Origin of the sequence: Streptomyces sp. Inha503 (genome assembly GCF_047215865.1) — a bacterium.
Lineage (GTDB): Bacteria > Actinomycetota > Actinomycetes > Streptomycetales > Streptomycetaceae > Streptomyces > Streptomyces lycopersici.
The window spans coordinates 286,700-517,385 of sequence record NZ_CP178360.1; the positions used below are offsets into that span (position 1 = coordinate 286,700).

The window sequence follows — 230,686 nt, forward strand, 5'->3', positions numbered from 1 at the left end:
CCACGAAGGCATCTACACCCCCGATTCCAAGGGCAATCCCAAACTGGTGGGCAGCAGCAAGGACGACTTCATGGGCTTCACGGTGGCCCAGGGCAAGACCTTTTACGCCAGCGGCCACCCCGCCTCCGGAACGGACGGCCCCGGCGACAAGGGACTGATCAAGAGCACCGACGCGGGCAGGACCTGGAAGTCGCTCTCCCTCTCGGGGAAGTCCGACTTCCACGCGCTGGACTACGCACACGGCACTGTCTACGGCTACGACTCCACAGGCGGCCTGCTCCGCACCAGCAAGAACGGCACCACCTGGAAGGACCGAGCGACCCTCCAAGCGCTCGACATCGCGGTCGACCCGGACAACGCCGACCTTGTCCTCGCCACCACCGCGGAAGGCGTCGCCCGCAGTACCGACGGCGGCACGACCTTCGACAAGGGCAAGCAGCCGGTGATGGCCTTCCTCTCCTGGAAGGCCAAGAACGCCCTCTACGGCATCGACACCTCCGGTGGACTGAGCCGGAGCACCGACGGCGGCGCCACATGGAAGAAGCTCGCCACCGTCCCCGGCGGACAGCCCCAGGCCCTCACCGCCGTCGACACCGGGCACATCCTGGCCGCGACGCAGAACGGCGTGTACGAGTCAAAGGACGGCGGCAAGACCTTCACCAGGCGCCTCGCCGTCGAGTCGAGCGGCGGCCACTGACCCCAACCCAACGTCATGTCGGCTGGCCGACAATGCTGCCGTGGCCGCAGGCGCAGCCTCGATATCGACGGGCGCCGGCCATTTCCCACGGATTCCTAAGCGCATCACGAGATCGTCCCCAAGGGAAGTCGTCCATGAGTGCACGAGCGCCGCCGCTTCGACCGACGCGAGATACGTCGGCTCGCGGCGCTGTACGGCGTGGTGGCGGCACTCCACATCGTGGGGCTCGGACTGTTCGCGTACTACAACGCGCGCTACCACGGCCTCACCGACAGCCAGGGGCGGTTGCTGTACGCGGGGGCCGCGGGGTTGGCCTACACGCTCGGCATGCGCCACGCCTTCGGCTTCGCGGAGATCGGCGGCGTCATCGGGACTCTGGTCTCCGGTGTCTCCCTCTACGCGATCGCCGCACTGAACCTGGCAGTGCTGCGCGGCATCCTCCGCACCTGGCGCGAGGCGAAAGCAGGCCGCCACGAACCGGAGGAACTGGAGCAACTGCTCGCCAACCGCGGGCTGATGAACCGGGTCTTCAAGGGCCGCTATAACCGGTTCATCGAGCACAGCTGGCAGCTCGACTTCGTGGGCCTGCTCTTCGGCCTCGGATTCGACACCGCCACCCAGCTCGGAGCGCTGGGCCTGGCGGCGGGTTCGGCCGCGGACGGCACATTGCCGCCACTCGCCATCATCGCCCTACCACTGATCTTCGCCGCCGGCATGAGCTTGATGGACACCACCGACGGTGTGTTCATGGCGAAAGCGTACGAGTGGTCGTTCTCCAACCCGGTCCGCAAGATCTACTACAACCTCACCATGACCGGCCTTTCGATCTTCGTCGCATTCATCGTCGGCACCGTGGAACTGGTCTCACTACTCGCGGAGCAGCTGGGCACGGCCGACCAACGGCCCTGGTCGTGGCTCACCGACATCGACCTCAACACGATCGGCATCGTCATCGTGGTGACATTCCTGGTGACATGGATCGGCGCCGTGACGCTCTGGAAGGCGCGACGCTTCGACGAGCGATATCCGCCACATTGCACCCCCGCCGACACGAGGCCCGATACACGCCCTGACCGGTAGAGGGCCGACGTCTCGCCGACCGGGCCAGGAATCGCGGCCAGGCGAGGCAAGATCGGTGCGGGTCGTCCCCGCCCAACCACCCCCGCTCTCAATCATCCCCTATATTGTTAAGTAGATTAGCCGTGCGGCGGGTCTGCGGCCTCGCTCTGAGACGCTCCCACCCACCTCAGGCGCCTGCTCACGAGGGGATGGCTGCGCTGGAGTACTGAGACCCGTTGACGATGACCGATGCCGGGTACCGCTCGAACACCGTCGCGGCCGGTGCTCCTACTGCCAGGACAGAAGAGAAGCCAGTGGTTAACGAGCGACAGTCGTCGGGGGATTGGGCCCCGGCCGAGACCGGTCACGCCCCCGACACCGCGTATGGGATCTACGATGCCTACCACGGTGGTGCCCAGCACGGCGGTGTGACATCTAGCGGTTACGACGACGAGGACCCGCTGTTCGGCGCGATGCCCAGCATGTATGACACCACGGCCGCCCTTTACGACGAGTCCGCCCATCAGCTGTCGTACAACACCCACGGCTACGGCCCCACCACGATGTGGGACGCCCCCGGCCATGAGGGGATGAACTCACCCGCGGTCGACCTCGGCCCGGCAGACCCGTGCGGGCACATAGCCCAGTGGGAGGACTCCACCGGCCAATGGCGCGATGGGGTCTCCTCCACAGCATGCCTCGATGAGTACGAGAGGCAGACGCAGACGTGGAGCACGGGCGCCTCTGCGGATTGGGATGCTTCCCGCGGCTCTCCCGCGTCACCGAACTTCCTTTCCTCTCAGGCCGACGAGTCGCCCTGCCAGGCAGGGCATGTCCAGGACGCCACCGAGGATGCGGGGGCTACCTCTCCCGGACCGCGCCGAGCGGACATCCGTAATCGCCGCGCGTCCGCCCGGCGATCCGCGCTCCTGACCGTCGCCGTTCCGTCCGCTGTCGTTATGGCCATCACAGGGGCGGCGGCCGTCTCCGTCAGCGTCGATGACCAGGATGAGAAGGCCACACAAGCCGCCCCGGACACGGCACCGGCCATCGAGCCATCGGCAGCCAACGGCAAGCTCGACGCGCAGCTCGCCGGTGTGACACGTGGCGCAGATGACTTCGCCGATCGCGCCAGCCGTACGCAGCAACGTATCGATCTCAAGCAACGTCAACTACAGGAGCAGAGACGCAAGGCGGCCGAAGCCGCACACAGAAAGGCGGAAGCGGCACGCAAGGAGGCGCTCCGCCCGAAGTTCGCTCTTCCCGTCGCACAGCGAGGAGTCGGCGAACTGTTCGGAGCGGCCGGCTCCATGTGGTCGAGCCGGCATACCGGACTCGACTTCCCCGTGCCCATGAACACCCCGGTGATGGCCGTCACCGACGGCACGGTCGAAGCCAAATGGAATCCATTCTACGGAAACATGGTCATCGTCAGCGCTCCCGATGGCACCGAGACCTGGTACTGCCACCTTGCCAGTGCCAAAATCCGGGCCGGCCAGGTCAAGGCAGGAGAGGTCATCGCCTACGCCGGAAGCTCGGGTAATTCGTCGGGACCACACCTGCATCTTGAAGTGCATCCCGGCGGCGGCGATGCGATAGATCCATTGACCTGGCTTCGCAGCCACGGCGTCGACCCCACATAACAGCGATGGGCGCGGCTCTGGCGAACCGCACCCGTCGCAGCCGATACCGCAACTCCCGGCCGAACGGCCTTGAGTTGGGGCATCGTTCGCCCCCGGGCCTGTGGCCTGGTGGATCAGACGGTCGTGGGCTGCGGCTCGGGGGTATGGGTCGCCAGTCGGCCGGTGCGATGGAGGCCGTACAGGGCGGTCGCGCAGGCGAGGCCGAGCCAAGTCGCGTGAGTTGACCCGCTACGGCCGCCGTCGACAGCAGCGCGAGCCGGGCCGGGCACCGACGTGGCGGGCCGCCGAAGGTTGTCGGCGGACTTCGAAAAGCTGGTTCTGGATCACTTTTGGTGCTCTGTCGCTGATTTGGGGGTGGCTGCCGTCTTTCGGCGGATGGGAATCACCTCGGTGTGGACGAAGCGGTGCGTGTGGCTGACCTCCTCTTCCCGGGTGTGGATGTGGAGGTCGAGCGGCTGCTACTCACGGATGTCGAGGTCTGTGTCGCCATACGGCCACGGGCCGCATCGGCGGCCTGTCCCGAGTGCGGGCAGAGATCACCACAGGCGCACTGCTACTACGAGCGGTGCCTGGCCGACCATCCCGTCGCCGGCCGGCGCGTGCGGATCGAGCTGCGGGCACGGCGCCTGGTCTGCGAGAACGCCTTCTGTACCCATCGGACGTTCGCCGAGCAGATACCGGGCCTGACTCGCCGCCACGCCCGCCGGACGAAATCCCTCACCGCTCTGCTCACCGACGTGGCACTGTTCCTGGGCGGCCATCCGGGAACCCGCCTGTTCAAGCGAATGTCCCACGACCTGCAAGGACACTCTGCTCCGGCTGATCCGCGCACTACCCGACCCGGAGCCAGGCCCCGTCCCGGTCCTCAGTATCGACGAGTTCACCCTGCGCCCCGCCGCAGGACCTACGCGTCGATCCTGATCAACATGACCACCCATCGCCCTGTTGAGCTCGGCGGCTCTCCGGGCGGTGCGTGGTGTGGCCGCGTACCGCCCGGCAACAACCCTGTCGCTGAGATATGACACGGACGTGCGGGACGGCAGCCTCCGGGCCTCCGGCGTCGGGCGGATCGGCCCGACGCCGGGGTGGTTGCCTAGAACTGAGTGAAGAACTTCCAGACCTCTCCGGGAACCCAGGTCTTGGAACCGCTGTCACCTCCGGCCCCGTCCTGGGGAGCGGCGATGTGGCCTTCGTCGAACGCGGCCCACGCGACCGGATGCCCGGCCGGACACCCCGCGTAGGTGGTGACTGAGTGCCTTCGGCTGCCCTGCGCCGGCTCGGGCGGGTTCTATCCGGCGCAGCCGTTGTTCCTGACGAACTTGTCCCGCATGGTCCGTCCGCCGGAGATGCCGAGCACTCCGTCCCTGATGCCGTGCACCCCTAGGTAGGCGATGGGCTGGGTGCCACCGCCGCATCCGCTGAGCTGTCCACCGGATTGGACCGCGACCGCGCGGAAGACCGTCGGCCGGGCACATGCCAGCGCGTAGGTCATGGCGCCGCCGTAGCTGCGGTTCTGGTCGTAGTTGTCCGGAACCTTCAGGATGTAGCTGCGGCTCTTTCCGCTGCTCTGAATCGTATGCGTACCGCTGGTCAGCGCGGGCGTCTTACCGCATCCGGTCATATGTGCGGGTCGCAGGTGTCCGTTTCCGTGCCGAGCCCGGGTCCGTCCGAGCCGATGGCTTCGACGATCAGCTGGAGCTTCATCGGAAACTGGACGGCAGCGAGGCGGCCGGAGAGGTCGTACTCCTGGCGGCCGGTGTGCCGCCGAGGGCGGTCAGGGTGGCGTTGTACGCGGCCTTCTTGTTGCCGCTGCCGTCGAAGAGCAGCGGCTTGTCCCCAGCGCGCCAGGAGTCGGTGTCGCGGATGCCCCATACGGTGATGCCGGTGCAGCGCGGGACGTTCATGCAGGCCTTGACCGTGTTGGCGTACGCGTTGGTGGGCGCCTGGGCGATGTCGAGCTCGGTGATCTGCACGTCCACGCCGAGTGCGGCGAAGCTCGACAGGGTGGTCTGGAACGAGGCCGGCGGGCCGCCGGTGCCGAAGTGGGCCTGGAAACCAACGCAGTCGATGGGGACACCCCGTGACTTGAAGTCACGGACCATGCGGTAGACGCCCTGGGTCTTGGCGTCGGTCCAGTTCTCGATGTTGTAGTCGTTGTAGCAGAGCTTGGCCGCGGGGTCGGCCGAGCGTGCGGTGCGGAAGGCCTGCTCGATGAAGCCGTCGCCCAGCAGGTTCTGGAAGACCGAGGGGCGGTGCTGGCCGCTGCCGCCGTCGGCGAACGCCTCGTTGACCACATCCCAGGCGTAGACCTTGCCCTTGTAGTGGGCCATCTGGGTGGTGATGTGGTTGTTCATCACGCTGCGCAGGGTGTTCGCGTCGCCGATGGAGCTGACCCAGCCGGGCAGCTGGGAGTGCCAGACGAGGGTGTGGCCCCGTACGCGCTGCCCGCGCGAGAGGGCACGGTTGGCGATCTGGTCGCCGGGGCCGAAGTTGAACGATCCGCGGGACCGCTCGGTGGTGTCCCACTTCATCTCGTTCTCGGGTGTGACCATGTTGAACTCGCGGTCCAGGATGGTCGAGTACGTCGAGTCGCCGAGCCTGCCCCCGGCCACGGCGGTCCCGAAGTACCGCCCGGACTGGGCCGCCTGTGCGCCCAGGGTGGAAGCCTGGGCGGATGCGGACGCGGATGCGGCGGTGGGTGCTGCGGTGGCGGTCCCGGCCACCGCCATGACGCCTGCGGCTATGAGGCCTAACGCCGAAGCGCGGCGCCGGCCGCGCCGGTCGTGTCGGTCGTGTCGGTCGTGTCGGTCGCGATCGTTCATCTCTCTCCTCAAATGGGTGGGGGCACCGTGGGAGCGCTCCCAGAATCGGTCGTACGAGTACGTTCGCGTCCGTGTGCGGACAGTGGCCGGAGCGGACCGGTCAGGGCGTGGTGAGTTCGAAGCGGGTGACGTTGACCGAGCCTCCGAGTGCCTGGGTGGCGTGGTTGAAGATGGCGTACCGGTAGCCCATGAAGAACCGCCAGTCGTTGCCCATGGTGAACGAGGGCCCCAGGCGGATGAAGTTGGTGCCGTCGGTGCTGTAGGAGAAGGTGCCCGGCCGCCCCGCGCCGGGGCGGATGTCGGCGGTGACGCGCAGCCATATGCGGCCGCCCTGGACAGCGGCGCTCGCGAGCTCCGTTCCGGTGCCGGTGGTGTTCCAGTTGCCGTCCATGGTCAGCCCGCTCACCATCGCCACCCGGGTCGCACCGCCGTCCCGTTTCACACCGATCCACGCGGACGAGTCGCGCAACAGCGCCAGTCCGGCCCGGTCGCCGTCCCGCATCGCGGAGTGGTCGAGCTGGATGGTGGCGGTGGAGGTGGGCCCCTGGATCCGGTGGGTGAGGGTGTTGCGGGCCCAGTACAGGTCGTTCGTTACCGTGGCGGTTCGCAAGGTCAGGCCGTTGTTCACCGACCACTTGGTGTTGTCCGGGTTGTGGTTCCACTCCCACGTCGGCTTCAGGAACGTACCGTCGAAGGTGTCGACGCCGGTCAGCGGGGCGGCCTGGTGGGGCGGGGCCCCGACGGCGGCCGGACTGGGATACGAGGCACCCCAGGCACCGTTGACCAGCTGCACCACGGGCCAGCCGTCGGAGGTCCAGGTGACCGGGGCCAGTACGGGGATCCGGCCGCCTGGGTAGGCGTCCACGAAGGCCATGTAGTACCAGGCGCCGTTCTGGGTCTGTACGAGCCCGCCCTGGTGTGGCACCCCGCCGCCGGAGACCGGCCCGCCCAGGTTGAGCAGGACCTGCCGCATGGTGTACGGACCGAAGGGGCCGCTGGTGGACTTCAGGATGTACTGGCCGTTGGCGGGGCGGGTGAGGAAGATGTAGTAGTTGCCGTTGATCTTGTAGAAACGGGATCCCTCCAGGGTCCCCACGCTCGACGGCGTGGTGAACACCTGTTGTGCACGGACCTGGGTACGGCCGTCGGCGGAGAGCTGGGCCACGCTGATGGTGGTGTTCCCGTACGACACGTACATGGTGTCATCGCTGTCGATGAGCAAACCCGCGTCGTAATAAGCATTGTTGATCGTGGTGAGCCTGGTCCAGGGCCCTTCGACGGATGGGGCGGTGTAGATGTACGAACGGGAGAACTCGATGCAGCCGAGCCAGTAGAATGTCCGGTTGCTCGGGCGGTAGGCCAGCGACGACGCCCAGACGCCTTTGACGTAGGCGCGGGAGCCGCTCAGGTCGTACTTGGAGCCGAAGTCCAGCACCGGTACCGAGTGGCCGGCGAACTCCCAGTTCACCAGGTCGTACGAACGGAGGATGGGCGCCCCCGGCGAGTAGTGCATCGTGGAGGCCGAGTAGTAGTAGGCGTTACCGACGCGGATGATGTCGATGTCCGCGAAATCCTGCCAGATCACCGGATTCGTGAACTGGGCGGCAGCGGCCGTGGGCGTGACCGCGGCGGAGTCGCGCGGCAAGGCGGTGGCGCGGGCCGCAGCGGAGACGGGCAGGGCTCCTGCCGCCAGCCCCGTGGCCGTTGCCAGTGCCTTGCGGCGACTGTACTCGTGGTGGAGCCAGGACATGGAAGGTCGCTCTCTCTCGTTGTGGTCGGGGCGGCGGGCCGCACATGGGCGCGGGCAGCCCTTCGGCGAGAAACAGAACACCTGGGGAGCGGTGGCCCACCGGATGCGGATGCATGAGGAAACTCCCTGGGTCGGCTGGGGCACAGCTACCGCGACGCCACCGGTGTCCCTTGGTCCGCGGCACGATGACGCATGAACACATCGCCGGGTACGGCTTTCAGCGGTGGTCTGTGGGGCCGACACAAACCTGCCCGTCCGACGGATATTCGATATATCGAACGGTAATCGGATTCTCGGACAAGCATGGATGATAGACGGGCGACGAGAGGCGTCAACACCTCCGGCGCCAACGAGCCCCACGAATACCGGCCAAGGCCGTACGAGGACGGGGAAGTCGGAGCGGCACGGGGCTCCCGGCGTGTGGACGGCGGCCGGTTCTCCGCCTGTCGTTCAGCCGCTGGTGCCGCGGTGTGGGCCGGTGCTTTCGCGGACGATGAGAATGGGCTCGTCGCAAGGGTCGGGAGCGGGTGCCGCGAGATCGAGCAACCGGTGCAACAGCCCGAAGCAGATGCGGCCGAGTCCCGCGAAGCCGGACGGCGCATTCCCGGCGACCTGAGCCCCGGCGTGGCGGTCCAGCACGCTCACGGCGACGGTGAAGGAGGCGGTTCGAGCGGCTTCTTCCATGCCGCGCAGTGTCGGGGCTGCCCCGTACAGGCTGGTGTCGCTGGTGAGGATGGTCAGCGAACGGGCGGCCTTGCCCGCGAGTCCGCGGGCCGCGCGGTTGGGCCGGAAGCCGAGCGAGCCGGTGGCGTCCTCGACCCGGTGACGGGTGGTATCGCCGACCCCGCGGAGCGCATGAGACCGGTCACTCACCTGTTCCTGGAAGCATGGCGGTGATCACCCCGCGTGAGCGCCGGGCCTCCGACCGGGCACAACCGGCCCGGAGATATCGGCGCTGTGATGGCTCTTGACACTTCGGATTCCGTCGCCACAATCATGCGGTGGTGTGACCGTTCGCACAAGGGTCAGGCGGCGCAGGACACGAAGTCCTGAGGCGCCTGGGGTCGCCGCACCCCGACGCCCGCTGTTGGACGGTTCCACGGTCGCCAGGGCCAGCGCCGTGAACGCCATCGTGATCAGCGGGTTCCGGGGCAGCGGCTGCTCAGCCCCGGAGCCGAGTGCCAGACCGCGTCGGAACGCACTGCCCTCCGGCGTCCTTGCGCCACGTCCGACTGACAGACGCGTGTTCTTCCTGGAGCAGGAGACTCCATGCCCACCACGCCTGCCACCGTGGGCTCGCGAACTCCCGTGTGGCTCGCGGTCGCTGTCGTAGCCTCTCCCGCCGCGGCGACCGGTCCGGCGGCGACGCCGGCTTCGGCCGCCACGAGCGGCGGCACTCTCGCCCGGACCCGAGCACCGCCCGAACGGCTCACCCGTCCCGGTTGGCGACGCGCTGATCGTCGCGCCCACGGTGATGGCCGCCGGATCGAAGATGACCATCGACTTGGCGGACATCTACGACGGCTTCCCCTACCAGCTGGGGAGGCTGGGCGGACTGGCTCTCGCGAGTGGACAAGGTGATCGCCGCGGTCAAGGCGCGGCCGGACGTCACCAACGTCAACGCCTGGGAACCCTGGAGTGGGTCCACCGCACCGGTATCAACGTCCTGGACCGCGGCAACGGCAACCTCCACCACGCCGCGGTGCGCAGCGGCTTCGTCAAGCCCGGCGCATGATCATCGTCGGCTCCGACAGCCACGCCCGTGCACGGCGCGCTCGGCGCCCTCGCCGTGGCGCTCGGCAACGACTCGCACGCCGGCACGGTGCTCCCGTACGGCAAGGCGTGGTTCCGGGTGCCCGAGACCGTGCGGATCGAGCTGACCGGAGTGCCTCGGCCCAACACGACACCCGGGACGTCGCGCCCTGGCTGACCGCGAAGGGCATCGCCTGTGTGGTCGCCGAGTCCTTCGCCCGCACCTTCTACCGCAACTGCTTCGAGGTGGGACTGCCCGCCATCGAGGTGCCCGGCATCAAGGACCTGGTGAACCGGGGCGACGTGCTCCCCGTCGACCTCACGGCCGGCGAGTCGGTCACCACCACGACGGGCGCGCGGGCCACCGGCTCGCCCGCGGACCCGTTCCCGACATGCTGGAGACCGACGGCCTGATCGCGCTCGCGGCGAAGCGCCCGGAGCTGTTCGGCACCGGGTGAGGACGCCGTCGGCCCGCCGTCGACCCGGCACCGCGACGGCGGACCGAAGGCCGGCGGCCGCCGGGACGGCCCCGGCCGGCCGGACGGCCCGGAAAGGAGGATGGAAAGAGCCCGCGTGCCTGCGGCAGAATCCCGAGCCCATGAGCCCACGGCAGTCCCGCCCCACGCACCTCGCGAACCTCGACCTCAACCTTCTGGTGACGCTCCGAGCGCTGCTGCGCGAGCGGAACGTCACCCGGGCCGCCCGGAACCTCGGCGTCACCCAGCCCGCCGTCAGCGCAGCGCTGTCCCGGCTGCGCCGGCACTTCGGGGACGAGCTGCTCGCCCGGGCACACGGCGCCTACGTCCTGACGCCGCTCGCCGCGCAGTTGGCCGGGCAGGTCGAGACGGTGTGCGCGGCCACCGAAAGGCTCTTCGCGACCGGCAGGGCGTTCGACCCCGCGACCACCGAGCGGGAGTTCACCCTGCTGATGGCCGACTACCCGGCGACGGTCCTGGGCCCCCCGCTGTCCCGGCTGTTCGACCACGAGGCGCCCCATGCGGCGCTCCACCTCCAGCTCATCAGGGAGACCCTGGGCAGTGGCGCGGGCGACGCGATCCGGCTCGTCGACGCCATGGTCTCCCCGCCGCTCGGCCACTTCCGCACCCCCGGGGTCGAGTCGGCTCCGCTCTTCCACGACCGGTGGGTCTGCGTCGCGTCCGCCGACAATCCGCTGTGCGAGGCCGAGTCGTTCGGCATCGCGGACCTGGCACGGCTGCCGTGGGTGGTGCCCTACCACCGGGACGAGGGCTACCCGTCGGCCGCTCCGGCGACCCGGCAGCTGACCGCCCTGGGCATCCGGCCACGCATCGCCGTACGTGTGGAGAGCTACCGGGCCGTACCCGACTTCATCACCGGAACGCGGCGGGTGGCGCTCGTTCCGGAGCGGCTCGCCGCACCCATCACGTCCGCGCACGGGCTGCGCACGCTCACCTGCCCGGTACCGCTCGATCCGCTGGAAGAGCATCTCTGGTGGGACGCGAGCCATGACGAGGACCTGGCACACAGCTGGCTGCGCGACCTGATGGCACGGGCCGCGGCCTGCCTCGGAGCATAAACGCCGTTGATGCCGCCCAGTCGAACGCTCTATTGACCTGGCCATTCCCTCCGGTGAAGCGGGCTGCCTACGGTGCGGGACACGCGATGAGAGCCGCGTCGCGGCACAGCCCCCTTCCCCAGGAGCCCTCATGCCCCATGCCCTGACAGAGCTGCGGTCGTCGTCACCGGCGTCCCCATCATGGCCGACTTCAACGGCGAGGAGACGGCCATGAGCGCCACCCGACCCGTCGTGGAAGTAGCCCCGATCGTCGAGCGCCAGCGTGCGAGCCGCTACTGGCTGCTGATGTACGCCGTCTGCTGTCTGATCACCTTTCTCGACGGCTTCGACTTCCAGATCCTGTCGTTCGCCGCCACCTACATCCGCAAGGACTTCGGGTTCACCGGGACCCAGCTCGGCACCCTGGCCACGGTCGGTCTCTTCGGCACCATGATCGGCGCGCTGATCATGGGTTATCTGGCGGACCGGATCGGACGCCGTCCCACCATCGTCGCGTCGGTCGCCGGTTTCGGCCTCTTCATGCTCGGTTTCGCCTATGCGGACACCTACGCCCACCTGTTTGCCCTGCGGTTCGTGTCCGGGCTCTTCCTCGGCGGGGTACTCCCACTGACCTGGGCCCTGGCGGCCGAGTACGCGCCGAAGCGGTTCCGGGTGACCGCCGTGTCCATCATCATGGTCGGCTACACGCTCGGCGGCGCCGCCGGTGGTCCCGTCTCCAACTGGCTGATCCCCGAGTACGGCTGGCGATCGGTGTTCGTCGTCGGCGGTGTCTGCTCTCTGCTCACCGTCCTCGCGGTGCTGCCGCTGGTGCCCGAGTCGGTGAAGTTCCTGGTGCTGAAGGCCCGCCCCGGCAGCGATGAGCGCGTTTCCCGCATCCTGCGCCGCCTCCAGCCGGGCCTGTCCATCGAGCCCGGGACCCGCTTCACCACCGAGGCCCAGGAGCAGGCGCACTCGGGGAAGCGGTTCACCCCCACCCAGCTCTTCCGTGGCCACCTCGCCGCCATCACACCCCTGCTGTGGCTGGTCTACCTCCTCTCCTCGGCACTGATCTACTTCCTGGTCTTCTGGACCCCGATGATCAACGAACAGATGGGGTTCAGCGTGAGCGCGGCCGCCACCATCGCCGCCCTGGCGAGCGTCGCGGGCGCCGTGGCGCAGCTGTTCATCAGCCGGTTCGTGGACCGCAAGGGGGCGGGCATCATCCTGTGGATGCCGCTCGCGGCCGTCGTCTGCATGCTGACACTGGGCACGGGAGTTCTCGGCCCGGCCGTCTACGTCGCCTTCGTCATCGGCGCCAAGATGTTCGTCAACGGCGGTCATGGCGGTATCACCAGCATCGCCGGCACCTTCTATCCGACGGGCATCCGCGCCAACGGCGCCGCCTGGGCCTCCTCGGTCGCCAAGGTCGGCGCCATGGTCGGCCCCTGGCTCGGCGGCGTCATCCTCGACGCCGGTCTCGGGGCACATGGCGCGTTCACCGTGTTCGCGGCCTGCCCGGCCGTGATGGTGCTGGTGCTGTTCGTGCTCGGCCGGGTCCAGCGCCGGCTGCCGGCCGACGCGGAGGGAGCGCTGTCCGTGGAGGCCCCCACGACCGGCGTGGCGCCGGTGAAGACGGCGGCCCCGTCCTGACCGACGCCTCCGCCACAGAAGCAACCACGAAGAACGAGGAAGGAGTCAAGGGATGTCCACCGAGCCGCGCAGCAATCATCCGGTCGGGTCGTCTCGCTGGGCGACGACGCGTACACAGTGGAAGGCGCTGGGCTACGACGACGAGGAGATCCGCCGGCCGAAGATCGTCATCGTCAACTCCTCTTCCGGGCTCGCGCCATGCTTCGCCCATCTCGACAAGGTCGCGGAGGCCGTCCGCCGGTCGGTGTACGACGCCGGCGGGCTGGCCTTCGAGATCCGCACCGTCGCGCCGACCGACTTCATCATGGCCGCCGGCCGGGGTGGCGGCTATGTGCTCTCGGGCCGCGACCTGGTGTCCTACGACATCGAGGCGGTTGTCGAGGGCGCGCGGCTCGACGGGATGATCTGCCTCGCGTCGTGCGACAAGACGACGCCCGGCCAGCTGATGGCGGCCGCGCGGACCGACGTCCCCACCGTGGTCGTCGCCTGCGGCTATCAGAGCTGCGGTGTCCTCGACGACGGCCGCCGCGTCGACATCGAGGAGGTCTTCGCCGATGCCGGCAAGCTCGCCGCGGGCGCCATCAGCTTCGACGATCTCTGCCGGATGTCCGACCGCGCCATCACCGGCCCCGGCGTCTGCCAGGGGATGGGCACCGCCAACACCATGCACATCGTCGCCGAGGCGCTCGGCATGGCGCTGCCCGGCTCGGCCCCCACCCAGGCCAACAGCGAGACGATGTGGGCGGCCGCGCGCGCCGCGGGCCCGGTCGTCATGGCGGCCGTCGAGGCAGACCGGCGCCCCAGCACGGTGATGACGCCCGCCGCGTTCCGCAACGCGGTGACGGCGGTCATCGCGGTCAGCGGCTCGATCAACGCGGTCAAGCATCTGGAGGCGATCGCCGCGGAGTCGCCGTACGACATCGACGTCCACCGGCTCTTCGAGGAGATCGGGCGGGAGGTCGGGCCGATAGCCGCGGTCCAGCCCAACGGGCCCACGACCATCGACGAGTTCGACGCCGCGGGCGGGGCCCGGGGCGTGCTCCGGCAACTCGGCGACAGGATCGACGGCTCGGCCATGACGGTCTCGGGCACATCGATGGCCGAGGTCGTCGCCGGCGCCCCCGTCGACGCGGAGGTGATCCGCGCCGAGCCGATGCGCCCCGAGTCCACCATCGCCGTGATGCGCGGCAATCTCTGCCCCGACACCGGAATCGTGAAGCTGTCGGTCACGGAGCACCGGGCCCGCGCCTTCCGCGGTACGGCGCGCGTCTTCGAGTCCGCGCCCAAGGCCACCGAGGCGATCGAGCGCGGCGAGGTGCTGCCGGGCGAGGTCCTTGTGCTGCGGGGTCTTGGCGTCACCGGCACCCCAGGAATGGGCATGGCCTCCGGCGTGGTCTTCGCGCTGGCCGGCGCCGGCCTGAGCGAGCAGGTGGCGATCGTGACCGACGGACAGCTCTCTGGCCTCGTCAACAAGGGCATCGTCGTCGGCGAGATCTCCCCTGAGGGAAGCGTGCCGGGCCCGCTGGGGACCGTCCGCACTGGTGACGAGATCGCGATCGACGTCCCGAACCGGACTGTCGACCTCCTGGTCGACGACGAGGAGATGGACCGCCGGATCGAGGCGTACGCCGAAACACGCGCGCCGCGGACCTGGCCGGCGCGGCCCGGCTCCTGGCTCGGTGTGTACGCCGGGGCCGTGGAGCCGCTCGACCGGGGCGCCACGCTGCGCCGGGCCGCCAACTGACCAACCATCCTCTGGGAGAAGACCACACCATGCCCCACCCCCTGTCCGATCTCGTCGTCCACACGGTCACCAAGCCGGCCGACGCTCCAGCCGAATGGCTCGACGCCGACATCCTCGTCGTCGGCGCCGGCATCGCCGGGCTCTCGGCGGCCATCCAAGCGCGCCGTCTCGGCCGCGATGTCGTCCTCGTCGACGCGCTCCCGGTCCTCGGTGGCCAGTGCGTCAATTCGATGATCGGGCTCTTCTGCGGGATCTACGGCAACGCGCCCGACTACCGCCAGCTCACCTACGGGATCTTCGGCGAACTCTTCGAGGCGCTGGAGAAGACCGACGACCTCCACTACAACCGCACCCACACCCAGACGGTGACCTACGACGAAGTCGCCCTGGGCCGCTGGTTCGAGAACATCGTCGAGGAGCTCGGCATCCGGGTGGTCCTCGGCGCCTCCGTCAGCGGCGTCGGGATCGAGGGCGGCGTCATCGAACGCGTCGACTTCGCCACTCGCTTCGGCCCGGTGAGCGTCACCGCCCGCGGTGTCGTCGACGCGACCGGCGACGCGGCCCTCGCCTGGGAGGCGGGGCTGCCCTGTCGGGTCCCCGACCGTACCGTCTGGGGCTCCCAGCAGATCCGGCTGGAAGGACTCGACGAGTCCGGCAAGCCGGAGCCCGCCGAGCTGGTGGCCCGGGTCGATGAAAGGGCCACCGAGTACGGCCTGGTCCGCCGTGACGGGCTCGCGTTCTTCTTCCCGGGCCGCGACACGGCGGTGATGAACATGACCCACGTCGAGGCTCCCTTGGGCGCAGTTGATGCCGCCGACGCACAGCTACGGGGCCGCGCGCAGGCGGACCGGGTCGTGGAGTTCCTCCGGCGGGAGTTCCCGGCGGCGTTCCGGAACGCCCGGGTCCGGGCCTATGGATTCCCGGGGCGCCGACAGACCCGCTGGCTCGCCGCCGCCCACCAGCTGACCCTCGACGAGGTGCGGCAGGAGACGAAGTTCGAGGACGCCGTCGCCCGGACGGCCTGGCCGGTCGAGCTGCACGATCGGGTCGAGGGCTACGTATGGGAGACCTTCGGCCCCGACCACGTCCACTACGTCCCGCTGCGCAGCATGCTCTCGCCGCGGGCGCGCAACCTCGTGGCCGCGGGCCGCTGTGTCGACGGGGACGCCGCCGCGCTCTCGAGCGTCCGGGTAATGGGCCCCTGCTCGGCGATGGGCCTCGCCGCCACGCACACCCTCGATCTGACCCTGGGCGAAGACGTCCACCAGGTCGATCTGACGGCGCTGCGCGACCGCGTCCGCGAGAACGTCGAGGGCTGAGGAGGAAACGATGGTCGCTCTGACGGACGAAGAGAAGGCCATGCGCGACGGCCGTGACGGCGATGCCGTCGCGGCGGCGATGGACCTGCTCATCAGATACGCCGACGCACTCGGTGCCGAGCACCTGTGCGAGACCCGCAATGTGGCGGGGACCAACACCCAGCCCTCACCCGCCAAGACGAAGCTGTTCGAGGAGGGCGGCTGGTCGAAGGCGTTCGCGGTCATCAGCCTCGACTGCGACGACGACATCGAGGTGCCGCGGATGAAGGTGCCGACCTGCCAGCTCCAGCACGGCTTCGGCGACGACGCGCTGGGGATCATGCCGTACTCCGAGCGCAACATCGAGCTCCAGGCCGACGCCGAGTCGTTCTACAGCTCCAAGGGCGTCAACGTCCTGGCCACATGCACCCCGTACCAGGTGGGCAATCTGCCGACCTACGGCGAGCACATCGCCTGGATGGAGTCCTCGGCGGTGGTCTACGCCAACTCGGTCCTCGGCGCGCGCACCAACTGCGAAGGGGGCGCCTCGACCGGGTCGGCGAGCATCACGGGCCGGATCCCCTGCTGGGGCAACCACCTGGTGGAAAACCGCTACGGAACCCATCTGATCGAGTCCGGGCTGCGGATGACCGGCTTTCAGGACTGGGGCATGTTCGGCTACTTCGTCGGCGACGCGGTTCAGGAAGCGCGCCCGGTCATGGTCGGCGACCTCGGTCAACCCGACCTGGCGGACCTGAAGCACTTCGGGGCGGCCGCCGCCTCCTCGGGCGGCGTCGAGATGTACCACATCCCGGGACGCACCCCCGATGCGCCGACGCTGGAGGCGGCCTTCGGCGGCGCCGCCCCGCCCGGGCCGCTGCACTACGGCGAGGCGGAGCGCCGCGCGATCTACGACTCGCTCAACTCCATCGGGAACAGCGAAGATGTCGACTTCGTGCTGATTGGCTGCCCGCACGCCTCGCTCGAGCAGATCGGCCGGGTCGCGCGGGCGCTCGAAGACCGCACGCTGTCGGCCGGGACCGAACTGTGGGTCATGACGCCGCGCGCGCTGCGTGCCGTCTCGGACCGCAACGGGTGGACGGCCACCATCGAGCGCGCCGGGGGCCGGGTCCTGACCGACTCCTGCCCGGCCATGTCGCGGGCCGCGCCCACGGGCGCCAAGGTGTTCGCCACGGACTCGGCCAAGCAGGCGCACTACCTTCCGGCGATCCTCGGCATCGAAGCCTGGTTCGGCACCACCGAGGAGTGCGTCGATGCCGCCGTGACCGGTCGCTGGCGTGGCTCGCTGGCCCCCGCGGCGGTGGTCCGATGACCAGCGCCGCGGGTGCCCGGCTCGTGCTCCGCGGCCGCGGCATCGTCCCGGGGCGCGTGGCGGGCCGGGCCCTGGTCTCCCACGAGACCATCTCCGGCTGGGGCGGGATCGAGCCGGCCACCGGCACCATCATCGAGCGCAGACACGAGCTCTACGGTGTCTGCTTCACCGGCAAGGTGCTGGTCTTCCCGGGAGCCAAGGGTTCCTCGGGCTGGTCCGGCTTCTTCCAGTCGACCCGCCTGATGGGCACCGCTCCGCTGGCGATGGTCTTCACAAACCTGACCACGAAGGCCGCCCTCGGCGCGATCGTGACCCGCGTCCCCACGGTGACCGAGTTCGAGGACGACCCGGTCGCCAAGATCGCGACCGGCGACCGGGTCGAGGTCGACGCCGACAACGGACTGGTGATCGTGTACGGACCGCGGCCAGGTCATCCGCGATGACGAGCCCGCGCTCCACGGCCGTCATCGAAGCGGCCCGCTCCGGCCGGTACAGCTTCCCGTCGGGCATGAGGAGACAGAAGACCCAGGAGGTGACACCACCGGTATTCCCCCATACTGGCGCCTCACGCAAAATCAGGGCGCTCGTGGTCGGCGGCGACCTGCTGCACCAGGAGCCCCGTCGAGATACGGCAGCCGATCGCCCGCGAGGGCCGCACGGCTCTCGCTCCCGGTCCCCTGGACGTCACCGACGAGGCATCGGTGCGCTCCTGCGCGGCGGAGGCCGTGGACGCCTTCGGCGGCATCGACATCTTCCACGCCAACGCCGGCGCGGTCCGCTTCGGAGGCATCGACGGCCAGCCGAACCAGGACTTAGCCTTCACCCTGCGCGCCGAACTCGACTCGGTGTGGCCGACCGTCCAGGCGGCTGGCCACACCTGATCGCCAGTCGCGGCAGTGTGCTCACCATCAGCTCGACCGCCGGCCTGACCGGTTCGCTGACCAATCGGCGCACCGTGCACTCGGCGGCCAAGGGCGTCGGAGGCCGGGCGGGAGCCCAGCGAGTGGCCTCTACACCGCGGCCCGGCCGTGGGCCTGAAGCGGCCGGCATGGCCCCTTGGCCGGATCCCGGCACCATACGTACTGGTGCTCCGGTTCTACGGTCGTGCCGAAGTCGTACAGGGTCGGCTGCCCTTCGGTCAGCCACCAGTCCCAGGCAGGTTCCAGTCGTCGGCCAGACGCCGTGGCCCGCCCTGACAGGCGACGGTCTCCCCGTCGGGGAGTGTGGCGAGCGTGGCCCAGAAGGCAAGGCCGTCGTGGATCGACACGTTCACGCCGTCGTCGTCCATGCCCGTGCTGATCTGCACGTCGGGGAGATGGACTCGCACGGCGATCAGCAGGTACGCGTCGTCCTTCAGCGGGTGCAGGTCCCGTGGGAAGGGCCGTTCGTCTTTGGCGGGGCCGGTGCCGCGCACGCGCGGCCAGCTGCTCGCGGGCGGTGTGCCGCGGGCGGGCATGAACGTCGCCAGCCGCCGCATCCGCCCCACTGCCGAGCGGTGGTCTTCGGCAACGGTCAGCGCGACCTGCAACCAGCCTCCCCACGGGGTGACGATCCTCCCGCCCAGCCGCGTCTTCTCCACCCACCCCAGGGCACCTGTCCGACGGCGTAGGTGGAGATCACCCGGTCATACGGCGTGCCGGGCGGCCAGCCGCCGAGGCCGTCGGCGGCCAGGACCGCCGCGTCGGCGTCGGCCGCGTCAAGACGTTCCTTGGCCTGCCGGGGCCAGTTCGTCCTCCGCCCAGCCGGAATGGCAACGCAATACGAGCAGGTCGTGCTCCATCTCGGTGCCCGGCAAGTGTGCCGACAGGCGGACCTTCTCCAAATCGAGGTCCCGGTAGGCGTGGGTGAGAGAGGGGACGAGCACGGACAGCGCCCGGACCTGTCCCAGACCGGCTACGGGTCGCTGGTAGCGGCGTGTCGATGTAGGAGGTGTCCAGAACGATGGAGAGTTCGCCCGCGTTCAGGTAGCGCCACGTGCGACGTGCGGGCAGCCGCTTGACCACGGACCAGCGCACCAGGGTGCCGATCCCGGTGAGCACGGCGGCCACCACTGCACTGAGAATCTGCGAGCCCACAGCCCCCGCAATAACATCCATGGCGATCTCCCCTCCGCCCGCCCAGACCTAGCGTTCGCCGGTCGCCTAGGTCGCCCCTATTGGATCATGGGCCGTGCATCGACATGAACTCACCGACCAGGAGTGGGAATTACTCACTCCGCTGATACCCCGGGCTGGAACCGGCCGCCCCCGGGTAGACGACAGGTGAATCCTCAACGGCATGGTGTTCAAAATCCGTACCGGGATCACCTGGCGGGATCTGCCCGAACGCTACGGTCCTTGGAAGACGGTCTACACACGCTTCCGGCGGTACGCCCTACGAGGCGTGTTCACCCGCGTCCTACAGCAGCTCCGGACCCGGGCGGATCCGGTCGGGGAACTTCGACTGGCTGGTACAGATCGACTCCACCATTGTCCGCGGTCACCAGCACGCCGCCGCCACGGGCCGAACAGCCACTCAGCCACAGCACGAAGAACGGGACCATCACGCCCTCGGTCGGTCTCGCGGAGGACTGACCACGAAAATCCATCCAGCCTGCGACGGCCGCGGCCGCCCCCTGGCCGTGCTGCTCAGCCCCGGTCAGCGCAATGACAGCCCCTGCGCTCGCCCTTTGCTGGAACGCATCCGCGTACCGCGAACCGGACACGGCCGCCCACGCCGCCGCCCGGATCACCTGATCGCGGACAGGGCTTACAGCTCCCGCGGCTTCAGGGTCTACCTGCGCCGACGCGGGATCGCCCATACCATCCCCGAACGCTCCGATCAGAAAGGCCATCGTCGGCGCCGTGGCAACGTCGGCGGTCGCCCGCCGGGCTTCGACCAAGAGATCTACCGTCGCCGCAATACCGTCGAGCGGCGCTTCAACCTGCTCAAAGACGGAGGGCTCTTCGCGGGCGTCGCTGGATGCGGTCTTCGAGGGCCATTCGAGGCACTTCTTGCCGGGGAAGACCGGGTCCCGCGTACCGCTGCGGGAATCCGTCATGCTTGTGCCGGCCGCATCCCTGACCATCCCGGTCTTCAGCGAGACTCTGGACACCAGCATCACCGCAGCAGTCCAATGGACCCGCCGGCTGCTCGCACCTGGAAACCCCACCGATGGCGAGAGCTGCGGGTGACGCGGGACTGTCCAGTGAACGGCGTTTCTGGAGATGTCCGGGTTCGAGCAGTGAACGGAGGGACCATGGCCGAGATTCCGGGGCGCTCAGTAACGAGCAAGGTCGTCGCGCTTTTCGACGCCTTCGGCCCCGACTCCCCTGAGCTCACCCTCAACGAGCTCAGCGCCCGCACCGGGCTGCCCTTGTCGACGGCGCACCGGCTGGCCACCGAGCTCGTCGCGTGGGGCGGACTGGAGCGCTGTGACGGTGCCGGCTACCGGGTCGGGCTACGCATGTGGGAGCTCGGATCGCTCGCCCCTCGCGGCGAGTCGCTGCGCGACGTCGCCCTCTCGGTCATGCAGGACCTGTTCGAGGGGACCAAGGAGAACGTTCATCTCGCCGTCTGTCAGGACGGTCAGGCGCTTTACATAGAGAAGATCTCCGGGGCCGGTGCGCTGCTGGTGAAGTCGCGCCGCGGCGGGCGCCTGCCGCTGCACGCCACCGGGGTCGGCAAGGTGCTGCTGGCTCATGCGCCCAAAGAGGTGCAGGCCAAGGTTCTGGCGGCGCCACTGGCGCGCTTCACCCGGCACACCATCGTCGAAGCCGGCCGGCTCGTCCGGGTCCTCGACGACGTACGCGGCACGGGCGTCGCCTTCGCCTACGAGGAGCTCACACTGGGGTCACTGTCGGTCGCCGCGCCCATTCGAGACGCCTCGGGAGCGGTTGTCGCGGCACTGGATGTCGTCCTGCACACCACTGGTGGACGCCCGGAACGGCTGGCGCCCGCCGTACGCACAGCCGCCATCTCCATTTCCCGCGCGCTACGTGACCAGCAGATTCGCTCCCATCCCTGACTTTTCCGCTCTGCACTCCCGTTCAACGGGAACGCAGGCTTTCGCCACACCTGCCGCAGCCACGACTGTGACCTTTGCCACCGGAACGGGAAGGTCACCCATGACTGGCAGTACACGGGACGCCGAGGGCGCGGTCCCCACCACGGAGCAGCAGCACGAGATCGACCACTACCTGCGGACTTACCGCGAGATGGCGGGCTTCGTGCCACCGCGTATCCAGGCCCGTTTCGACAGCCTGGGCCGGACGAACCCCGAGCTGCTGCTCGCGCAGGAGAAGGTCCGCAACCTCGTCACCTACACCGATGTGCTGGATCAGAAGACCGTCCAGCTGATCCTGTTCGCAGTGCTGGCGGTGCAGCTGCGGGACGCGGCGAAGATCCACGGACATGCGGCCCGGCGGGCCGGGGCGAGCTGGGAAGAGCTGCAAGCTGCGATCAACCTCGCCTACCTCTTCGGTGGGGTCTCGATCGCCAATCACGCGCCGTCCATCCTGGAGGGCGTCGCCGAGCTGGAAGCCAAGGCCATCGCTGAGGAAGGCACGGTGCGATGAGCAGCCGCCCGGAGCCGATCTACGACATCGCCCAGCTCGGCCACGCCGAGCTGCTCACGCCCCGGCTCGAGGAGTCCGTCACGTTCTTCACCGAGGTCTACGGGCTGACCCTCGTCGGCGAGGACCCCGGTCGGGCGCACCTGCGTGCCTGGAACGACGACGTCCTGACCTCACTCACTCTGACGGGCGCCCCTGAGGCCGGTCTGGGCCACGTGGCGTGGCGGGCGACCAGCCCGCAGGCCCTCGAGCGACGGGTCGCCGCGCTGGAGAAGCACGGCGTCGAGGGCACCTGGCATGACGGCGACTTCGGCCACGGCAAGGCCTACCGCTACACCGGCGTCGGCGGGCATATCCAGGAGGTGTACTTCGAGACCGAGAAGTACGTGCCGCCGCCCGGCGAGGCGCCGGCCCTTCCGAACCAGCCGCAGCGCTTCGCCCCCATGGGCGCCGCTGCCGCGCGCATCGACCACATCAACCTGCTGGTGCCGGACGTCGCCGAGGCGAGCCGCTTCCAGCAGGAGGTTCTCGGGTTCAAGCTGCGTGAGCGGCTCGTCCCCGCCTGGGGCGACGAGGTCGGCGCTTGGCTGTCGGTCATGACGAAGGCCCACGACCTCGCGTTCACGAAAGAACCCGCCCCCACCACCGGACGGCTGCACCACCTGGCCTACGCCGTGCCCGAGACCTCGGATGTGATCCGCGCCGCCGACGTCTTCCTCGAGAACGACGTGTTCATCGAGTTCGGTCCCGCCAAGCACTCGCGCACTCAAGGTTTCTTCCTCTACGTGTACGAGCCCGGCGGCAACCGCGTCGAGGTGTTCACCGGCGGGATCCACATCTTCGCGCCGGACTTCGAGACCGTCACTTGGGACACCGAGTCGAAAGGCCGCGGCACCGCGTGGGGCCTGGGCGTGCCGGAGTCGTTCCACACCCACGCGACCCCGCCGTTCGGAGGGGCGCCCGCGTGACCGGGCTGACCGCGAGCTACGTGACGCTGCACGGGGCCGGGTTCACCGATCCCGCGCGCACTCCTTTCGCCGCGCGGGCCGCCGCTGCCGCGAGGGCGGGATTCACCGGGATCGGTGTGCAGTTCGCCGACCTCGCGGCGCACGGCGGGGTCGGTGCCGTGCGCACCGTGGCCGCCGATACCGGGCTCGCCGTCACCGAGGCCGAGTTCCTTGGCGGGTGGGCGCTCGCCGAGTCGGTTGCGGCGCCGTCGGATGCCGAGGTCACGCTCGCTGAGGCTGCGCGCGCCTGGGGGCCACTCCGGGTCACCTCCGGCGAGTTCGCCGCCGGACCGGCCGATCCCGGACGCGCGGCCGACCGCCTCGCCGAGCTGGCTGCCCGGTTGGCCCCCCTGGGCGTCACCCTGGCGGTGGAGGCATTCGCCTGGGGCGCCCTGTGCGACTATCCCGCGGCACTCGACGTGGTCCGGCGCAGCGGGGCGCCGAACGCGGGCGTGATGATCGACATCTGGCACTGGTTCGCCACCGGTGCCGACGCCGCCATGCTCCACGACATCGACGCCCGGGAAGTCGTCGGCGTCCAGCTCAACGACGGTCCCCGGGTCCGCCCGGACGACCCGGACATGCTGCACAAGGCACGTTCGACCCGGTTACTGCCGGGCAGTGGTGAGCTCCCCGTCCGCGCGCTGGTCGCGGAGCTCCGCAACCTCGGCTACACCGGCCCCTGGTCAGTCGAGGTCAACGATCCGTGGTTCCGCGCCCTGCCGGTCGACGAGGCCGCCCGGCAGGCCTTCGCTTCGGCCACCGCCGTTCTCAACGGCTGATCCGCGGATCTCCCGGTCGCCCCGGCGTGAATCTGTCACAAAATCCAGCTCGAACCTGACACAAGGAAGTGTCTCGTGTCCCATACGAAGACAACGGGCCAAACGCCCGGGAAGGCCGCGCTCGCGTCTTTCCTGGGCAGCATGGTCGAGTACTACGACTTCTTCATTTACGGATCGGCGTCGGCGCTGGTCTTCAGCCATGTGTTCTTCCCCGACGCCGGCGCGGCCACCGGCACGCTGGCCGCGCTGGCGACCTTCGCGGTCGCCTACATCGCCCGGCCGATCGGCTCGTTCTTCCTCGGCCACTTCGGCGACCGGATCGGCCGCAAGCGGGTCCTGATCTTCACGCTGGCCACCATGGGCGGTTCGACCTTCCTGATCGGCTGTCTTCCCAGCTACTCCGTCATCGGCGTCTGGGCACCGATCCTGCTGGTGCTGTGCCGCGTGGCACAGGGGTTCTCTGCCGCGGGCGAGCAGAGCGGCGCGAGCTCGATGACCCTCGAGCATTCTCCCGAGGGCAGGCGCGGCTACTTCACCAGCTTCACTCTCTCCGGGACCCAGGCCGGGCTGGTCGTGGCGACACTGGCCTTCATCCCGGTCGCGGCCCTGCCGACCGAGGCGCTCTATTCCTGGGGCTGGCGGGTGCCGTTCTGGGCCAGCGCGCTGGTGGTGATCGTCGCGATGACCGTGCGTCGGACGCTGGAGGAGCCGCCCGCCTTCGAGGAGATGAAGGAGGGCCAAGAGGTCGTCAGGTTCCCGCTGATGGTGTTCATTCGCCACTACTGGGGCTCGTTCCTTCGGATCGTCGTCTGCCACCTCTACGCCACGATCTCCACCACCGTGACCGTGTTCGGCCTGGGGTACGCGGTGGAGCAGTGGAACATCTCGCGCTCTTCGATGCTGTGGACGATCGTGATCTCCAACATCGGCCAGGTCGTCACGATCCCGTTGTGGGCCAAGCTGTCGGACAAGGTCGGCCGCCGCCCGGTGTTCGCCGTGGGCGCCCTGGGCTGCGCCGCGTCGGTGTTCGTCTACTTCTGGGCCATCACGACCTCGAACTGGTCACTCGTCGTGCTCGCCTCAGTCCTGCTGGGCTCGGTGTGCTACGCGGCGCCGAACGGCGTCTGGCCGTCGCTGTACGCGGAGATGTTCGATGCCCGGGTCCGTTACACCGGTTTGGCGGTCTCGACCCAGTTCGCAAACGTGCCCCAGGGCTTCCTGCCCACCATCGCCGCGCTCATGATCGGCACAGGGGCGTTCGGCTGGGTTCCGCTCGCGATTCTGCTCGCCGTGCTCTGCGTGCTTGCCGCGGCGGCGGCCTTCGCAGGCCGCGAGACCGCCCACGTGCCGTTGAAACAGCTGGGACGCACCCCGCGGACGACCGCAGCGGCCCCCGCGGCCCGTGTGACCACCACCTTGTGAGGAGCCTCCATGCGGCACGGCCGCCTGCTGATCCTGAACGGCCCGAACCTGAACCTGCTCGGGACCCGTGAGCCCGCCCTCTACGGTTCCGACACCCTCGCCGACGTCGAACGAATCACCGCGCAACGCGCAGCGGCGCTCGGATACAAAGCCGACTTCTTGCAAAGCAATTGGGAGGGCGCGCTCGTCGACCGGCTCCACGAGGCGCGCGGGAGCGCGGACGGCGTCGTGATCAACCCGGGTGCGTTCACCCACACGTCCGTGGCGTTGCGTGACGCGCTGCTCGCCTCCGAACTGCTCATCGCCGAGGTACACATCACCAACGTGCACAAGCGCGAGGAGTTCCGGCACCACTCCTACGTCTCCGACATCGCCGAGGCGATCTTCGTCGGAGCCGGGATCCAGGGCTACGTCTACGGGGTCGAGGCGCTGGACCGTGCCCTCGTACGGAAGGACGCCCCATGAGCGCGCTGCGGACCGGCATCATCGGAACCGGGATCGCCGTCAACCACGCCGCCGCGCTTCAGGCGATCCCCGGTGTCGACCTGATGAGCGTCGACGACATCGAGCCCGTGCTCGCCTCGGCCGACCCCAAGGGGGAATCGTGACGACTCTGCTGACGGGCCTGATCGGAAGCGGGATCGGGTTCTCGCTGTCCCCCGCGATGCACGAGCGGGAGGCTACAGTGCTCGGCCTTGAGCTGCGCTACGACCTGTGGGACCTCCACGCCCTGGGGGCCTCTCCGGGCGATGTCGGCGACCTGCTGCTGCGAGCCAGGGATGCCGGCTACCGGGGTCTCAACATCACCCATCCCTGCAAACAGCTGGTCCTCGCGCACCTGGACACCCTGTCCCCTGATGCGGCAGCGATCGGCGCGGTGAACACCGTGGTCATCGGTGAGGACGGCTTCGCGGGCCACAACACCGACTGGACCGGCTTCCGGCGCGGCCTCGTCGACGGGCTCGCGGGCGCCCCGCTGGACCGGGTCGTCCTCGTCGGCGCGGGCGGGGCGGGCGCCGCGGCAGCCTACGCGCTGCTCGACCTGGGTACTGAGCGACTCGACGTCGTCGACGCCGACCCGGACCGGGCGGCTCGCCTCGCCGCCGACCTCGACCCGTACCGGGTCCGCGGTGGCAGACTCACCGAGCTCCCGGCGCTGCTCGCGAACGCGCACGGGGTCGTGCACGCAACCCCGGTCGGGATGGCTGGTCACCCCGGCCAGGCAGTGCCCGGCAACTGCCTGCGGCCCGACCTCTGGGTCGCCGAGATCGTGTTCCGGCCGCTCCACACCGCTCTGCTCGCGGCCGCCGCCGAGGCGGGCGCGGTCTTCCTCGACGGCGGCCGGATGAACGCCCACCAGGCCGCCGATGCCTTCCGGCTGTTCACCGGCTTGGAGCCGGATCCCTCGCGGATGTACGCCCACCTGCGCGAACTCGTCGCCCCTGAAGTTTCCCGCGCTCCGCTGAGCGGGGCGCTCTCTCCCCACCCGACCGAGAGGATGTGACGGTCCCACCATGGGACAGCAGGAGATCCCGGCGGCCATAGTCGGCCCCGGGAACATAGGCACCGACCTGCTGGCGAAGCTCGCCCACAGCCCGGTGATCGACGTCCGGTATGTCGTGGGCATCGTCGAATCCGACGGCCTGGCCCGCGCCCGCGGCATCGAGGCCAGCGCGGAGGGGGTGGACTGGCTACTCCGACAGAATCCGCTCCCGCAGATCGTGTTCGAGGCAACCTCGGCCAAGGCCCACGCCGCCAGCGCCCCGCGCTACGCGGAAGCGGGCATCCAGGCTGTCGACCTCACCCCGGCGCACCTGGGCCCCATGGTCTCGCCGACCGTCAACGGCGCCGACCACATCGCGTCGCCCAACATCTCGATGATCACCTTCGGCGGCCGGGCCACCATCCCGATCGTGCACGCCGTCTCCCGGATCACACCGGTGCCCTATGCGGAGATCGTCGCATCCATCGCGTCCCGCTCGGCGGGTGCGGGCACCCGTGCGAACATTGACGAGTTCACGCACACCACCGGGCAGGCCGTGGCCGAAGTCGGTGGCGCGACCCGTGGCAAGGCGATCATCAGCCCGGATCGGCGAGCTGATGGCCCGCGCCAAGCTGGAGGTCTCCGCATGACCCGCGCCGTGCTGCGCGACGACGTCCGCATCATCGACACCACCTTGCGCGACGGCAGCCACGCCGTGGCGCACCGCTTCACCGAGACCCAAGTCCGCGACACGGTCCGCGCGTTGGACGCCGCCGGGATGGAGTGGATCGAGGTCAGCCACGGCGACGGCGTCGGCGGTTCCGCATTCAACTACGGTTTCTCCGGCACCGACGAGATGAGCCTGATCAACGCCGCCCACGAGGAGGCCCGCCGGGCGAAGATCGCCGTCCTGCTGGTCCCCGGCGTCGGCACGGTCGATGACCTCGAACGTGCCCACGACGCCGGCGCCGAGATGGTCCACGTGGCCACCCACTGCACCGAGGCCGACGTCTCCCCGCAGCATTTCGCCGTGGCCCGGGAGCTGGGCATGGAGACGTTCCTGATGATGGCTCACATGACCGACCCGGAGAACCTGGCGAAGCAGGCCCGGATCATGATCGACGCCGGCTGCCAGGCACCGTACGTCAGCGACTCCGCCGGCGCTCTGCTCATGGACGACGCGCGCGCTCGCTTCGAGGCCCTGGTCGCCGAGATCGGTGACGAGGCCTGGGTCGGTTACCACGGTCACCAGAACATGGGTTTGGGCGTCGCGAACTCCGTGATCGCGCACCAGGCCGGCGTCCGCTACATCGACGGCTCACTGTGCGCGCTCGGTGCCGGCGCGGGAAACTCCCCCACCGAGGTGCTCGGGGCGGTGTTCGACCGGCTCGACGTCGCGACCGGGCTCGACGTCGCGACCGGGCTCGACGTCGGGCTGTTGCTCGACGCTGCCGAAGAGGTCGTCCGGCCGTACCCGCGCCGGTGGCCGAAGATGGACCGCAACGCGATCGTGCAGGGCTGGGCAGGCGTCTACTCAAGCTTCCTGCTGCACGCCGATCGCGCAGCCGAGCGGTACAAGGTCCCCGCGCACGCCATCTTGCGCCGCTGCGGCGAGCGCGGCTACATCGGCGGCCAGGAGGACATGATCATCGACATCGACATCACGCTGGCCGAGGAGCAGACCACATGACCGATACGACGGCCAAGGCCCACGCTCTCTACGAGGCCCGGCGCACCCGTACCGCGATCCCGCCGTTCACCGACGCCGAACCCGGTCTCGGCATCGACGACGGCTACGCCATCCAGCAGGAGCTTGTGCAACTCCTGCTCGCCGACGGCGATCGGGTCGTGGGGCACAAAGTCGGGCTCACCGCTGCCCCGATGCAGAAGGCGCTCGGCGTCGACACTCCCGATTACGGACCGGTTCTGGCCTCCGCCCTCTACCGCGACGGGGACGCGGTCCCGCTCGACGCGTTCGTGGCACCCAAGGTCGAGGCCGAGATCGTCTTCATTCTGGGCAACCGGCTCGAGGGCCCGGGTGTCACCGTCACCCAGGCCCGGGCCGCCATCGCGGGTGCCGTGGCCGGGATGGAGATCATCGACTCCAGGATCGCGGACTGGCGGATCAAACTCGCCGACACCGTCGCCGACCTGGCGTCAAACGGCGCCATGGCCACCTCGAGCCGCATCGTGCCTCTCGACGACGGTCCGAACAGCTGGGATCCCCGGCTGACCGGGATGGTTCTGACCCGCAACGGCGAATTGGCCGACACGGGCGCCGGCGCCGCCGCGCTGGGAGACCCGGTGGCCGTCGTCGCGTGGCTGGCGAACACCCTGGGCGAGCACGGGGTTGCCCTGGAGCCTGGGCACCTGATTCTGACGGGCGCGCTGCACGCGGCCCTTCCCGTGAACCCGGGCGATGTGTTCCGGGCCGAGTTCGACCGGCTGGGCCCGGTGACGGTGAGGATCGCATGAGCGTGAACGTAAGCGAGTTGGCCGCCCGGCTGAGCAAGGCCGTTGCGGATCGTACCGCCATCACCAAGCTGACCGACGAGTTCCCCGAACTCGACATCCCCACCGGTTATCGAGTGCAGCGCGAGCTACGGTCCGCGACCGGACAGATCGCCGGCTGGAAGCTCGGCGTCACCTCACGTGCCAAGCAAGCCCAGGTCGGAGTGGACAGCCCGATCTACGGCTTCCTGCCGGCCACGGGGGCAGTGGACCTCGGCGAGCCACTGGACACCTCGGCGCTCATCCAGCCTCGCTGCGAGCCGGAGATCGTGTTCACTCTGGGTCGGGACCTCGAAGGCCCGCACATCACCGCGGCCGATGTCGTCGCCGCATCGTCGGGGGTGGCCGTCGGTATCGAGGTCCTCGACTCCCGATTCGTGGACTACGGCTTCACCATGGCCGACGTTGTCGCGGACAACACCTCGGCGAGCCGGTTCGTCGTCGGAGTGCCGGTCACGACGCCTGGGGTCGACCTGCGCCTGGTGGGCGTCCTCTTGGAGAAGAACGGTGAGGTGGTCGCGACCGCCTCCGGAGCGGCGTCGCTGGGCCACCCGGCAGCCGCGGTCGCCTGGCTCGTCCGGCAGCTCGCCGCCGAGGACGAAGGCCTGGCCGCCGGGCAGATCGTGCTCTCCGGCGGACTCACCGCCGCCGTCCCGGTCAGGCCCGGGGATGTCGTCACCGCGACCATCGATCGCCTCGGCTCAGTAGAGCTGGGCTGCCGGTGACCCAACGCCGCAAACAGGGCGAGCACATCGCGGGGGTGATCAGATATGCCCCTTCTCCGAGCTGTTCGTCTGTCCAGCAGGTCAGGTCCAGTAGTAGCCCGTCCAGCGGCCCGGCCAGCGGTTCCCGGTGGACGTGTCCCGGCTGCGGTTCAGGGCCCCCTCACGGTCCGCTCCGTAGACCCGTCGCCGCATCAGCTCGTCCATACGCGGCAGCTTCCAACCGCCGCCGACACCGCTGCCTGGCTCACGACGGCCTGAGCTGCGCGGCAACCTGTGCCCCGACGGCGCCGTGATCAAGCAGTCCGCCACGTCACCGCACCTGCTCACCCACCGCGGCCCCGCGCGCGTCTTCGACTCCCCCGAGGCCTATCAGGAGGTGGCCGATGACCCGGAACTCGACATCGACCAGAACACCGTCATCGTCATCCGCAACGCCGGCCCCAAGGGCTACCCCGGTATGCCCGAGGTCTCCAACGTCCCGCTGCCCGCCAAGCTGCTGAAGGCCGGCGTCAAGGACATGGTGCGCATCTGCGACTGCCGGATGAGCGGCACCGGGTTACGGGACGGTGGTCCTGCACGTAAGCCCCGAGGCCGCCGTCAACGGACCCGGCACCGGGAGGCATGGCGGGCCCCGCCGAGCGGCACACCAGCGGCCACGCCTGGCTCTACACCCAGAACGTGGAACAGGCCGACCAGGGCGCCGACTTCGGTTTCCTGCGCGGAAGCCGTGGACACGAGGTCCCCGCGACTCCCACTGAGTCCGCCCCAGGTGACCGCACCCCTCGAATCCAGGAGAGCATCGCTCGTGGAATCGGCGGCAGCGCGAACGCGACGACGCGGCGGCAGTCGTCCGCGAGGCCGACGGCGGACACGTCTGGCGCCTGGACGAACTGCTGGAGGGACGCAGAGCGCCCTGCTGCTGTCCCAGGCGAAGGGCAACAACGCCTCATGCGCGATCGGCCCGTTCATCCGCCTGCTCGACGACGGCTTCGACCTCGACACCGTACGCGGGCTCGACATCGACCTGCGGGTCGACGGAACGAGCCCGCGGCTCGGCGCTCTGGTCAACACCGTCATTCCCAGCGAGCAGGCCACGCCGTGGACGTTCGGCGTACGAGCGCTGATACGCAACCCCGCCCAGCGCGGCGTGCGGTGAGATGACAAAGGGGCATGCGGCCACCATGTGGTTCGCCGCGAAGAACACCCACCGGTTCTCCACGGCGGGCGGCTTGCCATTGCCGCGACGCGCGCGGCGCGCGCTGCGCACACCCGGCTCATGCCCGAGCAACCGGCTCCTGCCCGAACGTGGCGTGCAAGCGCCGCATGTGATCCACGTGGCGCTCGGCTCCGGTCAACGTGACCCTGGCCGTCAGGCGCGGATCCGCGCTGGAGGCGGCCAACCGCACCTCCAGCTCGCCCGGTTCGACGACGCGCCGACCGTCGCGTCCGGTGAAGGAAGCGAGGTCGGCCGGGACCGTGACACGGACGCGGCGGGCCTCGCCCGTCTTCAGTTCGACGCGGGAGTAGCCGGCGAGGCGCTGCACCGGCTGGACGACGGAGGCGACCGGGTCATGCAGATAGAGCTGGACGACCTCGGTTCCGGACCGTCCGCCCGAGTTTCGGACGGTGAAGGTGAGGGTGAACTCGCCGTCCGTTGGAGCCTCCTGGACGTCCACGGTCAGGTCTGCCCAGTCGAACCGCGTATAGGACAGGCCGTGGCCGAAGGCGAACGCGGGGGTCGGGTCGATGTTGGACACCTCGCTGGCGTGCGCGAGCCGCGCCCCGAGGTACGTGGCCGGCTGGGAGCCCGGACCGCGGGGCACGCTGACCGGGAGACGTCCGGAGGGATTGACGCGGCCGCTGAGCACCCCGGCGATCGCGTGCGTGCCCTCCTCCCCCGGGAAGAAGGACTGCACGATCGCGGCGGACTCCTCCACAGCGCGGCCGAGGGCGTACGGCCGTCCCGCGAGCAGCACGGTGACCACAGGTGTCTCCAGGTCGAGCAGGGTGTCGAGCAGGTGCTGCTGCGCACCGGGCAGCACCAGCGCCTCGGCGTCGCATCCCTCACCGCTGGTGCCCCGCCCGAAGAGCCCGGCGCGGTCGCCGAGCACCACGAGGGCGATGTCGGCCTCGCGTGCCACCTGGGCGGCCTCGCGGATGCCGGAGAGATCTCCGTCGTCGATCCCGGTGCCGCGGGCGACCGTGATCTCGGCGTCGGGGAACTCGGCGGCGAGAGTGTCGCGCAGCGTGGGCAGTTCGATGCCGAGTGGGGTCCCGGGGTGGCGGACGCCGATGTGCTGAGGGAAGGAGTAGCAGCCCAGTACGGCGGTGGGCTCGTCGGCGTTGGGACCGAGCAAGGCGATGCGGCGCGGCCTCGCGAGCGGCAGGGCGCCGTCATTGCTCAGCAGCACGACCGCTTCCTCGGCGACCATGCGGGCCAGCGCGCGGTTCTCCGGACCGTCCAAGTCGATCCGGCCGCGCAAGGCGGCCGGGTCGTGCAGGTCGGCCCCGTCGAGCGCGGCCGGTACGGGGTTCCAGTCCGGGTCGAGCAGGCCGAGCGTCGCCTTCTGCGTGAGTACCCGGCGCAGGGCGCGATCGACCAGCGCCTCCGGTATGCGGCCGTCGGCGACGGCCTCGGCCAGGGGTTCGCCGTACGTCTTGACGTTGGGCAGTTCTACGTCGACGCCCGCGTGCAGTGCCGTGCCGGCGGCGCCGGCCCAGTCGGCTGCGATGCCGTGCAGGGTCTTCAGGAAGGCGATGGCGAAGTAGTCGGCGACGACAGTACCGTCGAAGCCCCACGTGTCGCGCAGTAGCCCGGTGAGCAGATCCTCGTCGGCCGCGGAGGGCATGCCGTCGGTGTCGGTGTAGGCGTTCATCACCGACCGGGCGCCGCTTTCACGGATCGCCATCTCGAAGGGAGGCAGCAGAACATCGGCGCGTTCACGCGGGCCCACGGAGGAGGGGGCGAGGTTACGACCGGCGCGGGAGGCCGAGTAGCCGACGAAGTGCTTGAGGGTGGCGACGATCCCGGCGGACTCAAGGCCCCGCACGTATGCCGTCCCGATGGTGCCGACGAGGTACGGGTCCTCGCCGATGGTCTCCTCGACCCGGCCCCAGCGGGCGTCGCGCACCACATCCAGGACAGGCGCGAGTCCCTGGTGGACGCCGACGGCACGCATGTCGTGGCCGATGGCGGCACCCATGCGCCGCACCGTGTCCGGGTCGAAGGTGGCGCCCCAGGACAGCGGAACGGGGTAGGCCGTCGCCCCCCACGCGGCGAAGCCGGCCAGACACTCGTCATGCGCGAGAGCGGGGATGCCGAACCGGTTCGTGGCGGCGATACGGCTCTGGGTGCGGGCCAGGGAGAGCGCGCCCAGGGCGGGGTCGACGGGGACCGTGCCGAAGGGCCGGGTCAGCTGGCCCAGTCCGGTGGGCAGGAGGGCGTCGAGATCGACGGCCTCCTCCATGTCGTGCTGATGGGGTGCCACTTCACCGCCCTGGTCGGAGGCGCCCACCCACACTCCGTACAGTTGGGCGGTCTTCTCCTGAAGGGTCATCGCGTCGATCAGGGCGTCGACTCTCGCGGTGACGGAAACGGTGGGGTCGTTCCAGAGGGAGATCTCGGGGGTGTTCTCGACGGCCACGTTGGCGTTCACTTTCCTCCCACGCCCATCAGACCTTTGACAAGGGCGCGACGGGCGAACAGGTAGACGAGCAGTACAGCCGGCCACCGGCCACAGCGTCGGCGTCGGCGTCGGCGTCGGCGTCGGCGTCGGCGTCGGCGTCGATCAACGGCTGAATCCGGCGGTCAGACCGCTCAGCAGCTGGCGGCGGCCGAACGCGTACAGGACCAGGACAGGCAGTGTGGTGAGGACGACGGCGGCGAGAACGGCAGGGACATTGACCCCGTACTGGCCCTGGAAGGTCCACAGTGCGAGCGGCAGGGTCCGGCGGTCAGGGCTCTGAGTGAGGACCAGCGGCAGCAGGAATCCGTTCCAGATGGTCAGTGCGTTGAAGATGGTCACGGTGAGGATGGCCGGTCGGGTGAGCGGTGCCGCCAGCCGCCACAGTGTCGTCCATTCGGTGGCGCCGTCGACCCGCATCGAGTCGAACAGTTCTTTGGGCACGTCGCGGATGAAGTTGGCGAGCACCAGCACCGAGAGCGGGATGGCGAAGGCGATCGACGGAAGGATCAGCGCCAGCAGACTGTCGTACAGACGCAGTTTGATGATGATCAGGTACACCGGGATCACCGTCGCCTGCAACGGGATGGCCAGACCCGTGAGGAACAGTCCGTTCATCGCGCGCAGGACCCGCATGCGCCAACCACGTACGATCGCGTAAGCGGCCATGAAGGAGAACACGACCGCCGGCACCACGGCGCCGGCGGTGACCACGACGCTGTTCACGAAGTAGCGAAGGAAGTCGGACTCGATGACCAGCCGGTAGTTGTCCAGTGTGGGGTCGCCCGAAGGCACCAGCGGGTTGCTCGCGTAGTAGCGGCTCTGGGCCTTGAGACTGGTGATGAGGGTCCAGTACAGGGGTACGGCGACGACGACGAGCCAGAGCCACCCGGCCAGGCCGCCGGCCCAGTTGGGTCGGCGGGCCGCCTGACGGGAGTGGCGTTGCCGCTCACGGTGGGTGCCCTTCCGCGGTCGTCGCGGCTCGGTCAGCGTGGTGGACACGTCAGGCCCCCTCGAGTTGGCTCGCACCGGCGTCCCGGCCCCCGAGTCGGCGCAGCAGCAGGGCGAGGGCCAGACCCACCAGGACCAGGATGACCGCGATGGCGCTGGCCGGTCCCATCAAGCTGGCCTGGAATCCCCGCTTGTACATGTCCAGTGCGAGAACCCGGGTGGCGTCTCCGGGGCCGCCCTCGGTCAGGACGAAGATGAGGTCGAAGAAGGTCAGCGACCCGACCACCATCAGCGTGGACGAGGTGATGATGGTGTATTTCAGCTGAGGCAGCGTGATGCTGAAGAACTGCCGGATCCGTCCGGCTCCGTCCAACTGCGCGGCCTCGTAGAGGGACTTCGGAATCTGCTGGACGCCACCCTGGTAGATCAGTGAGTGGAACGGGACGAACTGCCAGGAGACGACGAAGATGACGACCCCGAACGCGAGCCCGGGCCGCCCCAGCCAGTCCTGGCTGAGCACCTGGAGCTTCAGCCCGGCACCGAGCCCGAAGTTGGGGTCCAGCAGGGCCTTGTACGCGATCGCGATCGCCGCGGAGCTGAGCGTCAGCGGGATGAAGTACACCACGCCCAGCACCCCACGGTAGCGCTGGCGGCCGGCCAGGAACGTGCCGAGCAGAATACTCAGTGGCGTCTGAACCGCCCAGGACACGGCCATCACCAGGAACGTCACCCAGAGGGCGTGCGGCAGCCCGGGGTCGGTGAGCACCGCACGCCAGCTGGTCAGCCCCGACGGGTGGATGGCGCCGATCCCGTCCCACGTGGTGAAGCTCAGCGCGAAGACACCAACGAGCGGGATCACGGCGAAGCCGACGAAGACCACCAGCGCCGGCGTCGCCAGCCACGGCAGGATGCTGCGCGGTTCGCGACGCGGCGGATGGCCGGTGAGTGAGCTCATTTGCCGGTGACCTCGTTGAGGTTGCGGGCAAACTGCCGTGGTGAGATGGACAGTTGGAACAACTTGACGATGTTGTCCAGCAGGGTCTCGGCGGCCGTCGGACTGAGCGCTTGGTCCCAGGACTGGCCGAACACCTTGGCCTTGCTGGCGATGTCGTAGGTGAACTTCAGGAAATCGGCGCTTTTGGAGGCGGCCAGCGCCTTCTCCGTCCCCAGCCGGATCGGAACCGACCCGTTGTCGATCCACTTCTTCACCTCGGCGTCCTGGAGGACGCCTGTGGCGAAGAAGTCCTTGGCGATCTTCTTCTGCTCGGCGCCGGCCTTCGCGGAGATGGACAGGTACTGGGCGGGGTTACCGACGGTGTCGCTCGGGTCGCCCTTGCCGCCCTCAACGGGCGGGAAGGTCATGTAGCCCAGCGCGCCGCTGGAGACGAAGTCCCCACCATCGGCCTGTTGGATGCCGTACGACCAGGAGCCGTGCAGCATCATCGCGGCCTTGCCGGTGTACAGCAGCGCCTGGTCGGCGTTGGAGTCCGCGGTGATCGAGGAGAAGCCCTTGATGAACCCGTGGGCTTTGACCAGCTCCTGCACCTTGGTCAGCGCGGTGATGGCGTGCGGGTTGGACCAGGCGTTCTTCTCGCCCTCGATGACGGCCTGGAACACCTCCGGACCGCCGATGCGGTCGAACAGGAATTCCAGCCACATCATGTTCGTCCACCGGGACTGGCCACCGAGGGAGAACGGTGCTATGCCCTTGGCGTTGAACTTGGGCACCAGCGCCATGATGTCATCCCAGGACTTCGGTGGGTTCACGCCGACCTGGTCGAAGACCTTCCTGTTGTAGTAGAGGATGATCGGCTGCACGGTCTCGCACGGCATCGCGTAGATCTTGCCGTCGACGGTTGCCGCGGCGAACGAGGACGGGAACAGCCGCTTCTTGACCTCGGAGTGCTCGTCGAACCACGAGGTGAGGTCCTCGACCTGGCCCGCTTTCACATAGGTGCGCAGCGTCCCGCCTCCCCAACCCCAGATGATGGTGGGCGCCTGCCCGGCACCGATGGCGGTCTTGATCTTCGTCTTGTACGCGTCGTTCTGGAAGGTGGTGTCTTTGACCTGCTGCTTGGGGTGGGCCTTGTTGAACGCGTCCACCGCGCCGGCTCTGACGCCTTCCTGCGGCTGGCCACTCAGGTACCAGTACGTGGCCCCACCACCGTTTTTGCTGGGACCGGACGAGCCGCAGGCCGCCAGCGCAGCGGAGACCGGCACCCCGGCGGCCAGGCCGAGGAGGGTACGTCGAGAGAGGGGGATCGCCATGTCTTCATCTCCGCACTCGAGAGCCACCGGCTTCTCGCCAGCCATAGTGAAAACTTTTCGAAATATCCTTCTTCGAGCTCCGTTCGTGCAAATTAAGTTTCGGACTGACGCCCTGTCAAGGCACATGCAGACACGTTGTCGGGCAGCAGTCAGCTGCGTAGTATCGGGCGAGAACGACCCTCGAGAAACCTTGACAGGGACCGAAAGTGTTTCGAAAGAGGTCGCTTGAGGGCGGAGGGACGATGCGATGGCTGCGGCTGACACACTGTCGGTGCAGGTCATGCCGCGCCGACAGGTCCCGGTGCCGCCTATGCCGGACCGGGCACCTCCCGGACGAGCTCGGTCCCGCGTTGCCGTACAGTTGAGCGGTTCCACCCGCGTTGCCGACCCTACCGGCGGCTCACCACACCGGTGGACGTACAGCTGGGAGGAACCGATGCGACCGAACACCAGGCGCACCACTTTGGCGGACATCGCCCAAGCGGCTGGGGTCTCCGTCGCGACCGTGTCCAAGGTGGTCAACGGTCGCGGTGACGTGGCGCCGCGGACCCGCGCCCGGGTACAGGAACTGCTGCATCAGCACCACTACCTCGCGCCCGTGTTCCGCCACACCGAGGCCGTCGAAAGCCCGACCATCGAGGTGCAGTTCAAGGGCGGCCTCAAGTCGTACGTGGCCGAGACCCTGGAAGGTATCATCGACTCCGCCGCCGAATTGGGGGCCTCGGTGGTGATCAGTAAGGCGTCCCGCGCCCCACACTGGGCCCGGGACCTGGTCTCAGCCGGGCGCCGCGCCGTCATCGCGGTCACCAGCGTGTACACCACAGCGCACCTGAACGAACTGGCCCGGGCCGGGCTGCCGCTGGTCGTGCTGGACCCACTGCACCTGCCGGACAGCCGGGTCAACAGCGTCGGGGCGACCAACTTCGCCGGCGGCCTGGCCGCCACCCAGCACCTGCTCTCCCTGGGCCACCGCCGAGTCGCCTATCTCGGCGGACCGACCATGGCCGTATGCAACCAGGCACGCATGCACGGCTACCGCGCCGCCATGGAGGCGGAAGGAGCGCAGGTGCCCGACGCCTATGTCCGACCCGGAGAATTCACGTACGAAACCGGGTTGCTCGGCGCCACAGCGCTACTGGGCCTGCAAGAGCCACCGACGGCGATCTTCGCAGGCAACGACGAGATCGCCCTCGGTGTCATCGAGACCACCCGCGCCCGAGGCCTGCGCATCCCCGAAGACCTGAGCGTGGTCGGCTTCGATGACACAAGCCTCGCCCAGATGGCCTCACCACCACTGACCACCGTGCGCCAGCCACTACGGGAGATGGGGGGTGCCGCCCTGCGCACCGCCCTCCGACTGGCCAACGGCGAAAAGGTCGAGTCCCACCACATCGAACTCGCCACCGAACTCGTGCTGCGCGCCTCAACAGCGCCACCCCGCGAAGAGACTTCGGCGCGTGGGTAATCGCCGTTCGAGGAGAATCAGGGTTCCGGATATCGGTGTGAGCGGCATCACTTGGTCGTCCACCGACGAGCCGGTGGCGACCGTCGGCGCCTGCACGGCTCCCTCCGTCAACTACTCGGCTGTAAACGACCGAGCTTGTTGACCCGGTTCAAGTGGTCCCGGGTGCGCCGGTTGGCGCGTTCGGTGTGGCCGCAGCGCGGGCAGCGCTGCGAGGTGTAGGCCGGGTCCACCTCGCGGCACAGGCGGCGCCCGGATGATTGTCCCCGTCGGAGGTGGTGGCCAGGTTGTCTGCTTGAGCGCGGCCGGGGAACACGCGAACCGTACGCTCTTGAGACGACCGTCCAAGGTCCAGATGCTCACAGTCTGCGCGTCGCAATTTCCATGACAGACAGCGATCGTCATACGTGTGCGCCGCGTCCGGGCGGAAGACGAGCTCGTCGGCAGCCTCAAGGGCGTCTCCGCCCGCCGCCTGCGTCAGGACTTCCCCACCCACATCAACAAGTACCTATGGGGTGAACACCTCTGGTCCGCGTCCTACTTCGCCAGCTCATGCGGCGGTACACCCCTGACAGTGGTCAAAAACTACATCGAGAACCAGAAGCGCCCAGACTGAGCGCGGCACTGCCGTGGGAGCATTCCGGAGCGATGCGGCGGCGCTCCGCGCCGCCCGGCCCAGGACGCAATTCCTCCCGGGCCGCCGACCTCCACCAGGTCGTCGAGGGCTGGGGCGAGGCGATCTTCCCGATGGTCCCGGGCCACGAGATCGCGGGCGTCGTTTCCGAGGTCGGCTCCGGCGTGACCAGGCACAAGGTCGGCGACCGCGTGGGCGTCGGCTGCATCGTCGACTCGTGCGGCGAGTGCGACAACTGCAAGGCCGGCCAGGAGCAGCACTGCACCAGAGGCATGATCGCCACCTACAACGCCATCGGCAGGGACGGCGAGCCCACCTACGGCGGCTACTCCGAGAAGGTCGTCGTCGACGAGAACTACGTCGTCCGTATCCCCGACGGGCTGTCCCTGGATGCCGCCGCGCCCCTGCTGTGCGCGGGCATCACCACCTACGCGCCGCTCAAGCAGTTGGGGAGCGGGTCCCGGCAAGAAGGTGGCGGTGATCGGCCTGGGCGGTCTCGGCCACGTGGGCGTCAAGATCGCGCACGCACTCGGCGCGGAGGTCACCGTCCTGTCGCAGGCGCTGCGCAAGAAGGACGACGGCCTGAAGCTGGGCGCCGACCACTACTCCCGGAGGAGCCCGTCGCCTTCCACCCGTTCGCCCTCATCGGCGGCAACAAGATCCTCGCCGGATCGATGATCGGCGGCATCCCCGACACCCAGGAGATGCTGGACTTCTGCGCCGAGCACGGCATCGGCGCGGAGGTCGAGCGGATCGCCGCCTCCGAGATCAACGAGGCCTACGAGCGGCTCACCCGCGGCGATGTGCGCTACCGATTCGTGATCGACACCGCTCATGCAGCAGGGCCTGAGCAACAGAGAGGCATGCCGGAGCGCCGGCATCAATGAGAAGACCGGCCGGCGATGGCGTAACGGCCGCAGTGCCGACCGTAGGCAGAAGGCGGCACCACCGATCAACGCGGTGGTGCCGCCTTCTGGTCCGTCCCGGTACCTGCGCGAGGACGAGCGGATCTACATCGCCGACCGGCCGCGGGAGAAGGCCGCGGTCCGGGCGATAGCCACCGAGCTGGGCCGTAGCCCGTCCACCGTCAGCCGGGATTCAAGTCGTCATACGCATAGTGATCAGAACCCGTCAGAGGGAGGGCTGCCCGGGTGCGAGTGGGAGCCGCATGTCACCTCATTCACCGGGAACCGTGCCGCTTGCCCGGTCAGAACCCGTACAGCCTCTTCAGCGGCAATGGCCCGCACCATCCTGACGGCTTCCTCGGAGTAGTAGGCGGCGTGAGGTGTGACGATCACGTTGGGCAGCTTGAGGAGGCGGTTGCTCGGGCGCCATCCGCGCTGTTTCGCGGGTTCCTCCTCGATGTCGTCCAGTGCCGCGCCGGCGATCCATCCTTCGGTGAGCGCCTGGTGGATCGCCGCATCCTCCACGATGGGCCCGCGTGCGGTGTTGACGAGGATGGCGGTCGGCTTCATCCGGCGGAGCGTCGCACGGTCGAAGGTGTGGTGTGTCTGCGGGGTGAGCGGCGTTTGGACCACCACGTAGTCGGCGCCTTCCACCAAGTCGTCGAAGGGCATCGGCCGGACCTGGCATGCCCGGATCTCAGACTGGTCGAGAAACGGGTCATGTGCCCAGACCTCGACGCCGAAGGCTCTCGCGCGTTCGGCGATGAGCCGTGCAATGGAGCCGAAAGACAGCAGGCCCAGCACCTGTCCCCGCAGTCTGTGGATGGGCCGTCCGGTCTTCCAGTGCCATTCGCCCTGTTGGGTCGCCCGGTCGTACTGGCAGATTTTGCGGGCGGCCGCGAGCCAGAGCGCGACGGCATGGTCGGCGACCTCTTCCGCACACCATTCGTTCGGTGCGTTCGTGACCTGGATCCCGCGCCGAGTGGCGGCCTCGACATCGACGATGTCCATGCCAGTGCCGTAGCGGGCAATCACCCGGCAGCGGGTCAACGAGTCGATGGCGCGGGAACCGACCCGCGCGTACTGGGTCAGGACGCCGTCGGCCTCCCGTCCCGCCTCGATCACCTCGTCCTCGCTCTTGCACTGCGCGGCAAGGAGCTGGAGTCCGGCGCCTTCGACGATTGCGCGTTCGATGTCCACATCACCGAAGTCGAAGTCGGCGATCAGAATCGCTTCGCGGGAGTCAGTGCGAGTCACGAGGAATCCCCTTGGTATGAACGAGATCCTGGTACGACACGGCAAGCTCCAGGCAGCCCCCGCTGTCCAGTTGGCCGACGGTGGAACGGTAGATCTCCTGCCACGGTGTCTGGTGCTCCAGTGCCGGGGGTGTGTAGTCGGCCAACCGCGCGGCGATCTCCTCATCCGGCAGGAGGACGTCGACGCGTGCGTTGTCCAGGTCCACACGGATCCGGTCACCGGTGCGCAGGATGGCGAGGTTGCCGCCGACCGCGGCCTCGGGGCTGGCGTTGAGGATGGACGGTGCATCCGACGTGCCGCTTTGTCGGCCGTCACCGAGCGTGGGCAGCGCGGTGATGCCGCGCTGGATCAGCCCCGCGGGAAGCTCCATGTTCACGACCTCGGCCGAGCCTGGATATCCGACGGGCCCGGTGTAGCGGATGACGAGGAGGCAGTCCTGGTCGATGCCCAGCTCCGGGTCTTCGATGCGAGAGTGGTAGTCCTCAGGTCCGTCGAAGACGATGGCGCGAAAGTCGAACACCGACCGATCGTCGGAGCGTGGCAGGCTGCGGGCCCGGAAGTTGTCCGTGATGACCGACGTTTTCATGACCGCGGAGTCGAACAGGTTCCCGGTCATGACGAGCAGTCCGCCTTCCGCGGTGACGGGGTCGTGGAAGGGGCGGATGACCGCCGGGTCGGCGGGCGGGACATCCTCCAGGTTCTCGGCCACCGTACGACCCGAGACGGTGACGGCGTCACCATGCAGGCGCCCCGCTTCCAGCAGCGACCACATGACCGCCGGGACACCGCCGGCGCGGTGGAAGTCCTCGCCGAGGAACTCCCCTGCGGGAGCGAGGTTCACCAGCACTGGAATGTCGCGTCCGACGCGGTGCCAGTCCTGGTTGGACAGGTCCACCCCGACATGACGTGCGATGGCGTTGATATGGATGGGCGCGTTGGTCGAAGCCGCGATGGCCGATGCGACAACGATCGAGTTCTCAAAGGCCTGCCGGGTCATGATCTTGCGGGGGGTCAGGTCCTCTCGCACTATGGTCACCGCCCGGCGGCCTGTGTCGTAGGCCATTTGCGCCCGCTCACGGTAGGGGGCCGGGATCGCCGCGCAGCCGGGCAGGGACATTCCGAGGGCCTCGGCCAGAGTGTTCATCGACAGCGCGGTGCCCATCGTGTTGCAGTGCCCGATACTGGGCGCGGCGGCGGTCACCCGCGACATGTATTCGTCGTAGTCGATCTGCCCGCTGGCGAGTAGCCGCTTCGACTGCCAGATCACCAGCCCCGAGCCCGTCCGCATGCCGTTGTGATAGCCGTTGAGCATAGGCCCCCCGGACAAGACGATCGCCGGGATGTTCACTGTCGCCGCCGCGGTCAGGCAGGCGGGCGTGGTCTTATCGCAGCCTGTCGTCAGAACCACTCCGTCAAGTGGATATCCGTAGAGCACCTCGACCAGCCCGAGATAGGCGAGGTTGCGGTCCAGTGCTGCGGTGGGGCGCTTTCCGGTCTCCTGCAACGGATGGACGGGGAACTCGAACGGAATACCGCCACCGTCGCGGACCCCGGCCTTGATCCGGTCGGCGAGGGCGCGATGGTGCTGATTACAGGGGACCAGATCGTTACCTGTCTGAGCGATTCCGATGATCGGTCGGCCCGACCCAAGTTCTGCCCGTGTGAGGCCGTAGTTCAGGAACCGCTCAAGATACAGAGCCGTCATCTCCGGATTTTCCGCATTGTCCCACCATGCCTGGCTGCGTAGCTCCCCCGAGGTGCGCTTCGGCGGTGACATAATCAGCTCCTCGCCGACCGGTCCGGTGGCGGCTCTCCCACGGTTTCCTCGGCGATTGCGTGAGGTTGCTGTGCGCCCGGGCCTTCACTGCCGCTTCGTCGCTGCTCGACGGTGGCGACCAGCCGAACACGCCGTGGAACTGCGGAAGCGTCCACGCGGTCACCGCCTCCACCGTGCCGCTGGTGAGCTCGGCCTGACGCGCGGACCAGCGCAGGGCTTGCATCGACGAGTCCGACCCGTCCACTCCGACGGCGTTCTGTGTTCTGGTTCCGGTCCTGGTCAGACACAGGTCCTCCTCGGCTCGGCGGCGGGCGACTCACGCGGCCGACGGTCACGGGATACCACCTCCAGCTTCATCAAAATGTGCCGCACGCGCAGCTTGGGAGACGACGGGCCGGCCTGTGGGGCTGCCGAACGGCCACCGTCAGCTCGCCGGCAGCGACCCCGGCGCGGAAGATGGGTTCGCGTGTTCGCGTGAGGAGGAGAGCCTGGAGGCTGAAGTGAGTGATGGAGGAGCACTGGGCAGCCTGGTCGTCGTCGGAGTGGATGGCTCGTCGTCGAGTCATGCCGCGGTGGTACAGGCCGCGCGGGAAGCCCAGCGGCGTCGCGCGAAGCTCCATGTGGTGCACGCCTTCAGCTGGCCGGTCGGGCCCATGTACGCGCCGCTGGACCCGTCGCCGTTCAACCGGATGGCGCACGACGCCGCGCAGCATGCCCGGAGCGTGGCGCCCGATGTGGAGGCCACCGGCACCGTGATGGTGGGCGGTGCGGTGTCGGTGCTGGCGGCCGAGTCACGGGCTGCGGACCTGGTGGTCGTCGGCAGCCGGGGCTTGGGGGGCTTCATCGGGATGCTGCTCGGTTCAACGGCCGTCTCCCTGGCCGCCCATAGCGAGTGTCCGGTGATGGTGGTCCGCGAGGAACCGGATCACACCGGGCCGATCGTGCTGGGCGTCGACGGCTCCCCGCACGGTGAGGAAGCGATCGAATTCGCCTTCGCCGAGGCGGCCCTGCGAAGGACTGAGATCGTCGCCATGCACGCGTGGCTGCCGGACCACGCGCCGGCCGGTACGGGCGTGGAGAGCGCGGAGCGTCTGCTGGCTCTGGCACTCGCCGGTCGCAGGGAGAAGTATCCGGACGTCGTGGTCAGACAAGACGTGGTGAGCGGCGAAACCCGCGAAGTCTTGATCGAGGCGAGCAAGACGGCTCAGCTGATGGTCGTCGGAGCCAGGGGGCGCGGCGGCTTTTCGGGTCTGCTCCTGGGCTCGGTGAGCCAGGCGCTGCTGCACCACGCCCACTGCCCGGTCGCCGTCGTCCGCGGTGAGGCGTGATCGGCGGGCGGAGTACGCCGGGGGGTGGCGCTGCGCCCGGGGCGCGGTCCGGGTCGCGAGCGGGCTCGGACGTTGAGAGACTCGTAGGAGTTGTGCAGCGTGTCGGACGGCACTCTCCGCTGTGCGGAAGCGAGGAGCCATGCTCGATCCCGACCCCCCGTTCCGCCCGGTTCGCAGGCGGGAAGGCTACCTGCCGTTGGAGGACCTCGGTCTCATCGGAGACGGTACGACGTCCGCGCTGGTCGGCCTGGACGGATCGATCCCGTGGATGTGCCTTCCCCGGTTCGACTCCGAACCCTTGTTCTGCGGCTTGCTCGATCATGCACGGGGCGGGCATTTCACTCTCGCGCCGGAGGAGCTGGTGGAGGCCCGGCAGCGCTACGAGCCCGACACCGGCGTACTGACGACCGAGTTGCGCAGCACCACCGGTCTGGTGCGCGTCACCGATGCGCTGACCGTACGGCGCGGCGCCGACCTGACCGACGACCTTCCCGCCGGGCGGTGCGAGCTCGTCCGGTCGGCCGTGGTCCTGGCCGGGCATGTCCGCCTGCGGGTGGCCCTGGAGCCCCGCGGCGGGGGCACGGTGCGGACATTGTTCAGCGGCCTCGAACTGAGGCCCTCGCGACGGCCGGACCTGCGTCTGCATCTGCGTTCCAACCGTCCGCCGGCCGACCTTCGCAGCATCCACGACCTGCGGCAGGGCGACCACCTCGACCTGGTCCTGTCCTGGGGGCGCTTCCATCGCCACCACCGGTTCGCGGCCGACGCGATGCTGGCGGACACCGCCGCCGCATGGCGGCGTTGGATGGAGCACTTCGACTACTCCGGTCCCCAGGAGGCACTGGTCCGGCGTGCCGCCATCACCTTGAAGCTGTGCGACGACTGGGGCAACGGCGCCCTGATCGCGGCACCCACCTCCTCCTTGCCCGCGCCGATCGGTGGAATCCGCAACTGGGACTACCGCTACGCCTGGATCCGGGACGCTGCCTACGCCGTGTTCGCCCTGCGGCGCATCGGCTTCACCGGCGAGGCGGACGCCTTCCTCGGCTGGGTCCTCGACGCCGTCGAGCAGAGCCGGACCCCCCGCATCATGTACACCATCGACGGCGGCCCCGTACCCGACGAGGTCGAGGACTCGGAGTTGGAGGGGTACCGTCGCTCCGACCCGGTGCGATGGGGCAACGGCGCGGCCGACCAGCGCCAGCACGACCTCTACGGCGAGATCCTGGACTGCTCCGACCAGTGGTTGCGCACCGACCAGGGGCTGCGCGCGGGCAGGCAGGTACAGCCCGCGCTATGGGCACGCCTGGCGGGGCTGGCCGACACCGCGGAGCAGGCGTGGCGTCAGCCGGACCAGGGGATCTGGGAGGTGCGCAGCGATGGCCGGGCGTTCACGTACTCGGCCGGAATGTGCCAGGTGGCCCTGGACCGGGCCGCGGCCATCAGTGAGCGGCTCGGCCTGCCCGGGCGCACCACGGCTTGGCGGGCCTCGGCCGACCGGCTGCGCCGGGTCATCCTGGAGGAGTCCTGGGACGAGGACGCGCAGACGTTGAGCGCACACCTGGACGGCGGCGGCGCGCTGGACGCGAGCCTGCTCGCACTCCCGCTGCGCCAGGTGATGCCGGCCGACCACCCGCGGATGGCGGCGACCACCGCGGCCATCGCCAAGCGCCTGTCGGCCGGTGACGGCCTGCTCTACCGCTACCTGCACCGGGAGTCGTCCGACGGCTTGTCCGGCGACGAAGGCGCCTTCATGCTGTGCAGCTTCTGGCTGGCCGACAACCTGACCGCCCAGGGCCGGCTCGATGAGGCCGAGGAGCTGTACGCCTCGCTGTGTGCCCGTACGAGTCCGCTCGGACTGCTGCCGGAACAGATCGATGCCACCTCCGGAGAGTTCATCGGCAACTTCCCCCAGGCGTTCAGCCATATCGGGATCATCGCGAGCAGTGTGAACCTCGCCCGTGCGAAGACAGGCGCCCGGACATGATCGATCGGCTCGCCGTCTTCGGCGCGACGGGAGACCTCACCGCTCGTTACCTCCTGCCGGCCCTGGCCGCCCTGCGGGCCGCGGGGTGCCTCCGCGACGGCTTCCAGCTGACCGGCGCGAGCAGGGAGGACTGGGACAGCGACCAGTACCGCGGGTGGATCGTCGGCCGGCTCGACCGCCACGGCAGCTGCTATCCCGCCGACGCCAGAAGGGCCGTGGCGGCCTCGGCCCACTACCGGCAGGCCGACGTCACCAACCCCGTGGACGTCGCCGCGGTCGTCGCCGGAGACGACCCGATCGCCGCATACCTCGCCCTTCCGCCGGCGCTCTCCCCGCACGCGGTCACCGCCCTGCACAGCGCGGGCCTGCCAACGGGCAGCCGGATCGTGCTGGAGAAGCCGTTCGGCGAAGACCTGGCGAGCGCGCGGGAACTGAACCTGCTGCTCGCCGATCTCGTACCCGAGCAGGCGGTGTTCCGGGTCGACCACTTCCTGGCCATGACGACCGTCCAGAACGTGCTCGGCAGCCGGCTCGCCAACCGGGTGCTGGAGCCCCTCTGGAACAGCACCCACATCGCGGAAGTGGAGATCATCTGGGATGAGACCCTCGCGCTGCAAGGCCGGGCCGGCTACTACGACTCCGTCGGCGCGCTGAAGGACATGGTGCAAAACCACCTATTGCAACTGCTGTGCCTGGTGGCCATGGAACCCCCGATCACCCTTGGCGAGCGGGACCTGCGCGACCGGAAGGTCGACGTGCTGCGGTCCGTGCGGCTCCTCACCGACTACGACGTCGCGCACCGCACCCGCCGCGCACGCTACCTGTCCGGCCACATCGGCGACCACGCCATCCCCGCGTACGCCGACGAGGAGGGCGTGGATCCCCGGCGGCACACGGAGACCTTCGCCGAGGTCGAGTTGGAACTGGACAGCTGGCGCTGGTCCGGGACGACGTTCCGGCTGCGCAGCGGCAAGGCGCTCGGACGGGACCGCAAGGAGGTCATGGTGCGCTTCCGCTCCGTTCCCCACCTGCCCTTCGGTCACGAGGGAGAGGCCCTGCCCAATGTGCTGCGCTTCGGGCTGGAGCCAGAAGGGTTGACCCTCGACATGACGGGCATCGGCTCCCGCGCCCGAGCCCTCACCCCGCTCTCGCTGACCGCGCGGATGGAACCGCCCGACCTGCCCGCCTACGGCCAGCTCCTCCTGGACGTCATGAGGGGGGATCCGGCACTTTCCATCCGTGGTGACGAAGCCGAGCAGGCATGGCGGGTCCTGACACCCGTCCTGAGCGCATGGGAGAGGGACCTCGTCCCGATGCAGGAGTATCCGGCCGGTTCCGACGGCCCGGCTCCCCCGCCGCACGAAGGCGAACAACGGCCGCGTAGCGACCTGCTGCACCCTGAAGCACTACCGGGTGACACACCCTGACAAACCGGCTCGTTCGTCCGGAGGGGCCGAACTCGACGCGACGACGACTCAAAGGAACGTCGTGCCGTCAGAGCTCGACAATGGCACGGCCGAGGATCCGCCCCTCCTCCAGCGCGACGCAAGCCTCCTCGATCTGATCCAGGGAATACCGGTTGGTCACCAGGTTCCCCAGTGGGAACTTGCCTTCGCGAACCCACTCCAAGAAGAGCGGGAAATCGGTATCGGGTGCCGTGGCGCCAAGACTCCCGCAGTAGTGGCGTTGGTACAGAAGAATGGCGTTCAAGTCGACCGAGACATCGGCGACAGGAATCCCCAGAAGCACCGCCATGCCACCTTGGTTGTCCGCTCTTGGCCCTCCCTGCCTGACCGCCTCGAGAATCTGGAGAGCAGTCGCGGGTGCGCCGACCGCGTCCAGGGCATAGTCAACTCCGCCTGGGTTGATCTCCCAAATCGCCCGCACAGGGTCGGTATTCGAGGCATTGACGCCATGGGTGGCACCGAAATCCTCGGCAAAATCCAACTTACGGTCGGCCAAGTCCACCGCGACGATGGGATCAGCGCCGGCAATGGCGGCGGCGGCGATCGCCGACAGACCGACGCCTCCAACACCGAACACAGCCACCGACTGGCCCTGCCCCACCTTCGCCGTATGCAGCACCGCACCGGCGCCTGTCAACACGGCGCAACCAACCAGGCAGGTGATATCCGTAGGATCCGAGGGTGACATGGGGACGACCTTCTCCGCGAACGTCACCATATGCTCGCTCCAGGTATACACATCGCCGTCGGCGATGACGGGCCGGCCGTGAAAGGTAGCGCCCGTGGGCCTCGAGACAGGCAACCCGCTGATGGGAGTCCGGGGAACCCAGGTGGAGATGACGTGATCGCCTTCCTTTACATGGGTGACTTCCTTTCCCACATGGGTGACGATGCCGCTGCCCTCATGGCCGAGGCCCATCGGCCTGGGCAACCCGGGATCGCGCAATTGATGCACCTGGGAATAGCAAACACCACTCGCGGAATTGCGGACCGTGACTTGGTTCGGGCCAGGATCCGGGATGTCGATTTCCTCGATCACCAACGGCCTGCCATGCTCCACCTGTATGGCGGCCTTGCTCTTCATGGCCGTCTCCTTCGATCGATCAAGCCACTCCCATACCACCTGTTGTGAATGTGTGCGTTCACCCTCGGACTGCCCATCCGACACCCGCCGTTTCACCGAAGCGGCAGTTGGCGGCAGGAGTTCATGCCCATCCTCAACGCTACGACCGCATCCCGAGGGCTGCCACCGACCGCCGTGATCGCACCTTGCGCACGCGTCATGGCCAGCCGGATCGGAGGGGCCGCTCTATGTGAAGCTCTATCGGCGGCTTTTGCCCAGCGAGGTCGTGATCACCCCGCACAAGAACATCGACGTCTCGCCAACACCGACCTCGATGTGCACCTGAGAAGGTGCCGTGATGAGCGACTGGGGGTAGCACTGATCGCGGCAGGAGCCGAGCGCTGGACACGATCGAGCGTGTCCTGTTCGCCCTTGCCCGCGCGCAGGGCATCGACCCCGACACCGCTCCCTGACCCAGCCGAACAAGATCGTCACGGTCCTGGACGCCGAGACGGAAGTCGTCAGGCTCGGGCACGGAGAGGGAACACATGGCCGAGGAAGAAAGCCCTCCTCCGCCCGGCCGTACCGAACGGTGCGCCTGACCCCGTGCGCGCGACCGCGCATGGGCGGGGCCGATCGGCTGGGCGCGGCAGCACCGGCCCAGGTTCCTCGTCGGCCCCTCGCCGCGTCGGTACGGCCGGACCACTTCACTCGTGACGTCCAGTGGCGTTGGCGTCGGGGAGCGGGGACCGCGCGCGGCGCGCCGCCCAGAACGCGAGCAGCCCCGCGATGTACATGATCAGGCCGGCCAAGGGGATGCCTGCGGGCCCCGAGCCCTGGAAGCCGCCGACGGTGAGCCGGAAGATGCCGGCGCAGGTCACGGCGGTGCCGACCAGTACCAGGGCGACGGCGAGCCGCGCCCAGCCCACGCCGACGGCGGGACCCGGCCGGAGAACGGAACGGGTGGCCTTCGGCTCCCGGCGACGGGGGCGCTCGAAGGGCGCGAACACCGCCACGAGAACGGCCAGGAACAGGGCGCAGACCGCCCCCCACACCGGCCGCCAGGCGAACCAGTGCCCCGAACCGACCTCCGGCTGCGGCATGACACCGGTCGGATAGAGCGCCGGCGCGGCCACGAGCACGGGGACCATGTGCCACAGGAACAGCGTCATGATCCCTCCGTTGACCGCGATCACGACCATCCAGACCCTTCGGCGGCTCAACCGGGGACGTAGCGGCCCGGCGAGCAGCAGGCCCAGACCGGCCTGGGCCACGGAGAGGGCGAGCAGGGCGACGGTCGGCGGTGAGGTGTTCTGCACCGCGGCCCCGGGGACGCCGACCATGCTGACCGGGTACGGTCCGATCGTCGTGAGCGCGACCAGCGCCGCCGCCCCGCCGAGGAACAGCAGCCAGGGGCGGGCCGGGGTGCGGGTCAGGGTGCCGTCGCGCCACGCGAAGCCGAGTTGGGGAAGGATCAGCCAGACGATCAGGAAGTTCGCGGCCCCCAGGTAACCGACACCCGTGCCCAGCCGCAGGGCATCGAAGCCGGCGGCGACCACGGTGAGGATCGCCGGGACGGACAGGCTCCAACGCCGGTGGGCGGCCAGCATCGCGGGGGTCAGGGCGACGACCGCCAGGTACACGGCGAGGAACCACAGTGAGATGGCCACCAACCAGGCGGCCAGCCGCACCAAGCCCGGATCGGCGCCGGCCAGCCGGGCCACCGCCGCGACCACGACGCCGGTCGCGATGAACAGCGTCGTCGGCCGGAGCAGCCGGTCCGCACGGGACACCAGCCAGTCGGCGTAACCGTCCCCGCGTCTGCGGGCCGAGTCCCAGGACGCGGCGTTGGCGTAGCCGCCGACCAGGAAGAAGATTCCCATCACTTGGAAGATCCAGGTGAGCCAGTGCGTCCAGGGCAACACGGAGAGCAGGTGCTCCCCGCCCAGTCGGCCATCCCGGAAGGTGATCGTCACGGCCAGCCAGTGGCCGATCACCACCATGACGATGGCGGTCGCTCGGAGGAAGTCGACATAGCGGTCCCGGCGTGCGGGGGTGGCATCGGCGAGGTCCCCAATCCGCACCCGGTCCTCCTCCCTCGCTGTGGTACCGGCATCATCCGGCCGTTCGGCTCGGCCTGCATCGTGAACGCGGTCAGGTTTCCGCAGGCAGGCGTACCACCCCCAGGGGCCGAAAGCCTCTCGAGTTCGGCCAGCCCGAATAGCGTCTGAGGTGATATAAGCGGAAACTCCATGTATGCGCGAATACGAGACCCCCTTCGCGATCCGGATCCCGCCAGAGGACCAGCTGGCCACCGCGGTGTTCCGAGGTGACCGTTCCGACCTCGTCCTTTTCGATCGGCCGACGGGAAGCGGCGGCTGGGAGCCCGTAACCGCCACTCTGTTCGCCACCGAGGTGCGGGCCCTGGCCGCGGGCTTCCTCGCCACCGGAATCCAGCCCGGCGAGCGGGTCGCCCTGCTGGCCGCGACCAGCTACGAGTGGACGTTGACGGACTACGCCCTGTGGACGATCGGCGCGGTGCCGGTGCCGGTCTACGACACCTCCTCGCCCGAGCAGATCCACTGGGTGCTCGAGAACTCCGAGGCCGTCGCGACCGTCGTCGGGACCGCGGAGCACCGGCGGCGCCTGGAAGACATCGACGCGGCTCTTCCCGGGCTGGACCGGGTGTGGCAGATCGACGCCGGAGACCTCTCGCGGTTGCGGGAGGAGGGCGCCGGAGTCCCCGATGCCCAAGTGGACCAGCGCCGCGGCGCAGTCCGCGCGGAGGACACCGCGACCATCATCTACACCTCCGGCACCACCGGCCGGCCCAAGGGATGTGTGCTCACCCACGCCAATCTGCTCTACGACGCCCGCGCCGCGATCGTCGCGTTGCGGGAGATCTTCGACGAGGACGCCTCCACGGTGCTGTTCCTGCCGCTGGCGCACGTGTTCGCCCGGATCATCGAGGTGGCCTGTGTCGAACACGGTGTGCGCCTGGCCCACACCGCTGACCTCGACCGACTGCCCGACCATCTCGCAGCCCTGCGGCCGACGTTCATCCTGGCGGTGCCCAGGGTGCTCGAGAAGGTCCACAGCCGTGCCCAGCAGCGTGCCCAGGCCCAGGGCCGTGGCCGCGTCTTCGGGTGGGCCGAAGAGGTCGCCGTCCGCCACAGCCGGGCACTGGAGCGCGGAGGCCGCTCCGGCCGAGGGCTCCGCCTCGCCCATCGCCTCTTCGAAGGGCTCGTCTACCGGCAACTGAGGGCGGCGCTCGGCGGACGCGTCGCCTACGCCATCAGCGGCGGTGCCCCGCTCGGTACCCGGCTGGGCCACTTCTTCCGGGGGATCGGCGTGACGGTGCTCGAGGGCTACGGGCTGACCGAGACCAGCGCCGCCGCCACCGTCAACCAGCCCACCGCGGTCAAGATCGGCACGGTCGGCCGGCCACTGCCCGGTGTCACGGTCCGGATCGCCGAGGACGGTGAGATCCTGCTCCGCGGTCCGGTTGTCTTCCCGGGCTACTGGCGCAACGAAACCGTCACCAAGGAGACGCTGAGCAGCGACGGCTGGCTGCATACCGGAGACGTCGGTGCCCTGGACGACAACGGATTCCTGACCCTCTCGGGCCGCAAGAAGGAGATCATCGTCACCGCCGGCGGCAAGAACGTCCTGCCCACCGAACTGGAGGACCGTCTGCGCGCCGATCCGCTGGTCAGCCAGGCGGTCCCGGTCGGCGACCGGCGCCCGTACATCGCCGGCCTGATCACCCTGGACGAGGAAGAGCTGGAGTCCTGGAAGAAGAGCGCCGACAAACCCGCGGACGCCACTCCCGCCCAGCTCCGCGACGACCCCGACCTCCTCGCCCGGCTCCAGGCCGTGGTGGACGAGGCCAACGCGACGGTCAGCCCGGCCGAGCGGATGCGCAGGTTCAGGGTGCTGCCGAACGACCTCACCGAGGCCGACGGTTATCTCACGCCGACGCTCAAGGTCCGCCGCGCCCGGGTACTCCAGGACTTCGCGACGGAGATCGACGCCCTGTACCGCGCGTGACGCACAGCCCGCGCCGCGGAACCGGCACCCGCGGCGCCTCCGGGGCGCTGGACCGGCTCGTGAGCGCCACCCCGGACAAGCGGGACCGTGTGGTCGACGCCGCCCGGGCACTCAGCATCGTCATCGTCACCCTGTGGCACTGGACGCTGTCGATCACCCATCGCAACGCCGACGGCGACCTCGTCATGCCCAACCCGATCGACGCCGTTCCCGGCGGCTGGCTGGCCACCTGGGTCCTACAGATCATGCCGGTGTTCTTCCTGGTCGGCGGTTACGCGAACCTGGCCGGCTGGGAACGCCACCGGGCGAACGAGGAGTCCGCCGGACGGTTCGTCGCCGACCGGCTCCGCCGACTGTCGGTACCCACCGCCGCATGGGCGGCGATATGGCTGGCCGGGGAGCTGATCACCGCGGCCCTGCCGGGACCTCACCACTGGATGTGGCAATGGTTCCCCGGTTATCTGACGCCCCTGTGGTTCCTCGTCATGTACAGCCTTCTGATCCTCGCCGTGCCGGTCACCGCGACCCTGCACGCCCGCCACGCCGCCGGCGTCCTCGCCACGCTCGCGGGACTGATCGTCCTCGGCAGTGTGCTCGGCCGCGGGGTCGGTCTGACCTGGGCCGAGTGGGTGACCGCCGCGCTGGTGTGGCTCCTCTGCCACCAGCTCGGCTACGCCTGGCGCACCTGGCGGCTCGGCCGCCGACCACTGGGCCCACGGCTGGTGGTCACCGGAACCGGCCTGCTCGCCCTGGCCGTCCTGACCATGTTCGCCCGCTACCCCCACTCGATGGTCGGTACGGTCGGCGACACCGAGTCGAACATCTTCCCCACCAACGCGACCATCGCGGCCCTCGCCGTCTTCCAGCTCGGCCTGCTGGCACTGATCACACCAGCCGCCACCCACCTGCTGCGCCGGCGCGGTGTCTGGAAGCCCGTGGTGGCACTCAACGTGGTGGCGATCACCGTCTTCCTGTGGCACATGACCGCCTACCTCGTCGCATTGTGGGTCTACGAACGCCTCGGCCACACGCTCCCGTCCAAGCCCACCGCCGACTGGTGGGCGCAACGCTGGTACTGGCTGCTGGCTCCCCTGGCCGCCCTCCTCGCGCTGATCGCGGTGTTCGCCCCTGTCGAGATCAGGACACGCGGCTCCTCGCGGAAGCCGAACCCGGGCGGTGAGCGGTGACCGCCATGTGCCGGCGACACGATGCGCCCGAGCCGCCCCCGGACGCCCCTCGTCGGGGCCGTGCCTCCACGGACAGGTGCTCGCTCCCTCCTGGTGGCCGTGGGCCACTGCCTGCGGACCGGTGCGCGCGGGCCCGTGGGGCGGCACCGCACCCCAGGCACACGCCTCTGCCGGGTGACACACGCCGTGCCGCTGAGCGCCGCGGCACCGGTGGTGGCCCCGGCGGACGAGTGACGGGACACCACGGACGGCCGCCGCCCACGAACCGCGTATCCGCTGAACCACGCATCCGTGAGTTGGACCAGCTCGACGTCCCGTGCCCCGGCGCCTTCCCTGGAGCGACCATGACTACGGCAGAGAATCCCGGATCCACCAACGTGCTCCGCGATGACGAACTGCACGCCCTGGACGCCCACTGGCGTGCCGCCAACTACCTGTCCGTAGGTCAGATATCAAGACCCGCGGGGCCGACGTCCTGGCCATCTGGGGGCCAGGACACGGCGGGCCCTCCGTGTTCACGAGGGCGGCGAGCTGGGCTACTGCCTCGCCCACGCCTACGGCGCGGCGTTCGACAACCCCGGCCTGGTGGTCGCATGTGTGATCGGCGACGGCGAGGCGGAGACCGGGCCGCTGGCCGCCTCCTGGCACTCCAACAAGTTCCTCGACCCCGTCCACGACGGCGCCGTGCTGCCGATCCTCCACCTCAACGGCTACAAGATCGCCAATCCCACCGTCCTGGCCCGCCTCCCCTGGCCAGAACTCGACGCGCTGATGCGGGGCAACGGCCACGAGCCGATCCACGTGTCCGGTGACGACCCGGCCGAGGTGCACCGCGCCATGGCCACCGCGTGCGACCTGGCCTTCGACCGGATCGCCCAGTTCCAGCGGGCTGCTCGCGAGGAGGGCTCCCGTGAACGCCCGCTCTGGCCGATGATCGTGCTGCGGACCCCGAAGGGCTGGACCGGTCCCGGCGAGGTCGACGGCGTGCCGGTGGAGGGCACCTGGCGCTCCCACCAGGTCCCGCTCTCCGGAATCCATGACAACCCGGAGCATCTGCGGATGCTGGAGGAGTGGCTGCGTTCGTACCGTCCCGAGGAACTCTTCGGGCCCGACGGACGGCCGCTGCCCCACGTCCTGGCCCGCGTCCCCGAGGGGCGCCGGCGCCTGGGCGCCACCCCGTACGCCAACGGGGGACTGATACTGCGCGAGCTGCCCCTGCCACCGCTGGAGGATTTCGCCGTGCCCGTGGACCGGCCGGGCGCCACCCTCCACGAGCCCCCGCGCGCGCTCGGCGCACTCGTCGAGGAGGTCATGAGGCGGACATCCACCCGCCGCGACTTCCGCCTGGTGGGCCCCGACGAGACCGCCTCCAACCGGCTCGACGCCGTGTACGGCGCCACCGGCAAGGCATGGCAGGCCGAGACGCTCGGCGTGGACGAACACCTCGACCCGCACGGCCGGGTGATGGAGAATCCTCTCCGAACAGCTCTGCCAGGGCTGGCTGGAGGGCTACCTGCTCACCGGACGACACGGGCTGTTCTCCTGCTACGAGGCGTTCGTGCACATCGTCGACTCCATGGTCAACCAGCACATCAAGTGGCTGCGCACCTCCCGCCGACTGTCCTGGCGCGCGCCCGTCGCCTCGCTCAACTATCTGCTCACCTCGCATGTCTGGCGCCAGGAGCACAACGGCTTCTCCCACCAGGACCCCGGCTTCGTCGACCACGTCCTCAACAAGAGTCCCGAGGTGGTGCGTATCTACCTGCCGCCGGACACCAACACCCTGCTGTGCGTCTCGGACCATGTCCTGCGCAGCCGGGACTTCGTCAACGTCGTGGTGGTCGGCAAGCAGCCCTGCTTCGACTGGCTCTCCCTCGACCAGGCCGACGCCCACTGCGCGCGCGGGGCCGGCGTCTGGGACTGGGCGAGCACCGACGACGACGGTGAGCCCGACGTGGTCCTCGCCTGTGCCGGGGACGTGCCCACCCTGGAGGTGCTGGCCGCCGCCAAGCTACTCCGCCGCCACCTGCCCGACCTCAAGGTGCGGGTGGTGAACGTGGTCGACATGACCCGGCTGCTCTCCAGGGAGGACCATCCGAACGGACGGACCGACTCCGAGTACGACGGCCTCTTCCCGCCCGACAAGCCGGTGATCTTCGCCTACCACGGATACCCGTGGCTGATCCACCGGCTCCCCTACCGGCGCGCGGGACACGGAAACCTGCACGTACCAGGGTCCGTCAGACCATGGCCGACGCCCGCACCCGGCACCACTCCCACATCCGGGCCCATGGGGTCGACATGCCGGAGGTGACGGAGTGGGCCTGGGCCGACTGACCCACGGGACCGCTGGGAAACCATGCCTCAAGACCCTTTGGTCCCACTCGAGCCATAACGGTCTTGGGGAGAGCTGGTTCGTGGGCGCTCTCATCCGGGGCACGGCATGAAGGCCTACGCCCAACGTCGAGCGTTGTTTCTGGAAGCACCTGCACCGCGTCGGCGTCCCCTTCGGGGAGCTGGCCTGGGACCGGGCAGTGGAACAAGTCCCAGGCGGCACCGAGGAGGCCCTTGCCGATGCCGCAGCAGCCTTGCTGAAGCGTGTCCACGACGGCCCCGACCAGGAGGCCAGTCCGGCGAAGCGGTCACGACGCAACCGCCGCGTCACCGCCCGCACCCCATGCTGATGCCGAGGATCGCGACCATGGAGCAGACTCTGTTCCAACACGCCTCGCCGCCTGTTCCCGAGCGGCCTTACAGCGGAGTGGACCCGAGCAGGTGAGATCTGGGCGGTGGTGTCGGGGCGCGGCGCGTGGTTCAGGCGATCCAGCCGCCGTCGATGACCAGGGCCGCGCCACTGGTGTAGCTGGACTCCGGTCCGGCGAGGAAGAGCACGGAGTGGGCCACCTCGTCGTACTGGCCTTCGCGTCCCATGGGCACCAGATCTCCGGCCCGCGCGGACCGCTTGACCAGTGCGTCCTCGGTCATCTCCTGGCGGCGGTCGGTCATGACGCATTCCAGGAAGCCGGGGCAGATGCAGTTGGCGCGGATGCCCTGGGAGGTGAAGTCCCGCGCCAGGGAGCGGGTCAGCGCGATCAGGGCGGCCTTGGAGATGCCGTACACGGCCTCCTGAGGCGATGCCTTGATCCCGGCGGAGGACGCCGTGCTGACGATGGAGCCGCCGCCGGTCCGCTGCATCGGGGGGATGGCCGCGCGGGCGAAGAGGAAGGCGGATTTGACGTTGACGCCCATGGTGCGGTCCCACACTTCCTCGGTGGTGTCGACGAGGGAATGCGCGTCCAGTGGATCGATCCCGGCGTTGTTGAAGAGCACATCGACACGTCCGAAGTGCTCTTCGGCGACGCGTACGGCCTCGTCGGCCGTCGCGGCCTGCGAAACGTCGCCGACGACCTGTACGGTCTTGGCGCCCATGGCGTCGAGCTCTCGTGCGGCAGCGTCGAGGCGGTCCCCATCGCGGTCCACCAGGACCAGCGAGGCGCCCTCGGCGGCGAAGAGCTTGACAGTGGCACGGCCCAGGCCCGAAGCCACGCCCGTGGCGATCACGGTCTTGTCCTGGAAACGTCCGGTGGAGGAGGTCATGGTGGTCTCTCTCGGTTGGTGACGGACCCGGTGGCGGGCGGCGACACGGCGCGCCCGCCACCGGAATGCGTGACTCGGCCAGCTAGGCGGGTTGCTGTTCGCGAGCGCTGGAAGCACTGTCGGCTCCGGTGCCGAAGCCACTGTCGGCGTTGGCGGAGAGCGACCGGCGGAAGGTCTCGGGTATCTTGACGAGCGCCACGAAGAACACCGCGGCGATGGCCATGAAGTAGAACCCGGGGGCCAGCTTGGTGCCGGTGGCGGTGATCAGGGCGGCGGCCACAAAAGGCGCGCTGCCGCCGAAGGCGGCGTAGGCGGTGTTGTAGCCGATGGCCGCGCCGGTGTAGCGCACGGAGGTCGGGAACAGTTCGGTCTGCATCACCACGACGGCCACCGAGATGGCCGTACCCGGAATGATCGCCAGCATCTGGCCCGCCACGGCGCCCGCCACGCTGCCGCTGCCGATCATCAGGAAGCTGGGGACGCTGACCGCGAACAGTATGACCGTGCCGCCGATCAACAGCGGTTTGCGGCCCACACGGTCGCTGAGCAGCGCGTAGCAGGGAACCAGAACGGCACTGAGGACCAGCGTCGCGGAGGTGGTGAGCAGTGCGGTGGTCTTGCTGAGGCCGACAGTGGCGATGAGGTAGGTGGGCAGGTAGGTCTTGGCGGTGTAGGAGGCGACCGACTCGACGGTAACGATCGCGAAGAGCAGCAGGATCGGCCGCCAGTGGCGGACCAGGGCCTCCTTGGCGGGGGACGGCTGTTTGACCGGGGCGGCCTCCTGGACCTTCTGGTAGGCGGGGGTCTCGGCGATCTTGAAGCGGAGATAGAGCCCGACGACGGCCAGCGGACCGGCCATCAGGAAGGGGATGCGCCAGCCCCAGCTGTAGAGCTGGTCTTCGGTGAGGACGGCGGTGAGGCCGGCGACGAACAGGGCAGCGACGACGAAGGCGATGACGCCGACCGCCTGGATACTCGTAGCCCACAGGGCTCGGCGGCGCTGGGGTGCGTATTCGGCGAGGAACGTGGCGGCGCCGGAGGTCTCTCCTCCGGCGGAGAGACCCTGAAGCAGTCGGCAGATGACGATCAGGACCGGGGCGAGAACGCCGACCTGGCCGTAGGTCGGAAGCACACCGATCAACACGGTGGAGCCGCCCATGAGCAGGATGGTGCTGGCCAGCACGGTGCGGCGGCCGAACTTGTCACCGAGGTTGCCGAAGAGGACAGCGCCGACGGGTCGGGCGAAGAACGCCACGCCGAAGATGGCCAGGGTGGCGAGCAAGCCGGCGGAGTCGCTGGCAGCGGGGAAGAAGACCTTGGCGATGACTGTGGCGAGATAGCCGTAGACGCCGAATTCGTACCACTCGATCATGTGGCCGAAGCAAGCGGCTCCCACGATCTTTATGGGCCGCGTCGCGGGGGCTTCCCCGTTGCCTTCGGGAACGTCGTGTTGTGCTGCCATGGTGAACCCTTGAGTGTGAGGTGAGCGGACACAGAGGCGCGGGGGGTTTACAGGGACTGATGCTCCGCGGCAGTGCGGGGAGCTGAACGGGGTGGCCTGAGCGGGTCAGGTGCGCGGTGCCGGGAGCTGCCGGGCCGCTTCGCCGCCGACCGTCATGGCCGCTGTCAGGGCAGGGCCGAGGCTGGCGCCTGATCCGGCGTAGCCGGGGCCCATCAGACTCTGCGCGACATTTCCGCAGGCGAGAAGCCCTGGAAGGGGGTTCCCCGGCGATCCGAGGACCCGCCCGAGGTGGTCGGTGACCACGCCTCCCTTGGTTCCGTTGATGCCGAGGGTCACCGGCACCGCGTGGAAGGGAGGGGTTGTGATCGGGCCGAGGCACGGATTGGGCTGGTGGCCACCGTCCCCGTTGTACCGGTCATGTGGGTTGTGCCCGCGTTCGAACTGCGGATCGACGCCATTACGGGCATGGGTGTTGAAGGTGCTCACCGTGGCGGTGAGGTTCAGGGGGTCGATTCCGGCCAGGGCGGCAAGGCCGCCGAGGTCGCTGTGGGTGGGGATCCACGACGGGGTCGGGGTTCCCGGGGCGAGGCCGGCGATCGGGTACTGCTGGCGGAACGCGGAGTCGGTGATCAGCCAGGCCCTCGCGTTGGGGAAAGTGTGGCGTTGCTGGTCGAAGGCGAGGAAGGCCTTGCCGAGGTCGTTGTAGGAGCTGGCCTCGTCGGCGAAGCGGTGGCCCGCCGCGTTGACGAGGATGGAGCCGGGGAAGGCGAGTTCGCGGACGGCGTTGCGGGTCATCGGCCGGTCGTCGTAGCTCTGGCCGGGGACCGCGATCGCGGCCGTCCACCAGGCTTCCGACATCCCCGCGATCCGTGCCCCCGCCCGCATCGCCAGGCGTAGCCCGTCACCTTCGTTGCCGGGCGGTGATACGGGCAGCGCGGGCACCAGGGGGAGGAAGTCGGAGCGCAGCGCAGGGTTCCACTCGAAGCCGCCGGAGGCGAGGACCACCGCACGGCGAGACCGGAGCGCGACCCGCTCCCCTTCTGCGGGGTGGACGACCACACCTCGCACGGCGCCATCCTCTTCGATCAGCTCCCCCACCCGCTGTCCGGTGCACAGGTCCACGCCCCGTCGTGCGGCTGCCAGCACCAGACCGGCCACCAGCGCGGCTCCCTGGGTGAGGATCCCCTTGGACCGGCGCTCCTCGACCAGTCCGGCGGGGACGCCGGTACGGGCCTCGGCGCTGGTGAGCGGGGGGCGGGTGGGCGAGGTGCGGACACCGGGCAGGCCGGAGCCGAGCGCGGAGGCGTCCAGAGGGAGTGGCTCGAGGGTGCGGGCCTCGGCGGCACCGGGGAAGTCCGGGTGATAGTCGGGACGGCGTACCGCGAACAGCGGGATACCCAGGTCGCGCTCCAGGTACGTGACGAGGCGGGGGCCGTTGTCGACGAACGCCTCGATCACCGGGTCGGCGATACTGCCGAGAGTGATGCGGTCGAGGTAGCGCAGGGCGTCCTCGCGGGTGTCCGTCAGGCCCAGCGCGCCCAGGTGTGGGTGGCACGGGATCCACAGGTGCCCGCCCGAGATCGCGGTGGTGCCGCCGATGAGTGGGGTACGTTCCAGCACGGCGACGGATGCGCCCCGGTCGGCGGCTGCGCAGGCGGCGACGAGCCCCGCGCCGCCGGAGCCCACGACGATGACGTCGTAGACGCGTGCGGGCGCGGTCGGCTTCAGCGCAGTGGCCATGGTCTGCTTCTCCTCCGGTGGTCGGGGCCCCTGACGGCGCCTGGACGGGCGGTCCGGGGGGCCGGGTCGGGTCAGCCCGTGGCCGCGGTCAGTTCCTCCACCCGACCGTGCAGCGTGTCGAGCCAGTTCTCGCTTTCCGGCTTCATCAGCACGCTGCGCAAGATCCGCCCGGTGGGCACGTCCGCCTCGATCCGGTGGCCTCGGTCGGCCAGTGCCCGGCCTTCGACGCCATACGTGGCGAGGAAGACAGCCTTGTCGGGGTGGGCTGACATGCCAGCCTCCATGACGGCGGCCGAGATCCGGTCGATCTCCGAGAGGCGGCCGGTGCGCGGCAGATACGTGACGATGTCCAGTTCCGGCTGCTGGTAGGGGGCCAGCAGATCGGATTTCTCCAGCAGCTCGGTCCACCGCAGGGCCGCCCGTCGACCGGGCCGCAGCACCGCGCCGAGGCCGTCCGGGGTGAGCGGCAACAGCCGCTGTGTGAGCCAGAGAGCGGCGGCGGCAGCGCCCGCGCGGGAGCATTCCAGGGAGATCTCGCCGAGATGGAGTTCCGCGGAGGTGAAGTACGTGTACGGCGAGTCGTGCTGGTAGAAGCGGCCGACGGCCGGGTCGGCGAATATGACCGCGCCGCAGCCGTAGGGCTGGAGGCCGTGCTTGTGGGGGTCTACGACGACGGAGTCGCACCGGGGGATGGCCCGGTAGGGGGCGGCGGTGACACCTTCCGAGGTGTCATCGGCGATAAGGGTGAAGAAGCCGCCGTAGGCCGCGTCCACGTGAAGGCGTACGCCGTACTTCTCGCGCAGGGCGAGCGCCTCGTGGATGGGGTCGATAGCGCCGAGGCCGGTGGTGCCGGCGGTCAGCACGACCGTTCCGACCTGGCCGGTGCGCAACAGCTCCTCCAAGGCGTCCAAGTCCATTCGCCCGGCGGTGTCGGTGGCCACCGGGAAGGACTCGACGCCGAGCAGGTGGCACATCCGGGCGTGGGTGTAATGGGCATCGGCACTGTGGGCGACGCCCTTGCCCGGATGGATCTCGCGGGCGACGAACAGCGCTTCGAGGTTGGCGACGGTACCGCTGGTGGTGAGGTGCCCCAAGTGTTGTCCGAAGCCGAACATGGTGGCGAGCGCGTCGACAGCTTCGCGTTCCATGCGGGCGGTGGCGGGCCCGCCGTCCAGTGCGTGGTTGTTGGGGTTGATGAGCATCGCAGCCAGGTGGCCGACGACGGCGGCCGGGTGCGGGGGTTTGAGCATCTGGCCGGCGTAGCGGGGATGGAAGAAGGGGTAGTTGTCGTGGAGCCGGGAGGTCAGCTCACCGAAGGCGTCGGCGAGCGCCTTGTCGTCAACACGCAGCGATTCATGACGGTCGTGGGGTCCGTACGTGTGCTGCCAGGCGGTGATCTCGTCGACCGCCGCATTGAGCCATCGCTTCAGGTCCATGGGTCTTCTCCTCGCTGGGGGTGGCCGGGGTGATGGGAAGTGTTCTCGGGGGTGGTACCGCACCCCGCCTGGGGCTGTCTCCGGGGGTCAGACGTGCTGGACGTACTCACCGAACTCCCAGTCGGTGACATGTCGCTCGAAACGTTCCAGCTCATTGCGCTTGTAGCCGAGGAAGGCGTCGACGAACGGCTTGCCCAGCACATCGGTGAGTTCGGTGTCGGCCTCGAGTGCGTCCAGCGCTGCGCCCAACGTCCGGGGCAGCCGGGCGGCGCGCGATGGGTCGTAGCCGTAGCCCTCCAGAGGGGTGGGCGGTTCTGCCTTGGCCTCGACCCCCAGACGCAGGGCGGCGAGCAGGCCGGCGATCGCCAGGTAAGGGTTCGCGCTGGCGTCGCCCAGCCGCAGCTCCAGACGCGCGCCCGGCCCTCGTTCCGGTGGAATCCGCAGCATGGCGCTGCGGTTGTCCAGCCCCCAGTCGATGAGCCAAGGGGCCAGTGAGTCGCGCCCGAAGCGCTTGTACGAGTTGATGGTGGGGTTGAGCAGCGCGGCGAGCGCGGGCGCGTGGCCGATCAGCCCGGCGATCGCATGGTGTGCGGTGGCCGACAGGCCGTATGCGCCGCTGGGGGCGTCGAAGATATTCCGGCCCGTCCTGTCCAGGCAGGAAACGTGCAGATGGAAACCGCAGCCACCGCTGTCATTGAACGGCTTGGCCATGAAGGTGGCCAGCCGCCCCTCGGCTCGGGCCAGTTCGCGCACCGCCGCCTTGAAGCGGAAGGCGCGGTCCGCGGCGTCCAGGGCGTCCGAGTGGGTCAGATTGATCTCGAACTGGCCCTCGTCGAATTCCTGGTTGCCGGCGGAGGCCCCGACGCCGAGGCCGTCCAGTTGCCGAAGCGTGCGCAGCAGGTGACGGTCCGGGTCGCCGCGCAGTCCGCTGCTGTAGACGTTGCCGACCAGTCCCTGGTAGCGGCGCCACCCCTGCGGAGCGGCGGCATCCCGTTCCAGCAGGAAGTACTCGAGTTCCGGCCCCACGACGGGACTGATTCCCGAGTCGGCGAGCGCGCCGGTGACGCGCCGCAGCAGGTCACGGGGGGATTCGGGGACGGGCTGCCCGGTCGCGGGATCGGTCGGGTCGCCCAGGCACCAGGCGACTCCGGGTTCCCAGGGCAGGGCGACCAGGGTGTCCAGGTCGGGGTGCACGCACACGTCGGGCAGCCCCTCGGCCAGGCCGCCGGCGATGTCGACGACGTCTCCTCGGGGCGAGGTGTGGTAGACGGCCTGGCAGAAGGTCAGCCCGTGCCTCATGGCGGAGGGCAGGTGGCTCAGGAGGACATCGCGGCCCCGGTCGACACCGATGAGGTCGGGATACCCGACTCGTACGACGTCAATGCCCTCGGCGGCGAGCTGGTCGACGCGCTGCTGGACAGTCGGGGGTTCTTGAGCATCCACCGGTGGCTCCTGGGAGGGGGAGAGTGGGGTGCGGCGTCGCGGCGACGGTGCGCGGCGATCGGGGTACGCGGAGGGCGTCATCACCGAGCCGCGTCTTGTTTGAAGCCAAACAATATGGATTCAGCCACCCCCGCACAAGGGGATGTTCATGATCCATTCAAGCCACACTCTCTGTACGGCGTCGATGCTACGCCCATCCACCCAGGTCAGAGCAGGGTCGCAGAGCGTGCACGGAACCACGGAGAGGCCGAGGCCGTGACAGGCGAGGCCCGACGCCCCGAAGCCGGTGATCTGCTCCACACGCCCAGCCCGGTCGCCTCCGAGCTCATCACCAATGCAACCTGCGGCCGCGACACGGCGATAGCCGAGGCGCCGCTCGGTGAGCCGGCCTTACCCGCCCGTCACCCGCAAGAGCTCGACTCCCCCGCATACGCGAAGGCGTCCTGGCCATGCGGGATTGCCGCACGAGAATCAGGCAGTCGGAAGATCCGGCAGCGGCCTCGGTTCCGAGGCGTGTCGCAAGCCGGGTGCAGTCGATGCCGTCGCCCACCAGCAGTTCCCGTGCCAAGCCGCACTCTCCGCCCGATGCCGACGTCACGCCATCCGTCCAGGTCAGAGCGGGGTTGCGGAGTGTGCGCGGCCCCGTGGAGAGGCCGGGACCCCGAACGAGGCCTTGACAGACGAGGCCCGGATGCATTTCATTTGAGTTCAAACGATCGGGCGTGTTCGGGATCCGGGTCTTGCCGCTCCCCACTGGGAAACCGTCGCACCGGGATCACTTCGTGTACGGCACCCGTCAGTACAACGGGGCCGACCCCGCGTCCGCACGGCCAGCCGATCCGCACCCGCCTGGCGACACGGCCCGGCGCCCGTCCTACTGACCTCAGGAGACCTCGTGGCTACCGTCCGCGGATACTTCCACCCCAAGACGGCTACCGGGAACTCGTCGCTGATCCCCGCTCCGCCTTGGCACTACTCCGGCGATTTGCTGACCGTCGAGTACCGCACCGACCCGGCACGGGTCCGCGAGCTCCTGCCCGAACCCTTGGAACTCGCCGAGGAGGATCCCGGCGCGGTCGCGCTGATCTGGGCCGACTGGCAGTCCTGCTCCGATTCCCGAGAAGAACTGCTCGACCCGGTGCGCGCCCAGTACAAGGAGGCGTTCGCGGTCGTCCGCTGCTCCTACCAAGGCCGTACATACTCGCGCTGCGTCTACATCTGGGTGGACAAGGACTTCGCCATCGCCCGCGGCCTGCACCAGGGCTACCCCAAGAAGCTCGGCTCGATCCACCAGACCCGCCCCCACCCCTACGGGCCCGCGCCGCGCATCGAGTCCGGCGCCCGCTTCGGGGCGACCCTGGCCTGCGCCGACCGGCGGCTGGCGGAGGCCGTGGTCACCCTGCGCGAGCCTGCCGCCGACAACGGATTCGTCAACGGCCACCCCATGGCACATCACCGCTGGCTGCCCGCGATCGAGAAGGGCGGGGGGCTCGCGCTCAACGAGCTGATCGAGACGGGTGCCGCTTCCTTCGAGGCCGGCCGGCCCTGGGTCGGCGACGCGGAACTCGAACTCTTCGAGGCGCCCACCGAGGAACTGTCCCGGCTGGAGATCCAGGAGCCGATCGCCGCCTATTACCGCCAGGTCGGGGTGGTCTGGGACGGCGGGCGGCTGCTCGCGTCCGGTGCCGACGCCACCGTGTAGCACGCCCCGCCCGCGCTGACACACGTCTGGAGCCCCAGCTCCGCCAGGAGCTGTTTCCCCAACCCGTATCCGGAGGATCGGACATGCCCCACCAGCCCGCCGCCCCGGCGGATCCCCCCGTCACCGAGACGACCGCGGCGGCCGCAGCCGCCGGGGCCGTCACCGTTGCCGGTGTCAGCGTCGACACGCGGCACTGGATCGGTGGCCGCCGGGTGACGTCCGCGACGACGTTCACGGACGTCTCGCCCATCGACGGTGCCCCTCTTGCCGAGATCGCCCGCGGTGGCGCCGCCGAGGCACAGGCGGCGGTCGCCGCGGCGGCCGAGGCTTTCCCCGGCTGGGCGGCGACCCCCCGTGCCGAGCGGGCTCGGCTGCTGCACGCCATCGCCGACGGCGTCGAGAAGCGGATCGAGGAGCTCTCCCAGGTCGAGACCGCGGACAACGGTGCCCTGCTGCGCTCGCACCGGCGCGGTGTGATGCCCCGGGTCGCGCACAACTTCCGGTTCTTCGCCGACCGGCTGCTGCGACTGGACCACGACGACTTCGAGACCCGCGGCCACACCAACCACGTGTCGTGGGACCCGGCGGGCCCTTGCGTGCTGATCACGCCGTGGAACGCGCCGCTGATGCTTGCCACCTGGAAGGTCGCGCCCGCACTCGCGGCCGGGAACACCGTGATCCTCAAGCCCGCCGAATGGTCCCCGCTGACCGCCTCGCTGCTGGCCGACATCGCCGCCGAGGCGGGGCTGCCCGCCGGGGTGCTCAACATTGTCCAGGGGTACGGCGCCGAAGCGGGCCAGACCCTGGTGTCGCACCCGGACGTCCGCCGGATCAGCTTCACCGGCTCCGTTCCCACAGCCCGGCACATCGCCGCTGCCGCGGCCGCCAACCTCACCCCGGTCAGCCTGGAACTGGGCGGCAAGTCGCCGCTGCTGGTCTTCGCCGACGCCGACCTCGACCTCGCCGTCGAACTGGCCGTCGAGCAGTACGACAACGCCGGACAGGTCTGTTTGGCAGCCACCCGGATCCTGGTCGAGTCCTCGGTTGCCGAAGAGTTCACCGAACGGTTCCAGGCCCGGGCCGCTGCGCTGACCCAGGGCGATTCCCGGGACGCGGCCAGTGACCTCGGCCCCAACATCCACCCCCGCCAGCTGGAGAAGATCGACGGCTTCGTGCAGCGGGCGATCGCGGCCGGCGCCCGCGCGGTCGTCGGCGGAGGCCCCAACACCGACCTCGGCGGCCTCTACTACCGTCCCACTCTCCTCGCCGACGTCGCCCAGGACAGCGAGATCGTCCAGGAAGAAGTCTTCGGCCCGGTGCTCACCCTCCAGACCTTCGACACCGAGGACGAGGCAGTCCGCCTCGCCAACGACACCCGCTTCGGCCTCGCTGCCACCATCGCCACCGGCAGCTCCGAGCGGGCGGAGCGCGTCACGGCCGCCCTGGTCGCCGGCACGGTCTGGGTCAACTGCTTCTTCGTACGCGACCTGAGGGCCCCTTTTGGCGGTTCCCGCCACTCCGGAATCGGCCGGGAAGGCGGCGACTGGAGCTTCGACTTCTACTGCGACCTGAAGAACACCATCACCGCACCGAACGGACGGACCAACCATGGGTGAGATCGTCGGGGCAGGGCTGCTCGCCCATGTGCCCACCATCGTGCTTCCGGAGGCCGAGCGGCGGAAGCTGAACAAGGGCAAGGAGATCACCCTCGTCACCGGCCTGCGGCAGCTGCGCGAGGAGGTCTTCGAGCGGGACGACTACGACACCGTCGTGGTCCTGGACTCCCACTGGGCGACCACGGTCGAGTTCGTCGTCACCGCGCAACAGCGCCGGGCCGGGCTCTTCACCTCCGAGGAGCTGCCGCGCGGCATGTGCCGGATGCCGTACGACTTCCCCGGCGACCCCGAACTCGCCCACAACATCGCCTCGTTCGCCGGCAAGCACGGCACCTGGATCACCGCGATCGACGACGACTACCTGCCGATCTTCTACGCCACGATCAACCTGTGGAAGTTCCTCGGCGAGGGCCTGCCCGGCAAGCGGTGGGTGACCATCGGCGTCTGCCAGACCGGCGACCTGGAGGACCACCTGCGGCTCGGGCGGGCGCTCGCCGACGGTATCGCGGCCACCCCCGGACGCCGCGTCCTGCTGATCGCCTCCGGCGCCCTCTCGCACACTTTCTGGCCGCTGCGCGAGATCCGCGACCACGAGGCCAGCGACCCGGCACATATTTTCACGCCGGAGGCCCGCGAGGCGGACTACGAGCGGATCGCCTGGTTCAAGGAGGGCCGCCACGACAAGGTCCTCGACACCATGGACGAGTTCTGGAAGTACAAGCCCGAGGCGAAGTTCTTCCACTACCTGATGATGGCCGGCGCCCTCGGCGAGCAGGCCTGCACCGCGCGGGCCCGGCAGTACGGCGAATACGAGAACTCGGTCGGCACCGGCCAGGCCCACCTGTGGTTCGACCGCCCGGCCGACGGCTGGACCGGCACGGGAGGACCCGTGACAACCGCGCCCCCCAACCCGCACCGTCGCTCCTAGGAAGGCCACCATGCCCGAATACCGCCGCATCCTGCTCGACGGCGCCGCCGTCCAGGTCACCGTCGACGGCGACGAACTCGCCGCCGGGGACGGCCGCCGCGTCAAGACCGACGAGGCCCACCACCTGCCGCCGGTCGTGCCCTCCAAGGTGATCGCCGTCCACCTCAACCACCGCAGCCGCGTGGACGAGTTCCGGATCAGCCTGCCGGACACCCCGACCTACTTCCACAAGCCGACCTCGGCCCTGAACTCCCACAAGGGCGCCGTGGTGCGCCCCGAGGGCTGCAAGTGGCTGAACTACGAGGGCGAGGTCGCCATCGTCATCGGCCGGACGGCGCGGAACCTCTCCCCGGCCGAGGCGGGAAAGTACATCGCGGGCTACACCGTCGCCAACGACTACGGCCTGCACGACTTCCGCGACACCGACGCCGGCTCCATGCTCCGGGTGAAGGGCTCCGACACCCTGTGCCCGCTCGGCCCGGGCCTGGTCACCGACTGGGACTTCCGCGGCAAGAGCCTGCGGACGTACGTCAACGGCGAGGTCGTGCAGGACGGCTCGACCGACGAGATGCAGTGGGACATGCACTACCTCGTCGCCGACATCGCCCGCACCATCACCCTGTACCCCGGTGACGTACTGCTGTCCGGCACCCCGGCCAACTCCCGCCCGGTCCGGCCCGGCGACATCGTCGAGGTCGAGGTCGAGGGTCTGGGCCGGCTCACCAACCACATCGTCACCGGCCCCACCGCGATCCGCACTGACGTCGGCGCGCAGCCCACCGAGTCCGAGGAGGTGCTGTCCACCGCGCTCGGCGGCGACTGGGAGTTCCGCGGCATCCGCGCGCCCAGACGCTAAGGGTGCTGCGAATGCCACGCCATGCGCGTGGCGCCGTATGGTTTGGAGTCAAATAACATGCGAGCCCCTGAAGCCCCACAGAAGGTTGCCATGCCCGACACCTACGAGAGCTGGCTGCGGCGAGCCAAGGAGCTGCGGCTGCCCGACAGCCATCACATCAACGGCATGGACGTATCCGGCCACGGGGACGGATACGTCGTGATATCGCCCCGTGACGGGCAGGCACTGGCCCGGGTAGCAGACGCCGGGCAAGCCGAAGTCGATCTGGCGGTCGCCGCCGCCCGCCGGGCCTTCGACCACGGGCCGTGGCCGGGGCTCGCGCCCGCCGAACGCGGGCGGGTGCTGTTGCGGCTGGCTGACCTGCTGGAGGAGCACCGGGCCGAGCTGGCGCTGACCATCAGCCTGGAGATGGGCAAGCCCATCTCCGACGCGTACGGCATCGAGCTGCGGGCAGCGATCTCCACCTTCCGCTGGTACGGACAGCTCGCCGACAAGCTGGGCGACGAGTCGCCGCACACCGCCGACGACGCACTGGCCTTGGTCACTCGGGAACCGGCCGGAGTAGTCGGCGCGGTCGTGCCGTGGAACTTCCCGCTCACCCTCGCGTCCTGGAAGCTCGCCCCAGCGCTGGCCACCGGCTGCACCGTCGTGCTGAAGCCCTCGGAGATGTCCCCGCTCTCCGCACTGACTCTGGGGCGGCTGGCCACCGAGGCGGAGCTGCCGCCCGGGGTCCTCAACGTCATCTCCGGAGACGGCCCCGTCGCCGGACGCGCCCTGGGTCTGCACCCCGGTGTGGACGTACTGGCCTTCACCGGCTCCACGGCCGTCGGACGGCACTTCCTGCGTTACGCCGCCGACTCCAACCTCAAGCGCGTATGGCTGGAACTGGGCGGCAAATCTCCCCACATCATCCTGCCCGACGCCCCCGACCTGGACCGGGCCGCCGCCACCGCCGCCTGGGGCATCTTCTTCAACCAGGGCGAGATGTGCACCGCCCCCTCCCGGCTCCTCGTGCACCGCTCTGTTGCCGACCGGGTTGTGGATGCGGTCGCCGAGCGTGCCGACACCCTCCGGGTCGGGGACCCGCTGGACCCGGCCACGGAGATGGGACCGCTGGTCGGCACCGGCCATCTGGAACGGGTGCTGGAGCACATCGGCGACGGTGTCGCCAATGGTGCCCACCTGCGTACTGGTGGCGAACGGGTACTGCGCGACAGCGGCGGCAGCTTCCTCCAGCCGACCGTCTTCGAACGCGTCCCGGTCGAGTCCCGGCTGGCGCGTGAGGAGATCTTCGGGCCAGTGCTCTCCGTCTTTGTGTTCGACGAGCTCGAGGAGGCGGTGACCCTGGCAAACGACACCGAGTACGGGCTCGCGGCCGGCCTGTGGACCTCGGACCTCTCCACCGCGCACCAGATGTCCCGGCGGCTCAGGGCAGGCACCGTCTGGGTCAACTGCTACGAGGAAGGCGACCTGACCGTTCCCTTCGGGGGCATGAAGCAGTCCGGCAACGGCCGCGACAAGTCCGCGCACGCGCTTGAGAAGTACACCGAACTGAAGACCACCTGGATCCAGCTGTGAGCCCCCCGGCCGGGCGGGCTTCCGTCCCCGCGGACGCGCCCCGCCCGCTGATCGCTGTGCCGGCCCGGTTCGCAGCCTCCACCTCCGCGCTGCGCCACGCGGCGGAGGTCACCGCGCGTGCCCTGGCCGAGGCGGTGTGGCGAGCGGGTGGCGAACCGGTGAGCGTGCACCCGCATGCGCCCGGAGGCCGGGCGGACGCCGCCCAGGTCGCCGCACGGCTGGCCCGTTTCGACGGGATCCTGCTGCCCGGCGGCGGTGACCTCGCACCGCACCGCTACGGCGCCCTTGATGTGCACCACAGCGTCTACGACGTCGACGACGAGCAGGATGGCTTCGACCTGGCCGTGGCCCAGCACGCGCTGCGAGCCGGGCTGCCGCTACTCGCGGTGTGCCGCGGGCTCCAGATCGTCAACGTCGTACGGGGCGGAACGCTGGAGCAGAACATGGGGGGCCCGGGTTTCGATCACCGGCATCTGATCCACCCTGTGACGCCGGTACCCGGCTCCCTTGTCGAGCGGGCGGCCGGGGCGCAGAAGATCGAGGTGTCCTGCTATCACCACCAGCGGGTCGCCGAGGCCGGAGCCGGGCTGGCGGTGACCGCGCGGGCGGCGGACGGCACGGTGGAGGCACTGGAACTGCCGGGTGCCCGAGGCTGGTTCGCGGCTGTGCAGTGGCATCCGGAGGACACCGCACACACCGATCCCGTCCATCAGGCGCTGTTCGACCAGTTCGTCGCCGCGGCAGCCGGACGGATCCGCCCGGCTGCCTGATCCCCGCACAGGAACCGGCACGGTCAGACCTTGGGACGGCGCCCGCTGCGGCGTGGCGGCAGCTCGGCGCCACCGCGCAGGGCCTGCCGTCGCTCCTCGCCGTGCTGCTCCAGTTGCACCACGATGCGGCGCAGCGCCTCGGCGGTCTGACGGCACTCCTCATCGCTCAGCTGGGTGACGACGAACGCCTCCTCGGCGTTGAAGTCGGGGAACAGGCTCCTCATCAGCTCTTCGCCCTCGGGAGTGAGCGCGAGCAGGACGCGGCGCCCGTCGGAGGGATGATCAGAGCGGCTCACCAGACCCCTGGATTCCAGGGTGCGGGCGATCCCGGTGAGGGTGCCCTTGGAAATGCCGGCCTCCTCGGCCACGTACCGGGTCTCCATCTCTCCCCAGATCCACACCACCCAGAGCACCACGAAAGCAGTCCAGGTCAGATCGGCGGCGCGCAGCACGGAGTTCTCCACATGCTGGCGCACGGCCGCTGCCGCCCGGTGGATATTACCGACAACTGCCATCTGGTCATACCTGATAGGTACGTCACCAAGACGCGCCGCGACCAACTTCTCGGTTTGGGCGATGGACCGCTGCCCTGCCACGGGCACCTCCTCGGCTTGGGCCGCCCCGGCCATGCGGGAGGCGATCGTTCGACATCAAATTATAACGGTGGAGACCGATCGCCTTCCCGGCGGGACGTCGGGGCCTTGGCCGTCCCACCGCCCTGCGGCCGTACCCGTCGCTCCGGAATCAGTGGCTCCTCGCGCAACGTCAGCCGGGTAATCGACGCGGCGCCCGGCCGGTCAGCGGACCGTCTTAAGGACCTGATCTCGGAGGCGGTCCTGGGGCTCCTGGCCGGCGCACCGGGCGAGAGCCTCATGGCCAGCGCCTTGATCGTCTTTACCGTCGTGGCGTTCAACCTCCTGGGCGACATCATGATCGCCCGCACCCACCAGCAGGTCACCTCATGACGTCCTCAGCAGCCGCCGGCCGACCACCACTGCTCCAGGTCGACCACCTCGGCATCGACCTGCACCGCCGCCGGGCCCCCTCACCCTCGTCCGCGATGTCAGCATCGGCATTTCCCCAGGACAGGCCCTCGGTCTGGTCGGTGAGTCGGGCTCGGACAAGTCCCTCACTTCCCGCGCCATCATCCGACTCCTGCCTGAGGGCGCCCGAACCCACGGCACCATCACGTTCGACGGCCAGAACATTCAGCACCTGTACGGGGAATCAGCGACGTACTACCTGTCCCACGAGACGGCGATGATCTTCCAGAACCCACGTGCGCACATCAACCCCGTCCGCACGGTGGTGACTTCCTCACCGAGCCCCTTACCTGCCACTTCGGTCTCAACCGTCGGCAGGCCGAAGAACTCGTCGTATCGCTGCTCGCCGAGACCGGCATCACCGACGGACCGCGCCGTCTGCGCCACCACCCGCACCAACTCTCCGGCGGCCTGCTACAGCGCATGATGTCGCCGTCATGTACGCCGGTTCCATCGTCGAAGAACGCGCCGCCTCAGCCCTGCACAGCGACCGCCGCCACCCCTACACCGCCGCCCTCCTCGCCGCCAGGCCCGGCCTGGGCGCACCTGGAGAACGTCTGCCCGCCATCCCTGGACGGCGTGCCGCCGCATACGAAGCCGGCAACGGATGCCCCTTCGCCGCCCGCTGTGCGTTCACCCAGGACCGCTGTCGCACCGAACGCCCCACCCTGCGCCCCCGTGGCGACGGCATGGTCGCCTGCCACCGTGCCGATGATCTCAACGGAGACCTCGACCGCCCCAAGGACGACGCGTGACCACAGACCACATCCCGCTGCTGGAGGTCACCGGCCTCACCAAGCACTACAACGGCCGTCACGGCGACATCACCGCCTGCCAGGACATCACCTTCCAGGTGACCCAAGGCAGCTCAGCACCAGTCCCTGGCTGCCAAGGCGGTGTTCCTCTACGGTCACGACTTCTGGGCCGCACGCGGCCAGAACCGCTCGGCCTTCCACAAGAGCGGGCTGCTCACCGGGGTTTGGCCACAGGCTCCCGGAGTCCTGCCCTCGCTGGTCCCGCCCGACCGGCTCGGCTCGCTGCTCGCCGTCCCCGAAGCCGTTCACCTGCGCTTGTGGGGAACCGACCCGTGGGCGCAGGGGTATATCTCCGCCTGGCGCCCGGGTGACCTGACCGCCGTCGGTCCGCTGCACGCCACCCACGAGCCCCCGTTCTATGTCTGCGACTCGGACCACTGGGTCGCCGGATACGTGGAGGGCGCCGTGCGCACCGGGAGCGCCGCCGCGGCGGCTGCGCTCGCCGACACCGCGAAGACGAACAGGAGCCACACATGAGCAAGCACGATGTGGTGGTGGTCGGCGCCGGGGTGACCGGGTTGACCATCGCGTGGCGGTTGGACCAGGCCGACCGGGACGTGGTCGTGCTGGAGGGCCGCGGCCGGGTCGGTGGACGGCTGCGTACCGATCGACATGGCGATACAGAGTTCGAGATCGGCGGCCAGTGGGTCTCCCCCGATCAGGAGCAGGGGCGGTGCTGTCCCTGATCGACGCGCTCGGGCTGACGACGTTCCCGCGCTACCGCGAGGGGCGGACGGTGTATCTGAGCCGCTCCGGTGATCGGCGGTGCTTTTCCGGGGCGCGCGACTCCCGGTGGCCGCCGCGACGGCCGAGGCGCCGACGTACAGCGTCTCGGCGTTGCAGGTCGTGCACATGGCGGCCAGCGTGGGTTCGTTCACCCGGCTCACCGACGCGGATTTCGTGCTCGACCGGCGTGTGGCGGGCGGACTGCATTCGGTGGCGACCAGGCTCGCGGAACGCCTAGGGAACCGGGTCCGGTTGAACTGCGACGTCACAGCCGTTCGGTGGTACGACGAGGGCGCCGCCATCGAAGCGGCGGGCCGGCGATTCGAAGCACGGCAGGTCGTCCTGGCGATACCGCCGACCTTGGTGCAGCGGCTCCGCTTCGCTCCCGCCTTGCCCGCAGAGCATCGGCAGGCCCGGCAGCATCTCTCATTCGGCCAGGTCACGAAGGTGCAAGCGCTCTACCAACGGCCGTTCTGGCGGGCCGACGGTCTGTCCGGCACGGGATTTCGGCCCTACGAATTCGTGCACGAGGTGAGCGGGCCCGAACGGCGGTGCTGAGGTCGTTCGCTTCGTACTTCGGCCAGGAGGCGCTGAACCCGATCGACTACCTCGCGAGCGGCTGGCAGCACGAGGAACTCACCGGCGGCGCATACGGCACCAGCTTCGACGTCGGTGGCATGACCCGTTACCGCGACCTTTTGCGCCGACCCGTCGGCCCGCTGCACTTCGGCAGCTCCGATGTCGCAGACCGCAAGCGCGCGGAGGGCAAACGGCATACCCAGGCCGTGGTCGCTCTCGCCCGCCGACGCGTCAACGTCCTGGGGGCCCTGATCCGTGACCAACGGCGCTACCAAGTGACTGGCTGGTCGCCGGGGCTCCTCGCCTCCCGCATCGCGGCACGCAGGGCTGCGTGGGCCTGGTCCGCAGTGGGGCATCGATAGTGACTCGCATTCGCCTTTCCTCGAAGCATCCGATGCGTGAGGATTATCCGCCAGATCCCGACTCCATCGTTCACCTGCCTGACCCGGATCGGCGGCGGTCCTCGCCCCGGTCCGGATACTCTCCCGATTCTTTGGAGGACACATGACCCGAAGACGCGCCTTACTCGGCGCGGTCAGCCTGGTAGTGGCCGCCCTGCTCGGACTCGTCGCGTCCCCCGCGGCGCACGCCACCGGAGCAGCATCCGCCACACGAGGCTCGTCCGCACAGATCCAGGGCGAACATCCGGAACTCAATGGCTACCGCATCAAGACGGTGAGCAGCGCCGCCGTCTACCTGGTCCTCGACGGCAAGCGCCGTGGGATCCCCAATGAGACCACGTACTTCAATCTGTTCCGCAGCTGGGACGGAATTCAGAACGTGATCGACATCGACAGCATCGACGACGGCGGCAACCTGTCGGACGGCGCCATGTTGGCCAAGTCCCCCTCCTCCGCCACCGTTTACCTTGTGAGCAACGGCGTCAAGCGCGGGATCACCAGCGCGGCGGTGTTCGACAAGTACGCCTTCGACTGGGACAAGATCGTCACCGTGAGCGCGGTCGTGCTGGACGCCGTCCCCAACGGCCCCGTCATCTCCTCCTGACGCAGCTCGGGGGCCGCTCATGCCGTAAGGCCTGGCAACTGGGTACTGCGGCCATGGCAACCGGGACGGTGCCATCGCACAGGCTCCCCGCTCCATCGCCGCCAACGGCACCCCGACGTGCAAGACGGACTGCTCCCCCGTCACCTCGCTCCCCGCGTGTCCGGTCCGGGCAGTCGGTGGAACGCCAGGGCACCGGTCGCCCGATGGCAGTCTGAGCGGCGCCAGCCGGATAGTCCCGACCCGCCCGGAGGCGAACCGGGGCTATCCGGCACGCTCGTCCCCCTGGACGTTCCAGAAAAACGGGCGCTTCGGCTGAGGACCTGTCCGTCCCAGCCGACCACACCACGGCGAACAAGTCTTTCTCCTGCTCCCCGCCGGACAGCGAGGAACCCTGCACCCACCTGGGAAGGCGCAGGGCTCCTGGGAACGCCAAAACGGCCGCGAAGCCGCTCGACGTGGCGTGCACCGACCCACCGATACCGGGATACCGGGGGCGCAAGGTGAGCGCCGCGGCGCACCTGGTAAGGCACCGGTGGTTCACCGTGACAACGGGCCTCCTCTCATCCCGCACCTGGAGGAACATCGTGAGGATCAAGCACGCACCCCGCAGACGCAGCCCGGCCAGCCGCGCCGACAGCGCGGTCGTCGGACGGCTTCGGACACTGGCATTGATATCGGGGCTGGCCGCCGCGATCACGCTGACCGCCCCCGGAACCGCCGCCGCGGACCAGGACCGGCCCCCCAGCGCCGCGGACCTCAAAGCGGCAAGCGACGCCGTCCTCGCCGCGGACGTCGGCGGCACAGCGTGGACCCTCGACACCAAGAGCGCATCCGTCGTCGTCCAGGCTGACAGCACCGTCTCCAACACCCAGCTCACCAACATCAAGAAGCTCGCGGGTCCGAACGCCGGCGCGCTGCGCTTCGAGCGCACACCGCGCAAGCTCACCAGACTGCTCTCCGGCGGAGATCCCATCTACGCATCCGCGGGCTGGCGCTGCTCGGCCGGCTTCAACGCACACATCGGCACCGCGTACTACATCCTGACCGCCGGGCACTGCACCGAGGGCTACCCGACCTGGCGCACCGGCCTCGGCCTGTCCATCGGCCCGACGGCCTACTCCAGCTTCCCGGTCAACGACTACGGCTACATCTCCTACACGAACCCGTTGTTGCCGCACCCCAGCAACGTGAATCTGTACAACGGCACCTACCGCACCATCACCGGTGCCGCCAATGCCAGCATCGGCATGCTCGTCCAGCGCAGCGGCAGCACCACCGGATTGCACAGCGGCACCGTCACCGGACTCAACTACACCGTCAACTACGGCAACGGTGACATCGTCTACCAGATGATCCGGACCAATGTGTGCGCCGAGCCCGGCGACAGCGGCGGTCCGCTCTTCTCGGGCAACACCGCCATCGGCCTCACCTCCGGCGGCTCCGGCGACTGCGACTTCGGCGGCGTCACCTACTTCCAGCCGGTCACCGAGGCCCTCAACAACCACGGAGCAAGCCTTCCATGACACTCATCCGCGCCGCAGACGGCTCCGCGCCCGGCGGTACAGGACGCGGAGCTCCCCCTCAGTGATATCCCACCCCGCACACCGTCGGCCGCTGCCAAGCCCAACCCGTACATGAGGCAATCGCCCCCCACCGGGCCACCCGCCGGCCATATCCGATACCGCCAAGGCCGTCGTGCTGAGAGGGCTGCCGGGAGGGGCAATCACGGTGAACCGGGCCAGTTCTGCCAGTGGCAGCTGGCGGCGGTGCCCCAGTGACGGGAGTCCAGCGCGTGCCAGGAAGCTCGGGCGGGTAGGGGGACGCGCCATGACCCGTTCCTCGCATGGAATCGGCCCTCGATCAGACCCTGAGCGCCAGTGCCGGGCCAGCATGTGCCGTCCTGCATCCTCTATTGTGTGATCGGCTGTCATTTCCACAGCTGAGGCCGTTACGAGCGAGGAATTATATGGTAGGCATGCTCTATTACCCCTCAGTTAACGTGCCACAGCGAGTGTTACGCCAGGCCGCACTCTACTGGGACCACGTCTCAACTGTCGTTCCCGAAAATACGGAACGCCATTTCGACCCGGCGATGCGCATGGTCAGGGATGCCGGTCTCTATCAGCCGATACAACTGAGAGCATTGCGGCACATCCAGGAGGAAATGCTCCACGAATTGCGAGGCGTCTCGGGGCAACTGCGCAACCTGAGACAGTCGCTCCCGGAGGACGGGCCGGAGGCCTGTCGACTATACGTAGAAAAGTTCTCGTCCGACGTGATGGGCCAATTGGTGCAGCGAGGGTTGGTTGTTCGCGAAAACACCTCTGTCGACCCCCGCACGGGAATTATCATCAGCGGAAGCGTTCTCGTGCCGGCGCAAACGGAGCTCTGCATGCTCAGCATCGTGGCCCGCAAGATCGCTGCTCAGCGGAATGGTCAGGAAGGGTGCACCGCAACCAACTCGTTGATCCCTTACACCGATCACACTCTGGCTCATCAACTGTCCTGCACCATCCGGAGATACGAAGCTCGGGAGAGTCCATGCTGGGAGATCGAGGCAGGAGCGCTGTTCCCCACGCCGCGAGATGACGTTCCACTATCGGAAATCATCGCCTTCCGGGAACGGCACGAAGACGAACGTCGTCGGCTGATGTGGGCCATCCATCTACTCGCTCACGAATTGCAACGCAACTACGATCACCCACAGGACGTGTTCCGAGTAATTCGCAGAGAATTGGAGGAGGCCCTGGACGATCTGATGGCCGCCGGCCGCGCGGAGCGTATCAGCTGGATCAAACGTTCCGTGTCACTGGCCATAGCCCTTGGCGCAGGATTTACCGGAAGCCAAATCCTGCCACAGGGAGGCTGGCTGCTTGGAGTCGTAGGGGGATATGCGCTCAATGTCGCAACCACAGGGATCCAGCCGCGCGGCGACAATGGCGGGGACGACTTCAGTTACCTGCACCGGGCGCACTCCCTCACGCAGTGAGAGGGCGCGGCGTCCTCGACGCCCCTCGCGTGCGCCGGACGGCCACATTTTCGATATCGGCGAGTACGGCGAGTCAGCCCCAGAGAGTTCATACCCTCGAACTGGAACCCATCCGTATCCGGAGAATATCCACCCCGAGGTGTTCGGCGACGTATGAGCGCACCGGCGGATGTCAAATGCTGTGGATCGGTTCAGGTGGCTGTTCGGCTCGGCCCGACGTGACGCGTAGGCTTCCAGCGCAGGTTCCGGAGGAAGATCTGGAGGTCTGTGAGGAGGAGGTCGGGCACCTCCAGACCGGGGAAGTGACCGCCGCGGGGGAACTCTGTCCAGTGGACGATGTTGTCGGTCCTTTCGGCAAGGTGCCGTACGGGCACGGAGGTGTCGGCTGGGAAGGAGGCCAGGCCGGTGGGGGTGAAGGAGGGCACGGTGGCGCCGGCGAAGCCCGTGCCCGCGTGGGCGGTCTCGTAGTAGAGCCGGGCGGAGGACGTGGCAGTGCCGGTGAGCCAGTAGAGCATGACATTGGTCAGCAGGGTGTCGCGGCCGATGGCTTCCTCTGGTGACTCACGGCAGTCGGAGAAGGCTTTGAACTTCTCGATGATCCAGGCAAGCTGGCCGACCGGGGAGTCGGTGAGGGCAAACCCGAGGGTTTGCGGGCGCGTGGACTGGAGTATGCCATAGCCCATCTCCTCACGCTGGTTGTGGGTGCGGCGGGCGGCCGAGGCACGCATGCGGTCGATCTCCGCTTCGGTGAGGCCGGCCGCCTCCTGCTCTGTCGGCTCGGCGGTGGCCATGGCGGACAGGAGCATGGTCACATGGACCCCGGCCACCTGATCGGGGTGGAGGCGGCCCCACTCTCGGGCGATGATCGCGCCCCAGTCGCTGCCGTGGAGAGCGTACTGGTCGTATCCGAGGCGGCGCATCAACTCGGCACCGGCATGAGCGATGCGCACGATGTCCCATCCCGGGGCATGGGTCGGCCCGGAGAATCCGAAGCCAGGCAGGGACAGGACGACGACGTCGATGCCGTCGGCGATGAGCGGGTCGACGAAAGTGGTGTGCTCGAGGATCGAGCCGGGCCATCCGTGCATGAGGACCACAGGCAGCATGTCCGGCCTGGGGGAACGGGCATGGATGAAGTGGAGGTTCGCGCCGTCGATCTCGGTGGTGAACTGCGGCAGCTCGTTCAGTTCGGCCTCGTGAGCACGCCAGTCGTAGGAGTGGCGCCAGAAGGCGGCGAGGTCCTTGAGGTAGGCAGGGGGCACGCCCTGGCTCCAGCCGATGCCGGGCAACTCGTCGTCCGGCCAGCGGGTCCGGTCGAGCCGGTCATGCAGGTCGTCCAGGGCTACCGACGGGATGTCGATGCGGAAAGGGGTGACCTGGTTGGAAGGTTCTTCTGCGCTCATGGGTCCACCGTAAGCGCCATTGCGGACAGCCCGTGGCCGCATGGCGCTGCGTACCATGCGGCTGCTGGACATCACGGCACGCCGCTTGTCAGGCCGCTCTACCTTCGTGAGCGGGTTGGTCCTCCCATTTGGCGGCCACAACGGTCTGTCCCTGTCTCGGCACGTAAAGCTGCTGTGTCAGCGGGATTCGCCAGTTCGGGAGCAGCCACGTTCTCATCGCCATCCGGTAGCGCGGCGCGCCGGGCCGACCCGGTCTCGGTGATCGGAGAATGGCATCGGAAGTGGTCCGGATGGAGAATGCCAGGGAGGACGAGAAGGGGGGAGAAAGAAGGGCCCTCATGACCGCCTCCACGCACACACCCCACACCGACCACGCCCACGAGCACGGCAGTGAGTGCGGCCACGTCGCGGTACCGCATCAGGACCACACCGACTACGTCCACGACGGCCACCTGCACCGCACGCACGACGACCACGTCGACGAGTGCGAAACCGCTGGTCACACCATCCATGAAGGCCACGACCACCAGCACCGGGACGGCTGCGGCCATGTCGCCGTTCCGCATGGCGACCACGTGGACTACGTCCACGACGGCCACCGCCACGCCCAGCACCAGGACCACTGGGACGACCACTGACCACTTCCGCCCCGTGCCGGTCAGAGCCGTGGCCGCCCGGGTAGGTTGCCCCGTACCGTCCGCGATGTCATTGTGCGACCCCGCCGGGGCCGCACGGTGAAGAGCGTCGCGAGGTAGACGGCGGTGGCGACGGCCAGGATGGTGAAGCTGGGTGGCAACCGCGGCGCGGCGTAGCTCAGCCCCAGCCCGGCCCACATCTCGGCCACCGCCAGTCCGGCCGACAAGGCCAGGGCGTGGTACGGGCTGGCGGTCAGCCGGTGGGCGGCTCCGGCGGGGGCGGCGAGCAGGCCGAGCGACAGCAGGGAGCCGACCGCCTGGGTGGCTTCGGCGGCGCAGGCCCCCACCAGAACCAGGAACGCCAGACCCAGCGCCCTTACGGGCACACCGCGCGCCGCGGCCACCGCCTCGTCGACCGAGGCGAACAGCAACGGCCGTGCGAGCAGAGCCACGGACGCGCAGATCGCGGCGGCCGCCAGCGCCGCCACCCTCGCTTGTCCCGCCGACAGGCCGAAGATCGAGCCGAACAACACGCTCACCCCCGCGGTGCCATGGGCGGCGCCGCGGGTGCTGTAAAGGGTGAGGAAGAAGGCGCCCAGGCCCAGGATCCAGGCGAAGGCGCTGCCGATGGCCACATCGTCGGAGCGGCCCCGGCTCCCGAGCGCGCCGATCAGCACGGCGAACACCACGGTCGCCGCGAACAATCCCAGCCTCAGGTCGTAGCCGAGCGCGAGCGCCGCCAGCGCTCCGGTGAACGCCACATGCCCCAGCGCGTCTGCGGTGAACACCTGAGCGCGGAGCACCAGAAAGTACCCCACCAGACCCGCCGCCGCGGCGATCCCCGACCCGGCCAGCAGCGCATGCGTGAAGTACGGATGGTCGAACGCGGTGAACACGCTCACCTCGCACTCCCGGAGAGGCGGGCGGACGCCGGGGCACGCCGGGCGATGACCTGCGCGAGGACGCGTGCGAGCCGGGCGAAAACGTAGGCGCCCAAGGCGAAGGTGGTCACGAAGAACCCGATCGGGTACGGCCGGTAATACGCGGCGATCAGGCCGGTCCAGGTCACGGCCAGCCCCACCAGCACCGAGACGGCCAGTCCCGCGGCGGGCCGGGCGGTGAGTTGCTGGGCGGTGGCGGCGGGCATCACCAACAGGGCGAAGACCAGCAGGGTGCCGGTGATCTGACTGGTCGCCGCGGTTGCCGTACCGAGCAGGACGAGGAATGCCACGGACAGGACACGTACCGGAACCCCGCGTACGGTCGCGACATCGGGATCGACCGAGGCGAACAGCAGCGGCCGTGCGATCACCGCCAGCATGGCCAGCGTCGCCGCCGCCACAGCCGCCAGGACGGTCACCTGAGTGGTGGTGATACCGAGGAAGCTCCCGAACAACAGGGAATTGATCCCGCCGAGGAAGCCCTTGTAGAGCGCGACGAAGAGGAACCCGCAGGCCAGCCCGAACGCCTGGACCGTCCCGGTCAGAGCCGCTTCCTGGCCGCTGCCGCCCTGCCCGGCGCGCGGGATGGCGGCGATGACCAGGGCGGCGCCGACGCAGAAGGCGAAGTAGCCGACGACCGGGGTGATGCCCAGCAGGGTGGCACAGGCCGCGCCCGGGAAGCTGACCTGGGCGAGCGTATGCCCGGCGAAGCTCTGCCGGCGCAGCACCATGTACCAGCCGATGACACCCGCGAGGACGGCGACGACAGTGCCGGCCCGGAAGGCGTTGACCATGAACGGAAACGCCCACATCGCCCGCAGATCGGTCACCGGATTCCACGACCAGACCGGATAGGTGTCAGTCAAGCTCATGGTGGTGACCATGGCCTCCCCCTCCCCCTGTGCCGTGCCCGCCTCCGACGACCACCAGCCGCCCGTCACCCGCGCGCAGCACCTCCACCGGCGCGCCGTAGAGCCGCGAGAGCGTCCGCGTGGTGATGACCTGCTGTGGCGGGCCTGCGGCAGCGCCGCCCTCGGCGAGGTACAGCACCCGGTCCAGCCAGGGAAGGATCGGGTTGACGTCGTGCGCGACCATCACCACACTGACCCCCTCCGCACGGCAGATCCGCCCGAGGAGCGCCGCCACCCCACCCTGATGGGACAGGTCCAGGCTGTCCAACGGCTCGTCCAGCAGCAGCAGTTCGGGCCCGCGGACGAGCGCTTGGGCGATCAGCAGCCGCTGCTGCTGACCCCCGGAACACTCCCCGAGCGGCCGATGGGCGTACGCACTCGCCCCGACAAGTTCGATGACCTCGGCGATACGCTCCCGAGCCGCCCGGCGCCGCGCGCTGAAGCGTAGCGGCAGCGGAACACCCCAGCGGTCGCCGTCCAGGCCCATGCGCACGACATCGATACCGCGGATCCGCAAAGACGGGTCGACGTTGCGGCGCTGCGGCAGATAGCCGATCCGGTGCCCGGCACGGCCGGGAGCTTCGCCCAGCACCCGTACCTCGCCCGCGGCAGTCGGCAGGATCCCGAGAACCACCTTGATCAGGGTGGACTTGCCGACACCGTTCGGTCCGAGGACGGCCGTGAACTCCCCGGCGCCAACCTCCAGATCCACCCCGGACCACAGGGTACGTCCGCCGACCCGTACGGCCGCGCCGCGCAGGGACACGACGCCCTCACCGCCTTCGCGGCGTCCGGTGGTGGTGGCTTGCGGTGGTACGCGGTGCCGCGCCGCCTCCCGTATCCGGGCCATTGTCCCCACCGCCCTTACTTCTTGTCCGTCGCCTCGGCCAGGGCCTTCTGGATGCCCTTCAGCTGACGGACCTGCCAGTCCTGGAACGAGGCACCTGCCGGGGTGAGGGTCTCGGTGACCGTGGCCACCGGGATACCGGCCGCCTTGGCCTCCTTCACCTGGGCCCGCACATCCGGGGTGGAGTTCTGGCTGTTGTAGACGTAGATCTTGATCTTCTTGTTCTTGATCTGCTGGTCGATGGCGGTCTTGTCCTTCGCCGTGGGGTCCGTGCCCTCGCTGATGGCGTCGAGGAACGACTCGGGGGTGGCCATCTTCAGGCCGAGGCCCTGGGCGAGTGGCGTGACGATGGACTCGGAGGCGCCGACGGACGTACCCGCGTAAGTGGACTTGATGCCGGACACCAGCCGGCTGTAGGGGGCCAGGGTGGTGTCCAGATAGGTCTTCTTCCGCGCGTCGTAGAAGGCGGCGTGGTCCGGGTCGATCTTCTTGTAGTCGGCGGTGATCTTCTCGATCACCTTGTGGACGTCGGCCGGGGCGTACCAGCGGTGGGGGTTTCCGCCCGGCCTGACGCCAACCAGGTCACCGATCTTCAGCTCGGTGCGGTCGCCGCCCGGGTTGGCGGAGAGCAGCTTGTCGGCCCACGCGTCGTAGCCGATGCCGTTGACGATCGCGTACCGGGCGGTGGCGACGGCGCGGCCGTCGGCGGCGGTCGGCTCGTAGTCGTGCGGGTCGGCGGCGGGGTTGTCGATGATGCTCTTGACGTGCACGTGGCTACCGCCCAACTGCTGCGCGATGCTGCCCCAGAAATTCTCCGCCGCCACGATCTGGATCACCTTGCCGGACGCCCCCTTGCCTGAGGCGGAGTCATCGGACGTGTCCGAGGAAGCGGTGGAACAGGCACTGGTGCCGACGAGCACAGCGACGACGGCGGCACATCCGGCGAGGGCGCGGGGACGTATGCGGTGGGCTATGGCAGATCTCATGGCAACGGGGCTCCTCAAGGGCGGAACGAACACCAAGAAGGTAGATGAAAATGATTTCCAGAACTACTCTGCCCCCGCCCGAGATGGAAATCATTGCCAGAACTTGACCCCACCCTGCCGCACAAACGGCGACGCTCCGCACCCCATCTCCCCTTGACCGGCGGCAACTTGACAGGGAAGCCGCGATCCGGGAAGTCTTCAAGCCTCGGACATGACATTCATATTCACCTGGAGGTGATGCGCAGCCATGCGCACCGCGTTCGTCGGCAAGGGCGGAAGTGGCAAGACCACGCTGTCCGCTCTCTTCGCCCGGCACCTGGCTCGCTCAGACGCGCCCGTCGTCGCCATCGACGCCGACATCAACCAGCATCTGGGGGTAGCGCTGGGGCTGGAGGAGGAGGCACTGCGCGAGGTCGTCCCGCTCAGCACTCGCCTCGGCGGGATCAAGGAGTATCTGCGCGGCGACAACCCCCGTATCGCCTCCGCCGACGCCATGGTCAAGACCACTCCCCCGGGACGCGGCTCCCGCCTGCTGCGGCCGCTCGGATCCGACCCGGTGCACACCCGCCACGTCCGGGACATCGCGGGAGTCCGGCTGATGACCACCGGCGTGTTCACCGAGGAGGACCTCGGTGTCGCGTGCTACCACTCCAAGCTCGGCGCCGTCGAGCTGTATCTGAACCACCTCGTGGACGGCCCCGGCGAGTACGTCGTGGTCGACATGACCGCCGGCGCGGACTCCTTCGCCTCCGGGCTGTTCACCCGGTTCGACATGACCTTCCTGGTGGCCGAGCCCACGCGCAAGGGGGTGTCCGTCTACCACCAGTACAAGGACCACGCCGCCGAGTTCGGCGTGCCTCTCGCCGTCGTCGGCAACAAGGTGACCGGCGAGGACGACCGGCTCTTCCTCAAGGAGCACGTCGGCGACGACCTGCTGGTCTGCTTCGGCCACTCCGACTGGGTCCGCGCCCGCGAACAGGGCCGCCACACCGGGGAGCTGGAACCCGAGCACCGCCTGGCACTGGAGGAGCTGCGCATCGCGGTGGACGGCCGCACCAAGGACTGGGAGACCTTCCAAAGGCAGGCAGTCGAGTTCCATCTGCGCAACGCCCGCGCCTGGGCCGACCGCGCCACCGGCCAGGACCTGAGCACCCAGGTCGACCCCGACTTCCAGCACGGACCGGCAGCTCTGTCCGAGGCACCCATCGCCGCCCCCACGGCATCGAGCTGAACACCCCCGCCCATCCACATCCGCAACGCAGCCGATAGGACCCGCATCCCATGTCACTGAACGTCGCACCGGAGCTCCTCGCCCAGGCCGAACAGGGCGAGATCCAGGAACGGGACTTCGTCGCCACCGTCCGCGAGTCGCTTCCGTACGCCTACAACCTCATCGCCGGTCTGGCGGACAAGCTCCGCGAAGGTGACGCCGAGTTCACCGACAACCAGACCCCGCCCCCGTCAGAAGCCGAACGCGGACAGCTGCTGCGGGCCCTGGCCAGCAACGCCATCCGCGGCAGTCTGGAGCGCCACTTCGGCATCACCCTGGCCTTCATGAACTGCCACCGGGTGGCCGCGTTCCGACCCGGGACCGAAAGCGGCGCCACATATGCGAAGTTCACCTCAACGCGCTCCCAGATCCTCAACCAGTCACCCGAATTCCGCGACTGCTGAGCCGCACGGCGCACCTGAGCCCCAGGCCGCTGGCCTGGGGCTCAGGTGCGCCACCGCCCCTTCAGCGACCGGCCGGGGTGACCACCACATCGTGGTACGGGTCCTTGGGCGCCGGAACGCGTTCGACGGTGGAGACGTCGAGTGCCGGTCTGGCGTCATCGGTGCCCAGTTTTCCGGTGGGGTGCCAGGAGCCGGTGACCGTCACCCAGGTGTCGGCGGGCGGAGCGGCGGGCCCGTGTACCCGCACCTTGCGCACTTGCGCGTCGGCGGCGCAGCAGCTGATGACCAGGCGGCTGACGTACCAGGCGCCGTGGCGGCCCGGGGTGACGAAACCGGTGAGGCGCACGGTGTGGCCCTTCAGGGTGCGGTCGGTGTCCCAGACAGCCCGGGAGCTGAAGTCGTTCAGCGACATCTCGACAACGCCTTTGTCGGGCAGGTCCGCGAAAAGACTTTCACCGGTGGTGGAAGCGGGAGCCTTGGGGGCCTTGGCATCGTCGCGGGAGGCGGTGTACGAGCCGAGTGCGGGCGGCGCCAGGAAGAGGATGGTCAGGGCCGGTACGTACAGCAGCCAGGCGACCTTCGGGCCGCCCGCGTGGCTGTGCCCGTGGCCGTGGTCCGCGTCGTTGCCCTGGTCCTGATCGTCGTCCTGATCCTGAGCGTCGCTGTCTGTACGGGGGCGGTTGAACGGGAAGCCGTCGCGGGCGGCACTGACTGCGCCGAGTGCGATCAGCAGCACCCCGGAGGCGATGAGCGCGGGCCGCAGCCCCGGGCGCACATAGCGCAGATACAGATCGGTCAGCAGGGAGATGTGCAGCAGACCGACCCCGAGGAAGAGGAGCAGCAGCACCTGGATGTTGCGCTTCACAGCAGCCACCACCCCACCAGCGCGCTGCACGCCACCGCCACCACCCAGGTGGCCGACGAGAAGCGCACCGCGAAGGCGCGCCCGAAGGTGCCGGACTGGAGGGCGATGAGCTTCAGGTCCACCATCGGGCCGACCACCATGAAGGTGAGCCGGGCGGTGGGCGAGAACCCGGTGAGCGAGGCGGCGACGAACGCGTCGGCCTCCGAGCAGACCGCGAGGACCACCGCGAGCAGCCCCAGCATGGGCAGCGAGAGCCACGGGGAGTCGGACAAGAGCCGCAGTACCGAATGCGGCACCGCGACGTTGAACGTGGCGGCGGCCGCCGCGCCGACCACGAGGAAGCCCCCGGCGTGCAGGAAGTCATGCTGGAGCGAGACCCGGAACTCCTCCGCGCGGCTCGCGCCCGGCGTGTGCCCGGCCGCTCCCTTCGGCAGCCGCAGCCACTCCTTTCGGCCCGCCCGGATCCACAGCCAGCCCATGGCCACGGAGGTCAGCAGCGAAGCGATCAGACGGGCGGCCACCATCCAGGGGTTACCGGGGAAAGCCACATACGTCGCGACCAGCACGATCGGATTGATGGCCGGGGCCGACAGCAGGAAGGCCAGCGCCGCCGCCGGGGCCACCCCACGCCGCATCAGACTGCCCGCCACCGGCACCGAAGCACACTCACACCCCGGCAGCACCACCCCGGCAGCACCGGCCACAGGCACGGCGAGCGCCGGATTGCGCGGAAGCACCCGGGTGAACACCCACGCCGGCACGAACGCACTGATCGCGGCCGACACCACCGTGCCCAGCAACAGAAACGGCACACCCTGGATGACGATCGCGGTGAACACCGTCCGCCACGCCGCCACCGCCCGATCGTCGAGCCCGGCGGAGATCTCGGGCCCAAGCGCGAGGGCGAGACCTCCGATCAGCACTACCGGCAGGCCCGCAATCAACGCATGAGAGGTGATGCGTGCCGCGGTGCGCATCCCGCCGGCCGCGTCGGCGGGAGACGTCACCCCACCACCGTCACGGGCTGCGGACGATGACGGCGGCGCGAGGTCGACATCGCTGCCCAACTTGCCTCCTCTCACAGAACCTTCACCAAGCCGACATACGGCGACCCACCTTAGCGGCACTGCGTGTCCGCGACTTCGCGCCCCGATGAAGCATGAGCTATCATTCATGTGGCGATGGATTTCATTTTCAATTACCCTCGGAATCGTACCGCCCCGCCACTTCCCAGTGGAGGTGATCTGCCATGACCAGCCGGAGAACCCGGCAGCGAACCGCCGTCCTGCGCGTCCTCACCGGCTGTCAGGACTTCGTCTCCGCGCAGGAACTGCACGCGCTGCTGACCGCGGCCGACGTTCCGATCGGGCTGACCACGGTCTACCGGGCCCTGCGGGATCTGGAGGCTACGGGTGGCGTCGACGTCGTACGCGACGAGGCGGGAGAACGGCTCTACCGCCCGCGGCCCGCCGACGGACACCGTCACTACCTGATCTGCCGCTGCTGCGGCCGCAGTCGGCCGGTGGACTCCGAGATCGTGGAGCGATGGGCCGACCGGGTCGGAGCGGACACCGGATTCGCCGCGGTGGAGCACACCGTCGAACTCACCGGCATCTGCGGCGAGTGTCAACCCGCCACCGACGAAGGAGAACCGCCGCCATGCCACTGGGAGCCCGCCCGGGGCAGAGCCCGCAGCTGCGCGAGCTGAGGCAGTCCGTACGGCGCCTGCTCGGACTCGACGACGACACCGCCGTCATCATCCGGCAACTCGCCTGCGCCGAACCCGGCTGCCCACCCCTGGAGACGGTCATCGCCGTCTTTCCCATGAACGGCCGAGCCCGCCGGTGGACCCTGCACGCCGCCGTCGCAGAAATCGCCGAGGACGACCTGCTGGCCGCCCTGCTCGCCCATAACCCGAAGGAGTCCGCATGACCACCCCAACGTCCGACGAGCCCCACGACCAGCGCGTCCCCGTCACCGTACTGACCGGCTTCCTCGGCTCCGGCAAGACGACCCTGCTCAACCGCATCCTCACCGAGCGCCACGGACTGCGCATCGCCGTCATCGAGAATGAGTTCGGCGAGGTCGGAGTCGACGACGCCCTCGTCCTCGACTCCGAAGAAGAGATCTTCGAGATGAACAACGGCTGCATCTGCTGCACCGTGCGCGGTGATCTGATCCGCATTCTGGGTGCGCTGATGCGGCGGCGGGAGAAGTTCGATCACATCCTGATCGAAACCACCGGCCTGGCCGACCCCGCTCCCGTCGCCCAGACCTTCTTCATGGACGACGAGATCGCCGCCCAACTGCGGCTGGACGCCATCGTCACCCTGGTCGATGCCGCGCACGTGCTCCAGCATCTGGACGAGGTCAAGCCCGAGGGCGTGGAGAACGAGGCCGTCGAGCAGATCGCCTTCGCCGATCGGATCGTGCTCAACAAGACCGACCTGGTGGACGAGGCGACCATCGCCGAGGTCACCGACCGCATCCGCGCGATCAACAGCGGCGTGCAGATCATCCCCGCCCAGCACGCCGAAATCTACCTCCCCCAGGTGCTGGACGTCGGCGCGTTCGACCTGGAGCGGGTGCTCGCCGAGGATCCGAGCTTCCTCACCGAGACCGAGCATCAGCACGACACCACGGTCACCTCCGTCGGCATCGACCTGACCGGCGAGCTCGACGAGGAAGCCCTCAACCGGTGGCTGGGCACACTGCTGCGGACCAAAGGGGTCGACATCTTCCGCTCCAAGGGCATCCTCGCCCTCACCGGGGCACCCAAGCAGTACGTCTTCCAGGGCGTGCACATGCTGCTCGTCGGCGAGTTCGGCCGGGACTGGCGCGACGGCGAGGAACGCCGCAACCGGCTGGTCTTCATCGGCCGCAACCTCGACCGGGAGGCCCTGGAGCGCGGTTTCGCCGACTGCCTGGCCACCGCCGGAGCCGCCGCATGAGCATCACCGCATCCGACACCGGCCTCGCCACCGCCTGGGACAGCGCCGTCGACGACGCGCCCATCGCACTCAGCGCGTGTCACGACCTGATCGCCGTCGCGGGAGCCGCGGGCACGATCTGGATCCTGGACGCCGCCACCGGGGCGTGCATCGGCACCTTCGAACTGCCCGGCGGGGCCTTGAGCGTGGCCCTGGCCCCGGACGCCCGGCACGCGGCCGCCACCGGGCCCACCGGTTACGCCCTGTGGCGCAGGGAGGACGGCCGTGCGACGGTTCGCGACACCGGCGCCTGGTCCTCCACAGCGGTGTGGGCCGACAACGAGCGGGTGGCGATCGCAGCCGGACGCCGTGCCCTCGTCCTCGCTCCGGACGGCGGCGAACTGTGGGCCACCGAGCCCGCTGCCAGCACCGTCACCGACCTGGCCTGGCTGCGCCAGGGGCGGCGGCTGGCCGTCGCCGCCTACGGGGCCGTGCGGTGCCACGAACGGCACACCCTCAGGCCGGTGATGACCTACCCCTACATCGGCTCGCACCTCGCGCTCGCCGTCGCCCCCACCGGACGGTGGATCTGTAGCGGCAACCAGGACGCCTCCATCCACATCTGGCGTACCCGGGACGCGGGCGAGCTCACCATGTCCGGATACCCGGAGAAGGTCTCCCGCCTCGCCTTTGACGACACCGGTTGCTGGCTAGCGGCCGACGGCGCTCCCGATGTGACCGTCTGGGACTTCTCCGGCAAGGGCCCCGCCGGCACGGCCCCCCGCTCCCTGCGCTGCCACGAGACCATCACCGCGCTGGCCTGGCGTCCCGGCGGGGGCGGCCATCTGGCCAGCGGTGGCGCCGACGGCACGGTCGCGCTGTGGCGCGCCACCGCGGGCCGACCCGAATCCCGGCTCTCCCCTGCCCGCATCCTGGACGGCGATACCACCGTCGCCGCTCTGACCTGGGCCGGGCCCGAGCTGCTGGTCTCCGCGTACCGGGACGGCCGGATACGCGCCCACCGGCTACCTTCCCGGACCACGCTGTGAGCCACGTCAAGGCCACGATCGGGGCCGCCCGCGACCGGACGTGCACCCTGGTCGTCTGCCGGGGCTGCTGCTGCGGCAACCCACGCAAGCAACCCCATGTCGACCATCAGTGGCAACTCGACCAGTTGCGCGCCGCGGCCGCCGAATCCGCCGGCCGCCTCGCCGTCCGCACGACGGACTGCCTCGGCCCCTGCGGTCAAGCCAATGTCATCGTGGTCCAGCCCGCCACAGCCGGGCGTGCGAAGGGCGGCCGGGCGACCTGGATCGGGTGGGCCAACGACGACGACTGCATGGACGACCTCCTCCGCTGGGTGGCCGCCGGCGGTCCGGGCCTGGCCCAGCCGTCGGCCACGCTCGAACTGCACTTCATCCGCCCACCGGGAGAGGTCCGGACGCGGGCACGCGGCCGCGGACGCGGACGTGCGCGCCGATGAGGCCATGGGCGGTCGCGACATCCTCGCGACCGCCCGCCTCGACGACGTCACGGCGGCGTCCGTCGCCACCACGCTCCAGGCCCTGGCCACCCCGTCGCGGCTGTTGATCCTCACGGCCCTGCGGCAATCTCCCCACTCTGTCACCGAGCTGGCCACCGAGGTCGGTATGGAGCGGTCCGCCGTTTCCCATCAACTCCGTCTCCTGCGCACCCTCGGCCTGGTCACCGGGCGCCGCGACGGCCGCCGCATCGTCTATCGCCTCTACGACGACCACGTGGCCCAATTCCTCGACCAGGCCGTCCACCACATCGAGCACCTACGCCTCGGCATCCGCGACACGCCCTGACCGCAGCGGGGCCCGACGGCACAACCGTCGGGGCCCCGCTTCGGTGTAGAGAATGCGCCCTCGCCAGGCCGTGAGGCCGTCAGTTGAGGTGGGCGGCTCCCGCCGGAGAAAGGACCGCACGCAGCCGACCGGGAAGTGTGTCATCGTCCGGCATCCCCCTCCGTAGCCACGCGCTCAGCGCCTCGGCGTCGGCCACGGTGGCGATCGGTCCCAGCCGCGCCACGGGTCCGCTGGGCCTGCGATCCGCCGCACACGGCTGGACGGCAGCGTACAGCCCGTGGCGACGACGGCAGTCCAGGAGCTTGCCGAGACATCCGGTGGAAACGAGGACACCGTGCGAAGAGCCCTGGACAGCCTTGCGCAGGCTCTCCATCACCTCATCGCCGTCGGATTCCCCACGACAACTCCCGCAGACGACAAGGGTGAAGGGGCGGTTCGGACGGTCGTCCGGTCCATGCGGCATAACGCTCCTCCGAGGCAACTGAGGCGAACGTCCGGTCGACGCGACCGGACAGCTAACGGGAGCCGTAGGGAAGCAGTGCCATCTCGCGCGCGTTCTTGATGGCGCGGGCGATCTGGCGCTGCTGCTGTCGTGTCACATGGGTCACCCGGCGGCTGCGTATCTTGCCGCGGTCGGAGATGAACTTCCGCAGCAGGTCAGTGTTCTTGTAATCGACATAGGTGATGCCGGCGGCGTCGAGCGGGTTGACGCGGGGGCGCTTGGCTCCCCGGCGGTCGGTGGTGGTGCGGCGGGCCATGAGTGAGTCCTGTCCGTTGAGCGTGGGGCGCCGTCAGGCGACCGGGTCGAGCAGTTCGTCGAAGGCGTGCGGCAGCCGGCTCCAGGCGTCCGGCCCGGCCGCGTACTCGGCGTCGGTCAGCAGACACGAGTCGAGCAGCGCCAGCAGCCCGTCACGGTCGAGACCGGGCGAGGTGAAGGTGAGGTGCTGACAGCGGTCGCCGTGCTCGGGATGCCAGTCCAGCGTGGCGGCCACCCGTCGCTCCGCCGGGACCATCTCCCAGGCGGCGTCCGGCAGCGCGGCCAACCACGGCCCGGCCGACTCCACGCACAGGGCACCACCCGCCGCGTCCCACGACAGCAGGGTCTCCCCCCGGTCCGCCAGCCAGAAGCGGCCCCGGCTGCGGGCCGCAGCACAGGTCAGATCCTCCAGCGCTTCGTAGAGACGGCCCGGGTGGAAGGGACGGTGGCGCCGCCAGACGAGGGTGCTCACTCCGTGCTCTTCGCTGTCCTGTGGCAACAGTGCGCAGGCCGGGTGCTGCCGAGCGGCCGCCGCCGCGATGTCGAAGCCGAGGAGGAGGGCGGGCCCCAGGGCCCCCTCGCCGAGCCGCATCTGCCGTGCGCCCGGCGTGAGTTGGGTGAGCAGGGCCAGATCGCCTTCGTCCGCGGGCTCTTCGGACGTCTCGTCCTCGGCGATGGCGATCACGGTGGGGTACTCCAGCTGCCGGGCGAAGGTGTCCGCGATGGTGCGCTGGTCGGTCGGGGCCGCGGCGAGACCGGCCTCGGCGAGGTCATCACCATTCGCGAGATACGGCACCATCAGGGCCGGGTCGACCGCGGTGGCCACCCCGGTCAGCTCCAGCGGCGGGCCCTCGGCCGCGATGACGGCGGCCATGGCCTGGGGCTCGACCGAGTCCCACAACTCGACCACGGCGAGCCGGTGCCCGCCGCCCGTGGCCAGGCGCAGCAGCTCGGGGACCATGTCCTCGCGCAGCGCACAGCACGCGCAGTCGTTCACCAGCGGCGCCTCGCCCTCGCCGAGCGGCCCCGAGGCGTCGCGCACGGTGCGGCGCACCGCGCGGTCGGTGGCGGCGGACAGATCGTGGTGCAGCGCCACGGAACCGGGCACCGTGCGCAGGATCTCCTCGACGGCGGCGCGGCGGGCGTCGGCGTGCAGTCCGCCCACGACCGCCACGGCCAGCCGATTCTCGTCCGCGGTCACCGGTCCCTCCGTTCGCGTCCGTAGCGCCGCTCGAACCGCTCGACGCGGCCCGCGGTGTCCACGACGCGCTGGTTGCCGGTGTAGAAGGGGTGGCTCGCCGAGGAGATCTCGACGTCGATGACCGGGTAGGTGTTGCCGTCCCGCCACTCGACCGTCTTGTCACTGGTGGCGGTGGAGCGGGTGAGGAAGGCGAAGTCGGCGGCCCGGTCACGGAAGACGACGGGCCGGTACGCGGGGTGAATTCCGGGCTTCATGGCGGTCAGCGCTCCTCGCGGAAGTCGACATGGCGGCCGACGACCGGGTCGTACTTGCGCAGGGTCAGCCGGTCGGGGTCGTTCCGCCGGCTCTTGCGGGTCACATACGTGTAGCCGGTGCCCGCCGTGGACCTCAGCTTGATGATCGGACGGAGTTCATTGCGTGCCATGGCCACAGCATACATAGATTTGGTTTTCATTTTCATCAAGCTGGTACGGTGCTCCGCGTACCACTCCCGGACACTTCGAGAGGAACCATGTCCGCCCACTGCCAACTCACCGGCCGGCAACCCGGCTTCGGCCAGAAGATCTCCCACTCGCACCGCCGCACCAAGCGCCGGTTCGACCCCAACGTCCAGCGCAAGCGCTACTGGCTGCCGAGCGAGGGCCGCCACATCCGGCTCACCCTCAGCACCAAGGCCATCAAGACCATCGACGCCATCGGCATCGAGGCCGCCGTGGCCCGCATCCGCGCCCGGGGAGGAAAGGCCTGATGGCCAAGAAGAGCAAGATCGCCAAGAATGAGAAGCGCCGGGTGGTCGTGGCCCGCCACGCCAAGCGCCGCGCCGAACTGAAGGCGGTCATCGCCGACCCCCGGACCTCGGCGGAGGAACGGCTCGACGCCCAGCGGGAGCTGCGCCGCCAGCCCCGCGACGCCAGCGCCACCCGCGTACGCAACCGCGACTCCATCGACGGCCGCCCCCGCGGCCATCTGCGCGCCTTCGGCCTCTCGCGGATCCGGCTCCGCGAAATGGCCCACGCGGGCGAACTCCCCGGCGTGACCAAGAGCAGCTGGTAACCCTCACCGGGCCACCGGACGCGGGCGGGCGCCGCATGCCGTACTCCGGCCCGCAGCGTCCGCACCGCGGCCCCCGCCGCGCCCGCGTTCGCACCCGTTCGACAGCCTCCCGGCAGTAAATTTGACAATGATTATCGTGTGCTATGGTCAAGAGGAGGTAAATTCCCAGCTCGCCGCCCTCAGGAAGACTCCTGTGAACCTGCCCAAGGCTCTGCCCAACGCCGCGATATCCGTGGCTTCCTCGCTCCTGCTCACCGGCTGCTTCGCCTCCGGCGCGCCATCGGCCGCCGAGGGCAAGCGCATCCGCGTCGCGATGATGCAGCCGCCGCGCTCCGGTCTGTCCCCGCTCAGCGACGATGCGTTCAAGCTGTCGCGCTGGAGCACCGCCGAGACCCTGGTCACCCTCGACAAGGACGGCGACGCGCAACCCGCTCTCGCCACAAAGTGGCGGCAGACCGGAGAGAGAACCTGGATCTTCACCCTCCGTCAGGGCGTGGAATTCCACGACGAGACGGCACTCACCGCCCAGGCGGTCGCACGGTCCTTGAACACCGCCGCCAAGGCCGCGCCCAAGCCGCGCATCCTGGACGGGGTCGATATGACGGTGAAGGCGAGCGGTGACAGCGCCGTCACTGTCACCACCGCTGACACGGACCCGCTCGTCCCGCAGCGGCTGTCCTCTCCGCAGCTGTCAATCCTCGCCGCCAAGGCGTACCGGGGGAAGACGGTCAACCCGGTCGGCACCGGCACCGGCGCCTTCGTCCTGAAGGGGGTGAACGGCACCACTTCGGCCACTCTCGATCCCAACCCGGACTACTGGGGTGGCAAGGCCAAGGCCGCTGGTATCGACGTCACTTTCGTGCCCGACGGCGCCGCCCGGGCCGCCGCCCTGCGCAGCGGCGAGGCCGACATCGTCGAAGCCGTACCCGTCTCCCAGGCCGCACTGCTGGATCAGGACCAGATCAGCGAAGTCCCCATGCCGCGCACCAACACCCTGTATCTCAACACTGAGCGGGGCCCGTTCCGCGAACCGGCGCTGCGCGCCGCCGCCCGCCGGGCCATTGACGCCAAGGCGCTGGTGAAGGGCGTCTACGAAGGCCGTGCCGATGTCGCGCGGGGGCTGCTGGGGCCGGCGTTGCCCTGGGCGGCCGAAGGGCGGGAGGGCCGTACGAAGACCATCAAGGCCGGTGACCCGGGCGGCCGGTCCCTCACCATCGGGACCTTCACCGATCGCGCTGAACTGCCCGAGGTCGCCACCGTGTTGCAGCAGCAGCTCAAGGACGCGGGCTTCAAGGTGAAGCTGGAGGTGCGCGAGTACGCCAACATCGAATCCGACGCCCTGGCGGGGAGGTTCGACGCCTTCGTCCTCTCCCGTGCGACGGTGCTGGACTCCGGTGACCCGGCCGCGTATCTGCACAGCGACTTCGCCGGCGACGGCTCCTTCAATATCGCCCAGCTCAGCGACGAAACGGTCGACGGGGCGGTGCGGAAGGCGGAGGCCACCGCGGCCGGTGATGCCCGCCGGGCGGCGATCCTCAAAGCCGAGATCGCGATCCTCAACACCGACGCCGCGATCCCCATGCTGCACGAGCGGGTCATCCAGGGGGATGCGGTGGACGTCGTGGGCTCCGCCAAGGACCCGCGTGAGCGTGAGCTGGTCACCGCCGATACCTACGTCAAGTGAACGCCGCTCTACGGGCCGGGCTGACCCGGATGGCGGTGCTGGCCGCCGTCACCGCCGGCGTCGGGCTGCTGCCGTGGCTCTCCGGCCGGGACCCGGCGCTCACTGTGCTGCGCGCCCGGTCCGCCGAGCAGGAGCCGACACGCGAGGCGTTGGCGGATGTGCGGCGGGATCTCGGGCTGGACGCCGGGGCGCCTGCTCTGCTCGGCGACTGGGCGGGCGGGGTGGTGCGCGGCGACCTCGGACAGTCCTGGGTCTCCGGCACCGATGTACTGTCGTCGGTGCTCTCCGGGCTCAGCGTCTCGCTTACGCTGATGGGCGCGTCACTGCTGGTGGCGCTGCTGGTCGCCACCGCCCTGTGTACTCCGGCGCTGGTACGGGGTGCGCGGGGCACCGCACGCGGGGGTGGTGGCGCGGTGGCCGCGATGCTGGCGGCCGTGCCCGAATTCCTCCTGGCGACCGTGCTGTTGATCGGTCTCGGAGTGTGGTGGGGCTGGCTGCCGACCTCCGGGTGGCAGGGACCCGCGCACATGGTGCTGCCCGCTCTCGCCATGGGTGTCCCGGCGGGTGGCATCGTCGGACGGCTCGTCGACGACGCGCTGCCCGCCGCCTTTGGTGAGCGGTGGGCGGAGTTGTGGCGGGCCTCGGGTGTCACGGGGGGACGCATCGCCTGCGCGGCACTGCGACGGGCCATGCCCGCGCTGGTGCCGCAGCTCGGTCTGGTGGCAGTCGGCCTGACGGGGGGCGCCGTCGCGGTCGAGACCGTCTTCGCCGTGCCGGGCCTGGGGCGCACCGCCCTCGGCGCCGCGAAGTCCCAGGATCTGCCGCTGCTTCAGGGCGCCGTGCTCTCCCTGCTCGCGCTCGGGCTGGCAGCAGGCGCGCTGGCCCATCTCGTCCGCGGTCTGCTGCTCGGGCCAGCTCTGAAGGACGCGGCACTGTCCCTTCCCGCCCCCGTCGCACCGCAACCGACACGGCTGCGCCGGGCGGTGCCAGTGCTGTTCGCAGCCGTCTTGACGGCTGCCATCGGCTGGGGACTGCTGGGCGATCCGTACCGTCTGGACACGGACGGGCGCCTGGCCGTGCCATCGTTCGCCCATCCGCTCGGCACGGACGCACTGGGCCGCGACGTCCTGGCCCGGCTGGGACACGGCGCCGCCGCGACGGTCGGCGTGGCCATCGCCGTGTGCGTGGTTTCGTATCTCTTCGCCCTGGCCTTCGGCTTCCTGTCGAACGTCTCGACCGGCGCCGCCGATATCGCCAATGCCCTGCCCCCAGTCGTCGTCGGCATCCTCGTCGCCGCCGTCCTCGGCCCCGGCACGGCGGGGGCGTCGATCGCCGTCGCCCTCGTCTCCTGGCCGCCACTCGCCGCGCATGCGGCGGCGCTGGTGGTGGAGACGCGTGCCGCGGCCTATCTGACCGCCCAACGGGCCATCGGCGCTCGGCCTTTGTGGATCCTCACCCGGCACATCCTCCCCACGGTCGCCGGCCCGGTCGCCCGCCACGCGGTATTGCGGCTGCCCGGCATCGCGCTCGCGCTGGCCTCGCTCGGCTTCCTGGGGCTCGGCGCCCAGCCGCCCGCCCCCGAATGGGGCCTCATGCTCGACGAGTCACGGCTGTACGTGGAGCGGGCTCCCTGGGCCGCCCTCGCCCCGGCGCTGGCCCTCGCCCTGCTGGCCGGGCTGGCGGTCTCCCTGTCGACCGCAGGCCTGCGACCGCGCCGGAACACCGCCCCGTGAGGTCGCTGCCCGCCCGGGTACGTATCCGTTCCGCACCCTCCGCATCGAAGGTGACATCCCATGCCCGAACCAGTCCTCTCCGTACGCGACCTTCGTGTGACCCTGAGGGACAGGGGCCACGCCGAAATTCCCGCCGTGCGGGGGGTGTCGTTCGATGTGGACGAAGGCGAAGTCCTCGCACTCGTCGGGGAGTCGGGAGCCGGAAAGTCCCTGACCGGGCGGGCGGTCCTCGGGATGCCTCCGCCCGGGGCCCGCGTCACCGGCAGCGTGCGGCTGCGCGGGCGTGAACTCATCGGAAGACCCCGCGCGGACGTGTGGGGCCGCCGGATGGCGTTCGTGCCGCAGGACGCGCTGACCGTGCTCAGCCCGGTGCACACGATCGGCGACCAGATCGCCGCAGCCGTGCGGTCCGTCGCGAAGACCTCCCGCAAGGAGGCCCGGTCCCGCGCTGTGACGGCCCTGGATCGAGTGGGCATCACGGACGCCGCGCGGCGGGCGCGGGCGTATCCGCACGAGTTCTCGGGCGGGATGCGACAGCGCGCGGTGATCGCGATGGCGATGGTGAACGAGCCGGAGGTGGTCATCGCCGACGAGCCGACGACCGCGCTGGACCCGGCGATCGAGGCCCAGGTTCTGGACGTGCTGGCGACAGCGCGCGAGGCCACCGGCGCGGCGCTGGTGCTGATCACCCATGACCTGCGGATCGTCGCACGGAACGCGGACCGGGTCCTGGTGATGTACGCCGGTCGGGCCGTGGAATCGGGCCCGGTGGAGCCGGTGTTCCGCGCGCCCCGAGCCCCCTACACCGCCGGCCTGCTCGCCTCCCGGCCGCCCGCCGAGGTGGACCCGGCGGACCGGTGGCTGCCGTCAATCGACGGGACGCCGCCGTCGCCGACCGACCTTCCGCGCGGCTGCGCCTTCGCACCCCGCTGCCCGCTGGCCGGGCAGGAGTGCGCCGGCCATGAGCCCGCACTGACCGAGTCCGGGGAGCCGGGGCAACTGGCCGCATGCCACCGCTCGAAGGATCTCCCGGTACCGGCGACCGAACTCTTCTCACGGAAGGCGCCGGCATGACCGACCCGCTGCTGAAGGTGACCGACCTGGTCGTCCGCTACGGCCGACACACCGCCGTCGACAGGGTCTCCTTCGAGATCCACGCGGGCGAGACACTCGCCCTGGTCGGTGCGTCGGGCTGCGGCAAATCCTCCACCGCTCTGGCCACACTGGCGCTACGCCGCCCGGATGGTGGGAGCGTACGTTTCGAGGGACGGGAGCTCACCGGCCTGCGGGAGCGGGAGCTACGTCCGCTGCGGCCACGGTTCCAGCCGGTCTTCCAGGACCCCTACGGCTCGCTCAGCCCGCGCCTGAGGGTCCGCGACGCCATCGCCGAACCCCTACGCGTCCGAGGGAGGCCACCGGCACCCGGTCGGATCGAGGAGCTGATGAAGACGGTCGGCCTCGACGCCTCGCTGGGCGGCCGGCTGCCGCACGAACTGTCCGGCGGACAGTGCCAGCGAGTCGGAATCGCGCGAGCGCTGACAGGGGAACCACGCCTGCTGGTCCTGGACGAGCCGGTCTCGGCACTCGACCCGTCGGTGCGAGCCGGGGTGCTGAATCTGCTCACCGCCCTTCAAGAGGACTACGGGCTGGCGTATCTGTTCATCTGCCACGACCTCGCACTCGTACGCCACTTCGCACACCGCGTCGCGATCATGCGCCGGGGCCGGATCGTCGAGACCCGCCCTGCCCGCGGGCTGGACCTCACCGCGCTCGGCGGCCCTCCTGCGTAGGCATCACGCCCGGTGGGAACCACCTCGTCAGTGGGGGCATCCGGCCATGAGCCGGATGCACTCCACCTACGGTTCAGTCCTGGGGTCCTGGGTCGCGGTGCCGAGCAGCGGATCGGGCAGGCCGGCCCAGCGGTCGGCGCCGAGTGCCAGTTCACCGTCGTCGAGTACGGCGGTGTCCAGCGCGGCCCGCAGCCGGTCCTCGTCCAGTTCCGCTCCAATGAACACGATCTCGTTGCGACGCTCGCCGTAGCGGTCATCCCAGTGCCATGAGGCCAGGGTTCGACGCTCGGACGACGCGGCGCGCCACGCGCCCGTATCCCCGTCCTCCAACCAACTCCCCGCCTGCCGCAGTTCGAGATGACGGCCGGCCGAGCGCCAGGAGATGACCGCGTCCGGGTGGGTGGCCACCCACAGGTAGCCGCGGCTGCGCACCACCGCGGGCATGACCTGGGGCAGGCTCTCCGCCAGCCGCTGGGGGTGCAACGGGCGCCGGGACCGCCACAGCACCGAGGCCACGCCGCGGTCGATGCCACGGCGGCGCATGGCGGGGGCGATGACATCGAGCCGGTCGGCTGGCCCGGCCGCGGCCCACCCGGAACCGGGTCGTATCAAAGGCGTCAGCAAGGTGCCGTCGCGTTCTTCTCCATCGAGGAGGACCAGGGCGGACGGGTTGAGATGGGCGAGCAGAGCACGGGAGCCGTCAAGGCGGCCGCAGTCCTCCACTCCTCCATTCCGCAGGACCATCACGTGGGCAGCCTCCACTTGCCGGGCCGCGGCCTCGGCGAGTGTAAGGGGGACAGCCTGCGGATGGTCACCGAAGAGGTGGACGGCGCGGTGCACACAGCGCAGGTCGCTCAGCAGTCGGGCGGGGTCGACGCCGACGGCGAGCGGCGCGAGATCGTAGTGGTCCGACAGCGGAGTCCTTCCCAGCGGGCTCCGCCACAGCTCGGCCAGAAACGGCAGGGCGTCAACGTTGTCAGGGAGCGCGAGCACGACATGCGGGCGCGGGGCGGCCCTGGCAATGACACCCAGATCCTGGCGAACGATCACTGTCGGGTCACCCGTGGCCACTTGAGACAACGAGGCCCGCTGCCGCTCATCACCACCCACGGCAAAGCGCTGCACAAAGGGGTACCGCCCCGCCACGCCTCCGTGGACCGAGACGGAGAGCACCAACGCGTCGGGGGAGGCGCGCCGCAGCAGGTCCAGGACGCGGCCTCGCGCTTCAGGGGTGTTGCCGGACACCACGCCCAGCAGGCCGCGTCCCCTTCCCTCAGTCCTCACCCCTGCCCCCGTCCGATGGCAGTGACGAGCGCATAAGCAGTCCTGCGTACCCGCAACATCACCAACGGCGGCACTTCTCCTCCTCAGCGACGACCTCACAGCAGCCAGCACCTTACATGGAAACGGTACCCATTTTCATGTACGGTCGCAGGAACAACACCGACCAGGAAAGGGCCCATACGTCATGGCCGTGCCCAAGCGGAAGATGTCCCGGAGCAACACCCGCCACCGTCGCGCGCAGTGGAAGGCGAGCACGCCGGAGCTGGTGACGATCACCATCGACGGCCGCGAACACCAGGTGCCGCGTCGGCTCGTCCCCGCCTACCGGCGCGGCCTGCTGCACCCCGAGGACTGACCGCGCCATGGCCGATCAGCTTCCGGTGACGGTCCTGTCGGGATTCCTGGGATCCGGCAAGACCACCCTCCTCAACCACCTCCTCAACAACCGCGACGGGCTACGGGTCGCCGTCATCGTCAATGACATGAGCGAGGTGAACATCGACGCCGCCCTCGTCCGCGACGGCGACGCGGCCCTCTCCCGCACCGAAGAGCGCCTGGTCGAGATGGTCAACGGCTGCATCTGCTGCACCCTGCGCGACGACCTGCTCGAGGAGGTGGACCGGCTCGCGCGGGAGGGACGCTTCGACTACCTCCTCATCGAGTCCAGCGGCATCTCCGAGCCCATGCCCGTCGCCGCGACCTTCGCCTTCCCCCGCGACGACGGCGCCACGCTCGGCGAGGTCGCGCGGCTCGACACCATGGTCACCGTCGTCGACGCCGCGAACTTCCTGCCCGAGCTGACCGGGGGTGACGAACTCGTCGAGCGGGGCCTGGACCAGTACGAGGACGACGAGCGCACCGTCAGCGACCTCCTCATGGACCAGGTCGAGTTCGCCGACGTCATCGTCCTCAACAAGCTCGACCTGGTCACCCCGGAGACGGCCGAACGGCTGGCGGCGGCACTGTCCCGGCTCAACCCGGCCGCCCGCATCGTGCCCGCCACCCACGGCCGGGTGGAACCGGCGGATGTGCTCGGCACCGGCCGCTTCGACCTCGAACGCGCCCAGCAGGCCCCCGGCTGGGTGAGGGAACTCAACGGCGACCACGTACCGGAGACCGAGGAATACGGCATCTCCAGCACCGTCTTCCGCGCCACCCGGCCCTTCCACCCCGCCCGGCTGTGGGACTTCGTCACCACGGACCTGGACACCGGGGCCTACGGCAGCATCCTGCGCTCCAAGGGCTTCTTCTGGCTGGCCACCCGCCCGCGGGTCACCGGGCTGTGGTCGCAGGCCGGCGCCGTCGCCCGGTTCGAACCCTCCGGAGCACGCGAGGGCCACAGCGAGGCCGGAGAAGCCGCCGAGCGCGGCCAGGAACTCGTCTTCATCGGCACCGGACTGCGCCCCGCCGCCCTGCACCAAGCACTGTCCGCATGCCTGCTCACCGACGAGGAACACACGCTGGGCGCTCAAGGCTGGTCGGCCTGGCACGACCCCTTCCCCGCCTGGGAGACCTACGGCCTCGACGAGACATGTGACCACGAGCACGGTCCACACGAGGCCGAACCCGTACCGGTGCCCTGAAGCTCGGCACACTCGGCAGGCTCCGAGCGGCGCCACGTGCGGGGTCAGGCCGGGTCCGGTTCACCTCCGACACTGATCCACCCCGCTTTCCGCCGAGGAGCCATGATGAACGACCCCTACGAACGGTCGGCCGAGTACATCGACATCATGATCGCCGACGCTTGGGATGCCTTCGGCCCCGCATTGGCCGAGGAGCTGGGAGGTGTCGAAGCCGTCGAGGGAACGATCGTCGATCTGGGCGCCGGTTCAGGGAGGGGCATCCGCGCCGTGTGCGCCGCCCTCCCTGATGACTCCCCGGTCCTGGCCGTCGAACCGTCCCCCTACCTACGGGTGGTCCTGCTCGCCCGGATCCACGAGGACACGCGGCTGCGCCGACGCGTCACCGTGGACCCGGGCGACGCCCTGAACTGCCCACTCCCCGACCGCATCCGCGCCTTGCTGGCCATGAACATGATTGGCCACCTTCCGCCGGACCAGCGGCGTGAGTTGTGGGCGAGGATCGCCCCACGTCTGGCTCCAGGGAGCCGCATCCTCCTCAACCTCGCCCCGCCGACCGCCCCCGCCCACGTCCCACCGTCCCTGATGGCGAACCTCACCGTGGGAGACCTCACCTACGAAGGCCGGGCGAGCGCCGAACCCAGCGGCGACCATCAGATCACCTGGCACATGACCTACCGCACCCTGCGGCAGGGACGACCGCTGTCCCAGGTGACGGTGGATTACGCATGGTGGGTGCTGGACGAACCGGGACTGGCCCGGGAACTCGCCGAGCACGGCCTGTCCCTGCGCCCGGCCGGCCAAGCCGATCTCGGCCTGTATGTCGCTTCCTTGGCGTACAACGAAGAGCTGAACCAGACCGCCTCACATTCTTAAGGACCCCGATGCCGGAGATTCCAGGTACGACACGACACCTACTTCACGGACATGCTCGACCGCTAGTGGCTCGGCTCGATGAGCCGACCGGGAGATTGAGCGGCGGGCGATCGTGGTGCTGATGTCGGCACCGGTGCGGGGCGGCGCCCTCGTCGCCTCGTTCGACGGCATGAGGTTCGTCGTTCCGGTGCCGAGCTTGTACGCGCGGCCGAACCCGGAGTACTTCGGCCGCCGGGCTGCGCCACCTGGCTCAACATGATCAACAACCAAGCTGCCTGGCTCGGTGGGAAGGTCGTGGTCGGCACCCCGCGCGACTACGTGCGGCACCTCGGTGATGGTCAGCCCGCCCGTGTTGAGTACGTACTCGTCCTCGCCTCGGTGGTGTCGTGGGCGAGCAACGCGGAGGGCGAGGCAATGGTTCGGTACAGACACCCCGTGGTAGGTCGGTGGACGCCGGTCCCAGTGGCGTACCCTCCGGCGACGGTGCGGCGGGTGGTCCACGACCAGTCGGACCGGCGCTCGGGCACGCTGCCGCGCCAGAGCTCGACCGGGCCAGCGGGTCGTTCGGCGGGTCGGCCGCGGCGAACAACTCGCGCCAGGCCGGGCGATCCAGAGCGGCGTCGCTCGACTCCGAGCAGCTCGGCGCGCTCGGCAGCCTCGGCGGTGGCGGCGAACGCCTCCGCCTCGAGGTCGCACAGCTCGCCCAGCCAGAGACGGGCCACGGGCTGATCGGTCGCCTTCGTCATGCGCGGTCCGTCCGGTCTCGTCGGTTTGTGGGCGGCGCGGGTCCCGCAAGGGGCTCCAGCAGTGCGCGCAGCGGCGCTCCCGCCGACCGTCTGTCCCCGAAGTCACGGGGAGGCCGTCGCCGCAGGAGAGCTCGTCTTGAGTATGACCGATGCGCGCCAGCGTGCCCCGCCCGTCAGCAGTCATCTGCGAGAGCCCAAGCCTCTTTTGGACGCCCTCAGGATCGCGGGAGGCGGGGGGCTTCGCAGGCGGTACATGCCTCGCTGCCCGGGCGGGTGAGCTCGCGCAGCGCCTGGTCGAGGGTGAGCTCCGCGCCGCCGGTCGGTATCCAGCACGACTCATGGTGGATGACCCGGGACCCGGGGCCGCCCGCAGGGGCGGGCAGGTGCTGCACGCTCCCCCGGCCAGCCGGGACGGCGGGGATGGAGCGGGGACGGTCGGCCTGGCGCGCGCTCCCGTCGGGTCGGCAAGCCGGAGTAGTCGACCAGATGGGCAGCCGGAGTTCGTACCACCATCCGCCTCCGGGGCCGGGTGCGGCGGCCGAGGACCTGTCCGTAGCACTCGCGCACGGCAGCAAGCTCGCGTACCGTACAGATCACTCCACCCGGGTCGTCCTCCATGTCGCTGTCCACCGTCGCGAACACTCTGGTCCTGTCTCCAGCTGTCCGGCCCCCATCAGCGCCGACGCGGTACGGAACCAGAAAATCATCCAGCCCCAGGTATGCGATCACACCAGTCCGAGCTCGACCTCGCGGGGACTGACTGCTCGCCCCTGGATCCAGCACAATGCTCATGAAACACGCGGTTTGCCGATTTCACCCGACGACTAAAGGCCGCCTGGCGGCTATGTTGCCGGCGCGGTCTTGCGGGGCGGGACGGGGTGGTGTGGTCAGTGGCCGGCTGTGAGTTCGCCGCTGAGCTTGCCGTGGAGGTGGGCGCTGGGCTCGTTCAGGCCGGTGATTTCGACGGTCTTGCCGCGCTGGGCGTACTTGGTCTCGATCGCGTCGAGGGCGGCGACGGAGGAGGCGTCCCAGACGTGGGCGGCGGACAGGTCGATGACGACCTTGTCGGGGTCGGTGGCGTAGTCGAACTGGCCGACGAGGTCGTTGGAGGAGGCGAAGAACAGCTCGCCCGTGACCCGGTAGACGACGGTGGTGTGGTCGGGATCGGTGACGGCGGTGACCTGGGCGAGGTGGGCGACGCGCTTGGCGAAGACGACCATGGCGGTGACCGAGCCCACGACGACGCCGATGGCCAGGTTGTGGGTGGCCACGACGACCGCGACGGTGATCACCATGACAGTGATCTCCCCGGCGGGGAGACGCCTGAGGGTCTTGGGGGCGATGGAGTGCCAGTCGAATGTCGCGAACGACACCATGACCATCACGGCGACCAGGGCGGCCATGGGGATGTCGGAGACGACCGGCCCGAAGACGATGCACAGCACCATCAGGAACGAGCCCGCCAGGAACGTGGACAGGCGGGTGCGGGCCCCGGAGACCTTCACGTTGATCATCGTCTGGCCGATCATGGCGCAGCCGCCCATGCCGCCGAAGAATCCGGTGACGATGTTGGCGATGCCCTGGCCGATGGACTCGCGGGTCTTGTTGGAGCGGCTGTCGGTGATGTCGTCGACCAGTTTGGCGGTCATCAGCGATTCCATCAGGCCGACCAGCGCCATGGCGAAGGCGTACGGCGCGATGGTGGTCAGCGTGTCCAGGGTGAACGGCACGTCGGGCAGGCCGGGAACCGGAAGGGAGGACGGCAGGTCGCCCTTGTCGCCGACGGTGGGCACCGCGATCCCGGCCGCGACCGTGACGACGGTGAGGAGCACGATGGACACCAGGGGCGCGGGGATCACGGTGGTGATCTTCGGGAAGAGCACCATCAGTGCCAGCCCGGCCGCGATCAGCGGGTAGACGGCCCATGGCACATCCGTCATCTCGGGGACCTGGGCGGTGAAGATCAGGATGGCGAGGGCGTTGACGAAGCCGACCATCACCGAGCGGGGGACGAACCGCATCAGCTTCGCCACCCCCAGCGCCCCCAGCGCCACCTGGAACACACCGGCCAGGATCACGGTGGCGACCAAGTAGCCCAGGCCGTGCTCACGGTTCATCGGCGCGATCACCAGCGCGACGGCGCCGGTCGCGGCGGAGATCATCGCCCGGCGACCGCCGACGATCGAGATGGTGACGGCCATGGTGAAGGAGGCGAACAGGCCGATGGCCGGGTCCACCCCGGCGATGATCGAGAACGAGATCGCCTCGGGGATGAGCGCGAGCGCGACCACCAAGCCGCCCAGGACTTCGGTGCGCCAGACCTTCGGATCATTCAGCCAATGGGGTTTAAGACCGCGCAGGCGCGCGGCCGGGGACACAGCGGAACCGGACAAGGGGAGTTGAACCTCGTGCTCGGGCACGCCCTTCCGGCAAAGCCGGGGGTGTGCGGGAACGGCGCGGAGTGCCGGGGCAGCGCCCCGCGGACGGCCCTGTGAAGAGGCGGGCCGGAAGTCGGCGTAGAGGACGAAGCGGAGGCGCGGGTGCGGCCGGGCTCACATCCAGGGGCGAGGCGTCACGGCGGGCAAACCGCCGCGCCGGGCGTCATGGGCTCGCGCACGCGGTTCTCCTGCAAGAATCGGATCTTCGCCGGGGGCGACATCGGCCCCGGCACAACAGCGGCGGGGCAGCGGCACGCGGCCCTCGCCATCGGCAACTCTACCCTAACGTTAGGGTAGGGATCAGCCGGGGATGATGGGCATGACGGGGATGAGAAGGACCAGAGGATCACGGGCGTGGACGGCAAGCACATGCAGATCGGCGAGGTCGCCGCGCGGACCGAGCTGTCCCTGCGCACCATCCGGCACTACGAGGAGACCGGCCTCGTCGTCCCCTCCGCCCGGTCCCAGGGCGGCTTCCGCCTCTACACCGAAGCCGATGTCGCCCGCCTGATGGTCATCCGCCGTATGAAGCCGCTCGGCTTCACCCTGGACCAGATGCGCGACCTGCTGGAGGCCACCGACCGTCTCGACTCCCGTGCCGAGTTGCCGGTCGGTGAGCGGGAGGAGCTGCTGGACCGGGTGCGCGACTATCGGGAAACCGCGCGGCAGCGGGTGGCGGCCCTGCGGACCCAGCTGGCGCGAGCGGAAGAGTTCGCCGCCACGCTGGACGAGTGCCTCACCTCGGCCCGGCGTCCCTGAGTACAGGGCTTGACCGGCCCCGTGGTGACACGGCAGGGATATGGGCCCGCCCGCAGTGGAGGCCGGTCCGGGCGGCGAGAAGGGGCGTCAGCATGTCGGAGTACGGGCACGAGCTGGCCGAGGTCCAGCGTGAGCATTGGCAGCGGACCTACGGCGGGCATCCGGGCATGTACGGCGTGGAGCCGTCCACGCCCGCGGTCCACGCCGCGGCGGTCTTCCGCGCCGCCGGTGCCCGCGAGGTGCTGGAGCTGGGTGCCGGTCAGGGCCGTGATGCGCTCTACTTCGCCCGTGAGGGCTTCACCGTACTTGCCACCGACTTCAGTCCGGTGGGCCTGGAACAGTTGCGCGCGGCCGCTGGAGCCCAGGGCGTAGCCGAGCGGGTCACCACGAAAGTCCACGACGCGCGCGATCCACTGCCGCTCGCGGATGCTTCGGTGGACGCCGTTTTCGCGCACATGCTGCTCTGCATGGCACTGTCCACGAGGGAGATCCACGCTCTGGTCACCGAAGTGCGCCGGGCGCTGAGACCCGGTGGCTTCTTCGTCTACACCGTCCGCCACACCGGAGACGCGCACTACCGGGCGGGCACCGGGCACGGAGACGACATCTGGGAGCACGGCGGCTTCGCCGTCCACTTCTTCCATCGTCGTCTGGTCGACGCCCTCGCAGAGGGCTGGAACCTGCGGGAGGTCCACGCCTTCGCGGAGGGTGGCCTTCCGCGGCGGCTGTGGCGCGTCACTCAGACCGTGCCCAGGTGAGCGGTGACGAAAGCCAAGTGCCCCTGGAGCCCCACACCACGCATGCGAAGGGCCCTTGGTCTGAACAGCCTGAGCCCCGCGAGCGTCGCATCATCCGGATACCTCGGCGGGCAGGCCGAAGAGCCCGGTGAGGTGATGCCGCATCACGGCTTCCGCCGCCTCCGCCGTACGCTGACCGACCAGAACGCTGGTGCCCAGGCCGTGGCTCATGGCCAGCAGACGCGCGGCCTCAACGGACGCGTCGAGGCCAGCGGCCAGCTCGCCGTCGGCCTGTGCCTGCCGCAACACGTCGGTGAGCTGCCGCTCCAGGCGGTTGGGGCCTTCGATGAACGGCTGCGCGGCCAGGTCCGGATCGGTCATCGCCAGCACCGCGTACGAGGTCCACACCAAGTGAAAGGCGCGGCTGGGCCCGTCGATGGGCAACGCCTCGGCGAGGAATGCCTCGATGAAGGCATGCGCGGTTGGCGGGTGCGGCAGGCTCTCCAGCCTGGCCGACCACCGCTCATGACTCCGCTGCTCCAGCCGCTCCAACGCCGCGTGCATGAGCTTGGCCTTGGAGTCGAAGTAGTACTGCACCAGGTTCAGTGACATGCCCGCTTCCACCGCGACTCCGCGCATCGTCACCGCGTGGAGCCCCTCCACCGCGGCCACGCGGACCAACGCATCGGTGATGTGCGCGCGGCGCTGGGCGTGATCGACGCGCTTCGGCACCCCATCTCCCTTCTGTCCGCAACCAGGTTTTCATAGTACCGCTGTACGATAAAACCGGGCGAGACGAGGCGTCACCCAGGCCGGTACACACGGCTGGCGCCCCTGCCGGGGGCGGTGCTGGCGACGCTCGGCGTGGGTGCGCTTGTCCCCATCGGCGCGGCGGCCCTGCTCGCCGCAGCGCGCCTGCTGCCCACCGCCCGAGCCCGCGGCAAGACCCGGAAGCTCGACCTGCCGGGGGCGGTGCTGGCGACGCTCGGCGTGGGCGCGCTCGTCCACGGCGTCACCCAGGCCGGTACACACGGCTGGCGCACACCAACAGCTGTGACCGGCCTCGCTGTCGGCGTCACGGCACTGGCCGCCTTCGCGGCGGTCGAAGCCCGCTACGCGGCAGCTCCGTTGCTGCCACCGCGCCTGGTGCGGATGCACCCGGTCTGGGTAGGCAACGCGGTGATGCTGCTGGCCGGAGCCTGCTTCATCCCCATGTGGTACTTCCTGTCGCTCTACATGCAAGACGAACTGCACTACGGCGCCCTGGCCACGGGGGCGGGATTCCTGCCGCACACCCTGGTGGGCATCGCCGCCGCCCGCCTGGCTCCTACCGTCATGCGGCACACCGGCGCCCGGACGCTGATCGTAGGCAGCGCACTACTGTGACCGCGGGGATGGGCCTGCTGATCACCCCGATCACCACCACCGTCACCTCCGGCATCCTCGCCCAGGATGCCGGGGCGGCCTCGGGGCTGATGAACGCCACCCGGCAGATCGGCGGCGCTCTCGGCCTGGCCACCCTGGTCGCCCTCGCCGCCACCACCTCGGGCACGACCGCCTCTTACCGGGCAGTGTTCGTGACCATCGCGGCTGCGTGCGCAGGCGTTGCCGCTCTGGCCTTGGCACTGCCTGCCGCAGTGTCTCGATCAGGCTTTCGTGATCACGCGCCGCCATCAGCGGAGCGAGCACATCGCGGGCCATGACACCGGTGAGCTCCTCGTCCCCCGACATGATCGCGCCGATCCAGTGGCGCCGGATGGGGCGCAGCCCGGGGACGGCATCGCTTCGGAACGCGAAAATACTCCCGGCCGGCCACACAACAAGTCTGGCCCCACCGCCCACGCGGCGGGGCCAGAACCCAAGATCTTCATGAGCCTTATAGGCACCAATCAGACCCTCTCGCGCCCGAGCCTCGCGTAGATCTCGGGACGCTTCTTGCGCAGGTAGAGGGCGTAGAGCGCACCACCGATGAACAGCGCGAACGTGAACGCCATGAAGATCACCGTCACCAGGGTCGACCCTCCGATGAGTTCGGAGTAGTTCGTGATGGCCAGATAGGTCACGGCGCCGAGGAACACCGCGCTGATCGCCGGAGCGACCACCGTATCCCACAGCGATTCGGGACTTTCCCGCCGACGGCGGAGGAAGTAGACCAGCACCGCGAGGCTTACGACGAACATGAGCAGCAGCACGTTGAAGGTGCCGCTACCGCTGGCGATCGGGTAGAGGGTGTCCGGACCGACTCCGAGCACGGTGAAGACGACCGTGGCCACGGCCCAGAGGATGCCGGCGGTCAACGCCGAGACGTAGGGCGAGTGATGGCGCTCGTGCACACGGCCGAGCACCTTCGGCAGCGCCCCGTCCTTCGCGAGCGAGAAACTGTAGCGGGCGGCGATGTTCTGGGTCGAGAGCATCGTCGCGAGGACCGACGTAATGAGGAGCAGCGAGACGACGTCGGAGAAGACCGTTCCGATCAGCTGCCCCGCGGAGTCGTTGAACAGGCCGACGGTGTTCGTCCGCGCGACCTCCTGCACCCGGTCCGCGCCGATGAACGCGATGATCGCCCAGGCTGCGACGACGTAGAACACGCCGATGCCGGCCACGGCGAGGTACGTCGCACGCGGAATGGTACGTCCCGGGTCCTTGACCTCGTCGCGGAAGATCACGGTCGCCTCGAAGCCGAGGAAGTTGCCGATCGCGAAGAGGAGTGCCAGCCCGATCCCGGCATCCGCAAACCACGGCATCGAGAACCCGATCCCGTGAGCGACGCGCTCGCCACTGGTCGAGAACGACACCACGTCGAAGACGACGACGATCACGACTTCGAGAATCATCGCGGTCGTGAGCACCTTCGCCGAGAGGTCGATACGACAGTAGGCGAGGAAGGTGGTGACGGCGATGATCGCGAGCGCGTACCAGTACCACGGGATTTCGGGTCCATGGAGGGTCTTCGTGACGAACCCCTGTAGCGTCACCGCGAAGAATGGCGGCGAGAAGAAACCGATAAAGAGGTAGCCGGTGAGAGCCAGGAAAGCGCCGCCGAGACCGGCCGGCTTGCCGAGACCGGCGGTGACGAAGGAGTAGAATCCACCGGGGTTCTCGATCGAGCGGCTCATCTTCACGAAGCCCACCGAGAAGATGAGCAGCATCACCGTCATGATGATGTAGATGCCCGGCGTGGTCTTACCGCTGTACATCATGAGCACGGGCATGGTGCCCGCCACGGTTGCCAGGGGTGAGGCGAATGCGAGCACGCTCATCGCGAGCTCTCCGACTCCCATATTGCCCCGGAGTCGAATCCCCTCGGTCTCCGGGACCTGTGTCGCTGTCTCGGTAATGCCGGCCATATGAACCCCATCGTTGGCGGATCCGGAATGGCACGACGCTAGTGGCGAGCCTTCACGCCCTTCTGTGCCAAGGTGAGACACTTCACCGGACACGCTAAGGCATGCTAAAGCCGGTCCGCCCATCGGGCGGACCGGCTTTACGCGTCGCGCACTCAGGGTGCGGTCGACGCCGGCGCGGTGATTCCGAGCTTGCGAAGGTCGACGACGTCGCGCAGCGGCTCGCCGGCCTTCCAGCGGCGCAGGTTCTCGACGAAACTGTCGACGACACGATCGCGCCAGCCCACCAGGTCCCCCGACGCGTGCGGCGACACGAGGATGTTGTCCCGGCTCCAGAACGGACTGTTGGCCGGCAGAGGCTCCTGCTCGAACACATCGAGGGCCGCGGCATCGAGGTGATCGTCATCGACGGCGGCGAGCAGGTCGTCCGCGACCACCACGGCACCCCGTCCGACGTTGACCAACCGGGCGCCCCGTCGCATCTTCTTCAGCCGGGAGGCGTCGAACAGGCCGCGGGTGTCCTCAGTCAGCGGCAGGGTCAACACGACGTCGTCTGCTCCGGGGAGCAGCTCGTCGAGATCCGCGATGGACGCGATGGCACCGAGCGCTGGATCCTGTCGGGCGGAACGACCCACGACGGTGACATCCATTCCCGCGGCGCGAAGGAGCAGCACGGTCTCCCGTCCCACCGGGCCGGGTCCCACGACGAGCACCTTCCGGCCCAGGATGGGTTCGGTCTCCCTGTGTTGCCAGCGGTGCTGGCGCTGGAGCTCGATCGTGCGACGCAAGTCCTTGGTGAACATCAACAGCACGCCGAGTACCCATTCCGCGATCGGACGCTCGCAGACCCCGCGCGAGTTACTGGCAACGACATCGCTGTTCACGACCGATTCGGTCAGGAGCGGATCCATGCCAATGCTGGAGGTGTGGATCCAGCGCAGCCGCCCCGGCCCGACCTCGCGCAGCAACGTGCTGCGGAAGTCGTTGAGGAACAGGATCTCGGCGTTCTCCTGGGCGCCCCGCAGCTCGTCGGCCGTGCGCACGACGAGGACATCCGCCTCGGGTTCCACCGCCGCGAGCGGCGGCACTTGTCCTCCCTGAGGCACGATGACGATCACCTTCGGGCGATACATATATTCTCTCCACTTCGAGCGGCGTCTTATTTCGCGGCGCCGCGTCCATTGCATCGGTGCGGCTACCAGCCGCCCTGCCATCCGCTGGTGAGGCCGTACGGGAGCCGCTGCGGCTCTTCATCCGGCAGTTTCCGCAGGAAGTCGAAGTCGCATCCTTCATCGGCTTGTGTGACGTGGTCGATGAAGAGCCGGCCGTAGCCTCGGCGGTATTTCGGGGCAGGCAGCTCGACGTCCGCGAGACGCCGTTTGATCTCCTCGTCCGGGATGTCGAGATCAAGACGCTGGTTCTCCACGTCGAGCACGATGGGGTCACCATCTCGCACGGCGGCAAGCGGTCCGCCGATCGCGGCCTCGGGCGAGACGTGGAGGACGGTGGTGCCGAAGGCGGTGCCGCTCATTCGCGCGTCCGAAATGCGCACGATGTCGCGGATGCCGCGGCGGAGGAGTCGCTCGGGGATCGGCAGCATCCCCCACTCCGGCATGCCGGGCGCACCCACGGGCCCGCTATTGCGCAGCACCAGCACCGAGTCCTCGGTAACGGGAAGGGCGGGGTCGTCGATCCGACGCCCGAGGTCGTAGATGTCCTCGAAGACAACCGCCGGGCCTCGGTGCTTCAGCAGCTCGGGCGACGCGGCGCTCCTCTTGATGACCGCGCCATTGGGGGCGAGCGACCCGCGCACGACCGCGATGCCGCCCGAGGTATCGAAGGGCTGTTCGAGCTTGCTGATGACTTGGCCGTCCGGCTCGGCCGCATTGCGGTAGCCGTCGGCCAGCGTCTCACCGGTGACGGTGATCGCGTCGCCGTGCAGCAGGGGGTCGAGCTCCTTCAGCACGGCGGAGATGCCGCCGGCGTTGAAAAGTTGCTTGATGAGATGCTCTCCCGAGGGGCGCACATTCGCGATCCGCGGGGTGCGCTTCGAGATCTCATGGAAGCGGTCGAGCTGTAGCTCGTAGCCGACCCGCCGCGCCAGCGCCAGCAGGTGCACGACCGCGTTGGTCGAGCCACCCACGGCCATGAGGAGAGTGATCGCATTGTCGAATGCTTGTTCGGTGAGCACCTCACTCGGCCTGGGCCCCAGCGAGACCGCCATCTCGACAGCTCGTCGACCGGTGGCCTCGGCAGCCGAGGCCCTGCGGGAGTCCACGGCGGGGATCGAGGCGGTGTCGGGCAGGCACATGCCGAGCGCCTCCACGAGGGAGGTCATGGTCGATGCCGTGCCCATCTCGCTGCAATGCCCGGCGGTGGGCTTCGCACTGGCCTCAAGGTCGTTGAAGTCCTCCTGCGTGATGGTTCCCGCACGGAGCTCGTCGGCGTACTTCCAGGTATCGGTACCGACACCGAGCTGACGACCGCGGAAGTAGGCGGGTTCCTGAGGCCCGCCGGTAAGCATGATCGTCGGGACGTCGGCGCTCGCCGCGCCCATGAGCTGAGCCGGAACCGTCTTGTCACAACCACCGAGGAGCACGATCGCGTCGAGTGGGTAGGCCCGGACCGACTCCTCGACGTCCATGGCCATGAGGTTGCGGAATTGCATGGCCGATGGCTTCATCAGGCTCTCGCCGAGCGAGATGGTCGGGAACTCGAGCGGCAGACCGCCCGCCATCAGCACGCCGCGCTTGACGGCGTCGGCCAGCAATTTGAAGTGGATGTTGCAGTTCACCAGCTCCGACCACGAGTTCGCGATGCCGACTACCGGTCGGTCCTTGATGGCGAATTTCGAGAAGCCTTCCGCCTGGATCGCGGTTCGGTGGATGAATCCCGTGAGATCGTGCGGGCCGAACCACCGCGCACTGCGGAGTTCACTGGTGTTCGGGTCGGACATGTGTGGGTGCTCCTTGAGCGGGGCGTGGTGCGGAATGGTCCGCGCGGAGGCGGGATGTCTCGGATGAGGGTGTGGGTCAGGCGGCGGTGGTGCCGCCGTCGAGGGCCATGCTGGTGCCGGTCGCGAAGGTCCCGTCGATCGCCAGGAACCAGATCGCCCGCGCGATCTCGTCGGGATGTGCGAGTCGTTTGAGCGGCACGGTGGCCTCCTTCTCGCGCAGCGATGTCTCGGGGGCGCTCACGTCGAGCCCGCCCCGCAGCATCGGGGTGTCGACCGGACCGGGGCTCACGACGTTGACGCGCACGGTCGGCGCGAGCTCGATCGCCAGAGCGCGGCTGAGCCCGACGACACCCGCCTTCGCGGCGCTATAGTGCGCGAGCCCCGCGACCCCCATGCTGGCCAGGTCGGACGCGACGTTCACGATCGCGCCCCGACCGGCGGCCCGCATGTGCAGCCCCGCCTCGCGGGAGACGTAGAACGTGCCTGACAGGTTCGTGTCGATCACCTCGCGCCACGACCTGTCGTCCAGCTCCTCAAGAGACGCAGCCCTCGCGATGCCCGCGGCGTTGACCACCACGTCGAGTCCTCCGAGCTCCTCGACCGCCGCGCGCACCGCATCGGCTGCCGACGCGGGGTGCGAGACATCAGTGCGGAAGGTGTGGGCGCGGTCGCCGATCTCGTCCGCCACGCGACTCAGCTCCTCGGGACGCCGGCCAAGCAGCGCGACGGCTGCGGCCCCGCGCGCGGCGAAGAGCTTCGCCGTGGCCTCGCCGACGCCGGAGGTGGCACCCGTGATCAGCACGCGCATGTGCTCGGGGTCGATATGGTGCACCCGTTCGCTCATAATCGCCGGAACTCCCTCGTGACTCAGCAGGACCGATGCGAGTCAGTACAGCAGCGCGGCGAGGGCCACCGATGTTCCAGATTGGCACACCGCTCCCCGGGTCGGCATTTCTAGGCTGGCTTACACGACGCGCCGGAATCCCGCCCGGGAGCGCCCGTCGGAGCATTCACGAGACCCGCGTCAGACGAAGGAGTCACCTTGCCAGAGCAGAACCGCATCGGAGTCGGACTGATCTCCGTCGGAGTGATGGGGCGGCTCCACGCGCGCTCCTACCTTCAGAGTCAGCAGTTCTTCCCGGAGTTGCCGAAGCGCGCGGAACTCGTGATCGCCGCCGACCCGGATCCGAACGGACGCGCCCACGCAACCGAAGCGCTCGGATTCCGCGAGACGACGAACGACTATCGCAAACTTCTCGCGCATCCGGACGTGGACGTCGTGTCCATCTGCTCGCCGAATTTCCTGCACCACGAGATCGCGCTCGCGACCATCGACGCCGGCAAGCACTTCTGGATCGAAAAGCCGATGGGCCGCAGCGCCCGTGAGTCTCGGGAGATCGCGCAGGGCGCGGACGCGGCGGGACTCTTCACGGCGGTCGGCTTCAACTATCGTCACGCTCCGGCGGTCGCCGAGGCACGCCGCCTGATCCGCTCCGGCGAGCTCGGGCGCATCACCAACGTGCAGATCCGCATGATCACCAGCTATGCCTCCGACCCGAACCAGGGCTTCACCTGGCGGTACGAACACGCGCAGGCCGGCTCCGGGGTGCTCGGCGACGTACTGAGTCACGGCTTCGACCTGGCGCAGTTCCTCATAGCCCCCATCATCTCGGTGAACGCGGTCACCGAGCGCTTCATCCCGCAGCGTCCGCTCCCCGAGGGCGGATCCCGCAGGGTCGAGAACGAGGACTACGCGGCCCTGCTCGCTCGCTTCGACGGGGGTGCGATCGGCATCTTCGAGACCACACGCGTCGCGATCGGACCGCACGCGGAGTACATCATCGAGGTCTACGGCACCAAGGGTTCGCTGCGTTGGAACTTCGACCGCATGAACCAGCTCGAGCTGGCTGACAACGGCAGCGGCTACCGCACGATCATGACTCCCACGTCCTACGGCGAGTTCGGCCGCTTCCAGCCGAACGCCGGGCCCGGCATCGGTTTCAACGACCTCAAGACGATCGAGGCGGCACTGTTCCTGCGCTCGGTCGCGGAAGGCGTGCAGCTCGCGCCCTCGGCGGCCGACGGCTGGTCGGCCTCCGAGCTGGTCGATGTGTCGCTTCGCAGCGCCGAGTCCGGCCAGTGGGTCGATGTCCCCGCTGTCACCGGCGCGACCACGACGCAGGCATAGACCGCGGAACACACGGAAAGGGCCGGAGTTCCACCGAGCTCCGGCCCCGCTGTCTTCGCGACCCCGACCAGACCACCTCTGGTCGGGGTCGCGTCTTCACCCTGTGAGGCGGATCACCGCACCTTCCTCCGCCGAGCGCTGTGCGGCGTCGGCGATGATCAACGCCGCGCGTCCGTCTTCGAATGTCGGGCTCGTCGACTCTTCGCCGCGCACGAGCTTGATGAACTCGGCCAACTCGCGTACGTAGGCCTCAGCGTAGCGCTCGAGGAAGAAGTCGAGATAGGGCCGCTTCGCCTCCACCGCGGCAGATGTGGAGACGCTCACCAGGCTGGACGGTGCGTTGGCCACGAGCAGCAGCCCCTCGGCGCCGAGCGCCTCGAGTCGCTGGTCGTAGCCGATCGCGCTGTGCCTCGAATTGGTGATCGTGGCGATGGCACCGGAGGCCGCACGCAGCACGATCGCGACGGTGTCGTAGTCACCGTGTTCACGAGCGCCCTCGTCGAACAACCGCGCGCCAGTCGCACTCACCTCCACGATCTCGCCGAGGAAGAAGCGAGCCATGTCGAAGTCGTGGATGGTCATGTCGCGGAAGATCCCGCCGGAGGTCGCGATGTAGTCGGCCGGTGGCGGCCCGGGGTCGCGGCTGGTGATCGACAAGTGCTCGAGCTCGCCGATCTCGCCGGTGGCGACGCGCGTGCGCGTCTCGGCGAAGGCGGGGTCGAAGCGCTGGTTGAATCCGAGCGCGACCGGCACGGAGCTCGCCGCGACCTTCGGGCGCAGTGCGTCGACCCGCGCGATGTCCAGGTCGATCGGCTTCTCGCAGAGCACCGGAAGACCTGCGTCGATACAGGCCTCGATGAGGGTGACGTGCGTCGGCGTCGGCGCTGCCACCAGCACGGCATCCACCTCTGCGGAGTCGAGCAGCCGCTCGGGAGAGTCGGTCGCGGTTCCCCCGTAGCGGGCGGCGACCGACTCCGCACCCGCTGGATACGGGTCGGCGACCCAGGAGAGCGTCGCATCGGGATCCGCGGCGATGCTCGCCGCGTGCACCTGGCCGATCCGGCCGGTGCCGATCAGGCCGAAACGAACCTGATCTCGCATCATCTCGAGCCTCCGATTACAGAACAGAGTCATCCTTTGGCAAGTGATCTACGGGTGACGCTATTGCGCAGCTCAGCCGGTGGAATGTGCCAGGTCAGAACACCGCCGAGCCGAAATCACGCCGCGGTGTACGTGCCGTCGATGACCAGTTCCGCGCCACTCATGTAGCCGGCCTCGTCCGAGGCGAGGAACACGACCGCGGCGGAGATCTCGGACGGCCGCGCCCAGCGGCCGAAGCGTGACGACTCAGGAGGCAGGGCCGTCGGATCCGCGCGGAGAAGAGGGGTATCCGTCTCGCCGGGAAAGACCGCGTTGACCCGGATCCGATGCCCGACCAGTTCGAGAGCGGCCGCCTTGGTCATGCCGCGCACCGCCCACTTCGACGCGACATACGCGAAGTTGTCGGTGAAGCCGACCAGACCCGACGTCGAGCAGATGTTCACGATCGATCCTCCACCGGCCGCCTTCATCGACCCCACGACCGTTTGCATTCCGAGGAACGGGCCGACCTGGTTCACGTCGATCACACGGCGGTACTCGCGCTCCTCCACCGTCTCGACCCGGTTGGCTCGCGCGATCCCGGCGTTGTTGACCAGCACCGTCGGGTGCCCGAACGCCGCCACGCACTCCGCCACGACACGCTGCCAGTCGGTGATCGAGGTGACATCTCCCACCAGCCAGCGGAAGCGATCCGGCCCGAGCTCGTCAGCCAGCGCAGGTCCGGAACCGGGGGTGATGTCGAACCCGATGACCCGTGCCCCCGCGTGCACGAGGGCGCGCGCATGCTCCTCGCCCATGCCGCTGCCCGCGCCGCTCACGATGGCGACCTTCCCATCGAGCCGGTCATCCATGGTGCTCCTCTGCCGCGACGATTCGGTGTCGTGTCGGTTCACTGGGCGGTGAAGGCTCCGTCGACGACCACCTCGGTGCCGCTCATGTACGACGACTCGTCCGAGGCGAGGAACACAGCCGCGGCCGAGATCTCCCCGGGACGCGCCCATCGCCCGAACGGCAGGTCCTCGGCCGGTGGCATCGAGGCGGAGGGAGTCTTGGCGTTCTCGCGGATCATGGGCGTATCGGTGTCGCCGGGGCAGACGGCATTGACTCGGATGCCGTACTCGACGAGCTCGAGCGCGGCGGCCTTGGTCATACCGCGCACCGCCCACTTCGACGCGACGTAGGAGAAGATGTCGGCGAAGCCGACGAGCGCCGCACTGGACGCGATGTTCACGATCGAGCCGCCGCCGGATTCCCGCATGGCCGGGATCACCGCCTGCATGCCGAGGAACGTCCCGACCTGGTTGATGTCGATCACCCGTCGATAGTCCGCCTCGGTCACGCTTTCGAGACGCTGTAGCGGCGATACGCCTGCGTTGTTGACGAGCACGTTGATCGCGCCGAACCGCTCGACACCGGCCTGGACGACATGGCTCCAGTCCGAGGCGGTGCGCACGTCTCCGCGCAGGAAGACGACACGATCCGCGCCGTACTCCTCGACCAGCGTCTTGCCCGTCTCCTCGTTCAGGTCGAAGGCGACCACACGCGCCCCCTGGTCCAGGAACGCACGGGTATGGGAGAGGCCCATCCCCCGCGATGCTCCGCTGATGACGGCGACCTTCCCGGCCAGGCGGGTCCCCTGTGAAGTCATGAGCTCTTCCTCTTATTCGGCGATCGAGTGGGCTGATGGCGGATCGAGGCGCTCACTGCCGCCCGATCCTGGTGAAGATGTCGGGCTTGGCACGGGCCAGGTGGCTCGCATAGGCGATTCCGGCGATGAGCACGACCGGCAGGAGCAGGGTCATCAGGAGCGAGGCCGTCTCCCCCGCCCCGATCAGGGTGTCGACGTGCACGACGCTCAGCACGAGGATGATCAGGAGGCCGATCAGCCCCAGGATCGGCGCGACGACCGTCTTCCAGACGCGTGCCGGGGTGTCGACGCGGTTCTTGGCGAAGTAGGCGATGATCGCGATCGACACCAGGCACATGAGGAAGATCACGATCATCGCCCCGAGGCCGTTCGTCCGGATGTAGATCGTGAACGCGTTCGTGCCGTCGTTCTCGAAACCGGTCACCGCGGCCAGCGCGAAAACCGTCACCAGGGTGAGCGCCGTGACGACCATCGAGGCGATGTGCGGCGAGTGGTGGCGCGGGTGCGCGGCGCCGAACCGGCTGGGGAAGACCCCGTCCTTGCCGAGCGAGAAGCCGTAGCGCGAGATCGTGTTGTGCTGCGCGAGCAGACACGCGAAGGTCGAGGTGATCACCAGCACCTTGATGACGTCGGGGAGAACGGTGCCGAGGTAGCGTGCCGCCGTTTCGCCGAAGAGGCTTGCGGGGTCGGCCTTCGCCGCGCCCGCGACGCCGTCCGGACCGAGCGCCGTGAGGAACGCCCACGCGGCGATGACGTAGAAGACCCCGATGAGGATCACCGAGAGATAAGTCGCGCGAGGCACCGTCTTCTCGGGGTCCTTGGCCTCCTCGCGGTAGATCGCCGCCGATTCGAAGCCGATGAAGCAGAGCATGCCGAAGAGCAGAGCGAGGCCGAAGCCGCCATCGGTGACGGCGCCCACTGTGAGCGGCCGCACGGGGATGCCGCCCGGTCCGCCGTCGATGAAGGCGACCGTGTCGAAGGCGATCACGAGCAGTACCTCGAGTCCGAGCGCGACGCCGAGCACCTTCGCGGAGAACTCGATGTGGCGGTAGGAGAAGATGCCAGTGAGGGCGGCGCCGACGAGAGCCCACACATACCAGGGGATGTCCGGACCGTGGAAGGTGCCGGTCACGAGCTGCCACACATACACGCCGAAAGCGATCCAGGTCGGCAGGGCAAGCAGCAGATAGCCGAACAGCGCGACGAACGCCCCACCGAGTCCGACCCTCCGGCCGAGCCCCGCCGTGATGTACGCGTAGAAGGCACCGGGCCGGTTGACGTAGCGGGTCATCGTGGCGTACCCAAACGCGAACAGCAGCACGATGAGCATGATCATCGTGTATGCGGGCACGATCGCGTACCCGGCGAAGCCGATCACCGAGGGCATCAGCCCGACTACCACGAGAAGCGGCGCGGCGAAGGCCACGACCGAGAACACGATCGAGCCGACGCCGAGTCGGCCCTTCAGACCTTGTGCCGACGCCCCGTCATCGACTTCGACGATTGGCGGAGCGGCTTCGGAATTTTTCTGTGCAGCCACCATCGACTCCATTCGTGGTTGAATTCGGCGGGAATCCGAGGTTCATGATGGCGAGCACGGAAACAGTTCACATGTCCCGTTCTGGGACACTTCTGGGTACTTCTCGCCTTGTTTCTACAGTCACAGGCGCGCGGGAGACGGGGAGGCCCGAAGCCTCGATTCCGGGGCTCCCCGTCGAGAAGAGAGAGCGCGTCCGCCTACTTCGCGAAGCGGTAGAGCTTTTTGTTGGCGAACTCGAGCATGCCGACCTTGCCCATCTCGCGGCCGTAGCCCGACTTCTTGACGCCGCCGAAGGGCACGTCCGGACCGCCGAGGCCGCTGGCGTTGACGAACACCATGCCGACGTCGAGCCGGTCACCGACGCGCTCGGCGCGCTCCAGGTCGTCGCAGATGACGACCGAGCCAAGGCCGTAGGGCGTGGAGTTGGCGAGCTCGATCGCCTCCTCGTCGCTGGAGACGCGGTAGAGCTGCGCCACCGGGCCGAACAGCTCCTCGCCGTAGACGTCCATGCTCGGGGTGATGTCGCTGATGACGCTCGGCGTGTAGACGTTGCCCCGCGGCTGGTTGTCACCGACGAGGATCGTTGCGCCCTGCTCGATGGCTCCCCGTACCTGGGCCGTCAGCGTCCTGGTCGCGGAGTCGGACGAGAGCGGCCCGTAATCGCCGTTCTCGTACGACTGGGCTCCGATCGCGGCGGTGAACTTCGCTGCGAACTCGTCGTAGTAGCGGTCGATGACGACGATGCGCTTGGAGCCGATGCAGCTCTGTCCCGTGTTGTCCATGCGGCCGTTCACCGCATGCTCGACCGCACTGTCGATGTCGGCCGTGTCGAGCACCAGGAACACGTCGGAGCCGCCGAGCTCGAGCACGCACTTCTTCAGCGCACGGCCGGCCTGCTCAGCGATGATCGCACCGGCGCGCTCGGAGCCGGTGAGCGAGACGCCCTGCACACGGTCGTCGGCGATCATGTCGGCGATCTGCTGGTGGGTCGAGAACACGTTCACGTACGCGCCATCGGGGAAGCCGGCGTCGAGGAACAACCGCTCCAGCGCGAGTGCCGACTCCGGGCACTGGGCGGCGTGACGCAGAATGACCGTGTTGCCGAGGATCAGATTCGGTACCGCGAATCGCACGACCTGGTAGTACGGGTAGTTCCACGGCATGACCCCGAGGATCACGCCGGTGCCCTGGTAGCGGAAGAAGGTCCGCAGTCCGTCGGCGACCTCGAGCTGCTCGTCGGCGAGCCACTGCTCGGCGTTGTCGGCGAAGGCGGCGCTGATCTTGGCCGCGAACTGGATCTCGCCGATTCCCTGCGGGATCGGCTTGCCCATCTCGCGGTTGATGATCTTCGCGAGTTCGTCTTGGCGCTCGATGAAGAGCTCGGAGAGACGTCGAGCGTGAACCGCACGCTCGCGCACCGTGGTTCGGTGGGACCACCCCTGGTATGTCCCGTGGGTAGCGGCGAGGGCGGCCTCGATCTCCTCCGCGGTCGCCGTGGGGTATTCGGCGACGGTCTCGCCGGTGGACGGGTCGGTGACGGCGAACGTGCCCATCTGTCCTCCTCCTTGATTTCTTGGGGCGTTCCGGATGCTGTGCCGGAAGAGACGGCTGCCCCGCGACGGGATGCCGCGGGGCAGCCGTGGTGAACCGCGCTGTGCGGTTCCGGTCAGACCTCGCTGCCGGGAGCGATCGTCGGGCCGTAGTAACGCTGGCGCTCCCGGCCTTCGCGGTGCTGCCTGCCGCCTTCCAGGGTCTCGGGTCGCTCCGAGGTCATCGCGGCGCCGACGTCCCAGAAGGCACCGCTGCCCGTGAGGTAACGCCAAGGCTCCACGTGGGCCACCACGACGGCCGGGCGGTCCTGGACTCCGCGGGCATCCTCAAGTGCCGCCCTGAACTCCTCGATCGTCGTGGTCGACCACGAGACCGCACCCATGCTGGCCGCGTTCGCGGCGATGTCGACGGGCACGACGGCCCCGTCGAGGCGTCCGGTCTCCGCGCTCCGCTCACGCAGCTGAGTGCCGAACTCATGGCCCGGACCGCCCTTGGCGACCTGCAACGGCCAGATGCACTGATGTCCGCTGTTGTCGATGACCACGACGGTGATCTTCTTGTGTTCCTGAACCGCGGTGATGAGCTCGGTCGGCTGCATGTAGTACGTGCCGTCGCCGATCAAGACGAAGACATCGCCCGACGCCTCCGGGCGGGCGAACCGATAGCCGAGACCGGCCGGCAGCTCGTGCCCCATGCAGGAGTTCGCGTACTCGGAGAGGACCTTCGTGCCGTTCGAGGTATCCCAGGCCTTGTGGACACCGCCGACCACACCACCGGAGCCGAGCACGAGTGCGTCGTCGGCGCCCGTGTGCTTGTTGAGCACGTCGATCACCTGCGCCTGGCTCATCTTCTCGCCGGGGATGTCTTCCAGGTCGTGACCGAGCGTGTCGGCCGTGGCCCGGCGCGCGCTCGCGATCTCGTCGCGGTATCCCCCGGCGCTCTGGTACGCGGCCGCGGTCAGCCCCTCGTGCAGTGCGGTGAGCGACAGCTTCGCGTCTCCGACGACGGGATACGAGCCCATCTTGTGCGCGTCGAAGGAGCTGACGTTGAAGTGCACCAGCTGGACATCGGGGTTCTCGAACAGCGAATGCGACGCGGTGATGAAGTCCTGCAAGCGGGAACCGACGCTGATCACGCAGTCCGCGCGCCCGGCGATCCGGTTGGCACCGATCGTGCCGTCGACCCCGAGCCCGCCGAGGTTGAGGTCTGAGATCGGGCCCATCCCCTTGCCGGCGTAGGTCTCCGTGACGGGGATCCCGAAGTCAGCGCTGAGCCTCGCGAGCTCGTCGGCCGCATCCGAGTAGCGCACGCCGCCGCCGGCGATGAAGACCGGCCGCTGCGCACGGCGGATGATCTCGATCGCGTCGCGGATTTCCTCCCGCGCCGCCGGTCGGCGGCGGATGGGCCAGACGCGCGGGCTGAAGAACTCCTCGGGGAAGTCGTAAGCCTCACCCTGGATGTCCTGCGGCAGACAGACGACGACCGCACCGGTGTCGACCGGGTCGGTCAGAACCCGCATCGCCTCGGGCAGGGTCACCAGCAGCTGAGAGGGCGTAGTGATGCGGTCGAAGTACCGGCTCACCGGGCGAAAGGCATCGTTGGCCGACACATCACGCTCCACCGGGTGCTCGATCTGCTGGAGGACCGGGTCACCCTTGCGGTTGTTGATGATGTCGGCGGGGAGCAGCAGGACCGGGAGGCGATTCGTGGTCGCGGTGGCGGCGCCGCTGATCATGTTGGTAGAGCCCGGGCCGGCGGAAGCGGTGCAGGCGAGGGTCGCGGCACGATTGGTCGCCTTGGCATACCCGATCGCCGCGTGCACCATCGACTGCTCGTTCTTTCCGGCGAAGTGGGGGAAGTCGACGCCGTACTCGTCGATGCCCTGGGCCACCCCGACCGAGTTGCCGTGACCGAAGATTCCGTACATCCCCGGGATCAGGCGACGGCGCTCGCCATCACGTTCGCTGTACTGAACCTGGAGGTACTCGATGATCGCCTGCGCGACAGTGCGCCGACGCACTTTCTTGCTGGTTGCGCCGACTACAGTATCGACGGCCGCGGTGGTAGTCATACCTTCTCCTAGGTCTGTGAATCAAACGTCGGCGTGATCGTCCAAGACGTTCGAGAGGCAGCGTTTCACCGTGTGAAGGGGCGCGTCTGTGCCACATTGACACGACGCCACGGGGCCTCTCGGCCGCCTGCCCCCGCCGCCGCCAGGTGCGGCATGGCGACGAGGTCGGCGCTGGTCCGTAACTCCCGTTCGGGGGGGCACCCATGTGCCCGATCACATCCGGATCAGTCGAATCGGTAGGGCTCGTGCGGCCCGACCGACGGAAGAGGACGGGGGCGTTCGCAGGTGCTCTCGATCTCGATATGACGACCGAGTTCCGACGACTTCTCAAAAGCCAGAAGCACTTCGAGCACGTGGTAGGCGAAGGCGCCGCCGGTGCGGGGCTCGAGTCCGTTCCGGATCGCGTGCCCGAACTCGGCCAAGCCGATCCCACGGTATGCGTCGTCACGATGTGTGATGGCCGTCTCACGCCAGTCGCCGCCACCGGGAGGCGTCATGTCGAGGGCGAGGTCGCGGGGCTCGCCACGGCGAAGAATCGGCGCGCCGGAGAAGTGATCCGGGTTGGGCGCGGCAATCGATCCGCTCGTGCCGTAGATCTCGAGGTGCGGAAGATTGTGGTTCCACACGTCCCAGCTCACGATAACCGTGGCGGTCGCACCGGACTCGAAGTCGATCGAGCCCGTGACGTGGGTCGGGGTCTTGATGTCGATGACGCCCTCGTAGCCGCCGTCCGCGGTGGGACGGGGACGAGTCTCCGAAGACCTCGGAGCACTGGCCGAGACCCGCTTCGCCGGGCCGAGGAAGTTCACCAGGTTGGTGACGAGGTACGGACCGATGTCGAGCATGGGGCCGGCGCCGGGGCTGTAGAAGGGATCGATGTTCGGGTGCCAGTGCTCGTAGCCGCGGTTTGCGAACGAGCCGAAGACGGCGACGGGCCGGCCGATCCAGCCGTCGTCGATGAGCTTGCGGCTGGTCTGCATGCCCGACCCGAGGAACGTCGTGGGCGCGGACCCGACCTTCACGCCCGCGGCCTGGGCGGCGTCGAGGATCTGCCGCGCCTCCTCGAGCGAGGTCGCGAACGGCTTCTCCGACAGCACGTGCTTCCCGGCGGAGACCGCCTGAAGCGTGACCGGAGCATGCAAATTCGGCGGGGTCAGATTGAGCACCAGCTCCACCGCGGGGTCGGCGAGGAGCTCGTCGGGAGTGAGTGCCTTCGGCACCGAGTACTCCGCCGCGCGCTTGGCGACCGCTTCGGCGTTGACGTCGGCAAGTGCGACGATCTCGACGTCGGGATGGACCCCGATCTTGTCGAGGTACTGGTTGAGCACGTTTCCGACGCCGATGATGCCGACTCGAATGGGATCCATTTCTCTCACTTCTTCTCTGGGTTCCGATGCTCCCGCGCAGGGAATGTCGCCGAGTCCTTCTAGCGGGCCGACACCCGCTCGCGACGAAGCTTCGCCGTCGCGGTGTCGTCGACGACGTCGTCCGTGATCACGACGCCGTAGACATCGAACGCCGACTCCGGCGTGATGCGGCTCTCACGCAGGTCGTTGAGCACCGCGACCGCTTCACGCTCGAGGGGGTCGCCATAGCCGCCACCGCCGGGCGTGATCGACACGACCTTCTCGCCACGGAGCATGTCGTACCGGCCGACGACCGGGATCTCCTTACGGCTGCCGTCGACGCCTTCGACCCAGGCCTCCGGAACGGCGCCTCCGGCACCACCGCGGACGCCCTTCGGCGGGTTGAACTTGCCCTCGATCCCGTACGCGATCGTCACGTCATCGTCGCGGGCCTCCATCGTGACGCGCGTCGCGAGCCCACCACGCTGACGGCCCGCGCCGCCCGAGTCGGCGACGAGCACGCGCTCGTGGATGAGGATCGGGTAGCGCTGCTCGTCGACCTCGACGCTGTCGTGGTAGAGCAGGGCACCGCACACGGGGCGCTGGTAGGTCGGCCAGCCGTCGGCGTACGGTGTCGCCGGACCGCCGACGCCGCCCACCAGGATCTGGTTCACATAGGCGTTGCCGTTGCGCTCATCGATGCCCGAGACCACGGACTTCGCCGGGGCCTGACCGGTGGCTCCTTCGGCGGTGCCATAGCCGTCCCCGATCTGCGAGAACGCGGCCTGAACGATGTTGACGACCCGGTCCGCCAGGTTGGTCGTGCCCGACGAGCACGAGTAGGGATGCTTCGGCACGCCGACGGCGCAGCCCTCACGCAGCAGCACCTCGAAGCGCCGGAAGGTGCCGGCGTTGCTCGGCAGGGACTCCGGAAGGCCCGAAAGGATGCCCGCGAGCGCGGCTCCGGTCGCCGTCGCGCGCGTGAGGTTGAGTCCGTTCGGCAGGTTGTCGGGGTTGTCACGCAGGTCGATCGTGACCCGGCCGTCGGCCGGCTTCACCGAAATCGTGGCCTGAATCGGAACCCCGTCGGGACCGGTGCCGGGGAAGGGATCGTGTGACGTCGAGCCGGTGACAGACCACTCCGGCAGCGTCTCGACCGCGCTCGTCGCCAGGCGCTCGGAGTAGTCGAACCAGGCATCGACGAACTCGACGAGGGTGTCGGCGCCGAACTTCGCCGCGAGCTCCTGCACGCGGCGCTCGGCGATGCGCGAGGCTCCGACCGAGGCGAGGTAGTCGCCGTACCACTGGTCGGGCACGCGGATGCGCGCGCGGCACATGCGGATGATGTCGTCGAGGTCGGTGTAGTCGCGCTGGATCCGCACGCAGGGGAAGATCAGCGCGCCTTCCTCGTAGACATCGCGCGCGGTCGCGTAGAACGTCGTCGGGAGCGAGTTGCCGCAGTCGGCCTGGTGGGCCTTGGTGACGGCGGTGAACAGGTGCCGCCCCTCGACGAAGATCGGCACGAGGATGCAGTGGTCGGCCGCGTGGGAGTTGCCCATGTAGGGATCGTTGTGCAGGAACGCGTCACCCTGGCGGATGTCATCGTGCAGCGTGATCATGTCTTCACCGAGCGGACCGGCACCGAACACGTGCACCGGCACACCCTCGGCCGCGGCGAGCAGCTGGTTGTCGGCGGTCAGCACGGCGCAGGAGAAGTCGCGCGCCGTATTGATCACCGAGGAGCGTGCGGACCGGAGCAGCCCGCTGGTCATCTCACGGACGATCCCGTCGAAGGCGTTCGCCAGCACCGAGAGCTTGACCGGGTCGAATTCACGTGACACGTCACGCCTCCTTACGAGTCAGGTAGATGTTGGAGCGGTCGTCGAGCGTCGCGTCCCACTCCGGCGGCACGACGATGGTTGTCGTGGGCTGGTCGATGACGGTCGGGCCGACGATCTTGTCGCCGGGGCCGAGCGTCACGCCGCGGTAGCGGGGCGTGTCGAAGCTCTCGCCTCCGAAGGTGATCGGATCGGTGCGGTGCGACTCGGGCGATCCGCCCGCGGCGACCGTGTCCTTCAGCTGCTCCGGCCGGGGCACCTCGACACGCACGCCCCAGGTGATGATCTCGACGCGGCTCTGCGCGTCGTGGGTGCCGTTACGGCGGTCGTGCTCCGCGTGGAACGCGCGCCCGATGACATCGGCGGCGTCGCCGTGGGTGTTCGGCACCTCGCCGAGGTGCACGCGCAGATCCCATGCCTGGCCGGGGTAGCGCGCGTCGACGAAGTAGGTGACCTCGGCCTCGGCTCCGACGCCGGCGAAGCGGGCCGCGAACTCGGCCGCCTTCGCCTTGATCTCCTCGATGGCCCGCGTCGCCGACTCGGCGTCGAACGCGTGAGTGTCGTTGTGCAGTGGCGAGAGGAACTCGGTGGCGATGGGTGCACGATGGGCGCCGTAGGCCGCGAGTACCCCCGCGGTCGCCGGGATGAGAACCGTGTCGGCTTCCAGCAGCACGCCGATCGCCGCGGCGACCATCGCTCCGGCGCCGCCTCCGGCCACGATGAGCGCACCGCGCGGATCGACGCCCTGCTCGAGCGAGGCCTGTCGGATCGCCGTCGCCATGTGGCTGGCCGAGACATCGAGGATCGCCTGCGCCGCCTGCTGGATGGTCATCCCGAGCGGGCCGGCGATGCGTGACTCGATCGCACGCACAGCGGCGTCGCGGTCGAGGGTGAATCCACCCTCGAAACCGCTGGCGTCGAGGTAGCCGAGCACGACGCACGCGTCGGTGACGGTCGGCTCCTCACCGCCGCGGCCGTACGCCGCGGGGCCGGGAGTGCTGCGGGCGCTCTGCGGGCCGACGCGAAGCAGCCCTCCGCCGTCGATCCAGGCGATGCTGCCGCCGCCGGCTCCGATGCTCGAGACCGCGACCGACGACAGACCGGTCAGGTGGCCGACGAAGGGCTCGCCGAGCCACGCCTCGCGGGTGTGGCGCACGACGCCCTTCTCGACGAGCGACACGTCGAAGGTGGTGCCGCCCATGTCGCAGACGACGACGGTCTCCCGATCGGGTGCCGCCGCCGCACCGACGAGCGGGGCCATCGACGGACCCGAGTTGAGCAGCAGTACGGGTCGGTCGAGTACGTCGGCGACGTCGAGCACGGCGCCTTCCGAAGTGACGACCAGCAGGTCGCCCGTGAACCCGTACTTCACCAGGTCGGAGCGCAAGTTGCCGAGGTGGTCGGCCATGAGGGGCTTCAGCGAGGCATCGATGGAGGCGGCCGACGAACGCCGGTACTCCCGGATGGTCGGGTTCGCCTGGTGCGAGAGCGTGTAGGGGACGCCCGGGAGGATCTCCTCGATCAGCTCCGCGAGGCGGGCCTCGTGAGCGTCGTTCATGATCGACCACAAGAACGACACGGCGATCGCCTCGACGCCCTCGTCGAGGAGGGTCTCGAGGGCGCTGCGCACCTGCTCCTCGTCGAGGGGGACGAGCACGTCGCCCTCGGAGTTGATGCGCTCGCGGATCTCGTAAGTGAGTCGGCGCGGGATGTACGGGCCGGGGTAGGCGGCCTTCGAGTCGAAGGCGTCACGGCGGCCGCCCTCTCGCAGCAGCAGGGTGTCGGCGAAGCCCTCGGTGACCAGCAGCGCGGTCTTGGCGATCTTACCGGTGAGCACGGCGTTGGTGGCGTGCGTGGTGCCGTAGACGATCACGTCGGCGTTGCGCAGCACGTCGTCGCCGCTCCAGCCGACGGACTCGGCCGCGCGGCGGACCGCGGCCTCGAAGCCGGTGAACACGCGGTCGTAGGTGGTGAGTGCCTTGCCGGCGGCCATGTCACCACTGTCGGAGCCGACGACTACGTCCGTGAACGTGCCACCGGTGTCGACGGCGATGCGGTATCGCGCGTCGCGGCCGCCTGAATTCGTCTGGGCCTCGGTCATCTTTCTTCCATGTCTGTCGAGAGCTTGCGAGTGGTGGTCGCCCACGTGGGCTGGGCGCGTCGTCGCGACGTCAGTGCTCGGCGACCCGGTTGCTGAGAACGCCGACGCGCTCCACGTCGACCTCCACGGTGTCGCCCGGCTTCAGCCAGATCGGTGGAGTGCGCTTCGCTCCGATCCCCTGCGGCGTGCCGGTCGCGATCACATCGCCCGGCTCAAGCGTGAGGAAACTGGAGAGGTAGGAGATGATCCGGGCGATCGGGAAGATCTGGTGCCGGGTGTTTGAGTGCTGCAACTCCACACCGTTGACACGGGTGACGAGTTCGAGCGTCTGCGGGTCGCCGATCTCATCGAGGGTGACGAGCGCGGGGCCCCACGGGGTCGAACGGTCGACGGTCTTGCCGGCCGTCCACTGAGTCCCGCGGTACTGGAGGTCGCGGGCCGAGATGTCGTTCAGTGGGGCGAGGCCGGCGACGTAGTCGAGGGCCCCTTCCTCCGGCACCTGACGCGCCGTGCGGCCGATGACTACGGCCACCTCGCCCTCGAAATCGAGGTTCGCGCTGACATCGGCACCCTGGATCTCATCCTCGGGACCGACGAGAGTCGACGCGAACTTCACGAACACGTCGGGGTGTTCCGGCAGGGCGCGCCCGGTTTCGGCGACGTGGTCCTTGTAGTTGAGTCCGACGCAGAGCACCTTCGCCGGGTCAGGAACGGGAGTAGTCAGGTGCACGTCGGAGCGAGCGCCGACTCGCGTACCCGGATTCTGGTCGATCAGCGCCGCCACGCTGGTCGAGAAGGACTTGAGCTCGGGGCCGTACACGGTCAGGAAGTCCCGGACGGACGAGGCCGGCGTCGTGCGGGCCGCCCTCAGCAGGCGCTCGAGGTCGAACACTGTGTCGTCGAGGAGCACGCCACCTCGGACGCCGCTCTCGTGGAGGTAGGAGACGATTCGCATTGTGGCTGCCCTCTCTCAGTCCTGTGCGCCGGCAGCGACGGCGAGCACAGCGTCCGCAAGACGATCCGCGATGTCGTCGACGACCGCTTGGTCCATCGGGGTCGACAGCGAGAGCAAGTTGGCCGGTGAGCCGAGCAGGCCGCGGTTGTACGACTCCCACCACAGACGGTGCTGCGTGCTTTCGTCGACCTTCTCGGAGCCCGCGGGAACGGCCCGGAGCAGCGAGCCACGGCCCCGCACCTCCCAGCCGGCGTCCGCGACACGGGCCATGACCGACTCGCGCGCGGTGTCGCCGAGGCTGTTCAGCCGCCGCACCTCGGAGTCGCTGTAGAGGCGCAGCGCCGCGGCACCGGCCGCCATGCTGACCGGATTGCCGGAGAACGTGCCGCCGTGCGGCAGGCTCCCGGGCCGCGTCGGGTCCACCTCGGACATGAGCGAGCCGAGGCCGACGACCGCGCCGACCGCGAAGCCGCCGCCGATCGTCTTCCCCGTCGTCAGGAGGTCGGGCGAGACACCGTACCCGCCGCTCAGACCGTGCGGGCCGAGCCGCAGGCTGATGACCTCGTCGATGATCAGGACGATCCCGTAGCGGGTCGCGAGTTCCCGCGCCGTGGTGACGAACTCGTCGGAGATACGCAGCAGCCCCGCGCGGTTCGGCAGGAGGTCGAGGATGATCGCCGCGTAGGAGTCGGGCGCTGCCTCGATCGCCCGGCGGAGGAACTCGGCGTCATTGAGCGGAACGGGAGTGACGTCGTCGATCACCCCCTGGGGCACGCCGCGGGTATAGGTCGGGCCGCCGGGGACGAGGGCGATGTCCGACGTGCCGTGATAACCGCCCTTGGTCACGATCACGCGCTCACGACCCGTGCCGGCGCGGGCGATCCGGATGGCGGACATGACGGCCTCGGTGCCGGAATTGGTGAACCGCACCTGATCGAGACCGGTCAACCGCGAGAGCAGCAGATCGGCCAGCTCCCACTCGTAGAGGTTGGGGATGCCCCAGCTCGCCCCTGACGACAGGGCCTTGATCGCCGCCTCCGTGATGTCCGGGTGGGCGTTGCCGTGGATGAGCGAGGTGAAGTTGTTGTTCGCGTCGATCAGCTCACGGCCGCGGTCGTCCCAGACCCGGTAGCCCTCGCCGCGAACGGCGTACGGGCTCGGCGCGCCGGTGTAATACGTGGATCGGCCGTAGCCGCCCGGCAGAAGCGGATAGCCGCGCGGACCCCGGCGCAGGTGCGGATCCTCCGCGGGGGCGCTGCTCGAGACATGGTTTGTCTGGATGTTCGTTGCCACGTCAGTCTTCTCCACTTATCAGTTCACGAGGTCGGTCAGGGGCCGCCCGGTGAGCACGGCCCGCGCCCGCTCCACCGCGCCGTCCTGTAGCGCTCCCGTCGAGCGGTTGGAACGCCAGGCGATGTGCGGGGTGAGGATCGTGTTGGGCGCGGATCGCAGCGGGTGATCGGCGGCGACCGGCTCGTGCGAGAAGGTGTCGATGCCGGCGCCGGCGATATGCCCCGACTTCAGGGCCGCCGCGAGCGCCTCCTCGTCGATCAGCCCGCCGCGCGACACGTTCACGACCACGGCCCCCTTGCGCATCCGCGCCAGCACGTCTTCGTCGACCAGGTGTCGTGTGTCGTCGTTCAGCGGGAGGTGCAGCGAGACGATGTCGGAGTTCTCGAGCACGCTCCCCAGGCTGCCGAGCTCGACCGGTCCGTCGGCGATGAAGGGGTCGTAGCCGCGCACTCGCGCACCGACCGCCGAGTACATCCGTGCCACATGCTGACCGATGCGCCCCAGGCCGACGACGCCGACCTCGAGCTGCGAGAGCACGGGGGTGTCGTAGCCGATGACCCCGGCCCAGCCGAAGCCGCGGATGGCGGCGTCGCCGGTCGGAAGCCGGCGCGCGAGCGCGAGGCCCATCGCGAAGGCGTGCGAAGCCACCTCTTCCGAGGCGGTGCCCGGGACGATGGCGACCGGGATACCGGCCTTCGTGGCCGCGTCGACGTCGATGTTGTCGTAGCCCATGCCGTAGCGGATCACCGCGCGGCACTTCTTCATGATCGGGAACTCTTCGGCGGTGAGCCGCGCGTAGGGTGTGACCATCACGATCTCGGCGTCCGGCAGTCCCGCGCGGAACGCGTCCACGTCAGCCGCCGCGACGAGTTCGTAGTCGAGCTCATCGGCGAGCGCATGCTCGCGATTCAGATCCGGGAAGTGGTGAGGGGCCACCAGAATGGTCCCCGGCTCATCGCCGTTCATATCGTGTCGATCCTGTTCGCGTCGGGTTCTCGTCGTCGCCGGAGTGCGGCCGAGGCCGGTATTGATCGGGGCCGGTTCCGGTCAGCTGGCTCAACTAAAACCCGATGCGCGCGCGGCCATCCGTGCCAGATCGACACACTCGACGGGCCTCTTTCGGACACGACGAACGGCCCGGACCCAGCGGGTCCGGGCCGTTCGTCGGGTGGTCAGAGGTCGAAGCCTCGACTGCGGAAGTAGTCCATGCGTCGGTAGAAAGTGGATCGCCCGATCTCGAGGATCTCGGCGGCGAGTCGTCGGTTGCCCTTCGCTTCACGCAAGGCGCTGCGGATCTCGACCAGCTCCGCGTCTTCGAGACGCGAAAGCCGCCCCTTGGCCAGCATGCGGTGGAAGCTCTCGGGCAGATCGGCATCAGAGACCTCGATGCCTCGAGACCGCTCGACCGCATCTGAGACGACCTGGCGCAGCTGGGCGATGTTGCCTGGCCAATCGGAGTTGGTGAGGGTTGCGACGAGCCTTCGCGAGAGCCGACGATCGCCGAGCTCACGCGCGATCGCATGCGCCAGCAGGGGGATGTCCTCGCGCCGTCTGCGCAGCGGGGCGAGCTTGATCTCGAGCGCCCCGCTGGCGTCGGCGATCGCGCGGGTCGCATCCGTGATGCTCGCGGCGGTGAAGATCACGGTGTGGCGCCCGCCGCCTCGCAGCCGCGTGGCCACCTCGTGGGAGTCCATGGGCGAGAGCTCATCGGCGTGAGCGATGAAGAGGACCGGCTCGGACCCCGTACTGGCATGCTCGCACGCCTCATCGATCCGGATACCGGCATCGGTATCGCGCGCGTCAATCCGGATCACATCGCCGCGGACGCCGGCGATCGCCTCGGCGAGCCGCGCCTTTCCGCTACCGGGCTCGCCGACGATGGCCACGGACCGACATTGCTCAATCGCGGTCCGGGCCGAGTCGACGGCCTGCTGCAACGAGATGCTCTGTCCATCGAGGCGCTCGAGCAGCTGGTCAGCGGACGACGAGGCGTCGTGCCGCGAGACCGGCTGCGCGTCGAGCGTCCGGCTCCGGCGGGCAAGTGGACGGACGACGGCGACGGCGCCGAAGCCCGAGGCGGACAGGTCCACCGGCGAGACCTCGATGCTCGCCGGCCCGAAGCCCGCGAGCATCACTTCTACGCTCGTACCGTGTCCCGAGGACATCACGCTCTTGGCATAGCTGGTGACGACGGAAAGATCGGAGCCTTCCAGGGACGCCGTCGCGGCGGAGTTCATGAACGAATGCTTGCCATCGGTCACCACGACGGCGGCCTTCCCCCGCCGACGCGAGATGGTGAGGTACTCACGCAGAAGCGTGCGCTCCCGCGACGACATGCGCGTCTCGATCTCACGCTCGATTCGCGACGTGACCCCTTCGAGCATCAGGAGCGTGGACGACGGGTCAAGCCCCTGGACCCGGGCAGCGGGCAGTGTCAGCCCGACTACTGCCCGCACCCGGTTGTGGAACGGGTCGCGGATGAGCGAGGCGAAGCACCAGTTGCAGCGCATATCCTCTCGGAAGTGCTCCTCGGGCGACAGCCAGACGGCACGGCCCTCTTCCAGCGCGACGCCTTCGCCGTTGCTGCCACAGCTCGCCTCCAGCAGCGAGTAGCCCGGCGGGAAGTCGACGTCCTCCCTCAGGAAGGGCGGCTGGACCAGTGCGCCATTCGGCGAGCTCAGGCTCACGTGGCCACCGATGTCCGCGGCTACCTCGTCGAGCTTCCGCAGGTGCGGCTCAGCGATGGCCATCGTACGCTCATCGACACGCCCCTCATCGACGTAGCCTCGATCGACCTGCGAGTCGACGCCCGCGGCGCGACTACGCATCCACGAGCGGGCGACCACCGGACGGAGGCCCGAGAGATCGTCGGTGGCGCGGCTCAGGAACAGGTCGCGGATCTCGGCCGTGTAGTGGAGTGTCGACGATCCGCTCGTCGGGGGCGATGCGACTGACACCATGGTGCTTTCCTCGTCAGTTACGCGTGCAGGGCATGAGCCTACCTAACAGCCGTTAGCGCGTCTTGTCTACTAGTTTTCTCAATCGAGTCGTCTCGACTTCATCATTTCGAGATCCCTCTGTACCTCACACGACCCGACCCGGTCGAACGCGCACCCCCGACGCAGCGAGGTCCCGTAAGGACGGCGACCTGCCCCGGCCCGACGCCCGCGCCGTCCTACCTCGACCTGCCGGAGCGGGCCCTGGTGCCGTGCGTGGACAAGAAGTCCCGACGAGATCCTCGACAAAGTCGCCACATACTGCTCTGACTCAGGTCACTAGGTCAGGCCGCCGAAGAAGGCATCCACCTCCGGCTGGTTCATGTCGGAGAAGTAGCATTCGACGATCTTGCCTCCGGCGACCCGGTAGTAGCCCAGGCGCTTCGTCGTGACCGACCGGTCGCCACGGGCCCAGGTTTCATGGACCAGCAGCAGCACACCGTCGTCGCCCACGAGCAGGGTGTCGTTTCCGTTGACCTCCCACACGTCCGTGTAGTCGGCTACCCGGCCGATCCAGTCGCGTACGAACGAGTCGCGGCCGGTGTAAACGCCCGCCAGGGGACCGTCACCACCCATGTGAACGACGAGCTCGTCGGCGAAGAACGCTATGCCCGCTTCCTGGTCACCACGCTCCCAGGCTTCGTGATATGCCTTCAGCAGGCTGAGGGTGCTCTCGACAGTCATCATCTCTCCTTGTGTGCCTCGGTATTCAGTGGATTCGGCACCACCGCCGGTGCGGGGCGATCGGAGCCGTGACCACCGGCCGGTGTTCCCATGCGGTGCCCACAGCCCTCGATCCCGCGCTGCCAACGGTGCGTTGCCGCGGTGGCTCAGGCCTTGGCGTTCCGCTCGGGGAGGCCGAGCATGGCGCGATACTCCGAAGGCGTGGCGACCGGGCGCCCCACCACCTGGGAGATCATCTGACCGATCTGGAGGGCCTGCCGGTTGCTCTCAACCCGGTCGTCCCGGTGCGGCCAGAGCAGGTACGTGTCTTCCATGCCGACACGGATGTGCAAGCCCATCAGGGCGGCGAGCGTCGCCACGTGAGTCGACGCCCGCCCCGCGGCGCACACCATGATGAAGGCGTCGGGGTCGACGTCCTTGATCGCTGACACCGTCCGTGTCAGCCCCTCGATCATCTGGCGCGGGTTGTCCATCGGGCTACAGCCGGGCAGCGCGGGCAGGACGAGCCACACCGCGGGCGTCTCTATAAGTCCGCTCTTGATCAGGAACCGGTCGGCGTTGGAGACATCGGCATCCGTGTACACCGCGATCTCGGGCTTGGCTCCAGCCTCGTTGATGAGCCTCACCTTCTCGATCATGATCGGAGCCGGCTTCACGAAGAGGGAGTCACCGATGTAGGTGGCCGTGGTGTTGATCGGGGCGGCGTCCAGGACACCGGATTCGAGGACCTCCTTCATCAGTGCCCATTCGCCGTTGAGGGCCGGCACCAGACAGCCGTCGACGGCCAGTTGCGGGAACTCGTCGCGCAGCGGCTTGATCACCTGCCGGAACCGGTCGGGCGACAGGACGTTGTACCCCTCGTCGTCACGGACGTGGATGTGCACCGTGCTGGCGCCGGCCTGGGCGACCTCGCGGGCCGAGTCGAGGATGGCACCCGGAGTCAGCGGCTGGTTGGGGTTTTGGTCGTGGCGGAAGAAGGCGCCGGTGATCGCCACCGAGACCACGAGCTTCTCCGGGATGTCCCAGGGGGCTGAGATCGGCGCGTCGTGGAAGGCGGACCGCTCCAGGTCCAGGACAGTCGGGATGCCGTAGGGACGCCAGATCATCTTCTCCTGCTCGCGCGCGACGCCCTTGGCGACGCGGTCCCAATCGACGTTCGTCATGCTGTCTTTCCTCTTTCTTCGTGGGTCACCATGCGTCTCGACGGCGTGCTCAGCCGCCGGTCGGAGCGATTCTCAGTGGGTCGCGGCGACTGCCGTGAGGAGGTCGCGGATGCGGACGTGCTCCGTGATCTCGCCATTCCTGGTCCGGTAGGCGGTCATCCCGCCGCCGCCCGCCGACACGTCACGCAGCGTCGAGAAGAAGTCAGCCGGGTTCAGCACCTCGGGCGAGACCACTCCGGGGCCGGGTACCCGGCCCCGCAACGCGATGAGCGCGCCCGCCGCCGCCGGGGTTCCGGTCGCGTCCTCCTGGCTGGTGGGGCCACCGGCGAGGAAGGCGATCCCCTCGCTGCCGACTCGGACGTCGACAATGAGGCCGGAGCCCACCGGCTCACGGTCGGCGTGCTCGGCGCGCGCGGTCTCGAAGATCGTGTGCATCGCCTTCGTGCGTCCGGAGCCGGCCGGCAGGCGCGAGATCGCCCAGCCGAGGTGTGTGAAGTCCTCCGGGATGAGCCCGCCCTTGTTGGTCGCCTCCGTCACCCGGGTGAACCTGGGCAGGGTGAGCACCTCCGGGTGGCTCAGCGTCACCACGAGCTGCTCTCCCACCGGTTCCGGAAAGGCCACCCGCTGAGGCGCGAAGTCCTCCCACGCCGGCGACCCGCCCGCACCGGGGATCGCGGTGCTGAAGGAATGGGCGAAGTGCGGAACCACGGCGCCGGCCATGTCGGCGGCGTCGACGCACCAGATGATCGCGGCGCTCGCGGCACCCTCCGGCAGCGAGTCGAGTGCGAGCCGCACGAGGACATTGGTGGTCCCGGGCGCGGAGCCCATGCCGATCAGCGCGGTGACACCGGCGGCCTTGGCGGCGTCGTCGCGGTGCAGCAGCGTCTCCGTGGCGTCCGCGTCGTCGCAGATGTCGACGTAGTCCGTGCCCGCGGCGATCGCGGCGTCCAGGATCACCGGCCCCAGCGTGTGGTAGGGGCCAGTGAGGTTGACCACCAGGTCCGCTCCCGTGAGGACCTCATGCAGCTTCCCCGGCTCGGCGAGGAGATCGAAGCGCACCTGCTCGATCTCCTGCGTGCCGGCATCTATGACCCGGCCGTCGGGGAACGCCCGGTCGCAGCAGATCAGGCGCAGCTCGGCCGTCGACCGGCCCAGGCCACGAATCAGTCCGGACGCTTGCGCACCGGCCGCGCCCAGCACCACCACGGCGGGTTTGCTCATGTGCTTTCCCTTCACCAAAGCTAATTAATTGAATGTTTATTAAGTAAGGAGGCCGAGTGATGCCCCGGCCGGTTTCCCCACGCCCAGGCCGTCTCTCTGAGCGATGTGGACGGTGTCAGCCCGCCGCGAGGTCGGCGCGCCGCTTGGCCGTCGCCTCGACATCGACGGCAAGGCCGTCCTCGGTGGTGATGAACTCGACGCCGTAGGTGCTCGTGGCGTGCTCCTGGCTCTCCCAGCCTTCCAGGATGTCCTCCAGCACCAGGCGCGGATCGCGCTCCAGCGGCGAGCCATATCCTCCGCCGGAGGCGTCGAAACCATGGATGGTCTCGCCGGGCTTCAGCACGATCGTGGCGGTGTTGGGCAGGCGAGTACGGGCCCCGTCGGCTTTCTCCAGCCATGCCTCGGCGGTGTGTCCGTCGCCACCGCCGGCCACGCCCCTGGAGGGGCTGACCTGGCCGTCGCAGGGATAGATCACGGTGATCGGGTCGGCTTTGGGCGTGTAGGCCAGCTCGAAAGACGGTCCGCCACGGTGCTTGCCGGCACCGCCGGTGTCGGCGACCAGGCGCAGGTGCTTGTAGCGGATCGGCATCTTGATCTCATCGATCTCCACCGAGTCGCGGTACATCAGCCCGCTCACGCACGGCACGCCGTAGGTCACCCAGCCGTCCGCATGGGCGCTGCCGGGGCCTCCGTTCGCGGTCGCGCACAGTTGGTTGACGAACGGCTCCCCCGTGCGGCGGTCCTTGCCGGACAGCACTGCGTATCCGACGCCCACGCCGACGGCTCCCTCGGCCACCCCGTAGGGCTCGCCCAGCTGAGCGAACGCGGCGCCGACGCAGTTGATCAGCCGGTCGGTGACATTGGTGGTCGCCAGCGAGCAGCTGTGCGGGAACCGGGGCTTGCCGACCGCCGATCCCTCGTTCATGTCGATGAGCACTCGCCGGAACGCACCGGAGTTCTTGGGCACGTTGGCGGGGATGGCGTTGAAGATGCCGCCGAACACCGCGGCACGCGTGGTGGCCTCGGTCAGATTCAGGCCGCAGTCCACGTTGGGCGCGTTCTCGGTCAGGTCGACATGGATCAGCCCTTCCTCGGGCTTGACCCCGATCTTTACACCGATCTCCAGCCCGTCGGGCAGATAGGGCTGGAAGGCGTCGTGCCGACCGGTGTTGTACAGCGTTGCCGCGGGCAGGCCCTCGATGGCCTTGCTCATCATCTTCTCGCTGTAGTCGAGCCAGTCCCGCATGAACTGCTTGATCTGGCCGACGCCGTACTTGGCGACGAGTTCCTTCAGCCGACGCTCCGCGATCCGGGCCGCGCCGATCTCGGCCAGGTAGTCGCCGTACCACTGCGACGGAACCCTGATACGGGCCTGGCACATCCGGATGACGTCGTCGATGTCCCGGTAGTCGGACTGGACCTTGACGGTCGGGAAGATCAGAGCGCCCTCTTCGTAGACGTCCTTGGCCGCGGCGTGGTACGTCGTCGGTATCGAGTTGCCGACATCGGCCTGGTGGGCCTTGGCGACGGCGGTGAACAGGTGCTCGCCCTCGACGAGGACCGGCACGAGGATCGTGTGGTCGGCCGCGTGCGAGTTGCCGACGTACGGGTTGTTGTCGAGGTAGGCGTCACCTTCCCGCAGCTCCGGGTGGGCCGTGCGCATGGCCTGCGCCTGTAGTTGGGCGCCCACGATGTGCACCGGGATGCCCTGGGCGGCGGCGAGCAGTTCGTCGTCCGCGGTCACGATCGCACAGGAGAAGTCACGGGCGCTGTTGATGACGGCGGAGCGCGCGGCGCGCAGCAGCGTGTTGGTCATCTCCCGGACGATGCCGTCGACCTTGTTCGCGATCACGGCCGTACGGACGGTGTCGAATCCCTTGTCGGTCATTGTCACGCCTTGCCCTCGATGTGAAGCAGGTAGTTTCCGGTGTCGCTCACCTCGGCGGCCATGCCCGGGTAGACGACCAGGGTCGTCGTGGGCTCTTCCACGATCGCTGGACCCATCACGTAGGTGCCGGGGACGAGGTCGCCTGGTTTGAAGACCGGTGTCTCGACCGTTCCGGTGTCGCCGAAATAGCAGGTGCGGGTGGCGCTGGGGCGGCCCGTGAGGCGGGCGCTCGCCGGGTACTCGCGTGTGGCCCGGGGCAGGCGGACGGTGACGCGGGCGCGCCAGTTGAGGAACTCGATGGCCGAGGCATGGTCGCGCACCGCGAGGATGCGCTCGTGCAGGTCGTGGAAGGCTTCGAAGAGAGCGGTGCGCTCGTCGTCCGAGCCAACCCGGCGGGTGGGCAACGGAACGTCGATGGTCCAGATCTGGCTCTTGTACCGGGCCTCGACGCCGAACTCGACCGTGTGGTCCGGGTAGTTGTCGCTGAACCGTCCGGCGAAGTCCTCCAGCTTGTCGTCCAGGCCGTCCAGGACCTTGTCGATGGCCGCTGCCGCGAAGGCGTCGGAGGAGGTGACGAAGGCCGCCGACTCCTCCTTGACAATGTCGGCGAAGTGCATGCCCGACGCCGACAGCGCGGAGGCCACCCTCGGCAGGACGACATGCCGGGTGCCGAGTTCGCCCGCGATCTGCATGATGTTGATGCCCGCGGCGCCGCCGCCGGCGACCAGCGTGCTCTCCTGCGGGTTCAGACCCTGGGCGATGGTGATCTCGTGGACCGCCTTCACCATCGACTCGCCGGCCAGCGAGAGGATGCCCCAGGCCGTCTCCGCCACCGGCAGACCGACGGTGGCCGCCAGTTTGCTGACCGCCGCCTCGGCAGCCGCGACGTCGAGCTTCATCCGCCCGCCGAGGAAGTAGTCCGGGTCGAAGTAGCCCAGCACGGTGGCGGCGTCGGACAGCGTCGGCTCGGTACCGCCGTTGCCGTAACACGCCGGCCCCGGCTCGGATCCGGCCGACTGCGGACCCACCCGCAGCAGCCCGCCCTCGTCGACCCAGGCGATCGAGCCGCCACCGGCACCGATCGAGCGGATGTCGACGGACGAGGTGCCCAACAGGTCGCCCTCCCACTCGGGGCCGATCCAGGTATCCCGGGAGTGGACCACGGCGCCGTCGCGGGAGAGGCCGACATCGAAGGTGGTGCCGCCGGTGTCGCAGACGATCATGTCCCCGCCGAGCTTCTCGATCAGGGAGTAGTTGAGGCCGGCCAGGGGCGCCATCGACGGGCCGCTGCGCGCGGCGTCGATCGGGCTGGCGATCACCTCGTCGATGTTCATGACGCCGCCCATGCTGGTCGAGACCAGTATGGCGCCCTGGTAGCCGAACTCCCGGAGGTCCCTCTCCAGTTCCCTGAAGTGCTGCTGCATCAGCGGCTTGAGGGACGCGTCGATCGCCGCCGCCGAGGTGCGCCGGTATTCACGGATGATCGGCGCGATCTGGTGCGACAGCGTGACCGGGACACCCGGGACCAGCTCCGCGATCCGCTCGGCGACACGCAGTTCGTGCGCGGGGTTGACGACGGACCACAGGAACGAGACGGCGATCGCCTGGAATTCTTGGCTCCGCACCTCCCGAAGCGTCTCGACGAGCCGCTCCTCGTCCAGTGCGGTGACGACCTCGCCCTCGGAGTCGATGCGCTCATGCACGCCGAACGTGTGGCTGCGCGGGATGTAGGGCTTCGGATACGGAACGGAGAAGTCGTACCCGTCCTGCTTCCCGCCCTCCTTCAGCACCAGGACATCCTCGAAGCCGGCCGTGGTGAGCAGCGCGGTCTTCGCGACGTTCCGCGTCACGATCGCGTTCGTCGCGCGGGTGGTGCCGTAGATGAACAGCTCGGTCTCGGCCAGCACCTCCTCGGCGGTCAAGCCCATCTCGCCGGCGGCTACCCCCAGCGCCTGGGACAGCCCCCGGAAGACCCGGTCGTGCGTGGTCAGCGACTTGCCGATCACCTGCTGCGACGCGACATCCTGGATGACCACGTCAATGAACGTTCCGCCGGTATCGGCGGATACCTGATATCCCATCAAACTCTCCTGATGAACTTGGCTGACGGTGATTCACGGTCGGCCGAGACGGCGGTCCTGCCCACGGCTCAGGACAGGCGGACGGTCAAGCCCTCGCAGTTGCGGTGGCGATCCGAGTGCACCCACACCGGATCGCCAATGATGTCGATTCGCTTGAAACGCTCCGCGACCACGTCGAGCACGGCCCGGGCAACCGCGCGGCCGAAGGCCTGGCCGGCGCAGTTGTGGGTGCCGACTCCGAAGGCCAGTGCCATGCTGGCCTCCTTGGGCCTCTGGTAGTCGAACGTGTCCGGGTCGGAGAAGACATCCGGATCACGCAGTGCGGCGCCCAGGATGAAGCGGACGCGCGTATCCGCTGGGATCTCCGTCCCCTGGATCTCGATCGGCTCCGTGGTGAAACGGTCGAGGGCGACCTCGGGCAGGGACCGGCGGATGGTCTCGTTGATGACGGCCTCCCGGCAGGCCGGGTCGGCCCGGTATGCCTGGAACACCTCCGGATGGTCCGCGAGGTCGATCAGGGCGCACGCCATGACGTGCCCTGGGTTGTGAGCGGCCGAGCCCCACAGGATCTGGATCGACTCCTTGAGTTCCCGCTCGGTGAGCCTGCCCTCGTCGGCTGCGGTGATCATCTGGTCGAGGAGCATGCCGTCGCCCCGCTCCCGGCGCTTCGCCGCGATGAGCCCCTCGGCCTGGAACATCATGTAGCCGAAGCCCTCATGCCCCCGCGTCACTTCCTCACGCGACGGATCCCATCCCATCGCCATCATCGTCTGGTTCGTCGCCTGGATGTACGGAATGCCGTCCGCACGCGGCACGCCGAGTGCGCGTGCCATGGCATCCTGAGCAGGCTGGACGCCGAGCCCCCGGTGTGCTTCGAGAAGGCCATCGGGACCCATGCCGTCGAGCGCGTCGAGCGCGGTCTCGGCGGCGGTCTCCGCCCAGACCCGCGACATCTTGGGAGTCAGCGAGCCGGAGAAGGTACGGCGGATGCGCCGGTGCCGTTCCCCCTCGGTGAGCAGGACCGAGTTGAGGTTGGCCGCCCAGGGGCTGTTCCCCATCCCCCCGGGCGGAGCGGCGACCAGGGACGGGTGCCTGGCATAGCGCATCACGTCGGCGTACTTGCTGACGACGAAGCTTCCATCTCGCAGCCGCACGACGGGGAACTCGCGCAGTAGTCGATCGAACCAAGGCCAGGGCGCCCGCAGGAACTCCGGGTCCTCGAAGGGCAGAAGTTCCTCGTCCGTTGGCTGTGCGGTGCGTGTGTGCTGCTGCATTGTCCTGCTCGTTTCTCGTCGATGGCCCCGCGTGATGGGCGGGAGGCCCGCCGTGTCAGAGGAGGTCGAGGATCCCGGCCGCCCAGGCGACCGCGACATCCGTCAGAGACTCGCCACTCGCGGCGTCGTGCCGCCCGGTCGCACCGATCCGCTGCGCGCCGAGCGCAACCAAGTCCGAGGAGAGGACCGCGATGGCGTTGTTGTAGGTGTCGTAGGTGCTGTCACCCAGACCGAACGCGGCGAACCTGAGGCCCGACAGATCGGGGCGAGCCTCGAGCAGCGTCTCCTGGAACGGCGCCGTGGTCTCGGGCATCTCACCCTCGCCATACGTCGATGTGATCACGACGACGAAGCCGGCCTCGGACAGTTCCGTCACGTCGTAGATGTCCATGGCGACGACCTCGGCTTTCACGCCGGCCGCGTTAAGGGTCTCGGCGACCTCGTCCGCCACTAGTTCGGCGTTCCCGGACTCGGTGCCGTACAGAACCTTGGTGGTGCCCATCGGTAGTGTTCTCCTCACCTTTCGGGTATGCCGCTCTTCTTTACGGGCTCTGCCGATTTCAGGCGTTGGCCATGGAGGTCTGGGCCAGAGCGACCATTTCGACGAGGTCGGTCATCTTGCGGCGGCAGCGACCGACTCCGGCCTGCTCGCGTTCGAACTCGTCGATCACGCGCCAGGCGGAAAACGTCGTCGGGACCCTTTTTAGCTGCGGCAGGATCGCCGGCAGTCCTGGTGTGCGACCGGATACGACGCTTCCCCGAGCGAGATCGTCGAGTATTCTCCTGGCAACGCTCTGGGCGTGCTTCCGGTTCGCGGCCAGATTTCCCTGAGCGCCGTTCCCGACCCAGCCAACCCGGTAGACGTGGACGCCTGACCAGGACGCATTCGGGGTGTCGGCACGCTGGTCCGAGTCCTGACAGAAGCCTATTGCCGTGATGACCGAGTCCACCAAAAAGGCCTTCCGGCTGCCGGAAGTCCGACACTTCACATCGAGACTGGTCATTGCGTTCTCGTAACGGATACCTGTCGGGATCGATTCGAAATGAATGGTGACCGTGGTACGGAACTGTTCCTCCACCGATGGGTGTTCAGTATGGACCGCCGCATCCGGAATGCCGTCCCCCTGCCCGAACTCCCGAAGCAGGTCGGCCGCCGCACTGGGATCGGAGTCGTGCAGGTTTTCGGTCCGTATTCTCACGCCCTTGACCTGACACAGCTCTCGCAACATCGCCAGGTCGAATTTCGCCTCTCCGGCGGACGACCGGCCCACGAGGTGTACGGACCTGAGCGGCGCCGTCCGCAGCAGCCGGAGCACGTGATCATCGATGTCGGAACCGTCGAGCTCCTCCGGGCGCTTCGTCAGCAGGCGCACCGTGTCCAGCGCGACGTTTCCATGACCGACCACCGCGATGTCCCGACCCAGGGGGGCGATGGCCGCACCGAGCGGAGCGCTGTGCCGACCGAGCCTGGCCGGGAAACCGTTGAGGGCCCGCAACACCTGACCGGCGCCGATGACCCGCGCCGACTCGTCCCGCGGAATGGGAAGTTGACGATCCTCCGGCATACCGGTGGCGATGACCACGACATCGAAAGCCTGGGCCACCGCCTCGAAGCTCACGTCACGACCGATCCTCGTATTGCCGACGAAGGTGGCGTGGCCTCTTTCAAAGATGCGGTCGAACTGCTGCGAGACCGCCTTGGCGCCCTGATGGTCGGCCGCTATTCCGTAGCGGACCAGTCCATAGGGGACGGGGAGTGACTCGAAGACGCAGATGTGCGCGTCGGGCAATGCCCTGCTGAGGAAATGCGCCGTGTAGCAGCCGGACGGACCACTGCCGATGACAGCCACCGTCGGGCCCGAGCGCCCGGGAACGGGGTGGATTGTCAACGCTTACCTCCTCATGGGCCAGGCGTCCGACGGACGCACGGCGGCCGGCTGCGATCAGCCGGGGCGTGGGGCGGTCCGGCTGCTCATACGGTCGGAGGAGCCTGCCCTGCTTGCTTACTAACGTAAGTTAGCTACGACTTCATCTCTTGGCTAGAGGTCGCGTCATGGAATCTGTCGACGGCCATGAGACGACGGTCGTCCGGAGCACGGCTCGGGCAGCTTGCTCCACACCTCCGCAAGCTCCGGTGAAGTCGAGGCGCCACCCGGAGCACGAGCGTCCCCCGATCAGCTCTCGGCGGTGGGATCGATGACTCGGTCGGCCCTCCCGAGCCGCACATAGACGTGGTGACGGCAGATCCGGAAGTACACGGCAAGGGCAAGGCCCACGAACAGGCCGACCAGGGGAATGCCCACGAGCCACAGATTCTGGCCCGGTGCCCCGCCAACGATGAGCTCGAAGTGGGTCAGCGCCAGGAAGACCGTTCCGCCGAGCGCGGCTACGGCGATCCCGGGAGCGATGAACACCTTGAACCGGTTCTCCCCGGCCGGGACACCGGTGCGACCGAACCAGGCGATGACCGCCAGGCTCACCATGGTCATGAGGAGCAGGATCCCGGCCGACCCGAGACCGGTCAGTTCGGCGTAGAGCGACGCTCCTCGGCTGCCGGCGACCACGAAGGCGAGCAACACCACGGCGGTGACGACCGCGGCCAGCGTCGAGGCGCGATAAGGGGAACCGTGTCTGCGGTGCACGCCCGCCAGATACACGGGGAGCGCCCTGTCGCAGCTCAGATTGTGGAGGTACCGCGCCACCACATTGTGGATCGCGAGCAGCGCGGCCAGGACCGACGTGGTCACGAAGACGTAGGACAGCTGAGTGAAGGCGGGAGCCACATAGCGCCCGATCGAGTCGGGGAACATCGTCGCCGGCGCGCTCGTGGCCACGCTCACAGCCTTCGATCCATACGCCGACATGAGCGTGTAACAGGAGAGGAGGTACAGGGAACCCACGAAGATGACCGCGGTGTAGGTCGCCTGCGGGATCGTCTTGTTCGGGTCGCGGACCTCGTCGCGGAACAAGGCGGTGGCTTCGAAACCGAGGAAGAGCATGATGGCGAAGAGCATCGCGACTCCCACGTCGCCCTTGGCGAACTCGGTGGGACTCAGCGGCTGGGAGACGAGCCCGTTGGGGCCACCTTTGATGAGCACCGCGATGTTGTACGCCATGACCACCACAACTTCCAGGACCATCGCGACCGAGAGAATCTTCGCCGACAGCTCGATATGGAAGTAGCCCAACGTGCTCACGACGACCCACCCGAGGGCCGCCCACACGAGCCAGGGTGTGTTCGGTCCGTCGAGGCTGACGAGGAGGTTCTGGAGCGTGACGCCGAGTTGGGCGTAGACACCGGCGAGGAGCACGACATAGGTGGTCACGGCCAACAGGGCCGCACCCAGTCCGATGACCTTGCCGAGCCCGGCGCTGATGAAGGAGTAGAAGTCACCCGGCTTGGGAACATGCTTGGTCATCGCGACGTAGCCGACGGCGAAGAGCAGCAGCGTGACCGTCGCGACGGCGAAGGCGAAGGCGGCACCTTTCCCCCCGAAGGAGATGCTGTAGGGGATGTAGGCGCTCACCACCGAGATCGGCGCCGAGAACGCGAGAACGGTCAGAGCGAGGGCCCTTGTGCCCATATGGCCCATTAGCGCAGGGGACTCACTGGTGGCACCGCCGGTCACTGACACGGAGGCCAACACCTCACCTGAATGACCTTGAGTTGCTTCACCCATGGCAATGGTCTTCTGACTCACATGGTAAGTGAGGCGGGTGATACTCGACTACGTTCTGCGACGATTGCGGCGATTTCGCGTGTACCTGGACCATCATCCGCGGCGACGATCGGACACGAGGCCTCGCACAGCCTGTCGACGCGTCGACGAACAGGCCACCCCCGTGGACCTCCTCGGCTCAGAACAGCCGGGAGTGGGGCCGAGACGCACGTGCGCCACCCCGCCGCCCGCCTCTCAGCCCCCTGGTGCTACTGGCCCCATCGCGACCGCGTAGACCGTGAGTCCGATCTCAGTGGGACCGCAGGTCGACCGAGAGCAGTGATCGAGTGATGGTGACGGCCTCACCGACACAGGCGTCCAGGCTCTCCTCGTCCCCGTTCCAGTCGCACCAGCCGTTGGCGCTGTCAAGGATCTTCACCACGACGCGGATTATCTTCTCCACGTCGTCGTAGTCGTGCCCGAGCTCACGCGCGGCCGCGGCGAACATCCGCTCGTAGAGCCCGACCCACTGGTCGACCTCGGTCCGCGTCTCCCGCTCCAGGAAGGGGCTCAGTCGGTCGAGAGCCCGCAGGATATCCCAGGCGTCGTTCTCCCGTGACTGAAGCTGACGCTTCAGATGGACCCGCACCATCGCATCCCAGAAGTCGCCCGCGTTGTCCGTCCCGTCCACCGCCTCCAGCACGGCGGTGGCGAATCGGGAGAAGTGCCAGCGGAAGGCGTCCGCAACCACCTCGTCCCGGCCGCCCGGGAAGTGGGAGTAGATGCTGGGGGCCTTCATACTGACCTTTTTCGCCAGGCTCCGCATGGAGACCGAGGAGTATCCCTCCTCCGACGCCAGCTCGATGAACGCCTCCAGGATCCGGCGCCTACCCGGGGTCAGACCGCTCCAGTCGAGCTTCTCCAGGTAGTGCCGCATTTCCTCTGTGGCGCGCACCCGCGGTGCCATATCCATAACCAGTCCAATAGTCGTATCCTCCAGAGGCTGTTGCCCGACCGCACGGCAGAGCGTGGCGGGCAGGCCGCTGGCAGGGCCTACGCGTCCCCGTCAATAGTCTCTCTCATGGATACTAACGTTAGCTAGCCGCGTGTCAGTACGGCGAAGCCGTCCGACAGTACGACCAGCGGACCGAAAACAGCCGCTCGCTGCGGCGGCGCAGAACTGGCTCCGCGCCGGCGGCCCGAGCGTCAGCGTGGTCGGCCCGGGCGGTCGAACGCGAGTACGCCGCCGGTCGCCGCGGACACCTGCCGGACGGTGACATCGGGCGCGAGCTCGCTCAGGACCAGCCCGCCGTCCCGCACATCGATCACACGAGATCGGTGATGACGCGGTGCACCACCGCCCTGCCGGTCAGCGGAAGGGTGCACTCTTCGACGATCTTGGGGCGGCCGCTGCGGTCCGTGTGCTCCATGAGCACGATCACTCTGCGGGCGCCGTGCACCAGGTCCATCGCGCCGCCCATCCCCTTGACCATCTTGCCGGGGACCACGGTCACTGTCTCCTCGCCCGCGTTGATGAGGTCGGGGTCGACCCGTTCCTGTGTCGGGTACGGCCCGGTGCCCAGCAGGCCGTTCTCCGAGTGCAGAACGACTTTCACGCCCTCGGGCAGGTGGTTGGGGATCAGGGTCGGCAGTCCGATGCCCAAGTTGACGTACTCGCCGTCGATCAACTCCGCTGCGGCACGTGCGGCCATCTGCTCACGCGACCAGCTCATGCCGACGCCGTCCGCTTCTCGATCCGCTTCTCCTGCGTGCCCACATGCACCACCCGCCGCACGAACACCCCGGACAGATGCACCGTCGCCGGATCGATCGCACCCGGCTCCACCAAGGTCTCGACCTCCGCGACGGTGATCCGTCCGGCCATCGCGGCGAGCGGGTTGAAGTTCATGGCGGCGGGTACCTCTCCTGTCTGCCCCGCGTTCCTTCCGCCTCTGGGTTCAGGACAACCGCAGAGGAAGCGACCAGTAGAAGCGGGCGAAGTCGTTGTTCGCCCGGACCGGCTCACCGGCCGGCTCGATGCGGTCGAAGCGCCGGGCGACCTCCGTGAAGACCGCTTCCGCCTCGGCCCGGGAGATGACCTGGCCCGCGCAGCTGTGGACCCCCAGTCCGAAGCTCAGGTTCCGGCTCTCGTCGGGCGAGCGGGTGTGGTCGAACGCATCCGGTTCAGGGAAAATCTCGGGATCACGGTTGGCTGCGGCGATCATGAAGCGGATCGGAGTGCCGGCCGGGATGCGTACCCCCCGGATCTCGACGTCCTCCGTGGGATAGCGAACGACCGAGAGCTCGGGCGGGTCCAAACGGACGATCTCGTTGATGATGGCGGCCCGGAGTTCGGGGCGTCGCTTGTAGGCCTGGAAGACCTCTGGACGCCGCGCGAACTGGTCCAGGCCGGCCGCGACGAGATAGCCGACATCCATGTGCCCAAGACCGTAGAACAGAGTCATGGTGGCCAGACTCTGCCGAGTCGTCAGCTCCCCCGCTTCGCAGGCCGCGAGCAGGGCTCTGGCCATGCCGTTGTCGTCCACCGACGCTGCGTCCGCGAGCATCTCGCGCACGCGCTTCTCGAGGTAGGCGAAGGCCTGCGCCGCCAACTCCTCGTCGCCGGGCTTGGGCGCGGCGCTCATCATCTGCATGGCGCCGAACATCGCCTCGACGACGGCGGAGGCATCGTCGTCCGGGAGACCCAGTACACGGCACATCGTGGCGTGCGTCGGCAGTGCGGCGAGTTCCGTCCATGCCTCGATGAACCCGTCCTCGCCAACCCGGTCCAGTGCCCGGCCAGCCACTTCCGCGGTGGTCCGCGCCCACTCCCGGACCATCTTGGGGGTGAACCACTTGTTGGTGTGCCGGCGTCGTGCTGTGTGCTCCGGCGGGTCCACGCCGAGCATCGTGTCGCTCACGTAGGACCATGGGCCCTGGCTGGCCCAGGCCGTCTCGACGCTCATGATCGGCAGTTTCAGGTACCGGACGATGTCCGCGTACCGGCTGACGACATAGGTGCCATCGAGTTCGTACACGGGATGCTCCTGACGGAGCCGTCGGTACCAGGGGTAGGGGTCGGTCCGGAACTGCGGATCGCTCCACGGAAGGTAGGTGTCCTCGCTCGACAAGCTCATCGGTCGCCTCCTGGTGTAGCGCCGGGTGGCTAACTATCGATAGTTAGCAGCACATTCAGCACCCCACGCGGATCGACAGCAAGCCCGCGCGAACGGAATGTGACTCACACCACAATCGAGGTTCCACTCCGCGGCGTTTTCCGGGTCGATGCACACCGCACAATATTGACGAATCTTGCTTACTAATGTTAGTTAGCAAGTACTCGCTCTTCTTCGATGGCTCCGCCGAGCGGAAACTCTCGCGATGCAATGCCGGTCGATCACGCGACCGGAGAACCCCCTTATCCCGCAATGCCGGACGAACGGTAGGTACACGCCAGAATGTCTCTCAAGGACAAGGTTGTTCTCATCACCGGCGCGGGCTCCGGCATGGGCCGCGCCATGGTCAACGAATTCCTCCTCGAAGGCGCGCGCGTCGCGGCCGTCGACATCAGCGCGGACAACGTCCGCAAGGTCGTCGAGGAGGCGGACGCCGGTGACCGGGCGATCGCGGTGAGCACCGACGTGGCCGACGAGGCCTCGGTCGAGGTCTGCGTCGCGGACATCCTCGCCTGGTCGGGCCAGATTGACGTGCTGTGCAACAACGCCGGCATCATCGACAGCTTCCGCCCGGCCCACGAGATCTCCATCGAGGAGTGGAACCGGACGCTGGCGGTCAACCTCACCGGCCCCTTCCTGATGGCCCGCTCCGTCATCCGCAACAGCATGCTTCCCCGGTCCACGGGCGCCATCGTCAACACCGCTTCCATCTCGTCACTCAGCGCGGGGGGCGGCGGTACCGCCTACACCGCTTCCAAGCACGGTGTGCTCGGACTGACGCGCCAGCTGACCTTCGACTACGGGCGCCACGGCATCCGGGTGAACGCCATCTGCCCCGGTGCCACGTACACGAATCTCGCCGCGCCGGAAAACGGCTCCGACACCCTGCCCGACAGCGAGACTGAGATCGCTCGGACGCCGGCCCGCCGCTGGGGCCAGCCTCGGGAGATCGCCCGGCTCGCGGTCTACCTCGCCGGCGACGACGCCGCTTTCATCCACGGCAGCGCCATGGTGATCGACGGCGGCTGGCTGACCGCCGCCCGCAACCCGATCTGACCGGCCGACCCCAAGAACACGTCCCGCACCCGCCGGGCCACGATTCCGGCGGGTGCGGGACTGCCAGCGCGACAGGGCCGCCCTTCGATCCGGCGAACCCCTGCCGGACGGCCATGACTGTCCAGAGCCGCGGCCTTCACCGGCCGAGCCGGCACTCCACCTCGACGCCCCGGTCAAACAGCCACTCTCTGTCACTCGCCGAGCGGGATCATCGACTCGGGCAACGTCTCCATGACGAACAGATTGGCAGTCAGTCCACCGTCGACCACGAGGTTGCCGCCGGTGATGGCGGAGGCCTCGTCGGACACCAGGAACGACACCGTCGCGGCGATCTCCTCGGGTTCGACGAGCCGCCGCAACGGGACCCGGGTGAAGTCATGAAGCATGTGCCGGAGCACCTCGGGCGTCGAGGTCTTGTGAACCATGTCGGTGTTGACAAAGCCCGGTGCGACGCAGTTGATCCGCACCCCGTGGGGGGAGAGTTCCATGGCCATGGTGCGCGCCATGCTGACGACGGCGGCCTTGGTGGCGGTGTAGGCGGTCACCGGACCGTCGGCCCCGAGTGCGTCGATGGAAGAGATGTGCACGATCGCGCCGCTGCGGCGCGCCACCATCCCCCGGGCCACGGCCTGGGACATCAGGAAGGTGCCGGTGACGTTGATGGCGAACGTCCGCCGGAATGTCTCGGCGTCAACGTCGAGGAACGGCGGCTCGTCGAAGACCGCGGCGTTGTTGACGAGGATGTCGATATGGCCCCAGCGGTCCAGTGCCTCGTCGACGATGCCGGTGACGTCGGCGGTGGCGGAGATGTCGCCGGCCATGGCCCAGGCGTTGCCGCCCGCGGCCTCGATAACGTCGACGGTGGCCGTCAGCGCCTCCCGGGTGCGTCCGACGACAAGAACCTCGGCACCATCGGCAGCGAGGCGCTGGGCAATGGACCGGCCGATGCCACGTCCGGCTCCGGTGACGATCGCGGTACGGCCGCTGAGCCTGGTGGTGATGGTTTCAGTCATGACAGTTGAGTCCCTTCCGAGAGACGGGAGGCCACAATGCGGGTGTCGGCGGACGTCAGCCGAGTTCCGGAGTGTCCGACCGGGGAATCAGATTGGCTCTCGTAGACCTCCGGAGCGTGTTTCCACACGCTCCGATGCACTGCGCCGTTCCGCCACTCTTCGAGCGCCTCACGCGGCACCAAACAGACAGATGATCACGGGTTCAGGTCCGTTTCGCGGGCTGGTGTGGCGTCAGGCTCGCCGGCGTCCAATACGCATGAAGACCTCGGGACGCGTGTACCGGTAGACGAGGGCGACGACGGCGCCAACGGCGTACGTTCCCCACAAGATCGACTGGAGAGTGATCGCGGAACTCATCGAACCGCCGGTCATGGTGGTGAAGTTGGCGGTGGCCAGGTAGATGACTCCTGCCATACTGACGGAGCTCATAGCGGGCGCGATCAGCCGATGCCACAGGGGCACACCGGTGTTCGGGCGCCGCCGGAAGAAGACCACCACGCTGACGCCGGTGAGGAACATCAATACCAGGATCGCGAAGCCACCGGCTCCCGCCAGCTTCCCGTAGAGGCGTTCCGGGTCGCTCCCGCTGTTGGCCAGCAGGGTGCCGAGGAGGACTGCGCTCACCGTCACTGACGCGATGCTGGGTGAGCCGTGCTTACGGTGCGCCCTCCCGAGCGCCGACGGCAGCACCTCGTCGACGCCGAGCGAGTACACATAGCGCGCGAGGATGTTCTGCACGGACAGAAGGCACGCAAAGGCCGATGTCACGACGAGGACCTGCACGACGTCGCGCGCCCAGACGCCGACGAACGACTGCATCGCCTCGTTGAACATTCCCACGTTGTTCTTGTTGGCCACGCTCTGCGCGGCGGACGCGCCGTAGGCCGTGACCACGGCCCATACGCTGACGATGTAGAACAGGCCGATACATATCACGGCCGCATACGTGGCGCGCGGCACGGTACGGTCCGGATCCTTGGTCTCCTCGCGGAATACGGCGGTCGCCTCGAAACCGAGGAAAGAAGTGGCGGCGAAGAGGACGGCGAGACCTACCGAACCAGACGAGAACTCGCCCCAGCTGAGCGGAGCCAGAGATCGTCCTTCGGGTCCGCCCTTCCCGAAGACGGCGAGGTCGAAGAGGAGCACGGCGGCCACTTCGGCCGACATGGCGATCAGCAGCACTTTGGCGGACAAGTCGATGCGGAAGTATCCGAGAATCCCGGTTCCCAGCAGGCATGCGACTGAGTAGTACTGCCACGCGATGTCCGGCCCTCGGAACACGTCTGCCACGAGTGAGCTGGCGGCGATACCGAAGAGGGAAACGGTGCCAACCGCCATGAGGACGTATCCCAGCATCGCGAAAAGACTGGCGCCCAGCCCCAACGGTCGGCCGAGGCCGGCCGTGATGTAGGCGTAGAAGGCGCCGGCGTTCGGGATGAAGCGGCTCATCGCCGTGTACCCGACAGCGAACAGCAGGAGCAGAACCGCACCCACCACGTATGCCAACGGCGCCCCCGCACCGTCATAGATGATCACGAAGGGGGCGAACGATGCCACGACGACGATCGGCGCCGAGAAGGCGAGGACCGTCATCACGAGTTCGATCGTGCCGATCTTCCCCCGGAGCGTGTGCGGCGCCGATTCGTCCGTGGGCCTGGTTGGTTGACGCAGTAGTGGCGTGGGAGCGTCTGATAGGGCTTCTTCACTCATCGTTGCCTCCGGGAGGGTATGAGCGCGCGGCTTTCTCAGGCGAGCGTCGTGCCGCGGCTGTCGCCGGCCTCCCAGTACTCCAAGTACTGGGACGCAATGCCGTCGGGGTTGGGGCCGTAGATGCCCACCATGCGGGCGTAGCGCGGTGCCCAGTAGCGGCCGGTGCTGCCGGCCGGCACCACGACCGAGTCGCCGGCTCGGCCGATCACCTCGACCCCGTTCACCTCGACGTGCAGTTCTCCGGCCAGTACGAGGTTCGTCTCATCGTGCGGGTGGTGGTCGGAGAACCCGGCTCCGATCAGCTCCCACTCCGAGATCGAGTAGTCGTTCCAGCCGCCTGTTTCGGGACGTTTGATCCAGCGGGAGCGCATGCGCGGTGTCTTGGGCGAATGGGGGTGCAGAGCCTCGGCGGCGATCAGGCCGGGTTGGGCCTTCTCGGCATCGGAAGCTGTGGACACGGTTTCCTCCTTGCTGGTTTGTTCACCACCGGGACGCGAGTACGGAGCGTGTCGGTGTCGGTCAAGCCGGGCGGCGGCCCGCCCTGGTCACCGCGGGCGCTGGGCCTCTGCGGCGGCCGGCCTTTCTGTGGTGGGTCAGACGGCCGTGTACGCGCCGTCGACGGCCACATCGGCACCAGTCGTGTAGGACGAGTCGTTGGAGGCCAGGTGAAGCACGGCCAAGGACACTTCGTGGGGAACGGCGAAGCGGCCGAGCGGAATACCGTCGGTCGTGAGCTCCCCGCTGGCCCTGATGTCGGCGGTCATCGGTGTCTCGACATCACCGGGGTGGACGGCGTTGACCCGGATGCCGTACGGGGCCAGTTCCGCGGCGGCGGTCTTGGTCATACCGCGAATGGCCCACTTGGTCGCGGCGTAGGCGAAGCAGTCGGGATAGCCCACCAGACCGGCCGTGGAGCCGATGTTGACGATCGAGCCGCGGCCCGCGCGGCGCATCGCCGGTACAACCGCCCGCATGCCGAGGAACACGCCGATCTGGTTGACCTCCACGGTGCGTCGGAAGTCGGCCTCGGTGGCGGTCTCCAGCCGGTGCAGCATGAGGATGCCGGCGTTGTTGACCAGCACGTCCACGGTCCCGAACGTGTGCTCGGCACGCTCGACGACCCGCTTCCAGTCCTGGCTGCTGGTCACATCGGCCTCCACGAAGACCGCGGCGTCACCCAATTCGGCGGCCAAACTCCTGCCCTCCTCAACCAGGCGGTCCATCAAAACGACACGGGCGCCGCGTTCGGTGAAGAGGCGGGCATGCGAGGCGCCCATGCCGCGGGCGCCGCCACTGATGATCACTGTCTTGCCGTCGAGTCGGGGCACGCGGGGCTCCTGTCCAGGATGAGGCGATTAGGGGTGTGACGAGCCACCGGAGCACGGGGGACGCGGCCGGGGTTGCTACTGGGGAGAGGCTTTCTCCAGGGCCGTCCGTCGGCAGTGCGCCGCCACCGCGTGGCGGTCGACCTTGCCGCTCGCCGTCCTGGGCATCGGGCTGACGACGTCGATCCGTTCGGGGACGGCGTATTCGGGGAGACGGTCACGCAGCATCCGCTCGGCGGACACCGCGTCGAAGGTGTGTCCGGGACGTTCCTCGACCGCGGCCCAGACACGGTTCTGGAGGATCGGGTCGGGTACTCCGAAGACGCAGCTCTGTCCGACGGAGGCCAGTTCTGCGAGCAGGGACTCCACGTGTGCCGGCAGGATCTTCTCGCCGCCGCGGTTGATGACGTCGTCCACTCGGCCTTCGATGTAGTAGAAGCCGTCGTCCAGGCGTGCCAGGTCCCCGGTCCGCAGCCAGCCGTCCTCGATCTTCGCGGCGGTGAGTTCGGGCTGTCGCCAGTACCCCTGCATGATGGTCGGGCCCCGCACCCACAGTTCACCGATGTCTCCCGGGGCCACATCGCGCCCGTCCTTGGTGACGATGCGGACGTCGGTGCCCGGCACCGCGAAGCCGACGGATTCACCGTGGGTGGCCGCGTGCTCAGGGGGCAGGAATGAGACCGCGGAGCCGTACTCCGTCATTCCGTAGCCGTGATATGGCTTCAACTTCGACCATCTGGTGAGGAGTTCATCGATCCACGCGGCCGGCATGGGCGAGCCGCCGTAGAGCAGCACACGGAGGTGGCGCAGCGCCTCGTCCACTCCGTCTGCCAGCATGATCAACCGGATGATGCTGGGCACCGCCGCGAGATAGGTCACCGGCCTCGCCGCCAGGGCGGCGACCGCGTCCGCCGTGCGGAACTTGCGGAGCAGATCGGTCCGGCCACCCAGCAGCAGCATGTGACCGAACTGGTCCACGAACCCGGTGTTGTGGAACATCGGCACGACCACCAGCGTCGAATCGCCTTGGTGCGTCCCCAACACCCTTACGAAGGCCCAGGACGCTTCGGCGAGCGCCGCCTGGGTGAGCACCGCGCCCTTTGGCTTCCCGGTCGTTCCGGAGGTGAAACTGATGAGGGCCGCGCGCGTGGACTCCGGGAGCGGGAGCCCGTGCTCCTTGTCGCTCTCGTTCCCGAGGCACAGCCTCCGTACCCGACGGGCCGGCACGGAGCCGGAGATCCAGGCGTGGTCGTCGTCGACGAGTACCAGGGCGGCGTCCAGCAGTTGCACCTGTTCGGCGAACTGGCTGGGATTGAGCCGGTTGTTGGCCGGTGCGATCACCGCCTCCAGGGACAGCACCGCGAGGTAGTGGACCGCCCACGCCGCCGTGTTGTGGCCGACGAGGACCACTCGGTCGCCAGCCTTGACCCCCTGTTCGGCCAGCCAGTTGCCACAGCGTGCCACCTGGTCCGCGAGCTGTGCGTAGGTGAACTCCTCGGTGGCCGTGGTGAGTGCCAGGGCCTGCGGAGTGATGGCCGCCCAGTGCGCCAGTGCCGTCGGCAGGGTCGCGAAGGGTATGGGGCGGCTGTCCGTGTGCTGCTTGGTCACAGTGCTCCTTACGTAGGCTCGGTGCGCCTGCCCGCATGAACAGGGGAAAGCTATTTAACTAACGTTCGTTAGCCCCAATAGGGCCGACGAGTGTCACCGAGTAGGGTCTGGGGCGCATGACTTCAGGCCATTCGAAGGCACCCCTCAGACGTCGGCGGTGAGGTCGACCACCCGGGTATCACGGCCGAGGCCGTCGAAGATATGACGGCGGCGGGACTTGTAGAAGACGGCCAGGGCCAGGCCGACCGCCAGGCCAGCCAGCGGGATGGAGACCAGCCACATGTTCTGGCCGGGCGTCTCGCCGCCGACCACGAGGTTGAACTTCAGCAGCGCCAGCACCGTGGTGCCGGCCAGGGCAAGACAGGCGAGGCCAGGAGCGGCGAACGTGGTGAACAGGCTCTCGCCCGCGGGGACGCCCTTGCGGGCGAACCAGACCATCACGGCCAGGCTGACGAAGGTCATGAGCACGAGCACGCCGACCGAGGCCAGACCGGTCAGTTCGGCGTAGAGCGTGACGCCATCCTTGCCCGCCAGGACGAACATGCCGAGGACGGCGGCACACAGGGTCGCGGCCAACGCGGAAGCACGGAAGGGCGAGCTGTGCCGCTCGTGCACTCCGGCGAAGTAGGCCGGGATGGCCCGGTCGTAGCCAAGGTTGTGCAGATAGCGGGCCAGGACGTTGTGGATGGAGAGGAGCGCGGCCAGCACCGACGTCGTGACGAACAGATAGGAGAGCTGGGTGAAGACGGGTGCCACGTAGTGGCCGATCGAGTCGGGGAACATCGAGGCCGGAGAGGCCGTCGCCACACCCACGGCCTTCGGGCCGTACGCCGTCGTCAGGGCATAACACGAGAGCGTGTAGAGGACGCCGACGAACACGACGGCTATGTAGGTGGCACGCGGGATGGTGCGGTTCGGCCGACGGACCTCGTCACGGTACAGGGCGGTCGATTCGAATCCCAGGAACACCAGGACGCCGAAGAGAAGCGTCACGCCGACGTCACCCTTGAGGAATTCGGCCGGGCTGAGCGGAGTGAGGGACAACCCCGCCGAGCCGCCGCTGCCACCTCGCACCAGTACGGCGAAGTCGTAGATCAGGACGACGGCGACTTCCAGGATCATCGCCGCGGAGAGGAGCTTCGCGGACAGCTCGACATGAAAGTGGCCGAGCACACTGACGATCAGCCAGCCCGCCACGGACCACGGCCACCAGGATGTGGCGGGGCCATGGAAACTGGTGATGAGGCTGCTCACCACGACACCCAACTGCGCGTACACGCCGGCAAGCATCACCAGGTACGCGGTCACCGCCAGGAAGGCCGCACCCAGTCCCGGCACCTTGCCGAGCCCGGTACTGATGAAGGAGTAGAAGTCGCCGGGCTTTGGCACGTGCTTGGTCATGGTGACATAGCCCGCCGCGAAGAGGAGCAGGACGACCGTGACCGTGAGGAAGCCGAAGGCCGCACCGGTGCCGTCGAAGAGGATGGTGAACGGGATGAACCCGCTCACCACGGAGATGGGCGCCGAGAAGGCAAGCACCGTCAGCGCGAGCGCACTCGTGCCCATCTGACCGGAGAGCGACTTCCTGGCGCCGGCGGCACCGCCGTCCAGGGGCAGGGCCGACGCCGACGGCAGCGGAACGTCGACCGGCGTACCGCTTCTCGATGCTTCACTCATGGGATGTCTCTCCTGAAGGGTGACGGTGGCGTGACCACCGGGTGAAGCGGACTTCGTGGAAAGTGGGGACGGGCGCGCTGGAGGGGCGGACGATGCGCGGCATCCGCCCGGCGCGGTACACGAGCCTTGATGAGGTAAGTGCGGGTGCCCTCGGTCACACCCGCATCACCGACCGGTTGGCGCGACCTGACGGCTCCGGGTTCCGAAGCGTCGGACTTACTAACGTAAGTTAGCGAGCCTGACTCCCCTTGGCCATAGAGGGCGCAGAAATCTCTTCGGCCTCGAGATCCGCACGGCGGATTTCATGACATGCCCATGAATGTCCAAAATATGCAGCGCAAATGCAGGCGCCCGACATCGTCCCAGCGCATACCGCGCGCCGGGCGTAGCCTGGCCACCGAGAGCCACTCACCCTGGCAGGCCTCTATGCCAGCACCCGTCACAGCGGCGCAGCTCGCACACGACAGTCCCTTCGACACGGTCACGGCGGCCATCGCGGTACTGGACCACCGGGAGACCGTCGTCGGCTGGAACACGTCGGCGGAGCAGTTGTTCGGCTTCTCCAGCGCCGAAGTAGTGGGCCACCCCGCCCGCCAGTTGCTCGCAACCCCGGACGATCCTGGATCCGGCGGAGGCGCCTCCGGGCTGATCGGTCTGCTGCCGGAACACGGTGGCCAACCGGCCGATCGCGACCGGCAGCACGGCCGTACCGAGATCCGGATCCTGCGGCATCGCCACGGCGGCACCGTGCGCACGGCCCTGCGTGTGTGCCGGCTGGACCACCGGGACCTCGGTGTGCTCTGGCTGGTGCTATTGGTTCCCGCCGATCGTTTCCACCACTGGATGACGGACCAGTCCGTGCTGGACGGCCTCGTCGCACGGTCGTCTATCGTTCTGACCGTCTACGGGCCTGACGCGCGCGTGGTCTGGATCAACGGCGCGCTCCAAGAGCAGGTGGGGCTGACACCGGCGCAGACGCAGGGCCGGTACGTCAGCGACCTGCTGCCACAGGGAGAGGTCCTCACACCGCAATACCGGGGTCCGCTGGAAGACGTGATCGCCGAAGTCTTCCGAACGGGCACCCCGGTAACCGATCTCCACTATCGCAGCCCGACCCCTGCTGACCCCACCCACCAGCGTGTCTGGTCCAACTCCTACTTTCGCCTGGAGGACACCGACGGCCGCCCGCTCGGGGTCTGTGAGGCCGCCTTCGACATCACCGCCCGCTACGAGGCCCGGCAGCGGTTGACCCTGCTGAGCCGGGCCAGCAGCATCGGCAGGACGTTGGACGCCGCGCGCACGGCCCAGGAACTGGCGGAGGTGGCGGTGCCCGGCTTCACCGACGAGATCAGGGTCGAACTCGCGGAGTCCCTCCTGCTCGGCGAGGACCTCCCGGCCAGGCACGCCGCACAGTCCACACCGCTGCGGTGCGTCGCGCAACGCAGCGTCACCGACGATGACACCTTCGTTCCACAGTACGCGTCAGGGCCGGCGGACGGTCGGCGACAGCTGGTCCTGCCGTTGCGCGCCGGGGACACGACGTTCGGCCGGGCGACGTTCACACGGCTGGCCCCACGGGATCCATTCACCCCGGAGGACCAAGACCTGGCGGGCGAACTGGTCTCCCGTGCGGCGGTGTGCATCACCAACGCATGGCGTTTCGCACGTGAGCACGCGACGGCGCTGGCGCTGCAACACGCCCTCCTCCCCCGTCGGCTGCCCCAGCCGGCCAGCGTGGCCATCGCCCACCACTACGTGCCCGCGGCCAGTCAGGCAGGCGTCGGCGGTGACTGGTACGACGTGATCCCGCTGTCCGGGGCAAGGGTCGGCCTGGTCGTCGGTGACGTGGCCGGGCACGGGCTACAGGCGACGGCGACCATGGGCCGCCTGAGGACCACGATTCGGGCCCTGGCGGCACTGGATCTCGATCCGGGCGAACTGCTGACCCGGCTCGACGACCTGGTCGCCCAGGCTCGGATCGGCATCCACCCCGACGACGGCGACCCGGCGGAGGACCCGGCGCTGGGTACAAGATGTCTGTACGTCGTGTATGATCCGGCCTCCCAGGTCTGCTCGACGGCGAGCGCCGGTCACCTGCTCCCCGTGGTCGCCGCGCCGGACGGGACCACCGACCCCGTCACGGTGCCGGTCGGTCCCCCGCTCGGCATCGCCGACCTGCCGTTCGAGTGCACGGAGGTCCGGCTCGCCCCCGGCAGCACGCTCGCCCTGTTCACCGACGGGCTCGTCAACGACGGACACGGGAACATCGACGCCGGTGTGGCCCATCTATGTCGTGTGCTCGAACGTCCTGGTATCACGCCGACGGATGCCTGCGAGGCCATCGCCAGCTGGGCCGACGGCGACCAGGCACAGGACGACGCCGCACTGCTGCTCGTCCGTGTCCATGCGCTGGCCGAGGACAGCATGGCCGCTTGGAGCATCCCCGCCGATCCGGCCGAGGTGGCTCGGGCAAGGGCACAGTGCCTGCGACAACTCGCCGCCTGGGACCTCGACGAGGTCGGTTTCGTCGTGGAGCTGATCGTCAGCGAATTGGTGACCAACGCGATCCGCTACGGAAACGCTCCGCTGTGCCTGAGGCTGCTGCGCGACGGCTACCGCGTACTGATCTGCGAGGTCTCCGACTGCGGCCACACCTCACCGCATCTGCGCCGAGCCGGGCTGGACGACGAAGGCGGTAGAGGCCTCTTCCTCGTCGCCCAGCTGACAGCCCGCTGGGGCACTCGATACACACCGGACGGAAAGACGATCTGGACCGAGATCCGGCTCGGCCCGGACTCTTCGCCCACTTCGCCGGCTGAGTGAGTCAGCGCGACCAGTCCGCACCCGGTGCAGAATCCCGTTCGATCACCTGCCGGTAATCCCGGGGCCGACCACAACACCCATTGCTGACCGGTAAGAACGGCGGCCGCAGCCGTTCCCACTCAGCATCCGTCAGATCGCCCCGCCCCACGGCTCAGGGGCATTGCATGAACGAGGTTCGCCGGGTTCATGCAATGCCCCTGCTGTACGCACGCCCGCGAGGGTGCATAACTCGTAGGCGAGTAGCGGGTCCCGATCGCTGTCCAGGCTTCGCCGCAACTGATGTCGACCACGGCTTCCCGGACCTCCTGGGGCGGCCGCGCCGCTTCCAGCAGGGCACGGTAGCACTGATGACGCCGCGTTCGGCTCTCCAGCGCGGCGTCGAGGATCCGGTCTCGCCGTGTGACGGGTGTGTTTTCCGTCATTGTGGAAGCGCTACTTTCTCCATCCGGCCAGGCGTGTACATTTTTACAAGTCATATGGGTGCTACCAATGCCCGACCCCGGTCGTTCTGCTCCCGCGGAGTCTTATCTTCATGGATCAGGTCATGCGTCGGCGCCGTGAGGCGTTATTCCTGTTCTTCCTCCTGCCGGGCATCGCGATGTCGTCGTGGGTGACCCGCACGCCCGATATCCGGGACCGGCTGGAGGTGACCACCGGTCAGATGGGGCTGGTGCTCTTCGGACTGTCACTCGGTTCGATGACCGGGATCCTGTGTTCGGGACATCTGGTCTCCCGGTTCGGTACGCGGCCGGTGACCGCCTGGGGCACGGGGCTGGTCATCGTGGGTATGGTCACGATCAGCGCGGGCAGTCTGACCGCGTCGGTGCCGGTGGTCATGGCGGGACTGTGCCTATTCGGCGCGGGCATAGGGTCGGGGGATGTTGCCGTCAATGTCGATGCTGCCGATGTGGAGCGGATCACCGGTGTGACGACGATGCCCATCCTGCACGGCTGCTTCAGCCTGGGCACGGTAATCGGCGCCGGTGCGGGTATGGCGGTCACGGCCATCGGCGTGCCAGTGCACTGGCATCTGGCGGCGGTCACCCTCATATCAGTCCTGATCTTCTGGTACGCCATCCGCTCCGTGCCCTCGGGTACTGGTCTTGGCGCACCGACCCAGGCGGAGGAAGGCGCCACCCGTTCCCGGCCCAAGGTCTGGAAGGATCGCAGGCTCATCCTGATCGGCGGGATCGTGCTGGCCATGGCTTTGGCCGAAGGGTCCGCCAACGACTGGCTCCCCCTGCTTATGGTGGACGGGCACGATCTGGACGCCGCGCTGGGATCTCTGGTCTATGCCGGGTTCGCCGCCGCCATGACCCTCGGCCGCTTCACGGGCTCGTTCTTCCTCGACCATTTCGGGCGGACGTCGGTCGTGCGGGCGAGTGCCGTCTCGGGGGCGCTGGGCCTGCTCCTCGTGATTTTCTCGGACAACGTCGTGCTGGCGGGGGCGGCGGTGCTGTTCTGGGGGCTCGGAGCATCGCTGGGCTTCCCCGTCGCGCTGTCCGCTGCGGGTGATTCCGGCCCTGAACAGACCGCCCGTGTCAGCCTGGTGGCCACGATCGGCTATGTCGCCTTCCTCGTCGGGCCGCCCGGCCTCGGCTTCCTCGGCGACCACTTCGGACTCCGCTCGGCCATGTTGGTGGTACTCCTCTTCGTCGCTTCCGCCGTCTTGCTGGCGCCCGCGGTCGACACCCATCGCCGCTCCACGGTGGCGAAGTCCGTCAACGAGAACGAGTCGGATGGCTCCCGCAGCTGGTGACCGCCTCACCTGACTTCGGTTTTCAGGAGTCGTGCTGGTCACCTGTCTGTATCGAAGTGGGACAGACTTTCCATACACCGCTGAGAGGGCGATTCTGAACCCGAATAGCGAGGATGACGGCTCTTTCGTCGGGGATGAGGGCGATGCCGTTGGCGGGTCGGCCGTCGGCCTGTAGGGCAGTCGGCGCTTTGCCTCCCGTCGGCTGCCCGGTGGCTTCGCCCACCGCGCCCCGGGCCCGTAACAGTGGGCTCTTCTCGCCCTTGGACAGCTCATCGGCGAGGACTTTGCGCGCGTCGATGACGTGATCGTGGCGGTAGACCGCGTTCACCGCGGCGATGAGGGCGGCGCGGCTGTCCTTGCCGTCGACCCGCGTCCCGTTCCGTGCGCGGAATGCCACCATCCCCTGTCCGCCGGACGCTTCGGGCAGGGACGTGGCCAGATCATCGATGACGTCCTGTGCAGGGGTGCCGTCGATGCGCACCTCGTTGCTCAGCTTGACGGGGTTGATCGTGAGCAGGGCCACCACGGCGGATACCACCGCCAGCCAACTCGTCGCGATGACGTACCAGGGCCTGGCGTAGGCGAACCGCCCCAACCGGTACTTGGATGGCGGTGCTGTCCGAACCGCGCAGCCGTGGGATAGAGGACGTGTGCGCGGCCACCGGCAGGGCATCCACACGCCCCGCCCACGAGAAGGGACTCAAACACCCCGCCGAACTGGGTCAGAGACAGGCTCGCAAGCTGGTCACGCGACACCGAGCGGTGTAGCGAACCGGCCGCCCATGGAACCGATGTTGATGATGGTTCCACGATCCTGTCCCCGCGCACCAGTGCCCTGCGGTAGTAGCGGTAGTGGGTGCCGCGCAGGAACAGCCGGTCGCGCCAGCCGCTGGTGGGCACGCGGTTGAGGGCGTGCTGGAGGAACGCGTCGTGGAGTGTTTCCCATAGTGGGCGCATGCGTCGGTACGCGGGCCTTGCCCACGCCGGCGGTGAACGCGCCGCAGAGGCGCGTGGCCTGCGCACTGAGTGGCGAGAAGGTGGCGACACCCCTGACCGTCAGCAGCCCGAGCCCGATGCCGGCCAGATCGAGGTCGCACAGCGGGGAGGTGGGCGGTTGCACGACGAGTGCGCCGGTCCTCGCGGGTCGATCTGGCGGTAGCGTGGCCGCCATGACGGCTGAGGGCGAGGCGCTGGTCGGCGGCATGGCGAACGCGGGGGCGGTCTTCCGCCGGGGTGCGTTGGTGGAGCGCCCGGCGCCGCGCAACGCTCTCGCGCTGCATGCCTATCTCCGTGCGCTGAAGGTGCATGGCTTCGACGCGGCGCCGGCTCCTGTCGGGCTCACCCAGGATGGCCGTGAGCAGCTGACCTTCATCCCCGGTGACGTCGCTCTGCCGCCATTCGCGGACTGGGTGATGACGAAGACCGCCCTGGGATCGGTCGGGGCACTGCTGCGGCGCCTGCACGAGGCCGGCGCGGCCATCGCGGTCGACACTCGTGCCAGGTGGCCCCAGGACCTTGCCGACCCGGAGGGGGGAACGATGCTGTGCCACAACGACGTGTGCCCCGACAATGTCGTCTTCCGCGACGGCCGTGCTGCTGCTTTGATCGATTTCGACCTGGCGGCCCCGGGCCGTCCCCTCTGGGACATCGCCATGACCGCCCGCTACTGGGTGCCCATGGTCGACCCCGCATCCGCGGCTGCCCTCTACCCCGCCGGGCTGGACGCGCCCGTGCGGTTGCGGATCCTTGCCGACAGCTACGGCCTCTCGCCGCAGGACCGCGCCGAGTTGCCGGGCGTCATCGAGCAGGCCACGGAGGTCTGCCGGGCCTTCGTCGCCCGCCGTGCAGCCGACGGCGACCCTGTCTATCTCCAGGCACTGGCCGAACGTGGTGGATGGGAACGCTGGGACCGTATGCAGACCTGGCTGACGGATCTCCACGAGGCTTTCACGGCTGCCTTGCTGAACTGAGCCGCCCGGACCTTCGAAGCAAGTCACCCTGGACCGCCCCACTGGACCGAACGCTCATTTCCCAGGGCTGCGCCCCAAATTCGTCACCTGAAGCGCTCAGTCTTTCGAGTTCGCGTCTGGGGAGGTCGGGTCTACCTCAGTCGAGTCCGGCCAATTCGGTGAAGGTTCCGCCGAGTACCCGGTCGCGTATCTCGCCCGGCCTGGTGACCCGCTCCACCATTGCCCGGGTGAGGACCGGGTCGCCGTACGGGGCGTCCGAGCCGAACAGGGTCCGGTCCGGGATCTCCTTGATGGCCAGCCGGACCGCGAAGATGATGTTGGCGGTGGACAGCTCCAGGTACATGTTCGGGGTGTCCCGGACCAGTTCGATGGCCTCCATCCAGTTCAGCCCTCCGAGTTGGCTGACCACCAGCGGAACCGTCGGATACCGCCCGGCGAGCGCCGAGAGCGTCGCCAGATCGTCCGCCGTGGTCGGGGCGAATCCATGCACGACCACGGGCAGGTTTCCATGATCGGCCGCCGCCTCGAGCACCGGTTCGATCATCCCTGCCCGGCCCGGCGGCGGCGTCAGCTCTCCGATCCCGTGCGGTCCACGCCCCACGACCTCGCGTTCCACGAGCGCGGCAATCTGATCCGGCTCCAGATCGAGCGGCACGGACAGGAAGCCGATGAACCGGTCCGGCCGTACGGCGAGTGCGGCGTCCAGCTCCCGCCACGCGCCGCGGTATCCCTCGGTCGTGCCGGCCCGGCCTCCGATGGCCTGGTCCAGGATCGCCATTTCCCGGCGCAGCGCGGGGAGGTCTCCGGCCCGCTCCGGGTGTGGACGGGAGGCGAACAGCACGGCGCGGTCCACCCCGGCCTCGTCCAGTAGTCCCACATGTGCCTCGACGGGGTCGTGGACGTGGCTGTGCGCATCGATGATCAATGTTTGCTCCCGTCTTGACGACCGGCCCGGAATGCGGCCGACCAGTGCACTGTTGCTCCCTGACACCGTGGGAAGGTCAAGCTGGAGGGAGCGGGTCGGTGCTGGTTGGGGAGCTGTCGCGTCGTACAGGAGTCAGCGAACGCCTGCTGCGCTACTACGAGCGGATGGAGCTGATCCACTCACAGCGCCGCGCCAACGGCTATCGCGACTACGACGAACAGATGGTTCAGACGGTGCGGCGCATCCGCGCCCTGCTGGCCGCCGGCCTGCCCACCCGCATCATCCGCCAAGTCCTGCCCTGCACCTTCGACGGAGCGACACTGCGCCCCTGCCCCGGCGTTCTCACCACCTCCGCGACCAGCTGAACGTCCTCGACCAGCGCGCCGCCGACCTGGAGACCGCGCGCCGCCTTCTACGCCAGACGATCGCCGCCACCGAGAACGCGGCAAGCTGAGACCTGGTGTCGGGCGTTTGGAACCTGGCCACGATGGGTGGAACTGGTGAGGTAGATCAGCCGGTGGAGTGGTCGGTGCCCGGAGGCTCGGGGGCGGCGGACAGGGCTGCGGCGTCGTGGACAGCGAGTTCTCGCGGCCAACTGGAGCGCGTACACCGGCGCGGCCCACCGACACGATGCCCGGAGGGCTGAAGTGGTTCGCCGAGTACCAGCCGTTCACCCCGTTCATCGAAACCCTGCGCGGACTGCTGATGGGCACTCCGATCGACAACAGCGCAATCCTCGCCATCGGTTGGTGCGCCCTGATCGCTCTGGGCGGCTACCTATGGGCCAAGAAGCTCTACAATCGCGAGCCCGCCAAGTGAGCGGGGCTCCAGTGCGGTCGGCGGCGCCTTGGTCGTCGGGCTGGGCGAGTTCGTGTTCATAGTCCACGGTGATCGAGCCGTAGTAGTTCACCGCAGAGCCGCGGGCCGGAGAGATATGCGCCAGGACCTCGGCGGCCACCTCGCGGGCGTAGTGCAGTTGGCGGCGCGGGGAGTTGATGCACTCGCCCTTGTTCAGCTGCCGGGCGGTCTTGCGCCGGTGCGACGGATCTGACAGGTACTTCATAGCCCGCCTCACCCTGCCCCGGCCCTGGTGCGACGGGCGGCGGTGACGGCCAGGAGAGCCAGAGCGAGGCCCTGGATGACCATGACCACGGTGATCAGCACGGGGATGGAGTAGCCGTACAGGCCGCCGGTCAGCGCACCACCCACGAGGCTGGCGACGCCGACGACGCCCGCGAAGATGCCGTAGGCGGTCGCCCGGCGCCCGGAGGGAACCACATCGGCCACCATGGCGCGCAGGGTGGACTCCTGGATGCCCATGGCCGCGCCCCACACCAGCGAACCGGCCGCGGCCAGCGCGACGGTGTTGGTGAAAGCCAGGCACGCGACCGCGGCGGTCAGCACCGGCAGGGCCACCAGGACCCGGGGACCGTGCCGGTCGTACAGCCAGCCGGTCGCGAGCGCGGCGACGGCGTCCACGGCCATGGCGCCGGCGTAGAGCACGGGCACCCAGGCGGTGGTCAGCAGGTGGCGCTGGACGAGGTGGTAGGAGAGCACGCCGAAGGTGGCGAACCCGGCGGTGGTGGCCGCGGTGAACGCCGCATACGTCCAAAACGCCGCCGGCAGGCGGCCCCCCGATGCGGCCTGCGGCGTCTTCGGAACCGCCGCACGCTCGTAGGCCTCGGGGTCGGGGACGCGGGTCCGCAGCCAGACCAGCACTCCCAGGGCCGCCACGCCGGGCACGGCCAGGACGCCCAGGGCGGGGGCGTAATCGTCACCGGTGAGCGCGAGCACCCCGGCCACCAGCAGCGGGCCCACCAGGGCGCCGATCTGGTCCATGGCCTCGTGGACGGCGAAACCCCTTCCGCGGCCGGTGGCCGCGGTGGCATGCGAGAGCAGGGTGTCCTTGGCCGGAGAGCGCACTGCCTTGCCGACCCGCTCGGCGATCACCAGCACACAGGCCGCCCACAGCACCCCCGCCACACCCAGAAGCGGCACCGAGACCACCGTCAGCGCATATCCGGCAATCGCCAGGCCCCAGAAGCGGCGGGTGCGATCCGCAAGCGGCCCGGAGACCAGCCGCAGCCCCAGCGCCGCCGCCTCACCCGCACCCGTGACCACACCGACGACCAAGGAGGAAGCCCCCAGCGAGGCGAGCAGCGGGCCGGTGACGGAGCGGGCGCCCTCGTAGACGAAGTCGGCCAGCAGGCTGACCGTGCCGAACCACACCACGAACCGCCACGGCCGCATCCCCACCGGTCTCCCCGCCCCTGTCCCTGTCCCGGCCCCGGCCCCGGTGGCCGGCGTCATGCCCACACCGCCTGAGCGAAGGCCGCGCCGACGAACGCGGCACCGAGCCCGGCGACCACGCCGGCGATCACGTTGGCCGCGGCGAAGAATCGCGCCCCGCCCTCGGCCAGGCGCAGCGTCTCGTAGCAGAACGTCGAGTAGGTGGTCAGCGCCCCGCACAAGCCGGTACCGAGCAGCAGCTGCGGGGAGTGGGAGACGGCGCCGTAGGAGGCCGCGCCAGAGAGCAGACCCAGGATCAGGCAGCCGGTGACGTTGACGGCGAAGGTGCCCCAGGGGAAGACGGTGTCGTGCCGGGCCTGTGCGGCGCGGTCGGTCAGGTAGCGCAGCGGTGCCCCGACCATCGCGCCGGCCACCACCAGCAGCCAGTTCACCGGGCCCTCCCCTCCTTGTCCTTGTGGCGTCCGGCGTAGCGGATGACCTCGCACTCGTCGAGGATCACCAGCCCCTCGGCGACGAGTTCGTCCAGCTGGGGCAGGAAGGCACGGATGCGGGCCTCCTCATCGACGATGACGATCGCGACCGGCAGGTCCTCGCTCAGCGACAGCAGCCGGCTGGTGTGGATCAGGGAGGAGGCGCCGAAGCCCTCAATGCCTTTGAACACGCTCGCGCCTGCCAGCCCGGCCCGGTGAGCGCGGTGGACGATCTCGCTGTAGAGCGGCCTGTGGTGGAAGGTGTCGCACTCCCCGATGAAGATCGTCACCCGTAGCGCGGAGCCGTGCAGCCGCGTCATGTCGTCCTCCAGGAGATCAGGCGGCGGGCCGCCGCAGCCGCCGCCCACACGGCCGCGAGCGCGGCGAGCAGGGTGGCGGCCAGGTAGGCCAGGCCGGTGCGGGCATGGCCGCTCTGCACCAGGTGCTGGATGTCGACGGCGTAGGTGGAGAAGGTGGTGAAGCCGCCCAGCACGCCGGTGCCGAAGAAGGGCCGCACCAGCCGGTGCGCGGCCCACACATCGGTGGTGATCACCATGAACACGCCGATCATCGCGCACCCGACCGCGTTCACCAGCAGGGTGGTCCAGGGGAAGGCACCGGCTGGAGTGGGCCACAGCAGGGAGGCCCCGAAGCGGGCAATCGCCCCCAGCCCACCGCCGACCGCTACCACCGCGATCACGGGTGCCTGCCCTCGGGCCGGCTCGCGGCGCTGGGCAGGCACCGACAGATCGATGTCGGGATCCGTGGGCTCGATGGCCTGGTCGCGTCGGGTTTTCATCGCCGGTTGCGCCTCCTACTCGTGCGGCGCCCGGGCATGCGGGCGCGTCTGGTCACAAGTAGGGACTGTTGACGGCACCGATGCCGCGGTTCGGGTACGGCGAGCCCCACCACCGCGCGGCAGTCACACAGGCTGCCGCAGACCACCAGAGTACCGGCCCGCCGCCCGGAGCCCGCAGCCCTATGGGTCTTGGCGGCAGGCCAGGTGCACGCCGTGTCCGGTCAGTGCCCGCGCGGGGCGTACATGATCACCGCCATGCCGGTCAGGCAGCTCAACGCGCCGATCACGTCGAACCGGCCGGGACGGTGGCCGTCCGCGGCCATGCCCCACGCGGCCTTACTCGGTGTTGCGCGAAGTCGATCACTACTGGCCCTTCCGGGGTGAGCATCACGTTGTCAGGGTGCAGGTCGAGGTGGTCTGATCGAGTGATCGAGGCCAAAGGGGCGGGCGTACTGCCTGGGCGGGCGTACTGCCTGGGCGTGCGTCGGTGAACGGACATCAGTGGGCGGTGAAGCCACCATCGACGGGGAGAGCTGTTGCGGTGACGAAGCTGGCGCCGGGGCTGCATAGCCACAGGACGGCTGCTGCGACCTCGTCCGCTCCCCTCAGTCGGCCGATGGGCTGTTCCTTGAGGATCCCCGCCATGGCCTCGGCCTGGTTCTCGACCATGTCGGCGACCATCGGGGTGTCGATAACACCGGGGCACACGGCGTTGATACGGATACCTCGGGGCGCGTACTCGACCGCGGCGCTGCGGGTCAGGCCGATCATGCCGTGCTTGGAGGCGTGTTAGGCCGCACGCTCGGGCAGCCCGACGAGCCCGCCCAGGGACGAGCAGTTGACGATGGCGCCGCTGCCCTGCTCGCGCATCTGCCGCAGTTCGTGCTTCATCGCCGCCCAGACGCCGCGCAGGTTGACGGCGTTGTTGAACGCCATGTCCAGGCGGCCGTACTCCGTCACCGCGCGCCGCACCGCCGCTTCCACCCGCTGTTCGTCGGTGACGTCGCAGACGACACCGATCGCCCGCCGCCCGCGGCCGGTGATCTCCTCGGCTGCGTTGTGGACGGCATCGTGGTCGAGGTCGGCCAGGCCACGGCGGCGCCGGAGTCGGCGAAGGCACTGGCGGCGGCCAGGCCCATGCCGGAGGCGGCGCCGGTGACCAGGGCCACCTGCCCGGAGAAGTCGTAGGTGGGGTTCATGGTGTTCTCCCGTCGAATCAAATCAAGGTCCCGCATCCTGCCCAGGATGTTCGAGGTCCCGGGCGCGGGCGGCTGGAGTCGGTGAGTGAGGGGTCAGGGCTTCAGCAAGGTTTTGATGGCGCGGCGCTCGTCCATCGCCTTGTATCCCTCATCGGCCACGGCGCCGAACCAGCCCGTCCCCAGCACCATCGGGGCCGGTTGTGTCACGTCGTTGACGCCGCGGTAGTCCCACAGGTCGGAACCGCGCACGCAGGTGGCCGACACGCGGATGATGGCATCCGTCGGCGCGACGATCGTGGGGTTCTTACGCTCTTCCGCCCGGACATCACCCGGGGCATGAATGACACCGCCGGGCGAGGATCACCCCCGGGCAGGCGGGTCTGCCCTACGTCGGAGGTGCCGTCGCGTCAAAGGGCTGCGGCGCGAGGAAGTCGCGATGCTCTCGGGCCTCAGCGTCGAGTACTACATCCGCATGGAGCGCGGCCAGCTCGGCGGCGCGTCCGAGAGCGTCCTCCACTCGATCGCCCGGGCGCTCCAGCTCGACGACGACGAGCGTGCCCACCTGTACGACCCGGCACGCAGGGTCGCGCCCGGCTCACGCCGCAAGCGCCCCAAGCGCACCTCCGCTGTACGCCGACCTGTTCACCATGGGCCAGCAGCCACCGAACATCGCCCGGTACGTGTTCCTCGACCCGCGTGCGGAGGCTTTCTACGCCGACATCGACGAGGCGAAGAACCAGCTGGTCGCGGTACTCCGCGCGACCGCCGGGCGCGACCCGCTGGACAAGCGGGTGACCGAACTCATCGGCGAGCTCTCCACGCGCGGCACCGATTTCAGCACCCGCTGGGCCAAGCACAACGTGCGCCGCCACTCACGCGGACGCAAGATCGTCAACCACCCGGCCGTCGGCAGGATGGACCTCGCCCACGACGACTTCGCACTGCCCGGCGACCCGCACATCTCCATCACCACCTACACCGCGGATCCCGGTACGCCCAGCGCTGACGGTCTCACCCTGCTGGCGACCTGGGCCGATACGCGGAAGCAGCCGCGGACGGCCAACGACGAAGTACGCCGCACTCGCCCCCGTCACCCTTAGGTGCTCGATCTGCGGCCGGTCACCTCCCGCCCGTCGTGGTCCACCGCGACGGTCACGGGGCGGATCGAGCTGTCGGCTCTTTCCGCCGGGAGGGGCAGCACAGCCGGGCCAGGCACCGCGCCCGTTGGAGGGACGCCTGGCCTGACTACTCACAGTTCGTCACCGAGCCCGCCACCACCGGCAAAACCACCGCGCTACTTGAGGTGGGCCGTTCCGGTCCACGGCGCCCCGTGCTGGAGCCCGGACCCGTGTGGAGCGCGCACCTTGACGGTACGGCCGGCCTGGCCGGTCATCCATGAAGCGGTATAGGTGCGCCCGCGCCACCGCACGCCGTGGCTTGGTCGGCTTCCGCGGGCAGCCGTCGCCCTCCACCAGCATGTCCACTCCGGCCGGCCGGTCCGAGTTGCCGTACGAGCGCGCACGGCGAGCGTGTGACGGGGCGGTCAGCCGTGGTCCGAAACGGCCATCTCTCCGAGCAGGGACCAGTCGTCCTGCGGGATCGTCGTGTTGATGATGCGCGGGGTCTCGGCGAGGTAGGGCGGCAGCGTCGTCCGGGCAGTCCGGAAGTGCTCGGAACCGACATGCTCAGCGCCCGCCTCGTCGTCGCGGAAGGCTTCCACGAGGATGTACTCGGCCGGGTCGTCGACGCTCCGCGACCAGTCGAACCAGAGACAGCCCGGTTCGGCGCGCGTCGCCCGGGTGAAATCGGCAGCGATCTGCGGCCACTGGTCCGCGTGCTCGGGCAGGACGCGGAACTTCGCGGTGATGAAGATCATCTCAGGCTCCTCGGTGGGTGTGGTGGGCTGAACGGAGGTGTTCCGCATGGCTGTGGTCTTCGTATCCATCGTCGCTGTCGAGGGCGCCGGCGCGCCGTGGTTACGCCTCCCCACGACCACGGCGTGTCGGCCCCTCGGCGGGTCAGGCGGGCTGCTCCGTCGACGTTGGCTCCCAGGGTCTTGCCGAGGTTTCAGGGGACGAGGATCGCGCGTCCACGGATCCGTCCGGCATCGAGATCGTCCAGGGCGTCCTGGAAACGGTCGAGGGGGTACTTGACGGTGTGCAGGCGGACCCGGTCCTGTGCGGCGAGCACCATGAGCTCGCGCAGGTCGTTGTAGGAGCCGACGAGGTTGCCGATGAAGTTGATCTCGGTCGAGATGATGTCGATGGTCGGAACGTCGATGTTCTCCCCGTACCCGACCACGTGGTAGTCGCCCGCCCGGCGCAGCATCCGCACCCCGTCCCGGGTCGCGCCGCCCTCGCCGACGAAGTCGATGACGGTCTCGGCGCCTTGGCCACCAGTCAGCTCCAGCACTTCCTCCACCTGTCCCCCATCGGCGACGACACCGTGGTCGGCACCGATGGTCTCGGCCAGCTTCACCGCCTCGGCGTTGCGGTCGACGACGACGATCTCGGCCGCGGTGAGCGCCTTGAGCACCTGGATACCGATGTGGCCGAGCCCGCCCGCGCCGATGACGACGCACCGGTCGCCCGGGCGGAGCTTGCGTGCCGCCTTCGCCGCCGCGTGGTAGGCGGTGAGCCCGGCGTCGGCGAGGGCGGCGACGGCGGACGGCTCCAGGGAGTCGCCCAGGCGTACGACACTTCGGGCCGACGTCTTCAGGTACTCGGCGTAGCCGCCCGCGGTGTCGATGCCGGGAAAGGAGCTCTGCTCGCAGTGCACATCGTCGCCCAGTCGGCATGCCCGGCACAGTCCGCAGGTGATCAGCGGATGGACGATGACCTTGTCGCCCTCGGCGACGTTGGTGACGGCGCTGCCGACCGCGTGCACCCATCCCGCGTTCTCGTGCCCGATGGTGTAGGGCAGTGTCACCTCCGACTTCTCGGCCCACTGCCCTTCGAGGATGTGCAGATCGGTGCGGCACACGCCCGCGCCGCCGATCCTGACGATCACGTCGAACGGGCCGGTGACCTCGGGAGCCGGGACATCGGCCATGACGAGGTTCTGGTGGTAGCCGACGACCTGGACTGCCTTCATGAGACGTTCTCCTTCGCGGGGTGGTTCATGGGGGAATGCGTGGCCGAGCATGTGGAGGAGGCGGCGTACGCGGGTTCCTCCGCACGTGGGGTCTGGTCGGCCGCGGAATCGGGATAGCGGGTGCGCAGCAGGCCGCGGCAGAAGTGCGCGTTGCCCTCGATCGAGATCCGCACCGCGCGGGCGAAGCGCAGTCGCAGCGGGATCTCTCCGGGCGGGAAGCGGTGTCCGTGCTCGTCCACCAGGACGGGGTCCGTCGACGCGGTGCCAAGGCCCAGGTCGGTGCGGCGGCGCAGCAGCGCCCGGGTCGCCGGTGCGTCGGGGAGATCACCGAGCACCACGTCGTGGATGTGCTCCTCGGCGAGTTCGGGGCGTTGCCGCAGCAGCGAGGTCAGCGTCCGTTCCATCGCCGCGGTGTGCGCCTTGCGGCGGAAGGTCTCCCGCAACTCCTCCAAGTCGGACTCGGCCTCGGCGCCGAAGGTGCCCCGGTAGCCCGCGTCCGCGGCCAGACCGCGGTTGATCAGCTCGGAGTCGTGGTGGTCGTCGAGCAGGACGGCGGCCTCCGTCACGTCCGCGAGCGCCGTTACGGCGTCCTTGGCGTCCGAGGCCATGAGATAGGCGAAGTTCGGGGAGCAGAAGGAGGTCGGCAGGCGCAGGTGGACGGTCACCCGTCCCTCGTCCGTCGAGCCCACGGACCGTACGAAACCGAGGTCGGTGATCGGCTCGTCCAGCTCGGGGTCGTAGACCTCCCCCAGCGCCGCGTACACGGCACGCTCGAGCGACTGGGCGGACATGTCAGGCCGCCACGGCAGGCGCGAGCTGGTATGCGGCGGGCACCGGTATGTCGTACATGGCGGCGGCGTTCAGCCCGAGGATCTTCTTCTTCTGAGCGACGGTGAGCGGCGGGTACTCGTCCATGTCCTGGGGAATCTGGAAGTCGACGAACCTCTCCACGAGCCAGCGGGGTGTCCACAGCGCGTAGTCGCTGGAGAACTGGATGCGGTCCTCGTCCAGCCAGTAGAGCAACTCCCCGATGATCTGGGCGAAGTAGCGCGGACGCGTGTGGATGAAGGGCATCGCGACCGCCAGACCGGCGTGCACATTGGGTTCCTGCGTGGCGATCCAGCAGAAGTCCTCCAGGCGCGGCAATCCGCAGTGCTCCACGACGAAGTTCAGCTCAGGGAAGTCGGTGGCGACCTGGTCGACGTCCGCCACGTCGAAGGCGTCGCGATCCAGCGGCCGGATGGTGGGGCCCTTGTGGATGTGGATGTTCTTGATGCCCAGCTCCTGTGCCGTCTCCAGGTAGCGGCGGGACCAGGGGGAGTCCAGCTTGTAGCCGCGCGAGTCCCCGTGCCACTCGGCCGTGTACAGCTTGGCGCCCTTCAGGCCGAAGCGCTCGGCGTCCCGTCGCAACTGGTCGAGACCGGCCTGCTCGAAGCGGGGGTCCCAGCAGTGGTTGTAGGTGAGCTTGTCGGGGTGCTGCCGGGCCAGCGCGAACGCTTCCTCCGTCTGCCCGAAGCCGTTGCGGTAGAAGGCACCGAGCCGGGCCGGCTGGAAGATGGCGTGGTCGACGTACCCGTCGGTGAACAGGTCCTTCATCAGACGCTCACCACCGTAGTACAGGTACTCCTCGTACGACCACAGCTCCGACTCCGGGCTGAGGTTGCGGTGGTAGTCGTAGAAGCAGTCGATGAACTGCTTCCCGTGCACGTTGAGCTGGTTCTCGGGGCGGGCGTCCCACAGCGCGATATGGGCGTCCACGATGAAGTAGCTCTCGCCGTCCTTGCTGTACATGTGCGTCCCTCCATGTTTCCTGGCGGCCCTCGGCTCGTTAGGAAGGGACCGTAGGAAGCACCGAGGGACGTCGGGGAGGTGCCGCGTGTCTCACTTTGAGACACGCGCACCGGCGACGGCCGCACACACGCCGCGTAGCGTGACCGGTGCAGACGCAAGGACGCGTCCCGGAGGTCGAACGTGGACATACCCAAGCCATCGATGGAGGCCACCGCCGGCGCGGCGGGCCGCGAGGTCGCGGTGCTGGGGCCGCGGCTGCGCGCGTCATGGCAGCGCAGCGAGCACTACGGGCTGTCGCCGGAGGACATGCGGCCCGTGTTCACGGGCTCGGTGGACACGGCCTCCCTGCTCTACGAGTGCGGCCACGAGGTGCTCCAGGGGCTGCACAGGACGCTCGCCAACGAGCCGGTCAGCATGATGATCACCGATTGTGACGGTCTCGTACTGTGCAGGCTGTGCGACGACCCCTCGATCAACCGGTCGCTCGACCGGGTCAACTTGGCGCCGGGTTTCTATTTCGCCGAACGCAACGCCGGCACCAACGGGCTCGGCCTCGCCCTGGCCGACCGCACCCCGTCACTGGTGCGGGCCGATGAGCACTACTGCACGGCATTGCGCGGATACACCTGCGCCGCGGTCCCGATCCTCGACCCGAACACCGGCTCTCTCGCCGGCAGCGTCAACCTCACCACCTGGTCCGACTCCTCGTCGGAGCTGCTGCTGGCGCTCGCCCAGGCCACCGCCGGGAACACGACAGCGCTGATGCTGGCGCGCGGAACCGGCCGGAGGCCCCGGCCGACCCCACGCGGGGAAGTGTTCCGCGTGTACGCCGACCGCTTCCAGCAGCACGAGGACCCCCACGCCACGGTTTCTCACAGCTGGAACAAGGCCGTCGCGACGGCATGCGCCGCGCTGGCCCACGGACGGATCGTCGCTTCCGTGGGTGAGCCCGGAGCGGGCAAGACCGCGCTGATCTCCCTCGCCCGTCGGCAGACGGAGCCACGCGAGCGCGTTCTGAGTGCCCGGCCGCCCGCCCCGGACGACGCACCCGGCTGGCTGACACTGTGGACTCCGGAGCTCGACAAGGACAGCACCTGCGTCATCGTCTCCGGGGTGGATGCCCTGCCGGCGTGGACGGCCGCCGAACTGGCGCGCGTGTTCAGGCGAGCGCGGCGGACGGACGGGGGCACGCCCGGCCGTCTACAGCCGTTCGCCATGACCGCGGAGAGTTATTCCGCCATCCCGGAAGCGCTTGCTCCACTGGTCGACACCGTGGTCGAGGTGCCCGCCCTGCGCAGCCGCCCGGACGACGTCATGCCCCTCGCCCATCACTTCGCCCGCCAGCACCGCGGACACGCGGTCACCTTCACGCCCGCCGCCGAACGCGCGCTCACCGCCTACGACTGGCCCGAGAACGTCAGGCAGCTCCGCCAGGTCATCCGCAACGCGGCGTCCCGCACCGAAGTCATCGACACCCATCACCTTCCGGCGGAGGTCTTCACCGATGCCGTCCGGCGCCTGGGTCGCCTACAGGAACTCGAACGCGACGAGATCGTGCGCTGTCTGACCGAACCGGGCACCACCGTGGTACAGGCCGCGGAGCGACTCGGCATGAGCCGCGCGAGCGTCTACCGCAAGGTGGCGCGATACGGCATCAGGCTGCCCGACCGCACCCGTCCAAAGCAGTCCTGACCGTGCACGGCGCCGCCGGCCATACATGACTCGGCCGGTGCGGGTCGGCCCGGACGCGTTCGTCAGGCAGCCCGGGCGCAGGTTCCCCGCCATCGATAACCGCCTGTCGCAAGACGATCACGCAGAGCCTGCCGCGCGCGCCTATGTCTCCGGGTGCTCGGACCCGTCCGCTGCGCCGGGCAGTTGGGTCAGGTGCAGGTGCAGGACGGCCCGGATGGTGTCCGGACTCAGGCGGTCGGGGTGGAGCGTCGCGCTAAGGGCAAGTCCGTCGAGCACCGCGGCGAGATGCTCCGCCGCCACCGGATCGTCCACGCCCAGACGGTGCAGCAGACGCCCAGTGACGGCCCGCAGCCCGTCGTGGAGTTCGGCGGCGATCTCGCCCAGGGCGGGGTCGGTGCGGGCGGCCGCGACGAAGTCCAGCCAGACCGCGGTCTCGTCGGCGCGCGCCGCGTCGAGCGGCAGGAACTGACCCGCCACCTCCTGCGCCACCAGGTACAGGTCGTCCCCGGGATCCCGCCGCTCGCGCTGGGCAGCCACTCGCACGTCCACCCGGTGCACCATCTCGCGGGCCGCGGCCATCAGGAGTTCGCGGTGGCTGGCGAAGTAGTGCCGTACGGACCCGATGGCGAGGTCGGCCTCGGCGGCGACGTTCCGGAGTGTGGCCTGCTGGATACCGCCGCGGGCCACGACGCGGAAGACGGCGTCCACGATGTCGCGGCGGCGCTGCTCGGGATCCACTACCTTCGGCATCCCGCTTTTATAGCATGACCGTGCTACGATTTTTTTTAGCATGGTGGTGCTAAAACAAAAGGGCTGAGTGACACCGCAGCCCGCCGTCCCGGTGACCAGGATCAAGGAGAAGCCATGGACCCGTCGGAACCGACCTCTTCGCCTTCAGTACCGCAGTCGGCCCGGCCGTCGGCGCCCGCGCGCCCGCGCCGCCTCGGCCGCCTCGGCCGCCTCGCCCGCTTGGCCCTCGACCTGGGCATCTCGCCCCTCGCGTACTACGGCTGCCTCCTCGCGGGTCTGGCCACACTCCCCGCGCTCCTGACCGCGACCGGAGTGGCGGCCCTCTGGCTCGCCGCCACCGCCCTGCACGACCGGCGTGCCGACGGCCTGGCCCTTGCCATGCTCCTCATGTACGGATTTTCGGCCGCCTTCGCCGCCGTGACCTCCGAACCCCAGCCACTGCTCCTGCGTGACCCACTGGTCAGCGCCCTCGCCGGATTCGTGTTCCTCACAAGCTGCCTCACCGCCACGCCCGCCACCGCCTATCTGGCCGGCAAGCTGCACGGTCAACCGGTGCACGACCCGATCCTGCTCCGCGCGCACCGCACGGAGACGCTGGTATGCGGTGCCGGACTCTTGGCAGAGGCCGTGGCGCGTATTCTGCTCGTGCTGACCCTGCCGGTGTCCACGGCCGCCTCGCTCACGCCACCGTTGGAATTCGCCGTCCTCATCCCGCTCGTCGTGTGGATGGTCCGCCACCGCAGGAACGCGCGCGCCCGTATCACCGCCCAAGTGCCTTCGCCGACGCGGGACTCCGAGCCTGCGCCGCCGTCGGTCGCCTGCGTCCTCGAACGCCATCGCGGGGGTACGCGATGAGGACCATGGACAGCACGCCCGCCGCGGACGGCTTCCGCATGCCGGCGGAATGGGAGCCGCACGACGGATGCTGGATGGCGTGGCCGCAGAACGGCTACGTGTGGCGCGAAGGAGCCCGCCCCGCGCAGCGCGCCCTCGCGGCCCTCGCCAACGCCGTCGCGGACACCGGGGAGGCGGTCACCGTCACGGTCACCGGCGACCAGTACGCACACGCCCGCTCCCGCCTCGACTCCCGCGTCCGCGTGGTGGAGACGACCAGTTGGCTGGGCTGGGCCCGGGACATCGCCCCCACCTACGTGGTCGACGGCACCGGGCGGCGCCGCGGCGTGGACTTCGCCTTCAACGGCTACGGCAACCGCTACCCGTACTGGGCCACCGACGACCAGTACGCCCAAAGGGTGCTCGACCTCACCGCCACCGACCGCTACCGCGCCCCGCTCGTGCTGGAGGGCGGCTCCTTCCACGTCGACGGACAGGGAACCGCCCTCGTCACGGCCGAGACCCTGCTCGACCCCGCCCGCAACGACGCGCCCTCACGCACCGCCATGCATCGCCTCATGGCGGCCTACCTCGGAGTGACCCGCACCGTGTGGATCGAGTGGGGCCTCGCCTACGACGGGACGCGCGGCCACGTGGACAACATGGCGTGCTTCGCCGCCCCCGGGGTGGTCTGTCTGACCTGGACTGACGACACGAGCGACCCCCAGTACGAGCGCAGCGCACGCGCCTTGGAAGACCTGAGAAACGTCCAGGACGCCAGAGGCCGTACCCTCCGGGTGGAGAAACTGCCGCTGCCCGGCCCGCTGTACGCCACCGAGGCCGAGCTTCGAGGCATCGACCATCACGGCATCCCGGTCACCGGCACCGTGCCGCGCCCCCGGCTCGCCGCCTCCTACGCCAACTTCTACACCACGCAGGACCACCTCTTCGTCCCCCTGCTCGACCCCGAACATGACGACGAAGCCCTCGCCCGCCTCGCCAGGATCCACCCGCACCACACGGTCGTCGGCCTCCCCACCCGCGAACTCCTCCTCGGCGGCGGCAACATCCACTGCGCCACCCAGCAGATACCGAGCAGCGGTTCGGTGGTTCAACGGGCCCTGGCAGCCGACGCCGTACATGCGCCAGCCGTGTAGCAGATGACCTCGCGCAGTTGTTCGCCCGTAGGCGGATCGAGGTCCCGTAGCCGGTTGAGTCCTCGGCGCACCAGGACGCGGTGCACGGTGTCCGGCGCGACCGTGACGCCGTGCGGGCTTCAGCCGACATCCGCAGCATGTCGTCGGCCCTCACCGCCGACCACTCGGCAGCTCATGTCCCTCCGTGATGAAGGCAGCCCGTGCTGTGAAGCCGGAGAACGCCGTTGCGAAGCGGTTGTTGTGCTCAGCTTCCTGCCTCAGCCACTGGTCCGGCCTTTCCTCCCGCCGGATGGCTTCCAACCCAGCCCGCAGGGAACCGAGCCGTACACCAATTGATCCCACGACGTCAGCGGTTACGCCGTTGAGAGCTTGAGGTCCCAGCACCATGATTTTGGCGGCGCACGTGTGGGAGGCCTTAAGAGCAATCGTGGCCTCATGAATGCAGGAGGAGGCCTCTTGCATAGCATCCTCTATGTTTCGGGCAATCAGCTCATTTTGATGCTCGTTTTTATATTTCACTACCGTTTCGAGATGTATACGCACCTCGACCAGCGTCCTAAGGCCCCAACAACACCCACCGCCGCGCCCAGCACGGCCGCCATCCCCTGGTCCATATCGGCATCCTGCCCGACGCATCGACCGTTCGTAGCGGCTTCTGACAGACCAGGAGGCAGCCCATACCGCTTCCTGACAGCGGCGGCCTCGGTGCCGTAGCGGTACACGGTGGTGGTGCCAGCACTCCTTAAATGGGCCAGCACCGGCAGAGCCGCTGGCCGATTGGCGGGCGCCGCCGCGTCCCTCGCTCCAGGCGCCGAGCGGCCAGCAGAGTCGTGTCCGCTCCGAACCGCAGCGGTCCTCGGAACGCCCCGTATGCCTCAGTCGGCTTGTGCGCCGAGTAAAGGAGCGCAGCGTATGAGCTTATGCTTGAAGGCGATCTCCTGTGATGAGTATCTGGCATTTGTCCGGACGCGTGATTACTGGGTGCGGGCCGTGGGAAACGCTGGAGCCGCCTCCGCCGAGGCACTCGGCATGGCGGCGCTGTGCGGCACCCGGCCCGCGCTGGCGGGGATACGGTGAGCCCTTTCCAACCTCAGTCTGAGCTGGCCAGATGGAGGGTGAGGACGGCTTGGACGAGGCTGGTGATCCGGGTAGTCGAGCAGCGGAGCGTGCATGGCGCGGCCAGGACTTGAGGGTGCGGTGGCTTGTTCGGCCAGTGCGCGGGTCTTCGCGTGGGACCGGTTGACAGCCTGCTGGCCGGCGGAAGGGGTTCCCACCGGCCGCGGTACGGGAGATGGACCGTGCCGCCTGCGCCCTGGTAGTCCTTGTCAGCTGAGGCCGGCCTCGGCGAGAGCCCCGATGATGCCGGATGGCGTCCCGCCGAGTGGCGTAGGCGCCAAGGCGCCACGACTTCGTAGGTCCTGGCCCGGCGCGCGGCCATCGCCCGTCTCCGGCCAGCGTCTCCCTCGCGGGCAGCGGCTCTTCGCCGCGCTGAACACGAGGGCGGTGCCCGGCGGGCGGGAGGCCCCACACCGACGGGTGCCCATCTCCTACACCACGCCGCGGGGCGCGACCTGATGCCGTGCTCGCGTGCGGCCCGGACGCCACGGAGGGCGCCGATCAGGGCCGGGGAAGCCCACGGACCACAGGTTCACTCAGAGACTGACGTTCTCTTGTTCGGACTGGCTGTTGCCCATGGGCCGAGGGCGAACCCATCCCTCGCCTGTCGGACTTCCACAGCACCCGCACCACCGAAGTGCGCAGGAACGAGCAGTTCCCGTTCATCAGCTGCCCGCTGGAGAATCCGACGGCGACTGGCCACCGCTTGTTCCGGGGCCAGGCAAGCACTGCTGTTGCAGCAGGGTTGCAGGATCTGCACCGGGCTGTGCACCAGATCTCCGACGAAGACAGCCCGGTCGCTCCTGGAGGCGAGCCGTAGCACGGACGAACCGGGAGTGTGGCCGGGCGCGGACTCCAAGGTGAGGTGTTCGTCGATGCGGTGCAGACCATCCCACAGCACGGCCTGTCCGGCCTGGTGGATGGGGGCGATGCTGTCTTCGTAGATCAGGCGGTCGACTGCCTGTAGGCCGTTCCCGTACGCGTTGTCCGGACCGTAATGGAAGTCGTCTGCGGCTGGAATGAGGTACTGAGCGTTGGGAAACGTCGGTACCCATTCCCCATCTGCGTCGACGGTGTTCCAGCCGACGTGATCGACGTGAAGGTGGGTGTTGACGACGACGTCGACATCCTGCGGGCGAACATCAGCCCTCGCCAGGAGACCGAGAAAATCACCCCGACATTGGTGGAACGGTGGCATGCCCGGTCGCTCCCGCCCGTTACCCGCTCCTGTGTCAACCAAGATGGTCCGCCCACCGCTGCGCAGCACCCACGTCTGGAGCGCAAGTACCGCCCAGTCGCTGTCCGGCTCCCAGTGGTCCGGCGCCAGCCAGTCCTCGTTGTCCTTCCATACATCGGCAGCAGCCTCCGGAACCATGCCGGAAGCAGGCGCGAACGGTCTCTGCCACTCAACGACCCGGATGACCTCGACGTCCCCCAGGACCATGCTCTGCGCACTCTCGTTTCCGTTCGTCATGTACTCGACCTTAAGAAAGGCCAGACGACCCTCTCAATGCGCATCCAGCTCAATAAAATACGTATTCGTCTCACATCTGATTACAGACGATATCCTGCACGGATGGATGTTGTGAGCGACGCGATCTCTGCAGTACACCTCGGGCACCCCTCGTCCCACCGGGTGCGGATGAGCGGGAGTTGGTGCGCGCGGCTCGACCCGTACGACGGCGCGGGCTTCTACGTCGTCCTGAAGGGCAGTTGCTGGCTGCTGCCCGACGGTGGCGCCCCGGTGTCTCTCGGCGTGGGTGACGCGGTGCTGCTGCCTCATGGCGCAGGCCATGTGATCGCCGATGCCCCGGTCGACACGGCGGTCGCCGAGGAGACGGCGGTGCCGTTCGAGCAATGGCTTGCGGGGACAGGGCCGCGAGCCCTGCCCGATCGCGACGAGGCGGAGATGCTCTGTGGCAGGTACTGGCTCGACTGCAGCCGCCTGCACCCACTCATGACAGAGCTGCCTGAAGTCGTCCACCTTCCCAGCCGAGTAGGCAGCCACCTCGAACTCCGCGCTGCGATCGACCTGCTCGCCGGTGAACTGGACGAGAGGCGGCCCGGCTCCTGTATCGCGCTCCCGAGCCTGCTCGACCTCCTCCTCGTCTACATCATCCGTTCCTGGATGACCGAGGCCACCAGCGGAGCCTGGCCCCGCGTACTGAGCGACCCGGTGACGGCCGCCGCCCTGCGGGCGCTGCATTCAAACCCGGCCGCCCCGTGGAGCAACGACCGCCTGGCCGCAGAGGCGGGCGTCTCCCGTCCCACCCTGGCGCGCCGGTTCACCACCCTGGTCGGTCGCCCTCCGATGGCGTACCTCACGTGGTGGCGCCTGATCCTTGCCGCCACCCTGCTCCGAGACACCGCGGACACCCTGGCCACCGTCGCCAGCCGAGTCGGCTACGGCAGCCCGTACGCACTCTCACACGCCTTCGAAAGGGAGTTCGGCACAACACCGGGGCGGTATCGAATGCAGGCCGCGGGACGACCCGCCCCCCACCGCACGCCCTCAACTGACGTCAAAACAGACTGACATCGTAAACACGGTCAGGCAGTGAGCCCTTTCCGGCCAGATGGAGGGTGAGGACGGCTTGGACGAGGCTCCTGATCCGGGTCGTCGAGCAGCGGAGCTTGCGAAGGAGCCGCCATGACTTGAGAGTGGCAACGGCCTGCTCGACCAGGGCCCGGATCCTCGCGTGGGACCGGTTGACGGCCTGCTGACTGGTGGACAGCTAGTCCCACCGGCCGCGGTAAGGCGTGCGGACTATGCCGCCTGCACCCTGGTAGCCCTTGTCCGCCCAGCAGGTGATGCCGGCGTCCGTGAGAGCGTCGATGACGCCGTGCTCCTGGGCGGCCCGGACGTCGTGGACGGCCCCGGCCAGGGCTGGTGAGGCCCACAGCAGACGGCCGTTCGGGTCGGCTATGACCTGCACGTTCATACCGTGTTTCTTGTGCTTGCCCGAGTAGAAGGGCCGGTCGGCGGCGATCCGGTCGATGGGCAGAAGCGTCCCGTCCAGGATCAGATATGCCTTCCTCGACGCAGCCCGTACAGCTTCGGCGAGCGTGGGGGCGAGCGCGGCCAGGAGTTCGACGGCCTCGGTGATGTAGCGGTAGACGGTGGTGGTGCCGATGCCGAAACCGGCTGCGAGCTGGGCGTAGGGCTGACCGTTGCGGAGATGAGCAAGAGCGAGCAGAGCCTGTCGGCCCGCACTCAGCCGCCGCCATCGGGTACCGAGAGCGCGGCGGTGTTCTCTCAGGCGGGAGGCAAGGAAGCGGAGGGCAGAGCTGGACACGTCGACGCTGGACGGGTAGACAAGCATGCGAAGCCTCTTGTGGAGACGGTTCTCTTGGTCGACAACCCGTCTACCAGGGGCTTCGCCCGTTCGCCAGGCCAACTTCCCAGCCAGCACGGCAGGTTGGAAAGGGCTCGGTGTCGTCATTCGGTGGTCAGTGCCTGGAGTCGCTGGCGCAGGGTGGTGGCGGTGGCGAGGCGCACCCGGCCGCACCCCGGAACGTGGACGAAGCCGGGCCACAGAGCGTGCTGGTTCTGGTCGTTGACCCGGGGCCGTGGGCAAGGCCTGTACGGCTCAGCGTGGCGGGGTCGTCTCCGGCGCGCCGGTGTCGGCGCAGGTGGCGGCGGGGCTCCTGTCCTTGGCGAGGAAGATGGTCTGCGCCATCATCCGGTAGCCCGACATCCCCTCCCGCAGGGTCTCGATGGACTCCTCCGGGTGCACCGAGTCGATGACCGCGTTCGGACCGACCGCATTGAACTGGTGTGAGACTCCGCGCGGTATCTGCATGTCCACCCAGGAGTTGGGCGGCACGATCACGTTGTGCCGCTCGCGGCGCACCCCGTCGGGGGTGCCGGGCAGGTCGTCGGCGAAGCAGGACAGCGGTGCGAAGCGTCCCGTCGGGGGGCGGATGGTGATCGGTGACAGGCTGGACACGCGGATCGTGGTGTCCGGGCCGGTCATCATCCGCACGAACCGCAGCCCGGTGTGCAGGTGCATGCGCGAACAGATGTCGCGTGCCGCCGTGTCGTAGAAGTCCATGAGGTAGCGGTCGGCGAAGAAGCCCGGGAAGGGCGGCTCCAGCATGAAGACGTCGCCCTCCTCGAAGATCTGCGCCCGCTTCAGCTCGCCCGTCGGTGCGGGTCGCTCCGCCTCCTCCCGGTGGGCCGCCCGGACCAGGCCGGACAGGGCGTCGACGACGGTCAGGGCGGTCTCCGGGGGCAGTTGCACCACCGGGGTAAGCCGGTTGCGGTCCGGGTCCAGGTGGCCTCGGACGTCGAGGATCTCGTCCTCGTGGTCGGGCGACCGCTTCATCCGGCCGGTGGTCTCGGTGGGCTGGGTCATCCTGTCGCTCCCGTGTGCTCGTTCGGACCGGGCTCGAGGTGGCGCGCCCAGAGGACGCCGCCCGCGTCGTGTCGCCCGGCGCGGAGCACCGAGCAGCCGGTCAGGGACGTTCCGCCGTTCCGCTGCCGCGACAGCCATTCCCAGCGGTCCGTTCCCCCGCTGCCGGGGACGTCGAGGAAGGACAGCAGCGGGCCCAGCGGCCTGGCGGGGCCACCCGGCGCGGGCCCGTGCGCGAGGAGGACCAGTGCGCCGCCGTCGAGGCGGGTCTCGACGCCCCACGGCACCGGCCCCGCCTCAACACCCTGCCGGGCGGCCAGCTCCGCGGCCAGTTCCCCGTGCACCGAGAACGGCCACGCGTCGAGCAGCATCGCGCGCCACCCCGCCTTCGCGCGGGCGAGTTCCGCGTCGACGGGGGCGTGCCAGTGCTCACGCAGGAAGTCGTAGGCGGCCAGGACGGTGTCGTCCCCGGTTCCTGCGTGCGGAGCGGCGGTGTGTTCGGCGAGGGACCGCAGGGCCGGGTCGTCCGCCCCGGAGTCTAGGAGGTGGCGTGCGGTGGCCGCGGCATGGCGCAGCAGTCGGTCGTACCGTGCGGGCGCCAGGCGGCGGGCGGCCAGCGGCCGGCTCATCGCCCGGCGTTGCGGCTTTCCGGTGGCGGTCGCCCGGTATCCGCCGAACTGGACGACCGCGGGCCGCAGCGGCGATCGCTCGTACAGGGTGCGGACCTCGGGCACCGGCTGTTCCGTCGCGATGAGGGCGACGTCGTCGCCGAGCGTGGGCTCGTCGACCGCGACCGCCGCGAACCGGCCGGTGAGACCCGCCCGGCGCCATCCGTGCTCGATGTCGAGGGGGTGGTGCTTCTCCCCGCCCCGGTTGATGCGCTCGCCCGCGCGGCCCCGCAGGACGAGGAGTCCGTCCCGGAGTTCGCCCAGGTCGCCGGTGCGCAGCCAGCCATCGTCGGTGACGGTGGCGGCGGTGTTGCGCGGGTCCTGCCAGTAGCCGGTCATCAGGTCAGGGGTTCTGATCCAGACCTCGCCGGATTCGAGGTGGAGTTCGGTATCGGGCAGTGGCACGCCCACCGGGGGCGTCCGCTCCAGGTAGTGGGTGCGGAAGTCGGTGTCGTCGAGCAGCGGCATGGTGAAGCTGAAGTTGACCGCCTCCGTCAGGCCGTAGCCCTGACGCAGCCGCGCGCCGTAGCGGGAGTGGAAGCGGCGGGCCAGGTCGGCCGTGAGCGGGGCAGCGGCGGTGATCAGGTAATCCAGCGCGTCGGGCCACGCGGGAGCGGCCTCGACCAGGTCCGCGAGGAGGGCCGGGACGATGGAGGCCGTCCTGGCGCCGGAGGCGTTCAGCGCGGCGAAGTAGCCGGCCGGGTCGGAGGCGGGGTGCAGGGTGAGCGGGGTGCCGGTGAGGTGGGTGCCGAGCAGTGACATGACCAGTGCGTTGCAGTGGTACAGCGGCAGGCAGGTGCCGTGCGGGCGGTCCGGTGCGATGCCGTGCAGGACCGCTGTGCGGCGTGCGTTGCCGATGACCGCCCGGCGGCTGAGCACGACCCCTTTCCGCGGCCCGGTGGAACCGGAGGTGAACATGATGAGCGCCGGGGGTTCGGGCGTCGGGTGCGCGTCGGGCAGCCCGGTGCGCCGGACTCCGTGGACGTCCACGACGGCCGCGGCGGCGACCCGGGCGGCGCCGGCGGCGAGGTCCGCGTCCCCGGCCCGTGGGTGGAGCGGGACGGCGACGAGTCCCCGGTCGAAGCAGCCGAGCAGGATGTCCGCGAGGCGGCGGCCGTCTGGAAGCCTGATCACCACCCGTGCCCCCGCGGGCAGTTCGTCGAGTGCGGCGCTGTCCGCCTCGTACGTGGCGTCCTCGGCGGCGGTCAACGGGCCCTCCCGAGGGCTTCGGCGAGCCGGACGCCGACGGCGTCCACGTGCTGGGGCTGCATCACTTGGTGGTGCCGCGCGTCGACGTGTCCGACGGTCAGCTCGCCGCCGGCGTACGGCCGCCACAGTTCGTGCGCGGGCGCTGCGCGCCGGGGCTCGCCGGCGGCCTCGATGTAGGTGGTGTGGCCCGCGTAGCGTGGGGGGCGGTAGGCGCGCAGCAGAGCGTCGTTGTGCCGGGAGACGGCGATGACGCGGGCGATGTCGTCCTCGGTGAGGCGGGCGAAGAGGCTGCCCTCGCGGCGCAGCAGTGCCGAGACGGTGGTGAAGTCGAGGGTCTCCGGGGCGAGGCGGTCGTCGTCGAACCCGGCGGCCGTCAGCAGCACCCGGTGCACGCGGTGCTCGTCGATGGGCTCGGCGGGCCCGGCCCCGGTGGCGGCGACGGTGTCGACCAGGAACAGCGTCCCTTCGGGCTCGCCGAGTTCCCGCAGCCGGACGGCCATGGCGTGCGCCACCAGTCCGCCGAAGGACCAGCCGACCAGGTGGTACGGGCCGGACGGGCGGACCGTGCGCAGCAGTCGCAGATAGCGCTCGGCCATCTCCTCGACCGTGCCGGGCAGGTCCGCCACTCCCCCGGTGCCCTCGGCCTGGATGCCGTGGACCGGGTGGTGCCGGCCGATGTGCGGCAACAGGCCGGCGTAACTCCAGCTCATACCGCTCAGCGGGTGGACGCAGAACACCGGCGCGGCCGCTCCGGTGGCCCGGAAGGGCACGAGGTGTGCGGGGGCGGACGCGGTCGGCGGCCCGTCGAGCAACCGGCTCAGGGCGGCCGGGGTGGGGGCCTCGAAGACATTCCGGAGGGCGGGTGCGAGTCCGAGGACGTCGCGTACCCGCTCGGTCAGCCGGGCGGCGAGCAGCGAGTGGCCGCCCAGTTCGAAGAAGTTGTCCTCGGGGCCGACCCTCGGTACGTCGAGCACCTGGGCGAACTGGCGGCACATCAGGTCCTCACGGAGGTCGCGCGGCGGTTCGGCGCCGGTGGCGGCCGCCCAGTCGGGCTCGGGCAGCCGGTCGCGCAGCAGCTTTCCGTTGGCGCCGAGGGGCAGCCGGTCCAGCGCGAGCAGCCGGGCGGGCACCATGTAGTCCGGCAGGTGCCGGGTCAGATGTGCCCCGACCGCGCCCAGATCCGCGCCCTTCGGGGTGACGTAGCCGACGAGCCGACGGTCGTCGGCGCCGCGGTCGTGCACGGCGACCGCGGCGGCCGTGACCTCCGGGTGCCCGCCCAGCACGGCTTCGACCTCGCCGAGTTCGACGCGGTGACCTCGGATCTTCACCTGGTCGTCGGTCCGGCCGTGGAAGCGGAGCACCCCGTCGCGGCTCCACGACGCGAGGTCGCCGGTGCGGTACATCCGCCGGCCGGCCGGACCGAAGGGGTCCGGCAGGAAGCGGGCGGCCGTCAGTCCGGGGCGGCCGAGGTAGCCGGTCGCGAGGCCCGCGCCGGCCAGGTACAGCTCGCCTCTCGTGCCCGGGGGGACGGGGCGGAGCCGGTCGTCGAGGACGTAGGCGCGGGTGTTGCGCAGCGGCCGGCCGAGCGGCACGGTACCGTCGGTCCGCGCGTCGACCGGATGGGTGGCGGACCAGACGGTGGTCTCGGTCGGGCCGTAGCACGCGAGCAGCGACGCGGTGGCGGCGGCCAGCTCGTCGGCGAGTTCCGCGGGGACCGCCTCGCCGCCGACGACGGCTCGTATGTGACGCAGTTGTCGCGGTCGTCGTGCCACGAGCGTCCGCCAGAGCGACGGGGTCGCCTGCGTCACGGTGACGCGGTGCCGGTCGAGCAGCGCGCACAGCTGGTCGGGGTCGCGCAGCGCGTCCTGGTCGGCGAGGACCATGGCACCGCCGGTGATCAGTGGCAGGTACAGCTCGGGCTTGCACATGTCGAAGCCGATGGGTGCGGAGGCCAGCATCCGGTCGTCGGGGCCGACCGCGAGCTGCTCGCCCAGCGCGAGCAGCAGGTTCACCAGCGCGGCCCGTGGTACGACGACGCCCTTGGGCCGCCCGGTGGAGCCCGAGGTGTACGTGACGTACGCGGTGTCCGGTGGCACCGGCAGCGGCTCGGCCGCCCCGGTCGTGACAACGGGTTCGGCGGCGGATCCGGTGGCCTCGCGCACCACGAGGAGGGGTCGGGCGTCGGCCAGGAGCGCCGTGACGCGCTCGGCCGGCAGGGTGGGGTCGACGGGCAGGTAGGCGGCGCCGGTCGCCTGGACGGCGAGGAGGGTGGCGGGCAGGTCGGGGCCCCGGCGCAGCACCACGGCGACCAGGGCGCCGGGGCCCGCGCCGTGCGCGCGGAGTTCCCCGGCGAGGTGTTCCACCCGCTCGGACAGGTCCCGGTGGCTGAGCACGGTGTCGCCGTGCAGGACGGCGGGGGCCTCCGGGGTGCGGTGTGCCTGGGCCGCGACGAGCGCCGCCACGGTGGTGTCGGGCGTCTCGCGGTCGGTGCCGCTCCCCTGTCCGGTCAGCCGCTCGTGCTCGCCGTCGACGAGCACCGGCAAGTCGGCGACGGGGAGCTGAGGATCGGCCACGGCCGCACGGAGCAGCCTCTCCAGGCGGGCGAGCATCAGGCGCGCGGACGCGGGGGTGAACAGTTCGGTGTCGTACTCCAGAAGACCCTCGATCCCGGCCTCACCGCCGTGGGCCGTGTAGTGCTGCCGCATGCTCCACAGCAGGTCCATCCGGGAGGCGCCGCCGTGCACGGCGACCGGTTCCGTCCGCAGGTCCGGCAGGTCGAACTCGGCCGCCGGGGTGTCCTGGAACGCCAGCATCACCTGGAAGAGGGGGTGTGCGGCGAGGGAGCGCGGCGGGTTGACGGCCTCGACCACCCGCTCGAAGGGGACCTCCTGGTGCGCGAAGGCGTCGAGGTCGGTGGCGCGTACCCGCTGGAGGAGTTCGGCGAACGTCGGCGCTCCGCTCAGGTCGGTGCGCAGCACCACGGTGTTGACGAAGCAGCCAACGGTGTCGTGCAGCGCGGCGTCGTGCCGTCCTGCGACGGGTGTGCCGAGGGGGATGTCATCGCCCGCCCCGAGCCGGTGCAGCAGTGCGGCGACCGCGGTGTGCACCACCATGAACAGGCTGGTCCGAGTGGTCGCGGCGAGCCGGTTCAGGCGGGCGTGCAGCGCGGCGTCGAGTGTGAAGGGGACGGTCTCCCCGCGGTGTGCGGAGACCGGCGGCCGGGGACGGTCCAGCGGCAGCCGCAGCACCTCCGGGGCACTGTGCAGGATCCGCGTCCAGTAGTCGACGCCGGTGTCCGGGTCGCGGTCGAGCAGGCTGAGCGTGTAGTCGGCGTAACTCACCGGTGTGCTCGTCCACTGCGGGGCGTGGCCCGCGGCACGGGCCCGGTAGGCGGTGGACAGGTCACGGGCCAGCGGACCGAGCGACCAGCCGTCGGCGGCGATGTGGTGCAGCAGGAGCAGGAGTACGTGGCGCTCGGGCGCGGTCTCGTGGAGCACGGCCCGGACCGGGAGTTCCCTCTCCAGGTCGAAGACGTGCGCGGACGCGGCGGCGAGCAGTCCGGGCAGTTCCGCCTCCGAGGTGACCACCGTCTCGAACGCCAGGCCGTCGGCGTCGCGGATCCGCTGGTACGGCTCGCCGTGATGTTCCACCACGGTGGTGCGCAGGCTCTCGTGCCGGTCCAGCAGGTCGCCGAGGGCCGCCCGCAGGGGTTCCACACGCAGCGGCCCGGTGAACCGGACGGCGAAGGACATGTTGTAGACGGAATTGGGGCCGGCGAACCGGTCGAAGAACCACAGCCGCCGCTGCGCGGGCGAGAGCGGTACGCGCTCCGGTCGCGGGGCGGCGGCCGCCCGGACGGGAGAAGCCACGGCAGCGCCCTCCGCGACGTGGCGTGCCAGGTCGGCGACGACCGGGGCGTCGAACAGGGTGCGGATGCTCAACTCGCGGCCGGTCTCCGCGCGCAGCCGGTTGATCAGACGGGTGGCGAGCAGCGAGTGTCCGCCCAGGTCGAAGAAGTTGTCCTCGGCGCCGACCTCGGCCAGTCCCAGGGTCTCGGCGAACAGGTCGCACAGCAGCCGTTCCTGCGGGTTCTCCGGCTTGCGACTCACCAGCAGCGCGGTCTCCGGGGGCGGCAGGGCGGCGCGGTCCAGCTTGCCGTTCCCGGTCAGCGGGATCTCGTCTACGGGGATGACGAAGGCGGGCACCATGTGCGCGGGCAGCACCGTGCGGGCGTGGGCGCGCAGTTCCGCGGCCGACGGCGTCCCGGCCGGGCCGGTCCCGGCCGGTCGCGTGGCCGGGACGGCGTAGCAGAGCAGGCGGCCGCCGTCGGCGCCGGTGTCGGCGAGCACCACGGCCCGGTCCACGGCCGGGTGCTGTTCGAGGACGCGCTCGATCTCGCCGGGCTCGATCCGGTAACCGCGGATCTTCACCTGCTGGTCGATCCGTCCGAGGTACTCCAGCGTGCCGTCCGGCCGCTGCCGCGCGAGGTCCCCGGACCGGTACATCCGGGTGCCGGGCGCGCCGAACGGGTCGGGAACGAACCGGCTCGCGGTGAGCGCCGGCCGGTCCAGATAGCCGCGGGTCACGCCGGGGCCGGACACGTGGATCTCGCCGGGGCAGCCCGGCGGCACCGGTCGTAGCGCGTGGTCCAGCAGCCGCAGGCGGAGGTCGGGCAGCGCGGTTCCGATGACGCTCGCGGTCTCTTCGGGGTCGGTCAGCTCGGTGTACGTCGCGTGGACGGTGGTCTCGGTGATCCCGTACATGTTGACCAGGGCGGGCCGGCCCGGGCCGTGCCAGGAGCGGACGCGGGACGGTTCCAGCGCCTCCCCGGCGCATACGATCACCCGCAGGTCGGGCAGCGCGTCCGCGCCGGCTTCTTCCTCGGCCCGGAGGAGCTGGTAGAAGGCCGAGGGAGTCTGGTTCAGAGCGGTGACTCGCTCCCGGCGCAGCAGCGCCAGGAGGTCCCTGGGCGAGCGGGCCACGTCGTCCGGCACCACCACCAGCCGCCCGCCGCGGCCGAGAGCCGTCCACAGCTCCCAGACGGAGACGTCGAAGGCGTAGGAGTGGAACAGGGCGTGTACATCGGCGTCGAACCGGAACCACTCGTCGGTCGTGGCCAGCAGCCGTACGACATTGCGGTGGGTGACCAGGACGCCCTTGGGCCGGCCGGTGGAACCGGAGGTGTAGATGACGTAGGCGACCGCCTCGGGGTCCACGGTCACCGCGGGCGGGTGCGCCGGGTGGCCGGCGGCCGTGTCGGGGCCGTCGAGGAGGATCTGTGGGTGCGGGACCGGCAGCGGGGCGCCCGTCACGACGAGCACGGGGCCGGCCTCCGCGAGCACCCCGCGGATGCGCTCCTCCGGGTACGCCGGGTCCAGGGGCAGATAGCCCGCGCCCGACTTCAGCACCGCCAGGATCGCGATGACGAGGTCCGCCGAACGCTCCAGCACCAGGCCGACCAGGCGCTCCGGTCCCGCGCCGCGCTCGACGAGGAGGTGGGCGAGACGGTTGGCGCGTGCGTCGACTTCCGCGTAGGACAGGGGGGTGCCGCCGTGGGTGAGGGCCGGGGCGGCCGGGCGGCGGCGCACCTGCGCGGCGAACAGGGCGGTCAGCGTGGCCGGCCCGGTGTCCCGGTCCGGGGCGGGCGCGGAGGCTTCGAGGTCGGCGCGCTCGTCGGGCAGCAGCAGGTCGACGCGTCCCAGTGGTGCCGCCGGGTGGTCGGCCATCCGGCCGAGGACGGCGCGCAGGCGGTCGAGCAGACGGCCGGCCGTCTCGGCGTCGAACAGGTCGGTGTCGTGGTCGAGTTGGAGCCGCAGTCGGTCGCCGGGCACGGCGATCAGGGTCAGCGGGTAGTGGGTGCCGTCGCGGCCCTGGACCTCCCGCAGCTCCAGGCCGGGTACCAGGGTGGCCAGTTCCTCGTCGTCGACCGGGTAGTTCTCGAAGACGACGACGGTGTCGAAGAGTTCGGGGTGACCGGTGACCGCCTGAAGGGTCGTCAGGTCGGCGTGCTGGTGGTCGAGCATGGCCAGTTGCTGGGCCCGCAGGTCCGCCAGGCAGTCGGCGACCGGCCGGCGTGGGTCGAGGCGGACCCGGACCGGCACGGTGTTGATCAGCAGCCCCACGATCCGGGCCGCACCGGGCAGTTCAGCCGGCCGGCCGGAGACCGTGGCGCCGAACACCACGTCGTCCCGGCCGGTCAGGGCGCCGAGCAGGACCGCCCAGGCCAGTCGCAGGACGACGCTGGTCGTCAGGCCGCCTTCCCGCGCCAGGGCCTCGACGCGGGCGGTGAGCTCGGGGTCCAGTTCGGCGGTCGTGCGGCGACGTGCCCCGGTCGCGCCGCGTCGGCCGGGGCCGCCGACCAGGGTCGGGCCGTCCACGGACGCCAGCAGCGCGCGCCATGCCGACTCGTCCGCGCGGGCGTCCCGCGTGGCCAGCCAGTCGAGGAAGGCGCGGTACGGCGTGGCGGGCGGCAGCGGATGACCGGCGTAGAGCGAGAACAGTTCCCAGATGAGGATCGGCATGGACCAGCCGTCGACCAGGAGATGGTGCGTGGTCAGGACGAAGGTGTGCCGGTCGGCGGACCTGCGCAGCAGCGCGGCGCGCATCAGTGGGGGGTCGGCGAGGTCGAAGCGGCGCCGTCGGTCGGCGGCGAGGAAGTCCTCCAGGTCCTCCGGTGCGGGCATCTCGCGCCACCCCACGGCGGAGCCCGGTACCACCACCTGGACGGGCCGGCCCGACGCACCCGGCCGGACACCGGCGGAGAGCTGCGGGTGGCGGTGCAGCAGGCGGTGCAGCGCGTCCCGTAACGCTTGGGCGTCGAGTCTCCCGTCGAGGTCGAAGACGAACTGGACGAGGTAGGGGTCCACTCCGTCGTGGTCGTAGAGCGAGTGGAAGAGCAGGCCCTGGGCCAGCGGCGGCAGCGGCAGCAGCAGTTCACCGGTGGCGCGGGACCGAGCCCGGTCGACCAGCGCGCCCAGGACGTCGAACCACCGCTCGGCCAGGTCGGCGACGCGCGTCCCGTCGAGCAGGCCGCCGGGCCAGGACCAGTGGGCGACCAGTTCAGGGCCGTCCGGGCGGTCGGTGATCACCGCGTCCAGCTCGACGGCGTGGCTCATGGCCGGTCCGGCCGCGGTGGTCGGGCCGTCGTCCGACGGGGTCCCGGCGGCGGTCACGTCGGCCAGCACCGACCAGGGGCCTTCGCCGCCGACGCCGAAACGGCCGAGGTAGTTGAAGGCGAACTGCGGCGTGGGGCGGGCGGCCAGGGCGGGAGCGCTCTGCGGGTTGAGATGGCGCAGCAGACCGTGGGTCAGTCCCGCGCGGCCGGAGTCACGGGTACGGGAGCGCACCTGGGCGACCGCGCCGTCCAGGGCGATCGGGTCGGTCCGCGCCTCGGCCCAGGAGCAGCCGGGGTCGAGTACCACGGGATACAGGGTGGTGAACCAGCCGACCGTACGGGACAGGTCGAGGTTGTCCGCGAACTCCTCACGTCCGTGGCCCTCCAGGTCCACGAGAAGCGCGTCCGGGCCGTCCCGCCAGTCGGCGGCCGCCAAGGCGAACGCGGTGAGCAGCAGGTCCTGCACCGAACAGTCGAAGGCCGCGGTCGCGTCGCTCAGCAGGCGCGCGGTGAGCGCGCCGGGCAGGGTGGCGGTGTGGCGGCGCCGGGTGTCCTCGGTGTCCGTCGCGGGATCCAGGGGGCGCGCGGCGACCGGGGGGTCCACGGGCTCGGGCCGCTCGTGGGGGAACGCGTGGAGCACGGCCGGGTGGTGGGCGTACCCCACCAGCGCCTTCGCCCACTGTGCGAAGGAGGTCCCGGTCGGTTGGAGCGTCGGGGTCCGGCCCCGGCGTATCGCCTCCCAGGCGGTTTCGAGGTCGTCCCGGAGGATGCGCCAGGAGACGCCGTCGACCCCGAGGTGGTGCACCGTGAGGGTCAGCGCGCCCGCCGTCCCGGGTCCGGGGTCCGACCAGCGCGCGTGCACCATCCGGCCGCGCTCCGGGTCGGTCGGCGGGCCCGGCCGGTTCAGCTCGACCGGCACGGTGGGCAGCACCTCCAGCGACCAGATCGGGCCCGTGACGGTCAGGGAGAGCCGCAGCATGGGGTGGTGGTCGACGAGGGCCTGCACCACCGCGCGGACCTGCTCCTCGGTGATGCCCACCGGGGTGCGTACGGTCAGGGACTGGACGAACCCGTGGAGCACGCCGCCGCGTTCGCGCAGCCAGTGCATGACGGGCGTCAGCGGCAGCGCGGAGTCGTCCGCGTCGTCCAGCGCGATCCGACGCGCGGGGAGCCTGTCGTCCGCCGTGAGTGCGGCGGCGAGTCCGGCGACGGTGGGGGTGCGGAAGACGTCGGGGGTGGTGATCGCCAGACCGGCGCGCTGTGCCGCCGCCGCGAGTTGGATCGCCTGGATGCTGTCCCCGCCGAGCCGGAAGAAGTCCTGGTCGAGGGGGACGTCCGGCAGGCCGAGCAGCTCGCCCGCCAGCTCGGCGAGCAGCTTCTCGGTGGGCGTGCGCGGGGCCGGGCCCCTTCCGGCGCTACGAGCGGCGACCGCGGACTCCGGCTCGGGCAGCGCGGCCCGGTCCAGCTTGCCGTTGCGGGTCAGGGGCAGCCGGTCCACGGCCACCACCGCGGTCGGCAGCATGTAAGCGGGAAGCCGGTCCCGCACCCGGTCGAGCAGCGCCACCGTGTCGAGGCCGTCCGCCGCACCGCCGGACGCGGTCACGTAGGAGACGAGCCGCCGCCCTCCCGGGCGCTCCTGTGCGACGGTCGCGGCCTGCCGGACCCGTGGGTCGGCTCGTAGCACGGCGTCGATCTCGCCCGTCTCGATCCGGTGGCCGCGCAGCTTGACCTGTCCGTCGGCGCGACCGGCGAACTCCAGCCGGCCGTCCGCGCTCCACCGGGCCAGGTCGCCCGTGCGGTAGACACGCGCCCCCGGCGGCCCCGACGGGTCGGGGACGAAGCGCTCCGCGGTCGCGCCCGCGCTCCCCACGTAACCGCGCGCCACCCCCGCTCCCCCGAGATACAGCTCCCCCACCGACCCCGGCGGCACGGGCCGCAACGCGTCGTCGAGAAGCAGCACCCGCTTGCCGTCCAGCGGGCCGCCGATAGGGACTGACGCCGCGTCCGCGGGCAGTTCCGGGACCGTGTACCGGGTCGCGAAGACCGTGGTCTCGGTGGGCCCGTAGCCGTTGACGACGGTGAGGTGCGGAAGCGCCTGGCGCACCGCGCGGACGGCGTCCGGGGACACCACGTCCCCTCCGGTCCACACCTGGCGAACACCGGCCAGGCAGGCCGGGTCCTCGGCGGCGATGGCGTGGAAGAGTCCCGCGGTCAGCCACAGCCCGGTCACCCCGGTCTCCGCCACGGTCCGGGTCAGTTCGGCCGGGCCGAGATGTCCCGGCGCGGCGACGACCACCTCGCCGCCGGTCAGGAGCGGCACCCACAGCTCCAGGTTGAACGCGTCGAAGGCGTGCGGCGAGTGCAGCAGGACCCGGTCCGCGCCGCCCTCGGACCACAAGCGGTCGGCGGCGAGCCCGGCCAGGGCGCCCTGGGTGATGCCGACCCCTTTGGGCCGGCCCGTGGAACCGGACGTGAACATCACGCAGGCGAGCGCGTCCGGTGACGTCCCGGCCCCGGCGAGCGCGTCATAGGCGGCCGCGTCATCGGCGGCCGGGTCATCGGCGGCCGCGTCGGAGTCGGCTCGCACGTCCAGCACGCGCAGACCGCGGGCGCGGGCGTACGTCACGATGGCGTCGCCCCCGGTGTGCCGGTCGGTGACCAGCAGCCGCGCGTCCGCGTCGGACAGGACGGTCTCCTGCCGGGGCGGCGCGTCGTCCCGGTGCAGGGGTACGTACGCCGCGCCCACCCGCACCACGGCGAGAGCGGCGACGACCAGATCCACCGAGCGTTCCAGAAGCAGGGCGACAGTGCGCTCCGGCCCCGCACCGGCGGCGACCAGCACATCCGCCAACGCGGCGGCACGCCCGTCCAGTTCGCGGTAGGTCAGCCGCTCACCCGTTCCGGCGCAGCGCACCGCGAAGGCGTCCGGGGTGCGGCATACCCGGTCCGCGAATCGGCCGACGGCGGTGTCGGCGGATGCGGCCGAGGTGGGCGCGCCCGTGCCCAGGACGACGAGACGGCGGCGCTCCCCCAGAGTGGTGGTCGCCACTCGCGCCAGGGGCGTGTCGCGTTCGGCCCTCGCCACCTGCCTCAGCACGTGCGGGAAGCGGTCGGCGACGCCTCGCAGCAGATCCTCGCCGTGGTTGGCGGGGTTGGCGTCGAAGTCGAGGCGCAGTTCGCCGTCACCGCGGTCATGCGCGAAGAATGAGAGGTCCTCGGACGGCGGCGCCTGGAGGTTGCGGACGGTCGCGGTGACCGAACCGAAGCGCAACGGCCGGTCGAACCGCTGAATGTTGAGGACTGGCCCGAAGAACCTGCGTCCGTCGTCGGGACAGTCCACCTCCCGGCGCAGGCGCTCGCCCCGGTAGCGCTGGTGCCGGCGTACCGCCCGCAGTTCTTCGGCCACTTCGTCGAGCAGGCGGCCGACGGACGCGGCCGGATCGACGCGGAGCCGCAGCGGCAGGACGTTGGCCGTCATCGCCGGGACGCGGCGGACCAGTTCGGCGGAACGGCCGGCGACCGGCAGGCTCAGGACGACGTCCCGGTCACCGGTCATGGCGTGCAACTGGATCGCGGTGGCCACGGTGAACAGCCGGGTCCAGCGGTGCCCGAGCCGCCGTGCGCCATCCCTCAGCTCGGCGAACTCCGCCGCCGACACGCCCCTGCTCGTGCGCAGCGACCGGTCCGACGCCGCCGCCGGACCCGCTCCGAGCGTCGGGAAGTGCGACCGGCCCGCCAACCGCTCCCTCCACCGGCCGCCGTCCGCGTCGTGCTCGGCGGAACCGCGGTATGCCGTCTCGGCGTCGATCAGCGCCCGAAGCCCGCTCCAGCCGCTTGGCGGCACCGGACGGCCCTCGCACAGATGGTTGTAGACCTCAGCGGCCCGTTCGGCGAACAGGGCCATGCCCGCCCCGTCGAGGGCGATGTGATGGACCCGGTGGAACAGCAGAGTGCGGTCGTCGCTCACACGCAGCACCGCGCCGAAGAACAACGGCCCCGCGTCGCAGCCTCCCGACTCGGCCATGGCCGCCCGCATCCATTTCAACGCCGCGGCATCCGGGTCGGGCGTCTCCCGCAGGTCGACCGTCTCGACGACATGCTCGACATCGGCATCGGCGACGAGCCACTGCACGGGGGCCGCCGAACCGGCCGCTCCGATACGGACGTTCACCGCCTCGCAGTCGGCGCCCGTCCTGGCGACCGCGGTCGCCAGCAGGTCGACGGCGACCGGGCCGTCCAACTGGAGGTACTCCGCCCACTGGTACGCGCCCGGCTCGCCGAACCCCCCACGTTCGGCGAGCCATACCCCCAGCTGCGCGTCGGTGAGCGGCAGTTCAGCACGGTTGTCAGGCATATGAGCGAGCGTTCCCATCCGTCCCGTCGGTGGTATGCCGACGACTGCCGTCCGATGTGTCCGTGTCGATCAAGAAGCGATGCACACCATCGAAGCACGGGAGGCAATGGACGAGTAAAGCGATGGCAATGTGAGAGATCTCACGATTGATCAGCTAACGATAAAAGTGCAGGTGCCCAGGGACTTACGAGACAGAGGGAGGAGCTTCAGCCACATCCGAGGCTGCTTTACCTTCCTCTATGAGAACTCGGCCAAAAAGTCACTCCGGTGGCCGATTAGTCATCCATCGGATGAGCACGGGTCGAGCGAGGCCGGAATCGTCGCGCCCGGAGGTGGGCCCGCGCCCGCTCGCGGATCCTCGAGGCGCTCCTGACGGCATACGCCGAGGGGGCGCTCGACGCACCCGTTCCGGCCGGCAGCACATTCGGCACGGCGGAGCGGGGCGGATGCCGCGCCTACCTCGACGAAAACGTGTGTGAGAGAGCGGAGAGCAGGTGGAAGAGGCAGGAGCGGGACCGCCGAGGAGGCGACCCTGGGTTCGGGCTGCTGTGTGAGGTACTGCTGCGGGAGTACGCCGAGGGGCGTGTCGCGCTGCGGATCACCGCGGCCCCCTCCGGGGGCACGGGGAGCGTGGCGGCATGAGCGAAACAGCGGCGGACGGACACGGTCCTCTGATCGGCGACAACTCCCGCGGCGCCTCGGCGCGGGCGTACGAGATCAGCGACTTCCACACCCCGCCCCGGCCATACCGCCGATCCCTCCGCACGCCGGCCTGGATCAGGTCGAGGCCGGGCGGGATTGACGCTGACGCCCCTTACCGGACGGCATTTTCCGGGGCGGTGTGTCAGATCGCCGTCGGCCCGTGCTGACCGTAATGTCTCGACTGTCCTGATGGAGGTCGTGGGCATCGCGGAATCGTCGGGCGCGGACATCCGGCGGTCGGGAGGTGGACGGAGTGGACCGGCGGCGCATCTTCGATGAGGTGTTCACGCTGGAGGTGGCGGTCGCCTCCTTCGTCTTCCTGGCGGTCATGAGCGCGTTGGTGTTCTCTGTGGCTCGCCGCCGGGCAGGTGCCGGTGCCACGCCGTCCGGGCGCGCCGAGCGGCTTGGGCTGGAGTGGTGCTACGTGGCGGCTCTTGCGGCCGTCGCCGTCTTCCTGGTCCTCTACACCGCTCTGGCGAACCACCGTGAGCAGCGCACCGTGACACGGCCGACGGTGCGGGTGGACGTCACCGGGTTCCAGTGGTGCTGGCGGTTCCGCAACACCCAGCCACAGGCCGGACCGGTGGCCGTCACCGCGACCTGTCATGGGGGCCGCATGCCGACCCTGGTGGTGCCCACCGGGCAGAAGGTCGAGTTCAGGATCACCTCCCGGGACGTGATCCACTCACTGTGGGTGCCCGCCCTGCGCTACAAGATGGACGCCTTCCCCGATCATGTGAACACCTTCACTTTGATCATCGACCGGGAAGGCCGGTGGATCGGCCGGTGTGCCGAGTTCTGCGGACAGCGGCACCAGTCCATGGACTTCTGGCTGAAGGCCGTATCGCCGAAGAAGTACGCCACCTGGCTGCACCACCACGCGATTGCCGGCTCAGGGGCCGCGGTATGACCCTGGCCCCCGAGGCGCGGACCGGCCCCGCACGGGCCCCGGCGCCCGGCGGGTGGCTGGGCTGGGTCACCACCACCGACCACAAGCGGATCGGGCTGCTGACGGTCGGGACCTCGCTCGTCATGATGTTCCTGATGGGCGTCCTCGCCCTGCTCATGCGCAGTCAACTCACCTTCCCGGACGAGCGCCTGGTGGAGGCCCAGCTCTACAACCAGCTGTTCACCATCCACGGCTCCGGCATGATCTACATGGCCATGACGCCGTTCGCCATCGGGCTGGGGGTCTACCTCGTCCCGTTGCAGATCGGCGCCCCGGCGATCGCGATTCCGCGCACCACTTTGCTGGGCTACTGGCTGTACGCCATCGGCGCGGTCGTCATGGTGGCCGGTTTCGCCACACCCAATGGCGCCCACGCCGACGGCTGGTTCTCGTACCCCCCGATGGCCGACAGCGTGTACTCCCCCAGCGTCGGATCGGACCTGTGGATCGTCGGCGTCTTCCTCGCCACGGTCGGTGTTCTCCTCATGGGCTGGGCGGTGCTGTGGACGGCGCTGCGCCGACGCGCCCGTGGGATGACGATGCTGAGGATGCCGGTCTTCTCCTGGTCCATGATCGCCACCTGTCTGATGGTGATCGGCGCGTTTCCCTCCCTGCTGGCCGCGCTCGTCCTGCTGGTGGTCGGCCGGGCGGACCCCTCGGTCTTCGCCTCCAACGTGTGGAACATCGGTTACCAGCATCTCTTCTGGTTCTACGGCCACCCCGTGGTCTATGTGATGTTCTTTCCGTACCTGGCCGCCGTCGCGGAGGTGCTGGCGGTCTTCTCCGGGCGGCGCTTCTTCGGCTACAAGGGCACCGTCCTGTCGCTGCTGGCCTTCGCGGCGCTGTCGATGAGCGTGTGGGGCCATCACATGTTCACCACCGGACAGGCCACCAACGACTACTACTCCCTGACGTCGATCTCGCTTCTCATCCCGGCCGGTGTGGAGTACTTCGGGCTCATCGGCACGGTGCTCGGCGGGCGCCTCGTCTTCCGCGTCCCGATGCTCTTCGCCCTGGCCTTCATCCCGCAGTTCCTCATCGGCGGCCTCACCGGAATCATGGTGGGGACGCCTGTCATCGACTACCACGCCCAGGACAGCTACTTCGTCGTCGCCCATCTGCACTACGTACTCTTCGCGGGGAGTGCGTTCGGGCTCTTCGCCGCGGTCTACTTCTGGTTCCCCAAGGTCGCCGGGGTGATGCTGAGCGAGCGGCTGGGCAGGGTCCACTTCTGGCTGCTGGTGGCCGGGACGAATCTGACGTTCCTTCCGATGTTCGCCCTGGGCTACGAGGGGATGCCACGCCGGGTCTTCACCTATCCGGGCTGGTCCGGGTTCGGACCGCTCAACCTCCTTGCCACCTGCGGAGCCGCCACGCTCGCCGCCGGGATGACGGCCTTCGCCGTGAACGTCCTGTGGGCGCTGCGCAAACGGTCCCTGGGACACCACGACCCGGCGCCCGATGATCCGTGGGGCGGCCACACCCTGGAGTGGGCCACCTCCTCCCCTCCCCCGCCGATGAACTTCACACCCGAGCATCCGCTGCCACCGATCACCAGCATGGCTCCCCTGCTCGATCTCCGACAGCGACCGGGAGAGGGGACGTGAGAACCAGGCGCCCGGGCTTCTGGGTGGCGGCCCTCTGGGGGCTGGCCAACGGCGTCCTCCTCGCCGTCCTGGCCGCCTACGGGGAGTCCGCCCTGGTGTACTGGCTCTGGGGCTCGGTGGTGGTACTGCTGGAGGTCGCGGCCCTCGCCGTACTGGCCGCGTCGCGGACCGGGCCGGAGGAACGGTCGCATTACCGCACGCCCGCCGCGAGCGGGGCGTGCGTCCCGCCCGCCGCGGCCGGAGCCGCGCTCACCGCGCTGTGCTTCGTCTATGGCTGGTGGCTGCTGACCCTCGCCGTCCCGCTCCTCGCCGTGGCCGGGGCCCTGGCCGTACGAAGCCGTACCGCACGGGCCAGGTGACCTCATGGTGATGGACGGGGACGGCGTGATGGAGGGCGCCCTGGCGATGGGGCTGTCCGGATTCATCGTCGCGGTCCTGGTCCCGGGCATCATCCGTGCCACGCGTTCGCGTCCCGTGTGGGGCCGTGTCTGCCTTCCCGCGAGCGTGGCTCTGCCGCTCTTTCTGCTCGTGCACGCGGCCGCCACGCTCACTCCGTTGTTCCACGGGGCGGCGACCCCGGCAGTCCACTGGGTTCTGGAGGCCGCCCTGGTCGGCAGCGGCTTCCTCTTCTGGCTTCCGGTGTTCGGCGGCCGGTACCGGCTCAGCGAGCCCGGCCGCTGCCTCTACCTCTTCCTCGCCTCGCCGCTCCTCGACCTGCCCGCCCTCCTCGTGATCGCTTCCGGCCACGCCCTGGGCGGACTGTCGATGATCGTGGGCATGCTGCCCATCGGGGTGGCGGCCATGGCCGTGACCTGGCGCTGGGCGACCGCGGAAGACCAACGCGCCATCTGACGCGGGCTATGGGTTTCCGCTCGGCGCTCTGGAGTCCTTCTCGGGGCCCGTGATGGCGGCCGCGGCGCGTCGGCGTTGCTTGGCGGTCGTGGGCAACTCGACCCGGTCGCGGAAATACCAAGCGCTCAGCGCGTTGCGCAGCCGGTGCCGGCGGAAGAAGCGGCCGGGCTCGACGCCATCCGTACGCGGGCGAGGGGCGTCCCGCACCAGCAGCCGGTAGGCCGTCTCGGCGGGCAGCGGGGTACGGACCTCCTGGTACCCGCCCGCGGCGCCCCGGCGCACCTCTCCGGTGCCGTCCCCTTCCAGCAGCTGCCGCCGGTCGGCAGCCTGGAGTCCGAGGCACAGGCGCTTGGTGGCCCAGTAGGCGAAGGCGGGCAGCAGGAACACCGCTCCGCGGAAGGTGTACGTCAGCGCCTCCACCGGCAGCTTCAGCACATACGCCAGCACGTCCTGTCCCCCGGCGAAGAGCAATACGGCGTAGAAACACACGCCTGCCGCTCCCAGTGCCGTGCGGGTCGGCTGGTTGCGGGGCCGGTCGCACAGATGGTGCTCTCCGGTGTCGCCGCCGATCCACCGCTCGAAGAAGGGGTAGGCGTACAGGACGCCGAACAGGGCGAGCGGCAGCCCGATGCCGGGGATGAAGACGTCCCAGACGATCGTGTGGCCCCACAGGTTCGTCTCGGCGGCGGGCATCAGCCGCAACGCCCCTTCCAGGAAACCCACGTACCAGTCGGGCTGGGCGTCGATGGATACGGTGTCGGCGCGGTAGGGGCCCACCTCCCAGATCGGGTTGATCTGTAGGAGAGCCGAGAGCAGCGTCAGTACGCCGCCCACGAGGAGGAACAGTCCGATGGACTTGGCCGCGTACTGCGGGAACAGCGGCTTTCCGACGACATTGCGGTTGGTGCGGCCGGGCGTGGCCCACTGGGTGTGCTTGAGGTGGACCACCAGCATCAGGTGCACGCTGATCAGGGCGATCAGCAGGCCGGGGAGCAGCAGGATATGGGCCGCGTACATCCGCGGAATGATGTCGAGCCCGGGGTACTGGCCACCGAAGAGGAAGAAGCTGAGATACGTGCCGACCACGGGAGTCGACAGCACGATGCCCTGGAAGGTCCGCAGCCCGGTGCCGGACAGCAGATCGTCGGGGAGCGAGTAACCGCAGAAGCCTTCCAGCAGCGCGAGCATGAACAGGGTCACGCCGATCGTCCAGTTGACCTCACGGGGACGCCGGAAGGCCCCGGTGAAGAAGATGCGCAGCAGATGGCAGCCGATGGCGGCGACGAACACCAGCGCGCCCCAGTGGTGGATCTGCCGGAGGAGCAGACCACCACGGACATCGAAGCTGATGCGGAGCACGGACGCGAACGCCTGTGACACCAGATTTCCGCGCAGCGGCGCGTACGAGCCGGTGTAGGGCGACTCGTCCATGCCGGGGTCGAAGAAGAAGGTGAGATAGACGCCGGTCAGCACCAGCACCAGAAAGCTGTAGAGGGCGAGTTCGCCGAGGAGAAAGGACCAGTGGTCGGGAAAGGCCTTGCGCAGTCCTCCCTTGCCGAGTTCCATCAGGGGCGTCCGGCGGTCGAGCGCATCCGCGACCCGCTCGCCGCGCGCCACCGTGTCCTTCACCGCCACCTCCTGGGCGCCGGCCGCGGGGCCGGTCGCCACACAGAGGTCCCCGAGGACCGTCGACCGCGAAACGCCCGTTCCACCAATCGGGGATGTTCAGCTCTCCGGGTCGCCGCTGAGGCGTACCGCCGCCTCGAGGAGCTGGGCGTGGACGAACGCCTGGGGCAGGTTGCCCCTCAGCTGGCGCTGGCGGACGTCGTATTCCTCGGCGAACAGCCCCGGCGGGCCGCAGGCGGCCCGGGTGCGTTCGAACCAGCGGAAGGCGCTGACGGGATCGCTCTGGCGGTGGGCGGCGAGCGTCATCATGAAGCCGCACAGCAGGAAGGCTCCTTCGGCCTCGCCCAGGGGCTGGTCACCGTGGGCGAAGCGGTAGAGGTAGCCGTCCTCGGACAGCCGTTCCTCGATGAACCGGCGGGTGAGCGGCCCGCTGGGGTCGCCCGGCGGGAGGCAGCCGCGGGCAAGTGGCAGCAGCAGGGCGGCTTCCGGCCCCTCGTCGTCCTCGGCACGGGCCCAGTGGCCCGCGGGGCTCAGGCAGCGGCGGCGGGTCTCGCGCAGGATCGTGTCGGCCAGGTCGTCCCAGTCCCGCGCGGCCCGGCCCCGCACCTCTCGTGCCACGGCGCGCAGACCGGCCACCGCACAGAGCCGTGAATGAGTCCACCAGCGGTTTTCCAGCTCCCATAGACCGGCTTCCGGACGCAGCCAGTTGCGCTCGACCGCGTCCACGGCCACATCGAGGGCGCGGCGCGCGTCCGTGTCGAGCCGGTCGAGCCGTGCGGCGGCGGCGTACAGCTGGAGGATCTCGCCGAAAGAGTCCAGCTGGAACTGCCGGCCCGCGCGGTTGCCCACCCGGTCGGTGCCGCCCGGATAGCCGGGCAGCGGCAGGGAGCGCTCCTCGCCCACCGGGTCCCCGGCGACGGTGTAGGTGGGGCGCAGTGCGTCGCCGTCGGCCAGCAGACGCTCGGTCACGAAGCCCACGGCCGCGTCCAGGAGGGGATGCGGGCCGTGCGCCGCCACCGCGAGACCGGCGTAGCACTGGTCGCGGATCCACGCGTATCGGTAGTCGTAGTTGCGTTCGCCGCCCGAGCTCTCCGGGAGCGAGGTGGTGGCGGCGGCCGCCATGCCGCCGGATGCGCCGCTGGTCAGGCCGCGGAGGATGGCGTAGGCGTGCCGGGCGTCTCGCGGGGCGGCCAGGGCCGAGCAGTCCGGCACGGCACCCGCCCAATGGCGCTCGGTCGCCTTCCACAGCCGCTCAGGATCCAGTTCGTCCGTTCCCGCCCGGGTGCCGATCTCCAGAACGAGGTGACGCGCCTCCCCGGAGACCACCGTGAAGCGTGTCTCCAGCGAGCCCTGCGGACCGGGGACGGCGTCGGCAGCTCCGGCGAGGCGCAGACGCAATCCACCGCCGTGGGCCGACCAGATCCCGCGCTCCCGCCGCAGGCCGGTCATCGAGTGCTCGCCGAAGCCGGGGCGGACATCCAGCCTCAGCCGTACGCGGGCGTCGCCGCGCACCGCCCGGATCCGGCGCAGCAGGACCAGCCGGTCGGGGTCGGCGGGCACGGCCAGCGCCTCGCGGCATTCGATCTCGCTGTCACCGGTGATCCAGCGCCCGACGTGGATGAGGGTGCCTTCCTCGTAGTAGCCGCCCCAGACGTTCCACTGGTCCTCCGGGCCGAGGAGGTACTCCCCCGGTCCGCCGATCAGGGTGGAGAACACCGCGTCGCTGTCCCAGCGGGGCGCGCACAGCCACACCATCTCGCCGCGCGGCCCCACCAGGGCGCCGCGTTCGCCGTCTCCGAGGAAGGCGTACGCCCGGAGGGCCCACGGCGACGACGTGTACTCGCTCGCGGGGGGCGTGTCATTCATCCTTTGCCTTCCTCTGCCTCTGCCTCTTTCTGTGTGGTGCCCGTGCCCGTCCGCCGGGTGATCCACGCGATCAGTGCCGCGCCCGCGATCAGCAGGAGGAGCCCCACGAGCATGCCGTACAGGGGCGGTCCCGGCCGGGCGATTCCGGCCGTGATCAGCAGGGCGGTGGCGGCCGCGGGCGGGTGCTGGGCCTCGATCAGTTCCAGCACGAGGAGGGTCAGGCCCACGGCGAGCGCCTGGGCGCCGATCTGCGCCCAGGTGTCGTGCTTCTGCTCGACCACGGAGGGGTGCTGCCACAGCCCGAAGACGGCCAGGCACGCGAGTCCACAGGCGGTCGCCACCAGGTGTCCCAGCGAGGAGTTGCGCAGCCGGGCCGCCTCGCTCTCCGGATGGACCACGAGCACGTACGCCGTCGGTCCGAGGGTGGGGGTCAGCGTGATCCAGCCGGTGCCCTGGCCGATCGCGCCCACCACGGCCAGCAGCACCGCCGAGGCCAGGAAGAGGCGTCTTCCGGCCGCCCACCGCGTGCCGATCCGAGCCGGGACCGTGTCAGTACGGGGCAAGCTGGCCATCCGGCGCACCTCCTCTTTCCGCCCGGTGCCCCGAGTACCCGGCTGTGGCACAGCAACCGGTGGAAGGTACGGCGCCTGCTCGGCGAATCCGGCACAGCCGCTGTGATTGGGCCCGCGTCTCGCGGCTACCCGGTGCTGAACGCCATCGGAAGGAAGTGCGTCATCATGACCACGCACGGCGCCCGCATGGAAGAGCACCCGGACCTGATGGAGCTCAGGGCCCGCTATGAGCGGGCGGCGACGACCCCGCAGGCCCGGGCCGTGGAGGGGCTTACCCTGCTGGCCGGGCTGTACCTGGCCATCTCTCCGTGGGTGGTGGGCTTCTTCGACACCGCGACGGGGCTGACGGTCAACAATCTCATCACCGGACTGGCGGTCGCGATCCTGGCGCTCGGCTTCGGTTCGGCCTACGAGCGCACCCACGGCCTGGGCTGGGTCGTGGCGGCGATCGGTGTCTGGACGATCATCACGCCGTGGGTTGTCTACGGCCCCTCGGCCACCACGGGCACCATGGTGAGCAACGTCATCACCGGCGCGGTGATCTTCCTCCTGGGGCTGGCCACCTCGGCCTTCGGGATGAAGGAGAAAACCCGAGCGCAGCAGCGGTGAAGGGCTCCGGCGAACGGCCGCGACGTCACGGGCGTGAGACCGCCGTCGTGACCGGTGCCAGCGCCGGCATCGGCCGCGCGACCGCTCACGCCTTCGCCGCGCGGGGCGCTGCGGTCGCCCTGCTGGCCCGCGGTGCTCGCGGTCTGGAAGCGGCCGCGGACGAGGTGCGGTCGGCCGGTGGCCATCCGCTGCCCATCAGCGTCGACGTCTCCGACGCCGCGGCCGTCGAGGCGGCGGCCACCCGGGTGGAACAGGAACTTGGGCCGATCGACGTCTGGGTGAATGCGGCCTTCGCCACGGTCTTCGCCCCCGTCCAGGAGATCGAGGCGAAGGAGTTCGAGAGGGTCACGCGCGTGACGTACCTGGGATTCGTCCACGGCACCCAGGCGGCCCTGCGCCGCATGGTGCCCAGGGACCGCGGCACCATCGTGCAGGTCGGCTCCGCCCTCGCCCATCGAGGCGTTCCCCTGCAAGCCGCCTATTGCGCGGCCAAGCACGCCATCCAGGGCTTCCACGAATCCCTGCGCTGCGAGCTCCTGCACGACCACAGCCGGGTGCGGGCCACCATGGTGCACCTGCCCGGCGTCAACACGCCCCAGTTCAGCTGGGTGCTCTCCCGCCTGCCGCGACATCCCCGGCCCATGCCGCCGATATACCAGCCGGAAGTCGCCGCGAAGGGGATCCTTTACGCCGCCGACCACCCGAGACGACGCGAGCACTGGGTGGGTGGCTCGACCGCCGCGACACTGATCGGGAACAGACTCGCCCCAGGGCTGCTCGACCGGTACCTCGCCCGTACCGGCTACTCCTCCCAGCAGACGGACCGGCCGCGCGATCCGGACCAGCCGACGAACCTCTGGACCCCCGCCGACGACACCGACGGCCACGACCACGGAACGCACGGGGTCTTCGACGATCAGACAACCAACCACAGCACCCAGCTGTGGGCCTCCCAGCACCACGGGCTGCTGGCGGCCATCGGCACAGCCGCCGGGACCATCGCGTGCGCACTGGCGGTACGGCGCGCCAGGAGCTGAACCGCGGACCGAACCGAAGTGCCGAAGCGAAGTGCCGAAGCGACAAGCCCGGCGATGCCCACCGATCGCAAACCCACGCATGCCAGAACAGCAACGTCAAGTCACGGAGAGACGGCGACCGGGCGAGCATGAGCCCGGGTAGACCCAGGTGATACGCCCCGAGCAGGCGGGGCATCCGTCGCACTAGGCGTTTGTCAGCCGCGCGCAGAGGGCGTCGACCCTGTTGGTGGCACGAGCGAGCCCGAGGTGGTCGATGTAGTCCCGCGACTCGACGATCAGCCCGTCGCGGATTCGGAAGACGATTATGCCCGGCGCGGCCCAGCCCGCGTCGCCGCGGTAGGTGAACTCGCCGATGACCACCTCGGGGTCGGCAGTGTGGTGGACGCGTACGTCCTCGACGCGGACGCCCGCCAAGCCGACCTGCCCGGCCGCGGCGAAGTGCTGCCGGAGTGCTTCGCGGCTGAGCAGCGGGGTGTCGCCGAGCGGGGCCATCGGGTGTCGCACATCGGTTTCTTCGGCGTAGAACTCGGCCAGCTTGTCGACCTGACCGCGGTCACCGTTCTGTAGCCGGCAGGCGCCGTCGAGCACGGCACGGAACGTCTCTTCGGGGGTTCGCATCATGGTTGCCCTTCTAACCGGAGTCTGCACTCCGGACTATACGGAGTCCCCACTCCGGACCGCAAGAGTGGGTCCAGGGGGCCGCGGGAGCGAGGGATCCGGAGAGGGGAAAATGGCTGCATGCGAAGCGACGCGCAGGCGAATCGGGACCGGGTGCTGGCCGCAGCCGAAGAGGTCTTCGGCGAGTCCGGCAAAGCCGGCTCGACCGAGGAGGTCGCGCGCCGGGCCGGCGTCGGGATCGGCACCGTGTTCCGGCACTTCCCGACCAAACAGCTGCTGGTCGAGGCCACGATCGTGCGGCACCTCACCCTGCTGACCGACACAGCGCGGGCGCGAGGCGAGGGCGGCGAGGCCGGGGCGGCTTTCCGGATGACGTTCCGGGAGATGGTCTCAGGCGCACCGGCGAAGCTCGCGCTCGTCGCGCTGCTGGAGGAGTCCGCTGATCCGGCGGGCGCCACTGATGAGGTGGTGGCCGCGGCCTCTGGGCTGCGGGACGCCGTCGAGGTGCTGCTGTCCCGGGGCCAGGAAGCCGGTGAGGTGCGCGAGGACGCGACGGTGGACGAGGTCTACGTGCTGATCAGGGCGCTGGCCAACGCCCGGGGTGACCGGGCTGTCGTGGACAGGGCGATCGGCCTGGTGCTGGACGGACTGGCGCCGCGGCCTTCCGAGTAGCCACCCCGCGGCCCACGGGTCGGAGGGCTGGTACCGCGGCGCGGCTGAGTCGTTGTGCGTAGGCGATGTTCTCATCGCGGAAAATGTCGAGCTGGCCTGTTTCGATGTAGGCGGGTGGAAGCGCGCTCAGGTTGTCGGCGCGGGCGGGGGGCGGGCGCCATAGGCGGGGGTGTCAGGGCCGCCTACCGCATCACCCAACAGGCAACGCCAGCCGGTGAGGTTGTCCTCCGCGCTCCAGGTCGCTGTGTCGGCGAGGTCGGGCTGGGCGACGATGGTCCGGTCGTCGAACCCGGGCCCCCGGAGACCCCCGTCTCCTGCTCGCCCCGCTGCCCAGCGGGCCGTTGGCCTACGCCGAGATCATGAACCAGCGCCTCGGCTACCAGGTGAGCGGTACCGGGCGGTGATGCACCGGCCGGAACCGGTTCGTCGACACCCACCGCGTCGCAGCCGTCACCTGCCCCGACCGGGCGGCGGCCGAGCAGAGCGGGCAGTGCGCCCGCTGCGCCGGCCAGGACGACTTCCGCTTCGCCCATCAGTTCCATAAAGGGAGGCCACGCCCCCCGTAGCCCTCGCCGCGTACATGGCGCAACCGACACCGGCGCGACCGCCCGCGCGATCCTCGAACTGGTCCCTGACCGGGCCCGGGTCGTCTCCCTGGACAGCGCCGCCGCGATGCAACGTGTTGACCGCCGCACCCTTCACGACCCCCGCCTGTCCTGGATCACCGCCCCAGCAGAACGGCTGGCCGATCACGTCCCGACCGGCGGCGTCGACACCGTTGTGTGCGACTCGGCGATATGGAAGACCGACACCGCCGCGGTATTCGCCGCGGTTGCCCGAGTCCTGCGCCCAGGCGGGCGGTTCGTCTTCAACATCGGCGGCGGCTTCGCAGGTGTCCGCCACCCCGACGAGCAGACCGCACGCACCAGGCCGTCGCTGAACACCCTCATCCGCCAGATCGCCGCCCGCGATCACGGATACACCCCCCGCCGCCGACGCGCCCCTCAAGCTGCCGCTGAGGAAGGTCACCGAGCAACTGGCCGCCACCGGGTTGAACGTCCTCGACACCGAGGTCACAGCCCGGCACAGCACCATGGCGGAGAAGAAGGCGTGGCTGTCCATCCCGGTGTTCGCCCGGCCCGACGGGGACTTCACTCATGCCCAGCGCATGAAGATCCTGGACGCGGCCTATACCCTGACCACCCCCGATACCCCAACCGCGTGACGAGTTGGCTCGTCGTCGGCGCCCAGCGACCGGGCGGCACGCCGTGACCACCCCGGCCACGTCCTCCTCCGTAGAGAGCTTCTGCGACCACGCCAGCGTCGAGGTGCTCATCCCCTACACCCTGACCAGCTCCAGCTGCTCACCCTGCCCGCGCCTGCCCTCGACCGGATCGACACCGTCCTTTGATCGGCAACCGGAACCGGCTGCCATGGTCACTGTGACCCCGCCCGATGTCCGAGTGAACAGCTGCACACCGAGGTGCTTTTCCAGAGCGCCGATCTGCTGCGACAAGGACGGCTGCGTGACGCGCAGACGCTCAGCAGCCGCTGTCATGGAGCCTTCTTCGGCCACAGCCAGAGCGTATTCGTATTGCCGCAGGTTCATCCGTTTCCACTTTCCGGTGGCATAGGCAATGTCAATCTCAAGTATGCGACGACACTATTTGTCTCTATGGCTCGCGGATCCTACCGTGATGCGTGTCCGGTGGATCGCCGCCGCCGAAAGCGGTGGCCATCAGCGCGGGAGTCGGTACGGGCGTGCCTGTGAGAGGCCCGTGGCGGCGAGGCAGCCCGGCGGGTTCTGTTCGACAACGCATCGTCCCGATCCCGGGCAGCTGCCCCGGAGGCCCGCGTCACCCGGACGCTCACCAACATGAACGGGAGTGGCAGTCATGGCAAATCAGACAGGTGTTGGCCGCGGCGACGGGGTACCGCCGAAGAACGCCGATTCGAGACTGGCGGGAAAGGTCGCGCTCGTGACGGGTGCTTCCAAGGGCATCGGGGCGGGCATCGCGCGGGAATTCGCTGCGGCCGGAGCATCGGTCGTGGTCAACTACGCCTCCAGTGCCGCCGGCGCCGAGCGGGTGGTGCGGGACATCCAGGCGCGAGGGGGGACCGCGATCGCCGTGCAGGGCGACGTGTCGGTGCCTGCGGATGTTGAGCGCCTCTTCGCAAGGACCGTAGACGCGTACGGCCGGTTCGACATCCTCGTCAACAATGCCGGTGTCTATCACCCACAGCCGCTGGAGACCGTCACGCAGCAGGAGATAGACCATCAGCTTTCCGTCAACGTGACCGGACCGATCCGTACGATCCAGGAAGCCCTTAAGTACTTCGGGTTCGACGGCGGGTCGGTCATCAACATCGGATCGCTGGACAGCGCCCGCGCGGTGCCGGGGATGTCGGTGTACGCCGCGACGAAGGGCGCCGTCGATGCCTTGACGCGCGTCCTGGCCGCCGAGCTCGGCCCTCGCGGGATCCGAGTGAACACCCTGGCCCCTGGCGGTGTGGAGACGGAAGGCATCCACGCGGCCGGCTTCATCGGCAGTGACGCCGAGACGGAGATGATCGGGCACACCCCCCTGGGCCGTATCGGTCAGCCCAGGGATCTGGCGCGGGCGGCGGTCTTCTTCGCCTCCGACGACGCCGCATGGGTCACCGGAGAACGCCTCACCGCCTCTGGCGGCCTGCGAAGCTGACACACCCTGACAACGCCGGAATCTACAGACCCGCTCCGCGGGATCCCCATGGGGACGCTGCTTTCGATCATCAACCGCTACATCGACCGCACAGGACCTGTGACCGCGCGATACGGGCAAGATCCCGCTGGACGCGGCGCTCGCGGTGGCACTGGACGGGGACTGTCTGGCCAACGTGGGCCTGCTGCGGGCCGAGCCTGCCGTGTTCGGGCCGGTGCCTCCGACCCCACGGTCTCCCGGCTGATCAGCAAGCTGGCGGTGGGCAGGCGCCGGGTCCTGGCCGCGCTCCGCTCCGCCCGCGCCGAAGTACGCGAACACGTCTCGCGGCCGGCCGGGGACACGGCGCCGGACACGGACGGGTAAGTGACCGCCGACACTCACCTGTCCAATCGGAAACTCAAGCGCACGCAGCACCGCGACCCGCCTCGGCCGGACACACCCTGCGTGACGCCGATGGGACCGACGAAGCCCCAGACCGACCCGCCGGGAACCCACCTGAATCACTGGTATTGCCCCTAGGGGGCCGAAGTCGCCCTCGCCCACCCAGCGTCGCGACTGTTGACGTACCCAGGCCGTAGCCGGTAACTGTTTACCAGCCACTTTCAAACCGGTTTAGAAATCGGTGTGCACCCAAGCCGAAGCCGTGACCGAATCAGCACCCGGAAGACCTCGTCAACCGACGCACGCCCCCAACGGCATCGTTGTCAGGATCTGGGCGCGCCCAAAGGAGTCCGCATGACGGAAAACGGAGTCGTACCCCTGCCCGATCGACGTCGCGTCCTACTCGGGGGCCTCGGGATCACCGCCGGTGTCGCCGGGCTGACGCTGTCGGTGCCAGCTCTCGCGCGGGCCGCGGAGGCCGGTGGGAGTCGAGCGGTCACGGACGACATTCAGCTCATCATCGAACGCCTGCAACAGCGGTTTCTTGCCCAGGGCGACCAGGTGAGGATCGCCAATGGCATCTTCCTCGCCCGTACGTCCGAGGCCCTGGCCTATGTCGAGTCCCTGCGCGCCGACGGCTCGTGGCCCAATGTGGACTACGACGACACCACCAGTTCCGCCAACGGTCGGGTCTGGTCGCCCTATCACGCGCTGTACCGCATGATCGCAATGGCTCACGCCTACCGTGACCCGGATGCCGCGGGCTACGGCAAACCGGAGCTGATCGAGGCCCTGAACCGTGCGCTTCTGTACTGGGACAGTGTCAAACCGACCAGCACGAACTGGTGGGAAGTCGAGATCGGCAAGTCGATGGCCATGGGCCGGGTGTCGATCTTCGTCGGCGACGAACTCAGCGCCGAGGCACGGGAGGTGACCTACGCCCACAACACCGGCCGCCTGGACCCGGTCGGGGCGAACGGCTCCTGGAGGACCGAGAACTACCTCTATGAGGCCGTCGCGAAGCACGCGACCGCCGACATCGAGCAGGGTTACGCCACCATGTCGCAAACGGTCGCCGTCGACAGCAGCGGTAAGGTCACCGAGGCCGTGCAGGTGGACTCGTCCTTCTGGGCACATGGGGCGCAGCTCTACAGCGAGGGCTACGGCATGGCCCTGTTCACCATCGTCGCGGCCTGGGCCGATGTCGCGCGCGGCACCAGCTTCGCCTTCTCGCCCAAGGACATCGACGCCATTGCCTTCTACATCCTCGACGGGACCCGCTGGCTGATCCGCGGTGAGATCGGGATGATGTATCTCGGATACCGTCCCCCCAACACCATCGATGGCATTACGAGTTACGCGGCCGACTTCCTCGAGCCGCTCGACCGGATGGTTCGGGCCGATGAGATGAACTCGACGGCGTATCAGCGACTTGCCGACAATATCCGCGGGAAGGTCCGGGGTAACGGCGTCACCGGGCATAAGTACTTCTGGCGCTCGGAGTTCTCCTCACATCTGCGGGATGCGTATGGAATCTTCACCAGAGTCAATTCCCCTCGTATGAAGGGCAGCGAGTACCGCTCCACCTTCCGGCCCGAAGTCGGCAACGAGATCGACTGGAATGCGGCGGGAGCCACCTCGGTCCAGGTCACGAACCGGGAATACGACGACCTCGTACCCGCCTTCGACTGGTTCCACTACCCGGGTGTCACCGCGCCTTACACCAAGGTGACGACGCAGTCGAGTCCCGCCAACCGCGGCAGCTTCACCGGCGGGGTCTCCGACGGGCGTTACGGGGCAAGCGTCTTCACCCTCGACCGGTTCTCGACGACGGGGCGCAAGAGCTACTTCTACTTCGACGATGAGATGGTCGCGCTCGGCGCCGGGATCAGTTCCACCTCGCAGCACGCCGTCCACACGACCGTCAATCAGGGAGCGGCCCGGCCCAATGCCTCCGTCGGTGGCAAGGCCGTACGCCCAGGGACCGATGCAGCCGCCACCGGCGCCTCATGGGCGTACAACGACGAGATCGGCTATGTCTTCCCGGAGGGTGGGCCGTTGAAGGTCTCGAACAAGGAGCAGACCGGGAGCTGGCTCGACCGTGATCCGGTGAAACGGAATGCCTTTACCCTCTTCTTCGACCACGGCACCACCCCGGACGGAGCCACCTACGCCTACGTCCTCCTTCCCGGCGCGACACCCGAAAAGGTCCGCTCCTATGCGGCCGAGCCGGCCGTCAAGATCCTGCGCAACGACGAGCAGGTCCAAGCGGTCCGCCACCCGCGGCTGCGGCTGACGATGGCGACCTTCCATGCCGCGGGCTCCCTCGACCTGGGATCAGGCCGGACTCTGCGGGTCGATCAGCCCGCCATCATCATGCTCGACGAGAACGGCAGCTCCGCCGTGGTGAGCGTCGCCAACCCCGACCAGCCCGGCCTGACGGTCTCCGTCACCCTTGCCGCCCCCGGCCGCACCCGTCGTGCCAGCTTCCCGCTGGGCGCCGGCCCGAACCTCGGCAAGACGGTGACGCAGCCCCTCAGGTGACGCGAAGCGCAGACATAAACCGGCTTGCGGCCGACGGCTTCTCTCCGCCGGCCGCAAGCCGGTTCAGCCCATACGCTGTCGTTGCCGGCGAGGACGGCGCGTCGGCGCATCCGCGCGGCGGCGCTCGTCGACCGGGAGGTGGGGGTGCGGATCGTGGCGAGCAGCGGGTGCAGGGTGCGTCCCCTTGAACCGGCCGTAAGGGGCGTCCTGCTTGGTCCGGCCGTAGACCCGTTTGTGGGTGGAGCCGCCGAAATGGCAAGCGTCCGAGGTGCCGACCATCAGATCGGCGCCCTCGACCGGTTTTGGCCAGGCTCGCGATGATACCGATCGCCCACTCATTTCCGGCGCCCCACCACCACCGAGAGCCCGCGCCACACCCGCGACGGTGAAGAGCCGGTTCACAGGTCAGAGGCGTCAGTCCGCGGTCCGCTCCAGGGCGGCTACGCCGATCGCGCTGTCCGCCATCCCGTAGAACACATAGACAGTCCCCGCGATGCGCTCGATCGCGGTTGGGAAGACAACGTTGCCAAGCGTTCCTACCGTCTCCTCGCGGGTCTCCGGAGACAGCCACGGCTCCTGCGAGCGCGCCAGCACCCGCGCCGGATCGTCCGGGTCCAGCAGCATGCCGCCGGCCCGGTAGACGGCGCCATGGCTGAGCTCAAAGCCCCTCGCGACCGGACCGGTCACACCGTGGTGGATGAGCAGCCAGCCCTCGGGCACCCGCAGCGGCGGCGGACCCGCACCGATCTTCGCCGCCTCGAACGGCATCTCCGGAGCGGCCACCGGAGCGGAGTGCCGCAGCGAGGTCAGCGCCGAAAGATCGCGGCGGGCCGCCTCGGCGTCCACGTACGCGATCCAGATTGACGGGCGGCCGTCGGCCACCCCGGCCGGGGCCGGGGCGCCCTCGCCCGGGCGCAGCCAGTCCAGGTCCCACATCGGCCGGTGCAGCATCGCAAAGCTCGCACGGCCGTCGGGGCCGGGCACGATCTCGGGGAAGAAGACAAGGTCTTTATTGGGGAAGAAGTTCAAGTCGGTGGACAGGTGCGGCTGATACGCAAAATGCAGTGGGCCCAGACGGCGCCAGCTGATCGTGTCCGTAGAGACGGCCAACGCGGGCCGCGGGCCGAGCGGGCCGTAGGCGACGTACGTCATGACGTGCACGCCCAGGTCGGGGATGAAGGTGATGCGGGAGTCCTCCACGCCGGCGTTGTGTGCACCCCGCTCGAAGCCTTCGTCCGGGGACAGCACCACGCCCTGGCGCTCGACGCCGACCGGTACGCCGTCTTCGATCACGACACGGGCGCGGCCGATCCGGGAGACGTTGCCTGCCGCGACCATGCGGGGGAAGAGATAGAGCTCGCCGTCGGGTCCCCAGGCGGTGGCCGGATTGAGGACGCCCTCGGCCTCCAGGGGGTCGGTGGGGTCGGCGTTCATGAGCACGCCGACCCGGTTCAGTGCATACGGGAGCGCGCTTTCGGTGTTGAGCCGGGTCATACCTAGCCTTTGATCGCGGATCCGAGGTTGGCGGAGGTGAAGTGGCGCTGGAAGAGCAGAAAGAGGACGACGGCCGGCACCGCCAGCACGCAGGCACCGGCGAGCACAGCGCCCATGGGATTGGCCTGGAAGGTGGAATTGGCCTGCGAGAAGTTCGCCAGGCTGACCGCGAGGGGCTGCATCCCCTGGTCCTTGGTCACCAGGAACGGCCAGAGGAACTCGTTCCACGGGCCGATGAAGGTCACCAGCATGGCTGTGAGAATCGCCGGGCGCACCAGTGGCACCGCCACGGAGCGCAGGATGCGCAGCTCACTCGCTCCGTCCATACGCGCCGCGTCGAAGATCTCGCGCGGGATCTGAAGGAAGTACTGGCGGAAGATGAGCACGGCGACGGAGTTGATGGCGAACGGCAGGATCATTCCGGCGTAGCTGTCGGCGAGGCCGAAGTAACGCACCACCATTACGTACAGCGGGATCATCAGCAGCTGGAACGGGATCGCCTGGACCAGCAGGACGAGCGCGAACACCAGGCCGCGGCCGCGGAAGCGCAGGATCGCCAGGGCGTAGCCGGCCAGCAGGCCGAAGACCAGCGTGCAGACCACCACCCCGACCGTCATGATCAGCGAGTTGGCCAGGGCGCCCAACAGGCTGAACGAGTCGTCGATACCGGCGAGGTTGTCCAGGGTCAGGTTGCTCGGCTTCGGCAGCAGGCCGCCGAGGCCGGTGTCGCGCTTCTTCTGTAGCGCCCCGATGAGCATGTAATAGAACGGCAGCAGCGCGGCGATGGCGCCGAGGCCGAGCGCGGCGTAGCGCAGGATGCGCAGGGTGCGGGCCATATCAGTCCCTCTCCATGACGCGCCGGGCGACGGTCGCGATGATGAGCACGCCGGTGACGAGAATCAGTCCGATGGCGGCCGCGGCATCCGGCTCGCCCTGCTCGATGCCTCGCTGGTACACCAGCAGCGCGGGGGTGAGCGAGGCGCCGCTCGGGCCGCCGCCGGTGAGCAGGAACGGCTCGGTGAAGATCTGCCCGGCGGTGATGATCGACAGCAGGACGACGAGCGAGGTGACGGGCCGGACGGCCGGCAGGGTGACGGCCCGGAACGCCTGCCAGCGCCCGGCTCCGTCGGTCAGTGCCGCCTCGTGCAGTTCCTTGGGCACGTTCTGTAGCGCGGCGAGGTAGAGCAGGATGTAGAACCCGAGCTGCTTCCAGGTGACGTAGACCGCGATGAGCGGCATCACCAGGTGCCTATTCGCCAGCCAGGACGGGTCCGGGGCCCAGGGGCCGAGGACGTTGTTGACGGCACCGGAGCCATTGAACAGAAACAGCCAGACCGCCAGCGTGGCGACCGAGGCCGTCACGTACGGCACGTAGTACGCCACCCGGAAGAAGCCGCGCCAGTGAGTCGCGGCATTCAGTGCCGACGCCAGCACGAGCGCCAGCACCACGGTCAGCGGAATGTTGATCGCCATGAACAACCCGAGGTTGGCGAAGGCGCGCCGGGTCTTCTCCTCGCCGAGGACCTCGGTGAAGTTGTCGAACCCGACGAACGGGTGCGGCACGGAGACGCCGGGCGCGGTGAAGAAGTAGTCGTGGAAGGCCATCCATACGCCGACCCCGAACGGGATGATGAACACGACCAGGACGTAGGCGGTGTACGGCGCGGTCAGGACGAGCCCGAGCGGGCTGTTGCCCAGCCAACGCTCGAGCCGCGAGGCGCGGGGCCGCCGACCCGGGATACGGGGTTCGGGTGCGGCTGCCGGGGGTGCGTGCCGGGTCGATGGCCGGGGACGCCGACCGCGGGGCGGATCACCTGCGGCCTGGGTCCCAGCGCGACTGTCGCGGAGTGATTTCACGGTGTGCCTCGTCAGTCGGCGGTCTGGTCGTCGATCTGCTGCGCGGCCTTGTCGAAAGTCGACTTCACATCGCCCTTCCCGGGCAGCACCGCGTCTTCCCAGGCTGTGCGGAACGTCTTCCACACCTCGGTCGAGCCAGCGATGTTCGGCACGTCCACCGCTCGCGGCACCGCGTCGGCGAAGGGCTGGTAGAAGGGATTGTCCTTGAGATAGCCGCCCGCGACGGCGGCCACGTCACTGCGGGTGGGGAACTGCCCCGTCCGCTCCAGCAGTGCCGCGTCGTTCTTCGCGCTCATCGAGAACTTGGTGAATTCCCAGGCGGTCTGCTTGTGCTTGCACGAGGTGAACAGGCCGACGTTCTTGGAGTCCGCGAACGTCGATGTCTTGTCCGCCGGTATTCCCGCGGCCGTGGGCAGCGGCACCACGCCGTACTTCACCTTGCCGTCGAACTGTCCCTTGCCCCACGGCCCGGCGATGCCCATGGCGGCCACCCCGTCGGCGAACGGGCCCGCCCACATGTCGCCGCTGTACGCCTCCGGGGACGAGTAGCCGTTGGCGTACATCTGCTGCCAGAAGCCGAGGGTCTGCCGTCCGGCCTTGGAAGTGAAGGTGGCCTTCTTGTCCTGCACCAGTTGCTTGCCGCCGGAGTTGGCCAGGTACAGCGGATAGAAGTCGAAGAGCGCATTGGTGTAGTCACTGGTCGCCGGCGGATACAAGGTGAACTTCGCCGCCTTGCTGCTCTTGATCTTCTTCGCCGCGGCCAGCACATCGTCGTACGTGCTCAGCTTCGGATTCTCGGCGTCCAGGCCGGCCTTTTTGAAGACGTCCTTGTTGTAATAGAGCATGAACGGATTGGTTTTCCACGGCACTTGATACAACTTGCCATCCGGGGAACGGAAGCCGTCCACGGCACCGCCGGAGCGCTTCTTGATGAAGGACTCGGCATCGCCGAAGGTGTCCGAGAGATTCACCAGGCCGCCCTGCTTCTGGAATGCGGCGACTGCCGCCGGAGCGGTGTTGTAGACGAGGCACGGGGTGTTGCCCGCGGTGATCGCGGCCCCGATGACGTCTTCGGTGGACTTGCCCGACGGCACCGCCTTGGCGGTGACCTTCTCCTTGGTGTGCTCGGCGTTCCAGGCAGCCACTGTGGCCTTGGCCCAGGCCTGCTCCTGCTCATTCGTCGAGTACCAGATGTCGATCGGTCCCGAGGTCGGCTTGCCGCCGCCGGTGTCGCCCGAACCGCAGGCGGACAATGGCAGGACAAGCGCCGCGGCGGCGGCCAGCACCGTAACACGCGGAAAACGCCTCATTGTGCCCAACTCCCTTCCATGCGGGTGATTGAGGGTCCGAAGCGACTCCCCTCTCGTCGCCGCCGACCCGCCCCGCCAGAATGATCACCGCGGGGTCACCCGCGTCATCAAACCGGTTTAATATCTAAGCGTCAAGGACGGGTGCGAAACGTTTCGGTAACCTGGGTGGCGCAGTTCTGCCACCCGGGAGCCGTACGTCCCGAATCAGTGGAAGGCGAGGCAGTATGGTGCGGGGCCAGGACAAAGCGGGTGGATCGGCGGGCGGCTCCCGCCAGGCGATGCCTCCGCCGTCACGCCGGAGCGGGGGCAGTCGGCCGACGATCGGTGATGTCGCCGCGCTGGCCCAGGTCTCCAAGGCGACGGTCTCCTTCGTCATCAACGACCGCCCCGGGGTCAGCCCGCGGGCGCGCCAGCGGGTCCTGGACGCGATCGACCAGCTGGGCTGGCAGCCCAACGCCGGCGCCCGGGCGCTCTCCACCAAGCGGTCCCAGACCCTCGGCCTGGTGATGCGCCGGCCGCCGGAACTGCTGAGTACCGACCCGTTCTTCCCGCAGTTCGTCGCCGGCATCGAGACCGGCCTCGCGCCGCTCGGCTACGCGCTCGTGCTACAAGTCGTCCCCGACGAGGAAACCGAACGGCAGGCGTATGAGCGGCTGGCCCGTGACGGTCGGGTCGACGGCGTGTTCCTCACCGATCTGCGCACCGACGACCCGCGGCCGGCATTCGTGACGGAGCTGGGTATCAGCGCACTGATCGTCGGACCGCCGCAGCACGGCGGCCAGGTGCCGGCCCTCGGGGTCGACGACGGCAGCGGGGTGCGGCGTGCGGTCAGCCATCTGCGCTCACTCGGCCACCGGTGGATCGGACACGTCTGCGGCGCCGCGGGGTTTGTGCACACCGAGGCCCGGTGCGACGCCTGGCGCGGTGCGCTGGCGGATGCCGACCTGCCCGAGATCCCACCCGTGGCCGCGGACTTCACCGGCGCGGCCGGCGCCCGGGCCACGCATCAGCTGCTGGACCTGGACCGGCCACCGACCGCCATCGTGTACGCCAACGACCTGATGGCCATCGCCGGGATCACCGCCGTGACCAGCCGCGGGCTGCGGGTCCCGGAGGACCTGTCGGTGGTGGGCTTCGACGACATCCCGCTGGCCGACTGCATCGCGCCACCGCTGACGACGGTGCGCCAGGATGTGCTGACCTGGGGGCGCGCCGCCGCGCAGGCGCTGGTTTCGCTCACCGAGGGAGGAGAGTTCCAGGCTGCCGAGCTCCCGCCGGTGGAATTCGTGGTGCGGGCGAGCACCGCGCCGCCGCGGACGTGAGTGTGGAGCCGCGAGCGGGGGCGGGCAGCAGGCTCTCAGCTTCGGCCGACCGGTCCCGTCGACGTACGCACTACGAGCGAGGCGGCCGGAACGGTCACATCGACCGCCTCGCTGCCATCGATGACGTACAGAAGTAGCCGGGCGGCCTCCTCGCCCGGCAGGATCGGCGCGGTCTACACCGTGGTCAGCAAACGCATCCCCCTGAGCTAACACTCAGTCACCACACCGCAAGGCAGGCGACGGAGCTCCAGCGAATCAAGGTGGCCGGAGTGACTCCCTGGATGCCGAGAAGCTCCATCAGTGCCCGGCAGGGCAGCACCTGTGCGAAAGAGCTGAACAGCTCGCACCGATCGGTGGCGTCGATCTGCGACCGCGGTCGGGGTCAGCCGCCTCCGGCGACACCCTGGCCTCCCCGATGCAGGGCACCATCGTCAAGGTCGCCGTGGCCGAGGGCGACCTCGTCGTGGTCCTGGAGGCCATGAAGATGGAGCAACCCATCAACGCCCACCGCGCGGGTACGGTCAGGGCCTCGCCGCCGAGGTCGACGCGTCCCTCACCTCGGGCGCGGTCATCTGCGAAATCAAGGAGTGACAGGAATTATCGCAGTGGCTCCGACCGCCTCCACCAGATGCAGGTGACACGTCTGGCGCGCGACCGCACGCTGCCGTGCGGGGTGGACGCCGGGGCCTGGTCAGGGCGTGGGCTATTGGATTTCCGCCCATCGAGTGGTTCCGCCTTGGTAGGTCGTGGTTCCGGAGCGGGCGGACAGTGCGGCGACGATGGCGCTCCCGCGGCCGCTCTCCTCGGGTAGCCGAGAAGAGCGGCCGCGGTGGGGCAGCAGCGCCGGGCCCGCGTCCGTGACCTCGATGCGGACAGCGCACGCAGCCCGGCCACCCTGCCGGGACAAGCACAGCGACGCAGGAGGAAGGGCGTGAACGACCGCATTGGTGATCAGTTCGGAGACGACCAGAAGCGCATCGTCCGCAAGGTCCGAGGGGATGCGCCACTGTTGCATAGCGCGGGCGGCGCATCGGCGGACGGCTGCAAGACCTTCTGGAATGTGAGGCAGAGGGAAGACCACATCTGTCCGAGCGGATGAGACTGTCTCAAGGCTGTTGCTGAGCTTCGCGGGCAGGTTGTGATTCATGGTGCTGTCCAGGGGGTGTTCCCGGTGGGGCGGGGGCCGGAGAGGAACGTCTCGGGCGCGGTACGGCGGCGCCGGGCCACCGGGGATCCGGCGGGGATGGCCCCTCAGCCATGACGATGACGTCCGTACCGACTCTTCCGTCGTTATTGACCGCTAACGTTATGGGTGATTCACATTCAACGTATGTCCTGGTATCAGCGGAGTCAAGAGATGGGCGAAAAGGAAAAAAGTTACGGACCGCTCACCGAGGCCGAGGCCGCCGAGACGGGTGGCGATCTACGTCACGGACAGATGTCAGACATTCGGTGTTAGGGTCGCCTTATGAAAGATCTTCGTGCGCCGCGCCGCGTCGCGAGCTTGTCGGCGCAACTGGTGGACACCCTTCGCGAGCAGATCACATCCGGCGCCTGGCCTGTAGGAATGCGGATTCCGCCCGAACATGATCTGGTCGAGCAACTCGGTGTCGGGCGCACGACGGTGCGCGAGGCGCTCGGCGCGCTGGTGCATCTGGGTCTGCTGGAGGCTCGGCAGGGTGACGGGACGTACGTCCGGACGTCGAGCGAAATGCACTCGGTACTGATGAGACGCGCCAACACCTCGAGGTGGAGCGACGTGCTGGAACTGCGCGCAGTACTGGAAGAGTACGCCTCGGGCTTGGCCGCGTTGCGGCGTACCGAAGACGACCTGAATCGCCTTCGGCACCTCCTCGACGAGGCCGAGGCGACAGCGGATTCACCGGAGATGGCCGCCATCGCGGAGATCGACACCCGCTTCCACCAGGCCGTGGTGAGTGCCAGTGGGAACACCCTTCTCACCGAGGTGTACGACGTCCTCAGCATCGCGGTCACCGAGCAGATCGGCGGCATGCCCTGGCCCAGCGCGACGGCCGCGCAGCACTGCCTTCTGCACAGGCGTCTCGTCGAGGCGATCGCCGCGCAAGACGAGGTCGGCGCACGCTACTGCGCCACCGAGATCGTGAAGCTCACCGAGACCGGAACGGAACGACAGAAGTGACCACCTTGAGGAACTCCCGCGCCGGCCTCACCACGGCTACGGAGGCCGACCGGATCGCAAGCCCGAAGACACCGGTTACTACGCCCGCCCTTTCGGCCGGCCTCTTGATCGCGATCCTTTTGGTGGCGGCCAACCTGCGCGTGACCTTGACGGGCGTGGGCACACTCCTGCCGGCCATCGAGCACGACACCGGGTTGACTGCGTCAGGGGGAGGCGTACTGAGCACCCTGCCGCTGTTTGTGTTCGCTGTGACTTCGCCCTTTGTCGGGCGCACCTCGCACCGGGTCGGCACCACCCGCCTCCTCGTGGCTGCCCTCGCAGTGCTGGCAGCGGGCACCGTGATCCGGTCCTTGCCTTCGCTTGCCTGTTTGTTCCTCGGAACCGTGATCCTCTCGGTGGCGATCGCAGTTGGCAACGTCCTGCTGCCTACGGTGATTCGCACCCACGTGCCCGGCCCGCGGGTTCATACCGTCAGCGCTCTCTACGTCACCGCCATGGGAGTGGTCGCCGCTCTGTCGTCCGGCATCTCCGTCCCGCTTGCCGAGGTCCTGCCCGGAACCTGGCATTCCGCCCTGGCCTGGGGCGTGGTCGTCGCCGTCGCCGCTCTCGCCGTGTGGTTGCCTCGGCTACGCGGCTCCCGCCCGGACGGCGGCGTGCGGTCTCGTGGGACACACGCTCGAACCCCATGGCGATCCTGGCTGGCGTGGCAGGTGTCCTTCTTCATGGGCCTGCAATCCCTTGCCTTCTACACCGCAGTCGCTTGGCTGCCCAGCATCCTCAGTCAGCAGGGCATGAGCACCACATCTGCCGGCTGGATGCTGTTCTACTACCAGCTCGTCGCATTGGTCACGAGCATGCTGCTGCCTTTGATCACTCGAGGCCGCCACGACCAGCGCTTCGCTGCCGCCGCGGGCTCAGCGATCGTCGCCGCAGGCTTCGCGCTCATGCTCCTCTTTCCAGCGCTCGCACTCGCGGCGTGCACTCTTCTCGGGTTGGGCGCCGGTGCCTGTCTCGTGCTCGCCCTGAGCTTCCAAAGCCAACGTGCCACTGGTCCCAGCGAGACCACAGCCCTGGCCGGGATGGCTCAGTCCATCGGCTATCTCGTCGCCGCGGCCGGACCCCTTCTTCTGGGCGTCCTCCACGACACCACCGGCAGCTGGACTGGTGCTCTCCTTCTCCTCACCGCATTGAGTCTGGTCATGGCCGCTGCCGGTTATGGCGCCGGACGCGACCGCCACGTTCGCACCCGGTCTGACCGCGAGACAGGCGAAACGGCAGTTCAGCAGGCGCCCACCTCCAGTCCGTGATGGCGAAGTACTCGAAGGAAGCGCGTCCTGGGAGGGTACTGATGATCAGATACCAGTGAGGGCGCGTTCGTAGCGCCACACCACCGACGTTTCGCAGGCATTAAGGGCAGGGACTTTACGGGTGAGTACGGCGGGGCGGGGGCGGTTGCCCTCGCCACCGTGATCGTGATCGAGGAGGTGGCGCGTGTCTGTGTCTCCTCGTCCCTGATCCCGACCGTGAATAAGCTGGGCTTTCTGCCCGTGATCCTCTCCGGCTCCGATGAGCTGAAGAAGCACTGCCTGACCCCGCTCGCCAAGGGCGACGGCATGTTCTCGTACTGCCTCTCCGAGCCCGATGCCGGCTCCGACGCAGCCGGCATGAAGACTCCGCATCCCCGCGAAACGCATGGTCGGTGAGGAGGGAACCGGCTTCGCCACGGCGATGAAGACACTGGACCACACCCGCATCTGCTTCGATCGCATCGGCATGGCAGCACAGGTCACCGTATGCCGCCCTCCGCCACTGCTCATGCTGTGCAGACCACGTTGCGGCGCGGATGTTTCTCCGGGCTGCCGCCCGCGGGGAGCCGGCAGGCCGCGACGGGCAACTGTGGTTCGAGGATGGCCTATTCTGCGTCCGTAGTGTCGGTGGGGTAGCGCCGCTAGCGCATGGCCGCTCCGGCCCGCCTCCGCCCAACACCGGGGCACCGGACGCGTTCCTCGGGTAGCGGCTCCACCCCGGCTTCGAGTGCGAACACACCCTTGCGGACGGTCCTCTCGCTGGCCCCGGCTATCTGCGCGACCAGGCGAACGCCGCCGTGGCCGAGCGCCGCGGTGGACGGCGAAGGCGCTGCGGCGCCTGGCTGCCGAACTCGTCCCGCAGGGCCATCGGGTGACCGCGCCCACGGTGGGTCGGCTGTTAGAAGGCGATCAGCATGTGGTGGTGGAAGACGTGCTGGCGGCTACTCGCCGTCGTCCTCGCGCTCGAGGGCTTCCAACGCCCGCCGCGTGACCTCGTCCACCGGGCCCAGGGAGGAGATCGTGACCGCCAGGCCCTGCGTCTTGTAGTACTCGATGATCGGCTCGGTCTGCGTGTAGTAGACCTCGAGCCGCTTGCGGACGGTCTCCTCGGAGTCGTCGTCGCGCTGGTAGAGCTCACCGCCGCAGACGTCGCACACGCCCTGCTTCTTCGGCGGGCTGTACGACACGTGGAACACGTGTGCCGACCGGCTGCGGCAGATGCGCCGGCCGGCGATGCGCTTGATGATCTCCCCCTCGGGGATTTCGAGGTCAAGAACCGCATCCAGCTTGATGGCCTCGGTCTTCAGTAGCTCGTCGAGCGCCTCGGCCTGCGAGACGTTGCGCGGGAAACCGTCGAGCAGGAAGCCGTTCTCGGCATCCGGCTGTTGCATGCGGTCCTTCGCCATCTCGATGGTGAGCTCGTCGGGGACGAGATTGCCGACGTCCATGGAGACCTTCGCGAGTTTCCCGAGCTCGGTCTGCCGGCTGATGTTGGCCCGGAACAGATCGCCCGTAGAGATGTGCGGGATCGACAGCTTCCCGGCGAGGCGTGTGGCCTGAGTGCCCTTACCAGCACCCGGCGGCCCGACGAGGACGATGCGCATCAGCGGAGGAACCCTTCGGCATTGCGCTGCTGGAGTTCATCGGCGACGGAGGCGCTTGCGGACGGCTTGGAGGCGACCTCGCCGATCCTGCCACCCACGGCCAGATGCCGACGACTGGCTGACGGTGCGGCCGGTCGGGGGACGGCCGGAGCCCCGGACCATTTTCGTTCGATTCCGCTCAGAGCCTTCATCACATGTCCAATCGTCTGGGTGGAGTGTCTGCTCGGCTCGCCATGGGAAGGGCGGACAGGTTGGTTGCGACCGTCCAGCGGCAGGGCGCGGCTCGTCAGGGCGGGTGCCGCGCCGTACCGCCGGACGGAGTGGGTGGGGAACTGTTGCCCCATGGCGGGTGGTGCGGGTCGGCTGCACCGGGACCGTCCGGCGGTACGTCTTTTCGGCAAGACAGGGGCGTGCCGCCGGACGGGGTATGAGAGGCGAATCCCCTGCACGCAGAGGCTCCGGGTGCTCGCTCAATCGATGAGGTCGAGGGCGATGGCGACGATGCTGTCCGTGTCGATGCCGTGGTAGCGGTAGACGTCCTCGATCGCCCCGGACTGGCCGAACCGGGTCACGCCGAGGGTGCTGACGGGAACGTTCTGGATCGTGCTCAGGAAAGCCAAGGTGTGGGGATGCCCGTCCAGGACGGTGACCAGCGGGGTGGCCCGGTCGAGGGGGAAGACCTGGTCGAGGATCCAGGCCGGGTCGTCCGACAGGCCGCGACGGGCCTGGAGCGCGCGGAAGAGTAGGTCCGGGCTGGTCACGCATACCACGTCGGCGTCGTGGCCGAGGGCGGCGAGCCGGTCGGCGGCGGCCAGGGCCTCCGGGACCAAAGCGCCCATCGCGGCGAGTGTCACCATGGGCGCCTCGTGCTGCCGCAGCCGGTAGGCCCCGGCGGTCACATGTCGGCGACGGCGTTCGCGAGCGGCCGGGTCGCTGGGCACCGCGGCTGTCGACTGGTCGATGGGTCGGGTCGACAGTCGCAGATAGGCCGACCTGCCCCCTGGACTGGCCAAGTTGCCGAGTGCGGCGAGCAGGCACCATTCGGTGTCGATCGCGAACGCCGGCTCATAGGTGACGCAGCCGGGCTGTTCAATGCCCAGCGAGGGGGTGGTGATCGACTGATGTGCGCCGCCTTCCGGGGCGAGGGTGACCCCGGAGGGGGTGCCGACCAGGATCGACTGGCCACCGGCATAGATGCCGAACGACCATGGCTCCAGTGCCCGGTTGACGAAGGGATCGTAGACGACGCCGATCGGCAGCAGCGGCTGGCCCCACCGACTCCAGGTGGCGCCCAGCTCGCCGAGGAGACCGACCAGGTTGGTCTCCGCGATGCCCAGCTCCACGTGCTGACCGGCCGGCTGCTCGCGCCAGTGCAGGATGGTCTCGGCGTCGTCGGCGAACCAGTCGGTGCGCTCGGTGGGCGACCACACGCCCACCTTGTTGAGCCAGCCGCCCAGGTTGGTGGTGGAGCTGACGTCCGGGCTGACGGTCACGATACGGGCGGCCGCCTCCGGCGCCCGCCGGGTGAGATCCAGCAGGACGCGGCCGAGAGCCTGCTGAGTGTTCCCGATGCCGGAAGGAGCCGGGCGCGCTAGGTCGGCGGGGACGGCAGGGGGCTCTTGGGGCGCCGGTTCGGAGCGGTGCAGTCGCTGGGCGGCCGCCGCGCACAGGGCCGCTTCCGCCGACCCCGCACCGAAACGCCTCCACGGGTCGTCGAGATCGGTTCCCAGGCGGTCGGCCAGTGCACTCATCTGGTCGGCCGTCAGGAGCGAGGAGTGGTTTTGCGGGTGGCCCTCGGTGGGGAGCCCGTAGCCCTTGACCGTGTAGGCGAAGATCACGGTCGGGCGGGTGTCGTCGACACCGGCGAACGCATCCGACAGCGCGCCGATGTCGTGGCCGCCCAGGTTGCGCAGTGCCGCCAGGAGCGAGGCGTCGTCCAGGGGGGCGATGAGGTCGGTGATCGGCCCGGCGGTCGAGCCGGTGCCGGGCAAGCGCTCACGCAGCTCGTCGGCGGAGCAGCGCAGCAGGCGCTGGTATTCGGGGTTGCCCATGGCATCGATACGAGCGCGCAGGGCCTCGCCGCCGGGCCGGGTGAACAACCCCTCCAGGAGATGCCCGTACTTGAGGGTGGTCACCTGCCAGCCGGCCGCGGCGAACATGCCCTGTAGCTTGTCCGCGGCGACGCCGGGTATGACTCGGTCGAGGGACTGCCGGTTGAGGTCGACCACCCACACCACTTCGCCCAGGCCCGGCACCATCGGATCCTGGATGGCCTCCCAGATCGCGCCTTCGTCCAGCTCGGCGTCGCCGAGCAGGGAGTACTGGCGCCCCCTCCCGGCACCGCCGAAGCGCCCCTCCACGTAGCGCCGGGCGAGAGCGCCCCACAGGGGAGCGGTGGCGCCGATACCGACCGAACCGGTGGAGTAGTCGACCGGGTCGGGGTCCTTGGAACGACTGGGGTAGCTTTGCAGGCCGCCGAAGGCGCGCAGGGTGGTCAGATAGGACTCGTCCAGCTCGCCCAGCAAGTAGTTGATCGCATGCAACACCGGTGAGGCATGAGGCTTGACCGACACCCGGTCCTCGGCAGTCAGTGCATGGAACCACAGCGCCGTCATGATCGAGGTCATCGAGGCGCTGGACGCCTGGTGACCGCCCACCTTCAGCCCCGAAGGGTTCGGCCGCACCCGGTTGGCGTGATCGATGATCGCGGTGGACAGCCACAGCACGCGCTGTTCGACCGACTCCAGCGCAACAAGCTCCTCCGCCTCGGCAGGACCGCCGTTGCCGCCCGACGGCCTTAGTTCCGTCACCATCACAGACCACCTCCGCATTCGGCACCATGCCTCAGGTATTTCGCGTTCTGCTCCGCCAGAAGGCGGATAACTCCGCGACTGCACAGGATGTGCCTTTAAGATCGAGTATTCCGCTTGAATTCGGGCCACCTGATCGGTTGCCCTGGGCGCTGGACCGGTCGCACCGGCCTTAAGACGCGGCCCTTTCACGTGCCTTGGCTGACGGCAGAGAGTCGACTGCTCGCAGGACATCTGTCAGCCATGCGACCTGCCCGTCGAACTGTGACAGCTTCCAGGGCCGTACCCACCGGTATGTCTTGTGCTCCCAGTTGAGAGTGAGCCGGCGTTGACTGGTGCAGGCCAAAAAAGTGTGCACGGTCCAGTCCGGCCCGCCACGAGGGTCAGCGAGACGCAGCGTCGGGCCCGCGGTCAGCTGCTCCAGAGCGCGGGCGGGGAGCAGAGTCTCCTCCCAGATCTCCTGGACGGCTTGCCGTACCGGGTCGCTGTCAGCGTCCAGATATCCGGTGATGCAGTGCCACAAGCCTGCGTCATGCTGGACAGATCCACTGCGCTTGAACAACCCGATGCGCCCTCGCCACATGAGGATGACGGCGACTACCTGCCGCAGGCCCTGAGACCTGGGGCGACCGGACGCATTCAGGGGCTGTGCCCTTTGTGAAGCCTGGAAGACCACCCCGCGACCACCGCCTTCGGTACTGACACCCGGGGAGGACCCGACGCGCTTTTTCATCTGGTGCCTCCTTCATGCGATGGCCTCGTGAAAGCACGAGGTTTGACACGCTCTGAGACAACCTCGCGTGCCGCCGGTCCGTTCACGTCGTTCACCGGATGCGGCTCTCGCTCCCGGCCCATGCCTTGTCCCGCAACACGAACTTCTGGATCTTTCCGGTGGAGGTCTTCGGCAACTCGGTGAACGTGACCGTCTTCGGCGCTTTGAACCGGGCCAGCCTGCCCTTCACATGCTCGATGATCTCCGCCTCGGTGGCCGTAGCGCCTTCCCGCAGGCTCACATAGGCGGCAGGGACCTCACCCCAGTGCTCGTCCGGCACCGCGATCACCGCCGCCTCCAGTACCGCCGGATGGTCCATGATCGCCTGCTCCACCTCGACCGACGCGATGTTCTCCCCACCCGAGATGATCACGTCCTTCGAGCGGTCACGCAGCTCCACGTACCCGTCGGGGTGAAGGACGCCGATGTCCCCGGTCCGGAACCATCCGTCCGGCACCGCTGCCAGGGTGGCCTCCGGGTCGTCGAGGTAGCCGAGCATGAGGTTGTTGCCCCGCAACGCGATCTGCCCCGTGGTGACACCGTCCGCGGGGACGTCCGTGCCGTCGTCCGCAATCACCCGCGGCACACACGAGATCATGTTCCCGACACCCTGGCGCGCCTTGAGCCGCGCTTGTGCCGCGGCGTCGCGGTCGTTCCACTCCGGGCGCCAGTCGCACAGCATCGCTGGGCCGTAAGTCTCGGTCAGCCCGTACAGGTGCGTGACCTCGAACCCCAGCGCCGCCATCCGCCGCAGGATCGCCGGCGACGGCGGCGCCCCACCGGTGGCGATCCGC

At 69.1% G+C, this 230,686-nt stretch carries 195 protein-coding genes and 24 pseudogenes (2 of these 219 cut by a window edge); 107 read left to right on the forward strand and 112 right to left on the reverse strand.

Translation table 11 applies throughout. The annotated features are described in order from the left end of the window. The 4 genes from ACJX2R_RS01235 to ACJX2R_RS01250 all read left to right on the forward strand — a co-directional run. Positions 1-697 carry the 3' portion of a F510_1955 family glycosylhydrolase gene (locus tag ACJX2R_RS01235; RefSeq protein WP_413105742.1) on the forward strand. 164 nt of this gene lie to the left of the window's left edge, so the window shows 697 of its 861 coding nt (coding positions 165-861); its start codon lies beyond the left edge, outside the window; the stop codon is at positions 695-697. Positions 698-835: 138 nt separating this feature from the next. Continuing rightward, positions 836-1,777, forward strand: a complete 942-nt coding sequence (locus ACJX2R_RS01240) for a HoxN/HupN/NixA family nickel/cobalt transporter (protein ID WP_413098328.1) — start codon at positions 836-838, stop codon at positions 1,775-1,777. Between the two features lie 221 nt (positions 1,778-1,998). Continuing rightward, positions 1,999-3,399 carry a M23 family metallopeptidase gene (locus ACJX2R_RS01245; protein WP_413105743.1) on the forward strand — a complete coding sequence of 467 codons (1,401 nt, stop codon included), beginning with the start codon at positions 1,999-2,001 and terminating at the stop codon, positions 3,397-3,399. A gap of 392 nt (positions 3,400-3,791) precedes the next feature. After that, positions 3,792-4,421 (forward strand): transposase family protein, encoded by a 630-nt coding sequence (locus tag ACJX2R_RS01250; RefSeq protein WP_413098329.1) that lies wholly within the window; start codon positions 3,792-3,794, stop codon positions 4,419-4,421. Between the two features lie 74 nt (positions 4,422-4,495). Here the strand turns inward: ACJX2R_RS01250 and ACJX2R_RS01255 are convergent. The 4 genes and pseudogenes from ACJX2R_RS01255 to ACJX2R_RS01270 form a co-directional block, all read right to left on the reverse strand. Next, positions 4,496-5,035: pseudogene (locus ACJX2R_RS01255) on the reverse strand (alpha/beta hydrolase family esterase); the annotation flags it as partial. A 67-nt stretch (positions 5,036-5,102) separates the two neighbouring features. After that, positions 5,103-6,221: pseudogene (locus ACJX2R_RS01260) on the reverse strand (endo-1,4-beta-xylanase); the annotation flags it as partial. A gap of 100 nt (positions 6,222-6,321) precedes the next feature. Next, positions 6,322-7,971 carry a glycoside hydrolase 43 family protein gene (locus ACJX2R_RS01265; protein ID WP_413098330.1) on the reverse strand — a complete coding sequence of 550 codons (1,650 nt, stop codon included), beginning with the start codon at positions 7,969-7,971 and terminating at the stop codon, positions 6,322-6,324. Between the two features lie 450 nt (positions 7,972-8,421). Next, positions 8,422-8,844: a hypothetical protein gene (locus ACJX2R_RS01270; protein ID WP_413098331.1), complete on the reverse strand. Its 423-nt coding sequence runs from the start codon at positions 8,842-8,844 to the stop codon at positions 8,422-8,424. Positions 8,845-9,463: 619 nt separating this feature from the next. Between ACJX2R_RS01270 and ACJX2R_RS01275 the strand changes: the two genes are divergently transcribed. From ACJX2R_RS01275 to ACJX2R_RS01320, 10 genes are all read left to right on the forward strand, one after another. Next, complete coding sequence (locus tag ACJX2R_RS01275; protein WP_413098332.1) at positions 9,464-9,706, forward strand: hypothetical protein; 243 nt, start codon at positions 9,464-9,466, stop codon at positions 9,704-9,706. A 27-nt stretch (positions 9,707-9,733) separates the two neighbouring features. Beyond that, entirely contained in the window at positions 9,734-9,901 is a 168-nt protein-coding gene (locus ACJX2R_RS01280; RefSeq protein ID WP_413098333.1) for a hypothetical protein, read from the forward strand. A 20-nt stretch (positions 9,902-9,921) separates the two neighbouring features. Continuing rightward, complete coding sequence (locus ACJX2R_RS01285; protein ID WP_413098334.1) at positions 9,922-10,137, forward strand: hypothetical protein; 216 nt, start codon at positions 9,922-9,924, stop codon at positions 10,135-10,137. A gap of 184 nt (positions 10,138-10,321) precedes the next feature. Then, positions 10,322-11,278: a LysR family transcriptional regulator gene (locus ACJX2R_RS01290; protein ID WP_413098335.1), complete on the forward strand. Its 957-nt coding sequence runs from the start codon at positions 10,322-10,324 to the stop codon at positions 11,276-11,278. Positions 11,279-11,488: 210 nt separating this feature from the next. Then, positions 11,489-12,907: an MFS transporter gene (locus tag ACJX2R_RS01295; RefSeq protein WP_262706041.1), complete on the forward strand. Its 1,419-nt coding sequence runs from the start codon at positions 11,489-11,491 to the stop codon at positions 12,905-12,907. Positions 12,908-12,959: 52 nt separating this feature from the next. After that, positions 12,960-14,651: a dihydroxy-acid dehydratase gene (locus tag ACJX2R_RS01300; protein ID WP_413098336.1), complete on the forward strand. Its 1,692-nt coding sequence runs from the start codon at positions 12,960-12,962 to the stop codon at positions 14,649-14,651. A 29-nt stretch (positions 14,652-14,680) separates the two neighbouring features. Further along, positions 14,681-15,970 (forward strand): FAD-dependent oxidoreductase, encoded by a 1,290-nt coding sequence (locus ACJX2R_RS01305; protein ID WP_413098337.1) that lies wholly within the window; start codon positions 14,681-14,683, stop codon positions 15,968-15,970. Between the two features lie 10 nt (positions 15,971-15,980). After that, the gene (locus ACJX2R_RS01310) at positions 15,981-17,282 is read left to right on the forward strand and encodes an aconitase X (protein ID WP_413098338.1); all 1,302 of its coding nucleotides are present in this window, start codon (positions 15,981-15,983) and stop codon (positions 17,280-17,282) included. Then, a complete protein-coding gene (locus tag ACJX2R_RS01315; protein ID WP_413098339.1) occupies positions 17,279-17,725 on the forward strand; it encodes an aconitase X swivel domain-containing protein in 447 nt (148 codons plus the stop codon). Before ACJX2R_RS01310 ends, ACJX2R_RS01315 begins: the two co-directional genes overlap by 4 nt. A gap of 234 nt (positions 17,726-17,959) precedes the next feature. Continuing rightward, the gene (locus tag ACJX2R_RS01320) at positions 17,960-18,163 is read left to right on the forward strand and encodes an SDR family oxidoreductase (RefSeq protein ID WP_413105744.1); all 204 of its coding nucleotides are present in this window, start codon (positions 17,960-17,962) and stop codon (positions 18,161-18,163) included. A gap of 257 nt (positions 18,164-18,420) precedes the next feature. Here ACJX2R_RS01320 and ACJX2R_RS01325 read toward each other — a convergent pair whose 3' ends face one another. Beyond that, positions 18,421-18,861, reverse strand: a complete 441-nt coding sequence (locus ACJX2R_RS01325; protein WP_413098340.1) for a hypothetical protein — start codon at positions 18,859-18,861, stop codon at positions 18,421-18,423. A gap of 698 nt (positions 18,862-19,559) precedes the next feature. Between ACJX2R_RS01325 and ACJX2R_RS01330 the strand changes: the two are divergent. The 13 genes and pseudogenes from ACJX2R_RS01330 to ACJX2R_RS01390 form a co-directional block, all read left to right on the forward strand. After that, positions 19,560-19,619 (forward strand): annotated as a pseudogene (locus ACJX2R_RS01330) (hypothetical protein); the annotation flags it as partial. A 130-nt stretch (positions 19,620-19,749) separates the two neighbouring features. Then, a pseudogene (locus ACJX2R_RS01335) lies at positions 19,750-20,157 on the forward strand (transposase); the annotation flags it as partial. A gap of 363 nt (positions 20,158-20,520) precedes the next feature. After that, a complete protein-coding gene (locus ACJX2R_RS01340) occupies positions 20,521-21,288 on the forward strand; it encodes an IclR family transcriptional regulator (RefSeq protein WP_413098341.1) in 768 nt (255 codons plus the stop codon). Positions 21,289-21,388: 100 nt separating this feature from the next. Continuing rightward, positions 21,389-21,838 (forward strand): carboxymuconolactone decarboxylase family protein, encoded by a 450-nt coding sequence (locus ACJX2R_RS01345; RefSeq protein ID WP_413098342.1) that lies wholly within the window; start codon positions 21,389-21,391, stop codon positions 21,836-21,838. Further along, complete coding sequence (locus ACJX2R_RS01350) at positions 21,835-22,803, forward strand: VOC family protein (RefSeq protein WP_413098343.1); 969 nt, start codon at positions 21,835-21,837, stop codon at positions 22,801-22,803. The genes ACJX2R_RS01345 and ACJX2R_RS01350 overlap by 4 nt, the downstream gene beginning before the upstream one ends. After that, entirely contained in the window at positions 22,800-23,624 is an 825-nt protein-coding gene (locus tag ACJX2R_RS01355; RefSeq protein WP_413098344.1) for a sugar phosphate isomerase/epimerase family protein, read from the forward strand. The genes ACJX2R_RS01350 and ACJX2R_RS01355 overlap by 4 nt, the downstream gene beginning before the upstream one ends. Before the next feature lie 75 nt (positions 23,625-23,699). After that, complete coding sequence (locus tag ACJX2R_RS01360; protein ID WP_413098345.1) at positions 23,700-25,046, forward strand: MFS transporter; 1,347 nt, start codon at positions 23,700-23,702, stop codon at positions 25,044-25,046. 9 nt (positions 25,047-25,055) lie between these two features. After that, the gene (aroQ, locus tag ACJX2R_RS01365) at positions 25,056-25,511 is read left to right on the forward strand and encodes a type II 3-dehydroquinate dehydratase (protein WP_413098346.1); all 456 of its coding nucleotides are present in this window, start codon (positions 25,056-25,058) and stop codon (positions 25,509-25,511) included. Continuing rightward, positions 25,508-25,654: a hypothetical protein gene (locus ACJX2R_RS01370; RefSeq protein ID WP_413098347.1), complete on the forward strand. Its 147-nt coding sequence runs from the start codon at positions 25,508-25,510 to the stop codon at positions 25,652-25,654. The genes aroQ and ACJX2R_RS01370 overlap by 4 nt, the downstream gene beginning before the upstream one ends. Further along, complete coding sequence (locus ACJX2R_RS01375) at positions 25,651-26,550, forward strand: shikimate dehydrogenase (RefSeq protein ID WP_413098348.1); 900 nt, start codon at positions 25,651-25,653, stop codon at positions 26,548-26,550. The genes ACJX2R_RS01370 and ACJX2R_RS01375 overlap by 4 nt, the downstream gene beginning before the upstream one ends. A 10-nt stretch (positions 26,551-26,560) precedes the next feature. Then, positions 26,561-28,219: a 4-hydroxy-2-oxovalerate aldolase gene (gene dmpG, locus ACJX2R_RS01380; protein WP_413098349.1), complete on the forward strand. Its 1,659-nt coding sequence runs from the start codon at positions 26,561-26,563 to the stop codon at positions 28,217-28,219. Beyond that, the gene (locus ACJX2R_RS01385; protein ID WP_413098350.1) at positions 28,216-29,004 is read left to right on the forward strand and encodes a 2-keto-4-pentenoate hydratase; all 789 of its coding nucleotides are present in this window, start codon (positions 28,216-28,218) and stop codon (positions 29,002-29,004) included. Before dmpG ends, ACJX2R_RS01385 begins: the two co-directional genes overlap by 4 nt. Next, complete coding sequence (locus ACJX2R_RS01390) at positions 29,001-29,765, forward strand: 2-keto-4-pentenoate hydratase (protein ID WP_413098351.1); 765 nt, start codon at positions 29,001-29,003, stop codon at positions 29,763-29,765. Before ACJX2R_RS01385 ends, ACJX2R_RS01390 begins: the two co-directional genes overlap by 4 nt. A gap of 81 nt (positions 29,766-29,846) precedes the next feature. Here ACJX2R_RS01390 and ACJX2R_RS01395 read toward each other — a convergent pair whose 3' ends face one another. Continuing rightward, positions 29,847-29,969: a hypothetical protein gene (locus ACJX2R_RS01395; RefSeq protein WP_413098352.1), complete on the reverse strand. Its 123-nt coding sequence runs from the start codon at positions 29,967-29,969 to the stop codon at positions 29,847-29,849. Between the two features lie 85 nt (positions 29,970-30,054). Here ACJX2R_RS01395 and ACJX2R_RS01400 point away from each other — a divergent pair, with 85 nt between their 5' ends. Next, the gene (locus ACJX2R_RS01400) at positions 30,055-30,921 is read left to right on the forward strand and encodes a dihydroxy-acid dehydratase (RefSeq protein WP_413098353.1); all 867 of its coding nucleotides are present in this window, start codon (positions 30,055-30,057) and stop codon (positions 30,919-30,921) included. 118 nt (positions 30,922-31,039) lie between these two features. Here the strand turns inward: ACJX2R_RS01400 and ACJX2R_RS01405 are convergent, their stop codons facing one another. The 4 genes from ACJX2R_RS01405 to ACJX2R_RS01420 form a co-directional block, all read right to left on the reverse strand. Next, a complete protein-coding gene (locus tag ACJX2R_RS01405; protein ID WP_413098354.1) occupies positions 31,040-33,421 on the reverse strand; it encodes a glycoside hydrolase family 3 N-terminal domain-containing protein in 2,382 nt (793 codons plus the stop codon). Between the two features lie 132 nt (positions 33,422-33,553). After that, positions 33,554-34,450: a carbohydrate ABC transporter permease gene (locus ACJX2R_RS01410; RefSeq protein WP_413098355.1), complete on the reverse strand. Its 897-nt coding sequence runs from the start codon at positions 34,448-34,450 to the stop codon at positions 33,554-33,556. 1 nt (position 34,451) lies between these two features. Next, the gene (locus ACJX2R_RS01415) at positions 34,452-35,354 is read right to left on the reverse strand and encodes a carbohydrate ABC transporter permease (RefSeq protein ID WP_262706028.1); all 903 of its coding nucleotides are present in this window, start codon (positions 35,352-35,354) and stop codon (positions 34,452-34,454) included. Then, positions 35,351-36,661, reverse strand: coding sequence for an extracellular solute-binding protein (locus ACJX2R_RS01420; RefSeq protein ID WP_413105745.1), 1,311 nt, complete (start codon positions 36,659-36,661; stop codon positions 35,351-35,353). The genes ACJX2R_RS01415 and ACJX2R_RS01420 overlap by 4 nt, the downstream gene beginning before the upstream one ends. A 442-nt stretch (positions 36,662-37,103) precedes the next feature. Here ACJX2R_RS01420 and ACJX2R_RS01425 point away from each other — a divergent pair, with 442 nt between their 5' ends. Then, on the forward strand, positions 37,104-38,132 hold the full coding sequence (locus ACJX2R_RS01425; protein ID WP_413098356.1) for a LacI family DNA-binding transcriptional regulator: 1,029 nt from the start codon (positions 37,104-37,106) through the stop codon (positions 38,130-38,132). Positions 38,133-38,239: 107 nt separating this feature from the next. Here ACJX2R_RS01425 and ACJX2R_RS01430 read toward each other — a convergent pair whose 3' ends face one another. Continuing rightward, positions 38,240-38,362: a zinc ribbon domain-containing protein gene (locus ACJX2R_RS01430; protein WP_413098357.1), complete on the reverse strand. Its 123-nt coding sequence runs from the start codon at positions 38,360-38,362 to the stop codon at positions 38,240-38,242. A gap of 176 nt (positions 38,363-38,538) precedes the next feature. Here ACJX2R_RS01430 and tnpA point away from each other — a divergent pair, with 176 nt between their 5' ends. The 3 genes and pseudogenes from tnpA to ACJX2R_RS01445 form a co-directional block, all read left to right on the forward strand. After that, positions 38,539-38,745 (forward strand): IS200/IS605 family transposase, encoded by a 207-nt coding sequence (tnpA, locus tag ACJX2R_RS01435; RefSeq protein ID WP_413098358.1) that lies wholly within the window; start codon positions 38,539-38,541, stop codon positions 38,743-38,745. A gap of 32 nt (positions 38,746-38,777) precedes the next feature. Further along, positions 38,778-39,650 (forward strand): annotated as a pseudogene (locus tag ACJX2R_RS01440) (NAD(P)-dependent alcohol dehydrogenase). Continuing rightward, positions 39,598-39,846: pseudogene (locus ACJX2R_RS01445) on the forward strand (helix-turn-helix domain-containing protein); the annotation flags it as partial. The pseudogenes ACJX2R_RS01440 and ACJX2R_RS01445, both read left to right, overlap by 53 nt. Positions 39,847-39,884: 38 nt before the next feature. On the opposite strand, the gene ACJX2R_RS01450 reads toward ACJX2R_RS01445, so the two are convergent. The 3 genes and pseudogenes from ACJX2R_RS01450 to ACJX2R_RS01460 form a co-directional block, all read right to left on the reverse strand. Then, the gene (locus tag ACJX2R_RS01450; RefSeq protein WP_413098359.1) at positions 39,885-40,925 is read right to left on the reverse strand and encodes a C-terminal binding protein; all 1,041 of its coding nucleotides are present in this window, start codon (positions 40,923-40,925) and stop codon (positions 39,885-39,887) included. Beyond that, a complete protein-coding gene (locus ACJX2R_RS01455) occupies positions 40,912-42,702 on the reverse strand; it encodes an IlvD/Edd family dehydratase (protein WP_413098360.1) in 1,791 nt (596 codons plus the stop codon). The genes ACJX2R_RS01450 and ACJX2R_RS01455 overlap by 14 nt, the downstream gene beginning before the upstream one ends. Before the next feature lie 26 nt (positions 42,703-42,728). Next, positions 42,729-42,925, reverse strand: a pseudogene (locus ACJX2R_RS01460) (universal stress protein); the annotation flags it as partial. A gap of 295 nt (positions 42,926-43,220) precedes the next feature. Here ACJX2R_RS01460 and ACJX2R_RS01465 point away from each other — a divergent pair. From ACJX2R_RS01465 to ACJX2R_RS01475, 3 genes are all read left to right on the forward strand, one after another. Further along, the gene (locus ACJX2R_RS01465) at positions 43,221-44,030 is read left to right on the forward strand and encodes a universal stress protein (RefSeq protein ID WP_413105746.1); all 810 of its coding nucleotides are present in this window, start codon (positions 43,221-43,223) and stop codon (positions 44,028-44,030) included. 139 nt (positions 44,031-44,169) lie between these two features. Beyond that, positions 44,170-46,017, forward strand: coding sequence for a glycoside hydrolase family 15 protein (locus ACJX2R_RS01470; RefSeq protein WP_413098361.1), 1,848 nt, complete (start codon positions 44,170-44,172; stop codon positions 46,015-46,017). Continuing rightward, positions 46,014-47,444, forward strand: coding sequence for a glucose-6-phosphate dehydrogenase (locus ACJX2R_RS01475; protein ID WP_413098362.1), 1,431 nt, complete (start codon positions 46,014-46,016; stop codon positions 47,442-47,444). The genes ACJX2R_RS01470 and ACJX2R_RS01475 overlap by 4 nt, the downstream gene beginning before the upstream one ends. Before the next feature lie 67 nt (positions 47,445-47,511). Here ACJX2R_RS01475 and ACJX2R_RS01480 read toward each other — a convergent pair whose 3' ends face one another. Continuing rightward, a complete protein-coding gene (locus ACJX2R_RS01480; RefSeq protein ID WP_413098363.1) occupies positions 47,512-48,567 on the reverse strand; it encodes a zinc-binding dehydrogenase in 1,056 nt (351 codons plus the stop codon). A gap of 686 nt (positions 48,568-49,253) precedes the next feature. Continuing rightward, on the reverse strand, positions 49,254-50,630 hold the full coding sequence (locus ACJX2R_RS01485; protein WP_413098364.1) for an acyltransferase family protein: 1,377 nt from the start codon (positions 50,628-50,630) through the stop codon (positions 49,254-49,256). 172 nt (positions 50,631-50,802) lie between these two features. Here ACJX2R_RS01485 and ACJX2R_RS01490 point away from each other — a divergent pair, with 172 nt between their 5' ends. The 3 genes and pseudogenes from ACJX2R_RS01490 (at position 50,803) to ACJX2R_RS01500 (ending at position 56,120) form a co-directional block, all read left to right on the forward strand. After that, on the forward strand, positions 50,803-52,596 hold the full coding sequence (locus ACJX2R_RS01490; RefSeq protein WP_413098365.1) for an AMP-dependent synthetase/ligase: 1,794 nt from the start codon (positions 50,803-50,805) through the stop codon (positions 52,594-52,596). Then, positions 52,593-53,783 (forward strand): acyltransferase family protein, encoded by a 1,191-nt coding sequence (locus tag ACJX2R_RS01495; protein WP_413098366.1) that lies wholly within the window; start codon positions 52,593-52,595, stop codon positions 53,781-53,783. The genes ACJX2R_RS01490 and ACJX2R_RS01495 overlap by 4 nt, the downstream gene beginning before the upstream one ends. A 344-nt stretch (positions 53,784-54,127) precedes the next feature. Further along, a pseudogene (locus ACJX2R_RS01500) lies at positions 54,128-56,120 on the forward strand (phosphoketolase). Positions 56,121-56,597: 477 nt separating this feature from the next. Here ACJX2R_RS01500 and ACJX2R_RS01505 read toward each other — a convergent pair. From ACJX2R_RS01505 to ACJX2R_RS01525, 5 genes are all read right to left on the reverse strand, one after another. Beyond that, a complete protein-coding gene (locus ACJX2R_RS01505; protein ID WP_413098367.1) occupies positions 56,598-57,380 on the reverse strand; it encodes an SDR family NAD(P)-dependent oxidoreductase in 783 nt (260 codons plus the stop codon). A gap of 82 nt (positions 57,381-57,462) precedes the next feature. Further along, on the reverse strand, positions 57,463-58,842 hold the full coding sequence (locus tag ACJX2R_RS01510) for an MFS transporter (protein ID WP_413098368.1): 1,380 nt from the start codon (positions 58,840-58,842) through the stop codon (positions 57,463-57,465). Between the two features lie 105 nt (positions 58,843-58,947). Then, the gene (locus ACJX2R_RS01515) at positions 58,948-60,582 is read right to left on the reverse strand and encodes an FAD-dependent oxidoreductase (protein ID WP_413098369.1); all 1,635 of its coding nucleotides are present in this window, start codon (positions 60,580-60,582) and stop codon (positions 58,948-58,950) included. 71 nt (positions 60,583-60,653) lie between these two features. Next, the gene (locus tag ACJX2R_RS01520; protein ID WP_413098370.1) at positions 60,654-62,018 is read right to left on the reverse strand and encodes a pyridoxal phosphate-dependent decarboxylase family protein; all 1,365 of its coding nucleotides are present in this window, start codon (positions 62,016-62,018) and stop codon (positions 60,654-60,656) included. A gap of 87 nt (positions 62,019-62,105) precedes the next feature. After that, positions 62,106-63,461 (reverse strand): glutamine synthetase family protein, encoded by a 1,356-nt coding sequence (locus ACJX2R_RS01525; protein WP_413098371.1) that lies wholly within the window; start codon positions 63,459-63,461, stop codon positions 62,106-62,108. 895 nt (positions 63,462-64,356) lie between these two features. On the opposite strand from ACJX2R_RS01525, the gene ACJX2R_RS01530 reads away from it, so the two are divergent. From ACJX2R_RS01530 to ACJX2R_RS01555, 6 genes are all read left to right on the forward strand, one after another. Beyond that, a complete protein-coding gene (locus ACJX2R_RS01530) occupies positions 64,357-65,163 on the forward strand; it encodes an acetoacetate decarboxylase family protein (protein WP_413098372.1) in 807 nt (268 codons plus the stop codon). 83 nt (positions 65,164-65,246) lie between these two features. Then, a complete protein-coding gene (locus ACJX2R_RS01535) occupies positions 65,247-66,779 on the forward strand; it encodes an aldehyde dehydrogenase (protein ID WP_413098373.1) in 1,533 nt (510 codons plus the stop codon). Beyond that, positions 66,772-67,707, forward strand: coding sequence for a 3,4-dihydroxyphenylacetate 2,3-dioxygenase (locus ACJX2R_RS01540; protein ID WP_413098374.1), 936 nt, complete (start codon positions 66,772-66,774; stop codon positions 67,705-67,707). The genes ACJX2R_RS01535 and ACJX2R_RS01540 overlap by 8 nt, the downstream gene beginning before the upstream one ends. Before the next feature lie 10 nt (positions 67,708-67,717). Beyond that, positions 67,718-68,563 carry a fumarylacetoacetate hydrolase family protein gene (locus tag ACJX2R_RS01545; RefSeq protein ID WP_413098375.1) on the forward strand — a complete coding sequence of 282 codons (846 nt, stop codon included), beginning with the start codon at positions 67,718-67,720 and terminating at the stop codon, positions 68,561-68,563. Between the two features lie 90 nt (positions 68,564-68,653). Next, the gene (locus ACJX2R_RS01550; RefSeq protein ID WP_413098376.1) at positions 68,654-70,141 is read left to right on the forward strand and encodes an aldehyde dehydrogenase; all 1,488 of its coding nucleotides are present in this window, start codon (positions 68,654-68,656) and stop codon (positions 70,139-70,141) included. Then, on the forward strand, positions 70,138-70,911 hold the full coding sequence (locus ACJX2R_RS01555; RefSeq protein ID WP_413098377.1) for a gamma-glutamyl-gamma-aminobutyrate hydrolase family protein: 774 nt from the start codon (positions 70,138-70,140) through the stop codon (positions 70,909-70,911). The genes ACJX2R_RS01550 and ACJX2R_RS01555 overlap by 4 nt, the downstream gene beginning before the upstream one ends. Positions 70,912-70,934: 23 nt before the next feature. On the opposite strand, the gene ACJX2R_RS01560 is transcribed toward ACJX2R_RS01555, so the two are convergent. Beyond that, positions 70,935-71,507, reverse strand: coding sequence for a MarR family winged helix-turn-helix transcriptional regulator (locus tag ACJX2R_RS01560; RefSeq protein ID WP_198277107.1), 573 nt, complete (start codon positions 71,505-71,507; stop codon positions 70,935-70,937). 502 nt (positions 71,508-72,009) lie between these two features. Here ACJX2R_RS01560 and ACJX2R_RS01565 point away from each other — a divergent pair. The 9 genes and pseudogenes from ACJX2R_RS01565 to ACJX2R_RS01605 all read left to right on the forward strand — a co-directional run bounded on the left by ACJX2R_RS01565 (position 72,010) and on the right by ACJX2R_RS01605 (position 78,068). Beyond that, positions 72,010-72,381, forward strand: a complete 372-nt coding sequence (locus tag ACJX2R_RS01565; protein WP_413105747.1) for a hypothetical protein — start codon at positions 72,010-72,012, stop codon at positions 72,379-72,381. A gap of 10 nt (positions 72,382-72,391) precedes the next feature. After that, positions 72,392-72,709: an oligopeptide/dipeptide ABC transporter ATP-binding protein gene (locus ACJX2R_RS01570; protein WP_413098378.1), complete on the forward strand. Its 318-nt coding sequence runs from the start codon at positions 72,392-72,394 to the stop codon at positions 72,707-72,709. A 141-nt stretch (positions 72,710-72,850) separates the two neighbouring features. Beyond that, entirely contained in the window at positions 72,851-73,246 is a 396-nt protein-coding gene (locus ACJX2R_RS01575) for an FAD-dependent oxidoreductase (RefSeq protein ID WP_413098379.1), read from the forward strand. Continuing rightward, the gene (locus ACJX2R_RS01580) at positions 73,243-73,455 is read left to right on the forward strand and encodes an FAD-dependent oxidoreductase (RefSeq protein ID WP_413098380.1); all 213 of its coding nucleotides are present in this window, start codon (positions 73,243-73,245) and stop codon (positions 73,453-73,455) included. The genes ACJX2R_RS01575 and ACJX2R_RS01580 overlap by 4 nt, the downstream gene beginning before the upstream one ends. Before the next feature lie 106 nt (positions 73,456-73,561). Next, on the forward strand, positions 73,562-74,053 hold the full coding sequence (locus tag ACJX2R_RS01585; RefSeq protein ID WP_413098381.1) for a flavin monoamine oxidase family protein: 492 nt from the start codon (positions 73,562-73,564) through the stop codon (positions 74,051-74,053). Next, positions 74,047-74,181, forward strand: a pseudogene (locus ACJX2R_RS01590) (hypothetical protein); the annotation flags it as partial. The gene ACJX2R_RS01585 and the pseudogene ACJX2R_RS01590, both read left to right, overlap by 7 nt. A gap of 397 nt (positions 74,182-74,578) precedes the next feature. Further along, positions 74,579-75,079, forward strand: a complete 501-nt coding sequence (locus tag ACJX2R_RS01595; protein WP_413098382.1) for a hypothetical protein — start codon at positions 74,579-74,581, stop codon at positions 75,077-75,079. Positions 75,080-75,663: 584 nt separating this feature from the next. Then, the gene (locus ACJX2R_RS01600) at positions 75,664-76,602 is read left to right on the forward strand and encodes a S1 family peptidase (RefSeq protein WP_413098383.1); all 939 of its coding nucleotides are present in this window, start codon (positions 75,664-75,666) and stop codon (positions 76,600-76,602) included. Between the two features lie 452 nt (positions 76,603-77,054). Further along, entirely contained in the window at positions 77,055-78,068 is a 1,014-nt protein-coding gene (locus ACJX2R_RS01605; protein WP_413098384.1) for a DUF6236 family protein, read from the forward strand. A 191-nt stretch (positions 78,069-78,259) separates the two neighbouring features. On the opposite strand, the gene ACJX2R_RS01610 is transcribed toward ACJX2R_RS01605, so the two are convergent. Continuing rightward, complete coding sequence (locus ACJX2R_RS01610; RefSeq protein ID WP_413098385.1) at positions 78,260-79,471, reverse strand: epoxide hydrolase family protein; 1,212 nt, start codon at positions 79,469-79,471, stop codon at positions 78,260-78,262. Positions 79,472-79,809: 338 nt separating this feature from the next. Between ACJX2R_RS01610 and ACJX2R_RS01615 the strand changes: the two genes are divergently transcribed. After that, positions 79,810-80,109 (forward strand): hypothetical protein, encoded by a 300-nt coding sequence (locus ACJX2R_RS01615; RefSeq protein ID WP_413098386.1) that lies wholly within the window; start codon positions 79,810-79,812, stop codon positions 80,107-80,109. Positions 80,110-80,129: 20 nt separating this feature from the next. On the opposite strand, the gene ACJX2R_RS01620 is transcribed toward ACJX2R_RS01615, so the two are convergent. From ACJX2R_RS01620 to ACJX2R_RS01635, 4 genes are read right to left on the reverse strand one after another with little or no spacing between them, the layout of a single operon-like run. Further along, on the reverse strand, positions 80,130-81,008 hold the full coding sequence (locus tag ACJX2R_RS01620) for a metal ABC transporter permease (protein WP_413098387.1): 879 nt from the start codon (positions 81,006-81,008) through the stop codon (positions 80,130-80,132). Further along, the gene (locus tag ACJX2R_RS01625) at positions 81,005-81,919 is read right to left on the reverse strand and encodes a metal ABC transporter permease (RefSeq protein WP_413098388.1); all 915 of its coding nucleotides are present in this window, start codon (positions 81,917-81,919) and stop codon (positions 81,005-81,007) included. The genes ACJX2R_RS01620 and ACJX2R_RS01625 overlap by 4 nt, the downstream gene beginning before the upstream one ends. Next, positions 81,906-82,808: a metal ABC transporter ATP-binding protein gene (locus ACJX2R_RS01630; protein ID WP_413105748.1), complete on the reverse strand. Its 903-nt coding sequence runs from the start codon at positions 82,806-82,808 to the stop codon at positions 81,906-81,908. The genes ACJX2R_RS01625 and ACJX2R_RS01630 overlap by 14 nt, the downstream gene beginning before the upstream one ends. Before the next feature lie 14 nt (positions 82,809-82,822). Beyond that, positions 82,823-83,791, reverse strand: coding sequence for a metal ABC transporter solute-binding protein, Zn/Mn family (locus ACJX2R_RS01635; protein WP_413098389.1), 969 nt, complete (start codon positions 83,789-83,791; stop codon positions 82,823-82,825). Positions 83,792-84,038: 247 nt separating this feature from the next. Here ACJX2R_RS01635 and ACJX2R_RS01640 point away from each other — a divergent pair, with 247 nt between their 5' ends. Continuing rightward, a complete protein-coding gene (locus ACJX2R_RS01640; protein WP_413098390.1) occupies positions 84,039-85,022 on the forward strand; it encodes an ATP-binding protein in 984 nt (327 codons plus the stop codon). Between the two features lie 50 nt (positions 85,023-85,072). Continuing rightward, positions 85,073-85,465 carry an SCO5389 family protein gene (locus tag ACJX2R_RS01645; RefSeq protein ID WP_413098391.1) on the forward strand — a complete coding sequence of 131 codons (393 nt, stop codon included), beginning with the start codon at positions 85,073-85,075 and terminating at the stop codon, positions 85,463-85,465. 61 nt (positions 85,466-85,526) lie between these two features. Here ACJX2R_RS01645 and ACJX2R_RS01650 read toward each other — a convergent pair whose 3' ends face one another. Further along, on the reverse strand, positions 85,527-86,330 hold the full coding sequence (locus ACJX2R_RS01650) for a TIGR03943 family putative permease subunit (RefSeq protein ID WP_413098392.1): 804 nt from the start codon (positions 86,328-86,330) through the stop codon (positions 85,527-85,529). After that, the gene (locus ACJX2R_RS01655; protein WP_413098393.1) at positions 86,327-87,397 is read right to left on the reverse strand and encodes a permease; all 1,071 of its coding nucleotides are present in this window, start codon (positions 87,395-87,397) and stop codon (positions 86,327-86,329) included. Before ACJX2R_RS01655 ends, ACJX2R_RS01650 begins: the two co-directional genes overlap by 4 nt. A gap of 182 nt (positions 87,398-87,579) precedes the next feature. Here ACJX2R_RS01655 and ACJX2R_RS01660 point away from each other — a divergent pair, with 182 nt between their 5' ends. The 6 genes from ACJX2R_RS01660 to ACJX2R_RS01685 are packed head-to-tail and all read left to right on the forward strand — an operon-like array spanning position 87,580 to position 91,089. Then, positions 87,580-88,038: a Fur family transcriptional regulator gene (locus ACJX2R_RS01660; RefSeq protein ID WP_413098394.1), complete on the forward strand. Its 459-nt coding sequence runs from the start codon at positions 87,580-87,582 to the stop codon at positions 88,036-88,038. Further along, positions 87,990-88,262, forward strand: a complete 273-nt coding sequence (locus ACJX2R_RS01665) for a hypothetical protein (protein WP_413098395.1) — start codon at positions 87,990-87,992, stop codon at positions 88,260-88,262. Before ACJX2R_RS01660 ends, ACJX2R_RS01665 begins: the two co-directional genes overlap by 49 nt. After that, positions 88,259-89,281, forward strand: coding sequence for a CobW family GTP-binding protein (locus ACJX2R_RS01670; protein ID WP_413098396.1), 1,023 nt, complete (start codon positions 88,259-88,261; stop codon positions 89,279-89,281). The genes ACJX2R_RS01665 and ACJX2R_RS01670 overlap by 4 nt, the downstream gene beginning before the upstream one ends. Then, positions 89,278-90,309 carry a WD40 repeat domain-containing protein gene (locus tag ACJX2R_RS01675; RefSeq protein ID WP_413098397.1) on the forward strand — a complete coding sequence of 344 codons (1,032 nt, stop codon included), beginning with the start codon at positions 89,278-89,280 and terminating at the stop codon, positions 90,307-90,309. Before ACJX2R_RS01670 ends, ACJX2R_RS01675 begins: the two co-directional genes overlap by 4 nt. Beyond that, positions 90,306-90,743 (forward strand): (2Fe-2S) ferredoxin domain-containing protein, encoded by a 438-nt coding sequence (locus ACJX2R_RS01680; RefSeq protein ID WP_413098398.1) that lies wholly within the window; start codon positions 90,306-90,308, stop codon positions 90,741-90,743. Before ACJX2R_RS01675 ends, ACJX2R_RS01680 begins: the two co-directional genes overlap by 4 nt. Before the next feature lie 4 nt (positions 90,744-90,747). Next, positions 90,748-91,089 (forward strand): ArsR/SmtB family transcription factor, encoded by a 342-nt coding sequence (locus tag ACJX2R_RS01685; protein ID WP_413105749.1) that lies wholly within the window; start codon positions 90,748-90,750, stop codon positions 91,087-91,089. A 79-nt stretch (positions 91,090-91,168) separates the two neighbouring features. Here ACJX2R_RS01685 and ACJX2R_RS01690 read toward each other — a convergent pair whose 3' ends face one another. Genes ACJX2R_RS01690 through rpmG form a run of 5 tightly spaced genes read right to left on the reverse strand, consistent with a single transcriptional unit; the run spans position 91,169 to position 93,471 of the window. Beyond that, positions 91,169-91,552, reverse strand: coding sequence for a hypothetical protein (locus ACJX2R_RS01690; RefSeq protein WP_413098399.1), 384 nt, complete (start codon positions 91,550-91,552; stop codon positions 91,169-91,171). 52 nt (positions 91,553-91,604) lie between these two features. Further along, positions 91,605-91,847 (reverse strand): 30S ribosomal protein S18, encoded by a 243-nt coding sequence (gene rpsR / locus ACJX2R_RS01695; protein ID WP_413098400.1) that lies wholly within the window; start codon positions 91,845-91,847, stop codon positions 91,605-91,607. Between the two features lie 33 nt (positions 91,848-91,880). Then, positions 91,881-93,047, reverse strand: coding sequence for a GTP-binding protein (locus ACJX2R_RS01700; RefSeq protein WP_413098401.1), 1,167 nt, complete (start codon positions 93,045-93,047; stop codon positions 91,881-91,883). After that, entirely contained in the window at positions 93,044-93,301 is a 258-nt protein-coding gene (locus ACJX2R_RS01705; protein WP_262700659.1) for a type B 50S ribosomal protein L31, read from the reverse strand. Before ACJX2R_RS01705 ends, ACJX2R_RS01700 begins: the two co-directional genes overlap by 4 nt. A 5-nt stretch (positions 93,302-93,306) precedes the next feature. Beyond that, positions 93,307-93,471, reverse strand: a complete 165-nt coding sequence (rpmG, locus tag ACJX2R_RS01710; RefSeq protein WP_037951410.1) for a 50S ribosomal protein L33 — start codon at positions 93,469-93,471, stop codon at positions 93,307-93,309. Between the two features lie 87 nt (positions 93,472-93,558). On the opposite strand from rpmG, the gene rpmB reads away from it, so the two are divergent. The 6 genes from rpmB to ACJX2R_RS01740 all read left to right on the forward strand — a co-directional run bounded on the left by rpmB (position 93,559) and on the right by ACJX2R_RS01740 (position 99,307). Beyond that, positions 93,559-93,795, forward strand: a complete 237-nt coding sequence (rpmB, locus tag ACJX2R_RS01715; protein WP_413098402.1) for a 50S ribosomal protein L28 — start codon at positions 93,559-93,561, stop codon at positions 93,793-93,795. Continuing rightward, positions 93,795-94,100, forward strand: a complete 306-nt coding sequence (gene rpsN, locus ACJX2R_RS01720; RefSeq protein WP_413098403.1) for a 30S ribosomal protein S14 — start codon at positions 93,795-93,797, stop codon at positions 94,098-94,100. The genes rpmB and rpsN overlap by 1 nt, the downstream gene beginning before the upstream one ends. Positions 94,101-94,293: 193 nt before the next feature. Then, a complete protein-coding gene (locus ACJX2R_RS01725; RefSeq protein ID WP_413098404.1) occupies positions 94,294-95,784 on the forward strand; it encodes an ABC transporter substrate-binding protein in 1,491 nt (496 codons plus the stop codon). Between the two features lie 29 nt (positions 95,785-95,813). Then, positions 95,814-97,517 (forward strand): ABC transporter permease subunit, encoded by a 1,704-nt coding sequence (locus ACJX2R_RS01730; RefSeq protein WP_413105750.1) that lies wholly within the window; start codon positions 95,814-95,816, stop codon positions 97,515-97,517. A 60-nt stretch (positions 97,518-97,577) separates the two neighbouring features. After that, entirely contained in the window at positions 97,578-98,591 is a 1,014-nt protein-coding gene (locus ACJX2R_RS01735; RefSeq protein WP_413098405.1) for an ABC transporter ATP-binding protein, read from the forward strand. After that, on the forward strand, positions 98,588-99,307 hold the full coding sequence (locus ACJX2R_RS01740; protein ID WP_413098406.1) for an ATP-binding cassette domain-containing protein: 720 nt from the start codon (positions 98,588-98,590) through the stop codon (positions 99,305-99,307). Before ACJX2R_RS01735 ends, ACJX2R_RS01740 begins: the two co-directional genes overlap by 4 nt. Positions 99,308-99,373: 66 nt before the next feature. Here the strand turns inward: ACJX2R_RS01740 and ACJX2R_RS01745 are convergent, their stop codons facing one another. Then, complete coding sequence (locus tag ACJX2R_RS01745) at positions 99,374-100,591, reverse strand: GTP-binding protein (RefSeq protein ID WP_413098407.1); 1,218 nt, start codon at positions 100,589-100,591, stop codon at positions 99,374-99,376. A 184-nt stretch (positions 100,592-100,775) separates the two neighbouring features. Here ACJX2R_RS01745 and rpmF point away from each other — a divergent pair, with 184 nt between their 5' ends. The 4 genes and pseudogenes from rpmF to ACJX2R_RS01765 form a co-directional block, all read left to right on the forward strand. Then, positions 100,776-100,946, forward strand: a complete 171-nt coding sequence (gene rpmF / locus ACJX2R_RS01750; RefSeq protein WP_060944632.1) for a 50S ribosomal protein L32 — start codon at positions 100,776-100,778, stop codon at positions 100,944-100,946. A gap of 7 nt (positions 100,947-100,953) precedes the next feature. Beyond that, entirely contained in the window at positions 100,954-102,174 is a 1,221-nt protein-coding gene (locus ACJX2R_RS01755; protein WP_413098408.1) for a GTP-binding protein, read from the forward strand. Positions 102,175-102,276: 102 nt separating this feature from the next. Beyond that, entirely contained in the window at positions 102,277-103,047 is a 771-nt protein-coding gene (locus ACJX2R_RS01760) for a class I SAM-dependent methyltransferase (RefSeq protein WP_413098409.1), read from the forward strand. 139 nt (positions 103,048-103,186) lie between these two features. Further along, positions 103,187-103,362, forward strand: a pseudogene (locus ACJX2R_RS01765) (Tn3 family transposase); the annotation flags it as partial. A gap of 23 nt (positions 103,363-103,385) precedes the next feature. On the opposite strand, the gene ACJX2R_RS01770 reads toward ACJX2R_RS01765, so the two are convergent. From ACJX2R_RS01770 to ACJX2R_RS01780, 3 genes are all read right to left on the reverse strand, one after another. After that, positions 103,386-103,793, reverse strand: a complete 408-nt coding sequence (locus ACJX2R_RS01770) for a hypothetical protein (RefSeq protein WP_413106176.1) — start codon at positions 103,791-103,793, stop codon at positions 103,386-103,388. A 215-nt stretch (positions 103,794-104,008) separates the two neighbouring features. Beyond that, positions 104,009-104,185: a DUF6233 domain-containing protein gene (locus ACJX2R_RS01775; RefSeq protein WP_413098410.1), complete on the reverse strand. Its 177-nt coding sequence runs from the start codon at positions 104,183-104,185 to the stop codon at positions 104,009-104,011. Positions 104,186-104,680: 495 nt separating this feature from the next. After that, positions 104,681-106,171, reverse strand: coding sequence for a SulP family inorganic anion transporter (locus ACJX2R_RS01780; protein ID WP_413105751.1), 1,491 nt, complete (start codon positions 106,169-106,171; stop codon positions 104,681-104,683). 414 nt (positions 106,172-106,585) lie between these two features. Between ACJX2R_RS01780 and ACJX2R_RS01785 the strand changes: the two genes are divergently transcribed. Together ACJX2R_RS01785 and ACJX2R_RS01790 are read left to right on the forward strand one after the other, a co-directional pair. Next, positions 106,586-106,990 carry a MerR family transcriptional regulator gene (locus tag ACJX2R_RS01785; RefSeq protein WP_413098411.1) on the forward strand — a complete coding sequence of 135 codons (405 nt, stop codon included), beginning with the start codon at positions 106,586-106,588 and terminating at the stop codon, positions 106,988-106,990. A gap of 92 nt (positions 106,991-107,082) precedes the next feature. Continuing rightward, positions 107,083-107,748: a class I SAM-dependent methyltransferase gene (locus ACJX2R_RS01790; protein WP_413098412.1), complete on the forward strand. Its 666-nt coding sequence runs from the start codon at positions 107,083-107,085 to the stop codon at positions 107,746-107,748. 90 nt (positions 107,749-107,838) lie between these two features. Here ACJX2R_RS01790 and ACJX2R_RS01795 read toward each other — a convergent pair whose 3' ends face one another. Next, positions 107,839-108,459 (reverse strand): TetR/AcrR family transcriptional regulator, encoded by a 621-nt coding sequence (locus ACJX2R_RS01795; protein WP_413098413.1) that lies wholly within the window; start codon positions 108,457-108,459, stop codon positions 107,839-107,841. A 132-nt stretch (positions 108,460-108,591) separates the two neighbouring features. On the opposite strand from ACJX2R_RS01795, the gene ACJX2R_RS01800 reads away from it, so the two are divergent. Next, positions 108,592-109,113, forward strand: a complete 522-nt coding sequence (locus ACJX2R_RS01800) for a hypothetical protein (RefSeq protein ID WP_413098414.1) — start codon at positions 108,592-108,594, stop codon at positions 109,111-109,113. A gap of 8 nt (positions 109,114-109,121) precedes the next feature. Then, positions 109,122-109,430 (forward strand): hypothetical protein, encoded by a 309-nt coding sequence (locus ACJX2R_RS01805; protein ID WP_413098415.1) that lies wholly within the window; start codon positions 109,122-109,124, stop codon positions 109,428-109,430. A 186-nt stretch (positions 109,431-109,616) separates the two neighbouring features. On the opposite strand, the gene ACJX2R_RS01810 is transcribed toward ACJX2R_RS01805, so the two are convergent. The 4 genes from ACJX2R_RS01810 to ACJX2R_RS01825 form a co-directional block, all read right to left on the reverse strand. Continuing rightward, positions 109,617-110,987, reverse strand: coding sequence for an APC family permease (locus tag ACJX2R_RS01810; RefSeq protein WP_413098416.1), 1,371 nt, complete (start codon positions 110,985-110,987; stop codon positions 109,617-109,619). A 239-nt stretch (positions 110,988-111,226) separates the two neighbouring features. Continuing rightward, a complete protein-coding gene (locus ACJX2R_RS01815; protein ID WP_413098417.1) occupies positions 111,227-112,204 on the reverse strand; it encodes a D-2-hydroxyacid dehydrogenase in 978 nt (325 codons plus the stop codon). Between the two features lie 62 nt (positions 112,205-112,266). Further along, positions 112,267-114,027 (reverse strand): IlvD/Edd family dehydratase, encoded by a 1,761-nt coding sequence (locus ACJX2R_RS01820; RefSeq protein ID WP_413098418.1) that lies wholly within the window; start codon positions 114,025-114,027, stop codon positions 112,267-112,269. Between the two features lie 76 nt (positions 114,028-114,103). Continuing rightward, positions 114,104-114,871 carry an SDR family NAD(P)-dependent oxidoreductase gene (locus tag ACJX2R_RS01825; protein ID WP_413098419.1) on the reverse strand — a complete coding sequence of 256 codons (768 nt, stop codon included), beginning with the start codon at positions 114,869-114,871 and terminating at the stop codon, positions 114,104-114,106. 198 nt (positions 114,872-115,069) lie between these two features. Here ACJX2R_RS01825 and ACJX2R_RS01830 point away from each other — a divergent pair, with 198 nt between their 5' ends. Continuing rightward, positions 115,070-116,215 (forward strand): Gfo/Idh/MocA family protein, encoded by a 1,146-nt coding sequence (locus ACJX2R_RS01830; RefSeq protein ID WP_413098420.1) that lies wholly within the window; start codon positions 115,070-115,072, stop codon positions 116,213-116,215. Between the two features lie 96 nt (positions 116,216-116,311). Here the strand turns inward: ACJX2R_RS01830 and iolG are convergent, their stop codons facing one another. The 26 genes and pseudogenes from iolG to ACJX2R_RS01960 form a co-directional block, all read right to left on the reverse strand. Then, complete coding sequence (iolG, locus tag ACJX2R_RS01835) at positions 116,312-117,349, reverse strand: inositol 2-dehydrogenase (protein WP_413098421.1); 1,038 nt, start codon at positions 117,347-117,349, stop codon at positions 116,312-116,314. An 83-nt stretch (positions 117,350-117,432) separates the two neighbouring features. After that, positions 117,433-118,167 (reverse strand): SDR family NAD(P)-dependent oxidoreductase, encoded by a 735-nt coding sequence (locus tag ACJX2R_RS01840; protein ID WP_413098422.1) that lies wholly within the window; start codon positions 118,165-118,167, stop codon positions 117,433-117,435. Positions 118,168-118,205: 38 nt separating this feature from the next. Continuing rightward, on the reverse strand, positions 118,206-118,964 hold the full coding sequence (locus ACJX2R_RS01845) for an SDR family NAD(P)-dependent oxidoreductase (protein ID WP_413098423.1): 759 nt from the start codon (positions 118,962-118,964) through the stop codon (positions 118,206-118,208). Between the two features lie 52 nt (positions 118,965-119,016). Beyond that, entirely contained in the window at positions 119,017-120,507 is a 1,491-nt protein-coding gene (locus tag ACJX2R_RS01850; protein WP_413098424.1) for an APC family permease, read from the reverse strand. Positions 120,508-120,701: 194 nt separating this feature from the next. After that, a complete protein-coding gene (locus ACJX2R_RS01855; RefSeq protein ID WP_413098425.1) occupies positions 120,702-122,057 on the reverse strand; it encodes an NAD-dependent succinate-semialdehyde dehydrogenase in 1,356 nt (451 codons plus the stop codon). Positions 122,058-122,170: 113 nt separating this feature from the next. Then, on the reverse strand, positions 122,171-124,126 hold the full coding sequence (iolD, locus tag ACJX2R_RS01860; RefSeq protein WP_413098426.1) for a 3D-(3,5/4)-trihydroxycyclohexane-1,2-dione acylhydrolase (decyclizing): 1,956 nt from the start codon (positions 124,124-124,126) through the stop codon (positions 122,171-122,173). A 224-nt stretch (positions 124,127-124,350) separates the two neighbouring features. Next, positions 124,351-125,493 carry a Gfo/Idh/MocA family protein gene (locus ACJX2R_RS01865; RefSeq protein WP_413098427.1) on the reverse strand — a complete coding sequence of 381 codons (1,143 nt, stop codon included), beginning with the start codon at positions 125,491-125,493 and terminating at the stop codon, positions 124,351-124,353. A gap of 59 nt (positions 125,494-125,552) precedes the next feature. Continuing rightward, a complete protein-coding gene (locus ACJX2R_RS01870; protein WP_413098428.1) occupies positions 125,553-127,313 on the reverse strand; it encodes a hydantoinase B/oxoprolinase family protein in 1,761 nt (586 codons plus the stop codon). A gap of 1 nt (position 127,314) precedes the next feature. Then, positions 127,315-129,411, reverse strand: a complete 2,097-nt coding sequence (locus ACJX2R_RS01875; RefSeq protein WP_413098429.1) for a hydantoinase/oxoprolinase family protein — start codon at positions 129,409-129,411, stop codon at positions 127,315-127,317. 70 nt (positions 129,412-129,481) lie between these two features. Beyond that, on the reverse strand, positions 129,482-130,321 hold the full coding sequence (locus tag ACJX2R_RS01880; protein ID WP_413098430.1) for a fumarylacetoacetate hydrolase family protein: 840 nt from the start codon (positions 130,319-130,321) through the stop codon (positions 129,482-129,484). 60 nt (positions 130,322-130,381) lie between these two features. After that, positions 130,382-131,659: an aspartate aminotransferase family protein gene (locus ACJX2R_RS01885; protein ID WP_413098431.1), complete on the reverse strand. Its 1,278-nt coding sequence runs from the start codon at positions 131,657-131,659 to the stop codon at positions 130,382-130,384. A gap of 18 nt (positions 131,660-131,677) precedes the next feature. Beyond that, positions 131,678-132,625, reverse strand: coding sequence for a C-terminal binding protein (locus ACJX2R_RS01890; protein ID WP_413098432.1), 948 nt, complete (start codon positions 132,623-132,625; stop codon positions 131,678-131,680). Between the two features lie 206 nt (positions 132,626-132,831). Then, a complete protein-coding gene (locus ACJX2R_RS01895) occupies positions 132,832-134,619 on the reverse strand; it encodes a sigma-54-dependent Fis family transcriptional regulator (protein ID WP_413098433.1) in 1,788 nt (595 codons plus the stop codon). A 315-nt stretch (positions 134,620-134,934) separates the two neighbouring features. Continuing rightward, positions 134,935-135,342 carry a nuclear transport factor 2 family protein gene (locus tag ACJX2R_RS01900; RefSeq protein WP_413098434.1) on the reverse strand — a complete coding sequence of 136 codons (408 nt, stop codon included), beginning with the start codon at positions 135,340-135,342 and terminating at the stop codon, positions 134,935-134,937. A 143-nt stretch (positions 135,343-135,485) separates the two neighbouring features. Further along, positions 135,486-136,502 carry a 3-keto-5-aminohexanoate cleavage protein gene (locus ACJX2R_RS01905; RefSeq protein ID WP_413098435.1) on the reverse strand — a complete coding sequence of 339 codons (1,017 nt, stop codon included), beginning with the start codon at positions 136,500-136,502 and terminating at the stop codon, positions 135,486-135,488. Positions 136,503-136,574: 72 nt separating this feature from the next. Further along, on the reverse strand, positions 136,575-137,723 hold the full coding sequence (locus ACJX2R_RS01910) for a saccharopine dehydrogenase family protein (protein WP_413098436.1): 1,149 nt from the start codon (positions 137,721-137,723) through the stop codon (positions 136,575-136,577). 115 nt (positions 137,724-137,838) lie between these two features. Next, a complete protein-coding gene (locus tag ACJX2R_RS01915) occupies positions 137,839-139,611 on the reverse strand; it encodes a hydantoinase B/oxoprolinase family protein (protein ID WP_413098437.1) in 1,773 nt (590 codons plus the stop codon). A gap of 2 nt (positions 139,612-139,613) precedes the next feature. Continuing rightward, positions 139,614-141,692 (reverse strand): hydantoinase/oxoprolinase family protein, encoded by a 2,079-nt coding sequence (locus tag ACJX2R_RS01920; protein WP_413098438.1) that lies wholly within the window; start codon positions 141,690-141,692, stop codon positions 139,614-139,616. Between the two features lie 68 nt (positions 141,693-141,760). Then, entirely contained in the window at positions 141,761-142,966 is a 1,206-nt protein-coding gene (locus ACJX2R_RS01925; RefSeq protein WP_413098439.1) for a cytochrome P450, read from the reverse strand. 55 nt (positions 142,967-143,021) lie between these two features. Next, positions 143,022-143,468 carry a flavodoxin domain-containing protein gene (locus tag ACJX2R_RS01930; RefSeq protein WP_413098440.1) on the reverse strand — a complete coding sequence of 149 codons (447 nt, stop codon included), beginning with the start codon at positions 143,466-143,468 and terminating at the stop codon, positions 143,022-143,024. 58 nt (positions 143,469-143,526) lie between these two features. Beyond that, complete coding sequence (locus ACJX2R_RS01935; protein WP_413098441.1) at positions 143,527-144,855, reverse strand: FAD-dependent oxidoreductase; 1,329 nt, start codon at positions 144,853-144,855, stop codon at positions 143,527-143,529. 285 nt (positions 144,856-145,140) lie between these two features. Continuing rightward, positions 145,141-146,550 (reverse strand): APC family permease, encoded by a 1,410-nt coding sequence (locus ACJX2R_RS01940; RefSeq protein WP_413098442.1) that lies wholly within the window; start codon positions 146,548-146,550, stop codon positions 145,141-145,143. Positions 146,551-146,935: 385 nt separating this feature from the next. Beyond that, entirely contained in the window at positions 146,936-147,580 is a 645-nt protein-coding gene (locus ACJX2R_RS01945) for a TetR/AcrR family transcriptional regulator (RefSeq protein WP_262700701.1), read from the reverse strand. A gap of 251 nt (positions 147,581-147,831) precedes the next feature. Then, positions 147,832-148,358: pseudogene (locus tag ACJX2R_RS01950) on the reverse strand (CoA-transferase). Further along, positions 148,355-148,540, reverse strand: a pseudogene (locus tag ACJX2R_RS01955) (CoA-transferase); the annotation flags it as partial. The pseudogenes ACJX2R_RS01955 and ACJX2R_RS01950, both read right to left, overlap by 4 nt. A 43-nt stretch (positions 148,541-148,583) precedes the next feature. Then, positions 148,584-149,762: a cytochrome P450 gene (locus tag ACJX2R_RS01960; RefSeq protein WP_413098443.1), complete on the reverse strand. Its 1,179-nt coding sequence runs from the start codon at positions 149,760-149,762 to the stop codon at positions 148,584-148,586. Between the two features lie 321 nt (positions 149,763-150,083). Here ACJX2R_RS01960 and ACJX2R_RS01965 point away from each other — a divergent pair, with 321 nt between their 5' ends. Continuing rightward, positions 150,084-150,857, forward strand: a complete 774-nt coding sequence (locus tag ACJX2R_RS01965; RefSeq protein WP_413098444.1) for an SDR family NAD(P)-dependent oxidoreductase — start codon at positions 150,084-150,086, stop codon at positions 150,855-150,857. A gap of 191 nt (positions 150,858-151,048) precedes the next feature. On the opposite strand, the gene ACJX2R_RS01970 is transcribed toward ACJX2R_RS01965, so the two are convergent. The 6 genes from ACJX2R_RS01970 to ACJX2R_RS01995 all read right to left on the reverse strand — a co-directional run bounded on the left by ACJX2R_RS01970 (position 151,049) and on the right by ACJX2R_RS01995 (position 158,190). Next, complete coding sequence (locus ACJX2R_RS01970) at positions 151,049-151,870, reverse strand: SDR family NAD(P)-dependent oxidoreductase (protein ID WP_413098445.1); 822 nt, start codon at positions 151,868-151,870, stop codon at positions 151,049-151,051. A 231-nt stretch (positions 151,871-152,101) separates the two neighbouring features. Next, entirely contained in the window at positions 152,102-153,580 is a 1,479-nt protein-coding gene (locus ACJX2R_RS01975; RefSeq protein WP_413098446.1) for an APC family permease, read from the reverse strand. A 35-nt stretch (positions 153,581-153,615) separates the two neighbouring features. Then, a complete protein-coding gene (locus tag ACJX2R_RS01980; protein ID WP_413098447.1) occupies positions 153,616-154,038 on the reverse strand; it encodes a cupin domain-containing protein in 423 nt (140 codons plus the stop codon). Positions 154,039-154,173: 135 nt separating this feature from the next. Next, positions 154,174-154,908: a glucose 1-dehydrogenase gene (locus ACJX2R_RS01985; RefSeq protein ID WP_413098448.1), complete on the reverse strand. Its 735-nt coding sequence runs from the start codon at positions 154,906-154,908 to the stop codon at positions 154,174-154,176. 75 nt (positions 154,909-154,983) lie between these two features. Further along, positions 154,984-156,513 carry a class I adenylate-forming enzyme family protein gene (locus tag ACJX2R_RS01990; RefSeq protein WP_413098449.1) on the reverse strand — a complete coding sequence of 510 codons (1,530 nt, stop codon included), beginning with the start codon at positions 156,511-156,513 and terminating at the stop codon, positions 154,984-154,986. A 144-nt stretch (positions 156,514-156,657) separates the two neighbouring features. Continuing rightward, the gene (locus ACJX2R_RS01995) at positions 156,658-158,190 is read right to left on the reverse strand and encodes an APC family permease (protein WP_413098450.1); all 1,533 of its coding nucleotides are present in this window, start codon (positions 158,188-158,190) and stop codon (positions 156,658-156,660) included. A 426-nt stretch (positions 158,191-158,616) separates the two neighbouring features. Between ACJX2R_RS01995 and ACJX2R_RS02000 the strand changes: the two genes are divergently transcribed. Further along, positions 158,617-161,013, forward strand: coding sequence for a SpoIIE family protein phosphatase (locus tag ACJX2R_RS02000; protein ID WP_413098451.1), 2,397 nt, complete (start codon positions 158,617-158,619; stop codon positions 161,011-161,013). A gap of 532 nt (positions 161,014-161,545) precedes the next feature. Next, positions 161,546-162,772 carry an MFS transporter gene (locus ACJX2R_RS02005; protein WP_413105752.1) on the forward strand — a complete coding sequence of 409 codons (1,227 nt, stop codon included), beginning with the start codon at positions 161,546-161,548 and terminating at the stop codon, positions 162,770-162,772. A 22-nt stretch (positions 162,773-162,794) separates the two neighbouring features. Here ACJX2R_RS02005 and ACJX2R_RS02010 read toward each other — a convergent pair whose 3' ends face one another. Beyond that, on the reverse strand, positions 162,795-163,367 hold the full coding sequence (locus tag ACJX2R_RS02010) for a hypothetical protein (protein ID WP_413106177.1): 573 nt from the start codon (positions 163,365-163,367) through the stop codon (positions 162,795-162,797). After that, a complete protein-coding gene (locus ACJX2R_RS02015) occupies positions 163,262-163,819 on the reverse strand; it encodes a DUF6545 domain-containing protein (RefSeq protein ID WP_413098452.1) in 558 nt (185 codons plus the stop codon). Before ACJX2R_RS02015 ends, ACJX2R_RS02010 begins: the two co-directional genes overlap by 106 nt. A 122-nt stretch (positions 163,820-163,941) precedes the next feature. On the opposite strand from ACJX2R_RS02015, the gene ACJX2R_RS02020 reads away from it, so the two are divergent. Then, positions 163,942-164,742, forward strand: coding sequence for a phosphotransferase (locus ACJX2R_RS02020; protein WP_413098453.1), 801 nt, complete (start codon positions 163,942-163,944; stop codon positions 164,740-164,742). Between the two features lie 136 nt (positions 164,743-164,878). Here the strand turns inward: ACJX2R_RS02020 and ACJX2R_RS02025 are convergent, their stop codons facing one another. Further along, positions 164,879-165,667, reverse strand: a complete 789-nt coding sequence (locus ACJX2R_RS02025; protein WP_413098454.1) for an amidohydrolase family protein — start codon at positions 165,665-165,667, stop codon at positions 164,879-164,881. A gap of 98 nt (positions 165,668-165,765) precedes the next feature. Here ACJX2R_RS02025 and ACJX2R_RS02030 point away from each other — a divergent pair, with 98 nt between their 5' ends. Next, the gene (locus tag ACJX2R_RS02030) at positions 165,766-166,032 is read left to right on the forward strand and encodes a MerR family transcriptional regulator (RefSeq protein WP_413098455.1); all 267 of its coding nucleotides are present in this window, start codon (positions 165,766-165,768) and stop codon (positions 166,030-166,032) included. Positions 166,033-166,297: 265 nt separating this feature from the next. Further along, positions 166,298-166,486, forward strand: coding sequence for a hypothetical protein (locus ACJX2R_RS02035; protein WP_413098456.1), 189 nt, complete (start codon positions 166,298-166,300; stop codon positions 166,484-166,486). Between the two features lie 252 nt (positions 166,487-166,738). Here the strand turns inward: ACJX2R_RS02035 and ACJX2R_RS02040 are convergent, their stop codons facing one another. The 7 genes and pseudogenes from ACJX2R_RS02040 to ACJX2R_RS02070 form a co-directional block, all read right to left on the reverse strand. Next, positions 166,739-167,917, reverse strand: a complete 1,179-nt coding sequence (locus tag ACJX2R_RS02040; protein WP_413105753.1) for an MFS transporter — start codon at positions 167,915-167,917, stop codon at positions 166,739-166,741. Between the two features lie 56 nt (positions 167,918-167,973). Continuing rightward, the gene (gene crcB, locus ACJX2R_RS02045) at positions 167,974-168,348 is read right to left on the reverse strand and encodes a fluoride efflux transporter CrcB (RefSeq protein WP_413098457.1); all 375 of its coding nucleotides are present in this window, start codon (positions 168,346-168,348) and stop codon (positions 167,974-167,976) included. Further along, complete coding sequence (locus ACJX2R_RS02050; RefSeq protein ID WP_413098458.1) at positions 168,345-168,707, reverse strand: DUF190 domain-containing protein; 363 nt, start codon at positions 168,705-168,707, stop codon at positions 168,345-168,347. The genes crcB (ACJX2R_RS02045) and ACJX2R_RS02050 overlap by 4 nt, the downstream gene beginning before the upstream one ends. Beyond that, a complete protein-coding gene (crcB, locus tag ACJX2R_RS02055) occupies positions 168,704-169,186 on the reverse strand; it encodes a fluoride efflux transporter CrcB (RefSeq protein WP_413098459.1) in 483 nt (160 codons plus the stop codon). The genes ACJX2R_RS02050 and crcB (ACJX2R_RS02055) overlap by 4 nt, the downstream gene beginning before the upstream one ends. 221 nt (positions 169,187-169,407) lie before the next feature. Further along, a pseudogene (locus ACJX2R_RS02060) lies at positions 169,408-169,518 on the reverse strand (hypothetical protein); the annotation flags it as partial. Between the two features lie 166 nt (positions 169,519-169,684). Beyond that, positions 169,685-170,385 (reverse strand): annotated as a pseudogene (locus ACJX2R_RS02065) (SDR family oxidoreductase). A gap of 144 nt (positions 170,386-170,529) precedes the next feature. After that, positions 170,530-170,727: pseudogene (locus ACJX2R_RS02070) on the reverse strand (IMP dehydrogenase); the annotation flags it as partial. A 17-nt stretch (positions 170,728-170,744) separates the two neighbouring features. Here ACJX2R_RS02070 and ACJX2R_RS02075 point away from each other — a divergent pair. Then, positions 170,745-171,485, forward strand: a pseudogene (locus tag ACJX2R_RS02075) (helix-turn-helix transcriptional regulator). 443 nt (positions 171,486-171,928) lie between these two features. On the opposite strand, the gene ACJX2R_RS02080 reads toward ACJX2R_RS02075, so the two are convergent. From ACJX2R_RS02080 to ACJX2R_RS02095, 4 genes are all read right to left on the reverse strand, one after another. Beyond that, positions 171,929-172,261: a putative quinol monooxygenase gene (locus ACJX2R_RS02080; protein ID WP_413098460.1), complete on the reverse strand. Its 333-nt coding sequence runs from the start codon at positions 172,259-172,261 to the stop codon at positions 171,929-171,931. A 191-nt stretch (positions 172,262-172,452) separates the two neighbouring features. Then, entirely contained in the window at positions 172,453-173,478 is a 1,026-nt protein-coding gene (locus ACJX2R_RS02085; protein WP_413098461.1) for an NAD(P)-dependent alcohol dehydrogenase, read from the reverse strand. Beyond that, complete coding sequence (locus ACJX2R_RS02090) at positions 173,475-174,269, reverse strand: iron-sulfur cluster assembly protein (protein ID WP_413098462.1); 795 nt, start codon at positions 174,267-174,269, stop codon at positions 173,475-173,477. Before ACJX2R_RS02090 ends, ACJX2R_RS02085 begins: the two co-directional genes overlap by 4 nt. A gap of 1 nt (position 174,270) precedes the next feature. Then, positions 174,271-175,269 carry an amidohydrolase family protein gene (locus ACJX2R_RS02095; RefSeq protein WP_262700749.1) on the reverse strand — a complete coding sequence of 333 codons (999 nt, stop codon included), beginning with the start codon at positions 175,267-175,269 and terminating at the stop codon, positions 174,271-174,273. Positions 175,270-175,470: 201 nt separating this feature from the next. Between ACJX2R_RS02095 and ACJX2R_RS02100 the strand changes: the two genes are divergently transcribed. Further along, the gene (locus ACJX2R_RS02100) at positions 175,471-176,961 is read left to right on the forward strand and encodes a GAF domain-containing protein (protein ID WP_413098463.1); all 1,491 of its coding nucleotides are present in this window, start codon (positions 175,471-175,473) and stop codon (positions 176,959-176,961) included. A 141-nt stretch (positions 176,962-177,102) separates the two neighbouring features. On the opposite strand, the gene ACJX2R_RS02105 is transcribed toward ACJX2R_RS02100, so the two are convergent. Then, positions 177,103-177,711 carry a TetR/AcrR family transcriptional regulator gene (locus ACJX2R_RS02105; RefSeq protein ID WP_413098464.1) on the reverse strand — a complete coding sequence of 203 codons (609 nt, stop codon included), beginning with the start codon at positions 177,709-177,711 and terminating at the stop codon, positions 177,103-177,105. Between the two features lie 114 nt (positions 177,712-177,825). Here ACJX2R_RS02105 and ACJX2R_RS02110 point away from each other — a divergent pair, with 114 nt between their 5' ends. Continuing rightward, entirely contained in the window at positions 177,826-178,566 is a 741-nt protein-coding gene (locus ACJX2R_RS02110) for a VC0807 family protein (protein ID WP_413098465.1), read from the forward strand. A gap of 5 nt (positions 178,567-178,571) precedes the next feature. Continuing rightward, entirely contained in the window at positions 178,572-179,702 is a 1,131-nt protein-coding gene (aguA, locus tag ACJX2R_RS02115; RefSeq protein WP_413098466.1) for an agmatine deiminase, read from the forward strand. Positions 179,703-179,852: 150 nt separating this feature from the next. Here aguA and ACJX2R_RS02120 read toward each other — a convergent pair whose 3' ends face one another. Continuing rightward, the gene (locus ACJX2R_RS02120) at positions 179,853-180,245 is read right to left on the reverse strand and encodes a hypothetical protein (protein WP_413098467.1); all 393 of its coding nucleotides are present in this window, start codon (positions 180,243-180,245) and stop codon (positions 179,853-179,855) included. A gap of 369 nt (positions 180,246-180,614) precedes the next feature. Here ACJX2R_RS02120 and ACJX2R_RS02125 point away from each other — a divergent pair, with 369 nt between their 5' ends. After that, positions 180,615-180,779, forward strand: a complete 165-nt coding sequence (locus ACJX2R_RS02125) for a hypothetical protein (RefSeq protein WP_413098468.1) — start codon at positions 180,615-180,617, stop codon at positions 180,777-180,779. A gap of 13 nt (positions 180,780-180,792) precedes the next feature. Here ACJX2R_RS02125 and ACJX2R_RS02130 read toward each other — a convergent pair. Beyond that, positions 180,793-181,032, reverse strand: a pseudogene (locus ACJX2R_RS02130) (IS5/IS1182 family transposase); the annotation flags it as partial. A gap of 318 nt (positions 181,033-181,350) precedes the next feature. Next, complete coding sequence (locus tag ACJX2R_RS02135) at positions 181,351-182,292, reverse strand: MBL fold metallo-hydrolase (RefSeq protein WP_413098469.1); 942 nt, start codon at positions 182,290-182,292, stop codon at positions 181,351-181,353. A 102-nt stretch (positions 182,293-182,394) separates the two neighbouring features. On the opposite strand from ACJX2R_RS02135, the gene ACJX2R_RS02140 reads away from it, so the two are divergent. Then, positions 182,395-183,354: a cupin domain-containing protein gene (locus ACJX2R_RS02140; RefSeq protein ID WP_413098470.1), complete on the forward strand. Its 960-nt coding sequence runs from the start codon at positions 182,395-182,397 to the stop codon at positions 183,352-183,354. On the opposite strand, the pseudogene ACJX2R_RS02145 reads toward ACJX2R_RS02140, so the two are convergent. The 4 genes and pseudogenes from ACJX2R_RS02145 to ACJX2R_RS02160 all read right to left on the reverse strand — a co-directional run bounded on the left by ACJX2R_RS02145 (position 183,341) and on the right by ACJX2R_RS02160 (position 198,518). Continuing rightward, positions 183,341-184,141, reverse strand: a pseudogene (locus ACJX2R_RS02145) (IS5 family transposase). The gene ACJX2R_RS02140 and the pseudogene ACJX2R_RS02145 sit on opposite strands and share 14 nt — an antisense overlap. 267 nt (positions 184,142-184,408) lie before the next feature. Continuing rightward, positions 184,409-185,176, reverse strand: coding sequence for a hypothetical protein (locus ACJX2R_RS02150; protein WP_413098471.1), 768 nt, complete (start codon positions 185,174-185,176; stop codon positions 184,409-184,411). Next, complete coding sequence (locus ACJX2R_RS02155; protein ID WP_413098472.1) at positions 185,173-187,050, reverse strand: class I adenylate-forming enzyme family protein; 1,878 nt, start codon at positions 187,048-187,050, stop codon at positions 185,173-185,175. Before ACJX2R_RS02155 ends, ACJX2R_RS02150 begins: the two co-directional genes overlap by 4 nt. Next, the gene (locus ACJX2R_RS02160; RefSeq protein ID WP_413098473.1) at positions 187,047-198,518 is read right to left on the reverse strand and encodes an amino acid adenylation domain-containing protein; all 11,472 of its coding nucleotides are present in this window, start codon (positions 198,516-198,518) and stop codon (positions 187,047-187,049) included. Before ACJX2R_RS02160 ends, ACJX2R_RS02155 begins: the two co-directional genes overlap by 4 nt. Before the next feature lie 955 nt (positions 198,519-199,473). Here ACJX2R_RS02160 and ACJX2R_RS02165 point away from each other — a divergent pair. The 4 genes from ACJX2R_RS02165 to ACJX2R_RS02180 are packed head-to-tail and all read left to right on the forward strand — an operon-like array spanning position 199,474 to position 202,628. Then, a complete protein-coding gene (locus ACJX2R_RS02165) occupies positions 199,474-200,130 on the forward strand; it encodes a cytochrome c oxidase subunit II (protein ID WP_413098474.1) in 657 nt (218 codons plus the stop codon). Continuing rightward, positions 200,127-201,776, forward strand: a complete 1,650-nt coding sequence (locus ACJX2R_RS02170) for a cytochrome c oxidase subunit I (RefSeq protein WP_413098475.1) — start codon at positions 200,127-200,129, stop codon at positions 201,774-201,776. Before ACJX2R_RS02165 ends, ACJX2R_RS02170 begins: the two co-directional genes overlap by 4 nt. After that, on the forward strand, positions 201,773-202,135 hold the full coding sequence (locus ACJX2R_RS02175; RefSeq protein WP_413098476.1) for a hypothetical protein: 363 nt from the start codon (positions 201,773-201,775) through the stop codon (positions 202,133-202,135). The genes ACJX2R_RS02170 and ACJX2R_RS02175 overlap by 4 nt, the downstream gene beginning before the upstream one ends. A gap of 4 nt (positions 202,136-202,139) precedes the next feature. After that, positions 202,140-202,628: a cytochrome c oxidase assembly protein gene (locus tag ACJX2R_RS02180; protein ID WP_413098477.1), complete on the forward strand. Its 489-nt coding sequence runs from the start codon at positions 202,140-202,142 to the stop codon at positions 202,626-202,628. Positions 202,629-202,634: 6 nt separating this feature from the next. On the opposite strand, the gene ACJX2R_RS02185 is transcribed toward ACJX2R_RS02180, so the two are convergent. From ACJX2R_RS02185 to ACJX2R_RS02195, 3 genes are all read right to left on the reverse strand, one after another. Further along, entirely contained in the window at positions 202,635-204,194 is a 1,560-nt protein-coding gene (locus ACJX2R_RS02185; protein WP_413105754.1) for a cytochrome b, read from the reverse strand. A gap of 159 nt (positions 204,195-204,353) precedes the next feature. Then, the gene (locus ACJX2R_RS02190) at positions 204,354-206,120 is read right to left on the reverse strand and encodes a glycoside hydrolase family 15 protein (RefSeq protein ID WP_413098478.1); all 1,767 of its coding nucleotides are present in this window, start codon (positions 206,118-206,120) and stop codon (positions 204,354-204,356) included. Then, positions 206,117-206,692 carry an HPP family protein gene (locus tag ACJX2R_RS02195; RefSeq protein ID WP_413098479.1) on the reverse strand — a complete coding sequence of 192 codons (576 nt, stop codon included), beginning with the start codon at positions 206,690-206,692 and terminating at the stop codon, positions 206,117-206,119. The genes ACJX2R_RS02190 and ACJX2R_RS02195 overlap by 4 nt, the downstream gene beginning before the upstream one ends. Before the next feature lie 165 nt (positions 206,693-206,857). Between ACJX2R_RS02195 and ACJX2R_RS02200 the strand changes: the two genes are divergently transcribed. Together ACJX2R_RS02200 and ACJX2R_RS02205 are read left to right on the forward strand one after the other, a co-directional pair. Further along, positions 206,858-207,301, forward strand: coding sequence for an SPW repeat protein (locus ACJX2R_RS02200; protein ID WP_413098480.1), 444 nt, complete (start codon positions 206,858-206,860; stop codon positions 207,299-207,301). Then, positions 207,298-208,338, forward strand: a complete 1,041-nt coding sequence (locus ACJX2R_RS02205; RefSeq protein ID WP_413098481.1) for an SDR family oxidoreductase — start codon at positions 207,298-207,300, stop codon at positions 208,336-208,338. Before ACJX2R_RS02200 ends, ACJX2R_RS02205 begins: the two co-directional genes overlap by 4 nt. A 183-nt stretch (positions 208,339-208,521) precedes the next feature. On the opposite strand, the gene ACJX2R_RS02210 is transcribed toward ACJX2R_RS02205, so the two are convergent. Then, entirely contained in the window at positions 208,522-208,959 is a 438-nt protein-coding gene (locus ACJX2R_RS02210; RefSeq protein WP_262700786.1) for a nuclear transport factor 2 family protein, read from the reverse strand. Positions 208,960-209,076: 117 nt separating this feature from the next. On the opposite strand from ACJX2R_RS02210, the gene ACJX2R_RS02215 reads away from it, so the two are divergent. After that, complete coding sequence (locus ACJX2R_RS02215) at positions 209,077-209,628, forward strand: TetR/AcrR family transcriptional regulator (protein ID WP_413098482.1); 552 nt, start codon at positions 209,077-209,079, stop codon at positions 209,626-209,628. On the opposite strand, the pseudogene ACJX2R_RS02220 reads toward ACJX2R_RS02215, so the two are convergent. After that, a pseudogene (locus ACJX2R_RS02220) lies at positions 209,534-209,764 on the reverse strand (alpha/beta hydrolase fold domain-containing protein); the annotation flags it as partial. The gene ACJX2R_RS02215 and the pseudogene ACJX2R_RS02220 overlap by 95 nt on opposite strands. Positions 209,765-210,168: 404 nt before the next feature. On the opposite strand from ACJX2R_RS02220, the pseudogene ACJX2R_RS02225 reads away from it, so the two are divergent. Continuing rightward, a pseudogene (locus ACJX2R_RS02225) lies at positions 210,169-210,486 on the forward strand (methyltransferase domain-containing protein); the annotation flags it as partial. 193 nt (positions 210,487-210,679) lie between these two features. Then, positions 210,680-210,853: a hypothetical protein gene (locus ACJX2R_RS02230; RefSeq protein ID WP_413098483.1), complete on the forward strand. Its 174-nt coding sequence runs from the start codon at positions 210,680-210,682 to the stop codon at positions 210,851-210,853. A gap of 204 nt (positions 210,854-211,057) precedes the next feature. Here ACJX2R_RS02230 and ACJX2R_RS02235 read toward each other — a convergent pair. After that, positions 211,058-211,237: pseudogene (locus ACJX2R_RS02235) on the reverse strand (LysR family transcriptional regulator); the annotation flags it as partial. Between the two features lie 286 nt (positions 211,238-211,523). On the opposite strand from ACJX2R_RS02235, the gene ACJX2R_RS02240 reads away from it, so the two are divergent. The 3 genes and pseudogenes from ACJX2R_RS02240 to ACJX2R_RS02250 all read left to right on the forward strand — a co-directional run bounded on the left by ACJX2R_RS02240 (position 211,524) and on the right by ACJX2R_RS02250 (position 215,255). Beyond that, positions 211,524-212,330 carry an SDR family NAD(P)-dependent oxidoreductase gene (locus ACJX2R_RS02240; protein WP_413098484.1) on the forward strand — a complete coding sequence of 269 codons (807 nt, stop codon included), beginning with the start codon at positions 211,524-211,526 and terminating at the stop codon, positions 212,328-212,330. 109 nt (positions 212,331-212,439) lie between these two features. Further along, positions 212,440-212,690: pseudogene (locus tag ACJX2R_RS02245) on the forward strand (IS1380 family transposase); the annotation flags it as partial. A 375-nt stretch (positions 212,691-213,065) separates the two neighbouring features. Then, positions 213,066-215,255, forward strand: a complete 2,190-nt coding sequence (locus ACJX2R_RS02250; RefSeq protein WP_413098485.1) for a polysaccharide lyase family 8 super-sandwich domain-containing protein — start codon at positions 213,066-213,068, stop codon at positions 215,253-215,255. Positions 215,256-215,669: 414 nt separating this feature from the next. Here ACJX2R_RS02250 and ACJX2R_RS02255 read toward each other — a convergent pair whose 3' ends face one another. The 4 genes from ACJX2R_RS02255 to ACJX2R_RS02270 are packed head-to-tail and all read right to left on the reverse strand — an operon-like array spanning position 215,670 to position 219,916. Then, on the reverse strand, positions 215,670-216,749 hold the full coding sequence (locus ACJX2R_RS02255; RefSeq protein WP_413098486.1) for a glycosidase: 1,080 nt from the start codon (positions 216,747-216,749) through the stop codon (positions 215,670-215,672). A 2-nt stretch (positions 216,750-216,751) separates the two neighbouring features. Then, the gene (locus tag ACJX2R_RS02260; protein ID WP_262700791.1) at positions 216,752-217,585 is read right to left on the reverse strand and encodes a carbohydrate ABC transporter permease; all 834 of its coding nucleotides are present in this window, start codon (positions 217,583-217,585) and stop codon (positions 216,752-216,754) included. Position 217,586: 1 nt separating this feature from the next. Next, complete coding sequence (locus tag ACJX2R_RS02265; protein ID WP_413098487.1) at positions 217,587-218,606, reverse strand: carbohydrate ABC transporter permease; 1,020 nt, start codon at positions 218,604-218,606, stop codon at positions 217,587-217,589. Positions 218,607-218,617: 11 nt separating this feature from the next. Continuing rightward, positions 218,618-219,916 (reverse strand): extracellular solute-binding protein, encoded by a 1,299-nt coding sequence (locus ACJX2R_RS02270; RefSeq protein WP_413098488.1) that lies wholly within the window; start codon positions 219,914-219,916, stop codon positions 218,618-218,620. Between the two features lie 224 nt (positions 219,917-220,140). On the opposite strand from ACJX2R_RS02270, the gene ACJX2R_RS02275 reads away from it, so the two are divergent. Then, positions 220,141-221,238: a LacI family DNA-binding transcriptional regulator gene (locus ACJX2R_RS02275; RefSeq protein WP_413098489.1), complete on the forward strand. Its 1,098-nt coding sequence runs from the start codon at positions 220,141-220,143 to the stop codon at positions 221,236-221,238. A 373-nt stretch (positions 221,239-221,611) separates the two neighbouring features. Then, positions 221,612-221,829, forward strand: a pseudogene (locus tag ACJX2R_RS02280) (biotin/lipoyl-containing protein); the annotation flags it as partial. 112 nt (positions 221,830-221,941) lie between these two features. On the opposite strand, the gene ACJX2R_RS02285 reads toward ACJX2R_RS02280, so the two are convergent. Next, positions 221,942-222,238, reverse strand: a complete 297-nt coding sequence (locus ACJX2R_RS02285; protein WP_413105755.1) for an ATP-binding protein — start codon at positions 222,236-222,238, stop codon at positions 221,942-221,944. On the opposite strand from ACJX2R_RS02285, the gene ACJX2R_RS02290 reads away from it, so the two are divergent. The 4 genes and pseudogenes from ACJX2R_RS02290 to ACJX2R_RS02305 all read left to right on the forward strand — a co-directional run. Then, entirely contained in the window at positions 222,170-222,337 is a 168-nt protein-coding gene (locus tag ACJX2R_RS02290) for a hypothetical protein (RefSeq protein ID WP_413106178.1), read from the forward strand. The two genes, ACJX2R_RS02285 and ACJX2R_RS02290, sit on opposite strands and share 69 nt — an antisense overlap. Positions 222,338-222,706: 369 nt before the next feature. Continuing rightward, a complete protein-coding gene (locus ACJX2R_RS02295) occupies positions 222,707-223,399 on the forward strand; it encodes a FadR/GntR family transcriptional regulator (protein WP_413098490.1) in 693 nt (230 codons plus the stop codon). Then, positions 223,396-224,706 carry an MFS transporter gene (locus ACJX2R_RS02300; protein WP_413098491.1) on the forward strand — a complete coding sequence of 437 codons (1,311 nt, stop codon included), beginning with the start codon at positions 223,396-223,398 and terminating at the stop codon, positions 224,704-224,706. The genes ACJX2R_RS02295 and ACJX2R_RS02300 overlap by 4 nt, the downstream gene beginning before the upstream one ends. 126 nt (positions 224,707-224,832) lie before the next feature. Further along, positions 224,833-225,154: pseudogene (locus tag ACJX2R_RS02305) on the forward strand (acyl-CoA dehydrogenase family protein); the annotation flags it as partial. 493 nt (positions 225,155-225,647) lie between these two features. Here ACJX2R_RS02305 and ACJX2R_RS02310 read toward each other — a convergent pair. From ACJX2R_RS02310 to ACJX2R_RS02325, 4 genes are all read right to left on the reverse strand, one after another. Beyond that, on the reverse strand, positions 225,648-226,310 hold the full coding sequence (locus ACJX2R_RS02310) for an adenylate kinase (RefSeq protein WP_413098492.1): 663 nt from the start codon (positions 226,308-226,310) through the stop codon (positions 225,648-225,650). A 470-nt stretch (positions 226,311-226,780) separates the two neighbouring features. Further along, on the reverse strand, positions 226,781-229,123 hold the full coding sequence (locus ACJX2R_RS02315; RefSeq protein WP_413098493.1) for a transketolase-like TK C-terminal-containing protein: 2,343 nt from the start codon (positions 229,121-229,123) through the stop codon (positions 226,781-226,783). Positions 229,124-229,292: 169 nt separating this feature from the next. Further along, positions 229,293-229,853, reverse strand: coding sequence for an NUDIX domain-containing protein (locus ACJX2R_RS02320; RefSeq protein ID WP_413098494.1), 561 nt, complete (start codon positions 229,851-229,853; stop codon positions 229,293-229,295). Positions 229,854-229,944: 91 nt separating this feature from the next. After that, positions 229,945-230,686: the 3' end of an acyl--CoA ligase family protein gene (locus tag ACJX2R_RS02325; protein WP_413098495.1), read on the reverse strand. Its footprint extends 824 nt past the window's final position; the window shows 742 of its 1,566 coding nt (coding positions 825-1,566); its start codon lies off the right edge, out of view; its stop codon occupies positions 229,945-229,947.

Coding starts and splice junctions, on each gene's coding strand:
- ACJX2R_RS01245 (WP_413105743.1), top strand. CDS start 1,999: ATGACCGATGCCGGGTACCGCTCGAACACCGTCGCGGCCGGTGCTCCT.
- ACJX2R_RS01265 (WP_413098330.1), bottom strand. CDS start 7,971: ATGTCCTGGCTCCACCACGAGTACAGTCGCCGCAAGGCACTGGCAACG.
- ACJX2R_RS01275 (WP_413098332.1), top strand. CDS start 9,464: ATGACCATCGACTTGGCGGACATCTACGACGGCTTCCCCTACCAGCTG.
- ACJX2R_RS01290 (WP_413098335.1), top strand. CDS start 10,322: ATGAGCCCACGGCAGTCCCGCCCCACGCACCTCGCGAACCTCGACCTC.
- ACJX2R_RS01295 (WP_262706041.1), top strand. CDS start 11,489: ATGAGCGCCACCCGACCCGTCGTGGAAGTAGCCCCGATCGTCGAGCGC.
- ACJX2R_RS01300 (WP_413098336.1), top strand. CDS start 12,960: ATGTCCACCGAGCCGCGCAGCAATCATCCGGTCGGGTCGTCTCGCTGG.
- ACJX2R_RS01305 (WP_413098337.1), top strand. CDS start 14,681: ATGCCCCACCCCCTGTCCGATCTCGTCGTCCACACGGTCACCAAGCCG.
- ACJX2R_RS01310 (WP_413098338.1), top strand. CDS start 15,981: ATGGTCGCTCTGACGGACGAAGAGAAGGCCATGCGCGACGGCCGTGAC.
- ACJX2R_RS01315 (WP_413098339.1), top strand. CDS start 17,279: ATGACCAGCGCCGCGGGTGCCCGGCTCGTGCTCCGCGGCCGCGGCATC.
- ACJX2R_RS01340 (WP_413098341.1), top strand. CDS start 20,521: ATGGCCGAGATTCCGGGGCGCTCAGTAACGAGCAAGGTCGTCGCGCTT.
- ACJX2R_RS01345 (WP_413098342.1), top strand. CDS start 21,389: ATGACTGGCAGTACACGGGACGCCGAGGGCGCGGTCCCCACCACGGAG.
- ACJX2R_RS01350 (WP_413098343.1), top strand. CDS start 21,835: ATGAGCAGCCGCCCGGAGCCGATCTACGACATCGCCCAGCTCGGCCAC.
- aroQ (WP_413098346.1), top strand. CDS start 25,056: ATGCGGCACGGCCGCCTGCTGATCCTGAACGGCCCGAACCTGAACCTG.
- ACJX2R_RS01370 (WP_413098347.1), top strand. CDS start 25,508: ATGAGCGCGCTGCGGACCGGCATCATCGGAACCGGGATCGCCGTCAAC.
- dmpG (WP_413098349.1), top strand. CDS start 26,561: ATGGGACAGCAGGAGATCCCGGCGGCCATAGTCGGCCCCGGGAACATA.
- ACJX2R_RS01385 (WP_413098350.1), top strand. CDS start 28,216: ATGACCGATACGACGGCCAAGGCCCACGCTCTCTACGAGGCCCGGCGC.
- ACJX2R_RS01390 (WP_413098351.1), top strand. CDS start 29,001: ATGAGCGTGAACGTAAGCGAGTTGGCCGCCCGGCTGAGCAAGGCCGTT.
- ACJX2R_RS01395 (WP_413098352.1), bottom strand. CDS start 29,969: ATGGACGAGCTGATGCGGCGACGGGTCTACGGAGCGGACCGTGAGGGG.
- ACJX2R_RS01415 (WP_262706028.1), bottom strand. CDS start 35,354: ATGAGCTCACTCACCGGCCATCCGCCGCGTCGCGAACCGCGCAGCATC.
- ACJX2R_RS01425 (WP_413098356.1), top strand. CDS start 37,104: ATGCGACCGAACACCAGGCGCACCACTTTGGCGGACATCGCCCAAGCG.
- ACJX2R_RS01455 (WP_413098360.1), bottom strand. CDS start 42,702: ATGTCACCGCCGAAGCGCACCTCGGGGGAGCTACGCAGCCAGGCATGG.
- ACJX2R_RS01470 (WP_413098361.1), top strand. CDS start 44,170: ATGCTCGATCCCGACCCCCCGTTCCGCCCGGTTCGCAGGCGGGAAGGC.
- ACJX2R_RS01475 (WP_413098362.1), top strand. CDS start 46,014: ATGATCGATCGGCTCGCCGTCTTCGGCGCGACGGGAGACCTCACCGCT.
- ACJX2R_RS01480 (WP_413098363.1), bottom strand. CDS start 48,567: ATGAAGAGCAAGGCCGCCATACAGGTGGAGCATGGCAGGCCGTTGGTG.
- ACJX2R_RS01490 (WP_413098365.1), top strand. CDS start 50,803: ATGCGCGAATACGAGACCCCCTTCGCGATCCGGATCCCGCCAGAGGAC.
- ACJX2R_RS01505 (WP_413098367.1), bottom strand. CDS start 57,380: ATGACCTCCTCCACCGGACGTTTCCAGGACAAGACCGTGATCGCCACG.
- ACJX2R_RS01510 (WP_413098368.1), bottom strand. CDS start 58,842: ATGGCAGCACAACACGACGTTCCCGAAGGCAACGGGGAAGCCCCCGCG.
- ACJX2R_RS01515 (WP_413098369.1), bottom strand. CDS start 60,582: ATGGCCACTGCGCTGAAGCCGACCGCGCCCGCACGCGTCTACGACGTC.
- ACJX2R_RS01520 (WP_413098370.1), bottom strand. CDS start 62,018: ATGGACCTGAAGCGATGGCTCAATGCGGCGGTCGACGAGATCACCGCC.
- ACJX2R_RS01535 (WP_413098373.1), top strand. CDS start 65,247: ATGCCCCACCAGCCCGCCGCCCCGGCGGATCCCCCCGTCACCGAGACG.
- ACJX2R_RS01540 (WP_413098374.1), top strand. CDS start 66,772: ATGGGTGAGATCGTCGGGGCAGGGCTGCTCGCCCATGTGCCCACCATC.
- ACJX2R_RS01545 (WP_413098375.1), top strand. CDS start 67,718: ATGCCCGAATACCGCCGCATCCTGCTCGACGGCGCCGCCGTCCAGGTC.
- ACJX2R_RS01550 (WP_413098376.1), top strand. CDS start 68,654: ATGCCCGACACCTACGAGAGCTGGCTGCGGCGAGCCAAGGAGCTGCGG.
- ACJX2R_RS01570 (WP_413098378.1), top strand. CDS start 72,392: ATGTACGCCGGTTCCATCGTCGAAGAACGCGCCGCCTCAGCCCTGCAC.
- ACJX2R_RS01580 (WP_413098380.1), top strand. CDS start 73,243: ATGAGCAAGCACGATGTGGTGGTGGTCGGCGCCGGGGTGACCGGGTTG.
- ACJX2R_RS01595 (WP_413098382.1), top strand. CDS start 74,579: ATGACCCGAAGACGCGCCTTACTCGGCGCGGTCAGCCTGGTAGTGGCC.
- ACJX2R_RS01605 (WP_413098384.1), top strand. CDS start 77,055: ATGCTCTATTACCCCTCAGTTAACGTGCCACAGCGAGTGTTACGCCAG.
- ACJX2R_RS01610 (WP_413098385.1), bottom strand. CDS start 79,471: ATGAGCGCAGAAGAACCTTCCAACCAGGTCACCCCTTTCCGCATCGAC.
- ACJX2R_RS01615 (WP_413098386.1), top strand. CDS start 79,810: ATGACCGCCTCCACGCACACACCCCACACCGACCACGCCCACGAGCAC.
- ACJX2R_RS01625 (WP_413098388.1), bottom strand. CDS start 81,919: ATGAGCTTGACTGACACCTATCCGGTCTGGTCGTGGAATCCGGTGACC.
- ACJX2R_RS01630 (WP_413105748.1), bottom strand. CDS start 82,808: ATGGCCCGGATACGGGAGGCGGCGCGGCACCGCGTACCACCGCAAGCC.
- ACJX2R_RS01635 (WP_413098389.1), bottom strand. CDS start 83,791: ATGAGATCTGCCATAGCCCACCGCATACGTCCCCGCGCCCTCGCCGGA.
- ACJX2R_RS01640 (WP_413098390.1), top strand. CDS start 84,039: ATGCGCACCGCGTTCGTCGGCAAGGGCGGAAGTGGCAAGACCACGCTG.
- ACJX2R_RS01645 (WP_413098391.1), top strand. CDS start 85,073: ATGTCACTGAACGTCGCACCGGAGCTCCTCGCCCAGGCCGAACAGGGC.
- ACJX2R_RS01660 (WP_413098394.1), top strand. CDS start 87,580: ATGACCAGCCGGAGAACCCGGCAGCGAACCGCCGTCCTGCGCGTCCTC.
- ACJX2R_RS01665 (WP_413098395.1), top strand. CDS start 87,990: ATGCCACTGGGAGCCCGCCCGGGGCAGAGCCCGCAGCTGCGCGAGCTG.
- ACJX2R_RS01670 (WP_413098396.1), top strand. CDS start 88,259: ATGACCACCCCAACGTCCGACGAGCCCCACGACCAGCGCGTCCCCGTC.
- ACJX2R_RS01675 (WP_413098397.1), top strand. CDS start 89,278: ATGAGCATCACCGCATCCGACACCGGCCTCGCCACCGCCTGGGACAGC.
- ACJX2R_RS01685 (WP_413105749.1), top strand. CDS start 90,748: ATGGGCGGTCGCGACATCCTCGCGACCGCCCGCCTCGACGACGTCACG.
- ACJX2R_RS01690 (WP_413098399.1), bottom strand. CDS start 91,552: ATGCCGCATGGACCGGACGACCGTCCGAACCGCCCCTTCACCCTTGTC.
- rpsR (WP_413098400.1), bottom strand. CDS start 91,847: ATGGCCCGCCGCACCACCACCGACCGCCGGGGAGCCAAGCGCCCCCGC.
- ACJX2R_RS01705 (WP_262700659.1), bottom strand. CDS start 93,301: ATGAAGCCCGGAATTCACCCCGCGTACCGGCCCGTCGTCTTCCGTGAC.
- rpmG (WP_037951410.1), bottom strand. CDS start 93,471: ATGGCACGCAATGAACTCCGTCCGATCATCAAGCTGAGGTCCACGGCG.
- rpmB (WP_413098402.1), top strand. CDS start 93,559: ATGTCCGCCCACTGCCAACTCACCGGCCGGCAACCCGGCTTCGGCCAG.
- rpsN (WP_413098403.1), top strand. CDS start 93,795: ATGGCCAAGAAGAGCAAGATCGCCAAGAATGAGAAGCGCCGGGTGGTC.
- ACJX2R_RS01730 (WP_413105750.1), top strand. CDS start 95,814: ATGGCGGTGCTGGCCGCCGTCACCGCCGGCGTCGGGCTGCTGCCGTGG.
- ACJX2R_RS01735 (WP_413098405.1), top strand. CDS start 97,578: ATGCCCGAACCAGTCCTCTCCGTACGCGACCTTCGTGTGACCCTGAGG.
- ACJX2R_RS01740 (WP_413098406.1), top strand. CDS start 98,588: ATGACCGACCCGCTGCTGAAGGTGACCGACCTGGTCGTCCGCTACGGC.
- rpmF (WP_060944632.1), top strand. CDS start 100,776: ATGGCCGTGCCCAAGCGGAAGATGTCCCGGAGCAACACCCGCCACCGT.
- ACJX2R_RS01755 (WP_413098408.1), top strand. CDS start 100,954: ATGGCCGATCAGCTTCCGGTGACGGTCCTGTCGGGATTCCTGGGATCC.
- ACJX2R_RS01760 (WP_413098409.1), top strand. CDS start 102,277: ATGATGAACGACCCCTACGAACGGTCGGCCGAGTACATCGACATCATG.
- ACJX2R_RS01770 (WP_413106176.1), bottom strand. CDS start 103,793: ATGACGAAGGCGACCGATCAGCCCGTGGCCCGTCTCTGGCTGGGCGAG.
- ACJX2R_RS01790 (WP_413098412.1), top strand. CDS start 107,083: ATGTCGGAGTACGGGCACGAGCTGGCCGAGGTCCAGCGTGAGCATTGG.
- ACJX2R_RS01805 (WP_413098415.1), top strand. CDS start 109,122: ATGGGCCTGCTGATCACCCCGATCACCACCACCGTCACCTCCGGCATC.
- ACJX2R_RS01810 (WP_413098416.1), bottom strand. CDS start 110,987: ATGAGCGTGCTCGCATTCGCCTCACCCCTGGCAACCGTGGCGGGCACC.
- ACJX2R_RS01815 (WP_413098417.1), bottom strand. CDS start 112,204: ATGTATCGCCCGAAGGTGATCGTCATCGTGCCTCAGGGAGGACAAGTG.
- ACJX2R_RS01820 (WP_413098418.1), bottom strand. CDS start 114,027: ATGTCCGACCCGAACACCAGTGAACTCCGCAGTGCGCGGTGGTTCGGC.
- ACJX2R_RS01825 (WP_413098419.1), bottom strand. CDS start 114,871: ATGAGCGAACGGGTGCACCATATCGACCCCGAGCACATGCGCGTGCTG.
- iolG (WP_413098421.1), bottom strand. CDS start 117,349: ATGACTCTGTTCTGTAATCGGAGGCTCGAGATGATGCGAGATCAGGTT.
- ACJX2R_RS01840 (WP_413098422.1), bottom strand. CDS start 118,167: ATGGATGACCGGCTCGATGGGAAGGTCGCCATCGTGAGCGGCGCGGGC.
- ACJX2R_RS01845 (WP_413098423.1), bottom strand. CDS start 118,964: ATGACTTCACAGGGGACCCGCCTGGCCGGGAAGGTCGCCGTCATCAGC.
- ACJX2R_RS01850 (WP_413098424.1), bottom strand. CDS start 120,507: ATGGTGGCTGCACAGAAAAATTCCGAAGCCGCTCCGCCAATCGTCGAA.
- ACJX2R_RS01855 (WP_413098425.1), bottom strand. CDS start 122,057: ATGGGCACGTTCGCCGTCACCGACCCGTCCACCGGCGAGACCGTCGCC.
- iolD (WP_413098426.1), bottom strand. CDS start 124,126: ATGACTACCACCGCGGCCGTCGATACTGTAGTCGGCGCAACCAGCAAG.
- ACJX2R_RS01865 (WP_413098427.1), bottom strand. CDS start 125,493: ATGGATCCCATTCGAGTCGGCATCATCGGCGTCGGAAACGTGCTCAAC.
- ACJX2R_RS01875 (WP_413098429.1), bottom strand. CDS start 129,411: ATGACCGAGGCCCAGACGAATTCAGGCGGCCGCGACGCGCGATACCGC.
- ACJX2R_RS01890 (WP_413098432.1), bottom strand. CDS start 132,625: ATGAACGGCGATGAGCCGGGGACCATTCTGGTGGCCCCTCACCACTTC.
- ACJX2R_RS01895 (WP_413098433.1), bottom strand. CDS start 134,619: ATGGTGTCAGTCGCATCGCCCCCGACGAGCGGATCGTCGACACTCCAC.
- ACJX2R_RS01900 (WP_413098434.1), bottom strand. CDS start 135,342: ATGATGACTGTCGAGAGCACCCTCAGCCTGCTGAAGGCATATCACGAA.
- ACJX2R_RS01905 (WP_413098435.1), bottom strand. CDS start 136,502: ATGACGAACGTCGATTGGGACCGCGTCGCCAAGGGCGTCGCGCGCGAG.
- ACJX2R_RS01910 (WP_413098436.1), bottom strand. CDS start 137,723: ATGAGCAAACCCGCCGTGGTGGTGCTGGGCGCGGCCGGTGCGCAAGCG.
- ACJX2R_RS01915 (WP_413098437.1), bottom strand. CDS start 139,611: ATGACCGACAAGGGATTCGACACCGTCCGTACGGCCGTGATCGCGAAC.
- ACJX2R_RS01920 (WP_413098438.1), bottom strand. CDS start 141,692: ATGGGATATCAGGTATCCGCCGATACCGGCGGAACGTTCATTGACGTG.
- ACJX2R_RS01925 (WP_413098439.1), bottom strand. CDS start 142,966: ATGCAGCAGCACACACGCACCGCACAGCCAACGGACGAGGAACTTCTG.
- ACJX2R_RS01930 (WP_413098440.1), bottom strand. CDS start 143,468: ATGGGCACCACCAAGGTTCTGTACGGCACCGAGTCCGGGAACGCCGAA.
- ACJX2R_RS01940 (WP_413098442.1), bottom strand. CDS start 146,550: ATGGGCACAAGGGCCCTCGCTCTGACCGTTCTCGCGTTCTCGGCGCCG.
- ACJX2R_RS01960 (WP_413098443.1), bottom strand. CDS start 149,762: ATGAGCTTGTCGAGCGAGGACACCTACCTTCCGTGGAGCGATCCGCAG.
- ACJX2R_RS01965 (WP_413098444.1), top strand. CDS start 150,084: ATGTCTCTCAAGGACAAGGTTGTTCTCATCACCGGCGCGGGCTCCGGC.
- ACJX2R_RS01970 (WP_413098445.1), bottom strand. CDS start 151,870: ATGACTGAAACCATCACCACCAGGCTCAGCGGCCGTACCGCGATCGTC.
- ACJX2R_RS01975 (WP_413098446.1), bottom strand. CDS start 153,580: ATGAGTGAAGAAGCCCTATCAGACGCTCCCACGCCACTACTGCGTCAA.
- ACJX2R_RS01995 (WP_413098450.1), bottom strand. CDS start 158,190: ATGAGTGAAGCATCGAGAAGCGGTACGCCGGTCGACGTTCCGCTGCCG.
- ACJX2R_RS02000 (WP_413098451.1), top strand. CDS start 158,617: ATGCCAGCACCCGTCACAGCGGCGCAGCTCGCACACGACAGTCCCTTC.
- ACJX2R_RS02005 (WP_413105752.1), top strand. CDS start 161,546: ATGGATCAGGTCATGCGTCGGCGCCGTGAGGCGTTATTCCTGTTCTTC.
- ACJX2R_RS02020 (WP_413098453.1), top strand. CDS start 163,942: ATGACGGCTGAGGGCGAGGCGCTGGTCGGCGGCATGGCGAACGCGGGG.
- ACJX2R_RS02035 (WP_413098456.1), top strand. CDS start 166,298: ATGCCCGGAGGGCTGAAGTGGTTCGCCGAGTACCAGCCGTTCACCCCG.
- ACJX2R_RS02040 (WP_413105753.1), bottom strand. CDS start 167,917: ATGCGGCCGTGGCGGTTCGTGGTGTGGTTCGGCACGGTCAGCCTGCTG.
- ACJX2R_RS02050 (WP_413098458.1), bottom strand. CDS start 168,707: ATGACGCGGCTGCACGGCTCCGCGCTACGGGTGACGATCTTCATCGGG.
- crcB (WP_413098459.1), bottom strand. CDS start 169,186: ATGAAAACCCGACGCGACCAGGCCATCGAGCCCACGGATCCCGACATC.
- ACJX2R_RS02080 (WP_413098460.1), bottom strand. CDS start 172,261: ATGATCTTCATCACCGCGAAGTTCCGCGTCCTGCCCGAGCACGCGGAC.
- ACJX2R_RS02085 (WP_413098461.1), bottom strand. CDS start 173,478: ATGAAGGCAGTCCAGGTCGTCGGCTACCACCAGAACCTCGTCATGGCC.
- ACJX2R_RS02090 (WP_413098462.1), bottom strand. CDS start 174,269: ATGTCCGCCCAGTCGCTCGAGCGTGCCGTGTACGCGGCGCTGGGGGAG.
- ACJX2R_RS02095 (WP_262700749.1), bottom strand. CDS start 175,269: ATGTACAGCAAGGACGGCGAGAGCTACTTCATCGTGGACGCCCATATC.
- ACJX2R_RS02100 (WP_413098463.1), top strand. CDS start 175,471: ATGGAGGCCACCGCCGGCGCGGCGGGCCGCGAGGTCGCGGTGCTGGGG.
- ACJX2R_RS02105 (WP_413098464.1), bottom strand. CDS start 177,711: ATGCCGAAGGTAGTGGATCCCGAGCAGCGCCGCCGCGACATCGTGGAC.
- ACJX2R_RS02110 (WP_413098465.1), top strand. CDS start 177,826: ATGGACCCGTCGGAACCGACCTCTTCGCCTTCAGTACCGCAGTCGGCC.
- aguA (WP_413098466.1), top strand. CDS start 178,572: ATGGACAGCACGCCCGCCGCGGACGGCTTCCGCATGCCGGCGGAATGG.
- ACJX2R_RS02125 (WP_413098468.1), top strand. CDS start 180,615: ATGAGCTTATGCTTGAAGGCGATCTCCTGTGATGAGTATCTGGCATTT.
- ACJX2R_RS02135 (WP_413098469.1), bottom strand. CDS start 182,292: ATGACGAACGGAAACGAGAGTGCGCAGAGCATGGTCCTGGGGGACGTC.
- ACJX2R_RS02140 (WP_413098470.1), top strand. CDS start 182,395: ATGGATGTTGTGAGCGACGCGATCTCTGCAGTACACCTCGGGCACCCC.
- ACJX2R_RS02150 (WP_413098471.1), bottom strand. CDS start 185,176: ATGACCCAGCCCACCGAGACCACCGGCCGGATGAAGCGGTCGCCCGAC.
- ACJX2R_RS02160 (WP_413098473.1), bottom strand. CDS start 198,518: ATGCCTGACAACCGTGCTGAACTGCCGCTCACCGACGCGCAGCTGGGG.
- ACJX2R_RS02170 (WP_413098475.1), top strand. CDS start 200,127: ATGACCCTGGCCCCCGAGGCGCGGACCGGCCCCGCACGGGCCCCGGCG.
- ACJX2R_RS02180 (WP_413098477.1), top strand. CDS start 202,140: ATGGTGATGGACGGGGACGGCGTGATGGAGGGCGCCCTGGCGATGGGG.
- ACJX2R_RS02185 (WP_413105754.1), bottom strand. CDS start 204,194: ATGGAACTCGGCAAGGGAGGACTGCGCAAGGCCTTTCCCGACCACTGG.
- ACJX2R_RS02190 (WP_413098478.1), bottom strand. CDS start 206,120: ATGAATGACACGCCCCCCGCGAGCGAGTACACGTCGTCGCCGTGGGCC.
- ACJX2R_RS02195 (WP_413098479.1), bottom strand. CDS start 206,692: ATGGCCAGCTTGCCCCGTACTGACACGGTCCCGGCTCGGATCGGCACG.
- ACJX2R_RS02200 (WP_413098480.1), top strand. CDS start 206,858: ATGACCACGCACGGCGCCCGCATGGAAGAGCACCCGGACCTGATGGAG.
- ACJX2R_RS02210 (WP_262700786.1), bottom strand. CDS start 208,959: ATGATGCGAACCCCCGAAGAGACGTTCCGTGCCGTGCTCGACGGCGCC.
- ACJX2R_RS02215 (WP_413098482.1), top strand. CDS start 209,077: ATGCGAAGCGACGCGCAGGCGAATCGGGACCGGGTGCTGGCCGCAGCC.
- ACJX2R_RS02240 (WP_413098484.1), top strand. CDS start 211,524: ATGGCAAATCAGACAGGTGTTGGCCGCGGCGACGGGGTACCGCCGAAG.
- ACJX2R_RS02250 (WP_413098485.1), top strand. CDS start 213,066: ATGACGGAAAACGGAGTCGTACCCCTGCCCGATCGACGTCGCGTCCTA.
- ACJX2R_RS02255 (WP_413098486.1), bottom strand. CDS start 216,749: ATGACCCGGCTCAACACCGAAAGCGCGCTCCCGTATGCACTGAACCGG.
- ACJX2R_RS02260 (WP_262700791.1), bottom strand. CDS start 217,585: ATGGCCCGCACCCTGCGCATCCTGCGCTACGCCGCGCTCGGCCTCGGC.
- ACJX2R_RS02270 (WP_413098488.1), bottom strand. CDS start 219,916: ATGAGGCGTTTTCCGCGTGTTACGGTGCTGGCCGCCGCCGCGGCGCTT.
- ACJX2R_RS02275 (WP_413098489.1), top strand. CDS start 220,141: ATGGTGCGGGGCCAGGACAAAGCGGGTGGATCGGCGGGCGGCTCCCGC.
- ACJX2R_RS02295 (WP_413098490.1), top strand. CDS start 222,707: ATGAAAGATCTTCGTGCGCCGCGCCGCGTCGCGAGCTTGTCGGCGCAA.
- ACJX2R_RS02310 (WP_413098492.1), bottom strand. CDS start 226,310: ATGCGCATCGTCCTCGTCGGGCCGCCGGGTGCTGGTAAGGGCACTCAG.
- ACJX2R_RS02315 (WP_413098493.1), bottom strand. CDS start 229,123: ATGGTGACGGAACTAAGGCCGTCGGGCGGCAACGGCGGTCCTGCCGAG.
- ACJX2R_RS02320 (WP_413098494.1), bottom strand. CDS start 229,853: ATGAAAAAGCGCGTCGGGTCCTCCCCGGGTGTCAGTACCGAAGGCGGT.